Raw genomic sequence first — 201,076 nt, 5'->3', positions numbered from 1 at the left:
TTCTTGCCAATGGTACTGAGGCAGAGACCTACATCGACTATATCGAGCGCAAGGCGTTCGACAACTACGACGAGTACGTGGCGCTCTACGGTACTGAAACGCGAATCGTCGAGATGCCGCACCACCGTATTTCGGCTCGCCGCCTGGTGCCTCTGGCCCTGCGTCAGCGCCTCGGTATCGAGCTGAATGAAGCACCGATGGCCAAGACTGCCTAATAAGTATTTGGCAAGGCCTGAAGGTTCACGAGAGTGATGCCGACAAAGCACCGGCCGGATATGGTTCATGCCCTTCTGGCCGGTGATCTTTGTCAATGTACCTCTGTGTCGAAAGTACAATGACAGGTTGATGCAAGTGCAGCTATGGACGATGTAACGGTAAAAAGCCGCTCAGGGGATGCCGAGCAGAAAAAGCGTGTTTTCCAGCAGGCACAACGCGCCATGACAGTAGGAGACCTGGACCAGGCAGAAATGCTGGTTGTCCAGGCCATGCGTTCGGGTAGCCCTCATCCTGGCGTGCGGCGCCTATGGGTTCGAAGTGCCTTGCGTCAGGGCAAGGTCGCTGCCGCCAGAATGCGAGCGGAAAGAGCTGCCAAGGCACAGCCGAATGATGCCGAGTTTCTTGTGCTTGCTGCCCAGTCCATGGCAGCGGCTGGCCGTCCTCGCCGGGCCTTGAAACGCCTTGATATAGCCATCTCGCGTTGGCCCAACGACTTTCGGCCACGGCTTTTGAAGTTCAATCTCCTGCAGCGGCTTGGACTCACCTTGCCAGCTCTGAAAGTGCTGAAGCGCTTACGCAAGCATTGGGCGGACCAGCCAGATGTGCTGCTGGCTGCTGCTGAGTTCTATCGTAACCATGGGCGTCTCCGTGCTGCGAGAGGGCTGCTTGAACATCTACGAAACCATCATCCGCAACATCGCCAGGCTCGCGTCGTACGGATAGATTTGGCCAATGCAGCGACTGACGGTCAAGAGCCTTCTCCATTACCTGATTTATTGGCGACGGTGCGTGACAGTACAGTGCTTTCATCCGCTGATGCAGCGGAACTACTGCAGGCAGTGAAGTTTGCCAAGGTTTCGGAACTTGCCTCTGTGTGTGAGGAGGCCTTGGAACTCGTGGGCGGTCGAGTCGACCAACTAACGGAACAGGATCAACTGATGCTGTTCCGGCAAGCCGAGCGCCTGGGGCATACAGAAGTCGCGCATCGGGCACTCGCCGGGATCCTGGATAATGGCCCGCGCCGGGGCCCCGTCGCTCTCGCGCTTTTCCGCAAAGCCATGACCTCGCTGGGTAGTCAGCAGGCTGATGTGGTGGCATCGCGTCTACTACGCTATATCCCTAAGGCTCAGCAAGCCTCAGTTGCGGCAGATTTTGCGCTGTTGGTGGATGGTCCGCATATGGCACTCGAGCGCCTGCGCCGTGATAAGCGTCAGCGGCGCTCCCCTCAGGAGGCTCTCCAGCTTGCTCGTTTCCTGCGGCTCGGAAATCCTCAGCTTGGCTTGCGTTACCTTCGCTTCTGCCGCAGGCAGTGGCCTGATGAGGCTAATCTCAGCCTACTGCATGCCAAACTGCTGATGGATGTTGGTCGGCCCAACGCCGCGCGCAGAGTGCTCTCCACACCGATTCCCGCTGCTCGACACAATGAGTTTACGCAGACGCGTGCTCACAGCCTGTTGGAAAGCGGGCACTTGCGTGCGACAAAGTTGGAACTCGACAAGGCCCGCGACTACATCCCTGACAATGGGATCGTCGCTATGCGTCTGCGAACGCTGATCACGCTTGGGCGAGATGATGAAGCACGGCAGCTTATTTCAGAGGCCCAGCGTCGAGGGATGAACAATCGAATTACTTCTGGTCATTTTTCGACTTCCCTGCATGGAAGCCTGATGAGTGATCTGGCATTGTATCGCCACGAACAGGCAGCCTTGCCACCAGGTGAATACGATGACTATCTGGCGGCTCGCTACGTCCATGCCGCTAGCACCGTGATCGAGCGTCACTCCGAACACACCACTTCACCGGCCTATGCCGGGCAGCGCCTGATACCGCGTCGGGTGTTCCAGTACTGGAATGAGAGTACTCCGCCGGAGACCGTGATGGAGATCATGCAATCCTGGTCCAGTCTGCCGAATGTGGAGTATGTTCGCTTCGATAGCCAACAGGCACGTACCTTCCTGAGAGACACTTTCGGGGCTGATTACGAACGTGCCTTCAGGCTGGCGAATAATACTGCGGAAGGGGCTGACCTGTTGCGTCTTTGCTACCTGCGCCACTATGGTGGTGTCTATGCTGATGCAGATGATCGGATGTGTGGCAAATGGAATGCGCTCATTCCAGCAGGAGTTGGCCTGGTCTGCTTCCAGGAACCTTTCAATATTCTGGCCAATAACGTCATTGCGGCTGTTCCTGGGCATCCTGCGATTGTGCGAGCCTCCGAGATGGCAGCTGAAGCACTGCTGTCGCGCGATAATGAGAATACCTGGAGCAAGACGGGGCCGGGGCTGCTGACACGCGCGGTTGCCAGCTATCTGAAGACGTCCAAGCCTTCACGACCGGAAGAGAAGGTGGCCATCCGGCCAAACTACATACTGCGCAGACAGGCTCAGATCCATATCCAGTTACCGCACAAGAAAACTCGTGGCTACTGGAATGCCGCCAACACGACCGGAGTTGACATGACGTCATTCTTCACTGGGGATGAGCGCGGCTAGCATTTTGCAGCTCTCATTGCTGCCATGCGCCGTGTTTTGCGGAAGCTGAAGTCGGGTAGTTCTTTTTCATTAGAATTAGGAATTACCCGGCTAATGCTTAGGTATTCTTAGAATGCCGTACATTTTTGCCGGTTGTTTATCATGCGTGGTGACTGCATTAATTCTTTTGTGCTACTGATTTCCCTTGCCATGTGCAAGAGGAAATGCAGATGTTGTCCCGTTATGGAGTGACGTCGAGGCCGTTATCGCCTAACACGCCCGACCGCGAGTGGTTGATAGTCGATATGCGAAATTCCTGTCATCACGTATATGCCAGGTTCGCTACAGAGCTTGAAGCCCGTGCTACCGCTGCCCGTTTGTGCTTTGAAGTCGAAATGGAGAGGTTGCGTGGTCCCAGTGAGAACCAGGATGAATAATGTATGGGAAAGGGAGTTCGGAGAAGAGAAAACCAGTAGCAGGCTGGCTTCCTGGGGCGCGGTATTTTATACAACGTTTGGAGGAAGGCGGTTGCTTGGAGGGTAGGTGATTGATAAGGCTGGCAATACTTGTCCAATGAGCACCAGGAGCGTTATCCCTTCATGGGGTTTATGGACATGAATACATGCATGGCCCCGCGAATCTAGCGGGGCCAGTAGAGAGGAAAGCTATCTGGAAAGCGGCGAAGCTGTTTTCCGGGTGGCTAGTTTTTCTCCATCGCGGCGAATGCTTGCGCGATGCGTGGCGGTGCAGTGGGACGCGCATACATGTGTTCCAGATAAGCAAGCAGATGAGGGCAATCGGCTAGCAAATCTTGCTCATTGGCCCAGTCCATCAGATAGGCTGTCACGCAGTCTGCAGCCGTGATGCTGTCCCCTGTAATAAAGCGCCGTCCTTCCATGTGCTGGTCCAATATGGCGGCCATGTCGACAAAATCCTGTCTTGCTAGCTCGATGTCAGCAGGTAGTCGCTTGTCTTCCGGGTACAGCATGGTATGCCGTGCCATTCTCCACAATGGTTGCTCGAGCTCTGTCATTGCAAACATGATCCAGCGATAGACTTGCGCTCGTTCCTTAATGTCTGCAGGCAGCAGTCCTTTGTCGGGATACTTTTCCGCTAGATAAAGGACGATGGCCGCGGACTCTGTGAGAATGAGGTCGTCATCTACCAGAACCGGGACCTTTCCTGCCGGGTTGAGGTGGAGGAAGTCAGGATGCAGGTGCTCGCCCTTGACGAGGTTGACCGATATGAACTCGCATTCTATGCCCAGCTCTTCCAACCCCCAAAGAACACGGAGTGATCGCGTTGGACCAAATCCATACAGCTTCATTGTGATGCTCCTGTAACCAGATTCTATTCATGGTGAAAGAAGGATCTGGCCAAGTAGCTGACCGCACGTTTTTCGGCGTCGTAGACCAGACCCCTTGCATGACACATGCCGTGCTTTGGTACATGTCATTCACTGTCAGGGTCGAACGAGCCACCGTGGTATCGACATTATTGCCGGCTACCTATCACGTTCGCGGAGTCATCACGAAGTCGGCAATTCTTCGTCGTCCTTGCGTTCTCGCTGGGTAGCTTGGAACGTAGAAACAATTTCGCGAGCGCTTTGGCTCGAGGCATTGATCCGATTGTCGATATGGTTCAGCAGCACCAGTTGGGCGACCAAGAACGCAAAGCAGATGAGCAGGCTTTTTAACATATGGGCATTCATCGTCTATCAGGGGGGGATTGCTAGCATGCAATGTAACATGATGTTGGCCATATCGCAGCACGCTTGCTTGACAGCTCTATTGTCATCTTTCCTCTTGACAGAGGAATGATGGCGTCGGTGTTCAGATACATCAGGCCATCGCCGTGGAAAGACCTCACGGAGCGTGTTTTTGGTGCACCACACATGGGTAGAGCCCATGAGAGTAGAGGAAAGTGTGTTTATATGGTGCATTGAGTCATATTGTAATTCGTTGTTTCAGACCAGATAAGCACTGTTTCATGATAATACAAACTTTGTTTGACGAAATGGCTCTGCCAAACAATAGTTGACTAGCTGTCACTGCTCTAAAAAACAAGATCAACGCAGGAACGGGAGAAGGTAATGCTTGAGTCTACTATTCGTACTTTGAGTGACGACGAAGTTAGTGTGGTCGCTGGTGGTATCAGCTTTGATCAGGCCTATTCAGACTTCAAGGAAGGCGGGGCCTTGCTAGGTGCAGGTGCAGGTGCATTGATTGCGGGAGCTTATACTGGCATTGCTTTGACGCCAGCATTGATCCTGGGCTCATTGGGCGGCCTTCTGGGGGGTACCTTGGGCTGAGCTTCCGAGCGAGGCATATACATAATCAGCCTGCCCGCCTGCTATGGATGGGTGGAAATAGGCAATGCATCAAGCATTGCCTGTTTTATTTGAAAAATAATAACAACCTGCCTCATGGACTTGAAACAACAACAAGGTCTATTGGATAAGGCAGGAATTCGAAGCGTAGTGAACTCGAAGCGCGGTGTCAGACGATCCTGATTAGGATCATCCGGGATGAAATCGTGCAGTAATTTGAAATAGTTACATGCAATGAATGTCATCCTGAGAGAGGGGGTCTGACACTTAACGATAACCCATGGCAATTCCGGCGATCCGGTAATCCATAGGCCAACCCAGTCGAGGAGACACGACAATGAGTACAAGCATCGAGGATGTCATCAAGGACGTTGTAGGAGATGTCATCGAGAACATCCAGGACGTGATTGAGGAAGAAATCCTGCCTGCCATCGAGGACGCCGTAGGGGACATTGTCGAGGAAGTGCAAGATGCACTCGAAGAAATCGGCATCTGCTTTGCGGCAGGCTCAATGATTGCCACACCCAACGGTGAAGTGGCAGTGGAGACGCTGTCCATCGGTGATCGGGTGATGACTGCAAGTGGAGAGCAGGTTGCAGTGAAGTGGATTGGTCATCAGACCTTCCGTCCTGTGGCCTCGGGCAATGAAAAGCTTCGCCCCGTGCGTATCAGTGCAGGTGCCCTGGAACCTGGCAAGCCGAACCGTGATCTCGTTCTCACTGCCAGCCACGGTGTCATCATTGATGGACTGGTCATCAATGCCGGTGCACTGGTCAACCATGGCTCGATTGACTATGTCTCGTGGAATGAGCTGCCCGATACGGTGACTTATTACCATATCGAGACAGAGAATCATGAAGTTATCCTTGCCAATGGCACTGAAGCGGAGACCTACGTCGATTATATCGAGCGCAAGGCATTCGATAACTACGATGAATATGTAGCGCTCTACGGCAACGAGACGAGAATCGTCGAAATGCCGCGGCACCGCATCTCTGCCCGCCGCCTGTTGCCTCTGGCCCTGCGCCTGCGTCTTGGTATCGACATGGATTCTGTGCCTGAGATCGCCAAGACGGCCTGAGCATCTATTGCATGATCTAAAGCACGGCCAGACATGACAGATTGTCTGTCTGGCTGGTGGAGGGCAGCAGACACGGCATCTACGGACAGAGACTGTCCAATTGTTACTCGTCAGCCAGCGCCAATCGCAGAGCCAGGGCAAGGCCAGAAATGGGTGTGTCGTGGTCAGCGCAAGATGAGTCGCCAAATGATCTGCCAAGGAGTTCTGGTGCCCTTGATCATGCTCTGCTACTGAGAGGACATTCCTTGAGCTGAGTCCGGTGTATGTGGTGAACAACCTGCATGACTCAGGTAGAGGGCGATGGAGCGAGGAGGATTGTTACACCTTCTAACTCCTTGTAAATTATCGCTTATCAACTTCACGATTCAAGATTGACCTGAGCTTGGTGGGGCGAAAATAATCGCGTTGAACCACCAATATTCCTATTCTGGAGAAAGTCATGAGCGAATCAACGATGCGTACTTTAAGTGATAATGAACTCGACGCCGTTGCTGGCGGTTTCAGCTTTGAGCCGTCTGTTTCAATAAATGGTACCGAGTTTTCATTCGATGAGTTGTCGGATTTTGCACAAGGAATGCTGGAAGACACGGTAGAGAGCTTTCTGACCGGTTTCCTGGGCAGTTTCTTCCGCTAAGCCGATCTCGGTGCGTTGGCGTCAATAGAGGCTCCACTGCAGAGTGGGGCTTTTTATTTAGCCACTGTGAATTCAAGCCATGGTTCCACATGGCGGAATGACAAGTCGCGACTGTGTCGCCTGTTGCGGTAGAGGCGGCTGTTTGTGTGTGGACCCAGAGTCTCTGTCATTGGCAGGAGCAACGTGATCGGTTGAGATGATGGATCTTTCAGGTGGTGCTCCTGGTCTGTTTTCGCAGGGAAAACAGACAATCCCAGTCGACATCAATCTCATCTCCAATGAAGCTGACGCGCTGATTGTGTTGGCTGGTGACCCCGATGATTCTGACATGGTAGCGGTTGTCAGAAAGTAGTCCCAGCACTAATAAGGTGAGAAGCTGGCCACTTTCATTTTGCGCGTGGGCCAAGTCCCCCACAGACAGGAACTTGGCATCGTCGCTAGGTTCGTCTACTCGTTTCAGCGCATTGTCGTCCACTTTCTTCACCTCTTGATGACAGCATGAGTCCAGGTTCGTGGCTCCATGTCATTAGAGTAGCACTGATATCATCCGAACTGAGCTAAGCGCTACAGCCAGATCTGTGCGCATTGTGTTGAATCTGCGCATATTTGCCTGGATGCTTTAGCCTCACCCTATCTGTATTCAATGCCGACCATAAGCCCATATGGGCTGGAATGTTACGTTGTGCATGATAATGTTCCTGTATATGAATGATGCTTGTTCATGCTTTTCTTCTGCGAACGGAAGCAGAAGTGAAGGGGTACATGATTTGTCTCGCAGGTTTCATGGAAGAAATGTATGCACCTGGATGGGGCGCAGATGCAGTGAGTAGAAGAATCATGAGGTGTTTCCAAAAGTAAATCTAAAGTTACATAAAGGACAATACCTCTCAAAAACAACACAATATATTTTTGACTCATACAGAATTATCGCCAATATTTTAAAAGCTGTATGTCCTTTCAAAAAAGAAAATCGCAATCTGTAACGCAAATCTAGGGGGAATCATGTCTGAATCTACACTTCGTGTTCTGAATAATAATGAAATTGATGCCGTAGCCGGTGGTATCAGTTTTGACGATGCATATGGTGACTTCATCGAGGGCGGCTCCCTGCTCCTCGGCGGTGCTGCCGCTCTGGTCGCAAGTGCTTATACAGGTATTGCCTTGACACCTGCACTCATTCTGGGTTCCTTGAACAGCCTGTTGGGGAGTCTGGGAGGCCTCACGGGTGGTGTTACAGGTGGACTTCCGCTGCTCTCTTAAGTTAAGTCCTCATTCGGTAGCCGATGAAATATCGATACCTGTAACGATAGCTTCATGATACCGATATCTTAATGATAACGAGAGTTCAATGATGTAGCTTCAGGCAGTGCCATTGGGCACTGCCTGTTTCATTGTATGACGACAATACTGAAAGATAGGGAATCGCTGGGCAGAACTTGAATAGCTGAGTGCATTCACCTTTTCTTCATCTTTTTCTGTTTATCATCCCGTCAAGCTGACACTGTCAGTTCTGTATCTGCTTTGGATATCTCCCCCGATCTTCATTCTTGGACAGCATCGTGCGACAGAGGCAAGAACTGTCGCGGTGGATGAAACAGAGGAAGTGCCCTATGATTTTCACGTTAAGGCTGGCTTCGGGAAGGATTCTGAAATTCATCGGGGCCATATCCAAGACCTTTTCGTATATTTTTCATAGCGTGGTGCCCCATCATCGTTTTCGAATTCCTGCACAATCCAATGCCATATGGTTGCGTGATAATGAAAAAGATCATATTCCTAGAACCTTGTGGCAGACGAATTACACTGAGAAAGTGACCTTTCCAGTATATATAAATTATCTAGTGAATAGGTTGATGGGATTTAGTTTCAATTATCGCTTCATGACTACGGGCGATAGAATGAATTATATTAAAGATAATTTTTCATCAGATATATACGATTGTTATAGGAAGCTTCAGATTGGGGCCGCCCAGGCTGATCTATGGCGACTTCTTGTCATCTACAGGGAAGGTGGTGTGTATATGGATATCGATGCACATGCCGTATGGCCTTTGGAATTTCTTGTGGCACGTCATCATGAGCTGTTTATCGCCACAAAGAAAGGTGAGTTATCCAATTACTTTCTGGCTGCTTGTCCATACGACCCTCATGTTAAAAGGGTCATTGATACGGTCATTAGCAATATTCGTGAGAACAAGATTTATGGTGTCTTTGATATGACAGGGCCCGGAGCAATGAATGTGGCCTTATCGATGGGGGAAGTCAATAGCATCCCTAATCGTTCGGTCTGCATTCAGGGCTCATTCTCAAACGAGTACTTTCAATATATAGATAAGAAAGAGGGGAAGTGGACCAGGCAACAAAAAACAACCAGGGTGGTGGGCTCATAGGGCATGGATGGAAGCCCATGAGAGAGCTTGGAGCGTGTAATATGAACTGAAGATGAATAGGATCTTCATTCTGATGACAGTTCTCTCGGGCATCATTCGGTCATGTGTGAATCGGCGAACAGGCCGACAGGACATTTCAAAGCCGGGAAAGCTCTGAGCGGCCAACCCAAGGAGAAGCAATGTTTAAGTCGACGCGCCATACCTTGACCACGTGCCTTGCTGCAGGTCTGATGAGCACGGGGCTGATCAGCAGTGTGGCGATGGCCAGTGATGGGAAACACAGTACCTATGGCTGGGTAGAGAAGGTGACCATCGACCCATCTTGGGGGCCTGAAGTCAAGGCCAAGCTCGATACCGGTGCATTGACTTCATCAATGCAGGCGGAAAATATCGAGGAATTCGAGCGCGACGGAGAAGACTGGGTGCGTTTCGATGTCGAAGTGGAAGATGAGGCAACTGACGACACGATTTCGAAGACCTTCGAACGTGAGGTCGTTCGCAAACTGGCACTGAGTGGAGCAGGTGGTGAGGATAGTCGTCCAGCAGTATTGATGACTGTCTGCGTTGGAGGAGAATTCTATGAAGAACAGTTCAGTCTCCGGGACCGCGACGGTATGATTTACCCGGTATTGCTGGGGCGGCGTACTATTCAGGATTTGGGAGCAGTAGATGTTACCCAGACATTCATGCATGACGCAGACTGCGATGACGACTCTCCTGTACATGAGTACAAGGACAAGGAATACGATGAAGACATTGGTGCCTGATCCTTTGGTCTCGGGTAACCAGGACACATCAAAGGGCCAGGAGGCGTCAAAGTGACTGCCCCCTGGTCTATAAGATATTGCCCATTCTGTACAGCCCATCACGACGGAGAGCCCATGTGGTGAATATGGATATGAGTGCGGTATGAGGAGCTGCACAGGGATACAGCGTTCTTCAGGCAATAGGCACTCAGTGATGGGCAGTTACTGCTGAGGTAAGCTCTCCAGATTGTTCATTGGCCACCATATGTGAAACATCTCCGAGGCTCAGCATTCCCACCATGCGCTTGTTGAAGTTCATCACTGGCATGCGACGCAGGTGCTGCTCCTCCATTAGCTGTATGGCAGTATTCATGTCGTCGTCTTCAAAGCACCACTCGATACCTGCGGTCATTACGTCGCGAGCGGTCAGTGAGGAAATGTCTCCTCGCGCTACGCCACGGCAGACGATGTCTCGGTCGGTCACCATGCCTATCAGCTTATCGTTTTCGCCAATGGGAACCGCACCAATGTCTTCGTCGCGCAGTATTTTCGCGACTTCTGACAATGACATGTCAGGGTGGCACCAGGTACAGCCCTTGTGCATTGCCTGCTTGACGTGCAGGGGCGACATTGCTTGCTTGACTTTCATGACTGCCTCCGGATGCTACTTACCGAGTGCAGCTTAGGTTGTCTAGATGCATCAGCTTTCGAGCACGCAGGTGCTTAAGTACATTAATTCCTCATATACAGCTGCTCCTTAAGTACTAAAGCACTTCATGTGCAAAAGCTCTTCATGTAAAAAGACCTCCAAGTGCAGCAACTCTTCAAGTGCATTAACCCTCTATAAATTCACTCGACTTTACTGTCTGAATTTAAACCATTCCATGTGCTTCGAAATCTTATCGATTCCTCAGCTGGTCGGAGAACCGGCGGTGTCTGCTCGTCGCACCTCCATCGTGACCAGCTATTGATTGATTTTAGGCCAGCTCATGGATTTCAACAGTGGAAATCAACCATCATGGTGATCAGGCAGGATGAACTGGCGGTGCTCCATTCGTGAAAGAAGTCGGGTTGTCGAAATCGCACTTGCCTGCTCGACTATAGAAGGTGGTTCCCTTGGAATGGAGTCAATCAGAGGAGTAACGCGTCATGCCCAGTACCATCCGTCTTCATCGCGTTCTTCGGGCGTCGCCTGAACGAGTCTATCGAGCTTTCCTTGATCCCGCTGCCTTGGTCAAGTGGCTTCCACCCAACGGCTTTGTCGCCCAAGTGCACCATCTGGACGCTCGTGTCGGTGGTTCCTACAAAATGTCGTTCACCAATTTCACTACAGGTCAGAAGCATTCTTTCGGTGGGGAGTATCTGGAATTAGTGCATGCAGAGCGAATCCGCCATACAGACACCTTTGATGCCCCTGGCTTGCCTGGCGAGATGCAGGTGACCGTTGCGCTAACCCCTGTATCATGCGGGACTGAGCTGAATATCACCCAGGAAGGCATTCCCGATCTCATCCCCGCAGAGGCCTGCCATGTCGGATGGCAGGAGTCACTGTCCTTGTTGGCACAACTGGTCGAGACGGAAATTCCCGATGAGTAGGCGGCGCTGAAAAAGAGGCGGTCGTAGTACCGCCTCCCGCTGCGACTGTTCGGCTCATCTTGCTTCGAGCCATTCGATGACTCTTTCGGCAGGCATAGGCTTGGCTATCGCATTGCCTTGTACCAGAGAGCAACCCAGAGCCAACAGTAGATTACCTTGTGCCTTGGATTCAATACCCTCTGCAATCACTTGGAGCTTGAGTGTTTTTGCCAGTTGGATAATGTTGCTGATAAGCCCGCGGCTATCTTGGTCATCGATGATATCGTGCACAAAGCTGCGATCAATCTTGAGGATGTCTATAGGTAGTTTCTTGAGGTAAGACAAAGAGGAGTAGCCTGTGCCAAAGTCATCCAAGGCGACTTTCACGCCTTGGCTTCGGCAGTGATTAAGAACAGCCTGTGCTGCTTCAACATCATCCAGAGCGATGCTTTCCTGAAACTCCAGAATCAGACACTTGCTGTCAACATCAGGGTGGCGCTTGAGCGCTTGTCCAAGAAAAGCAGAGAACCTTGGACGCATCAGGTGGTTGGCGCTGACATTGAAGCCCAGCATCAGGTGAAGCCCCTGCTGCTGCCAATATTGCAGCTGGTCGAGGGCCTGTTCGATCACCCATTCACCTATCATGTACTCCATCTGTGTGCCCATGATCGCGGAAAGGAATGATTTGGGCTTCAGTATGCCTTTTTGGGGATGGTGCCAGCGTAATAGAGCTTCGAACCCTATGATTTCATCCGTGACGAGATCCATCTTGGGTTGATAGTAAAGACAAAATTCACCATTTTCTATTCCAGAAGCCATGCGCTCCTGCTGCAACTTCTGGGTTAGGTCAAGTTGATCTTCCCCCTGGCTGAAGAGATGGTAATTGTTTTTTCCGTATTTTTTTGCATGATACATTGCATGATCAGCATGTCGAAGCAAAGTATCAGCACTGGCGGTATCTCTGGGGAATAGAGAAACACCAATACTGGCTGATATGTGAATGATGCTATTTTGAATAGTAATCGGCTCAGCAATGATATCCAGGATTCGCTGAACGAAACCGATATACTCAAGTTCGTTGTCCAGCCCTGTCAGCAGAATGGCAAATTCATCGCCTCCCAACCGTGCCAGAGTATCGCAGGAGCGCATGGCTTGACGAAGACGTTTGCTGACCACGATTAACAACTGGTCTCCAGCAGCATGTCCAAGTGTATCATTGACTGGCTTGAAGCCATCAAGGTCAAGATAACAGACAGCTAGTACATCTCTTTTTATCTTGGACTCTTGAATTGCTCTTTCGAGCCTGTCAGAGAACATAAGCCGATTTGGTATATTGGTCAGTGCATCATGACGTGCCAGGTGCTCAAGCTCTGCAGCATGATTCTTTAGATAGGTGATATCGGTGAAAACTGAGACATAGTGGAGAAGAGATTCGTTCTTGTCCTTGACTACTGAAATAGATAACAACTGGGGGTAGATGTCACCATTTTTTCTGCGATTCCAGACTTCTCCTTTCCAGCTGCCTGTTTCTTCAAGACTTTTCCATAGTGCATGAAAAAAAGTGCTATCGTGCCTGCCAGAACTAAGCAAAGAAGGATCGAGACCTATTACTTCATCTTTCTCGTAACCTGTAATGCGAGTAAAAGCCGGATTGACATTGCTGATACGATTATGAGAATTCGAGATCATGATGCCTTCATAACTGGATTCGAAGACACTGGCGGCCAGCCGTGATTGACTTTCTGACTTTCTTTGTTCAGTAATATCATGCCCAATACACAATACACTCCCATCAGGTAAAGTAATATTAGCCCACAAGGTCACGAGCTGGTCTCCCCAGCGTGTTTGAGGCCGCCACTCAAGAAATTCACTGCCATCATTAAATGCAAAGACTCTTTCTATGGCTTCACGTTGCTCCGTATCTGGGTAGAAAAGAGACATGGGGTCGGGGAGTTCTTGAAGCTCTCGATGAGTCCAGCCAAAAACACGCTCACACTCTGTGTTCCACAAGATACAGTGCCTGTGGACGTCGAATGCGTTGATCATGATTGGTGTCCGCTGAAGCAAGGTGCGGATTCGTGATATTAGATGATTTGCCGAGTGATTAGAAATTTTCTGGTTCTTTTCGTATTCATTGTCTTGCAGAAAGCTCTTGAAGTGGTTCGCGATAATCTTCAATCCTTGACGCTGATCAGAGCTCAATAAATCAGACAGACTTCTATGAGAAATAACCAGAAATCCGATCAGTTCACCCTCAGATTTAAGCGGAGTAAAGCTTATTGATGTGTTATTTGTTGAAGTGTTATCTCCCAGAAACGCATTGAGTTCTGGAAAGGCTGTAGCCACGATGGGTCGATAGAAATCTTGATGCTCAATAATGCCTTTTAGAGAGCTGGTGGGCAACGAAAGTTGATGCAGTTTATTTTTTCCTTCATAGGAAAAGAGGGTGACCTGACTGCTATTATCGTTGAGATGAACAAGCAGAAGGTCTGATGCATCATAATGTTTTGAAAGAAGGATGCGAACGCTGACATTGTTTGCCATGTCGTTATTAGCATGCTCAATAAAATTCGCAATATCTTCAAGCAAGTCGGCATTGGTTAGGTATGCCATGTTCCCAATCCCTGTGCAGTTACCGGTTTCCATCACCAGGTCGGTCAGTAGGCTGCCAAATACATGGTGTGCAGCGTAACTCGCTACCTGGTAAAGGATTTCAGTTGTTGTTGATATGAGGAGCTGGCATCGATTGTGATTGTTTGTGAAGCATAGAAGATACCGAATGCCATGTGGGAACGATATCAAGAATAGATACTTTTCCAAAATTCACTGAGTAATGATAATTCAAATATTTATAATAAAGAGATATTGCACACACTTCTTTATGCAAAGAAGAATTCATCTGGCGGGGAGAATAGTGCAATGAACTGCATTGTCGGCATTCATGATCATCGGTATTCCTTACCATACTCCCTTGCCATAAATGTAAAACTGCTCTTCTCATGAGGTGCGCCCATGATGGTCTGGCGTCTGGCGTCTGGCGTCTGGCGAATAGAGGAGAGCCGGCTATGCTTATTGAACCTGCATAAGTGAATCGACATATGGCAGCGGGCGTTCTTTTGCTCTTTGTTGCTTGTGTGGATCCTTTGAGAGGTGTCCCATGATGTTGAAGAGTTCTCTCTGGCCTTTGGCTCGCCTGGCCTGGATGCTATGTGTGGCCACTTTCCTGCTCACCCCATTTGCCGTGGCAGAAGAGCTTCGCCGTGGTTACTACCATTTGCCTGAAAACGGTGACGTGGTTGGCAACGTCCTGGTCGTCAAGGCCAAGGAAGAAGACACCCTTATCTCTATCGGGCATGAATACGGGCTAGGTTATAATGCCATGGTTCGTGCCAACCCAGAGGTAAGCATCTGGTATCCAGGGGAAGGTACCGAGGTCGTCGTTCCGGGCCGCTTCATCTTGCCGGATACCCCACGCAAAGGGATCGTGATCAACGTTGCCGAGATGCGCTTGTACTATTATCCGGCCAACCAGACTGACATCGTTCAGACATATCCTATCGCGGTGGGCCGCATGGACTGGAAGACCCCGTTGGGTACAACGTCCATCACGGACAAGATAAAGAACCCATCCTGGTACCCACCCGCATCCATTCGCCGCGAGCATGCTGAAGCCGGTGACCCGCTTCCTGGCGTGGTCCCGCCAGGCCCGGATAATCCTCTGGGTAGCCGCAAGATGCGCCTGGGCTTTCGGGGGTACTTGATCCATGGCACCAACAAGCCTGAAGGCGTTGGCATGCGTGTCACTCATGGGTGCATACGTTTGTTGCCTGATGATGTCGAGCATCTGTTCGACCAGGTGGCGGTTGGCACTCAGGTACGTATCGTCAATGAGCCGACCAAGTTTGGCTGGTCTGATGGCGTGCTCTACGCTCAGTCTTATCCAGTCCTGGACGAAGAAGAAAGCGAGACGACCGTCCTCAAGCGTGTGGATGAGGCGGCCGATAGGGCTGATGCTCTGGCCGAGGACAGTGGTTTCCAGATCGATCACGGCATTCTGACCCAGGCGATCAAGGACTCCAGCGGTCGGCCTGTTGCTCTGGTTTCACCTCCTGCGGAGCCTCGACCGTTGCCTGGCTCATTGTATGACCATATTGGCTTGGCAGCCGATGGCGGCATCCAGACGGATTTGTCTCTGGCCGACAATCGCCTATGACAGAACCTTGCACTTTCGCTTTGGGCGCTTGAGCCTTCTTGCGCTGTATCTCCAGGTTCACGCCGCCGTTACCGGCGGCGTATTTTTGCAGTGGCTCAAAAAGTCTTTTGCAGACTAACGGGTTTATCAATTCGTCGTGACGCGTCAGACTTGTGGCCAATCGTTGCGCAAGAGCGCATGCATTCTAGTTCTGGAGATTCGATGAATATCTTGCTGATCAATGGCGCCAAGGCGTTTGCCCACTCTGGGGGGCGTTACAACGACACTCTGCATGAGCTGGCCCGTGGTGAACTCGCCGAGATGGGGCATGTCATTCAAGAAACCCGAGTGGATGATGGTTATGACACTGAGGCGGAGGTCGATAAGTTCTTGTGGGCCGATGTTGTCATCTATCAAATGCCTGGCTGGTGGATGGGGGCTCCGTGGACCGTCAAGAAGTACATTGATGAAGTCTTCACAGCAGGCCATGGCAAGTTATACGCCAATGATGGGCGCTCACGTACGGACCCAAACCGCCATTACGGCAGTGGCGGCCTATTGCATGGGCGTCGTTATATGTTGTCGCTGACGTGGAACGCACCGAGGGAAGCCTTCGATGAACCCGGTAACTTTTTTGAAGGTCGTGGCGTCGAAGCCGTCTACTTCCCGTTCCATAAGTCACAGGAATTCGTTGGTATGGAAGGAATGCCAACGTTCCTCGCCAACGATGTGATCAAGGCGCCTGATGTCGAGGGCGACATGACGGCTTACCGAGAGCACTTGCATAGGCACTTTGCCATTGCCTGAGAGTAGCGGCTCCACCTGCTGCTCTCCAATAGGGGGCTTGGTATCTAACTAAGCTCCTGGTATCCAACTAGGTACTCAATATGCCGCCTGGGACATCAGATGCCCCCAGGCGGAAACGCTCGCCATGTCAGGAAATTTTCCAGATCTGCAAGTGTGGCGCTTTCAGACCATTCCAGCGGGCATAGAAGTCAAGCCTGCGCTTGGCATTCTCCATCTCTCCAGGTCCCACTACTTCGTGATAAGTGTGCGCAAGGCAGCCAACCTCGACCTTGTCGTGAAGCTGATGTGATGCTTCGGCCCGTGGACGGCGCCAGAAGGGCAAGGCACGACGTACGATGCGAGCCTTGGGATAGTGGTGTTTCTCAGAAGGCATGTGGGGCAGCAGCAATGTTGTTCTGTTCATTTTGCATCCCTCCAGATTCCTTATGGATCCATGGAACTGACTCTTGGTCACTCATTGCTTGAGGGGGAAAGAATGACACCCATATATCGTCGAGTAGGCATCATCTAATCTTCAGAGTAGTATAAAAACAATGTTCGTAAACACTGTTTTTTAATTTTCATCAAAGTGTCTCACACTGCTCATGTCGCACGACTCGACGGATAGGCGGAGCAATAGAACATGATGGAGAGGGCTATGATGATCCGCTGAAGAAGTTGGCCCGAGGGTATCTCATGAGCCTTGAGCAAGGGACAAGTTGCCACTTCATTCCGAGTGTTGAAACGATAAAACCGGCTTGAATCTTCGTCCTGATTGTTGAAAGAGGGTCAGCGCTTCATGCCAGTTCTCCAACGGAATACTCTCGACTTCAGGGAGGCAGGAACCCCGCAGGAGGGGCCATATTTCCTGAAACCATGCTTGCCAGGTCGGAGGCTGCAGTCCGTCGAATTGATCGCGAATATGAAAGCGTGTCACGGAAGGGCCATGCATGGTCTGGGAAAAAGGCATACCTGATAGCAGTCCATAGGAAATGAGTCGCGCATGCTTGGGCATGGAGCCAAGCAGGGTCGTCGCGAGATTTCCACCTACTGCATCAAAGACCAGGTCAACGTCTCTTGCCCAGCTTGCGACTTCTGGTAGATAGCCTGCGTTGACAGGAATGGTGCCGCGTTTCAACAGATCTGAAGCATGGCGGGGAGAGCGATGAACCCCGACGACACGGGTCGCTCCTAGTGAGAGTGCCCATTGAGCCAAGAGTCTGGCGCACGTTGATCCCGCTGCCGTGACCATCACACTTTGTCCTGCGGGATGCCAGCGTTTGAGCATCAACAGAGCCGCCAGGGGGTTGATGTAGGCTCGCGCGGCAAGATGGTCAGGGATATCGTCAGGTACGCTGATCAGCCAGTCCGGGACGCAATCGACATGATCCTGCCATGTTCCAGGGCCTCGCAATGGGAGCACGCGCTTCCCGACAAGCTGTGTGTGCGTGGGAGGTGCTTCCTTGACGATCCCCAGCCCCTCATACCCTGCTACCAGGGGGGGCACCACGCGGTGCCGATAGGCTCCTGTAACGGGAATCAGGTCTGATGGGTTGATAGGGGACATGCTCATGCCTACGCGTACCAACCCAGGCTGCAGTGGTCCTGTCTTGAAAGTCTCCAGTCTCAGCGTCTTTTCCGGTTCACCGAAGGCTCGATATACAAGTGCCCGGTTTTCTATGCTTGCCAGTTCCTGATCCACCATGGATTCCTTTGTGTCGAGCTCCTTGGCTGAGCGCCAGGTAGATAATGTTCACCCCTCTATGCATGCCAATGACTATCGAGCCATGTTCGTATGGAAACATGTTCATATAGGGACAGAAGGACGCATGGTCATGATAGCGATAGATATCAATATGCAGAAGCTCATGATCAAGGCTGAGGCCGGCGCAGTTGTGAGGCTGGAAAAATATTGAAATCATCGGAACGACGAGATGCATTCTTCAGGAAACGAGATCTTATCAATGTGGACGATTCCAACTTTTTTTGTCGCGGCACTGGCTGAGATTGCAGGGTGCTTTGCTTTCTGGGCCTGGCTGAGGCTAGGAAAATCTGCTGCCTGGCTTATCCCAGGCACCGCTTGTCTCCTGCTGTTTGCCTGGGCGTTGACTCGAGTCGATGTTGATTTTGCAGGTAGGGCCTATGCTGCCTATGGCGGCATTTATATTCTCACGTCGCTGATATGGCTATGGAGCATAGAAGGCCAGCGTCCAGACCGTTGGGACATGACGGGAGCCATGATCTGTGTACTGGGTGCGCTAGTCATTGTGATGGGGCCCAGAACGGGATGAGCGTGTGAGATAACCCGCATGCGCTTGGCCGAAGGAAAGATGGGCATACAAGAAAGCGTTGCAGGAAGCGTGCAAACCGCCCGAGTTCGTCCGTTGAACTCAGACGGGCCAGAGATCGTCCGGTGACCTCATTGGCATCGCAGGGTGGGTGCCACTTGCAAGCAAGGGAAGCACCACGGGAAAGGATGTTAGCAGTGTTGGACTGGGCTGCAACTCGGTAAAGCATGATGATCGGAGAGATCTGAGTGGAGTGATACAAAATATATTGAAAATCAGCTTGTTATATAAAAAATGAGTAAGAGGAAGCTTTCCTTTGCCTAAGAAATCTTGTGTTGAAAAAGTAACAGTTCCCACTGTGCCACAACTTGCCTGAATGAGGTGTCCAGAGGTCACACGGGGCCATAGCGACCCATAGGGCATTAATCGCGCAGTACCTGACAACAACAAAATAAGCCACGCATGTGAAATGCTGTCTACTTCGATATGGTCACTCGTCTGGTTTCGTTGATGAGAATGGTGACGGCTTCCAAGAAAAAACGACTATGCTAGGGTAATAATAGTTTATAGATCGGGAAAAACTCTATTGGAAGGAGGTGGAAAGAGAGTCACTGAGAAACAAGACTAAAGCCTGGTATCTTGTCCAGGGGAGATTGTCATGCCATATAACTATCGTAATGGGTGGGTACTCCGTGAGATTGAATTCAAACTATGTCGAAAACATCCTGTCATTGCCGCAAAAATGACTAATGGGAATGAAACCATCATTCCATCCATTAAACTGCCTGAAAACTATAAGTCGCTCACGCTCTGGGATGTGATTGACCTTCTGTGGCGAGAAGCTCCCCGGGAGTTGCCATGACTTGAAGATAAACGGAGATGCCTCTCAATGTCACTGTGCTGAGATGATGAGTCACCAGAAAGTATAAAAAGAAAATTAACTTTACAAAATCCGTAGGTTGTACGGTGCTTGTGTATGAATATACAGTTGCGGTGTGGCTCATGCAGAGTAAATCATGATGGCTCACTCATCGCGCCTGGAGTTTATTCTCATGTCGCCAGAAGAAAAGCTTATCCATCAAATATCCCTGATGTTTGGTGCCGCATTTAAAGTGCTAAAGGATGTTGAGCCAGATAAAACCCGAGAGATGCTGGATGCTGCCATCTCGGAATGCCAGAAGACCGGATGCGGAGACGACTTTCCGCGCTCTGTAAAGACTGTTCTGTTTGGTGGGAATAACCCAGGCTAATACCATCTGGCATCCGGAAGAGCTGAGGGCTGACAGTTCTACCGGATGTCGGCATCATTATATGTCAACTAAGTCGTCATATGATCGGTACTAACTTCATAAAAGTACAAGCATAGCATTGTTTTCTCAGATTCTGATGATGAAAAAGCATCAAGAACGATCACTTCAAGACGCTTGTCTGAAAACAAGAATAAAATATTCGACCTGAAAGTCACTGCCTTCAACTTTCCCTTCATGGTGGTGTCGACACGATTAAGGCTGAGCTACCCATAGAGGCATGCCCCTGTAGGCGGCTGGGCGGGCTGTGCGATCGCTACACGATGCGCTATGCTCCCAGGCCCATTCCCTGGATACGGATATCGCATGAGAAGTCTGTACAAGTATTTGGCCCCATTGTGCTGTTGTCTTGCATTCGCCAATGGTGCGGTTGCCGATGATTCGGCTTCACCATGCAGCGACAAAGAAGCAGAAGTGCAGCGTCAACTGCAAATCGCCAAGGACCATGGTAACGAGGACCAGGTGCGCGGGCTTGAACGTGCCCTGGTTGGCATCCAGGAAAACTGCTCCCAAGAGAGTCTCATGGCGGACGCCGAGCAAAAGGTTCGCGAAGGCCAGGAGAAAGTGCGTGATCGTCAGGAAGATCTCGACGAAGCACTGGAAGATGGCGACCTTGAGGACATCCAGGAGCAACGGGAAGAGCTGCAAGAGGCAGTAGACGAGCTCAATTCTCGCATCGAGCAGTTGAAAGTACTCCAGTAAGCAGAAGCCCCTCATATTTTCCTGTTCAGCCCCTGGCGAAGGTTTGCCAGGGGCTGTGTCTTGTATGGTTCTGGGGGATATGCGGCAAGACGTTGTTCGTTGGCTATGGCCTGCCTTTCTCCCTCAGCCATAGACCAAACCCTCAGGGCATGAATCACTGGGCGAAGGTGCTGCCCATCATCGGTGAGTCGGTATTCGACCTTACGGGCACTTCGACAACGACGGTTTCCTGAATCAGGCCTGCTTCTTCAAGGGCAAGCAGACCGAGTGTCAGTGTATCTCGCTACGAGAGAGGCAAAAAAGCCGCCCGCAGGCGGCAAGTCGTTGCGACTGGCCTGGTTGGCCATGAGTGGTGAATGCTGCCGGGCGAAAAGGCTGCATTCACCCCGATGGCCAATGGCAGATCTGTCAAAGCCGCGGGGTGGGGGACCTGCCCATCACCTGCCGGCGATGAGCAGGGGCCCATTCTGGACTTCTTCCGAGCAGCGGTCTTATCCAAAAACGTCAGTTAAGACCTTGTTCTGTCCATCCGAGCCCGTAGGCTAAGCATGAGCCCTGCCATATAGCTTTCTGGGACATTCCGATACGCTAGTCGTGGAGCAGAAAAGGATGCTCTAACACATTGATCGGACAGAACTGTTGACGTTTGGAGAAAAGCTGGTAAAGTACACCGCCGTGAGCCGGAGGGATGGCAGAGCGGTTGAATGCACCGGTCTTGAAAACCGGCGTAGGTTAATAGCCTACCCAGGGTTCGAATCCCTGTCCCTCCGCCACTCACTACAGATTTCTTGAAAGGCATCAGCTATTTGGCTGGTGCCTTTTTCTTTTCAGGTGTTCTTCCATCGATTCCACAGCCCTTGCCGGTGATTTAATGTCACAGGAATGTGAGTGGGGCTTTGACACGGCTTTCCGTGTCCGATGGGGAGCGGATGCACATAGCGCTTCGTCACTTCACCCTTGCATGTCTGCTTGATCCCCTTCACGAGTCGCAACGCATCTTCCCAGTGCCGGATCTGGCACCCGGATCTTCCGGCGGGTCAACAGCCGCTTCCTGGAAACTGTCATGACCTGAAGTATCAGGTGCTGCCAGGGGCTCGTCTCATCAGAGGGTAGGGGCGCTTGTTAGGTCAGCCCTTAAGCGCGCACATACCGCAAGTGAGTAGCATCTGGAGTATTGAGCACCTCGTCGATACGAAACTGTGGCATGGACCCGTGAAGATTCTCGAACAAGCGCCTTCCACCACCAAACAATACTGGCGCTAGGGCAATTTCTAGTTCGTCAATGACGCCCAGTTTTAAATACTGTTGGATGACGTTCGCGCCGCCCGAGATACGAATATCGCGATCGCCCGCGGACTCTCTAGCCTGCTCAAGGGCACTTTCCAGGCCATCGGTGACGAAATAGAATGTTGTTCCGCCTGGCCGGGCCCAAGGTTCACGCTTTTGGTGGGTAAGAACGTACACGGAAGTGTGAAACGGAGCCTCCTCGGGCCATGAGGCCTCGCCTTGCTCGAACATTCTCTTGCCCATGATGTTAGCGCCACTACGCTCCATGGTGTGACGAAGCATGTCATTAACCGGGCCAGTCTCGCCACCTGGCCCGAACTTGAGGTTCTCGCGGAAATATTGCTGTTTAAGAATCCAGCCCATCAGCGCACCCCATTTTGCCCCCCATTCCTTGTACTCGGGCTTATCCCAGTTCTCGACTGTCATTCCTTCCGGTGCCATGTAACCGTCTAGACTAAGTCCAATGTTTACAAATATTTTGCTCATTGTATTTTTCCTCAATATTTCATGTTGTAGGTAGCACCTAGTCGAGTCTGGCATTGAATAATCGACAAACTAAACAGAATTTTCCGACTGAATCAGACGTATGGTGGCCGAACAGGCGTCAGGCCGCCTGGGGCAGTGGTTGATCGAAGTACACTCGTCGATCAGCTCCAGGTCATGGACCCGCAGGGCTTTGCGCTACACCGAGGAGCGATTGATACCAGAGTAATCGGCACTGGTATCGGAGGCTGATGTCGGGCACTTTCGGCTCAACCAGTGCCAGGCGCTGGGCTCTCAAGGATCAAGCCTGCGCGATAAAAAATCGCGTTCTATAGCAAGCACGGGACTGTCTTCTATGAGGAGGTGGGAGAGGAGAGGGTGATGCCTCAGACGGTTTGAGTGTGGCCATCCTGCGAGACGGCCTTTTCAGCGAAAAAGTATTGAATAAGTGTTGATTTAGCATATTGGCGATACAGGGGGGCATGTCCAACGCTGTAAGAACCCGTCGTCGAAGAAGGACATCGTAGTGTTCGCTACTTTGCGCATTCTCGTAGCAGTATTGGCTGCCTTCGCCTTTGTGGTCTTCGTATCACGAGCACAATCCTCCATGGCTCAAGATCCTTTGCTGGCGTTTGTTACCCATTACCAAGATGTTCCCAAGGTATTTGGGGCAATCTTTGGAGTAGGTGTTTGGGTCCTGTTAGGTACTGGTAAATGAGAAAGCTGCATTGTCGCGAGTGGGCGACAGATGTGGTGGGGTAGGCAAGACGGCTAGCATAGGAACATGAGACAACGGTAGGAGCCACTCATGCGCATGACTCATCTATTGCTAAGCGCCGTCATCGCTATCACCTTGGCTGGGTGCGCCTATCATCCGGCTCGCATTGAACCGGTACCAGGCATCATCATCGATGATGACGTTTGGTATGGTCATGACCACGATGACTGGGAGCACAGGAAAGAATGGGAGAAGGATCGTAAAGAGTGGGAAAAGGATCGCAGGGAATGGGAGAAAGAGCAGCATAAGGAGTGGCGCGAGCGGCAGAAAGAGCGCCGAAAGTGGGAGAAGGAACGCAGGAAGAAAAACTGAACAAACGATGGTTTCTATATGCCGGGGCTCCTGTTTGGAGCCCCGGCGTTTCATTTTCTGAGAGCAAAAATTCCCAGAAAGAAAAGGGTGCCGAATAGCAGCACCTGGCTGATATTTTTTCTTTGCAGGTGCTCTCCTATCGATTCCTCACCCCTTGCCGGTGATTGGCCTCGCTATGCTCAGTCTCGAGGATGATGGCGCAGATCTGGTCAATCGATGCCAATGGCGTTTCAGCGCCTCATTCATCCTGAGCCCAATATGCAAAGGCCAGATCGATGGAGTCCCTGCTGGCCGTTAGTGCTTCAGAAGATCCTCTCCTTCACCGTCTGTGCTTTCCAGCCTGTCAGCCGCTTCTAGCAGTTTCTTTGCCAGCTCTCGAGCCTGTTCGGATTTTAGCGCGAACATCTGTGTCGCCATTCCCTCTTCAGAGTTTTGAGGCGGGTGGCTCGAGTAATCGAACTTCAAGGCAACGAGGCCGTGAGAATGGCTAGTACCAAGTTGCCATCCTGCAACGGGGTGGAGAGAAATATCTTGCGCCATGTCGGTATTCCTTCTGATTGCGTGAGAGCTCTCAGTGTATCGGTCAACGACATGGTCGCCTATACCGGCAAAGGTTCTGTAGCGCGACAGCCCTGCATGGCTGAGTGCTTTCAGAGGCCGAAGGTGCCGAGTTTGAGAAGGAAGCAGCTTTGAACATAGGAAACGTGATGAGAGGTAGAAGTCAATCGCCTGGAGAGGGGCATCTTTGGTGCTTCTTGTTCAACAAAACCAGATGGCTATCACAAAACCAGGTGACTATCTGATTTAGTTTTTCGTATTGGATGATCCTTCGGCGACGTAGTATCCCTTGTCTCTGATACACGCACGTCACTACCTCAGTTCTCGTTTTCTTTCCTATGCTGAAAAGTCTATATCGCTATGCAGGGAGAGGCATATGGCGAATGACAATAGGGTCGTGTGTAGTCTTTGTGGTAGCTCATCCTTCCTCTACCCCAAGGAAGGTGACGAGGACAAGAATGTGTATTGCGCGGATTGCATGACCTTGATAGGCCGTTACAACCCGGTAGAACCTCAACAGGTATCTTCAATCGTATTCCCTGTTCCCTCCGACAGGGCTCATCCTTAGATCTCTGTCTCTGTACCACCGGGCGCCGGCTTGTTCTGTCGGCACCCGGTGGTCGTGGCAGGTCTGTCGTGTAGCAGCATCTATCAGGCGCAGTCTTGGCTTCGACAGATGCTGAACCGCTCAGGTGCTTACATCACCAGTGATAGCGCAGGGTAGCCTGCAGTGAGCGCCCTTCACCATAGAATGCTGCATTCTGGCTAAAGGTGTTGACGTAGGAGACGTACTCCCGGTCGAAGAGGTTGCTTGCGTTCAGCGAGAGGTCCAGGTTGGGTGTCAGCGCGTAATTCGCCATGACATCGACCAGCGTGTAAGAGCTGACCTTTTCGCTATTGGCATCATCCACGTAGGTCGAGCCAACGAAGCGTGTTCCCGCACCGAAGGTCAGGTCGCCTCGGCTGCCGCGGCCAGGGAAGGTATAGTCTGCCCATACAGAGGCCATGTGTTCGGGTACCAGCAAGGGGCGGTTGCCCTCGTTACCACCGATGCCATCTTCCACGATCTCCGAATCCCAATAGGAGTATGCCGCGGTCATGTTGAACCGGTCGTTGAACGCCATCTTGCTTTCCAGCTCGATGCCTCGCACATTGACTTCGCCCGTCTGGCGGTAGAGGTTGGGCGCCACCTGGCTTGTAACGTTGGTCTGGGTCAGGTCGAAGAGCGAAGCGGTGAAGAGTGCATTGGTATCCCTTGGACGGTATTTCACGCCCACTTCGTACTGTTCGCCTTCCTGTGGTTCGGCATGACCGGATATCAAGGTGCGGCTGCTCGGCGGCTGGAACGACTCGGAGTAGTTGGCGTAAAGGGAAAGGTCGTCCAGCGCCTTGTAGGTCAAGCCAATACGCTTGGTGAAGGCGTAATCGTTGGCATCATCAGTCGCTGTATCCGTACTGACATCGTCATAGCGTCCACCCAGGGTCAGAATCCAGCGGTCATCAAAGGCCAGTTCCTCCTGGAGATAGAACCCTTGTGTGATCTGCGTCTGATCGAAATAGGTCGGGGCGTCCAGCTCGATACAGGCTCTACCGCAGTAACTGGGGTTGTGAATATCAATGCCGCCAGCAGTTCCCAGGCGCTGCGTTTCATTGACATCGTCATGGGTGTAGTCGAACCCGACCAGCGTGCGGCTGCCAACGCTGTTGAACTGCGTGTCATATTGAAGCTGGTTATCGATGGCGTATTGATCCCGCTCACCATCGACGGCAAACGCTGTGCGGCTAAGAGCAGGGTCGATGGCATCGAGGTATACGCTCTTGTAATCGAGATCCAGGTGCGTGTAGCGAGCATTCTGGCGGAATGCCAGGCCATTGCCGAAGTCATGCTCGAACAGGTAGCCAATGTTGCGTTCGGTAGTGTCCATGCCATCGAAATCCGGTTCCCCAAGAAACGCCTCGGGGTCGATGCCAGCACCGAGGGGGATGGATTGGGAAGCATTGCTGTCACGCTTGTTGAAATCTGCCAGCAACGTGAGAGAAGTCGCATCGTTTGGCTTGTAGGTGACGGCTGGGGCGAAGTAGAAACGATCATCCTGTGTATGATCGGCGCTGCGATCTGCATCCTGCCACTTGGTGGTAATGCGGTAGCTCCACTTGCCTGCTTCGTCTACCGGGCCGCCGAAATCTGCACCGACCTCAGCATGATCATCCGTGCCCAACGTGGTATAGACTTCGCCGAATGGATAGTCCAGCGGACGTTTAGTGATGGCATTGACGATACCGCCTGGGGCATTCAAGCCAAACAGTGAAGATGTGGAGCCTTTTAACACGTCGATACGCTGCAGCCCGTAAGGTTCAAGCTTGCTACCGGTGAAATTGACCGTCCTTCGAGTCAAACCGTCACGATACGTGCCCAGCGAGGTGCTGTTGAAACCTCGGATCATGAAGAAGTCATAGCGATTATCCGAGGCGTACTGATCGGCCGAAACACCTGCTGTGTAAGAAAGTGCCTGCTCCAGGCTGTGGACATTGCGCGTACGCATCTCCTCTTCGGTGATGACGGATACGGCACTGGAGAGGTCAAGGATATCGGTGTCGGTCTTGGAACCCGTGGTCGTACTTTTGGCGACGATGCTGGAATCCGGGCCAACGGGGCTATCTTCCATCGCGTCAGCCTTGATGACGATCGTGTCGAGTTCTGTCGTGTCTGGCTCGGACGCGTCGTTGGTGGATTGTGCAGCGGCGGGTACTGTGAACCAGAGTGGGGTCGAGGAAAGCAGAGCCAAGGAAAGTGCTCGCCCGGGGGTGAGGCGAGTGGTAGGCAAGACCTGCCTATGCGTCAGATTCCTCGCATGGCGGACCGGATTTATCATTGGTGGTTGTTCCTTGAAGATCGATCTATGACGCGGCGAAGGTTAGCTAGTACGCTAACTAACGATCAGGAATTGTGTGGAGGTCGTGTATTATTGTCAATAAATATGCAAATTATTATCATTAAGAATAATTTTCCGCATGCTGCCAGAAAGACCCATATAAGAGATCCCACTTGTCTGAGCTGATATGGACCAGATTTCATAAGGAGAAGTGAAGTGGCATCAGATTACCCAACGCCGACTTTTGGTAATGCTGGCGCAGCATCGAAAGATACCCGTGGCTGGTTTTTCGGGCATTTCATGCCCGGAGAAGACAGCCCTTTGCGGACTGAAGATGTGGAGCTGAAATGGTTCACGCATGCAAAAGGGGAAACCCGTTCCGAGTGGGCGCCGGGCAACCCTGTCAGGACGCTTAATATCCTGATTCGCGGACATTTCGTGCTGCTTTTCCCAGACAGGGAAGTCGTGCTTAAAGAGGAGGGGGACTTTGTGCTCTTTGGGCCTGATACGCCGCATTCCTTTCGTTCTGAAGAAGAGTCTCTTGTCTTGACGGTACGCTGGCCCTCCATTCCCCCTCAATGAACCTCGGGCGATCAAGGCTATTCTCGATCGAGCGAACTGGATGTGGTTATCGTTGGACTTATGGCGTGCGATGGGGTCAAAGGGTATTGGAAAGCGTCGAGGGGGCGATCGAGTGAATCAGCTAACGATCCAGCGCCATGGCACCAATACGGAGGGGCGTGACTTCTTTGTCGGCGACATCCATGGTCAATATGGTCTTCTGCTGGAGGCCATGGCGCGAGTCGGATTCAACAAGCAGTGTGACCGTATGTTCTCCGTGGGAGACCTCATCGACCGAGGAAAAGAGAGTTATCAGTGCCTGTCATTGGCCTTCGAACCATGGTTCCACGGTGTGCGAGGCAATCATGAAATGCTCGCCCATGATGCCTTGCTTGCACCTGACGAAGATGGCCGAGCATTCTTGTTCTGGGTGATGAACGGTGGCACCTGGATACATGGCGAGAGCTTGAAAGAAGTGTCATCCGTACTGGCCGATGCGCTTGAGCACCTTCCGTATGCCAGAGAAGTCGCGACTGCTGGCAAGCGGGTGGGCATTGTTCATGCTGAACCGCCCGAAGATTGGACGCAGCTTGAAAGCACGGACCCGCATACGCTTCTCTGGGGGCGTAACCGGATTCACCAGGAAGATACCACCCATGTGGTCAACATCGATGACGTTGTTGTTGGCCATACCATTCTGTATGAGCCTGTTGTCATGGGTAATGTCCACTATATCGATACCGGTGCCTTCTATACCGGTCGGCTCACGCTGGCCCAGGCAGAAGACTTGCTGGGGTGAAATCACCGTCTTTTCAGCCTTGCGCTTCATTTTCTCCTAAATGGTCGATATGTACTGGAGTCGATGCGCCACTGGAATAGTGAATATGCAGATGTAATGCTTAATATGTCTTTGGCCGATGGCCGGATATGATCATTTTCGACATGAAGTCTGCAGAAAGAGGAAAAATTTTTCATTTAAAGGAAACAGTGTTCGATCCTTTATTCATGGGGACTGTCACTAACCTGGCGCGCAATTTGCGTTGAAAGCCTATGCCGCAGCAGCTTGCGTCAGGAACCTGTGATCGGCATTCTGTGTCTCATAGCTATTCCACAACAGGGAGCTTTGTATACATGGCTTACCATGAGTCACAGGTGAATCGTCAGGCCTCCACGCAGGTGACTGCGACAAACAAGGTGCTACGCAACACCTACGGCTTGCTGGCGATGACACTGCTGTTCTCTGCGGTGACCGCAGGCGCTGCTATTGCCCTTGGCGTCGAGCGAATGAACATTCTGGTGTTCTTCATCGGTGCATATGGCCTGATGTTTCTGGTCCACAAGACGGCCAACTCCGCCATGGGGTTGCTGGCGACTTTTGCGTTTACCGGCTTCATGGGCTTTACGCTGGGTCCCATCCTCAATGCCTATCTAACGTTGGCCAATGGCCCTCAACTGATCATGACGGCACTGGCCATGACGGGATTGACCTTCGTCGGCCTGTCTGCCGTGGCCCTGATCACACGCAAGGATTTCAGTTTCCTCGCCAACTTCATGATGGCCGGTGCCATCGTGCTGATTCTGGCCATGGTCGCGGCCTTGATCTTCAACATTTCTTCGCTGTCACTGATGGTGTCCGCAGGCTTCGTGTTGTTCTCTTCTGCTGCCATTCTGTTCCAGACTAGCGAGATTGTGCATCGTTCTGGCGAGACCAACTATATTCTCGCCACCATCACGCTGTACGTATCGATCTACAATCTGTTTGTCAGCCTGCTGTCACTGTTGGGCGTCGTCAGCCAAGACTAACCTTCCATATAGCGTTGACACTGCTGGCCCCGCCGAATGGCGGGGCCAGTGCGTTATGCTGAGGATAAATGAAATGAGAGGAAGCTATGCGTTACGGAATTCTTCTTCTTGGTGCTCCCTATAGTCGCCAGGCATCTCATAGCGCATTGAGATTTGCCCGGGCGCTGGTGGCCAAGGGCCATATCCTGGATAGCGTATTCTTCTATCACGACGGGGTGTACAACGCAGCACGCCTTGCCGCCCCTCCCCAGGATGAACCCCATCTGATGGATGGCTGGAAAGCCCTGCATGACGAGCATGGCGTCAAACTGGATGTGTGTATCGCTGCCGCATTGCGCCGAGGTCTGCTCAATGAAACAGAGGCCAGCCGGCATGGCAAGGAAGGATACAGTATTGAAGCACCCTTTGCTTTGACTGGGCTGGGGCAACTGGTAGACCTTGGATTGCGTTGTGACAGACTGATCACCTTTGCTCCATAAACATTTGCCCCATGAGCAAGAGGGGCTTTGCAAAAGAAGCTGAAGAGGAAGTGCGTGCCATGAATGACACTCAGACTGATCTCCAGGGGGATCTGCTGGTGATTCTGCGTCATGGCCCTCATGGCAGCAGCCTGCTGCGTGAAGGATTGGATATGGCGCTGGTCGCTGCCGCGTTTGGCCGCAGGGTGTCATTGTTGTTCATGGGCACTGGCTGCACGGCACTGGTGTCGGGCCAGGGGCAGGGCCCACTGGGGCAGAAAGGCACCCAGGCGACGCTGAACATGCTGGAGATGTATGATATCGAGACATTGCTGGTCGAGTCCGAAGCCATGCACGCTCTTGGCCTTAAAGCCTGCGATCTCTCTCTACCGGTAATCGAAGTGTCTCCTGCGCAGATTCAGGCTGCCATGACGACACATCGACTGGTGGCGACTTTTTGAGGACGTTGTCATGAACTTGCATACATTGAACCGTTCTCCTGCCGACAGCCGGGTGTATCAGCAGACATTGCAGGCCATGGGGCACGACGATCAATTGCTGCTGATCGAAGATGGTGTACAGGGAGCACTGCCGCAACTGGTACGTTACTTCGAGGACGTTGAAGGGCGTGTCTATGCCCTCAAGGAAGATCTTGAAGCCCGCGGATTGCTGGGTCTTTGTGCAGATAACGTCCATGTCGTTGATGTTGATGGATTCATCGAACTGACCGAACAGGCCGACAAGACCATCACCTGGTATTGAGATAATGCAGCCGGGTCCCTTGAACACTGGGACAATGCGCCAGCAAGGCAATGCATCTCCGAATGTCACAGAAGAGGCAATATGGCGAGTAGTGAAATCGCGCGCTATCTGAGCGTCGCTGGGCAGCGTGTCGCGCTGGATCCTGAAGGCTACCTGGTGGATCTTGATCAATGGTCACCTGAAGTGGCCCAGGCCCTGGCGGATGAGGAGAACCTCCGTCTTGAGCCAGCGCACTGGGAAGTGATCGAGGTGCTGCGGGATTTTTACCAGCGCTTTGAACAGGCTCCCGCCATGCGGCCGTTGGTAAAGGCCGTGGGCATGAGCCTGGGCAAGGACAAGGCCAGCTCGATCTACCTGATGAAGCTTTTCCCTGGCAGCCCTGCCAAGATCGGCGCGCGCCTGGCAGGGCTGCCCAAGCCAGCCAATTGTCTCTGATGCGCTCTCGTTCATGAATTTCCTGGCCCATGCCTGGCTCGCACGTCACGGTAGCGACGCCTTCCTGTACGGTAATCTGGTGGCTGATGGCATCAAGGGGGGCGATCTGACAGGATTGCCCGATGATGCCGCACAAGGTGTGCGGCATCACCGACGAGTCGATGCCTATGTCGATGCCCATCCTGTGGTACTGAACGCACGGCGGCGTTCACCCCATGGGCTCCAGCGTTATTCCGGCATTGCCCTGGACCTGGTCTGGGATCACTTCCTGTGCCGCCATCTTGCCGTTGAAGACAGGGACGAATTGATCGAACGTTGTTACATCATTCTCATGCAGAAACCCGCTCCCGCACGTCTCAAGGAGATGGTGCCAATCCTGGTTCGGGAAGACTGGCTGCGCGCCTATGCCGATTTCGATTTTACCTGCCGGGCCATTCGCGGCATCGGTACGCGCCTGTCCGGTCCCAATCGACTGGCAGAGCTCTTGCCCCATCTGCGTCACGAGTATCCACGCCTGGAAAGGGACTTCCAGGCGCTATGGACGGATACTAGCGAATATCTCACTGCTCGTTCGGGAGCCTGAGCGTATCCGGGTCAGAACAGCTTGAGCCACATGCACTCGATGCGATCCCCTCTGACGATCTGGCTGTGAGGTGGGATGACCGCCAGGGCGTCAGCATTGATACAGGATGACAGCACCCCCGAGTTCTGATCGCTGAAGGCCTCGGCTGTCATGCCATCCGGGGTGAAGTTCAACTGCACTCTCATGTAATGCTGGCGTGGCCCCGTGGAGGTGCTGAAAGCGCTGGTCGCCCACAACCTGGGAAGATCCTTGAGAGACGGGCATCCCAACAGTGCTCCGATAAGCGGACGCAGGAACAGCCAAGCGCCAACAAAACAGGACACGGGATTGCCCGGCAGACCGATAAAGCGAGCCGATCGATTGTCCTCACCGGTTGGCAGACGGCCCAGTGCCAGCGGTTTGCCAGGACGTATGGCCAGACGCCACAGGTCCAGCTCTCCGAGGCTTTCCAATGCTGCCTTGACGTGGTCTTCTTCACCTACGCTGACGCCACCGGTGGAAATCACCACATCTGCAATGCTCGCCGCTTCTGCCAGGCATTCCTGGGTGCTGGCAAGGCTGTCTGGCACGCTGCGTGTCAACACCACTTCGGCACCGAAGTGTGTGAGCAAGTTGACCAGCATCGGACGGTTGGAGTTATAGATCTGGCCCGGCGCCAAGGCCTGCCCCGGATCGACGATTTCGTCACCGGTCGACAGCAGAGCAACGCGTGGGCGGCGGATGACATTGACCTGAGTAATACCCTGGCCAGCCAGATGTCCCAATGCCGCTGCATCCAGGCGAGTGCCGGCAGGCAGTAACACGTGGCCCCGAGTGACATCTCGTCCCTGGCGGCGCACGTTGTCTCCTGCCGGTACATCAGGCGGGATGACCGCGTGGCCGTCATCAAGGACAACCTTCTCCTGCATCACGACACAGTCGGCACCTGCCGGCAGAGCGCCTCCTGTGAAAATACGTGCACAATAGCCCCGCTGTAGCCGGCTGGGCGCATCGCCTGCCGCGATCCGTTCCATGATGGGGAGACGTTGCCCTGCATCGTCATGGTGTAGGGCGTAGCCATCCATGGCGCTGTTGTCGAAGGGAGGAATGTCGAGTGTCGCGATGACATCCTGAGCCAATACCCGGTCTGCTGCATCGATCACATCCACGCTTTCATGACCCAGCAGCATGGCATCGCGCAGCAGAGTCTCCAGGGCCTGTTCGATAGGCTGGAGAGGAGATTCAATAGGTGGAAGAGGGGCTTCAGACGTCATGGGTGCCACGCTCCGGAATGACCAGGTTGGCGAAGTTGCAGGGACGATGACGACTGTCCAGCTGTTCAGCGAGGATGCCATCCCAGGCGGTACGGCAGGCGCCAGTCGATCCTGGCAGGCAGAAGACTACGGTAGCGTTCGCCATCCCGCCCAGGCAACGACTCTGTACCGTAGAGCTACCGATTTCCTGGTACGAAAGCTGACGAAAGAGTTCGCCGAAGCCTTCGATGCGCTTGTCGAGCAGAGCTCCTACGGCTTCTGGAGTGGAGTCCCTGCCGGTGAAGCCCGTACCGCCTGTGGTCAGGATGACCTGAACTTCCGGATCAGCAATCCAGGCGGATACGATAGCCCGGATCTGATAGACATCGTCGGGCACGATACGCTTGTCAGCGAGATGGTGTCCTGCAGAGCTCAGGCGTTCAACCAGCGCCTGACCACTGCGATCAGTGTCTTCGGTTCTTGTATCGGATACCGTCAGTACGGCAACCTTCAACCCGATCATGTCTTCCTGACGCATCATGACTCCCGCTTTGCAGCCTTGGCCTGCTGGTGGGCCTCGAAGGCTGCCATCTGCTCTGGCGTGGCCTTGGCCTGGTACTTGTCCTTCCACTCGCTGTAAGGCATTCCATAGACATACTCGCGAGCCGTTTCGTAGTCCAATGTCTGGCCACGTTCTTCTGCAGCAGTGACCAGCCACTTGGACAGGCAGTTACGGCAGAAGTCGGCCAGGATCATCAGGTCGATGTTCTGTACATCCTTGCGATTATCGAGATGGCTCAGCAAGCGGCGAAAAGCAGCGGCTTCCAGCTCGGTGCGGGTAGCGTCATCAAGGTGCTGCATGGTGATCTCCGGGTGAATAGGGCTAACACCCTTGATAGTAACGCAGCGGCCGCTCAAGCACACCGGTACGAGAGCGTCCTTGTCCAGGGTTTTCGTATTCCTGGCCATTTCATCCCGGTGGACGATCCGCAACGTCCGGCATATACGCCACCGCCCCGGCAACGCCGGGGCGGTGGGGCTAGCAGGGAGGCAAAAAACGCTCGTTCAGGTAGGTCGTGCAGGGTCGGGGCCCGGATTGTCATGCTTGCTGTCTGCATGTCCTTTGCTGGTTTCCAGGCGTTCGCCGTCTACTGCCTGGTCCTTCACTTCTTCATACCACAGGTTGTGATGCTGCTTGGCCCAGCTTTCGTCGACATACCCTGTGGCCATGCCTTCCAGGGCACCCTCAGTGCCCAGTGTGCCGATATATATATGACCAAGGGCAACCGCCGTCAGGCCCAGGGCGCCAATGGCATGAATGATGTTGGCCCATTGCATGGTATCGCGAGTCTGCTGGTAGTTGGGGAAATCCATTACCAGACCGCTGGCGATGACGACGATGCCGGCAGTGGCGAGCAACCAGAACCAGATCTTTTCGCCAGCATTGGCGAAGCCTGCATCGGGATGGCCCTTGCCCACCATGCCGCCGCCCTTGCGCAGCCATTCGAAATCCTCGCGCTTGGGCCAGTTGTGCTTGAGAAAACGCATCAGGATGATCACCAGCAGGATACCGAACAGCGGCCCCAGGTAATTATGCAGAAGCTTGGAGCCACTGATCATGGATGCCCAGAAGGCATCACCGAACAATGGCTTGAACAGGAACTTGCCGTACAGCAGATTCAGCCCGGTCAGTGCCAGCAGGATGAACAGGGTGGCGACAGACCAGTGCAGGGCACGATTGAGCGCTGACCAGCGCAGGATCTTGCGACCGCTACGTGGTTCCTCCAGCTGATTCTTGCCGACGATGAGATAGAACAGGGTGATCATCGCCAGCATGCCGCCGATGGCAATCAGGCCGAAGGGCGAGATCCACTTGTTGCGGATGAGGCGCCAGGTCTGGCCGCTGGGGTTGATCAGGTTATAGGTGGAATCATGACGTGAGTCGATGAAATTCTCGCCACTTTTTACCTGGCGCCAGGTATCGGCATCCATGGCTGGCACGGCACCGTTGATCTCCGCATCAGGATCTGCCGCGGTTGCCACATGGCTCAGCCCCAGCGCAACAAACAGCAGCAGCAAGGGCAGCAGAGACTGCAATATCCTCAGCAACCATGGTTGTTGCCTGGAATGCTGGAGTGGCCATGTCTGATTGATTGAGCGCATGGGTGCCTCCTCACGGTTTGCGAGTGGCATCGGATGCCATGTTGTCGATGGCCGATGGTGCATCTCCGAGCTTCGACCAGGCGCCATCCTTGTGGCCGCGCCTGACGACGCGCTCACGGAAGATATCGGCAATGGTCTGGGCATCACCCGCCAGCAGGGCCTTGGTCGAACACATTTCGGCGCAAAGCGGCAGCTTGCCTTCACGAATACGGTTGGCGCCGTACTTCATGTATTCTTCTTCGGGATTATCGGCAGGGCCTCCTGCGCAGAACGTACACTTGTCCATCTTGCCGCGCTCACCAAAGGCGCCTTGCTGCGGGAATTGCGGCGCGCCGAAGGGGCAGGCATATAGGCAATAACCACAGCCGATACACAGGTCCTTGTCGTGCAGCACGATGCCGTCATCGGTCTTGTAGAAGCAGTCAGTGGGACACACCGCCATGCACGGTGCATCATCGCAATGCATGCAGGCCACTGAGATGGACACTTCTGTCGGCTCACCGTCATTGAGCGTGACAACCCGGCGGCGCTGGATACCCCATTCCGTTTCGTTGGCGTTCTTGCAGGCAGTGACGCAGCCGTTGCATTCAATACAGCGCTCAGCATCACACATGAATTTCATCTGAGCCATGTCGTATCTCCTTGAATCAGGCCGGTTCGATGCGGCACAGGGTGCATTTGGTTTCCTGCATCTGCGTCACCGAGTCATAGCCATAGGTGGTGGCGGTATTGGCCGCTTCACCAATGACATAGGGGCTGGAGCCTTCGGGATAGCGTTGCTCGAGACTTTCGCCCTGGAACATGCCACCGAAGTGGAAAGGCATGAACACCACGCCACGAGCAACTCGTGGGGTCACCATGGCCTTGACCTTGACCCGGCCACCTTCAGCACCCTCCACCCAGACCATGGCGCCGTTCTTCACGCCGATATCATTGGCCAGGGCAGGGTTGATCTCGACAAACATCTCCTGCTGCAGTTCAGCCAGCCAGGACATGGAACGGGTTTCTTCGCCACCGCCTTCGTATTCGACCAGGCGCCCGGAAGTGAGGATGATCGGATAGCGCTCAGTCACATCCTTCTGCTGGATGCTCTTGTACAGTGTCGGAAGACGAAAATGGGAGGCGACGTCGTTCCAGGTCGGATAATCCTCAACCAGATCGCGCCGAGAGGTGTACAGAGGCTCACGATGCTTGGGAATCGGATCGGGGAACGTCCACACGTTGCAGCGAGCCTTGGCGTTGCCGAAGGGAGCGCATTCGTGAGCGATGGCAACTCTCTGGATGCCGCCGGAAAGGTCGGTCTTCCAGTTCTTGCCATCGGCGGCACTCTTTTCTTCCTCTGTCAGCTCATCCCACCAGCCCAGATCCTTGAGCATATCGGCGGTAAACTCGGGATAGCCGTCCTCAAGATCAGAATCCTTGCTGAAGGAGCCATCGGCCAGAAGGGAAACGCCATCGCGTTCGATACCGAAACGGGCGCGGAAGGTCAGGCCACCTTGAGAAACCGGCAGGCTGGTATCGTACAGATTCGTTGTGCCTGGATGAGCAAACTCTGGTGTTCCCCAGCAGGGCCAGGGCAGGCCATAGTAATCACCATCTGCTGGTCCGCCTTCGGCCTTCAGGCTGCGAAAACTGAAGGTATGCCAATTCTGCTGATGGGCCTTGAGGCGTTCCGGACTCTGGCCTGTATAGCCCACTGTCCACATGCCGCGGTTGAACTCCCGGGTAATATCTTCGATCAAGGGTTCGTCGCCGTTTACCTGGATGTTCTTGAATAGCTGTTCGGCGAATCCCAGGCGTTTCGCCATCAGGTACATGATGACGTGGTCCGGCTTGGACTCGTACATCGGCTCGATGACCCTGTCACGCCATTGCAGGGAGCGGTTGGTGGCGGTGACGCTGCCGTAGGTTTCGAACTGAGTGGCAGCAGGGAGCAGATATACCCCATCACTGCGGCCGTGCATGACGGCGGCGACGGTCGGGTAAGGGTCGACGATGACCATCATTTCCAGAGCTTGCATGGCTTTTTGCATCTCGGGGCCGCGAGTCTGGGAGTTGACGGCATGTCCCCAGTAGAACATGGCCTTGAGGTTCGTGCGCTGAGAGATATCGGTGTCATCTTCCAGCACGCCGTCGACCCAGCGTGACACCGTGATACCGTTGGAGTTCATCGGGAAGCCGTCAGCATACTCTGTCTGATCGAATCGCTCCTTGAGCCACTCGTAATCGAGATCCCAGACCTTGGCCCAATGACGCCAGGCGCCTTCTTCAAGGCCGTAGTAGCCCGGCAGGGAATCCGAGGTCAGGCCAAGGTCAGTGGCACCCTGTACGTTGTCATGACCACGAAAAATGTTGGTACCACCGCCAGAAACGCCTAGGTTACCCAGGGCCAGTTCGAGAATGCAGTAGGCCCGGGTGTTGTTGTTGCCGGTGGTGTGCTGCGTGCCCCCCATGCACCAGACCACGCACCCAGGGCGATTCTTGGCCAGGATTTCGGCGGTGGAATACATCACGTCTTCCGGGATGCCGGTGATACGTTCGACTTCGCTGGGAGAGAAGTTGGCCACTTCGGCCCGCACTTCTTCCATGCCATAGACGCGCTGCTGAATGAACTCGGTGTCTTCCCAGTGATTCTCGAAAATGTGCCACAGGAGGCCCCAGATAAAGGCAACATCGGATCCTGGACGGATGCGAACATAGTGATCGGCCTTGGCAGCGGTTCGGGTAAAACGAGGATCGACAACGATGATTTCTGCCTGGCTGCGTTCCTTGGCCAGCAGAATATGCTGCATGGCTACCGGGTGGGCTTCACTGGGGTTAGAGCCGATGAACATGATCGAACGACTGTTCTGCAGGTCGTTGAGCGAGTTGGTCATCGCTCCATAACCCCATGTGTTGGCCACGCCTGCAACCGTGGTGGAGTGACAGATACGAGCCTGGTGGTCAGTATTGTTGGTGCCGGCCAGGGCCGCGAACTTGCGCATCAGATAGGCTTGTTCGTTGCTGAACTTGGCTGACCCCAGCCAATAGATGCTGTCTGGGCCATGCTGCTCGGTCAACTCCAGAACCCTGGAGCCAATCTCGTCAATGGCCTCTTCCCAGGACAGCCGCTGCCATTCGCCATCGACAAGCTTCATCGGATATTTCAGGCGCCGGGTGGAATGGCCATGTTCACGCAGTGAGGCACCTTTGGCGCAATGGGCGCCACGGTTGAAGGGATGGTCGAAAGCCGGCTCCTGCCGGGTCCAGACACCTTCCTGAACTTCGGCATAGACACCGCAGCCTACCGAGCAGTGAGAACAGACCGTGCGCTTGGTCTCGACTTCCGCCTCGCTGTAGGGCGTGCGTTCGGCGGCTTCGGCTCTGCGCATCATGGGCGTACCGAGCAGGCCAAGTCCGGCGAGCCCTCCGCCTGCCATGCTGCCACGTTTGAGGAACTGGCGGCGGGAGATACCGATGCCTGGAGCATGAGGCCGAGCCGAAGGCTGAGGCATCGAAGCGCGTTTCGTCAGTCGCATGAGAGTCTCCTCAATCTCGCAGGGAAGCGTAAAAGTCCCGGATATGCTGGGTTTCACGGTAGCCACCGGCTTGCTGGTCTCGAGATTCTTCGGCCTCGTCTTCCGCCTGGGCGAGGCTCACATGTGTGATGCCTGCTGCGACTCCCGCCGTGACAGACCCCACCCCGAGTACCTTGAGAAAACGACGGCGTTGAGGATCACTGCCTGTCGGCTGTACGGTCTTTTTCATCGCTCTCTCCTCATGTCATTGATAGTCGCAGTGGGCGTGACAATGCGCAGTGGCTGGCCAGCTTCGGCGTAACGGTTGACCAGGTCGTTGTAGCGTTCGTTTTCCAGGGTCATGAAGGCTTGCCCCAGGCTGCCCAGGGCTGAATAGAATGCAGTGTCGACCTGGCTCAGGTCGTGCAGGCAGCGTGACGCCCAAGGGGCAATATGGCGCTGGAAAAAGTCAGCAGCATGATGTTGGACGGCATGACGTGAAATGGCATCGCAGGCACTGGTCTCGCTTGTAGCGGCATGGGTCGAGCTGACGGCAGTCATTGCGACGGCTTCATCCTGCAGCAACATGACCATCACTTCGAAGAGGGCTCCGAGGTGGTCCTCGGGATCATGCTGATCCGTATTACGCTGTATGCCGAGTTGTCTGAGATCCTTGCGCAGATCGACCAGCGCGATATCCATCAGTTGACCGTTGCGGTACCAGGAGGCATAAGGCAATACATCTCCCTGGATGACACCGACAAGGTGACGAAAGTGCGCGCGCTCCAGGTGCTCGGCATCACTTTCGGCAGCGGCAGCGGCAAGGGCCTGCCAGGCGTGGCAAAGCGCTTCTTCAGACGGCGTCGGACTCGGATCGGGTTCCAGTTCCGCCAGCCAGCGCCGCAGCGCTTCCGTTGGAGGCTGGCGCAGTAGCGTGCCGAGCAGGGCGTAGACCTCTGCTCTCAGCTCACTGTCGCTGACTCCATGATCATCGATGTGATGATGCTGCACGTCGTTGTACATGGCTCATAGCCTCACGGGTGAGTCAGGATGATGGGCAAGTTCTTCCCAGATATCCTTGACCCGGCAGTCCTGACACATTTCCAGGCGTTTGGCCTGGGCACCGGAAAAGTAAGGATGTTCGGCAAGCTTTTTCTGTATGGCAGTGATAGTGCCGGTGTTGGCAAAAGGTTTTCCGCAATGGATACAGGCGAAAGGCTGATCTTCATGCAGCAACTGGTACTGAGTGCGCTCGGGGGCGGCGAGAAACCCGGGGACCAGGTGAATGACATGTTCCGGGCAGCTCTGTTCGCATAGGCCACACTGCACACAATCAGCCTCGCGAAAGCTCAGCCGAGGTGCATCCTGATCAGCGTTCAATGCCGGTGTCGGACAACTGGCCACGCAGCTCATGCACAGGGTGCATCCTTCACTATCTACCGTGATGGCGCCGAATGGACTATTGGATGGCAGAGAGTGACGTTCGCCATTCAGGTGGCCGTGTGCGGCGAGATGTTCGAGCACGCAGTTCAAGCGGGCTCGTTTGCTGGGAGCGTCATGTGATGTCCCGGAAGACCCTTGCAGTTCACCCTTGATGAGCCGTGTCGGCAGGGCATTGAAACGTGGCAAGTCTGCCTTCGGGGGAGCGTCGTCAGCGCCTCTCCATACCAGGCGCTCGGGCGAGAGGCCGATGGCCTCTAGAATGCCACGGGCTTGTGCGAGCTGGTCGTGCAGGTGTTGCTGAAGGCGCACAGGCATGTCGGAATAGGCCTGAATATGAACTTCACAGGCACCCGCAGCCAATGCGGTCAGCCATTGGTCACTGCCTGCTGTGCCGAGGTCTTCCAAGGGGACCTCGATGACGTGTCCAGGAAGGTCGGCGGCGGTCGCAGACGGTTCCGCCTGGACGAAGCGCATGATGGCATGGGAGCCACCGGCATCGTGATAGGCCGAAAGCCAGGCGACTAGAGTGTCTTGCTGCAGATGGCTCAGTGGCTGGCGGAACTCGATGGCACCGGTAGGACAGGCGCTGGAGCAGCTGCCGACGCCGTGGCAACGAAACGGATCAATATCGATGCGAGAGTCGATGCGTCCCTTGTGGCTGCTGATGGCATCTGCCGGACACACATCCAGGCACCGGGTACAGCCGGTGAAGCCACGTGTGGAGTGGGCGCATGCGTCGCTCGCAATCTGGAAGTAGCGAGGCTTGTCGAAGTCGCCGACCCAGTCGGGTAACGAAGCGAGAACGTCATTCCGCTCACCATTTGCTTCAGGTAGATGGAAATATCCGGGGGGAAGTAGCTCCAGTTCCAGGCAGGGAGGGGAGGCCAGATCCACCACCAGGTCAAAGGTGTCTCGGGAAACCAAGGCCTTGGCCAGATTGATGGAAGACTCTTTGGTGAGGGATCCTCCTGATAGCCAGGCACGAAAATCCCCAAGATGTCCTTCCAGCTTCAACCTATTGCGCTGCGATGAGAGCAGCGGTTGGATATGGATGGGAAGGGTGGAGCTGGATGTTTCAGCAAGGATCAGCAGGGCATCGTCCGGCATATCCGTGCAGATCAGCGTCAAGCTGGCCAATGACGAGTGGAGAGCCGGGTGGTCGGTGATGGCCGAATAAAGGGCTTCGCTGTCCCCTATCAGCAGTACATGCCCCTGGCTGGAATAGCTGACCTGGGTGTTGGCCAGGTTTATCGGCCAGGATATTTGCTCATAAGCTGCATCACGCGCACACCGGTTAACGCCTGCGTCTACCGGAACGAGGTCGATTCGTTGGTTCATATTGTCTCACGGTCGAGAACGGTGACTCATCGTTTTTATAATAAATTCACGAATGCCTGTGCTGACTCGTATAGGGTGCTGGCTCGTACATTCGTGCTTATTGATACCTCGCTTAAGTGTTGACGCTATTTGCCAATCCCGCCACATCTCTTGGTCTAAGGTCGAGGGTGGGGGCTGGCCATCCAGTGGCCAGAAAAAGACTGAGTGAGCGTTTATGGAGACGTTTCGTATGTTCGATGCTTACCGACAGCATAAGATTGACGTAAACGGTACGGGAATCAACTTCCGCATCGGCGGCAATGGGCCTGGGTTGCTCCTGCTGCATGGGCACCCGCAGACGCATGTCATGTGGCATAAGGTCGCTGACTCGTTGGCACAGCATTTCACGGTCGTTGCAGCCGATCTACGCGGCTATGGCGATAGTGATAAACCTCCGGCCAAGGATGACCACCAGTCCTATTCGAAGCGCAGCATGGCGTCAGACATGGTGACGCTGATGGGTGAGCTGGGGTTCACACGATTCTCCATCCTGGCACATGACCGGGGAGCCAGGGTCGCTCACCGCCTCGGGATGGATCATGCCGCTGTCGTCGAGCGCATGATCCTGCTGGATATTGCTCCCACGCTGGCCATGTATGAGCAGACGGATCAGGCATTTGCCAGGGCCTACTGGCATTGGTTCTTCTTGATACGTCCGTCTCCACTGCCGGAAACGTTGATCGAGCATGATCCTGAACTTTACCTGCGCAGCGTGATGGGCGCGCGCAGTGCCGGCTTGAAGCCTTTTACCGATGCGGCCCTGAGTGAATATGTGCGGTGTCTGCGATTGCCAGGGACGGCCATGGCCATCTGCGAGGACTACCGTGCCTCTGCCAGCCTGGATCTCGAGCATGATCGTGCTGACCTTGAGGCCGGTCGCAAGCTCGAGTGCCCCTTGCTGGTCATGTGGGGAGCCAGTGGCACAGTAGGGCAATGTTTCGATCCTTTGCAGGAATGGAAACATGTAGCTTCGAACGTCGATGGTAAGGCGCTTCCGGCAGGGCACTATATCGCCGAGGAAGTGCCGGACAGGTTATTGCAAGAGGCACTCGCCTTTCTGACATGATGCTCCGGCCAGGAAGGCATGGCGTCATGCCTGGCCGCTGGACTGGAAACCGGTCACAGGCCCGGTCCGGGTGTCGTGATCCTGTTGCGCTGTCTTGTCGGAGCCTTCTGGATTGCCAGGTTCTGCTGTCCCAGATGTAGCGGCATGTTGTGCATCATGGGGGCCGGGGGTGTGCTCATGAGCGAGAGCGGCTGCTTTCTGTGGCGTCTCGCTCTCTGGTTTCGCTTCATCCTGTGGTGTTTGCCAATGGTGCTCGAAGTGCTGACGCAGACGTCCGGCGACATGCTCCGAAAGCGGTTTGAGCTTTTCCCGAAAGTCTTCATCGTAGTCATCGAGGCCATCACGGACATTGTAGCGCTCGGCACTGAACAGGCGGCGCAGGGCTTTTTTCCTGAGGGCCTTGTCAACGCCGGGATCGAGGTAAGCGCGAATGTCACTGCCAGCAGGCAGGCTGTCCGGGTCAGGTAGAGCCGTGCTGTCGGCAACAACATCAACATGTTCCCCGTCACCGTCATTGTCGACCGACTGTGTCGAATGACGGTCGACAGGTTCGAGACATTCACTGTCCTGTTCCTGCCGTTGCACAACTTGTTCTTGCTGGCGTTGGACCGGCTGCCCAGCCTCTGCGGTTTCAAGCAGTCCGGAAACCGGCTTTTCAGCAGCTTCCGTTGGTGATTCCTTGTCGGCGAGCTTGCGCTGAGACCAGCGAGACAGGCGACTCATCGAGATTCCTCCTGTGGCAGGTTGGCAGGCTTGGGCGAGTGGGCTCGTCCGGCGCCCTTGCGCTTCTTCTTGCGTCCTTCGTCCGGTGCTTCGCCATGTTCCAGCAGATAGGCTTCTATCCAGACTTGAATGGCCAAGGGCATGGTCGTTTCCAGAACACGGTGCTCGCCGTCCATCCAGGTGGCAGCCATGGTCTGGCTGGCTGTGATGGCCAGCGCCTGTGGAGGTTCGTCGACGTGTCCGGCGCGTACGAACAGACGGGGTGTACTGGCGTTGAGATTGAAGCGATAGTCCGCGCGTTCGGTCATGGACAGGACCAATGTCAGAACATGGGGTCCCTCCGCGCCAGGCATCAATCGAGAAATGTGCCAACTGCTCTGACGAAACCCTTTGACGACATGCAACGTTTCTTCGAATGTCACGCTTAGCTGACGCCGGTTGGCAATGCTTGTCATCCTGTCCACCTGTTGAACCTTATTGACCTGCTGGCCCCATCCATCTTGAGACAAGTGACGTAGGCCAATGTCTCATCCTTGCTCTATTGTTACTCAAACACAACCAGACGTAGGCCGCACTCAGGAGTTTTATGTCGCATTCCATTCAACGTAGCCATGCCAGGCTGCCTGCCACGCTGGACATTCAAGTGGTCGACGAGTTCGGGCAGTCTCATCGGCAGGCCATTGCCGCGGAGCGGGCGCTGACGGTGTACCTCAACCGCCGCGAGATCGTCACCCTGATGTCGCTGGGGGAGGATCCTGAGGCCTTGGTCGTGGGGTATCTGCGCAATCAAGGGCTGATCGGGGCAAGGGAGGATCTTGAAGCGGTGTTCGTTGATTGGGACGTGGAAGCTGCCGCAGTGGTGACCCGGTACTTGCCCGAGGATCTGGAAACTCGCCTGGGACAGCGTACCGTGACTACGGGGTGTGGCCAGGGGACAGTATTTGGGCGTTTGCTGGATTCTGTGCCCAAGGCAAGGCTGACCCCGACGCCTCTGAAACAGTCTGTCGTATATGCGTTGCTGGAAAATCTCGCTGCCTACAACGAAACCTATCGCAGTGCTGGCGCAGTACACGGTTGCGCATTATGCCGCCAGGAAAAGGTACTGGATTTCGTCGAGGACGTGGGTCGCCATAATGCCGTGGACACCTTGGCCGGGAGAGAGTGGCTCAATGAGGGCACTTCCGATGCCACAGGCACCAAGGCCGATATCTTTTACACCACTGGGCGTCTGACCTCGGAAATGGTCCTCAAGGTTGCCCAGATGGGAATCTCGGTATTGCTGTCTCGCTCGGGGGTTACGCAAAAGGGCGTGGAGTTGGCTGAGCGCTTCGGGGTGTTATTGGTCGCGCGAGCCAAGGGGCGGCATTTTCAGGTGATCGATACGCAACAGCGTTTCATCTTTGATGCGCCACCACCACGACGGCCCGGAGACCGTCGCCAGACTGACTGAGCGCTCTCAGGAACCTTCGCCGCGAGTACAGACCGAGAGAATGACAGCATCTTCTTCGCTGATCGACACCAGGGCGTGCCCCATGTCACTGTCGAAATAGATGCTGTCTCCCTCGACCATGGTGACGGGCTCGTAGAACTCGGAATAGAGCATCACTTCTCCACTCAGTACCATCAGGAATTCCTCGCCATCGTGGCGAACCCATTCGTGGAATTCCTCGAACTTCCGTGCCCGCACGATGGTCTTGAACGGGATCATGCGCTTTTGAGCGAGTTCACAGCTGAGCAGTTCATGTTCATAAGTGGGGGTCGGGTGGCGTTGACCTTCGCCACGGCGTGTCATGTCGCGGCGTCCCATGGTGCGCGTCTGTTTACGTGGTGGGGACAGCAACTGGGGCAAGTCGATGCCAAGACCGTTGATCAGTTTCTGTACAGCAGTAAACGTAGGAGAGATCTGATCATTCTCGATCTTGGACAACGTGGAACGTGCCAGGCCGGTACGCTGGCTGACATCCTCCAGTGTCCATTGGTTGGCCAGGCGTATTTCCTTGAGTCGCTGACCAAGACGCAGTGGCTCGACGAAAGCCTTGCGCCCTGAGGCGATCTTGAGAGCTGCCTGCTGATCGGTGTTTTGTGGCATGCCAAAATTCACAATAGGAAACCAAGTTTCCTCTAGGCTACCACAAGGCCAATGAAAAACGCCCTAATCCACGCAGGAAGGGCGGTCATCGTTAAGCATGAGTCGTTGTCAGGATAACGCTTCCGGCAGGCCGAGCAGGGCGCGTACATGCGCTTCCACCGAACGCCCCAGAGCATTCAGGTGATAGCCACCTTCAAGTACGGACACCAGGCGTCCCTGTGCATATTGCCTGGCAACATCCAGTGCTTTGAGCGTGACCCAGTGATAATCCGCGTCTTCAAGGCAGAGATCACCCATCGGGTCTTCGCGGTGGGCATCGAAACCGGCCGATATCAGTACCAGCTCAGGCTGGAAGGCATCCAGTGCGGGCAGCCAGTGCTTCTCGACGGTTTCGCGGAAAGCCTGGCTGCCGCTGCCTGCGCTCAAGGGGGTGTTGACCACATTGTCATGGCGGCTGTCGAGGTAACGCCAGGGGTAAAAAGGGTGCTGGAAGCTGGTGCAGATCAGTACGCCGGGGTCATCCTTGAAGATATCGATCGTGCCATTGCACTGGTGAACATCGAAATCGAGGATGGCGATGCGCTGTGCACCATGTACTACCCTGGCATGGGCAGCACCCACGGCGATGTTGTTGTAGAGGCAAAAGCCCATGGCTTCACCGGCTTCCGCATGATGACCTGGCGGGCGCACGGCACAGAAGACATTGTCTGCCTGGCCCCGATATACCTGGTCGACTCCCTTGACGACAGCGCCAGCAGCGAAATGTGCGGCCTGCAGGCTATGTGGGTTCATCAGGGTATCGCCATCCACGCGAACGTGGCCCTCATCCGGCACCAGGCTTTCCATCTGGTCGACATGCGACTCACTATGTACGCGCAGAAGCTGCTCGCGGGTGACTTCCTTGGCATCCCCCTGCATGGTCTTTTGCAGGGTACCGGAAAGCATCAGTTGCGCGCGTATGGCATCGAGTCGCAGGGGGCTCTCGGGATGTTCAGGACCCATGTCATGATGATGGCTGGTGGGGTGGGTAAGATACGCAGTGATCATGCTGGGCTCCGAATTTTCATTATTCATAGCCTAAAGTGTGAGGCTGCATGGTCGACACTCGCCAAAGGTCGCAGTATCAATAGAATTCCAGCCAATCAGGAGACACCTCCGTGAGCACCCGCTTTCTGCGTCGCTTCTTCGCTCCTGCTTCCATTGTCGTGATTGGTGCCTCGGAAAAGCCGGCATCCGTGGGTGGGCAGGTGATTCGCAATCTGCTGGATGGAGGCTTTCGCGGCAAGCTCTGGGCAGTCAATCCCAAAGGCTATGATCGGGTATTCGGGGTGCCTTGCCTCACGAATGCCGCCAGGTTGAAGGAAGTGCCGGATCTGGCCGTGATTTGTTCTCCAGTGAAAACGGTACCCAAGCTGCTGAGCAGTCTGGGGGAGCAGGGGATTCGGGCTGCGCTGGTATTGTCTGGCGGCAGTGACCTGGATGTCGAAGGCCGAGGTCAGGCCTCCATTCGTAGCCGCATGCTCAGTGCCGCCCGGGCTTCCGGGATTCGTGTGCTGGGGCCGGAGTGCATGGGCTTGATCGTGCCGGGGCATCGGCTCAATGCCTCTTATTCCAGCCATACCGTCCCTCATGGCAAGGTCGCTTATCTTGGTCAGTCCGGCATGCTGGCCAATGCCATGATCGACTGGGGAGCCGGGCGCGGTATCGGCTTTTCTCACCTGCTGACCGTAGGCGACAGTGTCGATGTGATGCTCCCCGACCTGATTGACTACATCAATCAGAATTCTCCCACCCAGGCGATCATTCTGCACCTGGAAAACATTCCTGACTCCCTGCATTTCATGACTGCGGTGCGTGATGCATCGCGCCACCGCCTGGTCCTGGCCATCAAGAGTGGACGCACGCTGGCCTCGGACATGAGTGGACTGCCACCGACACCGGGTATTCCCAATCGTGATCAGGTTTTCGATGCTGCCTTTGCCCGAGCAGGGGTTGTCAGGGTGAACGACTCCGATGAGCTATACGACGCCCTGGAAACCCTGTCGCGCATGAAGCCGGTAAAGGGAGATCGATTGGCCATCGTAGCCAATGGCCTGGGGCCGGCCATGCTGGCGATCGACAAGCTGCTGAGCGCGGGAGGACAGCTCGCTGAATTCGATGATTCGACGCAACACACGCTGCGTCATGAGCATCTTGACTTGAGCAAGCCCGGGGAAAATCCGGTGGATCTTGGTGGCAATGCCTCTCCGGAGCGCTTCGTCAAAGCCCTGGAAATCGTTGCTGCCGATGCCAATGTGGATGCCGTGCTGGTGGTCCATGCCCCAACGCGCATGGCGCCATCTCTTGATACGGCCGAAGCCATCATCGAACATCGCCGCCGCTTCAAGAGTAATCTGCTGACCAGCTGGATGGGGCTTGAACAGGCCATGCCCGCTCGCCAACTCTGTCATGACGCAGGGATCCCGACTTACCTGTCTCCAGAAAAGGCCGTCAAGGCCTTCATGCATATGGTGGACTACCAGCGGGTTCAATCGCTGTTGCAGCAGACGCCTCCCAGTCTGCCGTTTGCCACCACCCGAGAGAGTCGGGTTGAGTGTCACCGGTTGATAGAGCGCGTGCTGAGCGAAGGGCGCGAGAGTCTCAGTCACTCCGAGGCCGCTATGGTATTGGCCGCCTATGGTTTGCCGGTGGCAGAGAGTCGATATGTTACCAGTCCCGAAGAAGCCCAGGAGGCAGCGGCGACCTTGCAGGGACCTTTCGCTGTCAAGGTGGTGCATGAGGGCAACTGCCGCCCGTTCCGTTATCGTCGCCATCCGCACAAGCTGTCTGCCGGCCTGTTGCAGGATGTTGTCAGCCCAGAAGCTGTGGCTGAAGGTGTCAGGCAATTGCAGGAGCGGGTAAAGGAAAAACTGCCCGGCTTTGCCACGCGCGAGTTTTGCCTGCAGCCGATGAAGCGGGGCAAGCACTCCATGCAGCTATGTGCAGGCATTACTCGAGACCCTGTTTTCGGCCCCTTGGTGGTATTTGGTATCGGTGGGTACAAGGTGAATGTTCTCGCCGATCGTCAGGTGGCCCTTCCGCCTCTCAACATGACGCTGGCAGCGGACATGGTGGATCGTACCCATGCTGCTCGCCTGATTCATGAGCACTCCAGCGATCCCGAGAGGGACCTCAACAGGCTTTGCCAGATGCTCGTCACGTTGTCGCAGATCGCCACGGACCTGCCTCGGCTCAGAGGACTGGAGATCAACCCGTTGGTACTCAACCGCGATGGCATGGAGGCTGTGGACTTTGCCATGGACCTGGGCCAGCCCGCACGCTTTGCCATCATGCCGTATCCCGAAGAGCTGCGTGAGTGGGTGAAGCTGCGCAACGGTTGGGATGTGGAGATACGTCCGATAAGGGCTGAAGATGCCCCTTTGATCACAGACTTTCATCGTCAATTATCGGAGGAGAGCATCCGCTTTCGCTATTTCCATCACAAGATGGACCTCAGTCAGCGTGATCTCTCGACCCTGGCCCAGATCAACTATGACCGGCAGATGGCGTTCATTGCTGAACGCCATGGCTCAGATGATGGACATAAGGAGATGCTGGGGGTGGTACGAGTGTGGAATGATCCAGACAACATCCGTACCGAGTTTTCCATCATTGTACGGGATGACCTCCAGGGTCTGGGTATCGGCCGATTGTTGATGAACAAGATGATCAGTTATTGCCGAGGGGTCGGCACTCTGGAGATGTATGGCAAGATCATGATTGACAATCATCCCATGCGTGCGCTGATGAAACACCTGGGCTTCAGCCAGAAGTTCAACATGGAAGAACAGGTGGTGGATGCGTCATTGCGGCTCAACGAGCCTGACAGCGAGTGGCAGCGCCATCGCCTCGAGCGGCCGGTGGAATGATGCCAGGCAAGGGAAAAGACGGGTAGCGGCCACATTACCGCTACCCGTTGCTACGACTATCTGTTTCTACGGCTAGCCATTTCTACTACCAACCATTTCTACTAGCCGTTTGATTTTCTCGCTCCGGCCCGCTTACGGTGATCCGGTTCACTGTGCAATGTATCAGGGCGCCAGGCGAGATGTCTCCCAGCTCTCGTCGCGCTTCTGATAGCGAATGCGATCATGCAGGCGGCTTGGCTGACCCTGCCAGAACTCGATCATCTCCGGCAATACTCGATAGCCTCCCCAGTGTACTGGGCGTGGAATTTCCTGGCCTTCATATACCTGTTCGAAACGGTGTTTGCGCTCTTCCAGCCAGGCACGATCAGGAATGATGACGCTCTGGTTGGAAATCCAGGCGCCCAGCTGACTACCCCGTGGGCGACTGGCAAAGTAAGCGTCGGACGCTTCCTCTGACACCATCTCCACATCGCCCTCGATGCGTATCTGGCGAGACAGCTTGGGCCACCAGAATACCAGCGCAACATGCGGGACATTGGCCAGCTCGCCACCCTTGCCACTGTGGTAGTTGGTGTAGAACTCAAAGCCTTGTTCGGCGATTCCCTTGAGCAGCACAATGCGCGCATGGGGAAGGCCTTGGCTGTCTACGGTGGACAGTGTCATGGCATTGGCATCATCCGGGTCGGTGTCCACTGCCAGGGAGAACCATTCCTCGAACAGTTCAAAGGGGTTTGCAGGGACCCGGGATTCATCCAGGATGCCGCCTTCGTAATCACGCCGGATATCGGCTATATCGCGAATCATGGTGTTCTCCGGTAAAAATTTGCGTTGAAAATTCGAACTGACTTTCAGTCCAGAACATAATTTCAGTGCTGGGCCTGATCGCGTTTTATCTGGCGAGAGCGGAATCGCGCATATCCCATGCAGCCGATAAACAGCAACATGGCCACCAAAGCTTCAATGACACCTCTCAAGCCTTGTCCTGGAAGGCTTGCCACCATCACTCCCTGGGCAAAGTACAACAGGCTGACGAAGGCCAGCCAGGCATGGCCTCGTGGACGGCGTGTGAGAATGGATGGCAGGAACAGTACCAGCGGCAGCACGAAGGCAATCAATGGACCGAAACGATTGCCATCAGCCTGGATGGCGAACCCTCGGACGACCATCAGCACCAGCAACAGGATGAAAGTGGTAAGCACCAGCTGGCGCGATTGCCGAGTCAGACGATCGAGCCCATGGCGCTGTTCGATGCCTTCGAGCCATGCTCTCATGATTTGGCTCCTCGAGCCTTTTCCAAGGCCAGCGCCAGGCGCGCCAGCCGGGCTCCCTGGGCAAAGGCGAGTTCTCGTTCATGCTCATCAAGAGGGCGATCACTGCGTGTGCCTGCGAGATGGCTGACACCGTAGGGAGTGCCACCGCCCTGGGTATGCATCAGAGCTGTTTCACTATAGGGAACTCCGGCGTAGACCATGCCATGGTGCAGGAGTGGCAGCAGCATGGAGACAAGGGTCGTTTCCTGACCACCATGCAGGCTGGACGTCGAAGTGAAGGCCGTGGCGGGTTTGTCGATCAGCGCACCCGATAGCCACAGTTCGCTGGTGCCGTCGATGAAGTACTTCAGTGGCGCTGCCATGTTACCGAAACGGGTTGGGCTACCAAGGGCCAGGCCACTGGCATGGCGCAGGTCATCCAGGCTGGCATAGACAGCACCTTCAGAAGGAACTTCCGGATCCACGGCCTCACAAGTAGGAGACACTGGCGGCACAGTTCGCAGTCTGGCATCCATGCCGGCAATGGAGGCGACGCCAGCAGATAGACGCTCGGCCAGTGCTCGGGTCGCGCCGAAGCGGGAGTAATACAAGACCAGCACGTAAGGCCGGTCGGAAGGGGATTGAGCAGGCATTGAAACTCCTCGGTCGACGGGTCAAGCCAGCAGTTCGCGGATATTTTCCGGCGGACGTCCGATGATCACTCGTTTACCATCATCGGCAATGGGGCGTTGCAGCACCTTGGGATGGGCGACGATGGCAGCAATGACTTGTTCGATATCGTTGCTGTCGGCCGCGAGTGCTTTCCACTCGCTCTCGTTGGTGCGTACCAGTTCCTTGGTATCTCCCTGCAGGCGTGATACCAGGTCATGCAGTTCTGCAGCGCTGAGAGGCTCGTCCAGATAACGACGTACGCTAACGTCGACTCCGGCTTCCTCAAGCAGGGCAAGGGCTTCACGGGACTTGGAACAACGCGGATTGTGCAGCAGGGTAATGGGCGGCATGAACAAACATCCTCGAGCGCATGAAGTGCTGATTGAAATGCTGGTTGAAGCGATAGTTATTGTAGGGTGCTGCCGACGACGACCACAACTCGGGTTAAGTTCGGGAGTAACCCTTGGTAGGCTAGGAAGTTAGTGCAAGACATGACAGCTAGCATGAGAGGAGGTGCCCGATGGTGGAAGGTTGTCACGATGATGTGGATTTCCGGGCACTGATGGGGGACGTCAGGCCTTTGTCGCATGGACATGATCGTGCTGACATCAGTCGTCAGCGTGGAACGCCCAGCGAGGCTCAACTGGAGCGTCGGCGTGCTGCCCAGCAGGGTGACAAGAACGCCGATGGTCTTTCCGACGATTTTGTTGACCTTGTACCGCCTTTCGATCCTCTGGAGTATCGCCGCGACGGCATTCAACTTGCTGTCGTGGAGCGCTTGAAGCATGGTGGGTATCCCATCCAGGCCAGTCTCCATCTGTTGCGGCGACCATTGCACGAATGTCGCCGCGAATTGCCGATGTTCATCCGCGAGGCCTTTGCAGCAGACCTGCGTTCTGTTCTGATCATCCATGGCCGTAGTCGAGAGATCGACGCTCCTGCCAATGTGTTGCGCTCGTACCTGGCCAAGTGGTTGGTGACCTTCGATGAAGTCCAGGCCTTTGTGTCTGCGCAAGAGCGTGATGGGGGGCTTGGTGCGACCTGGGTGATGCTGCGCAAGAGTGAACGTGCCCGTGCCAACAATCGCGAGCGTCAGCAGAAACGGCGAGGATAAGCAGGCAAAAGTGGCCTGGTGCCGTACTCAGGTTATACTGGCCGCCCTGATTCCGAAGGCCAATGTCGGAAGCCGGTTTTTGATAACGGACTTTGATAACAACGGAGTAGAGCTGGATGCAGCAGATGGTTCGCGTTGCCGCCCTGACCGGGTATGTGGCATTGCTGGCCGAGTACAAGGTCGATGCTCGACAGCTGCTCGCGGACCTGAGCTTGCCTCCGGACTACCTTGACCGTCCGGATCGGCTGATCCCCGTTCTGACCAAGATCGATCTGCTGGAACTGGCAGCTCGTGCTACGGGGTGTCGTCATTTCGGCTTGCTGCTTGGTCGCCATCAGAATATCTCCACCCTGGGCCTCGTGGGACTGCTGATACAGCAGTGCGAGACCATGCGCGAGGCACTGACCACTATCGCAGAACAGATTGGCCGTCATGTTCAGGGGCTGGAGGTACGCCTGACGGAAACCGAAGGACAGGCGTCCTATCACTTCACTTATCAGGTGGCTGGCCAGACGCAGCCCTCACGCCAGCACAACGACCACACGTTGATGGTGGCTTATAACATTATCTCCTTCTTGTATGGTGAGTCGATCAAGCTACGAGCGGTCTATCTGGTCGGTGACGATCCCATCGATGTTGAACCTTATACACGTTTGCTGCAGGCGCCGTTGTGCTTCAACAGCAAAGATAGTGCGCTGGTCTTCGACCGAAGATGCCTGGAGCAGCCCATTGCTGGGGGAAGTCCGATGTTGCGCCGCTTGATCAATTCGTTGATGCGCCATCACCAATGGAATGACATCGAGGACAAGGTGGAGTGGATCATCACCAACCTGCTGCCGCTGGATCAGGTGAAATTGGACGATGTCGCTGGCGCGTTGGCCGTGTCGGCACGAACACTTCAGGTGCGGCTGGCACAGCGTGGCCTGAGCTTCCAGCAGTTGCTCGATAGGGCTCGCATGAAGGCAGCCCAGACCTACCTGCTTGATACTGACTTGCGCTTGAGTGAAATCGCAGAGTTGCTTGGGTATAGCCAATTGAGCGCTTTGACTCGCAGTTTCAAGCGAGTTACGGGGGAAAGTCCTACCCAATGGCGACGAAAGCATAAGGCGGAAATTCAGGGTTTTGCGTGATCTGTCAAATTGGCTGCATAACGGGTCAATGTTTGTCGTTTTGAGTTATCTATTCTGCTTGAAAATCACCAGTAAACGATAACTGACAAATACAGGTGACATGTCATGACTACAGATCAGCCCACAGTTCTTGGAGGGCAGAACTTCAAGTTTCTGCTCTGCATCAGTTACCTGCTCTGTTAGGCATACGGTCCTGCTGACGACAGCGCCTCCCGAAAGGCCTTCTGCCCACTGGATTCATGGCGGAAATGGCTGGGTGGCAAAGGAACGACGACACGCTTGAGGACCAGACCATGCAGTTGCTTCAATCCGCGCATGTACATCATGCGCGCAGGCTTTCTCACGTCCAATTGCAGACATTCGGCAGAGATCGGGTAACAGTTTCGAGAAAAATCATTGACGGCAGCCGCCCTTGGCTACTCCCTTCCTGCCTGTTGTTGGCAGCATTTCCTGCCGATGCCATCGAGCAAAATTTCGGTGAAGTCGAGGCGACGCTGTCGGGCTCGTTGAGTGCCGGGGCAATATGGAGCGCCGAGTCCGCCGACAAGAGTTATGTCTTTCAGGGGAATGCGGACGCAGCCGGCTTGAATGGCAGCGGCTATAACCCCGTCGGAGGGCGCAATAATGATGATGGTCGCGCCAACTACGCGGACCGTGAGCTGACTTCGACGCCAATCATCTTCACGACTCAGCTCGATCTGGAGTATCGCAATGTCGGGGCGCGTATTGCCGGCAAGGCCTGGTACGACCTCTATCAGGAACATCACGAAGTGCCCTTCGGCAGTCTCGCCAATGGTTATGCCAGCAACGAACCTCTGGACGACAGCCACTATGATCGTCTGTCCCGCTTCAAGGGCGCGACCTTCACCGAGGTATACGCCTACGGCAACTTCGATGTGGCCGACCATGACCTGAAGGTGACGCTGGGTGATCAGTACTTGCCTTGGGGAGAAAGCAAGTTCTTCGTCAATGGCATCAATACCATCAACCCCTATCGCCCGGCGGCACTACGCATGCCGGGAGATAACCTGCGTCTGCCGACAACGTTGCTCAGCGCAGAATTCGAGCTGACCAACGAGTGGCAGTTGGGGGGCTTCTATCAGTTGGACTGGGATAGCACGGTGCTCGATGGCTGTGGTACCGCGTTCAGTACCCACGACTATGTGGCTGGCGGCTGTAGCGGGGCTGTCATCGGTAGTGGAGCGATACCCAGCGACCTGAATGATCCCTATGGTTATCACAATGGGTTGATGATCGAGCGAGCGAGCGACAATACGCCGAGTGACACGGGACAGTTCGGGTTGAGTCTTGGTTATCACCCCAGCGAAGATACCGCGATAACCGCCTATGCCATGAATATTCACTCGCGCCGGCCTTATGCCAGCGTCGTCTCGGGGGGGTATACCAGCCCGGACGACAATGGCCTTTCGCCGGGTTGGAGACCCCCGACAGACTCGAGTTACGACCCGGATCTGAACGCCAAGTACTTTGCTGACTATCCCGAGGATATCCAGGTCTTCGGGGCAGCGTTTCACACTAAATTCGGTCAGGCCACACAGGTCTTTGGTGAATACAGCTTCCGCCATGACCAGCCATTGCAATTGGCCACGTCTGACCTGATCGCCGCCTTTGCTCGGGATCCAGATGCGCTTTCTGGCGCCATCGGCGAAGACATCACGCTGGCCGATGGGGCCAGGTCTACAGCGCCGGGGGACACCTTCAACGGCTACGATCGCTATGACGTCTCGCAACTGACCATCGGCGCCATTCAACCGATACCCAACGTACTCGGCTCCAAGGCGCTGGTGCTGGTGGGCGAGGTTGGCATGAAGTACGTCCATGATCTGGCGGATCTTGAAGACCGTCGTTATACCAAGGGCGACCGATTCGGGACCGATCTGGCGCAGGGCAGTGAGATAGGTTGTGCCATCGCCACACCCAACCCGGATTACACCGGCCGAGGGTGTTCCAGTGACGGTTATGCAAGCGACTTCTCCTGGGGCTACCGCCTGCGCGGTCAACTGATCTATCCCGATGTCGTGCCAGGCCTGACGCTGACGCCCTATGTCATGTTCGGTCATGACGTCTCCGGCTGGTCCTATGACGCCAACTTTGTCGAAGACCGCTTGCTCGGCAGTGTAGGGATAAAGGCGGATTATCAGGATCGCTACTTCGCCGAAGTTTTATGGGCGGGTAGCGGCAATACGGATTATGCCGATACCGATTTCGACTTCATCACCGCAGCGGCCGGCTTGAAGTTCTGACAACAACCATAACGACGAGGAAACACCATGACTCGACTTCCCTTTGCTGCGCTTCCTTTTACCGCTTCGGTGCTGGCTGCAGCGATTGCCCTGGGCAGCAGCAGCCTGTGCTGGGCCGAGTACAACGAGGCCATTGCGCCGAAGCCGGCTACCGCCGCTACCCAAGCGGCCAATGCCGAGGTGCTCGAGAAGCTGGACTTTACCGATCGTAGTGACTTCGAGGATGCTCAGCGTGGCCTGATCAAGGCCACACCGGATCTGGTGGTCAAGGATGCCGATGGCAGGGTGGTATGGGACGTGGCGGCCTATCAGGAGTTCCTGCGGGGAGATGCGCCGGATACTGTGAACCCCAGTCTGTGGCGCCTGGCACAGCTCAACAACACCCCTGGCCTGTACGAGGTCACGGATGGCATCTATCAGATCCGCGGCTTTGACCTCGCCACCATGACGGTCGTGCGTGGAGATACGGGTTGGATCGTCATCGATCCCCTGACCACGGCAGAACCTTCGAAGGCCGCCATGGAGCTGATCAATAGTGAACTGGGCGAGCGACCAGTCACTGCTGTCATCTATACGCACTCCCATGCCGACCACTTTGCCGGTGTGAGAGGTGTCGTTTCGCGGGAGCAGGTGGCGGCAGGCGAGGTTCGTGTCATCGGGCCAGAGCATATGACCGATCATGTCGCCAGTGAATCGGTGCTGCTGGGTAATGTAATGAGCCGGCGTTCCCAATACATGTTTGGCTTCGGGTTGCCGCGCAATGCTCAGCAGCAGGTGGATGCGGGGTTGGGCAAGGGCGTTTCCAACGGGACCTTCACCTATATCGAGCCGACTGAAGAGATCACCGAGACCGGCCAGACCTTGACGGTCGATGGGGTCGATATCGAGTTTCTGATGGCGCCTGGCACCGAGGCCGATGCGGAGATGGTGTTCTACTTCCCGGAGCAGCGTGCGTTGCTGGCGGCGGAGATTCTCAATGCTTCGTTGCACAACATTCTCACGCCGCGCGGGGCGAAGGTCCGCGATGCGCTGGTCTGGTCGCGAGCGCTGGATGAGGTCCTGCAGCATTTCGGTGATCGTACCGATGTGGTACTGACCTCCCATTACTGGCCGCGCTGGGGGCAGGAGGAGGTGCGCGACTATATCGAGAAGCAGCGCGATATGCTCAAGTACCTCCACGATCAGACGCTGAGGCTGGCCAATCTGGGCTACAAGCGTGACGAGATCGCCGAAGCCATCGAAATCCCTGACAGCCTCGCCAACGAGTGGTTCAATCGTGGCTATTACGGCACCATCAAGCACAATGTAAAAGGTATCTATCAACGTTATCTGGGCTTCTGGAGTGGCAACCCGGCCACCCTGGATCCGCTGCCTGAACAGAGCGCCGGTGAGCGCTATGTCGACGCCATGGGTGGTGCCGAGGCGGTAATGGAAATGGGCCAGGCAGCCTTCGATGAAGGCGACTACCGCTGGGGCGCCATGCTGATGAACCATCTGGTGATGGCGCAGCCGGACAACCAGCCAGCCCGTGAACTGCAGGCGGATATCTTCGAACAGTTGGGCTATCAGGCAGAGTCTGCCCCGTGGCGCAATATCTATCTGACCGGTGCCCGGGAGCTGAGAAACGGCTTCGATCCGGCCAGCGTGGTGACAACGGCCTCGCCGGATATTCTCGAGGTGCTGCCTATCGAGCAGATCTTCGACCTGCTGGCGGTGCGCCTCAATGGTCCGAAGGCTGATGGACTGGAACTGGACATCGACTGGCACTTCACGGGTGATGAGCCTCAGGAGTTCCGCATGAGCCTGGACAACTCGGTACTACGCTATCGGCATGGCATCGATGAAGACGCCGAGGAGCCCGACCTCAGCCTGACCCTGAGCCGGGACGTACTCAATCGGGTGCTGTTGCAGCAGACTAACCTGGGGGCCGAGATCAAGGCCGGTAATGTGACCACTGAAGGCGATGTTCAGGTACTGGGGCAACTGTTCTCGTTGCTGGACAACTTCACCCCGACGTTCCCCATCGCCACCTCGGCGGTGCCTGTCGAGGAAAACGACGACTGAGGTGACAGCTTCGGTCTGGTCAGAATGCAAGAAGCCTCGTAGAGGGTCTACGAGGCTTCTGTGCTTTCTTCATGGCCAATGCCGCCATGATCTTTACGCCTGAATCGCGTCTGCATGCTCAACGCGAAGCGCCTGACGTCAGGCGAGGGCAACTTCTGCTTTGGCGGCCTCTCTGGCTTCGCGTTGACGACGCAGGAACATCGGCTCTGGATTATCGACAGACACCTGATAATGGCGGCTGAAGATATTCAGTGAGTTCAGGGCATCCTCGACGATCTGGTCTTCCCGCAGAGAGAAAGCGTTGATGCCGCAGCGCGACATCCAGAACAGCTGGTCGATCAGTACATCTCCCACCGCACGAATCTCGCCAGTATAGCCATGACGTTCGCGCAGTACGCGTGCCAGGGAATAACCACGACCATCGGTGAACTTGGGGAAGTCCACGGCGATCAACGGGGCTTCCTTCAAGGCAGCCACGGTGTCGCCGTCCAGCTCGGTGTCGCTGGGCAGCCATGGTGCGATGGATGAGCGGTCCTCGGCACTCAGCCAGACATCCAGACGCACGAGAGCCGGTGTATTGGCTGGCACGGATTCCTCGTCATGGCGAATCCAGTCGTCCTGGGCCAGTTGACGGTCCTTGATCAGCGGGCGTTGTGTCGTCTGCTCAGGCATAGACGTACTCCTTGAACGGTTTGAGACCGATACGGCGATAGGTGTCGATAAAGGTTTCGTCATCCTGGCGGGACTTCACATAGACCTGAAGTACCTTGTCGATGACGCCAGGCACATCCTCGCGGAAGAAAGAGGGGCCAAGGATCTTGCCCAGGGAAGAATCATTGCCCTGACTGCCTCCCAGCGAGATCTGGTAATACTCTTCACCTTTCTTGTCGACGCCAAGAATACCGATATTGCCGACGTGGTGATGGCCGCAGGCATTCATGCAGCCAGAGATGTTCAGATCCAGCGGGCCAAGGTCATAGAGGAAGTCGAGATTGTCGAAACGTTCCTGAATGGCCTGGGCGACAGGAATGGACTTGGCATTGGCCAAGGCACAGTAGTCACCGCCGGGGCAGCAGATCAGATCCGCCAGGGTACCGACAGTGGGGTTGGCCAGGCCGAGTGCCTCAAGGCGCTGCCACAATTCTTCGATGCGATCGACAGAAACGTCGGTCAATACCAGGTTCTGTTCATGGGTCACGCGCAGCTCGCCGAAGCTGTATTCGTCGGCCAGGTCGGCGATGTCATGCATCTGCTGGGAAGTCACGTCACCAGGAGACTGGCCGGCACGCTTGAGCGACAGTGTCACAGCCTTGTAGCCACGTACCTTGTGATCAGTGACGTTGTTGGTCACGAAGCGGGCGAAAGCACGGTTGCTGCCGCGCATTGCCTCATAGGCTTCGATGGCAGTTGCATCGATGTCACGACGGGGTGGCTCCACGAAGTGTGCCGCCATATCATCGATGGCCTGCTGGTTGAGGGTCTGGGGGCCATCCTTGAGGTGTGCCCACTCTTCCTCGACCCGGCGGCGCATTTCATCGATACCCAGCGCCTTGGTCAGGATCTTGATGCGTGCCTTGAACTTGTTGTCCCGACGGCCGAACTGATTGTAGACCCGCAGAATGGCTTCCAGGTAAGTCAGCAGGTGCTTCCAGGGCAGGTCTTCACAGATCACATCACCAATCATTGGCGTACGACCCAGGCCGCCGCCAACCAGTACCTTGACGCGGATGTCGCCATCCTCGTTGCGCCAGAAACGCAAGCCGACATCATGCACCTGGATGGCAGCGCGGTCTTCACTGGCTCCTGTCACGGCAATCTTGAACTTGCGTGGCAGGTAATAGAATTCCGGATGGAAGGTGGACCACTGGCGGATCAGCTCGCACCACGGACGCGGATCGACTTCTTCATCGGCGGCAATGCCGGAGAACTGATCGGTCGTGGTATTGCGGATATCGTTACCGCTGGTCTGGATGGCATGCATCTGCACGCTGGCAAGCTCGGCGAGCATGTCAGGCACGTCTTCGAGTTTCGGCCAGTTCAGCTGCAAGTTGGTACGTGTAGTGAAGTGACCATAGCCGCGGTCGTAGCGAGCGGCGATGTCACCCAGCTTGCGCAGTTGGTAGGACGCCAGCATGCCGTAAGGGATGGCGATGCGCAGCATGGGCGCATAGCGCTGCACGTACAGTCCGTTCTGCACACGCAGCGGAAGGAATTCCTCTTCGCTGATCTTGCCTTCAAGATAGCGGCGCATCTGGTCGCGAAACTGCTCTACGCGTTCGTTCACCAGGGTTTGATCGTGATTGTCGTAACGGTACATTCAGCGCCTTCCTGCAGCAGCATGAAAACATGGGAAGATTGCGGCCTACCTTACATCGCCGCCTTTATTCTATAAAAGAATAAATATTCATAGTCCGTGAGCAAAAAGTAATTAGGCTTTCATATCATCAGTGTTTGCCATCGACGACGTTGCCAGATCAACACGAACATCAGGGAATTCAGAGCGCGATAGCCTAACTGAGTCCACCAGACACCGGCCAGTCCGAATTCAAGATGGACACCAAACCACCAGGCCAGGGGAAGGAATATCAACCATTGGGTGGACAGGGTCAGCAGCATCACGGTTCGATTGGCTCCTGCGCCGAGCAGAGCCTGGGTAAACACCAGTGCGGCGGCATCGAGAACGATCATCACCGCACTCAAGCGCAGTGGCATGACGCCAAGTGCGACAAGCTGGGGATCGTGCAGGAAAAGGCCCAGGACGGCTTCAGGGAAGATCAACATTGGCAGAGCCAGGGCTGCTAGACACATCCAGGCCATGCGTACGACATCCCATCCCCAGCGGTGGGCGGCGTCAGGGGTGTCACGTCCCAGTGCTTCTCCGACCAGGCTCATGGCAGCCATCCCCAGGCCAACGCCGGGGAGGATCAGCAGCAGGGACAGGTTCACCAGGACATGGCCGACGGCCACACTGGCCGTATCCACTTGGCCGAGAATCCAGAACAGCACCGCATAACCGGCAGCGAACCACCATTGCTGAAAAGAATGTGGGATTGCCAGGCGTAGGGTCATGGCCAGGGTAAGTAACTGAGGCCAGTTCATGCCGAAACCTTCGGTATGACGAACGCTGTAGAAGGCCCACATGCAAAGTCCTGCAAACAATGACAGGGTTGTGCCAAGGCCGGCGCCACTGGCCCCCATGGCGGGCAGTCCCCAGAAGCCAAAGATCAGCCCGATGCTTGAGATCAGGTTGATCACGTGCATGGTCAGAATGATGCGCAGATAGATGCCTGTGCGTTGCACGCCATTCCAGTAGCCGCGAAAACAGTGGATCAATGCCACTGGCAACAATGACAGGACGCGCCAGCGGAAATAGTCGACGGCCAGCGTCTCAATGGCGGGATCGTCATTGATCAGCCTGATGATCTCGGGGGCCAGCCACAGACACAGCAGTGTCAATGGCATGGCAACGCCCACGGCAATCATCAATCCGGCGTGCAGGGCCTCACTTGGGCAGCGACTGGCGCCTTCTCCATTGCGGCGGGCGACCTGGGCCTGTACCGCAGAGGACAGGCCGAAGACACAGGCGCAGACCATGAAGATGGCATAACCACCAATGCCGACAGCAGCCAGTTCTGTTTCACCCAGCAGGCCGACCAGCGCCGCATCGACCAGATTCAGCAGACTCTGGGTCAACATGCCAGCCATGATCGGTAGGGCCAGGCGCAGGATCAGACGCTGGCGCTGTGTGTCAGGTAACAGGCTAAGTTCCAGCACGTTATTCGATCATGCCGGATCGTAGGAAAGTACTGGCGACAACCAGCGTTCCATATCTGCCAGCGAGTACCCTTTGCGTTGGGCCAGGACCTCGACTTGATCACGGGTGATCTTGCCGGTGGAAAAGTACTTCGACTGCGGATGCGAGAAGTACCAGCCGGACACTGCCGCCGCCGGCCACATGGCAAAGTGCTCGGTGAGATCGAGCCCTGTATGTCGGGTCGCATCGAGCATGCGGAACAGCGTCGCCTTTTCCGTATGGTCAGGGCAGGCCGGATACCCCGGTGCCGGACGAATGCCCTGGTACTTCTCGGCGATCAGGGCTTCATTGTCCAGTGCTTCATTGGGTACATAGGCCCAGAACTCGCGCCTGATGCGCTCGTGCATGTGCTCGGCAAAGGCTTCGGCCAGACGGTCAGCCAGGGCCTGGACCATGATAGCGCTGTAGTCATCGCCCTTGGCCTTGTATTCGTTGGCAAGCTCTTCGACACCATGTCCTGCCGTCACGGCAAAACCGCCGATCCAGTCAGGCTTGCCGCTGTCCTTGGGCGCAATGAAGTCCGCCAGGCTATAGCAAGCGCCATCACGGTTCTTGGTGGTCTGCTGGCGAATGTGATTCAGGCGTTCGATGACCGTTTCGCGGGATTCATCGGTATAGATCTCGAGGACATCGTTGTCCACGCAGTTGGCCGGCCACAGGCCAACGACACCACGAGCTTGAATGAGTTTCTCGTCAACCAGATGCTTGAGCATTTCCTGGGCATCGGCATAGAGATTGCGTGCTGCCTCGCCGACTACTTCATCATTGAGTATCTTTGGATACTTGCCGGCCAGCTCCCAACTCATGAAGAAGGGCGTCCAGTCGATGCGATCGATCAGTGCATTGAGATCGTAGTCATCGAACACCTTGAGTCCGGTGAAGGTGGGCTTGGGTGGTTCATAGCCCTGCCAGTCGAGCTGCAGCTTGCGCTCGCAGGCACTGGCATAGTCCAGGTCGGCAGCCTTGGGGCGGCGTTTGGCATTGCGCTCACGCACCTTGTCGTACTCTTCCCTGATTTCTGCTACGTAGCTTGGCTTGAGCTCTGGCGACAGGAGTCGACTGGCCACGCCTACGGCACGCGAGGCATCGGTGACATAGATGACCGGTTCCTGATACTGAGGTTCGATCTTTACCGCAGTATGCGCCTTGGAGGTCGTGGCGCCGCCGATCAGCAGCGGCAGGGAAAAGCCTTGGCGCTGCATTTCCTTGGCCACATGAACCATCTCGTCCAGCGAAGGGGTGATCAGGCCGGACAGGCCGATCAGGTCGGCGTTTTCTTCTCGAGCGGTCTGCAGGATCTTCTCTGCCGGGACCATGACGCCCAGATCGATCACTTCATAGTTGTTGCACTGAAGCACCACGCCAACGATGTTCTTGCCGATATCGTGCACATCCCCCTTGACCGTGGCCATGACGATCTTGCCCTTGGCCTGGGTGTCCTCGGTCTTTTCCGCTTCGATGAAGGGAATCAGATAGGCGACCGCCTGTTTCATGACGCGGGCGGATTTCACCACCTGGGGCAGGAACATCTTGCCGGCACCGAACAGGTCTCCGACCACGTTCATGCCATCCATCAGCGGCCCTTCGATCACCTCGATCGGGCGATTGGCCTTGAGGCGTGCCTCTTCCGTATCAGCTTCGATGAAGCTGGTGACACCCTTGACCAGCGCATGCTCGATTCGCTTGTTGACCTCCCAGCTACGCCACTCCAGATCCTCTTTCTTGTCAGCGCTGGTGCCATCACCCTTGTAACGGTCGGCAATCTCGAGCAGGCGTTCGGTGGCCTCGTCATTACGATTGAGCACCACGTCTTCCACTGCCTCGCGCAGCTCACTGGGCAGATCGTCATACACGGCCAATTGACCTGCGTTGACGATGCCCATGGTCAGGCCAGCACGAATGGCGTGGTACAGGAAAACCGAGTGAATGGCCTCGCGCACCGGGTTGTTGCCGCGGAACGAGAAAGACACATTGGACACGCCACCGGATACCATGGCATGAGGCAGGTGGGTAGTGATCCACTGCGTTGCCTCGATGAAGTCCACCGCGTAGTTGTTGTGCTCTTCGATCCCGGTCGCAATGGCAAAGATGTTCGGATCGAAGATGATGTCCTCGGGCGGAAAACCAATGTCATCGACGAGCAGGCGATAGGCGCGTTCGCAGATCTCGGTCTTGCGCTGGAAGGTGTCTGCCTGACCTTCTTCGTCAAAGGCCATCACCACCACGGCGGCACCATGACGACGGCATTCCGTGGCCTGCTGGCGGAAGGATTCTTCGCCTTCCTTGAGCGAGATGGAGTTGACGACGGCCTTGCCCTGAATGCACTTGAGCCCGGCTTCGATGATGTCCCACTTGGAGGAGTCCACCATGATCGGCACTTTGGCGATATCTGGCTCACCGGCGATCAGGTTAAGGAAACGCACCATGGCTTCCTTGGACTCCAGCATGCCCTCATCCATGTTGATGTCGATGATCTGTGCACCGTTCTCGACCTGATCCAGGGCCACTTCCAGGGCGGTGGTGAAATCTTCTTCGACGATCAGGCGTTTGAAGCGCGCAGAACCGGTGACATTGGTACGTTCACCGACATTGACGAACAGGGAATCCTGCTCGATGTTGAATGGCTCGAGGCCAGACAAGCGGCAGGCTTGGGGGCGTTCAGGGATAGCACGTGGCTTCAGGTCCTTGATGGCCTGATGAATGGCGGCAATGTGCTCCGGCGTTGAGCCACAGCAACCTCCAATGATGTTGACCAGGCCGCTGCGTGCAAATTCGGCCACGATGTCTGCCATTTCTTCAGGCGTTTGATCGTATTCGCCAAACTCGTTGGGCAGTCCGGCATTGGGGTGGGCGGATACGAATGTGTCTGCCTTGGTCGACAGTTCCTCGACATAAGGGCGCAGTTCTTCAGCGCCCAGGGCGCAGTTGAGGCCAACGCTCAAGGGCCTGGCATGACGCACTGAATTCCAGAAGGCTTCCGTGGTCTGGCCTGACAGGGTTCGCCCGGATGCGTCAGTGATCGTGCCTGAGATCATGACGGGAAGGCGGACCCCGGTTTCATCGAAGATCTGCTCCAGAGCGTAGATCGCCGCCTTGGCATTGAGCGTGTCAAAGATGGTTTCGATCATGATCAGATCGGCACCACCTTCGATCAGGGCCAGAGCGGCTTCGCGATAGTTGTCGCGTAGCGCGTCAAAGGTGACATTGCGTTTAGCCGGGTCGTTGACGTCCGGAGAGAGTGACGCGGTGCGGGAAGTCGGGCCCAGTACGCCCGCGACATAGCGCGGAATGCCGGTTTCCTGGCCGACGGCATCGCAGACTTCCCGCGCAAGACGCGCTGCCTCACGGTTGAGTTCAGCCACCAGGGCTTCCATTCCATAATCGGACTGGGACAACTGGGTGCTGTTGAAAGTATTGGTTTCGATGATATCCGCACCGGCTTCGAGATATTGCCGATGAATGCGTGACACGACTTCAGGGCAGGTCAGGACCAGCAGGTCGTTGTTGCCCTTGAGGTCGGTGGGCCAATCCTTGAAACGCTGTCCACGGAAGTCTTCTTCACTGAGAGAAGCATTCTGCAGCATGGTGCCCATGCCGCCGTCCAGCATCAGGATGCGTTGCGTGAGGCTTTCGGTCAGGCGGGTAACTTGGGCAGTAGGAACGGCAACCATTGCAGGGGAGTCTCCAGCTAGCACTTGTGGCGGTCAGCGTATGTCAGGCGCGTCTTGCGCTTAGGCATTTATCAGCGCGCATTTTTATGTCAGGAGCGCAATATGCATGAGCAAAATGTGGATCGACATGCGCGTCCCTTTGTTTTAACCATTGTTTTAGCAATCGAGTATTTTGACAATCGATTGTATCGGCGATCGAATGGCCCCATTTAATCGAGCCAGATGCGAAATTGCCTGGGGGCAGTAGCTTACCAAAAAAGCACGCTGTCAAAGTACAAAGTCATTCATGCTGTTCAGTGAAAGCATTCATGATGGCATGGTGGGGATGCTTGATGAGAATAATTCCGACTAAAACACTCGGGATTGTGTCTGATCATGGTGTCGCTTACCATGGCACTATCTGCTCCTGACCTGGCCAGGGAAGTTTGATCGATACCGGTCTGGCCAATGTTGCTTGCCATAGGAGCCGCGCGGTCCCTGCGCGCAGAGAATACTTAGTGAGAGATCCATGAGCGAAAACATCCAGATCACCGACAGTGCACAGGACTACCTCGCAGAACTGCTTGAAAAGCAGAATGTGGAAGGGATTGCCGTGCGTATCTTCATTACCCAGCCAGGTACCCCGTATGCCGAGACCTGTCTGGCCTACTGTCGTCCCGGGGAAGAGGAGCCCAGTGATCAACTCCTGGAGCTTGCCAAGATCAATGTCTACCTCGATGCCAACAGTGTACCGTTCCTTGAGGACGCCGTGGTCGACTTCAATGCCGACCGCATGGGCGGGCAACTGACTATCAAGGCGCCAAACGCCAAGATGCCCAAGGTCAATGCCGATAGCCCGCTGGAGGATCGCATCAACTATGTGCTCTACAGCGAGATCAATCCTGGTCTGGCAGCTCACGGTGGTGAAATCAAGCTGGTTCAGTTGACTGAGGACCAGGTAGCGGTGTTGGCATTTGGTGGTGGTTGCCAGGGTTGTGCTGCCGTCGATCTTACTCTGAAGGAAGGGGTGGAAAAGACGCTGATGGAGCGCATCCCTGAGCTGGCCGGTATTCGTGATGTGACCGACCATACCGACACCACCAATGCCTACTACCGCTAAGGCCTGCAGTTGATCGGTTCCGCGCCGCCCTTATGGGCGGCGTTCTTTTTGCGACTGCAGGATCAGTTGTCTGGCGTTGTGGATGTTGACGCTGCTGTTGTCGACGTTGCCGTGTCGCTTTCATTTTCGTTTCTGGCTGCTTCACGGCGCTGAGCGGCGAGGGACCAGATCTTTTCGTCGAGTTTCGCTTCCAGGGCATGGATACGCTCCGCTTGCGTGCCAAGCTGGCGTTTCTGCTCTTCGAGGCGTTCACTGAGCAACTCATTTTCATGCTGCCTGGCACGTGCATTGTCCTCGGCTCTGGAGCGCGCCAGAAGCGTTTCCTTATGGCGTTTTTCTTCTTCCAGCAGGTCTGCGCGGACACGCTGCAATTGCTGCTGTAGCGTTTCATAGCGCTGTTCAGCCTGTTGAAGCTTCTGGGCATGAGACTTTTCGGCTGCCTGCCGTTCCTGGCGTGCATCATCAAGCATGCCCATCAGGCGGGCTTCGGCTGTCTCGTGACGCTGTTCTTCCTGGCGCAGGCGCTCGGCATGCTCTGTCTGGAGTTCACCAAGGGCAACCTGATGTGCCTGGCCCAGGCGCTCGTTTTCCTGTTGCAGTCGTGCCAGTTGATCCTCCAGCTGTACAGAGCGCTGACGCTCTTTTTCCAGCTGCTGCTCCTGAGCCTGGACAGTGGACTCCATGCGGGCCGAATTGGCGATGCTTTCCTGCAGGCGCTTTTCGGTCGTGACCAGATGGGCCGAGAGGGCTGACTCGCGTTGCTCGGCATCTTCGGCCCGGCGGTCAGCGTCTGCCACCCGCTCCTGTGCCGCCGCTACCTGACGGTCGGACTCTTCCCTGTAATGAGAAAGGTTGTCGGTTGCTGCCGTCTGGGCCTGGTTCCAGAGCTCTTCCGCCAGTGCCTGCAGTTCGGCAGGCATGCCCTGGGGAGGAGGTACATCGGTGCGTTCCTCCCGGCGAGTACGCCATTCCCTCAGGTGTTCGCTGATCGTGGTGAAACTGCCGGTGCCAAGAATGTTGCGCACCTTCTGCACGCTGGGCGCTTCCTGGCGCTGGAGCAGCGTGTCGATGGCACGCTGTACGTCGTCGAAAGTAATCCCTGTTCGAGCCATGAGTCATTACCTTGGGGGTGTAACCTTGGAAGAGTGCTGTTCGTCGAGTATGTGCTATTCGGGCGCGCACTATTCGATCAAGTGCTACAACCAGCCTTTTCGCTTGAAATACCAGAAAGGTGCAATGCCGGATGCGACCATCAGGCCAAGCGCCCATGGGTATCCCAGCATCCACTTCAATTCGGGCATGACCTCGAAGTTCATGCCGTAGATGCTGGCCACCAGAGTGGGTGGCAGGAAGACAACAGCGGCAATGGAGAACATCTTGATGATCTGGTTTTGCTCGATATTGATGAACCCTTGGGTCGAGTCCATCAGGAAGTTGATCTTATCGAAGAGAAACGTGGTGTGTGACATCAGGGTTTCAATGTCGCGCATGATTTCGCGCAGCGTTTCCAGATGTTCCGGCTGAGTGCGCAGGTGGCGCAGCAGGAAGGAGATGTTGCGCTGAGTATCCATCAGACACAGGCGAATCTTCCCGTTGCTGTCTTCCAGGCGCGCCAGTCTGTCAATGGCGTCCTCAAGGCTGGCCTGTTCATCTTCCAGCACTAGATAACTGACTTCTTCAAGCTGCTGGTGCAGGTCTTCCAGCGTGTCAGCGTGATTTTCCACCTTCTGTTCGAACAGGGTGACCAATAGCTCCTCAGGAGACTGGGCCTCGACCTGGCCTCGTCGGGCGCGCATGCGTAGCAGACGAAAGTCCGCCAGCTCGCTTTCGCGAATGGTGATCAGTCGCTTGCTTTGCAGAATGCAGGCCACCGTTTCAGTGTGATGACGATTCTCGGACTGGGTGAGAAACAGCGAGTGGATGTGCACACCAGCCTGATCGACGAAGCAGCGAGCAGAGGCCTCGATCTCTTCAATGTCATCCGACTCGGGAAGGTCGGTATGCAGCAGGCCCTGAAACAGTGAGCGTTCCTCATCATCAGGGTCGCGTGCATCAATCCAGTCCGCCTCTGCTAGAGCGCGCTCCGTTTGATCATCCGGGAGGCGACGTTCCCGAATGGTTCCTTCCTGGATCTTGAATAGTCTCAGCATCGCGGTACCTCGATGTATAGGCGAATCCTGTGTCATCGCCGGGATGGCCTGCATTTGCGCTGCGATTGTAGAACAACGCCGTATTGGCGAATAGGCCACCAGGGCGGGGCTGCCTGTCACCCGTCGCGATAGCGCCATTTCTCAGTATTGTCTGGTGAGAGTTTGTCGTCACGGTTTGTCTTCAGGTGGACCTTCGTTGATCAGTCTAGCGTATTTTTAATGTAATTACATAATGGATAATAACGTAAATTTATTTATCAAATATGACATAAAATCAAGATTACCCGTATTATCTTGATTTTATGTTGCTACACTAAGCAAAATACGTCGCTGTGACGATGCGGCATGGATGAGACATGGATGAGAAAGGTTTGACAGATAAAGAGGGGGGCGGCATGACCCGTATGAACACGGTGTCCGCAGTGGGAGTGGCTGGAGAGAAGCCTGGAGAGGTGGAAGTGTTCAGCGAAGCCACCGGCAGCGTGCTGCCAGCGGCCGCCATTCCTGCGACCAGCGATGCCCAGGCCGTGAGCGCCTGGTTGAGGGAATATCGCGGCAGCCCCCAGACTTTGCGTACGTATCGTCGTGAAGCCGAAAGGCTGCTGTTGTGGTTGGCTGAGCAGGGCATTGACTTGAAATCCCTGCGCCGTCATCACCTCGATGATTTCGAAGCCTTCCTTTGTGATCCTCAGCCACGCGAGCGTTGGGTGGGGCCCGTCAAGTCCCGGCAGTCGCCGGATTGGAAGCCCTTTCGTGGCCCGTTGTCGGCATCCAGTCGACGACAGAGCCTGGTGATCCTGCAGGGCATGATGAGCTGGTTGATGGAAGCGGGGTGGATCGCTCATAACCCCTTTCGCCTGATGCGCGACAAGCGTCGCCGTCTGGACAACCAGACAGGGCGGGTCGAACGCTATCTGGAGCGACCGCTATGGGACTGGCTGTGGGCGTGGCTAAGTCGTCCGTTGCCTGATACGGCCAGCCTGCGTGAGCGCAAGCTGTGGGCTCGCCGACGCCTGGTGTTCGGGTTTGCCTACCTGATGGCGCCGCGCATCTCTGAAATGAGTCAGGCGCGTATGAGCGACCTGTTCGTACGTGAAGGGCGCTGGTGGTGGCGAGTCATCGGAAAGGGTGTCAAGACGGCGGAGATACCGGTGCCGGAAGACATGATGCTGCTGATTCGGCAAATTCGTGTGGGGTATGGATTACCGGAAAATCCGGGGCTGGATGATGGGCCTATTCTGCGCCGCCTGGATGGCAAGAGCCCGCTGGGTGAGAATCAGCTGTATCGCTTGATTCGTACAACCTTTAGCCAGGCTGCCGATGTGCTGGAGCAAGAAGGAGGGGATGCCCTGGCCATCATGCGGCTAAGGCAGGCAACCCCGCACTGGCTGCGACACACGGCCTTGACCCATCAGGCCCAGGCCGGTGTCGAGCTACGCTACCTGGCGGCCACCGCCCGCCATGCCCGGCTCGATACCACCTCTCGTTACCTGCATACCGAAGACGAAGAGTGGCACCGCCAGCAATCCTGGCATCGCTTGCCGGGCAGCAGCAAAAGCGAGGCGGAGTGAGTCCGTCTCACTCTGTTCCAGAATCACCATTGGCGTAGCGTTGCCATTGACCCAGAGTAGCAATGACAGGGTCTCGGACCAGAAAAGCGCTGAATGGTATTAGTGTTTCCCTAGCGGCCCATCCAGCCGCCGTCGACAGTCAGGATGCTGCCATGCATATAGTCGGAGGCCGAAGAGGCCAGGAAGACGGCTGGTCCGGCGAAGTCCTCGGGCTGCCCCCAGCGCCCAGCAGGGATGCGCTCGAGAATAGCGCGAGAACGGGTTTCGTCATGACGCAGCGCCTCGGTATTATCGGTGGCGATATAGCCCGGCGCGATGGCATTGACGTTGACGCCACGGCTGGCCCACTCATTGGCGAAGGCCTTGGTCAACTGGGCGATGCCTCCCTTGCTGGCGGCATAGCCGGGTACCGTGATTCCGCCCTGGAACGACAGCAGCGAAGCGGTGAACACGATCTTGCCATGACCACGCTGGCACATTGCGCCACCGATCGCGCGGGTCAGCACGAACTGGGCTGAAAGGTTGATCTCGATGACCCGATCCCAGAGCTCATCGGAATGCTCGGCAGCCGGGGCACGTTCAATGGTACCGGCATTGTTGAACAGGATATCAATGGGCTGTTGCGCCAGCCGGTCGGCCAGTCCCTGCACGGCATCACGATCTGAGAAGTCACAACGAATCGCGGTGAAGGTGCGTCCTGCTGCGCGTACGGCGGCACCGATATCAGCGCCATCCTCGGGCATGGCAGCGCTGACACCGATCACATCGGCACCGGCTTCGGCCAGCGCCACGGCAATGGCGCCCCCGATACCTCGCCTTGCGCCAGTCACCACGGCTGTACGTCCCGCCAGATTGAAGTTGTCCAGAATCGACATGCTTACTCTCCCTGAGTGATGGTGATCAACGTCTTGAGCGCTTCAGCGTTGCCGGTCAGGCTGGCAAAGGCATCTCCGATGCGCTCCAACGGCTGCTTGTCGGTAATGATGGCGTCGACATCGATGGCGCCGGACCCCAGCAGTTCCAAGGCACGATCGAAATCCTCCGGCTCATAGACCCGTGCACCGATCAGCTCCAGTTCGCGCCAGAAGAAACGGAACATGTCCACCAGAGGGCGGTTGGCATGAATCGCCACCATGACGATGCGTCCGCGTGTGGCCGCCACTTCGGTCATGAGATCGACACCCGGCTGGCTGCCGGATACCTCGAACACCACATCGGCGCCCTTGTTGCCGGTGCGCTCATTGATCAGTGCCACCACGTCGGTTTCCAGCGGGTTGACGGCCTCCAGGCCCATGGCATTGGCCATGCGAATGCGTGTGGAGTTGATCTCGCTGAGGATGACGTCAGCGCCCTCGGCCTTGGCGGTCAAGGCAATCAGGGTGCCGATGGGGCCGCCGCCGATGACCAGAGCACATTCACCGGCTTTCAGGCGTGCGCGGCGGACATCGTGTACGGCCACGGCAGTGGGCTCGACCAGCGCCGCGGCTGCCAGTGACAGATTATCCGGCAGGGCGTGCAGGAGCTTCGCCGGGACCGTCCAGAAGCGCTTGAAGGCGCCATCCGTATCGATGCCCATGAACTTGAGGTGGTGACAGATATGGGCGTGGCCATTGTTGCAGGCGGGACAGTCGCCACAGTTGTCGAGTGGGCGAACCACGACACGATCGCCACAGCGATGGCCATCGACGCCTTCACCGACCTCGACGACGGTACCTGCCATCTCGTGGCCGAGCACGCGCTGGTCGCCGATTCGGGCATCCATATGGCCGAGATAGGCATGCAGGTCGGTGCCACAGATGCCACAGAAAGCAATCTCCAGGCGCACCTCGCCGGGCCCTGGCGCAGCAACGGGTTGGTCAACGATCTCGAAGTGGCCATCGCCACGATAGACAGCAGCAGGGTTATTCATAAGGGTTCCTTGTCCTTGTGTCTCACGGGTGTTGAGGGAGCAGTAGATAGCGATGTCATGCGGCATTTCTATTGCCGGCAATCTGGTGCTGCATGACGCGATGAGGGGTCAGTCGTTCCCAATCGAAGCTCACACCGATGCCAGGCTCTTCGGGAGCAATGGCTCGGGCATCACGGATCACCAGTGGCCGCTGGGTGTAACGGTCGATGGGGAAGGAGTGGATCTCCAGCCATCCAGCATTGGGCTGAGCGGATACCAGGCTGACATGAAGCTCCTGCATGCCATGACTGCAGACGGGAATACCAGCCTGTCGACAGCGCTGTGCCGCTGCAAGCCAGCCGGAGATGCCGCCGCAGTTGGAGGCATCCGGCTGTAGCCAGGAGAGTGAAGCGTCCCGCAGCGCGTGCTCGAACTCCTCGATGATGTGAAGGTTTTCCCCCATGGCCAGGGGCATCCCGGTCTCTCTCGCGATACGCGCATAGCCGAGGTAATCATCGGGAATGATCGGCTCCTCGAACCACAGTAGGTCAAGAGGCATGAAGGCGTGAGCCGCCTCGATGGCCTGGTCGACACTGAGGCCATAATTGGCATCGACCATGAAGGTGATGTCTTTGCCGATCAGGTCACGCACCGCACTGGCCCGTTCGAGGTCCTCGTTCAGGTCCGGCTTGCCGACCTTGATCTTTACCGCTTCGACGCCGCTGGCGAGGTAGCCCTCGACATTGCTCAACAGGCGAGGCAGGGAGAAGTTGAGGTCAACACCGCCACAATAGGCCCGGCAGCGGCTATCGTGACCACCGGCCATCTGCACCAGCGGCTGGCCGAGACGTTTGCCTCGCAGGTCCCACAGTGCAATGTCCAGCGCGGAAATCGCGAAGGAGGCGATGCCGCCGCGGCCGACATAGTGCACATGCCACAGCATCTCGTCATAACGTGCAGCGATGTCCTCGGCATCACGTTCGATGAGCAGTGGCGCCAGATCCTGCTCGAGCAGAGCGAGAATGGCCTTGCCGCCACGTCCGCCGGTATAGGTATAGCCTGTTCCCTCGAGGCCGTCCGAGGTACGGATGGTGGCGGTGATCAACTCGAAATGAGTGTGCAGTCCATGCTTTGCATCACCCAGGGGCTCATCGAGCGGTACCCGGTACAACTGCAGGTCGATGTGTGAAATCCGTGTCATGAGTCTCAGTCTCCGGCAAGGGGGCGGGTGATCTTCACTTGAAGGAGGATCACGATGAACAGGAAGGCACCACGGATCACCATCTGCCAATAGGCGCTCAGGTTGAAGGTGCCGAGGCCGTTTTCGAAGTTGAGCAGGTTGAAGATCAGTCCCAGCATCAATGCACCCGCTACGCTGGCGGGAATCGAGCCGCGCCCACCGGTGAGCAGCGTTCCACCGACGACGACGGAAGCGATGGCTGTCAGTTCCCAGCCGAGACCTTCGAGAGGCTGGCCGGCACCGAATCCGGAAGCGAGAAAGACGCCAGCCAGACCCGCGCAGCCGCCGCAGATCACGTAAGCCCAGGTGCGGGCCCATCCCGAGGAAAGGCCCATCAGGTTGGCGGTATCCTCGTTGTCTCCAGCGGCCAGCATGACGCGCCCCAGTGGCCGGTGTTCCACCAGTAGCCACAGGGCAATGCCGACTACCACCGTCAACAGCATGCTCCAGGGTAGCCACCCCGCCACGTTGTTCATGCCCAATTGGGTGAAATTGCTGGCCCAGTCCACCGGCACGGTCCTGGCGTCGCTGATCACCAGTGCGGTGCCCTTGGCTGCCAGTAGTGTCGCCAGAGTGGCAATGAAGGGGGGAATACGCATGATCACGATCATAAAGGCGTTGAGTGCTCCCGCGGCCAATCCGGTGAGCACACCAACCGGTAGCGCGACCTCCAGGCCATGGGCGCTGAAGCCGGCGGCAGTGACCGAGGACAGTGCCGCCACTGTGCCGACCGAGAGGTCGATGCCCCCGGTCATGATCACCAGACACATGCCCATGGTGATCAGCACGAACATGGCGTTGTAGTTGAGAAAGGAGCTCAGGTTGTAGAGGCTGGCGAAATTGTCATAGCGCAGCGTGCCCAGCAGGATAAGCAGCAGCACGCCGATCATCACGCCGGTGCTCTGTCCATGGTCGGCGATATGTCGGCGAACGAGAGTCGTCATCTCAATGCCCTCCGCGCAGGGATTGAAGGTAGACCGCAGCGACGATGATCGCGGCCTTGACGATCAGGGCGACTTCATCGGGTACGCCATTGGCGAGCAAGGTGTAGCGAACCAGTTGGATGATCGCAGCACCGATGATCACGCCGATGAAGGGGGCTCGTCCGCCCTGCAGCAAAGCGCCACCGACCACTGCCGCCGCAATGGCATCGAGTTCCATCAGTTGGCCGTTGCGCGCGGCATCGGAGGCAGAATTGATGGCCACGCTGATCATGCCGGCCAGCCCGGCGAGCAGGGCGCAAAGGGTATAGGCGATCATGCGCACCCGGGCCACGGGGACCCCGGCCAGTTCCGCGGCGCGTGGGTTACCACCGCTGGCAAGCAGGTAGCGACCGAAACGGGTGCGCGACACCACGAATACCGCAATGGCGGCAATGAGCATCACCAGCCAGCCCTGGATGGGGGCGCCCAGCAGTCGCCCGGCCCCCAGGTACTCGAACATCGGGTTGTCGAAGGTTTGCAGGTTGCCGTTGGTCAGCACCTGAGCGAGACCGCGACCCGAGATGAACAGAATCAGGGTGGCGACAATCGGCTGGACGCCGAAGCGGCTGACCAGCATGCCATTGAACAGCCCGCACAGCGTGGCGACCCCGAGGGCCGCGATGATCGCAATCAGTGTCATTATCAGCGGAAAATCCTGACCCGCGGAGGACAGGAAAATCAGTGGTACGATCGCGCCTGCCAGTGCCATGACTGCGCCCACCGACAGGTCTATGCCGCCAGTGGCGATGACCAGTGTCATGCCCATGGCAACAATGGCGATGGTCGCCACCTGGGTGATGTTCACCGAGAGCGTCTGCATGGACAGGAAGTTGGGGGTGATCAGGGCGTTGAAGCCGATCAGCAGCAGCAGGGCGAGCAGTGGCCCACTGTGCCGCAGCCTCACCCGCAGCCTCGGAGCCGGCGTGGCTGCGGGTGAGGCTGTGGAGGACGTGATCTTCATGCCTGTGTCTCCCTGGAAGTACTGGGCCGGACGGATGCCTTCTGCATTCCGCGGCCATCATCGGATGTCGGGGGCTGGCCACCCGACAGGGCGGCGACAAGGGTCGACTCGGTCAGGCCCGGGTTGTTCAAGGTGTCGATGGAGCGGCCTTCATGCATCACCACCACGCGATGCGCGCCCTCGATGAGCTCGTCGAATTCGGAGCTGATCAACAGCACTGCACCGCCCTGAGCTCGGTAGTCCTGGATGATGCGCTGGATTTCCTGGCGGGCGCCGATGTCCACGCCCCGGGTCGGTTCGTCGAGAATCAACAACTGGGGTTCGGTAGCCAGCCAGCGCGCCAGCAGGACCTTCTGCTGGTTGCCGCCGGACAGCTCGCGAATGGGCTGGTCCATATCCGAGACCTTGATCTGCAGGGCCTCGATGTAGTGCTCGACCAGTTTGCGCTCGGCCTCGTGGTCGATCTGCACACCTTTGCAGAGTGATGGCAGGATGGACAGGGTCAGGTTTTCCCGCACGCTCAGGTCGGCAACGATACCTTCGCGTTTGCGATCTTCGGCCAGCAGGGCGATGCCCTGATGAATGGCTGCGCTGGCATTGACCGGGCGGTAGCTGCCACCTTCGAGGCTCATCTGTCCATCACTCAGGGCGTCCATGCCGAACACGGCCCGAGCTACCTCGGTGCGACCGGAACCGAGCAGTCCGGCCAGGCCAACGATCTCGCCGCGATGCACCTGCAGGCTGGCGCAACGCAGGTGTCGGCGAGTCGCAATATCCCTTGCCTCGAAGAGCAATTCGCCTACTGGTTCGAGTGCTCCCCCGAAGTCGGTAGCACCATGGGTTTCGATGTCGTTGACATCTTTGCCCAGCATGTCGGCGACGAGTACCGCCTTGCGGGTATCACTGATGGCATGGTCCGCCACCCAGGCACCGTTGCGCATGATGGTGACGTGATCGCAGATCTCGAATAGCTCGTCGAGGAAGTGTGAAACATAGAGCACCGCCGTGCCGCGCTGCTGGAGCCGTCGGATGGCCTCGAACAGTTGCAGCACTTCGGACTCATCCAGTGAGCTGGTCGGCTCGTCCATGATCACCAGCATGGCGTCACGCGAGACGGCACGGGCAATGGCGACCAGTTGCTGAATGGCGGTGGAGTATTCCTCCAGCGGACGGCGCACATCGATATCGACGCCAAGTCCGGCCAGAATATCGCTGGCCTGCTGGTGGGCACGTTTCCAGTCGATGAAGCCGCCAAGGCGCCGGGGTTCGCGACCCATGACGATGTTTTCGGTCACGCTGCGCAGGCCGACAAGATTCAGTTCCTGATAGATGGTCGCGATGCCCGCTTCCTGCGCCTGAGCGGGGCGTGAGAACAGGCAGGGCTGATCATTGAAGGTAATGTCACCGCCATCGCGTTGGTGAACGCCGGTCAGCACCTTGATCAACGTCGACTTGCCGGCGCCGTTCTGGCCAATCAGGGCATGTACCTCACCGCGCTGGATGGTCAGTCGTGCATCTTCGAGGGCGAGCGTCTTGCCGAACTGCTTACGCACGCCCTGAATATCGAGCAGTGGTTGCATCTATTGCTCCCTAGTCGCATGGCGCGGTCGTGACACCGCTCCATGCCATCTGGTCTCAGTAGGCTTCTTTCAGTAGGCTTCGTCGATATGATCGGCGGCATTGTCGGCGGTGAAGATACGATCCTCCACACGCACCCAGGGCTCGACGGGCTCTCCGGCGGCATAGCGCTTGAGCACATCGCAGGCGACCGGGCCGAAGAAGGGCGAGGATTCGACGGACACCTCCATCTTGCCGTTGATGATGGCTCTCATGGCATCACGGGTGCCGTCGATGGATACCACCAGTACGTCTTTACCAGGCGTGCGCCCGGAGACTTCCAGCGCCTGGATGGCACCGATGGCCATCTCGTCGTTATGTGCGTACACCACATTGACGTTGGGGTGGGCCTGAAGCAGTGTCTCCATTACCTGGCGCCCGGTATCCCGCGAGAAGTCGCCGGACTGGGAGGCGATGATGGTCATGTTGTCCTGTTCGGCAATGAGGTCATCAAAACCCTTCTTGCGGTCGTTGGCCGGGGAAGATCCGGTGGTGCCCTCCAGTTCGATGATTCTGGCTTCGTCGCCTTCGAAGTTGTCCACCAGCCACTGCGCCGCCGTCTGCCCCTGCTCCACGAAGTCAGAGCCGAGGAAGGCCACATAGTGTTCTCCGGCTCTGGCCACGGCAGGATCGACCTGACGGTCAACGAGAAATACGGGAATGCCAGCGGCTCGTGCCTTCATCACGGCAGGAATCAGAGCGCGTTCTTCCCGAGGGGGCAGGAAGATGGCATCCATGCCTTGGGCGATCATGCTGTCGACATCGGCAACCTGCTTGGCTGCGGACCCCGCGGCGTCGGTCACGGTCAATTTCCAGTTGCACTGCTTGGCGGTATCACGGAAAGACTGAGTTTCAGCAATGCGCCAGGGGTTGTTGCTTTCCATCTGGGCAAAGCCCACACGGTAGCTATCCTTCTGCTCCAATGGCGGCAGTTGCTGGGAAGCCGCCAGACCACTGGTACATATCAGTACGGCGCCCATCATGAGTCTGAAGGTTTTCATATCGATACCTCTTGTCTTGTCGTTCTTGTCTTGTCGCTATCGAGAGTGGCTATTTGCAGGGGGGCCGATGTGGTATCAGTCTCCCCAGTTCAGGTAGCTGGTCTGCTTCTTGAGATAGGCAGAGAAGCCGTGCTTGCCGTCCTCGCCACCAATGCCGGAGTGTCGCCAGCCCGAGTGATAGCCCTGAACCTGCTCGCCATTGCTGCGATTGATATAGAGTTCGGCGAACTTCAGCTCCTGGGGCAGGCGCATCAGACGCTGCATGTCGCGGGTAAAGACGTAGGCCGACAGGCCATAGCTGGAATCATTGGCAAAGGTCAGTGCTTGCTCGAAATCAGTGACCCGCTGGATCACGGCTACCGGGCCGAACACCTCCTGACTGATCAGCGGTGAAGTGTTCTGCCGAGTCTCGATGACGGTGGGGGCGTACCAGTAGCCTCTGACATAGTCGCCCTCGTTGAGCGGGCCTCCCTGGAGCAACACCTGCGCACCAGCCTCGACACTGCCGCCGACCAGTTGATCGATCTTGTCGACCTCGACGCGGCTGACTTTGGGACCGAGATCGGGGTTGGACAAAGGATCGCCGATGGTCAGGCGCTGCGAGGCGGCAACGAACTTCTCGCTGAACTCGTCGGCGATGCTTTCATGCAGGTACATGCGTTCGTTGCAGGTACAGATCTGCCCACAATTGGTGTATCGGGCGGTGACTGCCGCTGCTACCGCCTTGTCGATATCGGCATCTTCCATGACGATGAACGGTGCCTTGCCGCCCAGCTCCAGGCGCAGGATCTTCAGCTCATCGGCGGCGGAGCGGAATATCTCGCGGCCGGCTCGAGTGCTGCCTGTCATGCTGATCAGGTCCGAACGCGGATCCTCGACCAAGGCACGACCAAGCTGTGCGCCGCGCCCGGTGACCACATTGATGACGCCAGGTGGAAACCCGACACGTTCCGCCAGGGCAGCGATGAACAACCCTGAGTAGGGAGTGATTTCATGGGAAAGCAGCACCACGGTATTGCCGGCCACCAGCGCAGGCCCTAGCTTGCGGGCGGCAAGCGCTGCAGGATAATTCCAGGCGGTGAGCGCAACGACGACGCCCACCGGGAGTGAGCGAATCTGGATCTCTTCGTGGGGATTGTCCGAGGCGACGATCTCACCTTCAATGCGCCGCGCCCACTGGGAGGCGTAGTCGAGAAAATTGCGGGTGGCCTCGACTTCTCCTTGTGCCTGGGCCAACGGCTTGCCTTGCTCGAGGCAGATGATGTGGGCGAGCTGCTCACTGTGATCGGCGACTTCGGCGGCAAGGCGTGCCACCAGTCTGCCGCGCTCGATGGCCGGGCGGCGTCCCCAGTCATGCTGGGCCCGGGCGGCAGCGGCCAGTGCAGCGTCGGCCACGGCTTCATCGCCTTCGGCAATAGTGCCGAGCAGAGACTCATTGGCCGGGTTATCGACTTCAATTCGCGGATGAATGCCGGAATGCCAGCGTCCATCGATGAACATGTCGGCATTCAGTGCATTCTTACCGAGCTGCGAGAAATCCATGCGGGGGACCCTATGCGAAGTTTGGTATGACCATAATTGTTAGGAAGAGTGGCAGGGGTCAGTCAACAGTTATTAGAGTGATATGAGCTATTTGGCTAAAAAACCCATAAAAAACAAAATATAACGTGATATATACTTTTGTTTAAGATCGTATTTATTGATATTTTTGTACGACCAAACTAGATTCGACATCATCAAGAAGGGCATCAGGGGTCATGACCGAGGCCGCTGGGGAAGACCCGTCTCTTCCGGGGAGTGAGGGGCATGGATACAAGAACCGCTGAACATATCTGTGACGATATCGAGATTCGCATCGTCAATGGAGATCTGGTCGAAGGTAAACCGCTGCCGGCCGAGCGCAGCCTGATGGAGGCATACGGAGCAAGCCGCACGGTCATTCGTGAGGTGATCACGGCGCTGACCGCAAAGGGCTTTCTGCGTAGCCGCCCCCGTTTCCGTCCGATCGTCTGCCGCCCCGACGCCAGTACCGCCATGCATGCAGCCGGGGGAGTCATCAAACACCTGCTGGCCAGTTCACAGAACGTCCATGACCTCTATCAGGTACGTGTGCTGTGTGAACGCATGCTGGTACGGGATGCCGCAGTGGGCGCCCAACGTGAGGATATCCAGCGTCTGCGTCAGGCTCTGGATGACAATGAACAGGCCATCGACGATTCGGCTCGGTTCTATGCCACCGATGTCGCCTTTCACCGCCAGCTGTACGTGATTTCCGGCAATTCAGCATTCCCGGCGATTCATCAAGCCTTTGTCGAATGGCTGGCGCCTCAATGGTCACAGATGCCACGCAGCCCGGAACGCAACCGCACCAACTTTCTTGCCCACCAGGCGATCTTCGAGGCGATTCTCAGCCGTGACCCGGATCTGGCCGAGAAGGCGCTTATCTCGCACCTGGACAGTTCCTGGCAATTCGTCAGTTCAACGTTCTTTGCCGAGGAAACACCATGAGCCCGAGGAAATCTTCATGAAGGAGTTCGATCACATCGTTGTCGGCGGCGGTGCTGCCGGTTGTGTGGCAGCGGCCCGCCTTGTCTCCGAGCAGGGCGCTCGGGTATTGCTGCTCGAGGCCGGACATTCCCACCGTCATCCGTTGCTGGATATGCCTCCGGGCATCTTCAAGATGATCAACGGCTCGAAGTTCATGCGCTATCACCAGACCCTGCCACAGCCACATCTCGATGGCCGTGTGCAGGATATTCCCCAGGGCAATGTGCTTGGCGGTGGCTCATCGGTCAACGCTCAGGTGTACATGCGCGGCAGGCCAGATGACTATGATGACTGGGAGCGTGAACTGAGCGGCAATGACGATCATGTCGGCTGGGGCTGGGGAGACGTACTACCGCACTTCCGGGGCATGGAAGACAACAACCGATTGTCCAATACATATCATGGGCAGGGCGGGCCGCTGCTGGTATCGGACCCTGGCCACATCGATCCGGTATCGCGTTGGTTCGTGCAAGCTGTGCAGCAGTTGGGTGAGCCCTATAACCACGATTTCAATGGCGATTCCCAGCGCGGTGTCGGATTCTATCAATTCATGAATCGTGCCGGCCGCCGCAGCTCCTCGGCATACGCTTTCATCAGCCCGCTGATGCATGATCCTCGCCTTGAGGTACAACTGCATTGTGAAGTCCAGCGGGTAGTGATCGAAAATGGCTGTGCCGTGGGGGTGATCTACCGCGACAAGGCGGGCAAGGAACAGATGGCTCGAGCGCGAGGAGAGGTCATTCTGGCTGCAGGTGCGCTGGTAACGCCCAAGCTGCTGATGCTGTCGGGTATCGGCCCGGCGGATCATCTGCAGGAACATGGTATCGAGGTGCAGGTGGATTTGCCGGGAGTCGGGCAGAACCTGATCGACCATCCTGAGGTGCCGATTACTGCTTATGCCAAACAGCCCTGTGGCTATTATCGCCAGGGCGATGGCTGGCGCATGCTGCGTAATGGCCTGCAGTTCAAGTTGTTCGGCAGCGGGCCGGTAACCTCAGCAGGGGTAGAAGCGGGAGCTTTCGTCAATCCGCTTGACCCGGAGGCGCCACCCAGCATACAGGCCTTCTGCGTGCCTATTGTATACCTGGATCGCGATGCTCGAGATTCGTTAGCGGATGGCCATGGCATGACGATTACCACGGTGGTGGTCAAGCCTCGCTCACGTGGCTGTGTGCGGTTACGCTCAAGTGATCCAGCCGATATGCCGCTGGTGTCCCCGAACCTGTTGCAGGACCAGGCGGATATGGACGATATGGTCGCCGGACAGCGCTTCTTCCTCGAGGCCTTCCAACAGGGACCATTGAAGGAGCGCATACGAGAAGTGGTTCTGCCCCGATCCGCCATCAACCCAACGGACGAGGAGCTGCGCGCTCATTGCCGACGTCACGTCAAGACCAATTATCATCCTGCTTCCACGGCGCGAATGGGGGCAGATGATGATCCCATGGCCGTGCTCGACAGTCATATGAGAGTGCGCGGCATCAAGGGGCTGAGAGTCTGCGACATGTCCGCAGTACCCAATATCAACGCTGGGAATACCGCTGCACCAGCGATGATGTTAGGTAGTCGGTGCGCCGAGTTGATCAGCCTGCCCAGTAGCGCTGCCAGGCCTGGTGTCGCGGCGGAAGATCGCCAGCAGCCTGTGCCTCAGGAAATGGGATCGCCCTCTGTGTAGGTACCTTATTCCGTGTCGTGGGAGGCTCCAGGCCCGCCAATCAATGGCTCCCATGCCGCCATGGCGCAGTTCGCGACATCCAGCAATTCCTGTCGTGTTGCGCCATCGCGGGCCAGGATCGACATGCCGTGCTGTACGGTGGCGTAGTAATTGGCAACAGCTCGGCAATCAGTGGATGCTGGCAGCTCGCCTTCCTTGATGGCACGCTGCAGGCGCTGCTCGATGGCACAGCGATTATGATTGCGATGTTGCTCCAGCTCCTCTCCGATCTCCGGGGTTCCCCCCTGTGACTGCGGGCTGGCCAGGACAATCAGGCAGCCCCTGGAAGGGGAGTGCTGACTGAAGGTAAGTGCCGTGGCGTGAAGTACGTGGCCGACGGCATCGCGTGCGCAGTCAATGCTGTCCAGTGGTCCCCAGATACCGCCACCTCCTTCGCTCATGTACAGCTGTACCGCTTCGCGAAACAAGGCTTCCTTGCTGCCGAAAGCGGCATAGAGGCTTGGTGAGTTGATGGCCATGGCTCGGGTCAGCTCGCTCATCGAGGCATTGTCGAACCCCCTTTCCCAGAAGACTTCCATCGCCTGTTGCAGGGCCTTTTGTCGATCAAAAGTACGTGGTCGTCCACGTGACGCCATGGCTCACCTCATTTATATACCGATTGATACAAAATTACCTTGACAGTGTAGCCGACGTCCAGTCAGTGTTAATTATGTATTGATCAATACATAAATCATCTGGCGGGATTTACTGGCTGGAACAGGAGCACAATCATGAGCGATCTGAACGGAAAAGTGGCATTGGTGACGGGTGGCAGCCGCGGTATCGGGGCTGAGATTGCCAAACGCCTGGCGGCAGATGGCGCAGCGGTGGCCATCACATATGCCAGTCGAGAGGACGATGCGCTCCGGGTAGTATCGGACATCGAAGCCTCAGGCGGTAATGCCATTGCCATTCAAGCGGACGGCCGTCATCAGCAAGCGATTGAAAGAGCGGTGGAACGCGTTGTCGAGAGCTACTCAGGCCTGGATATTCTGGTCAACAACGCTGGTGTATTTGTCGTCGGGGATCTCATGGAATTCAGTCTCGATGAGCTGGAGGATTCCCTGGCGATCAATTTGCGGGCCCCTTTCATCACCATGCAGGTGGCGGGCAAGCATCTACGCGAAGGCGGACGCATCATCAATATCGGCAGTAATCTGGCGTCGCGCGTACCATGGCCGGGCATCAGCCTGTATGCCATGACCAAATCGGGCCTGGTGGGGTTGACCAAGGGAGCGGCAAGAGACTTCGGATCCAGGGGGATCACCGTCAATGTGGTCCATCCTGGCTCGACCGACACGGACATGAATCCTGCCGGTGGTGAGCATTCCGACATGCAGCGCGGAGCAATGGCCATTCCCCGCTACAACGAGGCAAGTGATGTTGCCGGGCTCGTGCGCTGGCTGGCAGGGCCGGAAGGGCGTTCGGTAACGGGGGCGGAATTGACCATTGATGGTGGATCGAACGCATGATCACGCGAGGTTGATCCAAGCACAAGGCTGAAAGTGGCGAGGGTGCAGCAAGACATGCTGCATCCTTCTTGCCCCATATCCTGTTTTTAGATTCGGTCCAGCAGTTGCGGCGATATTTCGCCACCGAGTGCTCCAATCACGTGGCCACGTTCGTTGGCAATGCGAGTAGTGATGAAGGCATCGGCAACGGCTGAAACACCTGCCTGTATCAGTACTGATGCGGTGAGCAGCAATGCAGTGCGTTCTGCAAACCAGCGGGCCTCGCTTTCCCCGGGTAGCCCCGGCCAGCGCTCGAGGTGGGCGCGCAGTGCTGCATCGTAGCGACGGTCATTACCCTGGGCGGCCAGCAGTTCCTGGCGGAGCACTTCCGCAGCCAGCGGCTCCTTGGCCAGAGTGCGCAGGATGTCCAGGCAGATGACGTTGCCGGAACCCTCCCAGATCCCGTTCAGCGGTGCCTCGCGGTAATAGAGGGGCATGCCGGTCTCCTCGACATAGCCCATGCCTCCGAGCATTTCCAGGGCTTCATAAGTGACAATCGGGCAGCGCTTGTTGCCAAGGAACTTGGCCAGTGCCACACCGATGCGGGTAAAGGCGCGATCCTCGTCGCGAGTGCCGTCGAAGGAGCGTGCCACACGCAGGCCCAGGGCGAGAGCGCCCTCGACATCCAGAGCCAGATCGCCCAGCACAGAGCGCATCAACGGTTGGTCCACCAGGTCACGCTTGAAGGCGCTGCGATGCGAGACCCAGTGATGTGCGGCGCTCAGCGCACCGCGCATCAGGCCGGCAGGGGCAAGTGCGGTATCCAGACGGGTGTGGTGCACCATCTCGATAATGGTTCGTATGCCTGCGCCTTCGTCACCCAGCCGCCAGGCCAGAGCGCCATGATATTCAATCTCCGATGAGGCGTTGGAGCGGTTGCCCAGCTTGTCCTTGAGGCGCTGGATATGGATGGCATTGCGTTCGCCTTCGAGCCAGCGAGGCACCAGAAAGCAGGTCAGCCCACCGGGAGCCTGGGCGAGGGTCAGGAAGCCATCCGACATGGGGGCGGAGCAGAACCACTTATGACCGAACAGGCGATAGGCGTCACCTTCCGCCTCGGCGCGGGTGGTGTTGCTGCGCAGGTCCGAGCCACCCTGTTTTTCGGTCATTGCCATGCCCAGGGTGGCGGAGGTTTTCTGCTCGATAGGACGGAGGGATGGATCGTAATGGTTGGCTGTCAGGCGGGGCCGCCAGATCTCGGACAGAGCGGGATTAGCAGCCAGAGCCGGAACGGCAGCATAGGTCATGGTCAGAGGGCAGCAGTGGCCCGGCTCGGTCTGGCTGGCGAGATAAACCATGGCGGCGTGGGTGACATGGCCTCCGGGATTGCCTTGCCATGCAACGCTGGCGTAGCCGGCGGCCTGAGAGGTTTCCATCATTCGATGCCAGGCTGGGTGATAGTGCACTTCATCCAGGCGTCTCCCACCTTGGTCAAATAGGACCAGCTCTGGTGAATGGCGATTGGCCTCCATCCCCGCTTCGCGCATTTCGCGTCCCCCCATTTGCCGAGCATAGTCGGTGATGGAGGAAGGTTGTCCACCTTCACGTTCCACTGCTTCGCGCAGGGCAATGTCGGTCGACCAGAGGTCAACGTCGCCGCGCACCGGCGGCTGGTTGACTACCTCATGGGTGGTGAGGGTTGAGCGTGGTATTGAGTCCGTCATGGGGCCTCCCCTGTGCTGATGCATTGGTGTCGATATTGTCGTTATTGATGCTTGTGTTCATTGCACTGGTCATGTCTGGAAGCGTTGCACAAATGCCTGTGAATTCCACTTGGACTAAAGTTTGTACATATTTATTGGTCAAGTGTACGAATTTTTTCTAGAGTTCAGTATGGCTCAGACAGACATGCCAGAAAAACAACAAGCACAACCTAGAGGTGATCATGGATTACGACTACATCATCGTCGGTGGAGGCTCCGCCGGCGCTACGCTCGCCAATCGGCTCAGTGCGGACCCGGACAATCGGGTATGCCTGCTTGAAGCGGGAAAGAATGGCTCCAGCCTGCTGGTAAGAGCGCCTGTAGGGGTGGTGGCGATGATGCCGGGCTGGGGCAAGCTCAACAATTGGGCCTTCAAGACGGTGCCGCAGCCAGGCATGAACGGCCGTCGTGGCTACCAGCCACGCGGTCGCTGCCTCGGTGGCTCTTCGGCAATCAACGCGATGCTGTATGTCCGTGGCCACCGTGCTGACTATGACGATTGGGCCGAGCTAGGCAACGAAGGCTGGGATTGGGAGTCGGTGCTGCCATATTTTTGCAAGGCTGAAAACAACATGCGCGGCGCCAGTCATGCCCATGGCGGGGATGGTCCGCTCCAGGTCAGTGATCAAGAACAGCCGCGTCCGATTACCCGGGCTTTCATTGATGCGGCTGCATCATTGCATATCCCCGAGACCCATGACTTCAATGCTGGTGACAATGAGGGGGTCGGATACTTTCAGGTGACCCAGTTCCACCAAGGAAAGCACAAGGGCGAACGTTGCTCGACAGCACATGGTTATCTGCACCCCATCATTGGGAAGCGCCCCAATCTGACGGTGATCACCCAGGCGCATGCCACACGGATACTGTTCGATGGCAAGCGTGCCACTGGCATCTGCTATACAAAGAATGGCACTGAACAGCACGCTAAGGCCCGTCGTGAGGTCATCCTGGCAGGCGGTGCCTTTGGTTCTCCACAACTGTTGCAGTTGTCAGGTGTCGGGCGGCCGGAAGATATCCAGCCGCATGGTATCGAGATGGTCCACGAACTGCCGGGGGTAGGACAGAACCTGCAGGATCATTTCGATTATGTCCAGGCCTACAAGACGAAGAACACCGATCTGTTTGGTATCTGCACAGGAGGAGGCTTGCGCCTGTTGAGCCAGGTACCGCGATGGCGCAAGCATGGTAATGGCATGATTGCCTCGCCCATTGGTGAGGCTGGCGCTTTCCTCAAGACGGATCCGGCTCTCGATCGACCGGATATTCAGCTGCACTTCGTGGCCGCCATTGTCGATGATCATGCACGCAAACTGCACTGGGGCTACGGCTATTCCGTGCATGTCTGCCAACTGCGTCCTTGGTCGCGAGGTTCCGTGTTCCTGACATCCAGCGACCCTCACGCTGCACCGGGCATTGATCCCAATTTTCTCAGTGATCCCCGTGATCTGGAGGTCATGATCAAGGGTGCGAAGCTCACACGCCAGATCATGCATGCTTCGCCGCTGGTCGAGTACAAGCACAAGGAATTGTTCGGTATTCACGACAACATGAGCGATGCCGAGTGGGAGGCCAATATCCGTGCGCGCGGTGACACGATCTATCACCCGATCGGCACCTGTCGCATGGGACACGATGATCTGGCGGTCGTCGATACCGAACTGAGGGTGAAGGGCCTGGAAGGGCTCAGGGTCGTGGATGCCTCTGTCATGCCCAAGCTGGTCAGCGGCAATACCAATGCACCCACCATCATGATCGCTGAAAAGGCGGCAGACATGATTCTCGGCAGGGCATGTGTCGACGGGATCGCGTCTCAGCAGGCAGCAGAGCAGGAGGGCCTGGCATGCGTGGACAAATGATGTATCAAGCGCTGACGACGGGTTCTCTGATTGATCATGCCGCGCGTTATCACGCCGGTACAGAAATCGTTTCTGTTGCCACCAAAGGGGGCGTCGAACGCACCTGCTGGGCAGACGTTTCGGCCAATGCCCGTCGCCTGGCATCTGCGCTTGATCAGCTTGGCGTCTCGGTTGGAGCGCGTTGCGGCACCATTGCCTGGAACAACCGCCGTCACCTCGAAATCTATTTTGGTGTCGGTGCAGGTGGGCGTGTCACCCATACCATCAATCCACGATTGTCGCCTGAACATCTTATCTACATCATCAATGATGCTGCCGATGAAGTGCTGTTCTTCGACCACACCTTTTTGCCGTTTATCCCCCAGCTTCAGCCGCACCTGAAAACAGTGAAACACTTTGTGTTGATGAGCCCCCGCGATGAGGAAGCGCTGAACACTCTGGGTTCTCTGCAGTTCTTCGATGAACTGGTTGCCTGTGGCAATGCGCAATACGCTTGGCCCGAGCTCGATGAAACCACACCAGCGGCACTGTGCTACACCTCAGGTACCACTGGTAAGCCCAAAGGCGTGCTCAATTCTCACCGTTCACTGGTCTTGCATGCTCTGGGAGGCAACCAGCCTGATGGCACCTGTATCTCGGCCCGCGACTCGCTGTTGCCTGTGGTGCCAATGTTTCACGTCAATGCCTGGGGCATTCCCTTCATTGCTGCCATTGCCGGTGCACGCCTGGTGTTACCCGGGCCAAACCTGGACGGCGACAGCCTGCTCAAGCTATTGACAGAAGAAAAGGTCAATGTGGCCTTTGGTGTTCCGACCATCTGGATGGGGCTGTTGGCGGCATTGAAGCGCTCCGACGCCCAACTGCCGAATCTGGAACGGTCCTTTGTCGGTGGCACGGCATTGCCGCCTTCGATGATCAACACCTTCCGGGATGATTATGGGGTCGAGTTGATCCATGCCTGGGGCATGACCGAGACCACTCCCATCGGCACCATCAACATGCCTCTGCACAAGCATGGCGAGCTTCCCCTGGAACAGCAGCGTGAAATACGTCATGCCCAAGGTCGTCCGATCTTCGGCGTCGAACTCAGGGTGGTGGATGCTGAAGGCAACACGCTAGCCAATGATGGCGAGAGTCAGGGCAACCTCCAGGTACGGGGGCACTGGGTCGTTGAACGCTACTACGGCAAGGAGGAGAGCACCCTGACTGAGGATGGCTGGTTCGATACCGGGGACATCGCCACGCTTGATGAGAATGGCTATCTGGTCATTCGTGATCGTGCCAAGGACATCATCAAGTCGGGCGGAGAATGGATCTCCACTGTAGACCTGGAGAATATCGCTATTTCACACCCGGGTGTTGCCAATGCAGCAGCCATCGCTGCCTGGCACCCCAGATGGGATGAGCGGCCGATACTGGTCTGCGTGCGTGCAGAAGGGTCCTGCGTCGAGGAGTCGGAGCTGCTGGCCAATTACGAGGGCAAGGTGGCGAAGTGGCAGGTTCCCGACCGGGCAATCTTCGTCGATGCGCTGCCCATGAGTGCCACCGGCAAGGTGTTGAAGAACCGACTGCGGGATGAATATGGTCAAATATTGGCGGAGGGCAGGGAATGACAACGGCAGAGCAGGATATGGTGACAACGACTTCCCTGTACCCCCAGCATGAGGCAGCATTGGCGTCGTTGTTCAGCGCTAGACATCAATGGGCACGAACGTCGGTGGAGGAGCGGCTGGCTATCCTCCAACAGATCAAGGATGCCTTGTTGGAAGTGGCTGCAGAATGGGCCATGGCGGCGTCGAAGGCCAAAGGCCTGATGCCAGGCGATCCTCTGGCCGGTGAGGAGTGGCTGGCTGGTCCTGGCGCGATGATGGCGGGCTGCAACGGGTTGATAAACACCCTGGAGCTGATGGAAAGAAAGGCCTTTCTTGCACGGATTCCGCGTCGCCGCGCACCAGGCGGCCGTGTGTCACTGCGTGTGACGCCTGCCAATCTCTGGGATCAACTATTGTTATCTGGCGTATCAGCAGATGTGTGGATGCAGCCAGGCATTACCGAGGCCAATCTCGCCGAGCATGCCGCGCTAGCCTATGACGAGCCCGAGGATAAGCGGGAAGGCAAGGTGGCGCTGATTCTCGGTGCCGGTAATGTAGCTTCCATCGCACCGTTGGATGTGTTCTACAAGCTGTTTGTCGAAAACCAGGTCTGCCTGCTCAAACTGAATCCGGTTAACGATTATCTGTTGCCATTCCTTGAAAAGGCGCTAGCAGCGCTGATCGATCGCAATGCATTGCATATCGTCAAGGGCGATGGTGCTGTAGGCGCCTGGCTGACCGATCATCCGTATGTTGAAGAGATGCATATCACTGGCTCTCAGGCGACTCATGATGCCATCGTCTGGGGCACTGGCGAGGAAGCGAGGCGTAACCGCGAGGCTGGCACGCCACGCAATCGCAAGCGATTCACCTCGGAGTTGGGTGCTGTGTGTCCGACCATCGTAGTGCCCGGTCCATGGAGCAAGGCGGATATTGCCTTCCAGGCCGAACAACTGGCGACACAGAAGCTGCAGAACTCGGGGTTCAATTGTGTCGCCTGCCAGGTGCTGATCATGCCGCGTGGCTGGGAGCATGGTGCCAAATTGCTGGAGCAGATGAAGTCGGTCATGGCGAGTTCAACGCGCCCGGCCTATTATCCGGGCGCCGAGGATCGGTTGGCGGCATTTCGCGAAAAGGCCGGTGATCCTGTCGAAGTCAGGCGAGGAGAAACGTTGCCGGTGATCATGGCCAAAACCAACGATGCCGATTATTTTCGGGAAGCTGAGGTATTCGGGCCGGCCATGTCAGTCACAGAGCTTGATGCTTCGGGCGCTGAAAGTTATCTGCGCTCGGCAATCGATTATGCCAACGAGAAATTACACGGCACTCTGGGCGCCAACATCGTCATCCATCCGGACACTCGCCGCGCAATCGGCAAGCGGCGTTTCGAGGCGCTCATCGCTGACCTGCGCTACGGCACTATCGCCATCAATACCTGGTCGGGTATTGGCTTTCTGCTGGCGCCATGTCCCTGGGGTGCCTTCCCGGGTCATACCCTGGAGGATGTGCAGAGTGGTATTGGCACTGTGCATAATTGCCTCATGCTGGAGAAAACGGAACGTACCATCGTCGAGGCGCCGTTTCGGCCATTCCCGCGCACCCTGCTGAGTGGTCGACCAACCTTGCTGCCTCGGCCAGTATGGTTCATCACCAACCGACGTCAGGATCGAGTAGCGCAGCTGTTGGTTGATTTCTACCATTCTCCGAGCTGGTGGAAGCTGCCTCGACTTTTCTTTCACTCGTTGCTGGGCTAGTTCCACAGCCGAGAGTGAGAACAGTAGAGAATAGTGCCCTTGCCGTTCTGGGCCAGCCTCTGCAGTCGGCTTGAACAGAACGGTCAGGGCAGCATTTCAGGGCAAAGCTTGCCTGCCCCACACATGCATTGATCTCCGTCGGGAGATACAGATACCAGAGTAGACGAGCAGATGAATCAACGACTTTCAGATCCGGATCTGCCACATTCAGCAACCAAACTCGAGGAACGTGCGCAGCGCAAGGCGGCCAAGCGAGAGTCGAAGAAGGCCGAGATTGCTGTCAGCACCTTGGATGCTTTGAAACGCCTGGGGTATGCCAATACCACCATGCGTGACATTGCCGAGCACTCCGGTATGTCGCTGGGCAGCCTGACCTATTACTTTACCGACAAGGTGGAGCTGATCACCTATTGCGTACGTCTCTACAAGGCTGAGTTCATCGGTCGTATCGAGAGTGCCGTAAGTGGCTATACCGCGCCCAACAGGATTCTCGATAGCCTGGCTGCGGAGCTGGCGAGGTCGATCACCGATGATCTATCCACCCACCGGCTGTGGTATGACATTCGTAGCCAGGCGATGTTTGATCCAACGTTCCGACCTGTGGTAGCGGAGATCGAGGACAAGCTTAATCGGACGCTCGGTGTGGCCCTGCGCGCTGCTTCTTCCCAAGGGGGACTGGCTCCTTCGCTGGGCTATGCCATGATCGACGGAGTCTTCCGTCAACTGATGCAGAATACGGCGGAGGAGCCGCTCGACCAAGCCGAGCTGACTGCCCGCTTCCGGCAGGCACTTGAACGGCTTGTGTAGAGACTGTCGTGCAAGTCTCGCATAAAAGTCCAGCGAGAGATTGTTGAGCCTGGGACGAGGGTGCCTCTGGGAGGTATAATCGAGGCAACGATTCCGGAGGCACCATGACCAGCATTACCACCGCAGAACAAGCTCAGCAGGAACTGCTCGAAGAGTTCGAACTGTTCGACAACTGGATGGACCGCTATCAGTACATCATTGATATGGGCAAGGCGTTGCCGGCCTTTCCCGACGACTGGAAACTGGATGAATTGAAAATTCAGGGTTGCCAGTCGAATGTCTGGATGCGTCACGAACGTCGTGGTGATGCGTTGCACTTCGATGCCATTTCTGATGCTGCCATCGTATCTGGTCTCATCGCGGTATTGATGCGTATCTACAATGACCGCATGCCGTCAGATATTGTCGGCACCAGCCCCCACTTCCTCAAGGATCTGGGACTGGACAAGCATCTCTCGCCGACACGCAGCAATGGCCTCAACAGCATGCTGGAGCGCATCTATCAGGTCGCCCACCAGGAAGCAGCGGCATAAGATGACCCGGATATAGATAAGACTGAGCATGCGAGGTCAACTCGAGCAGGAGGAATGGACGTGGTAGGTGGTGTTGGCACAGATTCTGGTCATCAGCCTCTTCTGGTGCGTGATGCCAATGACTCTGACATGGCTGCGGTGCAGAGCATTTATGCGCACCATGTCCTGCACGGGCTGGCCACTTTCGAGGAAGTCCCTCCTGCTGTCGATGAGTTGATGGCAAGGCGCCAGGTTATTCTCGATGCAGGGTTGCCATTCCTGGTGGCAGAGCACCGTGGCGACATCGTCGGCTATGCCTATGCGGCAAGCTATCGGCCGCGTGCAGCCTACCGGTTCAGTGTCGAGAATTCTGTGTATGTTGCCGAAGGTTGTGGTGGCAATGGCGTCGGTAGTGCTCTGTTGGAAGCGTTGATCAAACGCTGCGAAAAGGGGCCGTGGCGGCAGATGTTGGCAGTGATCGGCAACAGTGAGAACGCAGCATCCATTGCGTTGCACCAGCGAATGGGGTTCGCGATGGCCGGAACATTCCATGCTGTTGGCTTCAAACATGGCCGATGGGTGGATACCGTCTTGATGCAGCGGGCTCTGGGTGAGGGGGCAGGGACACGTCCCGGTGCTTCTTCTTCCTAGGTTATTTATCCCCGGTTCTGTCGGATTGCTGTTGAGGTTCAGGAGCGACCGAGGGAGCAATGGGACGAAACTGTGCATCGAGCTCCGGGTCTTCCCGACACATGGCTTCGCTCGGTCCGCCAGGGACTGGGTCGATGCCACTGCCTCCGCCGGGGCGGCAGCGCATGATGCGCGTGAAGGTCAGCCAGCCCCCCTTGAGTGGTCCATGAACCTGAATGGCCTCCTTGCCGTAATGGGAACAGCTTGGCCAGTAACGGCAGCGGGGTCCGAGAATGGGGCTGATCAATAGCTGATAGGCTTTGATCAACACCACGGCAGGCAGGGCGAGACAGCGCCACAGCAGGGAGGCCTGAGCGCCGAAAGCGGCATCTGTTCTCTTCTCGCTGCACATGGTGTTTGCCTCGCTAGGCCAGCAAGCCTTGATAGGCTGAGTTGCCAGTCAGCCCTTGGAAGAATAGAGCGTATCAGGATCAATCAGTGGTGAGCTGGTGACTCGAGCCTGATTCCCCTCCAGGCCGACATAGAAGCAGCTCTTGCGTCCAGTGTGGCAAGCCGGGCCTGTTTGATCGACCTGCAGCAACAGTGTATCACCATCACAGTCCAGGGCGGCGCTCTTCAAATGCTGCTGCTGTCCTGAGGATTCCCCTTTTCGCCACAGCTTCTGGCGCGAGCGTGAAAAGTAGCAGACACGGCCAGTATTCAGGGTTTCTTCCAGTGCCTCGCGATTCATCCAGGCCATCATCAGCACTTCTCCGCTGTCATGCTGCTGGGCAATGGCGGGTATCAGGCCATCATCATTGAAGCGGACGGCATCCAGAACTTCATTGATGGGGAGGCGAGTGTCGGGGGCGGCGCGTTCAAGACGCTTGAAGGTGTCACTCATGACTCGGGTCCAGTAAAAGGGGCTTTTATGTCGCTGACGCTGATGGCTCTTTTCTATCGCTGAGGGCTCTGACGACAATCCTGGCACAAACCAAGCAGCTCAATGGTCTGGCGCTGGACCTGGAAGCCTAGCTCATGGGCCCGGGATGCCAGTTGGTCGTTGATCTCGTCGAGGTGCAGTTCTTCGACTCTGCCGCAGTCGCGGCAGATCAGCAGTTGAAAGCGATGTGTATGCTCTGGACAGTGGCAGGCGACATAGGCATTGAGTGACTCGATGCGATGCACGAGTCCCTGATCAATCAGAAACTCCAGGGCGCGGTACACCGTGGGAGGACGAGCTGCGGCATGTTCGGTGGCAAGCCGATCCAGCAGGTCGTAGGCCTTCAGGCCCCCGCTGGTCTCTGCGATCAGTTCGAGCACGCGGCGCCGAATCGGAGTGAAACGGACACCACGGCGTGCACAATGCTGTTCAGCCTGGTGGAGCAATGCAGTATCGGTCATGTTGTCCAGGTATCGATTCTCGGATCATCAGTCTACGCTGCTGCCGCGGTGCGGGCCAGCAGGCTAGACAGCGGCAGGAACTTCCTTTTCTACCTGTAGCTCACCCTGGCGGGCGAAATGCTGCTGGGAGAAGGCCACCCGTTCAGCGACGGGAACACCTTCCGGCTGACGCTCGATCAGGTCCAGCCGGCTGCGCAGCCCTTCACCATTGGCCATCTGGATGGCCAGGCCCGGGCGTGCATTGAGCTCCAGCAGCATGGGGCCGTGATCTCGATCGAGGACCATGTCGGTTCCCAGGTAGCCGAGTCCCGTCATTTCATAGCACCCCGAGGCCAGCTCCAGCAGTTTGGTCCAGCCGTTGATGTGCAAGCTGGAAAGCTCGTGTCCGGTATCCGGGTGATCCGTACGCGAACGATCGAACTGCACTCCACGTACGGCACGTCCGCTGGCGATATCGATGCCAACCCCGACGGCGCCTTGGTGGAGGTTGGCCTTGCCGTCCGAAGCTGCAGTGGACAGGCGCATCATGGCCATTACCGGATAGCCCTTGAAGACGATGACGCGAATGTCCGGCACGCCTTCATAGGTGTATTCGGCGAAACTGGTATCGAAGTTGATCAGCGCTTCGACAAGGGCAACGTCCGGGGAGCCGCCGAGGGAGTACAATCCGGACAGGATGTTGGAGACATGACGTTCCACATCTTCGATATCCAGTTCGGCCCCGCTGGGCTTGAGGAAGTGCTTGCCCACGACCTTCTCGATCACCAGGATGCCCTTGCCGCCGCTGCCCTTGGCGGGCTTGATCACAAAGCCATTGTGGCCGGCAAGCATCTCGGCAATATGCTGGACACCAAACTGAGTGGTGACAGTGCCAATCAGTCCCGGGGTGGTGATGCCGTACTCTTGAGCCAGCAACTTGGTCTTGAGCTTGTCATCGACAAGAGGATACAGCCTGCGGTCGTTGTAGCGACCGATGTAGCGGATGTTCCTCCGGTTCATGCCAATGATGCCCTTGGCCTTCAGCTTGCCTGGGCTGGTCCAGTTACGCATGGCCTGGTCCTCCGTGAGACATGACTTAGTCCTCCGTGACCGGCTTGAAGCGGCGCAGCTCCAGCAGGCGGTAACCGGTGTAGTTGCCAAGCAGCAGGATCATTGCCATCAGGATCAACTGAACCCCGAGGAAATTGAAGGTGATATGGCGGATCCAGGGATTGTTCATCGCCAGGTAGGCCAGAACAGCAGTGATCAGGCTGCCGCCTCCTTGCTTGATGACTTCCTTGGGACCTTCTTCCTCCCACAGGATAGACATCCGCTCGATGGTCCAGGACAGGATGATCATCGGGAAGAAGGTGATGGTCAGGCCGGCGTTGAGGCCCATGCGGTAGGACACTACCGTGAAGATGGAGATGATGGCGATGACGGTTATGATCACCGCCGTGACTCGCGCCACCAGGAGTAGGTTGAGATGAGAAAGGTAACTTCGGATTACCAGGCCGGTAGCGACCACCAGCAGGAAACCGACCAGGCCTGTCAGCAGTGAGGTCTGGATGAAGGCCAGGGCAATCAGTACGGGCATGAAGGTACCCGAGGTCTTGAGACCGACCAGTACGCGCAGAATCACCACCACCAGAGCGCCGATGGGGATCAGCAGAATGGTCTGGAACAATGCCTGTTCTTCCAGCGGCAGGCTATGAATGGAGAAGTTCAGCAGAGTGTCATTGTCTTCGGCCAGCTGGCTGCGTACAGCGGCGGCGGCCGGCTGGTTGCGAGACAGCATAGAGAAGGAAATACGAGAATTGCTGCCGCCTTCGACTTCAAGCACGGCCTGACCGGCATTTTCCCACATCAACAGGTTGTCGGGACGTCCCTGGACGCCAGTGGCCGGGTCGAACAGCATCTGCCGGCCATCATCATAGATCTGCAGCCATGAGGTCAGGCTCTGGCGACGGCGGCCATCTTCCAGCATCAGGCCGCTGACTTCCTGGGCAGGCACGCCAGCCTGGTTGAGCAAACGTACCAGCAAGGGGACACGGTCAAACTGAGTGAGCAACAGGCGAGCATTCTCTCCCTGGCGCTCGTCGGTGAATTCGGAGATCAACTCGCGAGTGAAGGTGGAGGCATCCGAGGAGTGGGACCAGGCTTCGGAGATGACCTGTTCAGCAGCGGTGTCATAGGGGCGTTCCCAAGCCACTTCCTGAAGCTTCGTGACCGCAGGTGCTTCTGACGCCTTGCGCAGGTCGTCAGTGACCAGGACCTGGGCGCTGTAGTACAGACGCTGATCGCCGGTGGCCTCACGCGTAGACCATTCGGCACGACGGGCGCCCGCTTCCTGCAGGAAGGACAGTCCATAACCGGGCGAAGCAGTGTGTTCAGTCAGAACACGAAAACCAGGTTGCGATGAGGGCAATGCCATATCCACCTTGGCAGGACCGCCATTACCATCAAAAATTACCTGGGCCTCGATTTCCCATACCTGGCGCTGTTCACCTGGTGTCCAGGGAACTTCGAATTGCACATGCCGATGAATGCTCATGGCAATGCCCGCCACCATCAACAGGGCGACGATCAGATAAAAGGGGAGTCTGGACATGATTCTTCCTTGCTAGGGACGTAATGCCGGGATGGGAGGCCCGGCATACTGGCATTGGGTCTCAGAGAGATTCCTGATCGTCTTGCTTGGCGTCGGTAGCTTCTTCATCGGCAGAGTCACTGGCAGGCTCGCCGCCAGGGAACTCGGGGCGAGCATGGAGATAGTGCTCCGCTACATCGATGATAGCGATATCCATCAGGAACCGGCGGCCCAACAATACTGGGTAATTGAGCTCGGTACGGTCGGCAAGCGTAAATTCCACCTGTTCCCGAATAGGGCCCAGGGTCATCAAAAGGCTGACAACAGGGCGGCTCTGCGAGCCATTGGCCTGTGTCACCTTGACCTCGCGTTCGATCGGGGCTTCGATCCACTTGTCCCGAACACTATCAATGGCGACATCGTCATCAGTGAGGCCAAGCTTGAAGCGTACCCAGGAATCACCATCGCGCTCAAAGGTGCGGATATCCTGGGCACTCAGAGAAGAGGTGTTGGCTCCGGAATCGATACGGGCCTTGAGGTATGTGCCGATACTGGGCAGGCCGATCCATTCGTTGCGACCGACCAGCTCCTTGTCACTGACTCCGTCGACATTGACATGGCGACACTCACTGGCTGCCGGTGCGGGAGTGGATGCACTAGCGGCATTGGCCAGTTCAGTCCGCAGGCTACGCAGCTGGCCATTGATGGCACGGACGTCGGAGTTGAGCACCTGATCGCGTACAGCACCTTCGCTCAGCATGCTCTGAGTCAGGCTGCACTGGCTGGCCAGCTGGGCCTCTAGCCGGGCGAGGCCCGCATCGAATTGGGCAGGAGTAACAGGAGCTGGAGGAGGCGTGCGATCGACCGGCGTCAGGGCACAGCCGCCTAACAGCAGTGCGCCCACCAGGGGAAAGACAGAAATCGGTCGAAATGGCATGACGCTAGCGTCCTTGTATCGGCAATACATGAAAATGATGGTGAAAAATCGACTCGTCACGCCGCCCATCTTGGGCGGCGTTCAATTCGATAAATGAAGCGATGATAAGGAGCGGTGCCGGTCATGTCCACGGTCTGCCGTCGATAGTCGAGGCATTCTTGTGTGGGAAAACGTCAATGATGCAGTGCTATCTGTCGGTCGCAACTGTGCTGAACCAGCGCTTCGTCGTGGCTCACCAGAAGTAGCGCGCAGTGTCTTTCCCGAGCCAGTTCCACCAGTAAGGCGATGGTTTCCTGCTGGGTAATGGGGTCAAGTCGAGAGGTTGGCTCGTCGGCAAACAGGAAGACGGGATCCAGCAACAAGGCACGCAGGATGGCAAAACGCTGTAGTTCTCCACCAGAAATGGCATCGGGACGGCGTCCCAGCAAGTCCGGGTGTAGTTCCAGGCGTTTGAGCAATGAAGGGATGCGCCTGTGCTCGATACGGTGCAGGCGACACAGGTCTGCCAGCAACGTACCCATTGTCCAATAGGGAGAGAAGGCGGCAGGCGGGTCCTGGTACAGCTTCTGGAAGCGCCTGGGGGAATAGTCATTGCTCCTGCAGACCTTCCCCCGGTCAGGTTTGACCAGGCCCAGCAGCATGTCTCCCAGGGTGCTCTTGCCACAGCCACTGGGACCGGTGATGCCAACGATCTCACCGGGTGACAGGCTCAAGGAAAGATCCTGGAACAGCAGCTTTCCTCCCCGAGTCTTGGTGACGGATTGTGCCTCGATGATGGGTGAAGGGAGGGGGCGCTGGGTATGTTGCACCGCTGGCCAGGACTGCGGGTCTGCTGCCAGCAGGCGTTGGCCGTAGTCGCTGGCTGGATTGTCGAGTATGTCGTGGGCTGGGCCATGCTCCATGCATTTTCCCGATTTGACGATCATGATGTCGCCGCCTAGCTGGCTCAATTGCCGGGCCACCGCAATGTCATGGGTGATGGTGAGCAGGACACCCTGCTCCCGTGCGGCCTGAGCCAGGAGTCGAACGACATCATCACGACGTGCATTATCCAGTCCCTTGGTAGGCTCGTCGGCGATGACGATGGTGGCTGCTCCGGTTCGAGCGGCAGCGAAAGCCGCTCTCTGGGCCATTCCACCTGAAAGCTCGCTGGGCAGGTATCCTTCCACCTGCTTGAGATCCAGTTGTTCCAGATCGACCAAGGCCGTTTCTTCGGCTTGCTGCGCTGATAGCCCCGCGACCAGGCGATAGCCTTCACTGATCTGCTGGTCGATGGCCATTGTCGGATCCAGGGCATGCCAGGGCTCCTGGGGCAGCATGGCCATGCGTCGTCCCCACCAGCGTTGCCGCTGTCGAGGTGGCAGTTGCAGAAGGTCGACGCCATCGACGAAGACTTGGCCAGAAGCCTGCAATTCACGCGGCAGGTTGCCCATGAGGGCCTGGGCCAGAAGGCTTTTGCCTGAGCCTGTTTCCCCCAGCAGAGTCAAAGGCTGACCTGCTTTCAGAGAGAAGGAAATCGGGTGCACCAGAATATCTGGCGTGGGGCTTCGCGTGGTGACGCTCAGTTCACGGACGTCCATGACGATGCTCATTTCGGCTCACTCCCAGCCAGAAGTTGAAAGCTCAAGACCAGTAGAAACAGGACAATAACGGGCTGGGCCAGTGCCCATGGCGCTTCCTGGTAGTAGGGGAACAGCTCCGTCATCATCAAGCCCAGCTCTGCGGTGGGCGGCTTCAGGCCGATGCTGACGAAGCCAAGCGAGGAAACTGCAAGGATGGCAGTCGCTGCCCCGAAGGCGGCCAGGGTCATGACCTGCGGCGCCAGTTCGGGCCACAGGTGGCGACGAATGATGTACCAACGGCCGAAACCGAGGAGGCGTGATGCCTGGACCTGAGGAGATGCGGCCAGGGTCTGGGTGGCGGCACGCACTACACGGAAGTACTCGACCCACAGTACCAGTGCGATACCGACATAGAGTGTCCAGAAATTGCCAGGTGCAATGGCTGCCAGCATGAGCACCAGCAACAGGCCGGGCAAGGCGAGGATACAATCGGCAAGGGTGCTCAACAGGCGATCGCACCAACCGCCTCGCCAGCCCGCCACGATACCGAACAGGATTCCTGGTATCGCTGCACTGGCGACACTCAGCAGGGCAAGACCCATTGACAGGCGCACGGCATCGGCCAGGCGGGCGAGCAGGCTGCGCCCCAGATGGTCGGTGCCCAGCCAATGCTCGCTACCCGGTGGCAGCAAGGTCGCCATCAAGTCCTGACGATAGGGTTCGGCAGTGGACAGATGGGGTGTCAGCCAGGCAAAGGCAGCCAGCAAGAGCAGCATGACGAGCCCGATCAGACGGCCAAAGGGTACTGACAGGCCACGCAGCAGACCCAGGCGTGTCAGTGTGGGCAAGCCGCGGGAGTGGCGTTCAGTAGAGGATGATGATGCCATCATGCCAGGCGTCTCCTTGGGTCGATGATCATGCAGGCAATATCCACCAGGGTATTGAGTGCGACAAACGCGAGGCCCATGACCAGCGCGGTACCTTGGATCATGGGAATGTCACGGGCGACGACGGCATGAACCAAGGCATGTCCAATCCCAGGCCAGGCAAACAATGATTCGATGACCACCACGCCTTCGATCAGATAGATGAGTTGCACGCCGAGGTAGGCCACCACCGGCACGCCAACATTGCGTAGACCGTGACGCTGCAGGGTCTGCCAGCCATTCAGGCCCTTGGTGCGTGAAAATGAGTAGTACGGTGATGCCGCCACGCGAGCCATGGCATGCCGTGTGACGCGTGTCGAAACGGCAGCCAGGCCTAAGGCGAGTGCCATGGCCGGTAGCCAAAGGTGATTTCCACTGCCATGGCCGGCCGCAGGAAACCAGCCAAGGCTGACCGAGAACAGCATGATCAACAGCAGACCGATCACGAAAGGCGGCAGGGAACGCAATGCTACTGCGCCCAGCAGGCTTAGCCGGTCGATGATGCCTCTTGGCTTGAGGCCAGCAATGATGCCAAGCGGGAAGGCGAACAACAGGGCAATCAGCACGGCCATGAGTGCCAGGTCGAGAGAGTGTCCCAATTGGTGGGCCAGTTCATCGGCGACACTTTCACCGCTGACCAGCGAGCGCCCCAGGTTGAAGGACAGCAGTTCGCCCAGCCAGTGCAGATAGGCGCTCCAGGGGGAAGTGTCGAGGGCCATTTCCGCCCGCACTGCGGCAGCGGCTTCCGCGTTGACCTGTTCATAGCCATAACGCCCGGCAGCGATGCGCCAAGCCATGTCGCCGGGAAGAGAGCGGGTCAGCAGAAAGGTGAGGGTGCCGACGATCCAGGCCACCAGGCCTGCCTGGACGAGGCGCTGCGACAGCAGCGATGACAACTGACGTACCATCATTTTCTCCAGCTCAATTCGCTGAGGCGATAACTTTGATCGAACGGGTCGATGACAAAGCCGGAAAGACGCTCGTTGACCGCGGCGGTCTGCACGTACCAGGCCACAGGAATGACCGGCATCTCCTGATGAAGAATCCCGGCTGCCTGTGCGGCCAGTTGTGTGCGTGACGACGTGCCGTCTGTTTGTTGAAGAGAAGCGAGAATGCTGGAGAGTTCATCACTGGACCAATGCATGGCACCCCAGTCGCCACCCTGGGGTCCATAGTCCTGCATGATGGTCGGCAGAGGGTCCGGAACCAGGCCAAAGTTACGTGCCAACAGCCCCATGTCCAGCGAACCGTCGTGATGGCCGGCAGGAATATCGCTGGAATTGCCGACGCTGACATTGACATCAATGCCCAACTGGCGGAACTGGTCCTGAAGCGCAGTGGCGATGACGGGAAGCTCCGGGCGGTCGGCGAAGGTCGTCAGGGTGGCACTGAAGCGCTGGCCATCCTTTACCAGGATGCCATCATCGCCACGTTGCCAGCCCTGCTTGGCCAATATGGCCTCGGCCGCTTCCAGATCCTGTTCAGGCACTGCCAGGTCGTCGAGGTGCCAACCAGGAACTCCTGGCGGTAACAACTGGCTGGCGGCAGCATCTTCGACGCGCATGACACCACGGGCGATACCCTGACGATTGATGACCTGGCTGATGGCATGCCGAGCTTCCGCGTTGTCAAAGCCGGCTTTGCTGGCATTCAGCTTGATTACCACGGTGCGCGGAATCGGTACAGCTTCCAACCTCACACCGGATGTTGCCTTGAGGCGTGCCTGGCTGGCGGCATCCAGGGTAAAGGCGATGTCGGCATCACCACTCTGTGCCATCAGCGCCCGGGTTTCACCTCGGGGGGCTGCAAGATAGCTGGCTTTGGTAATACTGGGCTGAGCCCCCCAGTAATGCGGGAAACTTTCCGTTTCCAGGCGCTGAGGCAGCGCCAGATTGGTAGCACGATAGGGGCCGGTGGCAATCAGTGCTGTCACCTTGCCATGCTCGTCATAAGCGCTGGGCGCCAGGATTTGACTGGAGTAGTGCGTCAGAAGGGCAGGTAGCGAGGCATAAGGTGATTCAAGGGTAAATGTCAGGGTATGGCCTTCACCGCTGATGTCCTTGATCCTTGCGACTGACAAGGCGCCAGGGTTGGCCAGAGTGCGTTCGAGTGATGCAACCACCGCCTCGGTTGTCATGTCACTGTCGTCATGGAAACGCACGCCATCCCGCAGGGTGAAGTGCCAGACCTTGCCGCCGTCCTCACTCTTCCAGTCAGTTGCCAGCCCTGGAACCAGGTTGCCCTCGATATCACTCTTGACCAGGGTCTCGGCAACCTGCATGCGGCCATAGACATATCCCGACTGGACCGGGTCCAGACTGTTGATTTCCCAGGGTGCAACGATATCCAGGCGATCATCCTCAGCGGCTGCCGAGCCTATGCAAAGTGATCCTGCCAGTAACAGGGCCAGGGAGTGGTGCCAGTGCATCTCGAGATGTCCTTGTGCTGTAGGTGAGTCCAAAAGGCATGAAACTTTATAACATAACAAAATCGACGAAAAGGACTTCCTTGACTCCACTACCTGCGACTGTCCGAAAATTTCTCACTACTATCGTCGATGCGACCAATGTCTTAGTGTTTGGGGATACCTCAAACCGTGCGGAATGAGCTACTAATGATAAGCTGATGTAACCGGTTACATCTGCCGGCCATTCAAGACTGCCGCCCTGGAACGGCTGCATGCATGTAGCCTGATACGTAATCAGCTCAAAACAACAAGGAGTCGTTGCGCCATGACTGTCACGTCAAAGAATCTTGTCCATCGCCATTTGCTCAAGGGAGTGCTGCTGTCTGGCATGAGCGTGCTATGTGCCTCGCCTGCAGGGGCTCAGGATAGCGGGCAAGAAGAAGCCGCATTGCCCATTGCCGTGCAGATGTACACATTGCGGCATCTGGGCTCCCTGGATGAGCAGTTTGCCGCCGTTGAGCAAGCCGGTGTCGAAGCCGTAGAGCTGGTGGGTGACCAGGATGTCAGCGCCGAGGAAATGACCACGTTGCTCGACAAGCATGGCCTTGAGGTCATCTCCAGCCATGTGCAGTTGGACAAGCTGCGCAGCGACCTGGATGAGGTGGTCGCTTTCCACAAGGCCATTGGCAACGACACCATCGTCATTCCATATCTAGAAGAAGAGGCTCGGCCCACCGACAAGGCTGGCTGGCAGGCATTGGGCGAAGAAATAGGGGAACTCGCCGATGACCTGGCTCAGCAGGATCTGCATTTGGCCTATCACAATCACGATTTCGAAATGCAGTCCTATGACGGAGAAACTGCGCTGGAAATACTGCTGGATGCAGCAGGCCCTGAAGTGATGGCAGAGGTCGATGTGGCCTGGGTTGCTCGTGCAGGTCTGGATCCAGCAGATTACCTGGCCAATTTCGAGGACCGTCTGTTCGCCATTCACGCCAAGGACAATGCGCCTGAAGGCACGGCTGAGGATGAAAAGGGCTTTGCCGCCCTGGATCAAGGTGTTCTCGATTGGGCAGCGATTCTGCCTGCTGCCGAGGCTGAAGGTAATCCCTGGTACATCATCGAACACGATCAGCCAGCAGACGCACAGGCTGTCATCGAGCAGGGAGCCAGCTTCCTTAAATCCACCCTGGTGGATGTGGTCAAGCGCTAAGGAATGACCGTCTGGATACATGGTCCAGAGACAACAAAAAGACCGGAACAAGCAAGGAGGAGGAAGCATGGCGAACCAGCATTATGATGCCATCGTCGTAGGCTCTGGCATCAGCGGAGGATGGGCGGCCAAGGAGCTGTCAGAAAAAGGCCTCAAGGTATTGATGCTTGAGCGGGGGCGCAATATCGAGCATGTCAAGGATTACCACAACGCTCACAAGGAAGCCTGGGACTATCCTCATCGAGGCGAAGCCACCCAGCAGATGAAGGATGATTACCCGGTTCTCAGCCGTGACTACCCGCTCAATGAGCAGACCCAGGGCATGTGGGCCAACGAGAAGGACTGCCCCTATGTCGAGGAAAAGCGCTTTGACTGGTTTCGAGGCTATCACGTGGGTGGCCGTTCCTTGATGTGGGGGCGCCATAGCTACCGTTGGTCGGACCTGGATTTTGAAGCCAATCAGCGCGATGGCATCGCGATCGACTGGCCGATCCGCTATGCCGATCTGGAACCCTGGTACGACCATGTAGAGCGTTTTGCCGGCATTTCCGGTTCTCGGGAAGGCCTGGACGTGCTGCCGGATGGTCAGTTCCTTCCGCCTATCCCGCTGAATGTAGTGGAAAAGGACATGGCCGAACGGCTGAAGAAGTCATTCGGTGGAACCCGGCATCTGATTCATAGCCGCGTGGCCAATATCACTGAGCCCAAGCCTGAGCAAGGGCGTGCCAACTGTCAGTTCCGTGACAAATGCTGGCTGGGGTGTCCGTACGGTGCGTATTTCAGTACTCAGTCGTCGACTCTGCCCGCGGCCATGGCCACCGGCAACCTGACCCTGCGGCCTTTCTCCATTGTCACCCAGGTGCTGTACGACAAGGACAAGAAGAAGGCGCGTGGTGTCGAGGTCCTGGATGCAGAAACCAACCAGACCTACGAATACACTGCGGATGTCGTGTTCCTCAATGCCTCTGCGTTCAACTCGACCTGGATCCTGATGAACTCGGCCACGGACATCTGGCCGGATGGCCTTGGCAGCAGCAGCGGTGAGCTGGGCCACAATGTCATGGATCACCATTTCCGCCGTGGCGCGGCAGGTACCATCGAAGGCTATGACGACCGTTACTATTACGGGCGCCGTCCAGCGGGCTTCTATATCCCCCGTTTCCGCAATCTCGGTGACGAGCAGCGTGACTATCTACGTGGCTTCGGCTATCAGGGCTCGGCCAGTCGTCAGGGCTGGGAACGCAACATCGCGGAGCTGAGTCCGGGAGCTGCCTTCAAGCAGGCGCTAAGCGAGCCTGGCGGCTGGACAGTCGGCATGACGGGCTTTGGTGAAATGCTGCCATATCATGACAACCGCATTTCCCTGGATCACAACGTGACCGACAAGTGGGGCCTGCCGGTGCTGGCCATGGATGTTGAGCTCAAGGAAAACGAACATGCCATGCGCAAGGACATGACTCAGGATGCCATGGACATCCTTGAAGCCGCCGGCGTGAAGAATGTTAGAGCGGTAGAGAAAGACTATGGTCCTGGCATGGGCATCCATGAGATGGGAAGCGCTCGCATGGGCCGTGATCCAGCCACTTCGGTACTCAATGCCCATAACCAGGTGTGGGATGCCCCCAATGTATTCGTCACGGATGGGGCCTGCATGACTTCAGCCTCCTGTGTCAATCCATCACTGACCTATATGGCGCTGACTGCGCGGGCTGTGGACTTCGCCGTATCCGAACTGAAGAAGGGGAATCTGTGATGCAGCGTCGAGAACTGCTGAAGATGATTGCCGTGGCTACAGGCGCCGCCATGGTGGGTGGCAATGCCATGTTCACCTGGGCTGCGGGCGATGGTGAAAAGGTGCTGTTCAATGCTGAACAGCGTGGAATCCTGGAAGAAGTCTCGGAGACCATCCTGCCCCGTACGCAAACCCCAGGCGCCAAGGACGCCAAGGTGGCCGAGTTCATGGAGGTGTTCGTACGTGACTGTTACACCGAGGAACAGCGTGCCATCTTCTTGCAGGGTGTCAGTGGCATTCAAGCACGTAGTGACGAGAAGTATGGGCGCAGTTTCATGGAGCTGGATGCCAATGAGCGTGAAGAGCTCATCGCTGTCCTCGACAAAGAGGCATTGGCCGAACTCCAGGAAAAGGGGATCGAACCAAGCATCGATGATGAGACCGGCGTGACCAATGGCTTTACCCTGATCAAGCAGCTCACGCTGTTCGGCTTCTTTACCTCGAAGGTCGGTGCCACAGAAGTATTGAACTACGTGGCGGTGCCCGGGCGTTACGATGGCAATCTGACCTACCAGCCGGGAGAGCCAGCCTGGGCGACGTGATCCGTTTGCCTTCAGCACAATCCATAGCCGTATGTGCTATGTCGTATGCGTCGTCATGCATTGTTCAACTTGATTCTCGATATGTCATTCATTGAAAGCGGCCCCGTCGACAGGGGCCGCTGACAGGGAGGTGTTGTCATGCCGCAGAGCTCGTCTCTTCGTGGATTTTCCCGGCTGGGAGCCGCCTGCATGCTGTTGTGCGTATCTGGTGGTACCGTGCTGGCGTCTGATGAACCATCAGCGCAAGAGTTGACACCGGAAGAGCAGCAGGCCGCCAAGACGGAAGTATGGGAGCCTGTACCAGAGAAAGTCTCGGCGGAACCGGGGCAGGTTCCGTCCGATGCCATCGTGCTGTTTGATGGTACCAACCTCGATGCCTGGGAAGGCGAGGAGGGCGGCGCAGCAGCGTGGCAGGTCGAAGATGGGGCTGTCAGCGTTGCCCGGGGACAAGGTGGCATCCGTACCAAGGACGCATTCTGTGACATGCAATTGCATGTCGAATGGCGCGCACCTGCCGACACGCAAGGCTACGATGGCCAGGATCGTGGCAACAGTGGCATCTTCCTGCAGGAGCGTTATGAAGTGCAGGTACTGGATTCCTGGGACAATCCTACCTATGCCAATGGCCAGGCCGCATCGGTCTACAAGCAGCATATCCCGTTGGTGAACGCTTCACGGGCACCGGGGGAGTGGCAGAGCTACGATATCATTTTCACCTCTCCACGCTTCGGTACTGGCGGCGAGCTCGAATCACCAGCCTATGTCAGTGTGCTGCACAACGGCGTGCTGGTGCAGAATCATGTCGAGATCCAAGGCAATACGGAATGGATTGGAGAGCCGCAGTACACCGCACATGACTGTGCTCCGCTGTATCTCCAGGATCATGACGCCGATGTCAGCTATCGCAATATCTGGGTCAGGCCGTTGAGTGGCGAGTCTGATAGCGAGAGCTGATGAGGCGGGAACTGAAAAGCTGACACAATGCACAAGGCCCCGATGACATCCTTGTCATCGGGGCCTTGTGTGTTTTGGCGCAGACTTGTGTTTGGTGTAGAGAGAGCAGTCGGCTAGCGTGCAACGGGTTCTGCTACCTGTCCTCCGCCACCGTTCTCGGTGATGTCGTCTTCCACGGCAATGCGCCGTACTCCGAACCATCTCGTCCACGGACCCGCCACAGCCAGCACTATCGAGAAGACCAGGCCAAGGTAGTTGAACAGTGCCCAGGGAGCATACTCTATGGTCGCTACGCCCAGGGTTGCCGCCATGTACACCGCCGATACTGTCCAGGGGGCTAGGGGCTCCGGAATCATGCCACCGTCCTCGAGGCTGCGTGACAGATTCAGCGGGTGCAGACCGCGCTTGCGATATTGTTCGGCGAACAATTCGCGAGTCAGAAAGAAGGTCACGTAACTGTTGCCCGTGGCGAGGATGATGGCCATTCCCGCCGCCAGCGAGGCAAGAATGGTGCCGGTGGCGGAGCGTACGTAGGCCAGGGTCCTGTTCAGGACGACCTGCAGAACGCCAGAGGCTTCCAATGCCGAGGCAAAGAAGAAGGCGCAGAACACGAAGAGTACTGCACCATGCATGCTGTAGAGCCCACCACGATTGAGCAGGGTCAGCAGCGCTGGCAAGAGGCTGTCTGCATCGATTTCCGGGTGGATCATGCTCAGCAACTCGACATTGAAACCTGACACTGCGGCTGAGGCTACGGCTGATAGCGGTGCCTGTTGCACGGTAAGGGCCAGCACGATGGCACATAACGTAGCAAGGAACAGCACGACCAGAGTGGGCTTCTTGCGAATGGAGCCGGCCAGCACGATGACCACCGGTAGCATCAGCCACAGATTGAGATCGAAGAGAGAGCGAATCTGATCGGCACCTTGCGAAATGGCGGCAGGAGTTGCTGTGCTATCTCCCATATTCAGGCCCAGCAACAGATAGACGGTGGCGGCAAGCACGGCGGCCGGTAACGAAGTGAACATCAGGTGGCGGATATGTCGGTAGAGATCTACGCCGACGACCATGGAGGCCATGATGGTGGTATCGGACAGCGGTGATAGCTTGTCACCGAAATAGGCCCCGGAGAGCACCGCGCCAGCGGTAATGGCGAGATTGACGTCCATGGCCGTGGCGATGCCCATGATCGCCACGCCCAGTGTGCCGGCGGAACCCCAGGACGTGCCGGTAAAGGTCGATACGATTGCTGTTCCGAAGAAGGCCATCACATACAGGTAACGTGGATCCACCAGTTCCAGGCCATGATAGATGAAGTAAGGGATGGTGCCGGAGATCATCCAGGTACCGATGATCATGCCGATACTGTAGAGCACGAGAATGGCGGTCAGGGCTGTCTTGATCTTGTGGCCCATGATGTCCATCACTGATTGCCAGGTGCCGCCATGAAGAATAGTGAAAAGCGTTGCCAACGCACCGCAACTGATCAGCACCAGTTCAGTGGGCAGACCTGAGATGACGATGCCATAGGTGATCGCGACAGCAATGGTGGTTACCAGTAATAGCGATGGTACGAAACCAGGTTGTAATTGTTGCTGAGCTGGCATGTGGAATCCTCCTGAGCGCTCAGTGGTCGAGGGCGTTCAACCCCCTGGCAAGATCGGCAACGATGTCATCGATGTCCTCCAGCCCAATGGCAAGACGAATAAGTGGCTGTCCACTGCCATCGGGGCGCATGGGCGACACCGCGAGACTTTCGTAACCGCCCCAGCTCACCCCGATGCGGAACAGCTGAAGCGCATCGATGAAGCCTGCGATACGGGAATAAGTCGGTTGCTGGATCTGGAAGCTCAATAGTCCCGTGTGGCCACTGAGCTGCTTTTCTGCCCAATTGGCAGCCTGGCCTGATGCGAGACTGGGATGGTGGACTTCCAGCACCTGGGGCTGGGCAGCGAGATACTCGACGACGCACAGTGCGTTGTGCTGATGTTCCTTCATGCGCAATGGCAGGGTGCGCAGACCTCGTAGAACCAGAGCGGCATTATGTGGCGCTAGAGCGGCGCCAAGCAGTTGATGGCCGACGGCGAACAGTCGGTCAATCATCTCTAAGGAGCCGATGACGGCGCCCCCGACGACGTCGCTGTGCCCCCCGATGTACTTGGATAGGGAATGGATGACAAGATCGAAACCGTGTTGCAGTGGCTTCTGGAACAGCGGCGTGGCCCAGGTGTTATCAATGACCGTGATGATGTTCCGGGCTCTGGCCAGACGAGCGATGGCATCCAGGTCTGCCAGCTCCATCAGCATGGATGAAGGGCTTTCCACATAGATGAGACGGGTAGTGGGACGTAGCGCGGCCTCGATATCATCGCTGCCACGAATGCCGTCATGCGTGATGCCATAGACACCAAGCTGGTCGAGCAACTCGACCGTCGGGCCATAAGTCTGGTTGATGCGCAGTACATGGTCACCCTGGCGCAGCAGAGAGAACAGCGTGGCTGCGATAGCTCCCATGCCCGAGGCAAATGCCTTGCAGGCTTCACCGCGTTCAAGAGCTGCAAGCTTGCGCTCCACCAGCTTGATGCCGGGATTGAGTCCACGGCTATAGATGTAGTGTTCGCGTTCTTTCAACTGGGCGCGACTGAAGGTTTCCAGGTCAGGAAAGGTGAAGATGCTGGTCTGGTAGACTGGCGGAGTGACCGCACCATGGTGGCCTGCGTCTTGTTCAAAGGCATGATGGCAGATGTAGCGATCCTGGCTGTCCAATGGGTACCTCGTCATGCGATCTATGTTAGTAGCTGTCAGCCTGTCTGATAGGTCAAGCTAGCATGGCGCGCGACTTGCATCAATTGATCCGGCGAAGGTATACGATTACGTTCGATCAGGTGAGTTGCCAACCAATAACTGGGTGCTTGTTCAAGATAATGAAAAGGCTCTATTTATCCGATACCGTTGCTGGTGAGATCAGCATCTGGATCAACGAAAGACAGCTCAAGGCGGGTGATCAGTTGCCTTCGGCATCTGAATGGATGGTACGCCTGGGGGTCGGGCGCTCAACACTGCGAGAGGGCCTCAAGAAACTCGAGGCTGAAGGCATCATCGAGATCATCAATGGCAAAGGCATATTCGTCAGTGAACAGAAGACCTTTCAGCTGTTGGAAACACTCGGATTGAGTGATGCCAAGGAGCACCTGCTGGAGATGCTGGATGTACGCCAGGCGCTGGAAGAGCGTGCCATTGTACTGGCAACGCAGCGTGGATCGGAGACGGCTTTCGCGGAAATGGCCACGCATCTCAAGGCCTATGAACGGGCGAGAGAAAAAGAAGACTTCCTTGGTATCAGCGAGGCCGATGCGGCGTTCCATCTGGCCATCTACGAAGCCTGCGGCAACAGTGTGCTGGTAGGACTGATCAGGCTGATGCATGACGACCTGTATGTTTCCTGGGACAGCCTGGAAGACCGCCTGCAGGTATTTGATGCCAGCTTCGTTCATCACGTCGAACTGTTGGATGCCATGCGACAGCGTAACGAGTCCGCTGCTGTCAGCGCCTTCGGCGCCTTGATCGAGGCAACCCGACGCACTGTCGAAGAGATGTAGCCGATAGCTTTGCGTAACGATAGCTTTGCGCAGGTCATGCTCGTGCCATGAAAAGCCGTAGTACGTAGTAAAGGCCGTAGTAGCCACGGCTTTTCATGGCCCTAATCCACCAAGACGTTACGCTAAGCGACTGACGATCAGTGCGGCATTGACTCCGCCGAAGCCAAAGCCGTTGCATAGTACATGCTGGGTCACCTGTTCCCGGGCAACGCCTGGGACAAAATCCAGGTCCTGCATGTCAGCGTCGGCGCTCTCCATGTTCAGTGTTGGCGGCAATTGATTGGTCATCGTGGCCATTGCGCTGAACAGGCTTTCCACGCCACCGGCAGCCCCGAGCAGGTGCCCGGTCGCGGACTTGGTGGAAGAAATCGGGATATTGGGCAGGTCATCACCAAAGACGCGCCGGAGCGAAGCAATTTCGGCCCTGTCACCCACCGGAGTGGATGTGGCGTGGGCATTGATATAGCCGATGTCCCTGGGCGCCAGCTCAGCCATGCGCAACGCCGTGTGGATAGCATCGGCGGCACCTGAACCGTCTTCCGGGCCTGCCGTGATATGGTAAGCGTCAGCGCTGGTGCCATAGCCGCTGACAATGGCCAATGGCGTGGCGCCACGCTTCAGGGCGTGCTCGAGGGTTTCGATGACCATCAATCCCGCTCCTTCCCCCATGACGAAACCATTGCGTGCCTGATCGAAAGGGCGAGAAGCGCTGGCTGGCGCCTGCTGCTCGGTCGACAGTGCCTTGAGCGCATGAAATCCCGCCAGGGAAAGCGGGTCGACACAGGCCTCGGCGCCACCGACCAGAGCAACATCAGCTTCTCCGCTGCGTATCATGCGCATGCCATCGCCGATGGCTTGCAGGCCTGCTGCACAAGCCGTGACAGGGCAACCCAAGGGGCCGCGGAAGCCATGACGAATCGACAGCTGGCTGGCTGCCATGTTGGCAAGGAAGGCTGGCACCGTAAAAGGTGACAAGCGTCGATGACCTTGCTGAGTCAGGGTGTTCTGGGCTTGGGTGATGGTCGGAAATCCACCGATTCCCGTTGCGATGATGGTTGCCGTGGCGCGTTGGCCCTGCGCATCTTTCGGAAACCAGTTCGCCTGGGACAAAGCCTGCTCTGCGGCTGCCAGAGCATACAAGGAGAACAGATCCTGCTTGCGGCGTTCCTTGGGGCTGACGACCTGGTCAAGGTCGAGTCCGGCCTCGTCATCGTCAGCAATCTCCGGAACCAGGCCCGCTATCTTGATGGGCAGAGCACTGGTATCGAAGCGTGAAATGAGGCCGATTCCTGAGCGCCCTGACACCAAGCGTTCCCAAACGGCCTTGACGCCGCAACCCAATGGGCTGACCATGCCCATGCCGGTGATGACTATAGGTGATTTCATACGACCTCCTGAAAACTGCTCCTGAAACCAAATGTCATCGTGACGCTATCACTGGGCTTTATATGATCAAGATAATATTCAGATAGCACGATGATATTGTTGGATGATTTCGCGAGTGTTTTCCCAGGTTCCATGATGGCGAGGACGTCATGCCATATTCCGCTACTCACAAGGCAAGTTCCAGAGAACGTATTCTGACTTCAGCCACTGAACTGTTCTGTCGCTACGGTTTCAACAAGGTCTCGATCGGACAGATCATGAAACTGGCGAAGATGACGCATGGTGCCTTCTATGCCCATTTTGAGTCCAAGGAAGCGCTGTACCGTGCTTCCATCAGTGAAACCTTGAAGCACAGTCGTGCTGCGCGTCTCGTCAAGGGACCATTATCGGTCAAGCACTTGACGGCTCTCGTGGCCAACTACTGCAACCTTCGGGAATTGGAGCGCAAGAGCAAGCCTGGCCCTGAAAACGTACTGTTCAACGAGCTAGGCAACGACAATGCTGAAATCAAGGTGCTGTTCGAAGCGTCCTATCTGCGCATGAAAAAAATGCTCGAGACTCGCCTGATTGCCTTGAGCCGGCTGAAAAAGCTTCCATTCGAGCCGAACCGGGAAGCGATCGCGGAGAAGTCACGCGCCATTCTCGCCTCACTGGTTGGCGCGGTCGCCATCGCCAGAAGCCTGCCTGACGAACAGGAACGCATGAGTGTACTGGAGGCCGCTCAAAAGCAGATATTACTGACACTGGGGGTTGATGATCGCGAAGTGAATCAGCTGTTCGAGAGTGCAGTAAGGTGAGAGAGCTGTAAGGTAAGTGTGCAGCAGGGTAAAAAATGCAGTAGGTAATTTGCCCGAGGTGGTGATCCGCAAGATTCGCTATCCGCTACGCTGATAGCCACCATCCTGTTCCAGGAGGCAAGCCATGTTGCTGCAAGGTTCCTGTCACTGCGGTGCGGTGACATTCAGTGTCGAGTCCCCACACCCTTATCCCTATCAACGCTGCTATTGCTCGATCTGCCGCAAGACGGCAGGCGGTGGTGGCTATGCCATCAACCTGAGTGGTCAGGCCGCGACCCTTCAGGTCGAAGGAAGTGAACATAAAGGCATCTACCATGCCGTCATCGATGGCGAGCCCAGCTCGGGGGAGCGTCATTTCTGCCGGCATTGTGCCACAGCATTGTGGGTCTATGATCCACATTGGCCAGAGCTTGTGCATCCCTTTGCCTCGGCCATCGACACCGAATTGCCAGTACCACCGGAAAACGTGCATCTGATGCTGGCAAGCAAGCCTGATTGGGTTCAGGTAGCCCCTCATGAGCACGACAAGTTCTTTGCTGAGTATCCTGAGGAGAGCATTGAAGAGTGGCACCAGCGCCTGGGTTTTGCCTGAAAGTGCCTGTGCTTGTTCGTGCAGCGTAAATAGGGACATGGAAGGGTAACTTGGAAGAACAGTTTCTCATCTGGTTGAAGGCGGACGCCCAGAGGCTCGCAGCTCTTGAGCGGGCAAGTGAGCTCAGGCTCCGGGACTGGTGCCTGGCGGCTGGGTTTGTGCGTAACCTGGTGTGGGACCGGTTGCACGAATATGCGCAGTCGACACCACTCGACGATATCGATTTGGTCTATTTTGATCCCCAGGACTCAAGCCCTGAGCGTGACCGGATGCTGGAAGCCAGGCTGCGAGAAGTCTCTGACTTGCCATGGTCGGTCAAGAACCAGGCCAGAATGCACGTCAGGAATGCTGATGCCCCATACGTATCCACTGCCGATGCCATGAGCTTTTGGGTCGAAGTGGAAACGGCCATTGGGGTACGCCTGGTGGGTAAGCGGCGGGAGCTTGAGTTCGTTGCGCCATTGGGTCTGGAGGCATTGTTTGCTGGTAGCGTGACTCTGAACAGGAAACGACCGAAGCCAGATGCCTTCAAGGCTCGTATTGAAACGAAGGGCTGGCTGAAGAAATGGCCTCGGCTCATCATTGGCTCGGGCCTGGATGGCCCGGTGATGGCAAACCGTGATACCCAACAGAGCCAAGTGATGTAAAGGCCGCTCATGCGGGCCTATCATTTTCTACCTTGATTGATATGCTATTTTGGCGAATCAAGTATTTATCCTGCTTTATAAGGAGTGAGCTGGATGTCAGTCCCCAGTCGCGCGAGGGCGCTATTGGCAATATCTATCCTGGCCTGTCATGCGGGGTTGGCAATCTCTCAGGAAAGCGCACCAGAGCAGCAGGCGGAGGCCTCTGGAGGTCAAAGGAAAGTACTGGCTGTCGGTATGCATAACAGCGGCAAGGCCCTGGCGGAAGTCAGTGCTGCCATCCGCGATGGTACGCAAGTGACGATCAAGGTGCGCTTTCGGCCAGTAGGTAACGGGTTGGATGAACCTATCGAGCTTTACGACAATCTGACAGAGCGTGCGTATCAGACGGATTTCTACCTGCTGGCGGGCAACCGGAAATATCTGTTGTTGAAAGATACCGAAGACCGTCCCCTGGCACCGTCGACGGCGACCATCAATGCCGGTGATGCCATGTATGCTGGTTCCTGGTATGGCGTTTTTCCTGCTCCTCCGGTCGACGAAAACGTCATGCTGTTCCTGCAGGATGTGGAGCCGCTGGGCCCTTTCCTGATTCCTGCACAAGACTGATGATCCATGTTCACTATCTATTCCTTGCCTTCGGCCGACTCCTTGTCTTCGATCCAGTCTTGGCTTGCATCTCGTATGCGCAAGCTTGTCATTCGATCTGCAAGCGCGGTGCTTTTGTCTCTCGGGTTGGCAGGCGCTGGACAGGGGAGTGACAATGACGCTTATATTCGCGAGGTGACACCGGAAGTACGGGAACTGGTTGCGAATGTGGAGGAATATGAGCGCGACCCGGTGGAGTTGTCGCAACTGGTGCAGGACGTCGTGGCCCACAATGAAGGCTTGATGCTGCAAGAACCGGAGACAGATGCAGCCGATGGAGAGCACGAGCGCTTTGTGCTGTCTGCCACCAGCGATACCTTGTTCGGCAGCGATGGAAAGACACTTTCCGAAGGCGGTCAGGCCATACTGGGACATCTCGCCGAATTGCTCAGTGAGCTTCCCGAAGTGCTGGTAGATGTCATGGGGTATACCGACTCCACGGGAACGAAAGAGCAGAATCAGGAAGTGTCCGATGCCAGAGCCGAGGCTGTTACCAGTTACCTCGTGGACAATGGCATCAATGGGGCACGTATCCTATCCAAGGGACTTGGTGAAAGCCAGCCTGTCGCACCAAATGAAATCGACGGAAATGACAACCCTGAAGGGCGTGCCAAGAATCGTCGTGTCGAGATCATTTTATCCTCTCCACGGGAGGAAGAGCCGCAGGAGAGGGTGCAATGACAGGGCTCGCGAGGAAGCGCGTAACGTTTACAGCGGTATGATCGAATCATGAGTGTCTCACACGAATTGCTCGACTTTCTGCTCGATCAACTTGCTCCTCTGGGCAACGTCTCTGCTCGACGTATGTTCGGAAGTATGGGGGTGTTTCTCGACGGGCGCATGTTTGGCATTCTCAGCAGAGAAAATCGCTTTTACATCAAGGCTGATGCTGGCAGCCTCGAGAAATTCGTGGAACAAGGGTGCGAACCTTTCAGTTACTGGGTCTCGCAACCTTCCGGGGAGCGCAAGCAAAAGCGGCTGTCGTATTACGAAGTGCCTGATTCAGCCCTGGAAGATCAGGATGAACTGATGTTCTGGGCAAGACTCGGGATTTCTGCATCAACGCCTTCAGGTTGACTCATGTCTCAGAATATCTACGATGACCCGGCATTCTTCGATGGATATGCTCAGCTTCCGCGTTCGCAGTTCGGGCTGGACGGAGCGCCCGAGTGGGCTTCCATTCACGCCATGTTGCCAGAGCTTCTCGGCAAGAGTGTCATTGATCTCGGTTGTGGTTATGGCTGGTTCTGTCGCTATGCTCGTCAAGCTGGCGCTGCTGACGTGTTCGGCATCGACTTGTCTGAAAAAATGCTCGCGCGGGCGCGTGAACTGACGGACGATCCGGGCATTCGCTACCAGCGGGCAGACCTTGAGCAACTGACACTGCCAGAGCAGACGTTCGACCTGGCCTACAGCTCGTTGGCACTGCATTACCTGCCGGATCTCACCCCTTTCCTGGAGACCATCCATCAGGCCCTGAAACCGGGCGGATGGTTGGTCTTTACTACTGAGCACCCGATCTATACCTGTGCGACGAACCAGGAGTGGGTGATCGATGCTGAAGGCCAGCGCTCATGGCGGGTCAATAACTACCAGAACGAAGGCCCGCGAGTCAGCAATTGGCTGGCAGATGGTGTCATTAAGTACCACCGGACGCTGGGCACCACCCTGAATGCGCTGATGTCTGTGGGCTTTGAGCTGCGCCACGTCGAAGAGTGGGGGCCAAGCGCAGAACAGATCGCAGCAGTTCCTGATTTGGCGGAAGAAGCCGAACGTCCCATGATGGTGTTGATCGCGGCGCAGCGATGAAGGTTTCAGGTGGAGCTAATGTGCTCTTGCCAGACGTACTTGTGACATGTACCTCTGGCAAGGGCAGCATGTGGGATTAATGGGCTTTACCAGCCAACGCCAAAAGGCTATCCGGCTCAAGGATCTGAGGGAGCACCTCAGGCTCGCTTTCTCCTGGTGCATACCACAGGTAGAGCGGCACCCCAGAGCGGCCATGTTCCTGCAGAAAGGCGGTGATAGCAGGGTCACCGTTGGTCCAATCCCCCTTCATGGTGACCACGCCTGCCTGTTCCAAAGCCTGCTGCGTGCTGGAAGTGTTGATTGCCCGCTGTTCGTTTATCTGGCAAGTGATGCACCAGTCTGCGGAAAAGTAGACAAAGACCGTCTTTTTCTGCTGTTGGAGTTCCGCCAGGCGCTTTGTATCGAAGGGGAGCACAGTGGTTTCCGAGGCGTTTGCCACCTCGTTGGCGGCGGTTGCATCATGCCCAGGAAAGGCGTGGGGAACCACAATGCTGCCTGCCAACGTGAGTACGACAGCCAGTCCTGCTGGCAGCCAAGCCAGCCGTTTGCCATTACGTTGGCGCAAGCCGGTAAACCAGAGCCCGACCGCCAGCAACATGATCAGAGAGAAGCTCGCTATCAAGCCGTCGTTGCTGAGCTGTCGGCCCAGTACCCAGGCCAGAGCAAGGGCCGTCAGAAACATGGGGATGGCCATGAGATGGCGGAAGCTTTCCATCCACGGACCGGGACGGGGCAGGCAGCGGCTCAGCGCGGGTACGAAACCCAGCAGCAGAAATGGCAAGGCGATGCCCAGCCCTAGACCGGCAAAGACAGCCAGTGCGGCAAACGGGGGCAATACCAGCGCTGCGCCGAGGGCAGTGGCCATGAACGGGCCAGAGCAGGGCGTCGCCACAAAGGCAGCAAGTACACCGGTCCAGAAAGCACCCGCCATGCCTCCCTGATCCGCCAATCTTGTGCCTGTGCTGATGGAGCCCAGTTCAAACAATCCTGCCAGATTGAAGCCGATGGCAGCGGTCAACAGGGCAAGCACCACGATGACTCGTGGGTCCTGCAGTTGGAACGCCCAACCTATCTGAGTACCGGCGGCACGCAGTGCCAGGATAACCGCGCCCAGCATGAGGCAGACGATCACGACGCCTGTGGTGTAGGCCAGTGCCTCACGCCGAGCCTCGCGTTTACCACCAGACAGGCGCGCCAGGCTAAGCACCTTGAGACTGAGGATCGGGAACACGCAGGGCATGATATTGAGAAGAACGCCGCCCAGCAGGGCGCCGAGCAATGCCGTCAGCAGCAGGGCAGTGGTGTTGGCCTGTTCAGCCGGGATGCCAGCTTGTGACAAATTCTGGGGGCTATCAGATGCCACCGATCCATTCTCATCGTGGCCACGCAATGCCAGGCCTGTGCCGTTGCCCAATGACAGCAGTGCCTCTAACTCAGCAGGCGGGCCAGATGCCTGGCGGGACTTGTCCAGCCGGGTCTCGACGATCAGCGCATTTCCTTCGCGGCTGAAAACCTGTTCTGCTGCGGGGTCGATTATCTTGTCGGTGGCGACAAACAAATGAGGATTGTCCAGCTCGACACTGGCGGGCAGGGGGATGCTCAGGCGCAGTCGAGCATCATCCGTCACCGTGAAGCTGGCCGGTGAGCCCAGCGGTCTCGGAAGCTCTCGCCGCCATTCGTCGAAACGCGCCTTGCGCTCTGGCGGGACCTCGCCATTTCCAGCAACCAGCGTAATAGCCAGCGATGCTTCTTCAGGGACGCAAGCATCCGCTCGGCAGGCCAGATACTTGATATCAGCAGTGATGGGAAGCGAGGTTCCTTGCGCTACCGAGTCGTCTATTTCAAACGGCACCAGTAGCGCATAAGGGTGCTCGTAGACATGATTCATCAGATCGCCAGTCATCAGCGTCTGCGGTACCGGATAGGCTGGTTCGCCAACACTGACGCCTTCCGGCAACTGCCAATCGAACTGCGGTGGCAAGCCAATGTTGCCCGGCTGTTTCCAATATCCGTGCCAGCCTGATTGCGGTTCCATGAACACCGCCAAGGTACTTGATGTACCTGGTGCGGGGCGGTCTGTTTCCGCGATCAGCGAGTTCTTGATCAGCACCTCGTCAGAGGTACCAGGAATCCCCTGGGCGGCGGCTGTCTGCAGGAACAACGCGGAAGACAGGCAGCAGAGAAGCAGGCAGCGGAACAGGAATGTCGTCATTGGCTCCAACCCCCGCGCGGCGGGCTATTTCATCAGAAGTTATGCCGCTCCGTCGCCGGAGCGGAAAAGAGGATAGAAGAGAAGGGGCTGCCTATTGGTTGAGACGCTCCACCGCTTCGGTCAGTTTGGTGTCTTGCGGTCCAAGCTTCTCTGTTATCTGCCCGTCAGCACTGATCAATACGACAGAAGGTATCTGTCGAATATCGAAGGCTCGATGTAGCTCACCTTCGGCATCGAGCACCACCGGGATGTCCGTCTCGGTGCTGGCAAGATAGCTTTCGACATCGGATTCCTTGGTCCAAAGACCAGACATGATACCTACCCACTGTACTTCTTCATCTTCGCTCAGTTGGTTGACGGTTTCACGTACGCGACGGCAGGCAGTGGCGGTTTCCGGTTTGCTCTCCGCAAGATAGGACTCACACCAGGTGGCAAAGAACACCACACCCAATGGCTTGTCGGAATCCGCTCGAGACAGATCAATGCTATTGCCATCCCACGTGGTGACAGCGAGATCCTTGACCGTTTGGCCCACCTTCAGCGTATCGGCGCCCGTGTCTGTGACTTTCGCTTCCTCGGTGGCAGCGGATTGCTGGTCATCTTCCTCGAGTACTGCTTGCAGCGCCTGTTCCAGTTCCTGATCATCTCGATGACCGATATAGGCGATGTGACCACTGCGATCAATCAGCACGTGCTGTGGGGTCACGCGCAGGTTCAGGGCTTCGCCTAGCGTGCCATCATCCACCGTGATAGGCATGGTCAGTCCCATTTCATCGCGATAGGCTCTCGCCGCCTCAGCGGTATCGGCGTACCCCGTGTTCACGGCGATGACTTGAATATCATCGCCGTGCTCCTCCTGAAACTTCTGGAAACCAGGCATCTGCTGACGACAAGGCACACACCAGGTCGCCCAGAATTTTATGTAGACCGGTTTATTGCCATACAGGCTGCCGAGATCAATGGTTTCACCGTCCAGAGTGGTCAGGCTCATCTCCGGACCGGGTTGGCCGATTAGCGATTCGCCTGCCGCCTTGGCACGCTGCTCGCCGTCGGCTTCCATATCATAGGCTTGCTCCTGCTCAGCCTGCTCCTGATCAACGTCGTCCTGATCGGCAGCCTGGATTGGGCCAATGTGGCCGAGCAATAGGGCGGACAGTATGGCAATGGAAAGCCAGGATTTTTTGGTCTGCATCAATCTCATCCTGTTGGACGGTGGAGTGGCAGTACAATGGGCCATATACAAGCCATATAAAACAGGCCAATAAAATAGCCATATAAATAGGGCGCTAGGTAGTCATTCTGAAGCCGATGATGATCCAATAAAAAGTACCAAGATTGATAAGTTTTTATGTACCATGGGCCAATGAGCAAGCTTCGCTTTTCACTTGATCGCCACGGCAAGCGCTCCCTGGCTGAGCAGATACGCGCCAATATCTCTGACGCCATTCGGCAGGGGCATTTGTACGAGGGTGCGCGGTTACCTTCATGGCGTGATCTCGCCGTACAGTTGGGCGTTTCGCGGGGTACCGTGAAAGCGGCTTATGACCGACTGAGCGATGATCAGCTGGTCATCTCGAAAGGGGCCGCCGGTACTTTCGTGGCCTCGGTACTACCAGCATTACCAGAGATGACTGACCGGACCTCGCAGCTACCGTTACCCGACCTCTATCAGGACCTGGACAGCGCCCCTAAACCCTTTCAAGTAGGGGTGCCCGCGCAAGACGGTTTTCCCCACAAGCTCTGGTCCCGCATCATGCTGCGCTGTTCGCGACAGGCAGTGGCGGAAACATTGCGCTATCCCGACCCGCGTGGAGAGCAGGTATTACGCAAGGAAATTGCTGCCTACCTGGCCGTCTCCCGTGGACTGCAATGCTCTCCGGATCAGGTCATCATCACCAATGGCTATGCTGGTGCGCTGGGTTTGGCGCTGCACCTGTTGCGCCTGGATTCGCAACGTGTCTGGGTTGAGGATCCCTGCTATCCACTGGCTCGGCACGCCTTGTCATTGGCAGGATATACCTCTGTGCCAATTCCGGTGGATGAACAGGGGATCTGTGTTGATCAGGGCGTGGCGTTAGCGCCAGACGCTCAGTTGGCGATTGTGACGCCCAGCCAACAAGCGCCATTGGGAATGCAGTTGTCGCTGGCTCGTCGCCAGGCACTGCTGATCTGGGCCCGGGAAAACGCTGGTTGGGTGATCGAAGATGATTACCTGAGCGAGCTGCAACTAAACGGCCGGGCATCGCCGGCGCTGGCGTCGCTGGATCATGATGGCAGGGTGATTCATATCGGTACTTTCAGCAAAACCATCAGCCCAAGGTTGCGGCTCGGTTTCATGGTGGTGCCGCCCATGCTGGCAAGCCGTGCCGGGGATACCGCAGCAGCACTGTCGCCAGCGTCGGCGCTACCCAGCCAATTGGCCGTGGCGGAATTCTTGCGAGACGGCCATTACCTTCGCCACATACGGCGCATGAAGCGACTGTATACCCAACGACGCAATGCATTGCTTGAGCTGATGGAAGAATCGCCTTGCGTGAGAAAAATGGCCGGCTTGTCGTTGCTGGTCAATCTGCCTGACGACATTGACGATGTGCACATCGCGGTTATGGCGCAGGAGGTTGGGTTGGCTCCGGCACCGTTGTCTCCCTGGTTTGTGACGCGAGGCAACGCTCACAAGGGGTTACTTCTGGGCGTGACCAATCTCACGAGTCAAGTCTTGGAAGGCGGGTATCGGCACCTGGCCGAGCAGCTCAGATGGTAAGTAGACCCGACCTGCGCTTGCTGTCAGGCCGAGGAAGGTATCGTGGCTGAGAGGGATTTCTATGAATGATGTTGATCGGTGGACGCGATATCCCATGCGAACCAGGAAGCACACACCATGTTCCGCATTGAAACACCACGCCTGAGAGTACGTTCGTTATCCCGTGATGATTTTGCGTCTTTGTCCAGAATCATTGGCGATCCTGAGGTAATGAAGTATTCGCTGCATGGGATCTACGACGAAAACGCCACACGGCAATTTATAGACTGGTGTCGCAATTGCCAGGCTACGTATGGTTTTAGTCCATGGGCGGTTGAAGACAAAGTGTCAGATGAGCTGATTGGATTCAGTGGTATTTATCCCGAAGTCGTCAATGACTGTGAAGAAGTCGGCCTAGGCTATCGTTTTGCCAGACACCGCTGGAATCGAGGATTCGCGACAGAGGCTAATCTGGCAGTGTTGGAATACGCTTTTACACAACGGCAAGTACCAACAGTCATCGCACTGATTGAACCAGATAATGCTGCTTCAGTGAGAGTGGCAGAGAAAATCGGCTTTCGGGATTTCGTGGAGACCAGGTTCGTGGATCGTAACGTGCGAGCATATCGAGTATCGCGAAATCAATGGCTGGAAACTCGCCAGGAATCAGAGAGGAATCGTTCTGTCTCTTGAGTAGCATCCAATTTCGCATAATGTATATTATGTTAAATGCAATATCGGCGCGGCTGCGTTTGATCTCAGTCTAGCTTGACGATGATCTTGCCACGTGCACGGCCTGAGGCCTGGTGCTCGAACGCCGTGGTGAACTCGGCCAACGGCACCATTCGGTCCACCAGGACCTTCAATCCATCTTGGTCGATAGCCTTCAACACGTGCCCCAGACGCTGGCCGTCTGAGGTGTGGAATACGAAATCTGCCGCTACGTTGTGGGCCTTTGCCAGAGCTTCATCCGGCGGCAAGGTTGTTGCCAGCAAACGACCGCCCGCACGCAGCACTTCGAAAGAGCGTTGCTGGGTTTCGCCACCGATCGTCTCGAGTACGACGTCAATATCAGATACCTTCTGGACGAAATCCTCAGAGCGATAGTCGATGACCTTGTCGGCACCGAGTCGGCGGATGATATCGAGACCGCTGCCCGAAGCTGTCGCGATGACCCTCGCGCCCGCCTTGCGCGCGAGCTGGATCGCGAAACTCCCGACGCCGCCGGCCCCAGCATGGATCAATACTGTCTGACCCTCGGCAAGGTTGGCGGTCTCGAAAAAGGCCTGCCAAGCCGTCCCGGCTGCTGTCGGAATGGCCGCCGCTTCTGCTAACGGTACGTTGATGGGTGCTTTCGCAAGATAATCCACCGGCACGACGGCATAGTCTGCGAATGCGCCCCCTGCGGTCGGATCAGTCCGGGCGACGATTTGGTCACCGACAGCCCAACCTTCGACATCGGTTCCCACTTGCTCAATCTCACCGGCAAGATCGGTACCGAGCGTATAGGGGAAGGTCAGGGGAAAGAATTGATCCATGTAACCACGCTGTAGCTTGAAATCGAGCGGGTTGAGACTGGCGGCCCGGACCCGAACCAGCACCTGTCCGCTTTCCGGTCTCGGTTTGGTGATATGTTCAAGAACCGGCGCGGCCTCGTAGTCGGTGATGCGGATGGCTTTCATCGTTCGATCTCCTGTTCTTCTACGGGCCACGCCCCGACCTGGTTGATCCATCCGAACCAGTCTTCGAGATGCCAGGTATGGGTCAGCCTGCCGTCAGCGATGTGGTGGAATTCGTGGACCGGCATATGGAAGCACTTGCCGGTTGGCGCTATGCCGAACCATTCACCTTTATGTGTGCCGGAGATCACTGCCCGCACGGCTGCGGAGCCAGGCGTGCCAATGATCTCGTGGATCGAGACCTTGGCATCAGGAAACGCAGCCCCAAAACCAGCGATGAGCGGTTTCATTCCGTCCCGTCCCGGCTGCTGGCCGGGCGCGAGCGGAATGTCCTGCCAATTCTCGGTGACTGCGTCATCGAGTAGTTCCGGCCTGCCTTCGAAGGCGCGATAAAATGTCTCAATGGCCTGGCGTTCTTCAGGAGTTAAGCCCACCACCCGAGTATTGGGCTTAGTCTTGGGCTTATTAGTAGTTGAGATACTTGAGATAGCTGAGTCAGTCATGGGAGGTTCTCGTTCAGAGGACTGTCATAGCGTAGGAGCATGAGGAACATGCTTGAAATCGATTTTTGATATCCATTAACATCCATTTCATGAATCTTCATGGCATAGATCTCAATCTACTTGTTGCATTCGATGCACTCATGGTCGAACGAAGCGTCACGCGTGCAGGGATACGGATCGGACGCACACAGCCAGCAATGAGCGCTGCTCTCTCAAGGCTTCGTGTTCTACTACGGGATGAGTTGTTCGTACGCGGGCCAAATGGGCTACAACCGACGCCACGGGCACTCGATTTGGCCGAACCCCTTGGGCATGCATTGGCGGAAATCCAGCGCACTCTGGATTTCACTCAAGAGTTTGATCCCTCTACATCCACCGCCGCTCTCTCTATCGGTTTGTCCGATCACCCAGCGTTTAGTTTTTTGCCGCGGCTTGTTGCGAAGTTGCGCGAGACGGCCCCTGGAATAACCCTGGCTGTCCGAAGCTTTACTGGCCGTGATGATGCCATCTCTATGCTTGATGCTGGGGAAGTGGACATGACCATCGGCGTCCCGCCCTCTTCCACTGGCCGTATTCTTAGCGTTCCCCTATTCAATGAGCGCTTCGTCTGTATCTTTCGGAAAGATCATCCGGCTGCCAGCCTGGACCTGGACCTCGAGACATTCCTGTCTCTGTCGCACCTCCTGGTTTCGCCCGAGAACGAGCGTTTCGGCGTCGTCGACGCAGCCCTGGCAAAGCTGGGACTGAAGCGCCGCCTCGCCCTGACGCTCCCGCACCTCTACGCAGCCCCCTCTCTTGTCGCCTCGTCCGATATGATAGCGACGATTCTGGAGGGGGTGCTCGAAGCCTCTGGGCAGGCTGAATATCTCTGCGTGAGGAAGCCGCCCATCCAACTCGATCCAATCTCTTTCACACTGTCATGGCACCGGCGCAACGATACACACCCTGCACAGCGCTGGTTCCGTGACTGTATCACCGGCATATTCACGCAAGATCCAACACAGAAGAGCGACTAGCGCCCACCTATTTTCCTAGTGGATGCCATCAAGCCCGTCATCGATCGAGCCTTCCCCTTTGAGGCGACGACGAAAGCCCTGACTTACGTTGACGGCGGACACACAAGGCGCAAGGTTGTCGTCAAGATGGCGTCATATACTGGCCACCTTATTCACCGTCGAGCCCTGGTATCTGGTGGATTTCATTCAAGTCAGCCGTTACCCTCATGACATCATGACGTTCAACGGTATTCAGTAATGACACCACCGAAGACATCGCCAGAGCACTGTATCCAGCTCATCCGGGCCAGTGATGCCGATTTGCCCTTCGCTCGTGATCTGACTCGCAATAACATGGCTTCCTATCATCAGGAAGCTGGCCTGAATTGGGATGATGAGCGCTTCGAGCACTATTGGGAACGAACGCTAAATACTCTGGTGGTGATCAAGGATATCGGGCGACGTCATATTGCCGGTCTGGTACGCCTGCACCTGGGAAATAGCAGCGCCGCGCTGTGGGATCTGCAGTTGCTGCCCCATTTTCAAGGCCAAGGCATTGGCTCGCAGTTGATGGAACGCATTCTCGACATCTGTAGAAAGCGAAACGTCGAGAGCATTTCCCTGCAGGTGTACAAGACAAATCCCGCCATGCGCCTCTACCAGCGCTTTGGTTTCAGTGTCGATCAGCAGACTCCGCATATGGTCAAGATGTCTCGTCGCCTGCCTTGAGCCGGGACCCTCGGATCAGTTGTCATCAGCTGCTGCATGCACCGACTGGCTGGGAGCAATGTGAATGCCTCCCACCCAGCGTTCGTTGGCAACATGGTCCAGCCAACACGCGCTGCCTTCCACAACGCTTTGGCCAAGTGCTGTCAGCAAAAGCTGGCGATGCGGCCATTCCTGCTGAATTTCGCTGATTTCCAGAACTGGCTGAGGAGCCGTTATCAGCGGCTGCAGCAACCACCAGAACATCAAGTCGCCAAGGTACGGCAGCGGTTCACGTTCAACCATCAAATAGGCGAATGTCTCGCCAACAGGTAAAGGGCCATGATCGCGCACGATTTCCAGGATCAAGCGTTCGGTCAAACCAAGCCCTGAATCTTTCTCGGGGAGTTCCTGTAGATGACGTGCCAGGGCCTTTGCCATCATTGGCAAGGCTGGCGTACCGCTGTTCACCAATGCCTTCAAGGCTTGAGGATTGTCTGAGGTCAATGCTGCCCAGGCCTGGCTGCCCAATTGCATCAAGGATGCAGTAACCGGGCGTCGCTGTCGCCACAGCCAGGCCAGTACATCGGGTGCGAGTTGGCCAATACCGATGAAACGTTTGACCCCCGGAATCGCCTCCACGGCGATCAGTTCAATAGTGGCTGGGACTGGTCGCAAGTACAGGCGATGCAGCAGGTATGCCAACAGCAATTGGTCGTAGCTATCATGCTCGAACCACAGTACGACACGCTCGTAGTTGTCCAGTGTCTCCAGGCCGGCATAGCTTTGGCGCAAACGCTCCTCGATATCTGGCACTTCCATGCCCGCTTTTTCGGATATGGCCAACAGATAGCCGGTTCGTAGCTGCATCAGCTCATCAGGCGCCACATCCTGCAATGGCCCCATGCAGAAAGGGTCGGAGAATTCGAGGAAATCCCCCTGAAAGCCAGCGATCTCGAGACTGTGCTTGATGTCCGAACCACAACGAATATGTAGCGTAGAGCAGTCCCGGTCGCCCTGTTCTGCCACCCGTTTTTGTGCCATGTCCAAGGCTTCAGCATGAGCCTTTAGCCTGGCCCAGTCAGGGAAACCTGATTCCCGGGCGATAACCCATTTAGCCTCAGCAAGTGTCAGTGGTGTTTGACGTTCAGGAATATATGCCAAGACGCGAGCCAGGGCTTCTGGCTCATCAGCCTGCCACGCTTCCAGCAGTGCCTTGGCATGCGCATGTTGCTGAGTAAGGGTGAAACGACCGTGATGCGTGGGATCGTATCGGGAACAAGTCGTCATGCGATTCCTTCCATGCGCAGGGCTGGTCATCAGATAGAGAATTATATGTAATGGGGCGTTTTCATTGCCATAAAGCCAGGATCTCGATGGCCTTTGGCCCTGGTCAGGGAAGCCCAGAAAGATGACGACACTGCAATGTGAACTGGATAGTGTTCAACAAAGGCGTGAGCGTGCGACGCGCATCACCTTCCTGATTGCCGGGATCGCGATAGCGGCCTGGGCGCCTTTGGTGCCTTATCTTAAGAACGGCCTGGCAATAGATGACGGCGGCCTGGGCTTGTTGCTGCTGTGCCTGGGGCTGGGGTCGCTGGTGGCGATGCCGGTGACCAGTGCTCTGGTCGTGCATATGGGGGCTCGTCGGGTCATCGTGATGAGTGCTCTGGTGTGCCTGAGCTGTTTGCCATTGCTGGCGGGGCTGAGCAGTTTTCTTGCGGCCTTCATCACCCTGCTGGTGTTCGGGGCCAGCATCGGCATGCTCGATGTGGCCATGAACCTGCAGGCGGTGGCCGTGGAACGCACCAGTGGGCGCAGCTTGATGTCCGGCTTTCACGGCCTGTTCAGTCTTGGCTCTATTGTCGGCGTCAGTGCCATGATGGGGCTTCTTGCCCTTGGCCTGTCTCCAACATGGGCGGCAAGCATTGTCGTGATGGCTGCGCTGCTGGGTCTGGTCATGGCCTGGAGCGGCCTGTTGAATGAAGTTTCTGCGGATCGTAGCGCGCCAACATTCGCCCTGCCCCGAGGCATCGTTCTGTTACTCGGAGCCATCTGTGCCATCAGTTTTCTGGTCGAGGGTGCCATGCTCGATTGGATTGGGGTGCTGTTGCATGAATATCGAGATGTCAGTACCGCATGGGCGGGGCTCGGCTACGCGTTGTTCTCTGTGAGCATGACCATTGGGCGCTTGAGTGGCGATAGATTGATTGGGCGTTTTGGTCATGTACCACTGGTCACGCTGGGCACGGCGCTGGCGGCTTTCGGAATGCTATTGATCAGCCTGGTACCGCACTGGCTGGTGGCCGGGCTGGGTGCCATGTTGGTGGGACTTGGATGCTCCAATCTCGTACCGATCATGTTCTCGCTGGCGGGCCGCCAGACATTGATGCCCGAACGCGTCGCCCTGCCGGCCGTCGTGACCCTGGGCTACGCCGGCCTGCTCGCTGGCCCTGCTGCCATTGGCCACGTGGCGAATGTGACCAGCCTGGTGATGGCATTGGTGATGCTGGCCCTGCTGCTGGCAGCGGCAACCGTGATGGGAGCACGGTTGCCACGCTCCCGCTATCTCAAGCTCCGTTGAGTCGAGAACATGGCGCGAAAAATATCAGCCTCTATTTACGCCTTTATTGATAGCCTTTCACTGGAGATACCGGCGGGGATATTTTTGCGTTAGCAAGTTTTATGCACCCATCTTATAGAGCACACGCAAGGCCGGTCATTCTGGATCAGCTTGCGTGCCTCTAACTATGGGAGAGTTTCAGAAATCAGCTTTTCTCGCGGAATTGCTGATAGGTTTCCTGTGCACGGGTCAAGTGGCAGCGCATGGCTTCATGGGCGGCTTCCGGGTCACGTGCGAAGATGGCATCGACGATGGCCTGGTGCTCAGCTTCGACCCGCTGAAGGTAGACATCGGCTGAAGCAGTATTGACTTCGCTGCTGACGAGTTTCGAACGAGGAATGGCACTCAGGTTGAGCTGTTCAAAGAACAGCGCAAAGAAAGGATTGTGAGTGGCCTTGGCGATGGCGTGGTGGAACTCGAAATCCTCATTGCGTGCCAGTGTCTGCTCGCGGCGGGCAGCAATGAAAGCCACATGCTTGGCCTCGATGAGCGCCCGGTCCTCCGCATTATGGCGTTCGGCGGCCAGTGCGGCGGCGGCAGGCTCCATGTTCAGCCGTAATTCCAGCACATGAAGAATGTCCTGCACGGTGGTCGGGCGGATGCGCTTGGCGGGCATAGCCTCTGCCGGCATGGCACGAATCACGGTGGTGCCAATGCCGCGCCGTGCCTCCACCAGGCCCAGGGATTTCAAATGCGCGACGGCTTCGCGAATCACCGTTCGACTGACGCCAAATGACTCGCACAGCCCGCTCTCTGTCGGCAGTTTGTCACCGACGGCAATGCTGCCATTGGTGATCAAGCCTTCCAATTGATCGGCCACGTGCATCGACAGATTGCCCTCGCGGGTCAGCTTCTGCACATTGAGTGGGGCCGCTTCAGTGCGCGGCTGGGGCTTGGCTACCATGGGCAAGCTTCCTCTTCACTACATCGTTCCCTGGGCGCAGAGGCCAACTCAAGGCCTCTGCGTTCCGCCAGTCTATCAGGACGGGTGTTATAGATCCCTACTGTCATTCACTTATGCCATTTACCTTCAGTCATGCACTCATGTGTCATCCGGGTGCCCTTGAGTGACAAATTTTCCACCTTGATGCACCACGGCTGGATCCAACGGGTCCAGTTGTCCGTCCCTCGTTTCGGTTTCTTCACGCCAAGGCTCAGAGCTGTCCTTGGGTATCCAGCCAAGGAAACTTGCTTCTCGATTATCCCACCATTGCTCACTGTTATTGGAAGCACCATAGACGACAGTATTTCCAAGTTTTGGGGTGACAAAGGCACGTTCCAGCAAGGCCATGAAGTCGGCGACACTCAGCCAAGTGGCCATCATGCGCGTATCTGCCGGTTTCTCGAAACAGGAGCCAATCCTCACGCTGAGCGTTTCCAGACCAAATTTGTCGTGATAGAGACTGGCCAAGTCCTCACCAAAGCATTTGGACAGGCCATATAATGAGTCGGGGCGGCGCGGAACCTTGTTGTCCAGGCGCTGGTTGCGTGGATAGAAACCAATGGTGTGATTGGAACTGGCGAAGACGATACGTGGCTTGCCAAAGCGGCGAGCGGCCTCGTACACATGATAGGTGCCGGCAATATTGGCTGGCAGGATCTGGTGCCAGGAGCGTTCGACCGATACACCGCCCAGGTGAATGATGCCATCGCAACCCTGGACCAGCTGATTCACGGCCTCGGTATCGGCCAGGTCACAGGTGATGATCTCTGCCCCATCGCTGCCCTGTTCTACTTCCACGATATCCGACAGGCGAATTTCCCTGGCCAGGCGTGACAAATAAGGACGAATGGCCTTTCCTACTCCCCCTGCCGCACCAGTGACCAATAGTCGATTCAACATATTGCATTTCTCCTTTCTGATATCGGTTAAATCAGATATCGGTTCATTCAGATATCGTTTCAGCGCATCAATTCAGGCAGTGTCATGGACAAGGCGGGGACATAAGTGACCAGCATCAATGCCGCGAACAGGGCAAGATAGAACGGCCATATGGTGCGCACTGCCTGTTCGATCTTGATCTTGCCGATGACACTACCGACAAACAGGCAAGCGCCCACCGGCGGGGTGCACAACCCGAGCCCCAGGTTGATCATCATGATGATGCCGAACTGGATCGGGTCCATGCCAAATTGTGTGGCGACAGGCAGGAAGATGGGGGTACAGATCAGGATCAGAGCTGCCATGTCCATGATCATGCCGAGAGCCAGCAGGATCAGATTGAGCAACAACAGGATGACGTAAGGGTTGTCGGTAATCCCGAGCAATGCCGACGAAAGCAATTCCGGCACATTGTATAGCGCCAGAAGATAGGAAAAGGCTGATGCGCAGGCGACCAGGATCATGACCAGTGCGGTAGTGCGCACAGCTTGGTAGACCGCCTGCTTGAAAGCATTCCAGCTCAGCTCACGATAGACCAGCCCGGTGATGAGGATGGCGTAGATGGCGCCGAAGGCACCAGATTCGGTGACGGTAAGAATGCCTGATAGCACGCCGCCGACAATGATCACGGCAGTCAGCAAACCAGGAGTGGCGACGACGAAGCTGATGGCCAGGGCCCGCCAGCCGGGAAAGGTTTCACCGCGATAACCTCGCTTGACGGCCACGACATAGGCGGCGATGGCCAGCAGCCCACACATCAGTACGCCGGGAACGATGCCTGCCACGAACAATTGCGTGATGGAAATACCCCCACCTGCGGCCACGGCATACAGAATCATGTTGTGGCTTGGCGGAATGACGACCCCCGCAATCGATGACGTGACCGTGACATTCACCGAGTAATCGGCGTCGTAGCCCTTCTCCTTCATTACCGGGATCAGGATGGAACCCAGCGCGGACGTATCTGCCACAGCGGACCCCGAGATCCCGCCGAACAGCATCGAGGAACTGACATTGACCATGCCAAGCCCTCCGCGTACCCGCCCCACCGCTGCCGAAGCCAGGCGCACCAGACGCTGGGAGATGCCCCCGTGCAGCATCAGTTCGCCTGCGAAGATAAAGAACGGGATAGCCAGCAATGAGAACACCGATATGCCGGACAGAATACGCTGAAAGGCGACAAACAGTGGCAACCCTTCATACATGAAGGTGACAACGGCAGCCAGACCGACAGCAAAGGCGACCGGAGCGCCGACGACCAGTCCAAGAAAGAAGACACCGAACAATATGGTGAGTCCCATGATCAATCCTCCATCCCGGTTGAGTGCCCTGTCTGGGTGCTGGAACCCGTCAGGCGGCGCAGAATATTGTTGATGGTAAATATCACCATCAGTACGCCGCAGATGACCAGCGGCAAAGCTCTCCAGCTTTCGGAGATACCGAGGATCGGAATCGGACGATCGAGGTTGTCGAGTACTAACATGTAGCCCTGCCAGGCCATGAAGGCACCGAAGACCGCAGTGAACAGGTCTGCCATTTGACACATGACACTGCGTAGCCGAGTTGGCATGGCTTCCTGGATCATGTCGATCTTCAGGTGCATGTCATGCCTGACACCAGCGGCAGCGCCGAGGCAGGTGATGTAGACAACGCACAGCAGCGCCGACTGTTCGACCCAGGTTGGCGTATCGTTGAGTACATAACGGCCGAATACCAGCCAGCCGAAGGAAATGATCAGGAACACCAGCAATATGCCGGCAGAGACAAGACATAGATGCGCAATACTATCGAGCGCCCTGTCTATCGTGTCTGGTTTCGTCATGCCGGTTTCTTTCCATTCCAAGCTCGTCACATCAGAGCCATCAGCGATATCTACTGAGCCTTCAGCGGTATCAGCCGACGAGGAAGAAGCGTCGATGGGTAGCGTCACAGGGAAACAGCCTCTCGCTCAGCCCGGGAAGAAGACGCTTCCCAGGCCTGTATCAGGTGCGAATCAGTCTTTCTGGGCGGTACGAATATCCTCGACCAATGACGCAAGATCGGGGTGCTCGGAATTGAAGGATTCGTAGAGCGGCTGCATGGCTTCCTGGAACGCTGCCTTGTCCGCCACATCATTGATCTGATCGCCGGCCTCGATGACCTTCTCACGACTGGCTGCAGCACCCTCAGCCCATAGCTTGCGCTGTTCGGTTGCAGCGTTGACGGCGGCCTGGCGCACAATCTCCTGATCCTCTGCACTCATATCATCCCAGGTGCTCTTGGAGACACACAGGCATTCCGGCAGGATCAGGTGGTCAGTATTGGAGTAATACTTGGCGACTTCGTAATGACCGCTGGATTCATAGGAGGGGTAGTTGTTCTCTGCCCCGTCGATGACCCCAGTCTTGAGCGATTGATAGACTTCGCTATAGGCCATCGGCGTCGCATTGCCGCCCAGGGCATTGATCATGTCCACATAGAGGTCATTGTTCATCACCCGCAGTTTGAGACCCTTGACATCATCCGGGGTCTCGATGGGATGCTGGGTGTTGTAGATGCTGCGGGCACCGGATCCGAACCAGGAAAGTGCCACCAGCCCCTTCTCTTCCAGGGCGTCGGCGAAACGCTGGCCGATGTCACCGTCCATCAGGCGATACATGTCCTCTTCACTGTTGAACAGGAACGGTAGCGACAGCACATTGGTGGCGGGCACGATCGGCCCCATCGGTCCCATGTTGAAGTTGGCAAAGTCGAGAGCACCATTGCGAGTCTGTTCAATGGCATCGGGCTGATCGCCCAGCACTCCACTGTGGTAGACCTTGGGCTCGATACGCCCCTCTGTCTTTTCTGCGACTTCTGCCGCGAAGCTGTCCAGGGCGACACTGTTCGGATATTCCGGTGGATGGACGTTCCACCCCCGCCATTGTTCCGCCTGTACCTGCGTTGCGCCTAGTAGCGCAATGGTAATAGCGCTTGCCAAGGCAGTGGAGCGTAGAACTGGGCGCAGAACGGGAGAGCTGTCGTTAGGCATTTCAGGGACCTCATATTGGAGTTATTGGCTGAGTTTCTGATCCCTCATCCCTACTGCGAAGAGGGATTGCTAATAGGACATAATATGTATGACAAAATAGGGGGGCGAGATCATGTGCTGCAAGTCTGAAAGCCAGGATTTCGACTAATTGCCTATCAAATAGCGTTCACTACGCCTGATGTCGACCCGCCATATGCGATGGCTCGGTATCGAATGATCGATACCGAGCCATCGTGGCCATATCGGCAGCACGACGTGTGCTAACGACACGGTGTGTCATGCCTCTGACATGACGTGCAGCTACAGAGTGTGCAACCGCTTATCTTTCTCCGCTATTTTTTCCGTTTCGGCTTCTTACGCTTCCACTGGCGCGTAGGAGCCATCCTCGCGATGCACTTCCTTGCCCGTCAGGCCAGGTGTGAACACACAGGCCAGATGCATGGTCTTGTGCGCACGCAGCAGGTGATCATCGTGCTGGTCGAGGATATAGATATCGCCTGGTTTGATCGGCCAGACCTTGCCGTCAGCCAAGGTCTCGACCTCACCCTCACCTTCGATGCAGTACACCGCTTCAAAGTGATGCTTATAGTGAATATGCGTCTCGGTGCCTTCGAAAATGCGGGTGATATGGAAGGAACACGCTCCCCCATCATCGACCAGGCACAGGCGTGTGCTATCCCAGTTACCGTTCTCGGCGGTCACCAGGCGGTCTGTCTTGCGTGCTTCTTCCAGGTTACGAACGATCATGATGGCTCCTTGATCTGTCAATAATGGTGACGACTGGCTCAGGCCAGCACTTCATGAATACTACGTTCAAGAATGTCGAGACCTTCAAGCAGGTCCTCATCGGGGATCGTCAGCGGGCACAGGCACTTGACCACTTCCCCATCCTGGCCGCTGGTCTCGATGACTAGGCCATTCTCGAAGGCCTTGCCGGTAATCTTGTCGGCCAATTCGCCGCTGCCGACATCAATCCCACGCATCAGACCACGGCCACGCTCACTGGCAGGATATCCCTTGTCGCTGATCCAGCCGGCCAGTTGCGTGAAGCGCTCCTCGACAATGTGCGCCTTGCGCTGTACATCGCGCTCGAAGGTGTCGTCGCTCCAATACTTGCGCATGGCGGCGGCGGCTGTCACGAATGCCAGATTGAAACCGCGGAACGTGCCGTTGTATTGACCGGGTTTCCATTTATCCAGCTCTGGACGCATCAGCACGTGGGCGAACGGCAACCCTAGGCCAGACAGAGACTTGGAATTGGTCACGATGTCCGGCGTGATGCCAGCATGCTCGAAGCTGAAGAACTTGCCGGTACGGCCACAACCTGCCTGGATGTCATCAATGATCAGCAGAATGTCGTTGGCACGGCAGATACCTTCCAGGCGCTGGAGCCACTGGGTGCTGGCGACATTGATACCGCCCTCCCCCTGGACGGTCTCCACGATCACGGCGGCAGGCACATCGAGGCCACCGGACTTGTCGCCCAGCAGCTTTTCAAAGTAATCGAGAGTATCTGTACCGTCGCCCAGGTAGCCATCGAAAGGCACGAAGGAAGCACCTACCGTCGGCACACCCCCGGTGGCTTCACGGAACTTGCGGTTGCCTGTGGTGGCCAGCGCGCCCATGGTCACGCCATGAAAGCCGTTGGTGAAGGACACGATGTTGTGCCGGCCCTTGGCCACCCGGGCCAGGCGAATGGCGGCTTCTACAGCGTTCGTCCCAGTTGGACCAGGCAAATGGATCTTGTAGTCCAGTCCTCGCGGTTTGAGGATCACCTCTTCCAGCGTTTCCAGATAGTCGCGCTTGGCAGCGGTCCAGAAATCAAGGCCGTGGATAATGCCATCGCTGGAGAGGTATTCGACCAGCGCCTGCTTCAGCTCCGGATTGTTGTGCCCATAGTTGAGCGTACCGGCACCAGCCAGAAAATCGATGTACTCACGCCCATCTTCGTCTGTCAGGCGCGCATTCACTGCTTTGGTGAAGACCACCGGAAACGAGCGAGAGTAGGTACGGACGTCAGATTCCATACGTTCGAGTGTCTGGGTCTGCATGTGCGACCTCCAGTAAGTCATTGAAAAAAGTGTCTTGGAATACAGAAGAAGGATGTGCATGGCCAGCGCCCAGGGCAGTGCCATGGCCCTTGGGACATGGCAGCTGTTTTCGGCTGACGCTGAACATGGGAGATAGTCAGATACGCGACGTTTCGAAGGGACCGATGCGTACCAGATTTTCTGGATCGTGCTGACCGCCAAGCTGATCCGTGGAGAAGTATTCGCGGGAGTTGAGTAGTGCCTGCCAGCGATCCGCCAGGCGCCGGAACAGGCCCCATGATGCCTGGTTGTCCGGCGTGATGGTGGTTTCCAGATGATGCACGGAATCCAGTTCCGGGCGAGTCAGTACGGCCTCGACCATGCGGCGAGCCAGGCCAGTACCACGCGCCTTTTCATTGACCGCGACTTGCCACAGGAAATACGTATCAGGCGAGTTGCTTTTCACATAGCCGGAGACGAAGCCACATATCTCGCCGTCCGCATCGGTGGCAACCGCGCAGCTGTCGCGGAACTGAGTGGCGAGCAGCAGATAAGCATACGCAGAGTTGACATCCAGCGGTGGGCAGGACTTGACCAGCTCGTAGATGCCCCAGCCGTCATCGGGGTTGGGCTTGCGAATGAAAAGAGGGGAAGTTTCATGGCCCACCACCGCATCTGCCACACTCGGCTTGGCAAGGTCGACGGAAGCAGTGAAAGGCTCGGTAATGGCACTGGGTGCAATCATAAAATGATGTTTCGCTGTTGCGATTGTGCCGAAAAGGATAACAGCCCCTCATGACTTTTTAAAGTCGGCGTTATGACGATAGCGTTTTTCCATAACGCAGAATTATGGAAGAATGGTCATGCCCGCTGCTGAGCGGGCATGCAGCATGGCGGGGCCAAGGAATTGTCCTTGCTCGATCAGTGCCCACCAATGTTTCGGACAATCCTTGGGGATCATCAGTTCACGCTGTCGATGTCGTCGGCGATAGTCTGGAGATGCGCATAAAACTGTGCCACAGCCATTTCGACGACGGGTTTGTAGGCTTCGGTGAAATGCTGAGAAAGCTCCTGCATCGCTTGCCGGGTCGCTGCCACATCCTTCTGGCCTGCGGGTGACTGATAGAATGCCAGTATTTGTGCCAACTCCTCGTCGGAGATGTTCTTCCCGTAGTAGTCGCCCCAGGCGCTTGCCACCTCCTGTGTCGTCCATTGGGGAGCCAGCTTGGACACAGCATCTTGATAGGCGGCCTCGAATTTTTCCATGTAATCCGGGGTGGGATTGATCTGGGTTTCTATCTGATCAACCGTACCGCGCATGGTTTCTTGTGTGGTTTTCTGCTGAATTTCGATCTTTTGAAGCAAAATATCCGTCAACCTAGTCGCTTCAACGAGCTGTTGCAGCATTTCGTCACGGCTCTGGGCAGATGCGCCACAAGATACCAAGAAAAATACAATGGCAATGATTCCTTTCATTCTGCCTTCCTTATGTAAGGGAAAGTTCGGTAAATGATGGTGCTGCTCTCTTTTATGGAGCTACTCGCGTTCGTCTTGTGTGTTAAATTTTATTCAGAACAACGATAGTTCATTGAATTAACGAGAAATTGTGTATCAGTGAAAGGCAATTCTTCCGTAGTCTATATGGTGGATATAGAGTGAAAAATAGCGATATTCCAGATGCTTACATGTTGTCCATTTATGCTGAATAAAATTATCTGTTCAATAGGAATGAAGTGTTGGAAACTGAATTGGCATAATCAATTTTCCTGACCAAATAATTAGTACCAATGAGGCAAGTGAACGATCAATCCTTGCTAACGCTCCCGCATTGCCTGGGAAGTCACCGCGACAACGGGTGAGAAGAGATATTCCAGAATACGTCGCTTGTTGGTCTTGATTTCCACACTGACCTGCATGCCCGCCGACAGCGGCACCGTTCGGCCGTCAATGTTCAGGGATCAAGCATAAGGTTCGAAAAAGGGAATGGGCTGAACTCCCATTCCCTTTCATTGCTTGCCGCCAGTGTTTACAGCAAGGATGGCAACTGCTCATTGATCAAGGAGGCGACATCCGTGACATGGTTGCCCAGAGACGCTATGTGTCCGCCAGATAGCGGTGGCGCCGAGTCTTGAGTCGCGGGCAGCAAGTCATCGAGGTTAATGCCTTCCGAGATGCTGTTCTGCATGGCAACGGCCTTGGGGACAAGCAATGAAGCAAGCGGCTCCATTTTCTGAGCACTGCTGTCCACCGTCACCACCTGGGTCTGCATGGATTCGATCTCAAAGGTGCCGTTGGCCTCCATATCGATCACTCGCACCATGTAGGTGTGCTTTCCGTCTGCCAGCACACGCTCATCCACATAGTTCCAATCGACGTTGTTGACGACCAGGTCGGTCCAGGTCACACCGCCATCAATACTGATCTGGGCCTTTTCGTCTGGATCAAGCGGTTCGCTGAGCGTCCCCTGAAGTGTCAGTGTGTTGTCACTGGTGATGAAGTCCCCTGGCGTACCGGTATCCTCGGAAATGGCATTGATACCTGGCTGCACCGGTCCATCCGTAAAGGTGAACTCAATCTCCCCCACTTCCGTTGTACGGCTGCCAACGGCCTGCACCACTTCATAGTCTTGCTGACCAAGCGCCTGGTGCGGCAAGGTCACCGACCAGGTACCATCCGACTGCACTTGAGTGTCGGCGATGAGCTGATGAGTCTCGTCATTGAGAATCCTGATCGTCGCCCCGGGTTCACCTGTTCCCTTGAAGGTCGGGGTGCGGTCATTCGTCAGCGCGTTGTCTGCCAGCGGCTTGCCATCATCATCCACGACCTGGAAAGTGACACGAGTCACCTTTCCGCCAGAACTTCCATTGGTATCGTTGTTTCCGCCACCGCCACCGCCACCGCCACCGCCACTGGCCGCTGCGGCTATCGCACCGGCAGCAAGTAAGCCTCCTCCGACCCAAGCCCAGGTACCCCATTCAGAGTTCGTATCGGATGACGCCTGGGCCTCTTGGCCAGCGGATAGTAACTGTGCATCCTGACTACTCAGGGGTTGGCTCGCATGGGTTAGCGATACAGGCTCTCCTGATGACTCAGAACTGGCCGATTCAGAAAGATGCAGCTCGACAAGCTTTTCATCCTCGTCCATTACCAATGAGGTGCCACTCTGGGTAAAGTAACCGTTGATACGTACCACCTGCCCATCGGTCATACGCAAGAGCAGGTCTTCGCCCGCCCGCTCCATGGCCTGAACCTGCGACACTTGAGCCTGGACATGCACCAGGCTGGGGGCATTCACCGCTACCGTACTTTGCTGCAGCACGTCTCGCATCAGGGTGGAACGAGAAACGATTTCGACAGTAATCCCCATATGCAGCAATCTCCATACCCATTAAAAGACGCCAATCTTTACGGGGCATTGAGCAAATGGAAATAAGAGCTGGCTGAAAAAAGCCAGGAAATTTCTCTAATTACGAGAGTTTCCTCATCAGTTGAGTGGCTGCCAGTCCGCATCAGGGCGACCAAGAACATCTATGCAGCGTTTCCCAAAAACAAGGCCGCTTATTGCAAGCGGCCTTGTGGGTCTATCCATGATGTTCAGCCACGGCTGTTCATGCGGTGGCTGTGTTATCCGTCAGTGACTTTCAAGCATCATTCTGCGGCCAGCGGCGTGACTCGCTGCGCATGGTGACGAATTCCTCTGCGCCGGTGGGGTGAATGCCGACGGTAGCGTCGAAGTCGGCCTTGGTCAGGCCTGCGCGTACGGCGATGGCGATGCCCTGGATGATCTCTCCGGCTTCTTCGCCCACCATATGGGCCCCTACCACGACATCGGTGGCGTCGTCGACGATCAGTTTCATCAGGCAGCGTTCTTCACTGCCGGACAGGGTGTGTTTCATGGGGCGGAAATCGGTGCGATAGACGCGAATGGCGGCAAAACGCTCACGCGCGGCTTCTTCGGACAGGCCGACGGTGCCGATATTGGGATGACAGAACACTGCCGTGGCGATGTTGTCGTAATTCATCGGCCCCTTGGGCGGCTGGCCATAGTGGTGAGCGACCATGTGCATGGCCTCTGCCAGGGCGACCGGAGTCAGTTCCGGGCCACCGGTAACATCGCCCAGGGCCAGGATCGAGGGTTCGGAGGTCTCGAAACGGTCGTTGACCTTGATATAACCCCCATCGTCGAGCTCGATGCCAAGGCTGTCCAGGCCGAGACCTTGAAGGTGGGGCTTGCGTCCGGTGGCAGAAAGCACCGCATCCACCTCCAGCACTTCTCCGCTGGTCAGGGTTACCTTGAGACCAGTGTCGACTTTCTCGATGGACTCGATATTGGCGCCAAAGTGCAGGTTGACGCCTTTCTTGGCCATTTCATCACGGGTGAACTCACGTACTTCCTGATCAAATCCGCGCAGGAACAGGTCACCGCGATAGACCAGGTGAGCATCGGCACCGAGACCATTGAAGATGCTGGCAAACTCGACTGCGATATAGCCACCGCCCAGAACAAGGAAACGCTCGGGGAAGCGCTCCAGATCAAAGACCTGATTGGAATTCAGCGCATACTCGTTGCCGGGGAAATCGGGTACCCAGGGCCAGCCTCCTACGGCGACGAGTATCTTCTCGGCACTGATGCGCTCGCCATCAACTTCCACGCTATGGGCATCAAGCACCTTGGCGCGTGCATTGATCAGGCGAACGCCGGCATTTTCCAGCAGCTTGCCGTAAATACCGTTGAGACGCTTGATCTCGCCGATCTTGTTGTCGCGCAGCGTGGCCCAGTCGAACTCGGGAGCTTGTGGCAGCGTCCAACCAAAACCATGGGCATCTTCAAAGGCATCGTGGAAATGCGCGGCATAGGAATAGAGTTTTTTCGGTACGCAGCCGACATTGACGCAGGTTCCGCCCAGGTAACGGTCTTCGGCGATGGCAACGCGTGCGCCGGTCGCAGCAGCAGTACGCGCTGCACGCACGCCGCCGGATCCTGCTCCGATGACGAACAGGTCATAGTCGAATTGTGACACTAGCTTCTCCCTATATGGACGTGATGACCACAAATGGTCTCAGGGTTTGGTTTTAGTCGCATGATACCAGTGTCACCTTACTGTCGGGAGGGTGCTTGGTTGTCGGGAGAGTGCTTGACCCATCGGGAAACGGCCGGTAAAAGAATGCCCGCACCTGCTTCTTTCATGTATTTTACATACGATGTTTTACATGCCATCCGGGGGATACGATGAACGATATTGAAAAGCTGCTCAGCAACAACCGCGAGTGGGCAGATCGCATGTGCGAGAGCGACCCGGAGTTCTTCAAGCGACTGGCCCAGCAGCAGACACCGGAATATCTATGGATCGGGTGTTCCGACAGCCGCGTTCCGGCCAACCAGATCATTGACCTGCCTCCCGGTGAAGTCTTCGTTCACCGTAATGTGGCCAACCTGATCTATCACAACGACATGAACGCCCTGTCAGTGGTCCAGTTTGCGGTCGACGTGCTCAAGGTGCGTCATATCATGATCGTCGGCCACTATGGTTGCGGTGGTGTGCGCGCTGCGGTGACCGGGGCCCAATGCGGGATGGTGGATTACTGGCTGCACAAGGTCCGCGAACTCTACAGCTTCCACAGCCACGAGATTGAGCACTTGAGCGTCGACGAGCAGGTCGATCGCATGTGCGAGATCAATGTGCGCTCCCAGGTCAACAACCTGTGCCGCACCAAGGTCATCCAGCGCGCCTGGCAACGCGGTCAGGAACTTTCGGTGCACGGCTGGGTGTATGGTCTCAGCGATGGCCGTGTCACCGATATGGAATGCAGCGTGCATGGCCTGGACCAGGTCAAGCAGTTGTATCGGATTGATCGGGTGAGCTCGAACGAAGACTGATAACGGGGCTGCTGACTTGTCAGGTCATCGCTCGCGACCTTTGTCAGCAGCCTCATCACGTCTCTTATCTCTTCTCTTTCCCTGCTTTTCTCTCACTTTTCGGGCCTTATTCGCCCAATGTATGGCGCCTGTCACAATTTCGATTGTGCTACAGGCGCCATGCTCTCTATCTTGATAGCGCAATCGCTCATCGATTTCTGAACTACCGATATAACAACCCTAAAAGCAGGTAACCTATTCCATGTTCAAGAAAACTCTACTGGCCAGTGCCTTTGGTGCTGCCATGCTGACGGCTGCCCTGCCCCAGGCCGCTCTGGCCGACAACACTCTGCGCATGGCCTACGATGCCGACCCTGTGTCGCTGGATATCCACGAGCAACTGTCCGGCGGCATTCTGCAGCTATCGCATATGGTGTTCGACCCTTTGGTGCGCTGGACCAAGGATTACCAGTTCGAACCGCGACTGGCGACCGAGTGGGAACAGGTTGATGACACTACTCTGCGCATCAAACTGCGCGAGGGTGTGAAGTTTCATTCCGGCAATGATTTCACCGCCAAGGATGTGGCCTGGACCATCGAGCGTCTCCAGCGCAGTGGGGACTTCAAGGCCATCTTCGAGACAATCGACAGCGTCAATGTCGTCGACGACCACACCGTCGAGATCGTCACCAAGCAACCGGATCCGCTGTTGCTCAACATCGCTACTTACATCTTCCCGATGGACAGCGAGTTCTACAGCGGAGAAACCGACAGTGGCAAGGCCAAGGACGAAATCGTCAAGAACGGCAATTCCTATGCATCTACGCATGTCTCCGGTACCGGCCCATTCAAGGTGACTGGCCGCCAGCAAGGGGTAAAAGTCGAATTTGAGCGCTTCGCCGATTACTGGGATACCGAATCTCCTGGTAACGTCGATCACATCGTGCTGACGCCCATCAATGAGAATGCCACCCGCGTTTCCGCTCTGCTCTCTGGCGATGTGGACTTCATTGCTCCTGTTCCGCCCAACGATCTGGAACGTGTCGAGGCCGATCCGGACGCCAAGCTGGTGACCATGTCCGGCACACGCATCATCCTGCTGCACATGAATCAGGAGCGCGTTGAAGCCTTCAAGGATGCACGTGTGCGCCAGGCCTTCACCTATGCCATCAACCAGGAAGGCATTGCTTCGCGGTTGATGAAAGGCTTCGCCACCCCCGCCGCGCAACTGTCGCCGGAAGGCTATGCCGGCCATAATCCCGATCTGACGCCTCGCTACGATCTGGAAAAAGCCAAGGAACTGATGGCTGAAGCGGGTTATGAAGATGGCTTCTCCATCACCATGATGGCGCCCAACAACCGTTACGTGAACGATGCCAAGATTGCTCAGGCAGTGGCGGCCATGCTGGCCAAGATCAACGTTCGCGTGGACCTGAAGACCCTGCCCAAGGCGCAGTACTGGGGGGAATACGACAATCGTGCGGCGGATATGATGCTGATCGGCTGGCATGCCGATACCGAAGACTCTGCCAACTTCTTCCAGTACCTCACCGAGTGCCCCAATGCCGAGACGGGGGCAGGCCAGTACAACGCTGGCAATTACTGCAACCCGGAACTCGACAAGCTGCTTGAACAGGCCAACCTGGAGCTCGACAAGGACAAGCGTGCCGACATGCTCCAGCAGATCGAGCAAGGTCTGTACGACGATGCGGCCTTCGTGCCATTGCATTGGCAGGACCTGGCTTGGGCATCGGCTAACAATGCCGATATCGAACCGATTCTCAACGTGATGAACTTCCCCTATCTCGGGGACCTGGTCATCGAAGAATAACGGTCCAGGGCCATCGTAGAGGCTGCTGACGGCAGCCTCGTATTTTCTGGCACAGAGCGGCGTCTCGGCAGGGACGACGCTTCCCCCTTATCAGGTATTTCCTCAATGATCGCATTTCTGATCAAGCGCCTGTTCCATGCGCTGCTGGTGATGTTCGTCATCAGCCTGATCGCTTTCGCCATCCAGGATAATCTCGGTGACCCCGTTCAGCAGATGGTTGGCCAGTCTGTTCCGGAAAGCGAGCGTGCTGCACTGCGCGAAGAGCTTGGCCTGAATGACCCCTTCCTGGTCCAGTATCTGCGCTTTGCGGTCAATGCGACGCAGTTCGATTTTGGCTATTCCTACGTCTTTCACGAACCGACTACCCAGGTCATTCTGCGTCACTTGCCGGCCACCCTGGAGCTGGTATTTGCCTCTACTTTGCTGATCATTCTGCTGTCGGTGCCCATCGGCGTGTATAGCGCGATCAAGCCTCGAGCCTGGCTATCGCGATTCTTCATGGGGGTGTCCATCGTCGGTATCTCCATTCCGGTGTTCCTGACGGCTATCGTGCTGATTCAGCTGTTTGCCATCGGCATCAGTTGGTCGCCCTTCCCCGCGGATACTTCCTGGGGGGGCTGGCTCAATGGACTGATTTCCACTGAAGGCGGCCTGCCAGCCTACGGGCGTGGCAATCCCGAACATGTTTTCGGCACCTGGTACACCAATTTCACTTCGCTCAAGGGGCTGACTTACCTGATATTGCCCGCGATCTCCCTGGCGTCGATCATGCTGCCGCTGTTCATTCGCCTGATCCGCGCCGAGATGCTCGAGGTGCTGCAGTCCGAGTACGTCAAGTTCGCTCGGGCCAAGGGCATCTCCATGCGTCGCATCTACTTCGTGCATGCCTTGAAGAACACCATGCTGCCGGTGATCACTGTCGGTGGTGTGCAGATCGGTACCCTGGTGGCCTATACCATCCTTACCGAGACCGTATTCCAGTGGCCGGGCATGGGACTGATGTTCCTCGACGCCATCAACCGCTCGGACATTCCCTTGATCGTGACCTACCTGATGATCGTTGGTGTGATCTTTGTGGTTACCAACACCGTTGTTGACCTGATCTATGGCTTGGTCAACCCCACCGTCAAGCTCACAGGCAAGCCCGCATGACGACTTCCACCACACCTTCATCCACTACACCATCACCCAGTACGCCCAGCCGCTGGGAGCGTTTCCGCGACTCCTTCCTGCTGTATAGCTTCAAGCGTGACCTGGTCGCGCAACTGAGCCTGATCATCTTTATCCTCATGGTTGGCGCGGCGGTGCTGGCACCGTGGCTTGCCCCGACCAATCCTTATGATCTCGCCAGTATCGACCTGCTGGCCTCGGAACTGCCGCCGTTCTGGATCGAGGGAGCGGATCCGCTGTATGTCATGGGCACCGATGCCCAGGGGCGCGACCTGCTGTCGACCATTCTCTATGGCATGCGGGTCTCTCTGGTCATCGGCTTCGGTGCCGTGTTGCTGCAAGCGACCATTGGTGTGTGCTTTGGCCTGTTGGCCGGTTATCTCGGTGGTCGTATTGATGCCTTCCTGATGCGCCTGGCCGATATCCAGCTGTCCTTTTCCACCTTGATGGTGGCCATCGTGGTCGGCGCCCTGTTCAAGTCGATCTTTGGCGGTGCGACCTACAGCGACTATGCCATGTGGCTGCTGGTGCTGATCATCGGCCTGGCTGAATGGCCACAGTATGCGCGTACCGTGCGTGCATCGGTGCTGGCCGAGAGAGCCAAGGAATATGTTGATGCTGCTCGTGTCATGGGCCTGCGCCGGCGCCGCATCATGTTTCGCCATATCCTGCCCAACACGCTGTCGCCGATTTTCGTCATCTCCACGGTACAGGTGGCCAATGCCATCATTTCTGAAGCGGCACTGTCTTTCCTTGGCCTTGGCATGCCCGAAACCCAGCCTTCCCTGGGCTCATTGATCAAGTCCGGTTTCGATTACCTGCAGTCCGGTTCATGGTGGATCACCTTGATTCCCGGCCTGGTGCTGGTGGTGCTGGTGCTGGTGATCAATCTGCTTGGCGACTGGCTGCGTGATGTGCTCAATCCACGGTTGTACAAGGGCTGAAGCGAGGAGAAACCAGATATGGCACTGCTAGAAGTCAACCACCTCGATGTGCGCTTTGCCCTGCGCCAGGGCGATATCAAGGCCCTGCGCGATGTGTGCTTCAGCCTCGACCGTGGCGAACGCCTGGGCATTGTAGGAGAGTCCGGTGCAGGCAAATCGGTTGCCGCCTTCAGCCTGCTCAACCTGATTGCCAAGCCTGGCTATATCGCGGGTGGCAGCATCAATTTCGATGGTCAGGAACTGACCTCCATGAGCGACCGGCAACTGCGCAGGGTGCGTGGCCACCGAATCTCGATGATCTTCCAGGATCCGATGATGACGCTCAATCCCGTGTTGTCCATCGGCGAACAGATGATCGAATGCCTCAAGGCCCATCGCCGCATCTCGACCAGGGAAGCCCGAAGCATCTCTCTGCGCAAGCTGGAGCAGGTGCAGATTCCCTCGCCGGAAAAGCGTTTGAGCCAGTATCCGCATGAACTGTCCGGGGGCATGCGTCAGCGCATCATCATTGCCATCGCCTTGCTGCTGGATCCGGATATCATCATTGCCGACGAACCGACCACCGCGCTGGATGTGACCATTCAAGCCGAGATCATGGCGCTGTTGCTGGAGTTATGCGAGAAGCACAATGTCGCGTTGATCCTCATTACCCATGACCTGGGTGTAGTCAGCCAGGTCACCCAGCGCATGCTGGTGATGTATGCCGGCCGTGTCATCGAACAAGGCCCGACCCGGGAAATCATCAATGATCCCCAGCACCCCTATACTCAGGGATTGATGAATGCCCTGCCGCAGATGGCGACTCCTGGGCAGCGGCTCAATCAGATCCGCGGCAGCATGCCGTCGTTGAACAATCTACCGAGTGGCTGCACCTTTCATCCCCGGTGCGATTTCACTACCCGTCCCGATGGCAGCGAACGGACTTCCTGCCATGAAGAAGTGCCTGGCTTCGTGCGTTCGGGCAATTGTCAGGTGGCCTGTCATATGGTCGCTGAAATGCAGGATGCCAATCGCATTCCGGTCGAGGAGGTAACCCCATGACAGCCCGCGCCGCCCATGTGGCTCTTGCATCGCATGAACATGAATCTGAACACCAGGATCAAGCGACACGTACTCTGCTTGAGATTCGAGGCCTGGAGAAGCGCTTCGACCTGTCCGGTGACTTCCTCGAACAACTGAAATTCCGCCGTGGTCGGCTGGTGCGTGAACAATCCCATGTTCACGCGATCAATGGCGTCGATCTGGACATTCACCGCGGTGAGGCATTGTGTGTCGTGGGTGAGTCCGGCTGTGGCAAGTCCACCGTCGCTCGTACCGTCATGGGATTGCTGCGCCCTTCTGCCGGTGAGATTCATTACGATGGCGAACGCATCGATCATCTGGAAAGCAAGGCGCTGCTGCCCTTCCGCAAACGCATGCAGATGATTTTCCAGAACCCCTACGCGTCGCTCAATCCACGCATGACGATCCAGCAGACGCTGGAAGAACCGATTCGCTTGCATCAGCCAGGCTGGAGCCGTGAACAGGTTCGCGAAAAGGTTGCCGAAGTGATGACGTCGGTGGGCATCGCCCCGGACTGGGGCGTGCGCTATGGCCATGAATTCTCCGGTGGCCAACGCCAGCGTATTGCCATTGCCAGGGCCCTGGCGGTGGATCCGGAATTCATCGTTGCCGATGAGCCGATATCTGCCCTGGACGTATCCATCCAGGCCCAGGTATTGAACCTGCTGATGGAAGCGCAACGCGAACGTCACCTGACTTATCTGTTCATCACCCACGACTTGGCCGTGGTCGAGCACTTCGGGACCCGAGTCGCGGTAATGTACCTGGGGCGGGTATGCGAGGTCGCTCCGACCAGGACGCTGTTCGCTCAACCCCGCCACCCCTATACCCAGGCATTGATGTCAGCCATACCCAAGCTGGAAGACGACCGTCCGCAGCATATTCGCCTGCAAGGCGAAGTGCCGACACCGGTCAATCTGCCTTCCGGGTGTGTCTTCCATGCTCGTTGCCCGCATGTCAGCGAACGCTGTCGCCGGGAAATCCCCAGGTTGATTGCGACCAGAGATGGTGGCCAGGTGGCCTGCCATGCCGTCGAAGAAGGCCGTATCAGTTGACGGATGTCACATTCATGGAGTTGAGAGGGCATATCAGGAAAGTCGATCTGCCCTCCTTCTGGCAGAATGCACCACCGCAGGGACTATGCTGTGACACGCAGCTAATGAAAAGTACCAAAAAAACACGAGATTCCCATGGAAATCCGCTGGCTGGAAGACTTTCTGGCCTTGGCCCGTACGCGACATTTCTCGCGTGCTGCCGAGGAGCAGAATGTCACTCAACCGACCTTCTCGCGCCGTATCAAGCTGCTTGAAGAGGAAATGGGGACGACGCTGATCAACCGTCAGACGCTGCCCCTGTCATTGACGCCTGCTGGCGAGACCTTTCTGGTCATGTGTCAGGATGTGACCTGGCGTGTGGGAGCCACGCGTCAGCGCCTGGCACAGATGGCTGAAGAACAGGCAGGCCAGTTGCACCTTGGGGCATCGCAAAGCCTGTTGAGCCACTTTTTCCCGGAATGGCTGGAAAGCCTGGATTCGCCACCGCCCCTGGTTCCCCAACTACGTGCAACATCATGGCTGCTTGCCGATTATTTTCAGGGCTTGGCATCCGGCGAGATCGATCTGGCGTTGTGCTATTGGCCCGTGAATGGCAATCCCCTCGACGTGGCCGATGAAGAGACGGAGCATTGCGTGATTGGCCGGGAACGTTATTTCCCGGTATGCCTGCCGGATGAACAGGGAATGCCCAGCTTTGCTTTGGATGGCGACCGTGGCCGCTCCCTGCCTCTGATCGCTTATCATCCTCGCGGTATCATCGGTGCCTCTATCAGTGCACACCTGGATAGCCAGCCGGGCTGCCCGACGCTCACTGTGCTCAACGAGAGCATCCAGAGCAGCAATATCCGGGAACTGGTCAGTCTGGGCTATGGCCTAGGCTGGCTGCCCGAGCGGGTTGCCAGCTCTGCCCTGGAAAAGGGCGAGCTGGTCCATGCAGGTGAATCACGCTGGACGGTGGAGTTCGAGATTCGACTCTATCGACATCGCAGTGCGGGCCGTGCGGCGCTGGAGCTGGTGTGGCCCATGCTGATGGGGATGAGTTCTCCTGCCAAGCAAGTTTCCTCATGAGCGTTTCCCTCATGACCTTTCCTCCATGACTTTCCATCCTGGCAGGCTTCCACATATCACTGCCCACCGTTATGGTATCTCGCTATCTTCAGATTTGTCGGCCCCTTGCTTGAGCGTCCGTATGACCGAGTCTTCCTGTTCTGATACCGAGCATATCGGCTTTCTGTTATTGCCCGGATTCTCGATGATGGCGTTCTTTTCTGCCGTAGAGCCATTGCGCATTGCCAACCGCATTGCCGGCAGAAAACTCTATGACTGGACCCTGATCGGCCTTAGTGGAGAACCTGTGACGGCCAGTAACGGCATGACCCTGCTGGTCGATCATCCCATGCAGGAAGTTCGTCATCTTCCGGCACTGGCGGTATGCAGTGGTTTTGATCCCGAAATGTGGATTGGCCATGGCCTGAGAGGATGGCTCAATCGTCTCGATCAGGGAGGCTGCCGTATTGGCGCCCTGGATACAGGTGCTGTGGTGCTGGCTGAAGCGGGGTTGCTGGCAGGTGAAACAGTGACGCTGCATTGGGAGTCGCTGCCAGCCTTCAATGAACGTTATCCGCAGATAACCACCTGTGATGAGCTGTTTCTATTGGGCAAGCGGCGCTTTTTCTGTGCTGGAGGTGCGGCAGCCATGGATATGGCGCTGGAGATGATGGCACGTCGGCATGGCACAACACTGGCTATCGACGTGTCGGAACAGCTTATCCATGACCGTATGCGTTCACGAGGCGACCACCAGCGGATGACGCTGGCCCGGCGTCTGGGCAGTCATCATCCGCGTCTGGTGGAAGCAGTGGCGTTGATGGAACGCCACCTGGAGTCACCTCTGCCATTGCATGAGATAGCACAACGCAGTGGCATTTCGGCACGCCAGCTGCAACGCCTGTTTCAGGAGACCCTGGGTACAACCCCAGCCACCTACTATCTAGGCTTGCGCTTGAAGCGTGCCGAATATCTGTTGCGCGAGACAGACCTTAGCGTATTGGCCATCGGACTGGCCTGTGGTTTCGGGTCTGCCTCGACATTTTCCCGGGCTTTTCAGCGTCATCTTGGCTTCCCGCCCGGAACGATGCGCAAGCGAAACCGCTCCTCCTGACAGGCTCTTTCTAACGCTCTTCGCTGACTCTAGCGCTCTTTGCTAACGGGTTTCGGTGGAACGCCCTGCCTTCACGCTTCGTTCCTTGAACAAGGACACCAATACCCCTGCTGTCATCATCAGTATCACCACACTGAGTGGCAATGCTGTGGCAATCAAGGCGGTCTGCAGTGCCGTGAGGCCGCCTGCAACCAGTAGCACGGCCGCGACCATACCGATCACCAGCCCCCAGAAAATACGGAAATGCTGGGGAGGCTCCGGGTTGCCTAGTGACAGAATGGTGGTCAGAACCAGAGTGCTGGAATCGGCGCTGGTGACGAACCAGCTCATCAGCAAGAAGACCATCATCGCCGAGAGTACCCAGGCCAGAGTGCCATGACCGGCAACGCCATCCGCTGTGGCAAAAAGCGCTGCGGGCAGGTTCCAGTCATTGACCAGGTCTATGATACCGGCACTGCCCACCCCGCCGGCGGCAGACAGTTCCTGATGTAGCGCAGTGCCACCGAAGATGCCCAACCATACAAAGATGATGAAGGTCGGTACCAGCAGTACGCCGAGCACGAACTCTCGCAGGGTGCGGCCACGCGAAATGCGCGCGATGAACAGGCCGATGAACGGTGCCCAGGCCAGCCACCAGCCCCAGTAGAAGATGGTCCATGCCTGCAGCCACTCGGCTTCAGATGGTTCATCGGGATACCACAGTCCCATGGGAATGAAGTGCGTGATGTAATCCGCCATGGTTTCACCAAAGGATGTCAGCAACCACAGCGTCGGACCACCGATGACGAAGGCGCCGATGACCAGTATCGATACCCAGATATTGAGCTCGGAAATGAGCTTGATGCCGCGCTTGACCCCGGACATTGCCGACAAAATGGAAATCACGGTGATGACGGCGATCAGCAACAGCTGGGTATCGAGACCGGCGCTAATGCCAACCAGGCGATTCAGGCCAACCGCCATCTGGCTGACGCCCAGTCCCAGAGACGTGGCAACACCGAAGACACAACCAAGCACCCCAAGAATATCGACGGTGTGGCCTATTGGACCGTAGATGCGGTTCCCGATGAAGGGGTACAAGGCTGAACGCAGTGCCAGAGGCAGTCCTTTGCGGTAAGCAAAATAGGCAAGCGCCATGCCGACAATGACATAGACCGCCCAGCCGTGCAGGCCCCAATGGAAGAAAGTGACGCGCAGTGCATCGATGGCACGTTGATGGTTCAGCTGCGTATCTCCCGCCATGTCGGCATGGGGATTATTGGGGTAACCAAAGCCCCCGCTGTTGTCGAAGTAGAAAATTGGCTCAGCGACACCAAAGAACAGGATGCCAATGCCGATGCCTGCAGAAAACAACATGGAAAACCAGGCAAAGCGGCTGAATTCTGGCTTTTCTCCGTCACGCCCCAGACGCAGGCTGCCAAATGGCGACAGTGCAATGAAGAAGCACACAGCGATCAGTACTACGATGGTGACCAGGTAATAACCGGCGAAAGTGGTCTCGATCCAGTCTCGGGCTGCGCCGAACAGTGCACCGGACAGTTCGGGGTTGGCACCGGTGGCGACGACAAAGGCCAGCACCAGAAGTGCCGCAGACAGTGTCATGCCTCGATGCATGTGTCGGAACAGGCCGCGTTGGGCGAGTATCGATTCAGGATAGCCATTGGGTTGCGGATATCCCTCGGGGTGCCGAGAACCTTTTTGCTGCGGCTCTCTTTCAGGGGAAGATGGGTGATGTGGTGATTGGATAACGACTCTCCTCTCACGGCCGGACAACGGGCCGGCGTTCCCGTGGCAGCACTCTGTCGCTGCCGTCAACGGGAGACTTCTGATTCGGAAGTCTCCATCAGAAAGTTTCCCGTATCGGTCAGGTGTTGCTCATTCGGCCAGTCAGCTGTCTGGACGATCGCTTGCCATACTGCGCTGTGTGCTGGCAGGGCTTGATGAAGTACGCTTCAGGCGCAGGACAAAAGCCACCACCAGAGCAAAGATACCGAAGGCTACTGGAATCGCTGCGACCGAAATCAGAGTCAGGATGACCTTGAAGATATCGCCGTCGAGCCAGTTGATGACGATCGCCAGGGCCGCCATGGCGATGATCCAGAAGGCTCGTGAGCGTTGCACGGTCAGCATCTCGCAGACAAGACCGGCAGAATCGGCGCTGGTCACGAAGAACAGCAAGATATTGAGTGCCAGGATCGCAGACAGGATACCGTGACTGTCGAGGCTATCCATCAGAGCGAAGACATCAGCAGATTCTGTGCTCAACCCCCCGAGCCCGAAGACGGTGAACCAGAGACACGAAAACAGGCTGGGTACCAGCATGACACCGAGAACCAGCTGACGCAGTGTCCGTCCGCGGGAAATGCGGGCGATGAAAACCCCAGTGAAGATAAACCAGCCATACCAGGCAGCCTCGAAGGCATATAGCCAGTCTGCCAGCCAGGCCTTGTGCTCGGGGTCGGCATAGCCGATATCCGTTGCCATGGCCGGGTATTTTACCAGGTACTCCGGCACTAACCTGGCAAAGGTGGAAAGGATGTCTTGCGGTAACGTCAGTACGAACACACTGAGCATCAAGATGATGGCAAACAGGGTGTTGTAGTTGCTCAGCCATTTGATGCCCCGATTGAGTCCGGAAGTGCTGGAAGCCATCGCAAACAGCGACAGTACGGCGATAATCACGCTTGGCCCAACCTGAATACCGAAGAACTGCTGCAGGCTTTTCTGCAGTGGTTCCGCGGCATAGGTGAATGTCAGTGACAAGCCAATGACGGTCGATACCACCAGGCTGACAAGGTTGAGCTTGCTCAACCAGCCACCACCCAACAGGGCTTCGGCAGGTTTATCGATCTTCATGTTGTACATGCAATGGGCAAAGATCACGCCGATGGCCAGATAGCCAGCCCAGGCCAGCAACCCCCAGTGGTTGAAGGCATACAGCAGCGCCTGGTCCGTACTGTGACCTGCCTCGACATGGTAGCGAGGCTCCAGTACTCCCCAGGTCACCAGGCCAATGCCCATTCCCGTGGCGAACAGCATGCCAAGCCAGGTGAGCGTGGAAAACTCGGGGGCTCCCTGACCGAAGCGCAGACGCCCCAACGGGGTAAACATCAGCACAATGAAAACGATGGATGCTGCAAAGGCGGGATAGGTGAAGATAAAGCCGAAGTTGCCGATGATGTGAGTCTTGATGACATCGAGCAGAGATTGGAAAGGTCCCGGTGCAATCGCTGCAAAGGCAATCAGGGCAATGACGGTGGCGATGGTAGCAACGGAGGTGGAAATATGGGTTTTCATGTGCGTCTCGTTATCGTTGTCGTGGACGTACTTTCCTGCACTTGAATACGCTTTCGTCTGAATATTCCTTCGTTTCAATATCCTTCCGGTTGAACGCAAGCCTCCTCTTGTCTGTTGCTTCTCAGGTCAGGACGGGACGGTTTTTCAAGACCAGCGTCGAGACGGGGTGTCAAGAAAGAGCGTCAAGACCGGGTTGCACAAGCTATCTGAGCAAGGCGGTCATTCAGAGCAACGCAGAATTGCTGCCAGGCCATCTTCATCTCGGGTAGCTGTTCACGCGCATGCAAAGCGCCATGCAGCATGTTGGCAGCACAGCGATAGCCGATATCAGCTCCGCTCTCTCGCCACCCCTGGACCTCCCGCTCAAGGGGTCTAGTCAGTGGATCGTGTTCGACAGCCAGCACCTCCATTCGAGATGCAGGAACCTGGTGGGTGTTATCGGTAGGAGCATGAGCACGAATCAGAGACCAGGCCTGCATGACATCGGCACGGCTGAGCAAGGGTGCATCGTCACCCAGGCTATCGGGATGAGGCGTTCCCACCAGGGGATAGATCAGACCGATGACTGGCGTGACCTCCAGCTGGGGCAACGACAGGCAGGACAACGCATCGATGATCAGCCGGGCACCGGCGCTGTCCCCTACCACGGCGACAGGTTTCAGGCTGTCGATCACGTTACGGCAATCGGCAATGGCCTGGTCATATCGGGCTTCTGGCATCTTGCGGTAGCCAATACTGACGACTTCACGCTGCAGTTCGCAGGCCAGCCCTGCCGCAATGCCCTGGTGGCTGTTCACAGAGCCGAGGCAGAAGCCTCCACCATGAACGTAGACTACCCTGCCCCTGTCGCTATCTTTGCCGCCACCTGCCGGGCGCAGGTGACGTACAGGGCAGCCACTGATGCTGTCGTCATGCAACTGAATGACGGCCGGCAGTGCCGGAGCAAAGCTGGCGCATAGGGTGTCGTAGTAGTTTCTGGCGGCACTGAGTGGCAATGTGGAGATGACATCGAGTCCTGACTGGAAACGCCTGGCGAAGGTCTCAATATCCCAAGCCTCGATGTCCGAGCGATCAATGTCCATTGGCCTGATGTCCTTGGCCACCTCTCTGGGTGGCTCTTGATATTGTGTCAAGGAATTCCCCTGCACAGCGGTACTGCGCAGGGCATGATCAACGATGCGGGATACCGATACAGCGCCCCACTGGGGTTGATTCAGGATCCGTCAGTTCAGCCACTTGGTTCAGGGCTTGCGCCACGGAGTCGGGAAACGCTGCCGGTCGACCACTGGCTACATCGATTCCCATCAGCATCTGCTCGCTGGTGGCAAGGACGTTGCCCTCCTCGTCGCGCATGTCGAACAACACATGCAGGCGCTTGGCGTCACGGTCCACCATCTGCACATCGACCATCAGCGTCTGCCCCTGATGAGCCTCCCGGCGGTAGCACAAATGGGTTTCGAGGGTATACAGGGTATAGCCATGCTGGTGACGCCCTTCAGCATCGAGGCCGATGCGATCCATCAGGGCCTCTACACCAAGCGAAAACACCCGGGCATACTCGGCATCGTTCATATGGCCGTTGTAGTCGACCCACTGGGGAGCGACCTGGGTTGTCATCAAGCCCATCAGATACGCCCCTCGAGACCTTCGGCCTCTGGCCAGTAGCTCTCGACCAGGGCCAGAAGCTCAACGAGAAAGTCGTCACGGCGACGATCCAGCGCGGCGACGGAGCGCCCTGCCGCCTGGAACTCACAGCCCTCGACGACACGATCGATCAGCTCATCCGTCAATTCCGGGGCTTCGAGCTTGGTCCAGGGCAGCTTCAGTGCCGGGCCAAACTGCTCCAGCATATGGCGCATGCCCTGCTCGCCTCCAGCCAAGTGGAAGGTCAGGAAAGTGCCCATCAAGGACCAGCGCAGGCCACAGCCATAGACCACTGCAGCATCCACCTCTTCGGTCGTGGCCACTCCGTCGTTGACCAGGTGCAATGCCTCTCGCCACAGGGCTTCCATGAGGCGGTCGGCAATGTGACCTTCGATTTCGCGACGCACCACCAATGGGCGCATGCCAAGCGCCTTGTAGTCGTTCTGTGCCGTAGCAAGATGCTCGGGAGTGGTTGCCTTGCCACCAACCAGCTCGACCAGTGGCAGCAGATACACAGGGTTGAAGGGGTGAGCGACAATCACTCTCCCCGGTGCCTGGGTACATTTGAGCTGCAGGTCGGTGGGCTTGAAGCCAGATGTCGACGAACCAATCAGGACATTGTCAGGCGCTGCCGCATCGAGCTGTGCCAGAATTTCCTGTTTGAGCTCGAGGCGTTCCGGGACGTTTTCCTGGATCAGGTCGGCACCGACAACGGCTTCATTGATATCGCTGACAAAGCGCAGGCGCTCTGGGCTGGCCCCTTCGGCCAGTCCAAGGCGGGTCAGGGATGGCCAGGCATTGTCGACGAAAGCACGGGTACGCGCCTGCGCTTGCGGAGCGGGGTCGAAGGCCACCACATCCCAGCCTGCCGCTAGGGCACGGGCGATCCAGCCATTGCCAATGACACCGGTGCCGATGACGCTCAACTGGCTCATGCGTCACCTCCCATGATCTGACCGGTTGCCGGATGGCGTAGCTTGAGATGAGTGCGTGTTTCAGCAGGTGTCATGACACGCCCACCCAGGTGGTTGATGATGCTGGCCGCCTTTTCAACCAACTGACCGTTATTGGCCAGAACGCCTTTGTCCAGATAGAGGTTGTCTTCCAGACCGACGCGGGCATGCCCTCCGAGCAACATGGCCTGCGCTACCATCGGCATCTGGTGACGGCCAATACCAAATGCCGCCCAGTTGGCATTGGCTGGCAGCTTGTTGCGCATGGCTGTCATGGTTTCGGTGTCGGCCTCAGCGCCCCACGGAATTCCCAGGCACAGCTGATACAGAGGATCACCGTCGATCAGCCCTTCTTCCTGCAACTGACGAGCAAACCATACATGGCCAAGATCGAAACACTCGAGCTCGGGCTTGACGCCGGCTGCCTGGACCAGACGTGCATGCTCGCGCAGCCAGTCAGCTGGGTTGATATAGACCATGTCGCCAAAATTGAGGCTGCCGCAATCCAGGGTGCATAGTTCAGGCAGCAGTTCAGCCACCGGAGCATGGCGCTCGGCGGGTGTCTGAATGTCGCTGCCAGGGCCGCCACGGGTCGGATCATTGACATCTGGAATCCAGTCACCGCCGCCACCGGCTGTAATGTTCATGACGATGTCAGTGTCGGCCTCACGAACGCGCTCCATGACCTCACGAAAATGCGCCAGGTCGTGGCTGATGCCACCAGTCTCCGGGTCTCGCACGTGAATATGCGCGACGCTGGCGCCTGCCTTGGCCGCCTCGATGCAGGCCTCGGCAATCTGCTTGGGAGTCACGGGTACGCCAGGATGCTTGGCGGTTGTATCTCCAGCGCCGGTGACAGCGCAGGTCAGGATGACATTGCGATTCATGTGGACCTCCAGGTGATCGATACAAGGAGTGTCCTCAAGTTGGTGGTATATCAGTTGACGCAATACGACATATCTTTGATCTATTGCGACGTAAATATGATGACATGCAACATTTGGACATTGTGAAATCCACTGGCTTGTCTAGGCTTCCTTCATGGCGTGGAAGCTGCAATAACAGGCAGGGACATGACCGAGCTACCTCATACCTTTCCCAGTGGGGAAGTCTTCACCCATGTCCGTATCATCATCGGCATGGTGATGGGACTTAGCGTCAGCCGATTGATCACCGGGCTAACGCGGTTTGTTCAGCACCCCGGTCGTGAGCAACTGTATCTGCCGCATATTGGCTGGGTGCTGTTCCTGCTGCTGTTCATCATCCACTTCTGGTGGTTTGAATTCGCCCTTACGCGTCGCACGAACTGGTATTTCGCCATTTATTTCTTTCTGCTCTTCTATGCCGGGATGTTCGTGGCGCTTTCCGCCGTGCTTTTCCCTGATCGCATGGACGAGTATCAGGGCTTTAGAGACTATTTTCGCAAGCGGCGCAACGCTTTCTATGTGCTGCTGCTCATCCTGCTGGTGGTCGATGTCATTGATACCGTGCTCAAAGGCAAGGCCTATTACGTGACCTATTACTATGACAGCTGGTTTTATCCTGCCCGGCAGGGGTTACTGATCGTGGGAGCCTTGCTGGGCTTGATGTGGCAGTCGGAGCGCTACCAGGTCGCATTTGCCGTCTTTGCCCTGACCTTTCAGGTTCTCTGGATCGCAAGTCTGTTCGAGGTGCTTCGCTGACAAGAGCCCATGAGCCCGTACTAGAGCCTAACGGTATCCTTGGCTTGACTCGCCCGCAGGCCGCTGGGGGCTTCCTGAGGATCTTGCCGGAGCATTAGTATTCCTGGCTTCCCGGGCTTCGGACTATGTGCATGGGCACACTCTGGCTGTCGATGGAGGGTGGCTGGCCCGGTGACAGCCCTGCATCTTGAGTTCTGCACCGTGCATGCCGCTCTGCACCGCGAATCTCAGCAACGTGCAAGTTCTCAGAAAAACAAAGTGCGGCCTCTGAGCCGCACTTTGCATGATGAACTTGATCAACTGCACTTCTTGCGCCGCTCAAGCTCGGCTTCGCTTGGTTGTTCCAGGGCAAAGGAACCCGTCTGGATCTCGCCTGCGCGCTTGTAGGTAGCAATCAGCACTCCGTTTGGCGATGTCGTCGATTTCATCAGTTTGAAGGCCGCAGGCATGGTGCCGGAGTCGAACAGGCGCTTGCCTTTGCCGAGCACCAATGGATAGAACAGGAGCTGAAACTCATCGATGAGGTCGGCTTCTAGCAGCGGCTGGATCAGGCGGCTGGAGCCCCAGATCCACAAGTCGGGGCCTTCCTCTTTCTTCAAGCCACGCAACGTGGCAACGACATCCTCACCAAGCCACTGACTGTTTTGCCAGGACAGCGTATCCGGCGAATGCGTGGCGACATATTTTGTCACGCGGTTGAAGAGCTCGGCGATGGGGGCATCTTGCTCGCTGAAGTCCTCGGCCGAAGGGTCGGTTTCAACATAGGGCCAGTGGGCAGCAAAGATGTCGTAGGTGGTGCGCCCGAGCAGCAGATCGAAAGGCTTTGCGAAGCTTTCATCTATGGCGGCACCGATCACTTCATCAGCATAACAGGTGGTCCAGCCCCCATGATCGAAATTACCACTCGGATCTTCGTGCGGGCCACCCGGTGCCTGTACGACGCCATCGAGACTGATAAATGCACTGACAGTGATATTTCGCATTTCATTTCTCTCCTTCGTTTCACACTTGAACTGTCATCTCATGCAACAAGGACGAACGAGGAAGATGAAAATCGACATGTCAGTGGATATTCATTCAGACCTCAGCCAGAAAGCGTAGGCTCCGCCACCGTGGTGACCGAGGCCCTTGGAAATGTCTCCTCCTGCTGCGCGCAGTATCTGTACGCTTGCGTTATCTGGATGCATCTTACTCGGAAATGGCGAAAAGCGCGCTCAAGGCGGTGATTGAATGCATCAACCCAGATGGTGAGTTGGAAAAGGTCTCTTTTGGTACGGCCATGGGCCATGGGCAGATTGCCGCAATATTCCTCTGACTTCGATGCCATATGGCCAGGCGATGTCGATATCACACCTTTCCAGGAAGCCGTTGCTCCGATATACGAGCGACTCCAGGAGTCCCCAGGAACATTCGCGCTCTACAAGAAGATTGAAGCCCGGCAAGAAGGTTGAGCCGTCAGTACACTCTCATGGGAAAACGGCATGGAAGCCCGTGCCGTTTTTTTCATGATACAGAACCAGAACCAGAACCAGAACCAGAAACGGTGACGTGAGGACGGCTCTGCCGCTGTGCTATGGGCAGCCTTGCTGTCTCAAGCGAAAAGGGACATCAGAAAAAACTGTCAATTTCCCAGAAAAATCTCCCTATCTTTTAAGCATGGTTTTCAGGCTCTATGTCTAGAATCCTGTCAAAAGAAGTAGCATCCTATTATTGAACTCACGTCACCTTTTTCTTGGAATTGTAGGCGGTCAATGAAAAGAAATATCATTCAGAAGATATTCCTTTGCCTTAGGTTTCATAATAACAACATCAATTCTCGAGAAAGTCTTTCGTGATATTCATTAATACATAAGTTTCCAGATTTTATTAAATAGGATGGCAAAATGGAAGAACAGAAATTTAATAAAGCCGAGCTATTAAAGAAAGCACAAACCAATCACTGGAAATGGAAAAGCCCCTATTCCGTAAAGGTCACGGTCGACAGGCTGTTGGCTGTGGTCGGTCGATATCCGGAGGTGTTGAAATATGATCGTATCGACCAACAAGCTGTTGCCAAAGTCTCAGGGCATGATATTCGTCCGGCCGAAACCGTTTTCTTCCAGAACTCCAAACTGGTGGGAAAATTGTTAGGCACTAACATCATGGTGATGGAGCAGTTGCCTATTAAAACCATAGTTTGGGAAGATGAATCAGGGCAGGTCTGGTTACAGACTCCCGACATTGATCACATGGATGAACACTATAATCTCAATGGCGGGGATGGTGCTATTCAGGCCATCTATGATCTTCTCCCTGGCTGGGTTGAAGAAGCTATCCAAGAATAAATATATTGATTTCTGGATAGTGTTTTCTACATTCACGATCAGTGATTGCCCAAGGGGGTATCCATTATGGATACCCCCTTGGTTTGGTACCTAAATCAGATGAGAGGCTGGTGCTCTTGGTGACTTGAAGCCAGCGTTCCATTGCACATGAGTTTTACGTGCAGGAAGCATCAATCTCTCGCGCTAGGGCCAGAAAGCGGCCCCCAGCAGCGCGATGGCCAGGATCATCATCGATACAAGAGCTTCACCCAGCGTGTAGGTCTTGAAGCCCCCGCGCACAGTGAAACCTGCCAGCTGCGATGTGATCCAGAATCCACTGTCGTTGACGTGGCCAATGCTGATGCCTCCGGAAAGCGCGGCAAGCGCGATCCATAACGGGTCGACGACACCCATGTTTGCCGCGCCGGCCATGATGGTCATGGCAGTGATGCCTGCGACCGTTCCTGACCCTTGGGCGATGCGGAAAACGGCTGCCAGCCCGTAGGCCAGCAGGACCATGCCAATGGCAGACTGGCTCTCATGAAACAGGCTTTCGACCAGATGGGTACCAATCTCGGTATCCTGGATCACTTTGCCCAACGAACCACCAGCACCGGTGACCAGCAGGACCAGCCCCGCCGTCTGCAGGCCCCGAGTGGCACTCTCGTCACGTTGGGTTCGGTCCATTTCACGCGCTGCAACGGCATATGCTGCAAGAGCTCCAGCCATCAATGCGACAATGCGGTCACTGAAGAAAGCGATGGGAGTCGGCAATTCATCACCGGCAAATACGCCGAGTTGCTGGCAGTAGTCGTAGAGCGTTCCCGATAGAATCAGCAGGATGGGAAGCAGCACCGGCAACAGAGCCAACCACAGCGGTATACGCTGCGAAGGAGCTTCCGCAGAGGCATCATCTGCAACAGAAACACTGGCAATCTGATCCTTTTCCGGCTGCCACAGCCCCATATCCAGAATGGTGAAATAGATTTTCATGACCACCACGGCGGTGATCAGACCGACCGCCAGGCCGGCAAAGGTCATCACCCCAATATCGAATCCCAGAATGGATGCCGCGGCCAATGGATTGGGTGTGGGAGGCACAATGGTATGGGAGGTGGCGGCCCCGATGACGAGAGCTCCAACAGCATAAGGCAGTGGTTTACCCAATGTCCGTGCCAGGGCGACGCCCAATGGGATCAGGATCACGAAGGTGACGTCGAAAAACACAGGGATCGACAGCAGGAATCCGGTCAATCCCAATACATAAAGCCCACTTCCCCTGGGAGCCAAGGCGACCAGGCTATGAGCAATTCGGTGGGCCGCTCTGGAGTCGCTCATCAGTTGGCCAATGATGACGCCGAACCCGATTGGCAAGCCGATGGCTGCCATGATATTGCCAAAGCCGCTGCCAATGGCTGACACCGTTTCGGATAGTCCGAGATGCATTGCCAGCCCCAGATACAGGCTGCCCATGACCAAGCTGATGGCCGGATTGAGCTTGAAATAGAGAATCAGGCCGAGAATCAGCCCAATCGCGATGACAAGATGCATGATTTCCATGGAAAGCTCCCCGGACTTGTCCATTCAAGAACATGTCCATGCAGGAAAATAGGGACAATAGTTCTCCCGGGCACAGCCTTGGGCTGCACCTCTCTTGCCTGCCACTTCACTTGTGTGTCAGGAGGATATCGGGACGGAAGAACTGCTGACTGGTGGAGGTCGTCTGAATTGAACTCAGGCTTCCAGATACACGACCTGAGTGTGGGTATATTCGTACAGGCCGTGCTTGCCATCGGCACCGCCGATGCCGGACTTCCGCACTCCTGCATGGAAGCCTTGCATGGCCTCGAAATTTTCGCGATTGATGTAGGTTTCGCCGTAATCGATTTCCCGGCAGGCGCGCATGGTACTGGCCAGGCTACGGGTATAGATCGATGATGTCAGGCCATATTCCGAGTCGTTGGCCAGTGCAATGGCTTCGTCAAGGTCATCGATCACTTGAATCGGTAGTACCGGTCCAAAGATTTCCCTGCGCATGATGTCCATGTCAGCACGGCAGCCGGACAGGACGGTGGGCTGGTAGTGAAAGCCCTTGCCCAGTTCAGCCACCCCTCCTCCGGTGATTAGCTCTGCCCCCTCTCCCACTGCGGTTTTTACCATCTGTTCCACCTTGTCGAGTCCTGCCTGGTTGATCAATGGGCCCATCTCGACATCAGGCTCCGCCAGAGGATCACCAAACGTCGTGGCGGCCATGGCGCGGGCTATGCGGTCGATAAAGTCTCCTGCGATGGAACGCTGCACGTACACTCTTTCCGCGCAGTTGCACACCTGCCCGGTGTTGATGACTCGGGAGGCACGTATGGCGTTGACGGCCAGATCAAGGTCCGCATCATCAAGCACAATGGCGGGCGCCTTGCCCCCAAGCTCCAGGTTCAGTTTGGTCAGGTTGGGAGCCGCCTGGGCCATGATGCGCGACCCTGTCGCTACGCTACCGGTGAAGCTGATCATGTCGACACGAGAACTGCCTGTCAGTGCTTCTCCAGCGCCCCGGCCTGCCCCACTGACCACATTGAAGACGCCTCTCGGCAAGCCGACTTCATGCACGATGCGGGCAAAGGCAAAACAGTTGTTGGGAGTCTCTTCACTGGGCTTGATGACAATGGTATTGCCAGTGACCAGGGCAGGAGCCATCTTTCGGGCAATGAGGAAGAACGGAAAATTCCATGGCAGGATGCCCGCAATAACCCCCAATGGCTTGCGCAGCATCATGATGGTTTCATTGGGGCGATCGCTTTCTATCACCTCACCTTCGATGCGGCGCGCCCACTCCGCCATGTAGTCCAGATAGTCCGCGGTGAAGTTGACCTCGACTTCCGCAAGCCCCATCACCTTGCCTTGCTCAGCACTGATCATCCTGGCCAGCCCAGACACATCCTGGCGAATACGGGCCGCAATCTTGCGTAAATAGCCGGCACGCTCGATGGCCGGCAGTGCTGCCCAGGCTTTCTTCGCGTCATGTGCAGCATCAATGGCGGCTTCAACGTCACTGGCACGGGATTCAGGCACCAGGGACAGCAGGTCGCCATTGGCAGGGTTACGGACTTCGAGATGTTCGTCAGTGTCGACGAAGGCTGCGTTGATGTAGTTCTGGTACCTGGTCGGAGAACTCATGGCGTGACTCCTTTCATTGTCATTGTGTGTTGGATGGCGTGGGGCCTGTCGGCTCGATTCAATACAGTGCCGAGGGAGTTTCGGGGGGTAATGCGCCATTCGAGAAACGTGCCAGGGCCTCTCGGGCGGCCTGGCGCAACAGGCTGATGTCGATGGCAACGGCGACGAAGGTGCAGCCAAGGTCGATGTAGCGGTGCGCGTCATCTTCCTGAGGCGCCAGGATACCCACCTGCTTGCCCGCAGCCTTGACGCTGGCAATGGTCCCAGCGATGGCTTGCTGAACATCCGGATGTCCGGGATTGCCGGGATGACCCAGCGCCGATGACAGGTCGGCAGGGCCGATAAAGACCGCATCGACTCCTTCTACCGCAGCAATGGCGGCGGCATTCTCGACACCCGCTGCCGATTCCACTTGAACGATCAAACAGAGCTCTTGATGAGCCATGGCAAGGTAGTCGTTGATGTCATCCCAGCGTGTTGCCCGAACCAGCCCGCCGCCAACACCACGTCGGCCGTGAGGCGGATAGCGCATGGCCGACACCAGAGCTTCTGCCTGTTCAGCAGTTTCGACCATGGGCACCATCAGAGTCTGGGCGCCAATATCCAGCAATTGCTTGATCAGCGCAGGATCATGATTGACACAGCGCACCACGGGAGCGCTGGGGTAAGGAGCCAGGGCCTGCAACTGGGCCAGAATGGTGGCGACGTTGTTAGGCGCATGCTCGCCATCGATCAGCAACCAGTCATAACCCAGGCCGGCTTCGATTTCTGCGGCATAGCCACTGGCGAAGCCGACCCACATGCCATATTGCATTCGCTGCTCGACAAGTCCGGCGCGAAAGGTGTTGATGGGAAGTTTCATGACGCATGAATCCTCTATTTTGCCTTGCAGAAGGTCCTGGAAAGGCAACCCGATGAATGAAAGCACGAGTTACTGAAGGTTGACGTACATGCCACCGTCGACAAGCAGCGAAGCTCCCGTGACATAACGGGCCATGTCAGACGCGAGGAATACGATGGGCCCCGCGAGATCCTCGGGGTTTCCCAGACGCCCCAGCGGAGTGCGCTGTTCCATGTAGCGACGCTTTTCGCTGTCGCTGAGATCATCCTTGTTGATGTCGGTTTCGATGGTTCCCGGCAGTACGGCATTGCAGCGGATTCCGTAAGGCCCCAGTGCAACGGCGCATGATTGCATGAGCGAGAGCAATCCGGCCTTGGTTGGCGTGTAATGGGTCTGCATGCCGCCACCAACCAAGGCACTGATGGAGCTCACCGCAATGATGGCGCCGCCTCTTCCCTGCCGCTGCATCTGCCGAGCGGCTGCCTGAACGGCAAAGTAGGCACCATTCAAGTTGGTATCCACGGTCTTCAGGTAGGTTTCACGGGGCATATCGAGAAAACTATGGAAAGGACAGATGCCCGCGTTGTTGACGAAGACGTCCACGCCTCCGAAGTGCTCCACTGCTGCTGCCACCAGCTTGTCCCCGGTTTCTGCATCTTCTGCAGGTGCACCAACGGCCACGGCTGAGCGCCCTAGCTGTTCGATGTCCCGGATCAATTCGTCCACCTGAGATTTACTTGACGCACTGCCGCTGTATCCAATGACGACATTGGCTCCCTGACGTGCACATTCCAGGGCTGCAGCACGGCCGATGCCGCGCGAAGCTCCCGTGATCACGACACTCTTGTCATCCAGCAACATGTCATTTCTCCTGTATTCCGTGGAATCTGATGTGATGTCTACAAGCGATAAAGGCTGCGGGCGTTATCGCGGAAAAGCCGAGCGAATTCATGCTCCGAGACACCCGAGACAATGTCTGCATATGCCTGCCAAAGCTGGGTATAGCTGGCGTAAAGTCCATCCACCGGAAAGTTGGATGCGAACAAGGCCCGTTCCACCCCAAAGACATCGATCGCTTCCCAGATCAGGGGGCGTATCGACCCCGGGGTCCAATGATGATCCAGCATGCCAAAACCGCTGAGCTTGATGCTGACATTGGGACAATGTCCCAGCAGGTGGAGGCCATCACGCCATTCCTGCCAACCGGCCAATGTCATGCGATCCACGTACATGCCTGCGTGATTCAGCACGAATTGGGTGTCTGCATGCTGACGAGCCAGTGTCGCGGCTTCTGCCATCTGGCTGGGGTAAATCTGCAGGTCAAAGGACAGGTTCCTGTCAGCCAGCAGTGCGAAATGGCCTTTCCAAAGCCTCTCGCGCATGTAATGCCGTCCGACATAGTCAAACAACGGATTTGCGTGCACATTGAGGATCTGGCGTACGCCTCGCACGTGGGTGCTTAATGACATGTGCTCGTCAAGTACGGCTTCGGCATCATCCTGGGAAAGGTCGACGCCCACGACCAAAGCACTGGGAGCCAGTCTTTCCTCTTTCTCCATCAGGTCGCTCAGCCAGCGTGTTTCGGCGATGGGGTCAGTGGCGTCAGCCTCAACATGAACGGTGGCAAGAACTTCGATTCCGTCACTTGCCTGTTCCAGATTCTCAGGCAGGTGGTCATGCGCCATGGGGGAATAGTCACCCAGCAGGTTGGGCTGGGGATCAGCCAACCAGGGCTGGTTGTTCTCCTTCAACGACCAGTAATGCACGTGGGGGTCGATGACTTGAAAGGGGCTGCTCATGACGACTCCACAGGCATGAAGGTGAACACTTCCTCGAGAGGCACGGTGATCGGCGAATGATCGTCATGGGTGGCCATGATATCCGCCATGTAATCCCACCAACGCTGCATCACTTCCCGTTCGGCTAACCTGTCAACCTGATGATCATCACGTAGTTGCATGACGGCAAACAAAGCGTGACTTTTCCGATCGAGAAAGATTCGGTAGTCGAGAATGCCCGCGTCTCTCAATGCCCCACTGAGCTCAGGCCATATCTGGTCATGTCGACGCTGGTACTCCGCTTCTTGCCCTGGCTGCAGGGCCATGCGAAAAGCACGAATCAGCATGGTGTAGTCCTTTCCCTGATGACAAATCCACTATCCACCCATCCACTATCCAACCAGGCCTGCTTCTACCCGCAGGAGAATCAATGAATATATGGGCGATGTAGAGCGCATTCGGGGTTGAGGCGAACACCGAAGCCGGGCCTGTCGAGTGCAGAAACCTTCATGCGCCCCTGCTCCGGTACGGGTTCGTCCAGCAGCAAAGGATGGAACATGGGAACCACTTCATCGGCCTTGGGGGCCATCATCAGGAATTCGGCAAATGGGCTGTTGTGCCGGGTGACGACAAAGTGATAGCTGTACACCGATGAGCCGTGTGGAACGACGAGCTTGTTATGGGCATCGGCGAGCGCCGAGATCTTGATCAGCTCGGTGACACCGCCGCACCAACCCACATCGGGCTGGATAACATCGCAGCAATCCATTTCCATCAGCAGTCGGAAGCCCCAACGTGTCGCTTCGTGCTCCCCGGTATTGACCAGCATGCCCTTGGGTACATTGCGCTTGAGCTCGGCATATCCCCAATAGTCATCCGGTGGCAGCGCTTCTTCGATCCACTTGAGGCCAAATTCCTGAGCGCCCTGGGCAAGCCGGGTCGCATAATTGATATCCAGGCTCATCCAGCAGTCATACATCAGCCAGAAGTCGTTCCCAACCTTTGTACGCATATCTGCCAACTGCGCGAGATTGCGAGCAAGCCCCTCGTCTCCTTCTGCCGGGCCGTGCACCAGCGGCATCTTGCCGCCAATGAAGCCCATGTCCTTGGCCAGGTCCGGCCTTGCTCCGGTGGCGTAGAACTGCAGTTCATCGCGCACGGCTCCTCCCAGCAGCTCGTGCACGGGCTCTCCCCGAACCTTGCCGAGCAAGTCCCATAGCGCCAGGTCGACACCCGATATGGTATTGATCACCACTCCCTTGCGCCCATAGAACAGAGTGGCATTGAACATCTGGTCCCAGATCTTTTCGATCTCGGTGACCTTACGTCCTTCAATGAAGCGGGCCAGGTGCTTCTCGACGATGAAGGCGCCAATTTCACCCGCCGTTGTCACCGCAAAACCCACATTGCCGTCGTTGGCTTCCACTTCCACCACCAACGTACCGAGTACATTGAGACCAAAACTGCTCCGGTTCATACGATACTCGGGATACTTGCTCATGGGTGTCGAGATCTGGCCATCGATCCAGTGCCCTTCTCCTTGATCGTGATAATCAGCACCACCACCGCGTACGGTATAGGCACGGACTTCCTTGATGCGAACCTCGCTCATGGCGTTCTCCCGCTTGTACTTAATGACCGTTGAAATCGTGAAAAGGCTGTAGAGGTTGTAGCCGACATGGCGCCTGGAGAACCAATGATAATGCCGGCATCCTTGATACCTTTTTGTTATCGCTTGGATGAAAGGCGCGTATCTCCCTAACATGCGTGATAGAAGACTATTTCCCTGAGTGGCAGGCGTTATACCAATGTCTAGGAAAGGAGCCTGAGCACGCTGCCATAAAATTTAGTTATCAATAGACGGACAAGAGTGCATGGAGACCTATCACAACCTGTTGCGGCGCCTGCGCTACAAACATTTGTTGATGCTGTCGACTCTCGGGCGGCACCGAAACCTGCACCAGACCGCCATCGGTCTGCATATGTCTCAACCTGCAGCAACACGCATGCTCGGAGAAATTGAGCGGGCCTTCGATTGCCAGTTATTTGAACGCACTTCCCGGGGCATGATCCCGACCACATTGGGAGAGATGGTCGTCGACTTTGCCGACAACGCCTTGGCTCGCCTTGATCGTTTCTCGGAAGAAGTTCATCGCCATCGTCTTGGCGGTCGCGGACAGCTCACTGTAGGCACCATCATGGGGGCCGCTCCCGATCTGGTCGCTGATGCGGTGATCCGTCTCAAACGAGACCGCCCTTTGCTGCAGATCCGCGTGATGGGTGAAACCAGCGATCAACTGGCCGAACAGCTCGAGCAGAGCAAGATCGACTTGGCTATTGCACGCTATGCCAGTGCGTTGCAGCACAATCAGTTTGACTTTGAGCCACTGGGTAACGAGACACTGTTGACCGTGGTGCGCAAGGACCACCCTCTATTGGAGGCCGACGACCTTCCTGCACTGGCTGACTTGCTCGACAACTGGCCCTGGCTGTTGCAGCCGGTAAGCACACCTGCACGCCAGGCACTGGAGAAGGAGCTGGAAGACTCCGGGCTAGTGTCTCCTCGGGATGTGATCGAGTGTGGTTCGATCTTCGCCGCCTTGCAGCTGGTGCAGAAGAGCGATTGCTTGATGGTGATGTCACGCAGTGTATTGCGAGAACATCTCTCCATCGGCGGTATTGTTTCCCTTCCCCTGAAACTTGGCCGTGCCCTGGCGCCATTTGGCCTTCTGACACGCAAGGACTCTCAGCTCAGTGAGCCTGCACGAGCATTTTGCCAACTGCTCAGGCAGCAGCAATCCAGCCAACGACAGATCACCTGATGGCTGTGTTCAGCATGGGGCTTTCAAGCACTGTCAGATAAACAGCACTGCAGATAAACAGCACTGCAGATAAAAAAAGCCCGGCCAGGAAGCCTGGCCGGGCCTGTCAGTGAGTCAATGACTCACTCCAGCTTGGGGGGATGCCCCGGTATGCTGAAGGTGTAGATCAGGTCTACTGCCTGTGCTGCGCCGGAGATAGCTCGCAGATACAGGTTGCGCCACAGTTGGTAGGTCAGTGTCAGCTCGGCAATCGGCGAGAACACGCCTACGCCATAACCGACCTCCAGACGGTCGGTCACCTTGCCACTGACCACCACCTGGCTGTCTTCCCCACTGCCGGCAGTATCAAGACTGAGATCCTCTATGCCGAAGGTCTCACCCACAGCGCCTACCGCCCCTCCTGTCTTGCCTAGTGTCATGCCGATCAACGCAGTAGTCAGGGCTCCACCTGCACCGCCATCTTCGGGGGCGCGGCCTCGAAGCACATAGGACAGCGCGCGGGACTCTTCCATGGAAGGTTCGGAGAAGATTTCCAGTTTCGGGGTTGAGGCCAGGCCCGTCACCCTTAAACCCGCAATCACGCCATCTTCCGTATTGGCTGGGTTGCGGATTGCCTCGAAGTCAAGCAGCGGTTGGCTTGGAGGGCCACTGAAGATGATCTTGCCTTCACGAATCTGCAGGTCCTGACCGTAGGCCTTGAATTGACCGTCAACCAAGTTGACGTCACCAAACAGCTGCAGCGGTCCATTGACCTGGCGCACATCAAGTTTGCCTTGCAACTCCGTTTCCAGCCCATAGGCTTCGAGGAGCATGTCAGGTCCAAGCAACAGGCTGATACGAATATCAATCGCCATACCTGCCTTGGCCATGGATTGCGCGGTAGGCTCGCCGGATGCTCTTGCTCGCCGGGCCTCTTCCTCTGCTGCCTTGGCGGCCTCATCCATCTCCTTGGTGATGATGATTTCATCACTGCTGGGCGTCACCGCTGAAGGCGGTACCTTGCCGACTTCCAGGCGCGCCCAGGGTACGCGGACATCGCCACGCACCTGCAGACGCTCCGGATTGGCACGAATGGTCAGGTTGGGGGCAACCTTCAAGCGGCCATAGGCTGGCATGGACAGCAGAAGAGGGTCCTGCTCGGCATTCAATGCCACCTGCGCCTCCCAGCTACCTCCAGGCCAGGAAGCGGTGCCATCAATATTCAGGCGTCCTTCCTCAGCATCTACATAACCCGAAATTCTGGCATTGTCATTATTGAGCGCGATGGAGACATCCCCATCAGTGACCACCAGCGGGATATCTGCACCGTGGACACGTAGACCGGAGAGATTGAGGTTACCGTTGAGTTCGGGGTTGGCACGATTGCCGGAGATGGAAATCTGCCCGTCAAGGCTGCCTTCCAACTCATCAATCCCTGTCGCCAACGGTCGATAAGGCGCCAGGCGCACTTCGTTGATGGCCAGACGTCCATCCAGGGCACCTGTCCCCATGGGATCCTGGATGGCAAGATCCAGTTTGAGAGAGCCGCTATCCGCCAGGCCAAGCTCGAGAGCGCTGGTGATACGCGACTGACTGGCATCCAGATCAAGCGTCAGAGTGGTCGCAGGTACGCTCCATTCCTGACCGTAGGCATCGCGACCAGCAATCTCGACCTGGCTGTCGAGATCCGCCTGAGCCTGCCAGCGGCTACCGCCCGCCGACCAGCTCGCAACCACCTTGGCCTCGGTTTTACCATCGATGCGCCAACCTTCCGGCAAGGCACCATTGATCAGGTCCATAGGTGTCTCGTCGACCTCGACAACCACTCGACCACTATCCGGCGAGGCTTCCACACCTTCGTTTAAGCACACGGCACCACCCTGCTGTCGGCGCAGACAAAAGGGTTCCGTACGCACGGAGGATTGTGTCAGGTTGGCATCAAAGGACAGTGCATCGTCCAGGGCAATATTGCCTTGGGGAAGATCCACTTCCAATGGAGACAAGGTACCACGATAGCGATCTCGAGCCTTGTTCATGGCGCCATCGAGAACCAGGGCAAGTCGGTTCAATGGTCCATCTTCATTGCCATCGACGTTGAGCTCAAGGCGATGTTGGGATAACAGTCCCTTCAAGCTCAGATCAATATCGGCAAAACTCTGGCCTCCTGCCTCGACATCCTGCGCATTGAGCACGATATCCAGCCGGGGATCATCAATACCGGCCACCTGCCCGTCCAGAGACAGCCTGGCGATACGGTTGTCCTGGAAGGCCACGCCGTCACCGGCCAAGGTCACATCCAGCTCTGGAGCCTTGAGGCTACCATTGGCCGTAATGTCGCCCTGCAGACGGCCAGCGAGTCCCGGGTAGAGACTGGCCATGTCTGGCAAGTCCAGCTTGGCAGCAATATCTATGGCTGACTGGCTGACCAGACCCTGAGCAGTGATGCGATTATTGCCCTGACGGAAATCCAGGGATTCGATGTTCCAGCGCATGTTGCTGTTACCGGACACCTTGGCATTGAGTGTCAGCGGGCGTTCATCCAACTCGCCCTTGATGTTCAGCCCTGGGACAGTGACCCGCCAGCCTTCATCCGTCTGGTTGAAGGTGAGCTGTGCCTGGCCATCGAGATCACCCTTGAGCCCTTCGACAAAGGGTTCAGGATTGATGCCGTTGAAGTCCAGGCTGGCCTCCACCTCCAGGCCTTCAGCCCAGTTGACGCCGCCTTCTGTTTTCAGGTGGCCCGCGTCCATGGTCACTTCCAGCGGTTTCCAGCGATAATGCTTGAGGTCACCCTGGCCATTCAGGTTGAGATGCGTTGTCGGCAGGCTCGGGCCTTCAGCATCCAGTTCCAGTTGTGTCTGGTAATCCAGCAACGAGCCTTTGGCAGACAGGGTAATATCCGTGGCTACCCAAGGCTTGAGCTCTTCAGCTGTCTTTTCCTGCCCTTCCTCTGGCTGTTGCCCTTCACCACCGACACCCTGCTGTTCTTCGCTGTCGGCGTCTTGTTGTTTTCCGTTGTCGGCACCTTGCTCGTCAAGCTCCATGCCTGGCAGTGGCCACTGCAATTTCGGGCTCTTGAAGGTCGATTCAAATGGTAATGTGGGATCCAGGGCATCCAATTGTGCATCGAGTTGGGCTTCGACCGGTCCGGTCAGGTCCAGGTCTACCTTGAGCTCTGCCAGGCTGCCATCCAAGGCCAACTTTACCCTTTCGCCATCCAGCGCAGGGAAACGCTCGGGCAGGTACAAGTCTGCATCCAACCGCGCCATCAGTGGATAATTGTCACTCAAGGTTACTTCGGCCTGCAGGTTGGCATCTGCGTCCACCGTGTTCACCGAGAGTGGCTCAATGGTAACGGTCTGGCCACTGGCGTGGAGATTCAGGTCCAAGCGCTTCACGCCATAGTCCATCGCACCATCGATGGCGACGTCCTCGACCAGTAGCTCAGGAACTTCCACGGCCACCGGCAGAGTAATCTCCGGCAGTTCGATGCGTGGTCGCTTGTCGAGGGGAAGCGTAGCGACACCCTGAGCCTGGGCAGCCACCTGGCTGGGCAGTGGCGAGCGCACTGCAATGGCCGCATCGATAGCCTCGGCCGTCAGGATGTCATCCTCCTGCTCTGCAGCGCTGAGGGCCAGCATGGCACCCGGTGTCAACGGCAGCGTCAGGCGCAGCCCTGCCAGGCGGGTAGGCTGCACATTCACGGTACTGCCTTCTGCCTCTACGCCAGTAGTGAAACTCTTCCAGGCCAGCCGCGTGCCATCAGCCAGGTGCACAGCAACATCGTTCACCTTGATATCACGCAGTTCGACAGGGAATGGTAGTTGTACCTGGGGCATGTCCCCCGCAGGCTGCTCAGGAGCTGGCTCGGTTTCCTCATCAGCCTGGCCTTTGCCGATACGCACTTGCGCCCCATCGACATACAACTGATCAAGACACAGGCGCCCTTTCAGCAGGCAATCTTCTGCCCAGGACAAGTGGAGGTCGTCAACTGCTACTCTCAAGCTGCCCTGTTTCAGGCGAAAGCCCTTCAAGTCGAAAGTATCCAGAGGAGCGCCTTCAACGCTTTCGTATGACAGCAAATCCATTCGGGCCGCTTGTTCCAGGGCCAGCTTGGTGCCCCAGGGACTGAGCACAAGGCCCACCAGCAGCAGTACCAGCCCGGCCAGCGTCAAAGGCAAGAAAATTGCCAACCGGGTCAGGGCCCAAAGTAGTCGTCCTGTTCTCATTTGGGGCTCTCGTCAGGCAAAAAAGGAAAGTCTTGTGAGCATTCCGTCAGCATCAGAATTCCGGTCCGATGGCGAAGTGAATGCGGAAGCTGTCGTCAGGATCATCAAAGGGATGTGCGACGTCCAGGCGGATCGGCCCCACAGGAGAAATCCAACGTACCCCCAGGCCGGCTGCCTTCTTGAGCTCATCTGGCCACCAGTCATTGAAGGCATCGCCGGCATCATAGAAGGCGGCTCCCCACCACTTCCCCGTGATACGGCGCTGGGCTTCGATGCTGGCAGTGAACAATTGCTGGCCACCTGTGAGCTTGCCGTCGGAATCCTCGGGGGACAGCGACTCATAGCTATAGCCGCGCACCGTGGTATCACCACCAGTGAAGAAACGCAGTGACGGTGGAATCTGGGCGAAATCATCGGTCTCGATGGTGCCGGCGCCAAGCCGTCCAATGAAACGGTAGTCGTCACCCAGTGAACGGATCCAGGCGGTATCCCCTGTCGCGCGGAAGAACTCCGCATCAGAGCCCCAGGATTCACTCGAATATTGCAGCGTCAGATTCTGGCTGTCACCCCAGGAAGGGAACTGAGGGTTGCGCGTGCGCGTCCGAGTCCAGTTCACGCCAGGATAGAGCAACAGCACTTCGTTGGATTCATTACCTTGGGTAAAGTCTTCATAGGTGGCGCGCAGGTATACGGTCTGCTCCCAACCGTTGTCGAATACCCAGCGACGGCCAAAATCCACGGTACTTTCGAAACTCTGGGTGTCCTCGATGTCTTGATTACGCAGACCGTATTGCAGGCGATAGCTGTCCCGCAGCGGATCATCCAGGGGAATGTTGTAGTTGCCACTGAACTGCTGGTCGGGACCGGATAGATACAGCTTGTTGTCCCAGCTATGACCGTAACGGTTGACCCATGGTTGATCCCAGGAGAACTGCAGACGCGGCCCTACATCGGTGGCGTATCCGATACCGGTCTCGAACTGGTGGCGGTCGGCCGGCGTCAGCGAGACATCAATGGGCATGCTGGGGTTTTTCGGCGGATACAGTGCCGCTGCCGATATCAAGGCATCAGTTGAAATCCGAGGCCCTCGCACAGGGGTTGGTATGTCCGCATCGTCGACGGCGTAATACCAGCCTTTCTGTTCAGGCAGAGCCAGGACACCTTTCTGGATATCCAGGCGTGGGCGTACGCTGATCGAGCCGAACCACTCGGTCTGGCCCAACTCATTGGTGAACTCAGCCACTTGACTGGAGAGATAAGGGTCGCCTGTTTCGAACGGAATCAGATTGCGCAGGCGTTCCTCGACAATGTGGTTGCCGGAGATGGACACATCGCCAAAGCGGTAACGGGGACCACTGTCGACGCCTAGATACAGCCTGGCACTGTGTGCCCAAGGCCGGACTTCCATGCGCTGATCGGTAAAGCGCCAGTCGAAATAACCACGTTCGATGGTCAAGCCCTGCAGTTTGCCTTTGAGGCTGTCATAGGGTTGATGGAGAAGGACATCGCCCTTTTTCTGAGGATAATCGGCAATGGCCTGCTTGAATGGCTTATCTTCAGCAGCATCCCCCTGCAGGGTGAAGTCAATCACTTCGAGCTTGACCGGTTCGCCCTTGTCGATGGTCAGGAAAACCTCTTCCGGTTTCTCTTCATCATCGAAGCGAATGTCGAGCTGTGGTTCGTAGTAGCCGTATACCCGTATTGCTTTCTGAGTCAGGCGAGCGACTTCAGCACGCAAGCGATTGATGTTGTACTGACTGCCATCGAGACTATCGAGATAGATCTTGACGTTTTCCGCCATCTCATCGTTGACACCTTTGATGGTGGCGTCAAGAGCCCACACTGGAGCTGGAAGCACGAGTATCGCCAAGGCAGAGCCCCAGGAAAGCGCGACTGATCGAAAGGGACTGTGATTTTCCATGTCCTGATAATTTCCCCGGAACTGATGATTTCCCAGAGCGGCTTGTTTTCCGGAGCTGACAATTTTCCGGAACAACGTGATGTCCGCTTTAGCGCAGGGCTTCGAGCTGCGCTGAGAGCGACAATTGCGTCTGACGCAGTTCTGTCATGTCCAATTCAAGTTCAGCAAGGCGCGCTGAAAGGCTCTCTTGCGTTGAGCGGTCATCTTCTCCTGATTGGCTTACCGCTTCAATGTCTGCGACAAGCTCCTGCTGCTGCCGCTCGATATTGTCCAGTCGAGTGCTCAATGAGTCCAAGGCTTCATTGAGCTTCTGTTCGAGGCCGCTCATGCCACTATCCACACGCTCGCTCAAGGTCGCGACGCGTTTGTCCTGGTTTTCCCAGCTGTCATCGAGGCGTGCCAAGCGTGCCTCAAGGGCCCCTCGTCCCTCGTCACCGGCACGTTCTACTGCGCTCAAGGAACGTCCTGTGGCTTCCAGTGTCTGTTCCTGAGTCTCGAGGCGCCGGGCCAGAGACTCGAAACGCTTGGCATGGCTCCCGCTGTTGCCCTCGAACTGATTCAGTCGTTCTTCCAGGGCACGAGACTTTTCAGCGATGTCGTCTTGCCATTGGCCGGAAAGACGGTCCAGGGAGGACTGCAATGCCTTTTCCTGAATCGCCAGCTCGTCCAACTGCTGCTGGAATAACTCAAGAATATCGCCTTGATCACGTTCCGAATCGAAACGTGCATGCATATTGGACAAGTCCTTGGTCAGTCGGGTGATTTCCTGCGACATTTTCTGCTGTGTCTGCCAGGTATACCAACCTCCAGTGCCGGCCGCCAGGATCAATAGCAACACGACGCTCCACAAGGGCCATAGCTTCGGCCTGGGTGAGCGTCGATAGCGCACGGTTGAATGACTTTCCCCTGGGTCCGGCACAATGGGGTGCTGCGCCATGTTGATCTCCTTGCTGTTTGATAATGCATCGCTTAGTGATGCATCGGCCATGCCATCAGTTGCCTGATAGTGTATGTTTTTTTGACATGAAATCGCACGGCCGTTGGCGTATTGACGATGAGGACAAGACCATGACTTTCGAGCTTCCTGCTCTCCCCTATGACATGCATGCGCTGGAGCCGTATATATCCGCAGAGACGCTGGAGTATCATTATGGAAAGCACCACAAGGCGTACATCGATAAACTCAATGAGTTGATTGCTGGCACCGAATACGCCGATCGCTCGCTGGAAGATATCATTTGTTCTTCCTCTGGCCCGCTATTCAACCAGGCAGCGCAGGTCTGGAATCATACCTTCTACTGGCACTGTCTCTCCCCACAGGGAGGTGGTGAACCTCAGGGTGAGCTTCGCCAGGCCATCGATGAGCAGTTCGGCTCGTTCAGTGCATTTCGAGAAGCTTTCAACAGCAAGGCCCTGGCTAATTTCGGCGCTGGCTGGACCTGGTTGATCAAGACGCCGGATGGGGAACTGTCGATTCTCAATACCGGCAATGCTGAAACTCCTGTTGCCGAAGGCTTCACGCCACTGATGACGGTCGATGTGTGGGAACATGCCTATTACATCGACTATCGCAATGCCCGAGCCAAGTATCTGGAAAACATCTGGAACATTCTGAACTGGGACTTTGTGGCTCAGAACTTCTCCTGACAGGCACGATTTCTCGCAGAAACCATTCCTTGTAGAAACTGTTTGTGACAGAAACGTTGTCTGACGGAAGTCACTCGACCTGACGCAAGAAAAGGCACGCCTCTCATGGAGTCGTGCCTTTTCTCGTACCCGATCGCTTATTGTGGCTCGGCGCGTCGACCAATGCCGCGATAAACGAACCCTTGGGAGGCGACATAATCAGGATCATAGATATTACGACCATCCAGGATCAGCCGTCCGCTGACTCCGGACTTCAAGGCTTCCCAATCCGGGTTCCAATACGCTTTCCATTCGGTCACCAGCATCAGGGCGTCGACCTGCTGACAGGCATCGATCGGCTCACCATGACAGAGTGTCAGTAGCGGATGATCACCCACCACCTCGCGGACGGCTGGCAGAGCAACGGGGTCATGCAGGTATACATGCACTCCCTGAGCCCATAGTGCACGCAGCAAAGGCAGAACCGGTGCCTGATCGATCCGAGCGGTGCCAGGTTTGAAGGCCGCGCCCCAGATAGCCACCTTCAATCCTTCAAGGCGCCCATGATGATAGGCCCAGAGCTTGCGGAACAAGGTCTCTTTCTTGCGTTCGTTGATTTCCAGCACCTGATCCAGCAGCTCGGAATGGCGGCCACTGGCAGATTGCACATCGGCAAGCCCGACCAGGTCGCGGCTGAAGTTGGGGCCACCAAAACCGCAACCGGGATACAGATACTCATATCCGATGCGGGGGTCCGCTCCCATGCCCTGGCGTACATATTCCACATCGACCCCAAGGGTATCAGCCAGTCCCGCCATCTCGTTCATGTAACTGATTCGCGTCGCCAGCATGCCATTGATGGCCAGCTTGGTCAGTTCGGCAGCACGCTTTGGCATCCGCTGAAAGACTTCATGGCGACGATTGAAGGCCCGCATCAGTTCGCGAACCTGATGTTCAGCACGCTGATCATCACAGCCGAGCAGCCAGCGGCGTGCCCGAGTGAAGGTTTCCCAGGCACGTCCTTCTTCGAGAATATCGGGCAAGGCCACAGCCGCTACACCGCGGTCGGCCAACAGTGCTTCCAGACGCTCGGTATCGCCGACAGGGAAGGTGGCATTGTTGATCAGGATGGCACCCTCGGACAGGCATTCAGCCTCCGACTCCACCAGCGACGGTGCTTCGTCGCGCTGACGGGGGGACAACGCCAACCACAGGACATCCACGGATGCTTTGGGCAAGGGACCATTTTCATCAATCTTCAGATGACCACTGGCTAGCGCCTCATCGAGACGCTGGCCAACCATGGGCTCACCTTGAAGCCAGCCACTATGTCGCAACTCCTGCCAACGACTGCCGAGCGGCCGCCAGATGACGTGGTGGCCGACCCAGGCCAAGGCTGCCGCGGCGGTCGCGGCAGACAGCTCACTTCCATGTATCACCACGCGCATGGCATCAGTCCTCTACGGCATAGCGTTGGAGCAGCTCACTGAAATCCTTGCCATATTTTGCATGACGGCGGCCATAAGCGAGGATTGCCTCGAGATAGCCGAGTTGGTGACCACAGTCGAAAGTCTTGCCTTGCATGCGGTAGGCATCGACGCCCTGTTCATCGCGAAGCTGGGCAATGGCGTCCGTCAATTGAATCTCATTGCCTGCGCCCGGCTTTGTCTGTGCCAGCAGCGGGAAGATGCGGCCAGGCAGCAGATAGCGACCGATGACAGACAGGTTGGAGGGGGCGTCCTCGACGTTCGGTTTCTCGACCAGACCGCTAAGCTCACAGGATTCACCAGGTGCAGGGGCATCGCCTTTGGGCGCGACGATGCCGTACTTGTAGACCAGCTCGCGCGGAACTTCCTCGACCATCAATTGAGCACGACCGGTGTTGTCGAATGCTTCGATCATGCCGGCCAGGTCATTGCGTGCTAGGCCTTCATCATCGACCAATACATCGGGGAGTAGTACAGCAAAGGCTTCGTTATCTCCTACCACCGGGCGGGCACACAAGACTGCGTGGCCGAGACCCAGGGGCTCAGGTTGGCGCACACTGATGATATTCACGTCCTCAGGGACGATAGCACGGAGTTCCTCGAGCAGTTCTGTCTTGCCCTTGGCCTCGAGGCCGGCTTCAAGTTCGAAGTGCTTGTCGAAATGGTTCTCGATGGCGCTCTTGGTTCCATGCGTGACCAGAACGATGTCGCGAATCCCTGCTGCGACGGCTTCTTGCACCACGTACTGAATCACGGGCCGATCAACAATCGTGATCATTTCCTTGGGAATCGCCTTGGAGGCTGGCAGGCAGCGGGTACCAAATCCGGCGACGGGGAGAACGGCCTTGCGAATCATAGTCACTTCCTTAAGTTGCTTGTTCTGGCGGTCGCATATCCATCCATGTGCATTTGATCATGGGAATCCACCCAGAGGAATGCGTAAAATACCTCATGATACCGAACTCGAGCCGACCTGACAGTTGGTTCGGAACGCCTTGGAGACACAGATGACCGTATCGAACACGCCTACCGGCAACGTTGACCACAACGAGATCAGTAAGTTCTCGGCCATTGCCGACCGCTGGTGGGATACCCAAGGCGAATTTAAGCCATTGCACGACATCAATCCTCTTCGCCTGGACTTCATCGACAACCGTGCTGGTCTTGCAGGGCACCAGGTGCTGGATGTGGGTTGCGGTGGCGGCATCCTTTCCGAATCCATGGCCCGTCGTGGCGCCTTGGTGACCGGCATTGACCTGTCCGAAGCCGCTCTGGAGGCGGGGCGGCGTCATGCGGACGAGCAAGGTGTCGAGCTCGATTACCGCTTGATCAGCGTTGAACAACTGGCCGAGGAAGCACCGGAAAGCTTCGACCTGGTCACTTGTCTGGAAATGCTCGAGCATGTGCCCGATCCCGAATCGGTGATACGGGCCTGCGCTCGCTTGGTAAAACCCGGTGGGCATGTGGTGCTGTCCACCATCAATCGTAACCCTAAAGCCTACGCTCTGATGATCCTTGCGGCGGAATATGCCTTGCGCATGGTTCCCAAGGGTACCCATGACTATGCTCGTTTCATTCGCCCGTCTGAGCTGGCCCGCTGGTGCCGGGAAGCAGGCCTCAAGGTCAATGAACAGAGCGGCCTGGTCTATCATCCCCTGACGCGACGTTTCAAGCTGTCGCCCACGGATGTTTCCGTCAACTATCTGATGCATTGCCGCAAGGAGGTGCAATGAGTCACGGAAATCCGATGAATGGAACAGGTCCCCAGGCGCTGCTGTTCGATCTGGATGGTACTCTGGTGGATACAGCGCCCGATCTGGCCAGGGCGACCAATGCACTGCGTCATCATCATGGCCTGGCCGATCTGCCCTATCCGCTGATTCGGTCACAGGTGTCCAACGGAGGCAGTGCTCTGGTCAAGCTAGCACTGGGTCTGGATCTGCAGCATCCTGATCATGGTCAGGCCCGGCAGTTTCTGCTCGATCGTTATGGCGAAGGACTGGCCGTGCACAGCAGGGTCTTTCCTCCTCTGGATGAGCTGCTGGAGCGCTGGGAGACGGCCAGACGTCCCTGGGGAATTGTCACCAACAAGCCACGGGCCTATGCCGCCCCCTTGATTGAAAGCCTGGGGCTTCGCCCCGGCGCCTTGCTCTGCGCAGACGACCTGCCAGTGCGCAAGCCTCATCCGGAGCCTTTGCTGGAAGCTGCCCGCCGATTGGGTGTAGAGGCTTATGAATGCTGGTACATAGGTGACCACTTGCGTGACATGGAAGCTGCTCGGGCTGCTGGCATGAAGGCCATCGCCGTAGGGTATGGCTATATCGCCGATGATGATGACTATCGGCAATGGCCCGCCGACGACTGGTTCGATACTGCAGAGTCTCTGGCTCAAGCACTGTAATCCAAGATCGCAGCCCAGCAACACAGAAGCCACCCGAGATCCTCAGGTGGCTTCTTTTACTCTGTGACTTGCCAGGTTAGCGACTCGCCAGACCAACAATCCACAAGGTGGTCATTCACAAAGGCTGTCTTCACAAAGGCAACCCTGCTGAAGCGCCGTCACGTTCAAGAATGCTCAAGCTGCCAAGACCGGGTCGGACAGCATTTGCACGGCTCATGTCCGAGGAGGCTGGGCATCGAACTTCTTGCCGTTATGTCCTTTGCTGTCAGGCCCCATCAGCCACAGGTAGGTCGGCATGATGTCTTCCGGAGTACGCAAGGTCATGGGATCTTCTGCCGGATAGGCGGATGCGCGCATGCCGGTGCGTGTTGCTCCAGGGTTGAGCGTGTTGACCCGAATACTGCCCAGGTGCTCCACCTCTTCAGCAAGCACTTCCATGAAGCCTTCTGTAGCGAACTTCGATACGGAATAGGCCCCCCAGTAAGCCCTACCCTTTCGGCCTACGCTGGAGGACGTGAAGATCAATGAAGCATCTTCGGAACGCGCGAGCAAAGGTAACAGGGCCTGGGTCATCCATACCGGGCCATTGATATTGACCTGCATGACCTGATCCCAGAGCTCCGGAGCATATTGCTCGAAAGGTGTAATCGTTCCCAGCAGGCTGGCGTTATGCAGAATCCCGTCGAGGTGGCCGAACTCTTTGTTCAAGGCTTCGGCCATGTCGTGATAGTCCTTCAGCGTGGCCCCTTCGAAATTCAATGGAAATATCGCAGGCTGGGGTCCCCCGGCAGCTTCTATCTCGTCATAGACCTTTTCCAGCTTGGAAATGGTGCGGCCGAGCAGAATCACCGTCGCCCCATGTCGAGCATAGTGAATGGCAGCCGTTCGCCCGATGCCATCTCCTGCGCCGGTCACCAGGATGACGCGCCCCTTCAGTAAATCATCCGGAGCCTGATAGTCGATCATGCATTGACTCATGGGTGATCTCCTTGTGCTGAAAGCCTCGGGCTTTTTCAGGGAAGCGCTGAAGTACTCAGTGCTTCTTCAGTATGCTGCAAAAATGGCAGGTCACCACACCTTGTCCGATGAATCAGCCGGACTGGCGCAGGTAATCACTGGCCAGGGATGCAGCATTGCTGTCGGGATAATCCTTGCTCACGGCCTGGAGCAAGGCCTTGCCGCCATCTGCATCTCCCTGCCGTGTCTTCAGCAGACCAAGTTTGTACATGGCATCAGGCACCTTGCTGCTGTCCGGAAACTGCTCCAGCACAGTGGAAAATGCCTTCTCCGAGTCGCCAAAGGAGGACTTGGCAGAATACAGCTCACCCAGCCAGTACCAGGCATTGGCGGTCAATGAGGTATCAGGGTATTTCTTGACGAAGTCATTGAACTCCGTGATGGCCTGGTCGAAGTTGCGCGACTGGACCTTGGCAAAGGCGGACTGATAGGCATTCTTCGCATCACCACTGGCAGACGATGTGTTACTGCTGCCTTGGTTGCTGCTGCCGGATTTCTCTCCGTTGCCACTGGTGGCGCTGCTGGCCTCACCCTGCTGCTCACCGCTACTCAGACGGCTGTCGAGATCCATGTATTGCGCACGGGTCTGCTTCTGGAGCTGCTCAAGCTGGTAGCGCAACTCGTCAATCTGTCCACGCAGCTCGCGAATTTCCTGCTTTTGCTGCTCGACATCATTGAACAATTGAAGGCTGCCGCCGGCCTGAGACTGGGTGGTTGTCTGTCCATAGAAGCCACTGGACTGCTGGGCCAGGGCCGGAGAAAGTACCGCAGGGACCATGACAGACAACGGGAGCACCAGGGCTCCCGCGCCGCACAGTCCTTTCAGGCTGTGTTTCATAGATGACTCCAATCGGAATCGCAGGAAACGCCGGCATGATTCTGGCCAGCGCTTCCTTCGTTTCAGCTATCGTTCGATAGCGTTATCAATAGGCGAAGACCACGCGGCGATTCTGAGCAAAGGAATCCTCATTGCTGCCACGTACCGCAGGACGCTCTTCACCGTAGCTGACCACTTCCACCTGGGAAGGTGATACGCCACGCAGGCTCAGGTAACGTTGAACCGCTCCGGCACGACGCTCACCCAGGGCCAGGTTGTACTCACGGGTACCGCGCTCGTCGGTATGACCTTGGAGTATCACTCGGGCGTTGGGGTTCCCGGCCAGGTAGGACGCGTGGGCATTGACCACGGATTCGAACTCGGAACGAATCGTGTCGCTGTCGTAGTCGAAGTAGATGGTACGGACGTCAGGAATGCCAGTAGACGCCATCTGACCCGCGCCATTGCCTCCCATGCCAGTACCACTCACCTGCCCGCTGCCAGCGGTACCTGTGCCCACGCCACCAGCAGCGCCGGTGCCATCCATGCTGCCATCCTGAGTGCCGCCGGTGCTGGAACAACCCGCAAGCACGGCGAGAGAAGCAGCAACTGCCAGCGAACGCATATAGGGCTTGAAAAACATCATAAGACTCCTTGCATGATCCATCTAAGGTGATAAATCGAATCAATTCAGAAACGGTGACCACGCGGGTTCACGTACATCACCTTGGGCCGAGGGGAGACGGAATTGTGCCCGTCCGTCCGCGGTGACAGCTCCCAGCACCCCAGTACCGCCTTGCTGGGTGGCGAAGATTACCATGGTGCCATTGGGTGCGACACTAGGTGATTCCGCCTGCTGTGCATTGCTGATTTCCACCAGGCGACCACTTTGCAGGTCCTGCTTGGCAACCTGGAAGCCGTTATTGCCACGGTGGATCAGGAATAGCGATTTGCCGTCCGGTGACAGACGGCCACGCGCGTTGTAGTTACCCGTGCGAGTCAAGCGTTCGGCTGAGCCACCCGATACGCTTTGACGGTAGATCTGCGGGCCACCGGAGCGGTCGGAAGTGAAGATCAGGCTCTGTCCATCCGGTGACCAGTCCGGTTCTGTCTCGATGCTGCTGCTGTTGGTCACGCGCTGAAGACCACGAGAAGCGATGTCCATCACGTAGATCTCGGGATTGCCGTCACGCGATAGCGCCATGGCCAGGCGACGGCCATCCGGCGACCACACTGGTGCGCTGTTGAGGCCTTCGAAGTCTGTCAGCTTGGCCCTTTGTCCAGAAGCCAGGTTCTGCACGTAGATGGCCGGACGCTTGCTTTCGAAGGATACATAGGCCAGCTTGCCGGCATCGGGGGACCAGGCCGGAGACATGATCGGCTCGTCGGAGGTCAGCACCTGCTGACTGTTGTGGCCATCGGAATCCGCCACATACAGGGAATATTGCGTGTTGTCGCCTACCCCCTGGGAAGTGACATAGGCCAGACGCGTAGAGAAAGCACCACGGATACCGGTGATTTCCTCGAAGATCTGGTCGGCAATGTAGTGGCCAGCACGACGCAGATCATTGGTGCTGGAAGTCACGGTCTCCCCAAGCAGGCGAGACTCGCCATTGACATCCATCAGCTCGTAGCGGATGGATACCTGCCCACCCTGCTGTGTCGCGCTGCCGACCACCAGGTAGCGGGTATCCAGCGAACGCCATTCACCAAACTTCACTTCTTCGGACGACGTCGGCTTGGCAAACATGGAGGAACGTGGCAAGGGGTCGAAATAACCACTGCGACCGAGATCGTCGGACACCACCTGGGCAACATCTGTCGGTAGTCCTTCGCCGGCAAAGGGAACCACGGCAATCGGCGTGGCACGTTCGTTGCCACGTGTAATATCGATGGTCAGCTCCGCCTGTGCCATGGGCATCACCAGCAGCGCCACCAGGCCAAGACAGGTCGCCATGAACCTTGCGGCTGGCATCCTTGTCCGCCCTTTATTGGTCCAAATGTTTATCAAGGTTCTCATCAGTGCACACCTCCTGGGTCGAAGCGCAGATTGAATTGACGGTAGTCGTTCCGAACATTTCCAGGTAACTCAAGCAGTTCAGAGAACGGCGCTGCAGCCTGAACCGCCTGAATGGCCGTATTATCAAAGCCCGCATTGCCACTGGATTCTGCCACGCTCGGAGGTACGAGCAGCTCTCCAGAGGGGCCTAGGCGAACACTGATTCTTGCAGACAAGCCTTCACTGTTCGGCGGAATATTCCAGTTTTGCTGAACGGCATTGCGCACTATCTGAATAAAACCGTTGGCCGCTTCTTCGCCCTGTTCGGCATTGGATACGGCATCCGTATCACCCTGGATCAGCCGTTGCAGTGCGGCTTCCGCCTCCTCTCGCGAGCGTCTATCTGCTTCCTCTTTAGCTTTACGCTCAGCCTCTTCCTGAGCCTTGCGCTCGGCTTCTTCGCGGGCCTTCTGTTCAGCTTCCTCTTTGGCCTTACGCTCAGCCTCTTCCTGGGCCTGGCGTTCAGCTTCTTCACGGGCCTTCTGTTCAGCTTCTTCTTTGGCCTTGCGCTCGGCTTCTTTACGGGCCTTCTGTTCAGCTTCCTCTTTGGCCTTGCGCTCAGCCTCTTCCTGAGCTTGGCGTTCGGCTTCTTCTTTGGCCTTACGCTCAGCCTCTTCCTGGGCCTGGCGTTCAGCTTCGGCTTGAGCCTCCTGACGGCGTGCTTCTTCCGCTGCGCGTTGCTTGGCCGCAGCTTCTGCCTCGGCAGCACGACGCTCCGCTTCGGCCTGGGCTTGTTCAGCCGCCTGTTGACGCTCTGCCTCGGCTTGCTGCTGGGCCTGCTGCTCAGCTTCTTCGCGAGCCTGCTGTTCCGCTGCCTGTTCTTGAGCCAGACGCTCTGCTTCGGCCTGGGCCGCTTCTTGCTGTGCCTGCTGTTCGGCCTGCGCCTCTTGTTCCTGAGCGGCGGCCTCCTCAGCTGTCGATTCTTCCTCGGCAGCTCGCTGGGCAGCACGTGTACGCGCTTCAGCAGCCTGCTGGGCCTGATCCGTCGTCGTGGCAGTACTGATCAGGGTAGCCTGCACAATGGCATTATTTGGCGCTTCCGGTTCGGAAAACGGCCACTTGACGACACTGAGAATCAGAATTCCCAGGTGCAGCCCTACCGCCAGCATCGTTGGCAGGCCATATCCCACACGCCCCTCTCGCAGGCGGCGTCGTGGCTTTGGCATTTGCTTCGCCATGGACACTCCTAGCCGTCAGAGGGAGGCGGTTCTGAAATCAGACCGACGTTGGCAACACCTGCCAGCTGCAGGGTGCTCATCAGGGTGACGATCTGCCCGTAAGGCACGTTGCGGTCGCCGCGCACCATCACCGGTGTACCCGGCTTGCGCTCCAGCAGGATGATCACCCGGTCACTGATTTCATCAAGGTCAACCTGGCTCTCGTCACCGCCAAGATTGATGTAATACTGACCATCACGATCGACCGACACGATGATCGGCTCATTCTGCTCGTCGACGTCGATGGGCTCGGATGAGACCTGGGGCAAGTCAACATCGACCCCTTGTGTGAGCATCGGTGCAGTGATCATGAAGATCACCAGCAGCACCAGCATCACATCGATGAAGGGGACAACGTTGATCTCTCCCATGGGCTTGCTGCGCCCACGACGATGAAAGGGTCCAAGCATGGCATCTTCTCCCTTCAGGCAGCGCTGGAGTCGGATCTGCCCTGCAGGTTGCGGTGCAGGATGGAATGGAACTCCTCGGCGAAGTCTTCATACTTGCCGAGCAAGCGGGAAGACTCGGCAGACAGCCGGTTGTAGAAGATGACCGCCGGGATAGCAGCAAACAGCCCCATGGCTGTTGCAATCAATGCCTCGGCAATCCAGGGTGCAACCGTGGCCAGGGTGGCCTGCTGCGCCATGGACAGCGACTGGAAAGACCCCATGATGCCCCACACGGTGCCGAACAGACCGATGTAGGGACTGGCAGATGCCACAGTGGCAAGGAAAACCAGGTGCAGGTTGAGGCGCTCTTCTTCGCGTGACCAGGCCACACGCATGCTGCGCTGGACACCATCAAGAATGGCCTGGGCGCTGCGGGTCTTGGGCATCAGACGATTGAACTCACGAAAGCCGGAACGGAAGATGTGTTCAGCCCCTTCGCTTTCCTGTTCGGAGGGAATTTCCCGATACAGTTCATTGAGGTCGACCCCGGACCAGAATCGGTCTTCGAAGGCACGATAGGCACGCTTGGCTTTGCGCATGACGAAAGTACGCTGAAACACCACCACCCAGGACAGGATGGAGCCGGTCAGCAACAGCAGCATGACCAGCTGGACGACACCGCTGGCGTTGATGATCAAATGTGGGATGGACATGGAGTCGTTCACGGCAAACCTCGTGTCTCGGGTCAGTCAGAGTCAGTATCGATCGCCCGTTCATCGGGGGCGATTCCAAAATGGTGCCAGGCCTGGCGTGTGACCACCCGGCCACGGGCAGTACGCATCATCAGGCCCTGTTGAATCAGGTAAGGTTCAATGACATCCTCGATGGTGTCACGCTCTTCCCCTATGGCAGCGGAAAGCGAGTCGACCCCCACGGGGCCGCCATCAAATTTCTCGATCATGGCCAGCAGCAGGCGACGGTCCATATGGTCGAGGCCATGATGATCCACGTGCAGCATGTTCAAGGCCTGATCGGCAACTTCAGCAGTGATCTGCCCCCCTGCACGCACTTCTGCGAAGTCCCTCACCCGGCGCAGCAGGCGATTGGCGATACGCGGAGTCCCTCGCGAACGGCGCGCCACTTCCTGGGCACCTTCTCGATCCGTCTCTACCCCCAGCAATCTCGCCGAACGACTGACGATTTCCGTCAATTCATCGATGGCATAGAACTCCAGGCGCTGAACGATGCCGAAGCGATCACGCAGAGGAGACGTCAAACGTCCTGCCCGGGTAGTGGCGCCCACCAGAGTGAAAGGTGGTAGATCAAGCTTGATGGAGCGCGCCGCCGGCCCTTCGCCGATGACGATGTCCAACTGAAAATCTTCCATGGCGGGATAGAGAATCTCTTCCACCACCGGCGATAGGCGATGAATCTCATCGATGAACAGCACATCGCCCGCCTTGAGATTGGTGAGCATGGCGGCGAGGTCGCCAGCACGCTCCAGTACCGGCCCGGAAGTCGATGTCAGATTGACCCCCATCTCCGCGGCGATGATGTTGGCCAGCGTCGTCTTGCCCAGCCCCGGAGGACCAAATACCAAGGTATGGTCAAGACTTTCGTCCCGTGCCCGAGCCGCATGGATAAAGATTTCCAGTTGCTCACGAACCCGTGGCTGGCCGATGTAGTCAACCAGACGTTTCGGGCGGATGGCATGATCCACCCGAATATCGCTCTCTTGCGCATTGGCGGCGATCAGACGATCGTTCTCTATCATGGCATCATCCTGCCATGCGGCGAGCCAAGGCCGCCTTGATCATGGCTTCCGTACTTCCCTCACCTTCCAGGCCGGAAAGCATGCGACTGGCTTCAGTCGGCTTGTATCCCAGGCTGACCAATGCGGCTTCGGCGTCAGCAAGAGGATCCTGGGCCGGACGCGAGGCATTGGACAAGCTGCCACCATCGAGCGGTAGGCTGTCGGGATGCTGCCAATGCGGAAAACGGTCACGCATCTCGATGATCAGGCGTTCAGCCGTCTTTTTGCCAACCCCTGGAAGGCGCGTCAGCGATTTGACGTCATCCTCCATCACACAGCGTACAAAGGCGTTTTCGTCCATACCGGACAGAATCGCCAGGGCCAGCTTGGGACCAATGCCATTGACCTTGATCAGGGCACGAAACAACGCCCTTTCCTGCTCCCTGGCAAAGCCGAACAGCAGGTGCGCATCATCGCGAATGGTCAGATGAGTGTAGAGAGACACTTTTTTCCCTACACCAGGCAATGCCACCAGAGTCGTCATGGAGGCTTCCAGCTCGTAGCCGACCCCCCCCACATCGACGACCAGCCCCGGGGGTTGAGTTTCTAGCAATGTGCCCGTGATGCGTCCGATCATGGCGCGATGGTTTCCTTGATCCTGCGTGTTTTAAGAATGCACTGAACATGCAGCACTTCTCGATATTCTAATCTGCGTACTTCAGATGTATGAGATGTTCATACCCTCTTTGGCTCCCCACTATACTGATGGGTTAGAGTGTATGCCAGATGAATCAAACACCGTTCGACAACTCTTCATGTTGGGTTTAGGCGACACTCATTGCCTCGCAGAGATCCGCGTCATGCCGCTTTGCACTCAAGGCCGAAAATGGCGCCAGGACGTCGCTCGGGAGCGTTTCTGTCTTCCACCATAACTGCCTTCCTTGACAAGTCCGCGAGAAGCATAGATGTGGGTCAGGGCAATGGCCAGCGCATCGGCGGCATCTGCCTGCGGAGTCCCGGAAAGGCCTAGTACCGCAGTGACCATGTGCTGCACCTGAGGTTTTTCTGCGGCTCCGCTGCCTGTGACAGCTTGCTTGATCTGACGTGCGGCATACTCGCTGACAGATAGACCATGGTTGGCTGCACAGACAATGGCCACGCCGCGTGCCTGGCCAAGCTTCAATGCCGAATCTGCATTCTTCGACATGAACACCTTCTCGATGGCCAGCGCATCCGGACGATGTACGGCAATCAACTCGCTGATACCGGCATAGATCTGAGCCAGGCGCTGTTCCAGGTCATCATCCTTGAGTCGGATGCAACCACTCGCCACGTAGCGTGGAGTATGCTCAGCAGCATCCACAACGCCATAACCGGTAATACGCGAACCAGGATCGATTCCTAGAATCAGCACTGATTGCCCCTGTTGTCGTATGTCCTGCAAGTCCCTGTCGTCATGGCAGGCTTCCTCTCTATATAAGCCAGACCACTCTATCGCGTTGGAGAAAAAACGTCTTGTACATCATTGAGATCCTGGCGCCAATCAGAGGAGCGATAAATCCCCGGCATTTCCCTGATCTTCCAAGTTGCTGCCATGCATGTCGCTCGATACAGACAGGGAAAACAAAATCCGCAAGACAAAGCTCGATGAGAAGCGGGGGCTGTGTCGGATATTGATCAAGACCAGGGCATGGATCAAGCCAGTTGTTATGTGATGCAGATAACATGCTCCTCATGTATTAGCATCTGCTATCAACGTGCAATATACCCTTAACCATCCATGACAGACATGGCCCGCAGGAGGATAGAACGTGAGGGATGTAGCCATCATCGGCGCTGGCCCGGTCGGGCTCTGCCTGGCCAGCACACTTGCTGCTTCGGGAATGAAGGTTTCCTTGATCGAGCGACAGCCACGCTCGGAACTGGCCCATCCTGCTCCTGACGGTCGTGAGATCGCCTTGACCCACGCTTCGCGCCGTCTGCTCAGTGACTTGAACATTTGGCAGCATCTGAGCAGCAGCGATATCTCTCCACTTCGCCAGGCCCGCGTATTCAATGGCCAATCGACTTGGTTCATGGGCTTCGGCAATCCGTCTTCAGACGAGCAACCTCTGGGATTCATGGTGCCCAATCATGCCATTCGCCATGCCGCCCATGAAGCGGCATCGGCATGGGACAATATCGAATGGCATCATGCGGGTCTTGCCTCGATAGCCAGCAGTGCTCACTGCGCCACTCTGGATCTCGATAATGGGGAGCGCTTGCACGCGCGTCTGGCAGTGGCCGCAGATAGCCGCTTCTCGATGTCACGTCGGCAAATGGGGATCGCCGCTGAAATGCGCGATAATGGCCGTTCGATGATGGTCTGTCGAGTCAGACATGAACATGCCCATGATCAATCCGCCTGGGAGTGGTTCGACTACGGCCAGACATTGGCTCTGCTGCCTATCTCCACCCACCTTTCATCTGCCGTCGTGACCTTGCCGCATCAGCAGATGGAAGCATTGATGGCACTGGATAGCGAGGCCTTCAGCGCCCAGTTGACCCAACGCTATGGCGGGCGTCTTGGCCGCATGAGCTTGATCGATCAAGCTTATGCATACCCTCTGGTCAGTACTTATGCCGAGCGCTTTCATGCCCAGCGGTTTGCCCTGGTCGGTGATGCCGCGGTGGGCATGCACCCCGTGACGGCCCATGGCTTCAACTTTGGCGTGCACAGCCAGCATCGCCTCGCTCGTCGTGTGGTCGAGGCGTTCCAGCGTGGCCTGGACATCGCCGCACCACGCCTGTTGTCTGCCTACGAGCGCGAGCATCGCCTGGCAACGCGTCCGTTGTATCTTGCTACCCAGGCGATTGTCAGTCTCTACACCGACGAACGCCGACCTGCCCGCTTGCTACGTCATCTTGGGCTACAGCTCGGCGAGCGAATGACGCCTGCTCGTGCTCTCATCAGCAGACATCTTCAGGGAGAAGCACTGCTGCCCGGCCTGCCACCACTTCCTGCTTTACCCCGCCTCCCCTTCATGAACCAGACATCATGACGCGACAATAAAAAAGCAGCCTCGCTCTGGGCGAGGCTGCTCGTTATGGGCCACTCGTCAGGAGCGGGAAATACACCGCTCCTTCTGAAGGGCCTTATTTATTCGCTGTCTTCGGCCTTGGCCTTCTGACGCAGGCGGATATTGAGCTCCTTGAGCTGCTCGGGACTCACTTCGCCAGGTGCTTCGGTCATCAGACAGGCAGCACTTTGTGTCTTCGGGAAGGCAATCACTTCACGGATGGTCTTGGCCCCAGTCATCAGCATGACCAGGCGATCGAGCCCGAAGGCCAGGCCACCATGGGGAGGCGCTCCGTACTGCAGAGCATCCAGCAGGAAGCCGAACTTCTCGTTGGCCTCTTCATCGCCAATGCCGAGAATCTCGAATACGACCTTCTGCATGGCCTGATCATGAATACGGATGGAACCGCCACCCAGCTCGGTACCATTGAGCACCATGTCGTAGGCACGAGACAGCGCTTCGGCCGGGTTGGCCTTGAGCTCTTCCGGACTGCAGGCAGGAGAAGTGAACGGGTGATGCAATGGGCTCAAACGACCATTGTCATCCGCCTCGAACATCGGGAAATCCACGACCCAGAGAGGCGCCCACTCGCAGGTGTAGAGGCTCAGGTCTTCACCCAGCTTGACGCGTAGCGCGCCCAGCGCCTCATTGACGATGCGAGCCTTGTCAGCACCGAAGAAGACGATGTCTCCATCCTGTGCTCCAACACGGTCCAGCAGCGTTTCGATGACGTCTTCCATGAACTTGACGATGGGCGATTGCAGCCCTTCGATGCCCTTGGCACGTTCGTTGACCTTGATCCAGGCCAGACCACGGGCGCCATAGATTCCGACGAACTTGGTGTATTCATCGATTTCCTTGCGCGAGAGCTTGGCGCCTCCGCTGACCTTGAGCGCGGCCACGCGTCCGTCTGCTGCGTTGGCCGGACCGGAGAACACCTTGAAATCGACATCCTTCATCAGGTCGTCGACATCGACCAGTTCCAATGGAATACGCAGATCCGGCTTGTCCGAGCCGAAGCGTTGCATCGCCTCGTGCCAGGTCATGCGCGGAAACTCTCCCAGATCCACATTCAGCACATCGTTGAACAGGCTGCGGGTCATGGCTTCAGTGATCGCCATGATATCGGCTTCCTCTACGAAGGAAGCCTCAAGGTCGATCTGAGTGAACTCAGGCTGACGGTCGGCACGTAAGTCTTCATCGCGGAAGCACTTGGCAATCTGATAGTAGCGATCGAAACCTGCCACCATCAGCAATTGCTTGAACAGCTGCGGGGATTGAGGCAGAGCGAAGAAGCTGCCCGCGTGAGTACGGCTTGGCACCAGATAATCGCGAGCACCTTCCGGGGTCGCCCGGGTCAGCACTGGCGTCTCGATGTCCAGGAAGCCTTCGCCTTCAAGGAAAGCACGCACACTGTGAGAGATGCGTGAACGCAGGCGCAGCTTCTCGATCATCTCGGGGCGACGCAGATCGATATAACGATGCTTGAGGCGAGTCTCCTCCCCCACCTTGCCGTGCTCGTCGAGCTGGAACGGGGGAGTCGCCGCGGTGTTGAGCACCACGACTTCCTTGGCCAGTACTTCAATCAGGCCAGTCGGCATGTTCGGGTTCTGGGTGCCCTCGGGACGCAGGCGAACGCGGCCCTGGATGCGCAGCACGTACTCGCTGCGGGCGCGGTCGGCATTAGCGAAAGCCTCGGCGGTATCAGGGTCAACCACAACCTGAGCGACACCATCACGATCGCGAAGGTCGAGGAAGATCACCCCACCGTGGTCACGGCGGCGATGAACCCAGCCGCACAGGGTGACCGTCTGGTCCACCAGAGTTTCGTTGAGCTGGCCGCAATAATGGCTGCGCATGTTGGATCCTGTCTTGTTACGTGAAGAAAAAGGCGGTAATACGGATCAGGCTGCGGCATCGCCGCCTGAAGAAGAACTATTGGGTGAGCTGTTGGAAGAACTACTGTCACCAGCGAGGTTCTTCTTGCTACCACCTGTCTTGAAGTCGGTTTCGTACCAGCCGCCACCTGCCAGACGAAAGCCTGCTGCAGAGACCAGGCGGTTAAGCTCCGGCGCTTCGCAGGATGGGCAATCAGTCAGTGGATCGGCACTGATTTTCTGCAGTTTTTCCAGACGATGGCCACAAGCCTTGCACTGATATTCGTAGATGGGCATGGTAATCAATTCTCCAATTGCATCGAAGCCGGTTGCAGCGATGCCATCACACCGGGTTTTCCTAGGGCAAGACAATCCAGACTTGAGCCCGCTGACCTTATCCAGGTCATGTCTACCAAGGCCCTGTTTAGCAAGGATTGTACCTGCCGAGGTGCGATATATGGCCAGGCCCCAAGGATTGCAAGAGCGCTGCGCTTCCAAGGTTGAATGCCAGGCCACGAATGAAAAGGCCATAGTATAGCCTCTGGAGCACGGCAAGTCCCAGCCCTGCAGCATGATTCCATTACGCTGTATCGAATGATTATTGTGCAGCACCAATTGAACCCGACGATCACGACAGAATAACCAGGAGTTACGATGAAAGCCGTCCTGCTCGATGCCGACAGCCTCGGCCCGAATATTGACCTGTCTCCCATTCGCGAGCGAGTCGATACATTGGAGGTCTATCCCACCAGCACCACCCAGCAGGCCAGGGAGCGCCTGGCAGGGGCAGATATCGTGTTGGTCAATAAGGTCGTTCTGGACGCTGAAACACTGACATCACTGCCTTCGTTGCGGCATATCTGCGTACTTGCGACCGGCACCAACAATATCGACATGACATGTGCCGACAAATTGGGAATTCGCGTCGACAACGTCAATGCCTATGGCACGGCAAGCGTTGCACAGCATACGCTGATGCTCATGCTGGCCCTGGCTAATCGCCTGCCACTTTATCAGCGTGATGTAAGCGAAGGATTATGGGGTAAAAGCCCCTTCTTCTGCCTGATGGATCACTCCACCCTTCAACTGGAGGGCAAGCATCTGGTAGTGGTGGGTCAGGGAACTCTGGGAGCCAAGGTGGCCCAACTGGCCGAAGCCTTCGGCATGCAGGTGACTTTCGCTGCGCGCCCAGGCAACGAGAGCAATGACTCGCGCCCAGCCCTGTACGAGGTATTACCCACCGCCGATGTGGTCAGTCTGCACTGCCCTCTGACTGAACAGACACACCATCTCATCAACGCCGATATTCTCGAGCGCTTCAAGGATGGCGCATTGTTGATCAACTGCGCTCGCGGCAGTGTGATTGATGAACAGGCAGCCCTGGAAGCCCTGCGTCAGGGAAAACTAGGAGGATTGGCGGTGGATGTACTGCCGCAGGAGCCTCCTCGCGAAGGCCACGCACTGATCAGGGCTCTTTCCGAGTCTCCCGCTCTCAACCTGCTGGTGACGCCGCATAATGCCTGGATCACTCCGGAGGCGCGCCAGAATATTGTGCATCTGACGGCTCGAAACCTGGATAAGGCCAAGGAAAAGACACCATGAGGGTGCTCGTTTGAGCATCTGCGTCGATTTATCCAGCGTGTCTCTTGACGGATATATGATACTGAATGAGGGATGAAGATCGTTATTTGCGGCTTCATTCTTCATCAGTCGGTGATGACAATGTATTCAGGCAATATTGGGGAAAATTTAAGTAGCAAGGAAGATAACGGTATAAATCTATTTAAGCCATTGAATCGAGATCGGTGCCTTGCACCTGATGCAGACACCTCCGATACTTTCCCGCTGGAACGATGTATAGAGGAAGCACTGAATCCATCAGTGAGCTTCCCTGAGGCCCTGCCTGGGTAACGGATTGGAATATCTATGTTGTACAACTACGGATCGATCAATATCGATCATGTCTATCGCGTCCCTCACCTGGTACGCCCTGGGGAAACCCTGGCCAGTTACGCACACAGCGTCGGGCTTGGCGGCAAAGGTGCCAATCAGTCCTTGGCTCTTGCCCGTGCTGGCGGACAAGTCACACATTGGGGAAACCTCAATGCCCGAGATCAGTGGGCTCGCAATTTGCTTGCCGATGCTGGCGTCAAGGTTGACCATGTCAATGACATTGATGGCCCCTCGGGGCATGCCATCATCCAGGTGGATGACCAGGCCGAGAACAGCATCCTCTTGTTCCCTGGCGCCAATCACATCTACGACAGAAATGATCTGAAAGCGTTGATCGCCGGTACATCGCCAGGCAGTTGGCTCCTGCTGCAGAACGAATGCAGTGCCCTGGCAGATGCTATTGAATTAGCTCATGAAGCTGGTCTCAAGGTTGCATTCAACCCTGCTCCCATGAGCGATGCTGTCCGCGAACTGCCACTTCAATATTGCGACCTGCTGTTCGTCAACAAGGGCGAAGCTGCCTGGTTGGCCAATGTCGCTGAGGACGTCTCTCCGCAGCAATTACTTGACGCCCTGGATGCCCAGTTACCCGGTTGTCAGTTGGTATTGACCTTAGGAGGAGAAGGCGCTTGGTATCAGTATGATGGAATGCGTCACTTCCAGCCCGCCCTCCCCGTCAAGGCCGTTGATACAACGGCTGCTGGCGACACCTTCATTGGCTATTACCTTGCGGCCATGCAGGAAGAAGCCGATATCCCCGCATGCCTGGCATTGGCTGCCACAGCGGCCGCTCTCGGCGTGCAACGTTCCGGCGCTGCCGACAGTATTCCCTTTCGCGCTGAAGTCGACGATGCATTCAATGCAGGCCGATTCGATGCTTGCGACGCTTGAATCTTGAGACCTCTGAAGGAGTTTCCGTGACCTATCCGATTATCTTCGACACAGATCCAGGTGTGGATGATGCCCAGGCGATTGCCATCGCCTTGCGTCATCCGGAGATAGAACTACTCGGCATGACCACCACCTTTGGCAACGTGGACGTGGAAACCGCCACTCACAATGCCCTGTTGCTGGGCGAACTGGCCGGCAAGCCGGTACCTGTCGCCCAGGGCGCTGCCACTCCGATGGTCAAGCCTCGTCATCCGGCACCAAAGCATATTCATGGTGATAATGGACTGGGCAATATCGATTTGCCTCCCGTTGCGGGACAAGCAGATCCACGTAACGCGGCTCAGTTCATCGTTGATACCGTCAACCAGCGACCGGGAGAGGTCAGCCTGGTGGCGGTAGGGCCCTTGGGCAACCTGGCTGCCGCCTTGCAGATCGATCCCGCCATCGTCACCAAGGTCAAGCAAGTCGTGATCATGGGCGGATCCATTCGCGAAGGCGGCAATGTCACCCCGGTAGCAGAAGCCAATATCTTCAACGATGCCCATGCTGCACAAAAAGTGCTGACGGCAGAATGGCCCCTGACGCTGGTCGGCCTGGATGTGACCCATCGCTGCGTACTGACTCCGCAGCATATGGAGCGCATCGAGACGGCCCAGGGTGAACTCGGTAAAGTACTGGCCGGCAGCTATGCGTTCTATCGGAATTTCTATCGTCAGGCACTGGGTATCGATGGCTGCTGCCCACACGATAGTGTTGCCCTGGCATGGCTGGTGCGTCCAGACCTGTTCGAGACGCAACGCGGTCATCTCAATGTGGTGACAGAAGGTAGTGCGGAAGGCCAGACCCTATTTGCACCCAAGGGTCGCGCCTTTATCCAAGATCGCTGGTCACAGACACCGGAGGTAGATGTGTGCCTTGGGGTCGACGGACAGGCTGTCAGCAACTGGATTGCTGATACGTTGTCGTGATGTAAGGTCCGAAAAGCACAGCTTAAAAAGGATCATAGCCAAAGCAGGGAATACATGGCGTCATGTATTCCCTGCTTTGTGTTTTCTAGGCGCTACCAAACAAGGTTAATCTGTATGAGAAAGTTAACCTGTATGGAAATGACTGGGCAGAGGCGTCGGCTGCACCACTTCCGTTTCGACATGCATCACCTGAGCCCCTTGCGGTCCCTTCCATAACCAGCGCAGAACAGTATCAACCGCCTCGCTCTCGCCACAGAGCAGGACCTCGACACGCCCATCGACGAGATTGACTGCGTGGCCGGTAAGCCCGACAGCCAATGCCTGACGCTGGGTAGATGCTCGATAGTAAACACCCTGCACCCTACCGGCGACCAGAGCTCTTACGCAATACGTCGCACTCATTCCCGCCCTTCCTCTACCGCAACATCGTGCTCTCTTTCTTGCTTTTCCTCGTCGTAGCGCTGCCGCTCTTCTTCAGAAAGCTGCGCCCTGACACTCTCCTGATCGATCAATTCCTGCTTGATCAGGACCGCACTGTTGCGGGGAATCAGCGGTTTGTGTCGGGCAACCAAGTGGCACTTGGTAAAGGCGGCGCCAAACAGGAGTATCAGTGATGAATAGTAGACCCACAGTAGAACCATCACCACCGAGCCTGCGGCGCCGTATGTGGATGCTGTCGCGGTATAGGCGAGATACATGGCGATGACAGAACGCCCCAGAGAAAACAGCAAGGCTGTCACCACAGCACCAACGATGACATCTCTCCAGGACAGCACGACATCAGGTAGCACCCTGAATATCGTGGCGAACAAGGCCACCACTACCGCCAGAGAGACAAGGAACTCGGCCCCCTGGGTCAGCAGTCCGACAAAGGGCAGCATGTCATGAGCCGCCTTCAAGGCTGCGCGAACGAAAATCCCCAACCCCAGCGATACCAGTAGGATGAACCCTATGGCCAGAACGACCGTCAGCGACATCAGACGGCTCTTGATCAAGCGCAGGATGCTGTTGCTCGTCGGGCGCGGTCGAACGCCCCAAATGGTATTCAAAGAGAACTGCATCTGTCCGAATACCGTTGTTGCTCCCAGCGCCAGAGCAGCAAAGCCCATCAGGGTAGGCATCAGCCCCGACTCCTGAATTCGGGACTGATTGACCGCTTCTTGTATTGCAGAGGCGGCAGCATCTCCCATGGCCCCCTGCAGTTGGGCAAAGATCTGCCCCTGCGCCGCCTCTTCACCGAGCACAAATCCTATTACTGTTACGGCAATAATTACCGTAGGTGCTAACGAAAATAACGTGTAAAAGGCCAGAGAGCCGGCGTAACTGAATGCATTACGCTCTAGCCATAGTTGGACGGAATCACGTAACACGCTCCACCAGAACACAACGAAATCCTTTATCATGATGCTCCCCTGTACCTAGATAGTCACAGCATACCCAATTACGAGCCGCCGCGCCGGCAACTTGTTGTCATATCAGCGCATTGCACCAGAGCATTCCCCTCATCATAATGACTCCCACTCATTAGTCTGGAGCGTGCATGACCTCATCCTCCGAGTCATCCCAAGCGAACAGCGACTTCGACTGTCTAGTCTTCATCGGACGCTTTCAGCCGCCTCATCTCGGTCACTTGGCAGTCATTCGGGCGGCACTGAAGCGCGCCCGTCAGGTGATCGTTCTGGTCGGTTCAGCATGGCAGGCACGCTCTCTACGCAATCCTTGGCGATTTGACGAACGCCGCAGCATGTTGCGCAGTGCTTTCGATGATGATGAAAATGCTCGGCTCGAGATCGTACCGTTGCTGGATGCGCTGTATAACAATGATGTATGGGTGCATGACGTTCAGCGCAAAGTCCGAGATCTGGCTCAACCATCACATGCACGCTTGCCCCGCATCGGACTGATCGGCGCCAGTCGAGGCCAGTCCAGCTATTACCTGTCTCTCTTTCCCCAGTGGGAATCGGTCAGCGTGCCCTTGGTCGAGGCAATTTCCGCCAGTGAAATCCGACAGCGCCTGTTCCGTTCCAAAGGCTCAGCGGTAGAATATCTGAGCACCAATGCGACCCATGACCTCCCCCCGGGAGTCGTCAAGGACATCCGCTCGTTCATGCTTGATCAGCCCTATCAACAGCTGATCGAAGAGCAGCAACTGCTGGACCAGTATCGCTCGGCCTGGGCCCAGGCCCCCTATCCCCCCATCTTCGTCACTGTGTGCGCGGTGGTGGTGCAATCGGGGCATGTACTGCTGGTCAGGCGTACCTCGGCCCCCGGCAAGGGGCTCTATGCCCTGCCAGGTGGATTCATCAACTCCCAGGAACGCTTGATGGATGCCTGTTTGCGCGAGCTGCGTGAGCGGATTCGTCTGAAGGTGCCCGAACCGGTATTGAAGGGATCGCTACGTGGGCAACGCCTGTTCGATGAGCCCCATCGCAGCTGGCGAGGCCGCACGCTGGCAGAGGCCTTTTATTTCGCTCTGCGCCCAGACCAGCAGTTGCCCAAGTTGAAACCGGTGAAAGGAGGTGATCATGCCCGTTGGGTTCCCTTGGCCGAACTGGAACCGGACAATCTGTTCGAAGACCACTTCTTCATTATCCAGAACTTCTTGGGACTTCCTGCCGATCATGGTACCTGGTCCGGAAGATAACCCTTCAGACAGGCCATCTCTTCAACAGACAATCGCTTAACAGATAACTTCAGGCTTCGAGAAAGTCCCTGGGCAACTTCATCATCTGCCGCCAGAGTTTCTCTACGCCTGGCTTGTGTACCAGAGAACAGCGATAAAGGCGGATTTCCAGCGGCACATCCCAGGCTTCATCTCCTGCACGCACCACTCGCCCTTCATTGAGTTCCTGACGCATGCAGAAATCCGGAATCCAAGCCATCCCGACGCCCTGCAATACCATGGCCTTGAGCCCCTCAGCCATGGCAGTTTCATAGACAGTGCGCAAGCGCATGCGTAGCGGATCGTTTTTCAGCAGCATCCGCACACTGCGCCCAAGGAAAGCTCCCTGAGTGTAGGCCAGATAGGGAATGGAATTACTGTCATTGAGCGCGAAGCGTGGCTCGCCATTGTCATCCGGCACGCTCACCGGAATCATTTTTACCCGCCCAATGGAAAACGAAGGAAATGCTTCTGCATCCAGCTGCATGCTGGCATAGGGGTCATAGTAGGCCAGCATCAGGTCGCAATTACCTTCGCGCAGCACATGAATGGCCTCCCCTACGTTCATGGCAATCAGACGAGTCGGCAACTCCCCCAGACCTTTTTGCAGACGCGAAATCCACGGCGGAAAGAAGCTTAATGCCAGTGAATGAGCCGCCACGATATCCAGGGCTTCATTGGCCATGGACAGGCCTCTCAAATGGCCCAAGGACTCATTGAGTTGTTCCACGATATTACGCGCCGTGACCAGGAACAATTGGCCTTGCGGCGTCAGGTCGATGGGCGTGGTTGAACGATCGACCAGGGTTACCCCGACAGCCTGTTCCAGTGATCGAATGCGGCGACTGAAAGCCGGCTGGGTCACGTGTCGCTGCCGTGCCGAAGCGGAAAAACTACGCGTATTGGACAGCGCAACGAAATCTTCCAGCCATTTTGTCTCGAGATTCACCACCGCTCCTGTTTACCAACGCCTTTTCTTTGGGCGACCTCAATTTACCGCAAAGCGGCAGTAGTCCCAAACAACAATGAGTATCAGAATTTACAGCAAGGCGACCTGGGCCCCTTCATGCGTTATTGAATGGGAGATAGAAGATAGGCACCTCGGGACAGTAACTTGCGCCATAACGACCGCGAGCGTAGTTCTGCGAGACTGACTTCGCGACAGTTGGCGAAGTCAGCCTCCAGCATCGTCTGCACATCCTTGGCAAAATCACGATCCACCACCAATGCGGTGATCTCGAAGTTCAAGCGGAAGGATCGGTTATCCAGATTGACGGTACCGACACTGGCAGCCTCATCATCAATCAGCGTGACCTTCTGGTGCAGGAACCCAGGCTGATAGCGATAGATACGCACACCGGACCTGACCATATCCGGCAGGAACGCGAAGGCCGACAGAAAAACCAGCAAGTGATCTGGCCGTTCCGGCATCATGATGCGCACGTCTACTCCGCGCATGGCAGCAAGCTTCAAGGCACTCTGCACGCCTTCATCCGGTACGAAGTACGGACTGGTCACCCAGAAACGCTTCCGCGCACTATGAATGAGATGCTGGATCAGCAGGCTGGCTGTCTCTCGCCCATCCGCCGGGCCCGAGGGGATGATCACAACGCGACGATTGGCCTCCGGCCAGACCTGAGGCGACCAGCATAGATTGAGCATGCAGCCTGTGGCCCAGTGCCAATCTTCCCAAAAAGCTTCCTGCAACCCCAGCACGCTTGGTCCTGCAAGCTTCATGTGGGTGTCACGCCAAGGCCCATGGCGTGGATTGAGACCAAGATACTCGATGCCTACATTCAAGCCGCCAAGCCAACCCAGTCGGCCATCCACGACCAGGATCTTGCGATGATTGCGGAAGTTGAGCTGAAAGCGTCGTTTCACGCCCTTGGATGAATGAAAGGCACTCACCTCGACACCAGCTGCTCGCAGGTCCTTGAGAAAGCCCTCACGTAACTGATGACTACCAATCTCATCGTACAGGAAATAGACACGCACCTGGCGCTGTGCGGCGGCAATCAACTGATGCTTGAGTCGGCGCCCAAGCGAATCGTCCCTTACGATGAAGAACTGGATCAAGATATAGGAGCGGGCTTCCTTGATGCCGGCGAAAAGGCTGTCGAACGTGGCCTCACCATCGACCAGAAGCTCGCTGTGATTGGCACTGGTCAATGGCATCATGGCCAACTGCTCCACAGCCCTTACATCGACATCATCAGTCTGAATCTTATAGGCATCGAAACGGTCGCGATAACGCTCCAGCACCTGGCGCAAAACCGTATCACGCTGGCCTCTGGCACTGACATAGCCATAGAAGCGGGGACGGCCAAATACCCAATACGCAGGCAGGGCCAGATAAGGGAACGTCACCAGCGAAATAATCCAGGCAATAGCCCCCTGAGATGTCCGGCTGGACATCAACGCCAATACCGCCGAGAAAGCCCCTGCGGTATGAATGAGAAAGACGGCCAATCCCAATATCCAGGTCGTCATGTTCAGCCTCCATCCTTGTCGCTTCAGAGCATACCCTTAGAAACGACAACCCCGCCAGCCGGCGGGGTCTCGTATTGCGCCAATGGCAAATATGCCGTCAAGCCGTCTGGGCGATGATTTCCTTCCACTTGGCAGGGCCAGTCTGATGCACGGAAGTGCCCTGTGTATCCACGGCCACCGTTACCGGCATATCTTCCACTTCAAACTCGTAAATGGCTTCCATGCCCAGATCTTCAAAGCCAACCACACGGGATGCCTTGATTGCCTGAGACACCAGGTAGGCTGAGCCACCCACTGCCATCAAGTATACCGCTTCATTGTCGCGGATCGCCTCGATCGCTGCCGGTCCACGCTCGGCCTTGCCGACCATGCCCAGCAGGCCGGTCTGTTCCAGCATAGTGCGGGTAAACTTGTCCATGCGCGTTGCCGTCGTCGGACCAGCAGGACCTACGATTTCATCACCAACAGGATCCACCGGGCCAACGTAATAGATGAACCGTCCTTTCAGGTCCACCGGCAATGCTTCGCCTTTGGCCAGCATGTCGACCATGCGCTTATGTGCCGCATCACGACCGGTCAACAGCTTGCCATTGAGAAGCAGCGTATCACCCGGCGCCCAGGTCTTGACCTCTTCAGGGGTGATCTCATCAAGATTGACGCGCTTGACATTAGCGCCAGCCTCACGCGTGATTTCCGGCCAGTCCTCCAAACGCGGCGGCTTGAGCGCAGCAGGCCCGGAACCATCCAGAGTGAAGTGGGCATGACGCGTCGCTGCGCAGTTGGGGATGATCGCCACCGGCTTGTTGGCCGCATGAGTGGGATAATCCTTGACCTTGATGTCAAGCACGGTCGTCAAGCCACCCAGGCCCTGGGCGCCAATACCGCTCTTGTTGACCTTGTCGAACAGTTCCAGGCGCAGTTCCTCGGAACGGTTGGCGGCGCCACGCGCTTGCAGGTCCTGGATATCGATCGGGTCAAGCAAAGCTTCCTTGGCAAGTTCCATGGCCTTCTCGGCAGTACCGCCAATGCCGATACCCAGCATGCCGGGCGGACACCAGCCTGCGCCCATCTTCGGCAACTGTTCCATGACCCAGTCAACTACAGAGTCGGAAGGATTGAGCATGGCAAACTTGGATTTGGCTTCGCTGCCACCACCCTTGGCCGCGACATGCACTTCAACAGTATCGCCCGGCACCAGCTTGTGGTGGATCACCGCAGGTGTATTGTCCTTGGTGTTCTGGCGCTTGCCATCCGGATCCGCCAGTACGGAAGCCCGCAGGACGTTGTCCGGGAAGTTGTAGGCACGCCGTACGCCTTCGTTGAT

Annotated in this window: 185 protein-coding genes, 1 tRNA gene and 4 pseudogenes (1 of these 190 running past the window's edge); 81 read left to right on the top strand and 109 right to left on the bottom strand. The window is 56.6% G+C overall.

Annotated features, from left to right (window positions below):
• Positions 1 to 215: pseudogene (locus tag Q1K07_RS07795) on the top strand (hypothetical protein); the annotation flags it as partial.
• 144 nt (positions 216 to 359) lie between these two features.
• Positions 360 to 2,708 carry a glycosyltransferase gene (locus Q1K07_RS07790; RefSeq protein WP_300309532.1) on the top strand — a complete coding sequence of 783 codons (2,349 nt, stop codon included), beginning with the start codon at positions 360 to 362 and terminating at the stop codon, positions 2,706 to 2,708.
• Positions 2,709 to 3,387: 679 nt separating this feature from the next.
• Here Q1K07_RS07790 and Q1K07_RS07785 read toward each other — a convergent pair.
• Positions 3,388 to 4,014: a glutathione S-transferase family protein gene (locus Q1K07_RS07785; RefSeq protein WP_300309531.1), complete on the bottom strand. Its 627-nt coding sequence runs from the start codon at positions 4,012 to 4,014 to the stop codon at positions 3,388 to 3,390.
• A 201-nt stretch (positions 4,015 to 4,215) separates the two neighbouring features.
• Positions 4,216 to 4,386 carry a hypothetical protein gene (locus Q1K07_RS07780; RefSeq protein WP_300309530.1) on the bottom strand — a complete coding sequence of 57 codons (171 nt, stop codon included), beginning with the start codon at positions 4,384 to 4,386 and terminating at the stop codon, positions 4,216 to 4,218.
• A 393-nt stretch (positions 4,387 to 4,779) separates the two neighbouring features.
• Between Q1K07_RS07780 and Q1K07_RS07775 the strand changes: the two genes are divergently transcribed.
• The 3 genes from Q1K07_RS07775 (at position 4,780) to Q1K07_RS07765 (ending at position 6,731) form a co-directional block, all read left to right on the top strand.
• Positions 4,780 to 4,998, top strand: a complete 219-nt coding sequence (locus Q1K07_RS07775; RefSeq protein WP_300309529.1) for a hypothetical protein — start codon at positions 4,780 to 4,782, stop codon at positions 4,996 to 4,998.
• 355 nt (positions 4,999 to 5,353) lie between these two features.
• Positions 5,354 to 6,097: a Hint domain-containing protein gene (locus tag Q1K07_RS07770; RefSeq protein ID WP_300309528.1), complete on the top strand. Its 744-nt coding sequence runs from the start codon at positions 5,354 to 5,356 to the stop codon at positions 6,095 to 6,097.
• A gap of 439 nt (positions 6,098 to 6,536) precedes the next feature.
• Positions 6,537 to 6,731, top strand: coding sequence for a hypothetical protein (locus Q1K07_RS07765; protein WP_300309527.1), 195 nt, complete (start codon positions 6,537 to 6,539; stop codon positions 6,729 to 6,731).
• A 208-nt stretch (positions 6,732 to 6,939) separates the two neighbouring features.
• Here the strand turns inward: Q1K07_RS07765 and Q1K07_RS07760 are convergent, their stop codons facing one another.
• Positions 6,940 to 7,206: a hypothetical protein gene (locus Q1K07_RS07760; RefSeq protein WP_300309526.1), complete on the bottom strand. Its 267-nt coding sequence runs from the start codon at positions 7,204 to 7,206 to the stop codon at positions 6,940 to 6,942.
• Positions 7,207 to 7,733: 527 nt separating this feature from the next.
• Between Q1K07_RS07760 and Q1K07_RS07755 the strand changes: the two genes are divergently transcribed.
• The 3 genes from Q1K07_RS07755 to Q1K07_RS07745 all read left to right on the top strand — a co-directional run bounded on the left by Q1K07_RS07755 (position 7,734) and on the right by Q1K07_RS07745 (position 9,888).
• Positions 7,734 to 7,991 (top strand): hypothetical protein, encoded by a 258-nt coding sequence (locus Q1K07_RS07755; protein WP_300309525.1) that lies wholly within the window; start codon positions 7,734 to 7,736, stop codon positions 7,989 to 7,991.
• Between the two features lie 350 nt (positions 7,992 to 8,341).
• On the top strand, positions 8,342 to 9,121 hold the full coding sequence (locus tag Q1K07_RS07750; protein WP_300309524.1) for a glycosyltransferase: 780 nt from the start codon (positions 8,342 to 8,344) through the stop codon (positions 9,119 to 9,121).
• Positions 9,122 to 9,300: 179 nt separating this feature from the next.
• A complete protein-coding gene (locus tag Q1K07_RS07745; protein WP_300309523.1) occupies positions 9,301 to 9,888 on the top strand; it encodes an ATP-dependent zinc protease in 588 nt (195 codons plus the stop codon).
• Positions 9,889 to 10,075: 187 nt separating this feature from the next.
• On the opposite strand, the gene Q1K07_RS07740 is transcribed toward Q1K07_RS07745, so the two are convergent.
• A complete protein-coding gene (locus tag Q1K07_RS07740; RefSeq protein ID WP_300309522.1) occupies positions 10,076 to 10,516 on the bottom strand; it encodes a CBS domain-containing protein in 441 nt (146 codons plus the stop codon).
• 500 nt (positions 10,517 to 11,016) lie between these two features.
• Here Q1K07_RS07740 and Q1K07_RS07735 point away from each other — a divergent pair, with 500 nt between their 5' ends.
• Positions 11,017 to 11,463 carry an SRPBCC family protein gene (locus Q1K07_RS07735; RefSeq protein WP_300309521.1) on the top strand — a complete coding sequence of 149 codons (447 nt, stop codon included), beginning with the start codon at positions 11,017 to 11,019 and terminating at the stop codon, positions 11,461 to 11,463.
• Positions 11,464 to 11,517: 54 nt separating this feature from the next.
• Here the strand turns inward: Q1K07_RS07735 and Q1K07_RS07730 are convergent, their stop codons facing one another.
• The gene (locus Q1K07_RS07730; protein WP_300309520.1) at positions 11,518 to 14,055 is read right to left on the bottom strand and encodes a bifunctional diguanylate cyclase/phosphodiesterase; all 2,538 of its coding nucleotides are present in this window, start codon (positions 14,053 to 14,055) and stop codon (positions 11,518 to 11,520) included.
• Positions 14,056 to 14,599: 544 nt separating this feature from the next.
• Between Q1K07_RS07730 and Q1K07_RS07725 the strand changes: the two genes are divergently transcribed.
• Both Q1K07_RS07725 and Q1K07_RS07720 read left to right on the top strand, forming a co-directional pair.
• Positions 14,600 to 15,655: a L,D-transpeptidase family protein gene (locus Q1K07_RS07725; RefSeq protein ID WP_300309519.1), complete on the top strand. Its 1,056-nt coding sequence runs from the start codon at positions 14,600 to 14,602 to the stop codon at positions 15,653 to 15,655.
• Between the two features lie 201 nt (positions 15,656 to 15,856).
• Positions 15,857 to 16,441 carry an NAD(P)H-dependent oxidoreductase gene (locus Q1K07_RS07720; protein ID WP_300309518.1) on the top strand — a complete coding sequence of 195 codons (585 nt, stop codon included), beginning with the start codon at positions 15,857 to 15,859 and terminating at the stop codon, positions 16,439 to 16,441.
• A gap of 127 nt (positions 16,442 to 16,568) precedes the next feature.
• On the opposite strand, the gene Q1K07_RS07715 is transcribed toward Q1K07_RS07720, so the two are convergent.
• Positions 16,569 to 16,844, bottom strand: a complete 276-nt coding sequence (locus Q1K07_RS07715; RefSeq protein ID WP_300309517.1) for a hypothetical protein — start codon at positions 16,842 to 16,844, stop codon at positions 16,569 to 16,571.
• Positions 16,845 to 17,147: 303 nt separating this feature from the next.
• Positions 17,148 to 18,125, bottom strand: coding sequence for a zinc-dependent alcohol dehydrogenase family protein (locus Q1K07_RS07710; RefSeq protein WP_300309516.1), 978 nt, complete (start codon positions 18,123 to 18,125; stop codon positions 17,148 to 17,150).
• 259 nt (positions 18,126 to 18,384) lie between these two features.
• On the opposite strand from Q1K07_RS07710, the gene Q1K07_RS07705 reads away from it, so the two are divergent.
• The 4 genes from Q1K07_RS07705 to Q1K07_RS07690 all read left to right on the top strand — a co-directional run bounded on the left by Q1K07_RS07705 (position 18,385) and on the right by Q1K07_RS07690 (position 20,717).
• Positions 18,385 to 18,711 carry a YnfA family protein gene (locus Q1K07_RS07705; RefSeq protein WP_300309515.1) on the top strand — a complete coding sequence of 109 codons (327 nt, stop codon included), beginning with the start codon at positions 18,385 to 18,387 and terminating at the stop codon, positions 18,709 to 18,711.
• Between the two features lie 655 nt (positions 18,712 to 19,366).
• Positions 19,367 to 19,570, top strand: coding sequence for a hypothetical protein (locus tag Q1K07_RS07700; protein ID WP_300309514.1), 204 nt, complete (start codon positions 19,367 to 19,369; stop codon positions 19,568 to 19,570).
• Positions 19,571 to 19,760: 190 nt separating this feature from the next.
• Positions 19,761 to 19,958, top strand: coding sequence for a hypothetical protein (locus tag Q1K07_RS07695; RefSeq protein ID WP_149284715.1), 198 nt, complete (start codon positions 19,761 to 19,763; stop codon positions 19,956 to 19,958).
• Between the two features lie 327 nt (positions 19,959 to 20,285).
• Positions 20,286 to 20,717 carry a DUF1090 domain-containing protein gene (locus Q1K07_RS07690; RefSeq protein ID WP_366945042.1) on the top strand — a complete coding sequence of 144 codons (432 nt, stop codon included), beginning with the start codon at positions 20,286 to 20,288 and terminating at the stop codon, positions 20,715 to 20,717.
• A gap of 11 nt (positions 20,718 to 20,728) precedes the next feature.
• Here Q1K07_RS07690 and Q1K07_RS21260 read toward each other — a convergent pair.
• Positions 20,729 to 20,914, bottom strand: a pseudogene (locus tag Q1K07_RS21260) (hypothetical protein); the annotation flags it as partial.
• Between the two features lie 485 nt (positions 20,915 to 21,399).
• Here Q1K07_RS21260 and Q1K07_RS07685 point away from each other — a divergent pair.
• Positions 21,400 to 21,490: transfer RNA gene (locus Q1K07_RS07685), tRNA-Ser, on the top strand.
• Between the two features lie 361 nt (positions 21,491 to 21,851).
• Here the strand turns inward: Q1K07_RS07685 and Q1K07_RS07680 are convergent.
• Positions 21,852 to 22,490, bottom strand: coding sequence for a dihydrofolate reductase family protein (locus tag Q1K07_RS07680; RefSeq protein WP_149284733.1), 639 nt, complete (start codon positions 22,488 to 22,490; stop codon positions 21,852 to 21,854).
• Between the two features lie 805 nt (positions 22,491 to 23,295).
• On the opposite strand from Q1K07_RS07680, the gene Q1K07_RS07675 reads away from it, so the two are divergent.
• Positions 23,296 to 23,577: a hypothetical protein gene (locus Q1K07_RS07675; protein WP_300309512.1), complete on the top strand. Its 282-nt coding sequence runs from the start codon at positions 23,296 to 23,298 to the stop codon at positions 23,575 to 23,577.
• A 294-nt stretch (positions 23,578 to 23,871) separates the two neighbouring features.
• On the opposite strand, the gene Q1K07_RS07670 is transcribed toward Q1K07_RS07675, so the two are convergent.
• Both Q1K07_RS07670 and Q1K07_RS07665 read right to left on the bottom strand, forming a co-directional pair.
• Positions 23,872 to 24,117 carry a hypothetical protein gene (locus tag Q1K07_RS07670; protein ID WP_149284735.1) on the bottom strand — a complete coding sequence of 82 codons (246 nt, stop codon included), beginning with the start codon at positions 24,115 to 24,117 and terminating at the stop codon, positions 23,872 to 23,874.
• A 719-nt stretch (positions 24,118 to 24,836) separates the two neighbouring features.
• Positions 24,837 to 27,008, bottom strand: a complete 2,172-nt coding sequence (locus Q1K07_RS07665) for a TonB-dependent siderophore receptor (RefSeq protein WP_300309511.1) — start codon at positions 27,006 to 27,008, stop codon at positions 24,837 to 24,839.
• Between the two features lie 216 nt (positions 27,009 to 27,224).
• Between Q1K07_RS07665 and Q1K07_RS07660 the strand changes: the two genes are divergently transcribed.
• From Q1K07_RS07660 to Q1K07_RS07625, 8 genes are all read left to right on the top strand, one after another.
• Complete coding sequence (locus tag Q1K07_RS07660; RefSeq protein WP_205423482.1) at positions 27,225 to 27,590, top strand: hypothetical protein; 366 nt, start codon at positions 27,225 to 27,227, stop codon at positions 27,588 to 27,590.
• A gap of 112 nt (positions 27,591 to 27,702) precedes the next feature.
• A complete protein-coding gene (locus tag Q1K07_RS07655) occupies positions 27,703 to 28,368 on the top strand; it encodes a metallophosphoesterase (protein ID WP_300309510.1) in 666 nt (221 codons plus the stop codon).
• Positions 28,369 to 28,700: 332 nt separating this feature from the next.
• Positions 28,701 to 29,372 (top strand): Bax inhibitor-1/YccA family protein, encoded by a 672-nt coding sequence (locus Q1K07_RS07650; protein ID WP_300309509.1) that lies wholly within the window; start codon positions 28,701 to 28,703, stop codon positions 29,370 to 29,372.
• An 86-nt stretch (positions 29,373 to 29,458) separates the two neighbouring features.
• Entirely contained in the window at positions 29,459 to 29,851 is a 393-nt protein-coding gene (tusD, locus tag Q1K07_RS07645) for a sulfurtransferase complex subunit TusD (RefSeq protein WP_300309508.1), read from the top strand.
• A 59-nt stretch (positions 29,852 to 29,910) separates the two neighbouring features.
• Positions 29,911 to 30,291: a DsrE family protein gene (locus tag Q1K07_RS07640; protein WP_300309507.1), complete on the top strand. Its 381-nt coding sequence runs from the start codon at positions 29,911 to 29,913 to the stop codon at positions 30,289 to 30,291.
• A gap of 10 nt (positions 30,292 to 30,301) precedes the next feature.
• A complete protein-coding gene (gene tusB / locus Q1K07_RS07635) occupies positions 30,302 to 30,592 on the top strand; it encodes a sulfurtransferase complex subunit TusB (protein ID WP_300309506.1) in 291 nt (96 codons plus the stop codon).
• A gap of 81 nt (positions 30,593 to 30,673) precedes the next feature.
• Positions 30,674 to 31,027, top strand: coding sequence for a TusE/DsrC/DsvC family sulfur relay protein (locus tag Q1K07_RS07630; protein WP_300309505.1), 354 nt, complete (start codon positions 30,674 to 30,676; stop codon positions 31,025 to 31,027).
• Between the two features lie 13 nt (positions 31,028 to 31,040).
• Positions 31,041 to 31,610 (top strand): ACP phosphodiesterase, encoded by a 570-nt coding sequence (locus Q1K07_RS07625; protein ID WP_300309504.1) that lies wholly within the window; start codon positions 31,041 to 31,043, stop codon positions 31,608 to 31,610.
• Positions 31,611 to 31,621: 11 nt separating this feature from the next.
• On the opposite strand, the gene glp is transcribed toward Q1K07_RS07625, so the two are convergent.
• The 9 genes from glp to Q1K07_RS07580 form a co-directional block, all read right to left on the bottom strand.
• Positions 31,622 to 32,863 carry a gephyrin-like molybdotransferase Glp gene (gene glp / locus Q1K07_RS07620; RefSeq protein ID WP_149284744.1) on the bottom strand — a complete coding sequence of 414 codons (1,242 nt, stop codon included), beginning with the start codon at positions 32,861 to 32,863 and terminating at the stop codon, positions 31,622 to 31,624.
• On the bottom strand, positions 32,853 to 33,383 hold the full coding sequence (gene moaB, locus Q1K07_RS07615) for a molybdenum cofactor biosynthesis protein B (protein WP_300309503.1): 531 nt from the start codon (positions 33,381 to 33,383) through the stop codon (positions 32,853 to 32,855). Before moaB ends, glp begins: the two co-directional genes overlap by 11 nt.
• Positions 33,380 to 33,703: a DUF1244 domain-containing protein gene (locus Q1K07_RS07610; protein WP_149284746.1), complete on the bottom strand. Its 324-nt coding sequence runs from the start codon at positions 33,701 to 33,703 to the stop codon at positions 33,380 to 33,382. The genes moaB and Q1K07_RS07610 overlap by 4 nt, the downstream gene beginning before the upstream one ends.
• A gap of 204 nt (positions 33,704 to 33,907) precedes the next feature.
• Positions 33,908 to 35,005: a formate dehydrogenase subunit gamma gene (locus tag Q1K07_RS07605; protein WP_300309502.1), complete on the bottom strand. Its 1,098-nt coding sequence runs from the start codon at positions 35,003 to 35,005 to the stop codon at positions 33,908 to 33,910.
• Positions 35,006 to 35,015: 10 nt separating this feature from the next.
• Positions 35,016 to 35,636, bottom strand: coding sequence for a formate dehydrogenase FDH3 subunit beta (fdh3B, locus tag Q1K07_RS07600; protein WP_300309501.1), 621 nt, complete (start codon positions 35,634 to 35,636; stop codon positions 35,016 to 35,018).
• A 16-nt stretch (positions 35,637 to 35,652) separates the two neighbouring features.
• On the bottom strand, positions 35,653 to 38,523 hold the full coding sequence (locus Q1K07_RS07595) for a formate dehydrogenase subunit alpha (protein WP_300309500.1): 2,871 nt from the start codon (positions 38,521 to 38,523) through the stop codon (positions 35,653 to 35,655).
• Between the two features lie 10 nt (positions 38,524 to 38,533).
• On the bottom strand, positions 38,534 to 38,752 hold the full coding sequence (locus tag Q1K07_RS07590; RefSeq protein ID WP_149284750.1) for a twin-arginine translocation signal domain-containing protein: 219 nt from the start codon (positions 38,750 to 38,752) through the stop codon (positions 38,534 to 38,536).
• Entirely contained in the window at positions 38,749 to 39,525 is a 777-nt protein-coding gene (locus Q1K07_RS07585) for a molecular chaperone TorD family protein (RefSeq protein WP_149284751.1), read from the bottom strand. The genes Q1K07_RS07590 and Q1K07_RS07585 overlap by 4 nt, the downstream gene beginning before the upstream one ends.
• A 3-nt stretch (positions 39,526 to 39,528) precedes the next feature.
• Positions 39,529 to 41,283 carry a 4Fe-4S binding protein gene (locus Q1K07_RS07580; RefSeq protein WP_300309499.1) on the bottom strand — a complete coding sequence of 585 codons (1,755 nt, stop codon included), beginning with the start codon at positions 41,281 to 41,283 and terminating at the stop codon, positions 39,529 to 39,531.
• Positions 41,284 to 41,512: 229 nt separating this feature from the next.
• On the opposite strand from Q1K07_RS07580, the gene Q1K07_RS07575 reads away from it, so the two are divergent.
• Positions 41,513 to 42,388 carry an alpha/beta hydrolase gene (locus Q1K07_RS07575; protein WP_300309498.1) on the top strand — a complete coding sequence of 292 codons (876 nt, stop codon included), beginning with the start codon at positions 41,513 to 41,515 and terminating at the stop codon, positions 42,386 to 42,388.
• Positions 42,389 to 42,412: 24 nt separating this feature from the next.
• Here Q1K07_RS07575 and Q1K07_RS07570 read toward each other — a convergent pair whose 3' ends face one another.
• Both Q1K07_RS07570 and Q1K07_RS07565 read right to left on the bottom strand, forming a co-directional pair.
• On the bottom strand, positions 42,413 to 43,111 hold the full coding sequence (locus Q1K07_RS07570) for a DUF3306 domain-containing protein (RefSeq protein ID WP_300309497.1): 699 nt from the start codon (positions 43,109 to 43,111) through the stop codon (positions 42,413 to 42,415).
• Entirely contained in the window at positions 43,108 to 43,566 is a 459-nt protein-coding gene (locus Q1K07_RS07565) for a DUF3305 domain-containing protein (RefSeq protein WP_300309496.1), read from the bottom strand. Before Q1K07_RS07565 ends, Q1K07_RS07570 begins: the two co-directional genes overlap by 4 nt.
• A gap of 131 nt (positions 43,567 to 43,697) precedes the next feature.
• Between Q1K07_RS07565 and Q1K07_RS07560 the strand changes: the two genes are divergently transcribed.
• A complete protein-coding gene (locus tag Q1K07_RS07560) occupies positions 43,698 to 44,561 on the top strand; it encodes a formate dehydrogenase accessory sulfurtransferase FdhD (protein ID WP_300309495.1) in 864 nt (287 codons plus the stop codon).
• A 6-nt stretch (positions 44,562 to 44,567) separates the two neighbouring features.
• Here the strand turns inward: Q1K07_RS07560 and Q1K07_RS07555 are convergent, their stop codons facing one another.
• Both Q1K07_RS07555 and Q1K07_RS07550 read right to left on the bottom strand, forming a co-directional pair.
• The gene (locus Q1K07_RS07555; protein WP_300309494.1) at positions 44,568 to 45,200 is read right to left on the bottom strand and encodes an XRE family transcriptional regulator; all 633 of its coding nucleotides are present in this window, start codon (positions 45,198 to 45,200) and stop codon (positions 44,568 to 44,570) included.
• Between the two features lie 108 nt (positions 45,201 to 45,308).
• Positions 45,309 to 46,247 carry a histone deacetylase family protein gene (locus Q1K07_RS07550; RefSeq protein WP_300309493.1) on the bottom strand — a complete coding sequence of 313 codons (939 nt, stop codon included), beginning with the start codon at positions 46,245 to 46,247 and terminating at the stop codon, positions 45,309 to 45,311.
• Positions 46,248 to 46,357: 110 nt separating this feature from the next.
• Between Q1K07_RS07550 and Q1K07_RS07545 the strand changes: the two genes are divergently transcribed.
• Positions 46,358 to 49,108 (top strand): bifunctional acetate--CoA ligase family protein/GNAT family N-acetyltransferase, encoded by a 2,751-nt coding sequence (locus tag Q1K07_RS07545; RefSeq protein WP_300309492.1) that lies wholly within the window; start codon positions 46,358 to 46,360, stop codon positions 49,106 to 49,108.
• A 162-nt stretch (positions 49,109 to 49,270) separates the two neighbouring features.
• Here the strand turns inward: Q1K07_RS07545 and pdxH are convergent, their stop codons facing one another.
• The 4 genes from pdxH to arsC form a co-directional block, all read right to left on the bottom strand.
• Positions 49,271 to 49,912: a pyridoxamine 5'-phosphate oxidase gene (gene pdxH, locus Q1K07_RS07540; protein WP_300309491.1), complete on the bottom strand. Its 642-nt coding sequence runs from the start codon at positions 49,910 to 49,912 to the stop codon at positions 49,271 to 49,273.
• A 62-nt stretch (positions 49,913 to 49,974) separates the two neighbouring features.
• On the bottom strand, positions 49,975 to 50,379 hold the full coding sequence (locus tag Q1K07_RS07535; RefSeq protein ID WP_300309490.1) for a DUF2069 domain-containing protein: 405 nt from the start codon (positions 50,377 to 50,379) through the stop codon (positions 49,975 to 49,977).
• Positions 50,376 to 51,011: an NAD(P)H:quinone oxidoreductase gene (gene wrbA, locus Q1K07_RS07530; protein ID WP_300309489.1), complete on the bottom strand. Its 636-nt coding sequence runs from the start codon at positions 51,009 to 51,011 to the stop codon at positions 50,376 to 50,378. Before wrbA ends, Q1K07_RS07535 begins: the two co-directional genes overlap by 4 nt.
• A 21-nt stretch (positions 51,012 to 51,032) precedes the next feature.
• On the bottom strand, positions 51,033 to 51,380 hold the full coding sequence (gene arsC, locus Q1K07_RS07525; protein WP_300309488.1) for an arsenate reductase (glutaredoxin): 348 nt from the start codon (positions 51,378 to 51,380) through the stop codon (positions 51,033 to 51,035).
• A 170-nt stretch (positions 51,381 to 51,550) separates the two neighbouring features.
• Between arsC and smrA the strand changes: the two genes are divergently transcribed.
• The 4 genes from smrA (at position 51,551) to Q1K07_RS07505 (ending at position 57,602) form a co-directional block, all read left to right on the top strand.
• Entirely contained in the window at positions 51,551 to 52,144 is a 594-nt protein-coding gene (gene smrA / locus Q1K07_RS07520) for a DNA endonuclease SmrA (protein WP_300309487.1), read from the top strand.
• Between the two features lie 116 nt (positions 52,145 to 52,260).
• Positions 52,261 to 53,274: an AraC family transcriptional regulator gene (locus Q1K07_RS07515; RefSeq protein WP_300309486.1), complete on the top strand. Its 1,014-nt coding sequence runs from the start codon at positions 52,261 to 52,263 to the stop codon at positions 53,272 to 53,274.
• A gap of 293 nt (positions 53,275 to 53,567) precedes the next feature.
• Positions 53,568 to 55,538, top strand: coding sequence for a DUF1302 domain-containing protein (locus Q1K07_RS07510; RefSeq protein WP_300309485.1), 1,971 nt, complete (start codon positions 53,568 to 53,570; stop codon positions 55,536 to 55,538).
• 27 nt (positions 55,539 to 55,565) lie between these two features.
• Positions 55,566 to 57,602, top strand: a complete 2,037-nt coding sequence (locus Q1K07_RS07505) for an alkyl sulfatase dimerization domain-containing protein (RefSeq protein ID WP_300309484.1) — start codon at positions 55,566 to 55,568, stop codon at positions 57,600 to 57,602.
• A 138-nt stretch (positions 57,603 to 57,740) separates the two neighbouring features.
• Here the strand turns inward: Q1K07_RS07505 and Q1K07_RS07500 are convergent, their stop codons facing one another.
• The 4 genes from Q1K07_RS07500 to metH form a co-directional block, all read right to left on the bottom strand.
• Positions 57,741 to 58,274: a DUF934 domain-containing protein gene (locus tag Q1K07_RS07500; RefSeq protein ID WP_300309483.1), complete on the bottom strand. Its 534-nt coding sequence runs from the start codon at positions 58,272 to 58,274 to the stop codon at positions 57,741 to 57,743.
• On the bottom strand, positions 58,267 to 59,919 hold the full coding sequence (locus Q1K07_RS07495; protein ID WP_300309482.1) for a nitrite/sulfite reductase: 1,653 nt from the start codon (positions 59,917 to 59,919) through the stop codon (positions 58,267 to 58,269). The genes Q1K07_RS07500 and Q1K07_RS07495 overlap by 8 nt, the downstream gene beginning before the upstream one ends.
• Before the next feature lie 119 nt (positions 59,920 to 60,038).
• Complete coding sequence (locus tag Q1K07_RS07490; protein ID WP_300309540.1) at positions 60,039 to 61,361, bottom strand: MATE family efflux transporter; 1,323 nt, start codon at positions 61,359 to 61,361, stop codon at positions 60,039 to 60,041.
• Positions 61,362 to 61,385: 24 nt separating this feature from the next.
• Positions 61,386 to 65,087, bottom strand: coding sequence for a methionine synthase (gene metH, locus Q1K07_RS07485; RefSeq protein ID WP_300309481.1), 3,702 nt, complete (start codon positions 65,085 to 65,087; stop codon positions 61,386 to 61,388).
• A 508-nt stretch (positions 65,088 to 65,595) separates the two neighbouring features.
• Between metH and nfuA the strand changes: the two genes are divergently transcribed.
• Positions 65,596 to 66,186 (top strand): Fe-S biogenesis protein NfuA, encoded by a 591-nt coding sequence (nfuA, locus tag Q1K07_RS07480; RefSeq protein WP_149284773.1) that lies wholly within the window; start codon positions 65,596 to 65,598, stop codon positions 66,184 to 66,186.
• 62 nt (positions 66,187 to 66,248) lie between these two features.
• Here the strand turns inward: nfuA and Q1K07_RS07475 are convergent, their stop codons facing one another.
• Both Q1K07_RS07475 and corA read right to left on the bottom strand, forming a co-directional pair.
• Positions 66,249 to 67,298, bottom strand: a complete 1,050-nt coding sequence (locus tag Q1K07_RS07475; RefSeq protein WP_300309480.1) for a DNA-binding protein — start codon at positions 67,296 to 67,298, stop codon at positions 66,249 to 66,251.
• Positions 67,299 to 67,382: 84 nt separating this feature from the next.
• On the bottom strand, positions 67,383 to 68,336 hold the full coding sequence (gene corA / locus Q1K07_RS07470) for a magnesium/cobalt transporter CorA (RefSeq protein ID WP_300309479.1): 954 nt from the start codon (positions 68,334 to 68,336) through the stop codon (positions 67,383 to 67,385).
• Between the two features lie 395 nt (positions 68,337 to 68,731).
• Here corA and Q1K07_RS07465 point away from each other — a divergent pair, with 395 nt between their 5' ends.
• The gene (locus Q1K07_RS07465; protein ID WP_300309478.1) at positions 68,732 to 69,907 is read left to right on the top strand and encodes a tyrosine-type recombinase/integrase; all 1,176 of its coding nucleotides are present in this window, start codon (positions 68,732 to 68,734) and stop codon (positions 69,905 to 69,907) included.
• 110 nt (positions 69,908 to 70,017) lie between these two features.
• On the opposite strand, the gene Q1K07_RS07460 is transcribed toward Q1K07_RS07465, so the two are convergent.
• The 8 genes from Q1K07_RS07460 to Q1K07_RS07425 form a co-directional block, all read right to left on the bottom strand.
• The gene (locus Q1K07_RS07460) at positions 70,018 to 70,782 is read right to left on the bottom strand and encodes an SDR family oxidoreductase (RefSeq protein WP_275898222.1); all 765 of its coding nucleotides are present in this window, start codon (positions 70,780 to 70,782) and stop codon (positions 70,018 to 70,020) included.
• A gap of 2 nt (positions 70,783 to 70,784) precedes the next feature.
• Positions 70,785 to 71,816 carry an alcohol dehydrogenase catalytic domain-containing protein gene (locus tag Q1K07_RS07455; protein ID WP_300309477.1) on the bottom strand — a complete coding sequence of 344 codons (1,032 nt, stop codon included), beginning with the start codon at positions 71,814 to 71,816 and terminating at the stop codon, positions 70,785 to 70,787.
• Between the two features lie 55 nt (positions 71,817 to 71,871).
• A complete protein-coding gene (locus Q1K07_RS07450) occupies positions 71,872 to 72,996 on the bottom strand; it encodes a mandelate racemase/muconate lactonizing enzyme family protein (RefSeq protein ID WP_300309476.1) in 1,125 nt (374 codons plus the stop codon).
• Between the two features lie 5 nt (positions 72,997 to 73,001).
• On the bottom strand, positions 73,002 to 73,979 hold the full coding sequence (locus tag Q1K07_RS07445) for an ABC transporter permease (RefSeq protein ID WP_300309475.1): 978 nt from the start codon (positions 73,977 to 73,979) through the stop codon (positions 73,002 to 73,004).
• A gap of 1 nt (position 73,980) precedes the next feature.
• Positions 73,981 to 74,979, bottom strand: coding sequence for an ABC transporter permease (locus Q1K07_RS07440; protein ID WP_300309474.1), 999 nt, complete (start codon positions 74,977 to 74,979; stop codon positions 73,981 to 73,983).
• Positions 74,976 to 76,559: a sugar ABC transporter ATP-binding protein gene (locus Q1K07_RS07435; protein ID WP_300309473.1), complete on the bottom strand. Its 1,584-nt coding sequence runs from the start codon at positions 76,557 to 76,559 to the stop codon at positions 74,976 to 74,978. The genes Q1K07_RS07440 and Q1K07_RS07435 overlap by 4 nt, the downstream gene beginning before the upstream one ends.
• 69 nt (positions 76,560 to 76,628) lie before the next feature.
• On the bottom strand, positions 76,629 to 77,597 hold the full coding sequence (locus Q1K07_RS07430; RefSeq protein ID WP_300309472.1) for an ABC transporter substrate-binding protein: 969 nt from the start codon (positions 77,595 to 77,597) through the stop codon (positions 76,629 to 76,631).
• A gap of 75 nt (positions 77,598 to 77,672) precedes the next feature.
• The gene (locus Q1K07_RS07425; protein WP_300309471.1) at positions 77,673 to 79,139 is read right to left on the bottom strand and encodes an aldehyde dehydrogenase family protein; all 1,467 of its coding nucleotides are present in this window, start codon (positions 79,137 to 79,139) and stop codon (positions 77,673 to 77,675) included.
• A gap of 264 nt (positions 79,140 to 79,403) precedes the next feature.
• Between Q1K07_RS07425 and Q1K07_RS07420 the strand changes: the two genes are divergently transcribed.
• Both Q1K07_RS07420 and Q1K07_RS07415 read left to right on the top strand, forming a co-directional pair.
• Positions 79,404 to 80,105: an FCD domain-containing protein gene (locus Q1K07_RS07420; protein WP_300309470.1), complete on the top strand. Its 702-nt coding sequence runs from the start codon at positions 79,404 to 79,406 to the stop codon at positions 80,103 to 80,105.
• Between the two features lie 16 nt (positions 80,106 to 80,121).
• Positions 80,122 to 81,819, top strand: a complete 1,698-nt coding sequence (locus tag Q1K07_RS07415) for a GMC family oxidoreductase N-terminal domain-containing protein (protein ID WP_300309469.1) — start codon at positions 80,122 to 80,124, stop codon at positions 81,817 to 81,819.
• Between the two features lie 5 nt (positions 81,820 to 81,824).
• Here Q1K07_RS07415 and Q1K07_RS07410 read toward each other — a convergent pair whose 3' ends face one another.
• Positions 81,825 to 82,454: a TetR/AcrR family transcriptional regulator gene (locus Q1K07_RS07410; RefSeq protein ID WP_300309468.1), complete on the bottom strand. Its 630-nt coding sequence runs from the start codon at positions 82,452 to 82,454 to the stop codon at positions 81,825 to 81,827.
• Positions 82,455 to 82,589: 135 nt separating this feature from the next.
• On the opposite strand from Q1K07_RS07410, the gene Q1K07_RS07405 reads away from it, so the two are divergent.
• Positions 82,590 to 83,330 (top strand): SDR family oxidoreductase, encoded by a 741-nt coding sequence (locus tag Q1K07_RS07405; RefSeq protein ID WP_300309467.1) that lies wholly within the window; start codon positions 82,590 to 82,592, stop codon positions 83,328 to 83,330.
• An 86-nt stretch (positions 83,331 to 83,416) separates the two neighbouring features.
• Here Q1K07_RS07405 and Q1K07_RS07400 read toward each other — a convergent pair whose 3' ends face one another.
• Positions 83,417 to 85,033, bottom strand: coding sequence for an acyl-CoA dehydrogenase family protein (locus tag Q1K07_RS07400; protein ID WP_300309466.1), 1,617 nt, complete (start codon positions 85,031 to 85,033; stop codon positions 83,417 to 83,419).
• Positions 85,034 to 85,254: 221 nt separating this feature from the next.
• Between Q1K07_RS07400 and Q1K07_RS07395 the strand changes: the two genes are divergently transcribed.
• The 6 genes from Q1K07_RS07395 to Q1K07_RS07370 all read left to right on the top strand — a co-directional run bounded on the left by Q1K07_RS07395 (position 85,255) and on the right by Q1K07_RS07370 (position 92,247).
• Positions 85,255 to 86,931 carry a GMC family oxidoreductase N-terminal domain-containing protein gene (locus Q1K07_RS07395; RefSeq protein WP_300309465.1) on the top strand — a complete coding sequence of 559 codons (1,677 nt, stop codon included), beginning with the start codon at positions 85,255 to 85,257 and terminating at the stop codon, positions 86,929 to 86,931.
• Positions 86,916 to 88,544, top strand: a complete 1,629-nt coding sequence (locus Q1K07_RS07390; RefSeq protein WP_300309464.1) for a long-chain fatty acid--CoA ligase — start codon at positions 86,916 to 86,918, stop codon at positions 88,542 to 88,544. Before Q1K07_RS07395 ends, Q1K07_RS07390 begins: the two co-directional genes overlap by 16 nt.
• Positions 88,541 to 90,277, top strand: a complete 1,737-nt coding sequence (locus tag Q1K07_RS07385) for an aldehyde dehydrogenase family protein (RefSeq protein ID WP_300309463.1) — start codon at positions 88,541 to 88,543, stop codon at positions 90,275 to 90,277. Before Q1K07_RS07390 ends, Q1K07_RS07385 begins: the two co-directional genes overlap by 4 nt.
• A 171-nt stretch (positions 90,278 to 90,448) precedes the next feature.
• Positions 90,449 to 91,084, top strand: a complete 636-nt coding sequence (locus Q1K07_RS07380) for a TetR/AcrR family transcriptional regulator (RefSeq protein WP_300309462.1) — start codon at positions 90,449 to 90,451, stop codon at positions 91,082 to 91,084.
• Between the two features lie 104 nt (positions 91,085 to 91,188).
• On the top strand, positions 91,189 to 91,617 hold the full coding sequence (locus tag Q1K07_RS07375; protein ID WP_300309461.1) for a SufE family protein: 429 nt from the start codon (positions 91,189 to 91,191) through the stop codon (positions 91,615 to 91,617).
• Positions 91,618 to 91,677: 60 nt separating this feature from the next.
• On the top strand, positions 91,678 to 92,247 hold the full coding sequence (locus tag Q1K07_RS07370; protein ID WP_300309460.1) for a GNAT family N-acetyltransferase: 570 nt from the start codon (positions 91,678 to 91,680) through the stop codon (positions 92,245 to 92,247).
• A gap of 1 nt (position 92,248) precedes the next feature.
• Here the strand turns inward: Q1K07_RS07370 and yidD are convergent, their stop codons facing one another.
• From yidD to Q1K07_RS07320, 10 genes are all read right to left on the bottom strand, one after another.
• Entirely contained in the window at positions 92,249 to 92,638 is a 390-nt protein-coding gene (gene yidD, locus Q1K07_RS07365) for a membrane protein insertion efficiency factor YidD (RefSeq protein ID WP_300309459.1), read from the bottom strand.
• Between the two features lie 48 nt (positions 92,639 to 92,686).
• On the bottom strand, positions 92,687 to 93,130 hold the full coding sequence (gene hisI, locus Q1K07_RS07360; RefSeq protein ID WP_300309458.1) for a phosphoribosyl-AMP cyclohydrolase: 444 nt from the start codon (positions 93,128 to 93,130) through the stop codon (positions 92,687 to 92,689).
• Between the two features lie 53 nt (positions 93,131 to 93,183).
• Complete coding sequence (locus Q1K07_RS07355) at positions 93,184 to 93,630, bottom strand: transcriptional repressor (protein WP_300309457.1); 447 nt, start codon at positions 93,628 to 93,630, stop codon at positions 93,184 to 93,186.
• A 63-nt stretch (positions 93,631 to 93,693) separates the two neighbouring features.
• Positions 93,694 to 94,680 (bottom strand): alpha-L-glutamate ligase-like protein, encoded by a 987-nt coding sequence (locus Q1K07_RS07350; protein WP_300309456.1) that lies wholly within the window; start codon positions 94,678 to 94,680, stop codon positions 93,694 to 93,696.
• Positions 94,681 to 94,705: 25 nt separating this feature from the next.
• Positions 94,706 to 96,220, bottom strand: a complete 1,515-nt coding sequence (locus Q1K07_RS07345; RefSeq protein WP_300309455.1) for an inactive transglutaminase family protein — start codon at positions 96,218 to 96,220, stop codon at positions 94,706 to 94,708.
• Between the two features lie 61 nt (positions 96,221 to 96,281).
• Complete coding sequence (locus Q1K07_RS07340) at positions 96,282 to 97,136, bottom strand: ATP-dependent zinc protease (protein ID WP_300309454.1); 855 nt, start codon at positions 97,134 to 97,136, stop codon at positions 96,282 to 96,284.
• Positions 97,137 to 97,309: 173 nt separating this feature from the next.
• Complete coding sequence (locus tag Q1K07_RS07335) at positions 97,310 to 98,728, bottom strand: ATP-binding cassette domain-containing protein (RefSeq protein WP_300309453.1); 1,419 nt, start codon at positions 98,726 to 98,728, stop codon at positions 97,310 to 97,312.
• Positions 98,725 to 99,588, bottom strand: a complete 864-nt coding sequence (locus Q1K07_RS07330) for an ABC transporter permease (RefSeq protein ID WP_300309452.1) — start codon at positions 99,586 to 99,588, stop codon at positions 98,725 to 98,727. Before Q1K07_RS07330 ends, Q1K07_RS07335 begins: the two co-directional genes overlap by 4 nt.
• On the bottom strand, positions 99,585 to 100,535 hold the full coding sequence (locus Q1K07_RS07325; protein WP_300309451.1) for an ABC transporter permease: 951 nt from the start codon (positions 100,533 to 100,535) through the stop codon (positions 99,585 to 99,587). Before Q1K07_RS07325 ends, Q1K07_RS07330 begins: the two co-directional genes overlap by 4 nt.
• Positions 100,532 to 102,052 (bottom strand): ABC transporter substrate-binding protein, encoded by a 1,521-nt coding sequence (locus tag Q1K07_RS07320; protein WP_300309450.1) that lies wholly within the window; start codon positions 102,050 to 102,052, stop codon positions 100,532 to 100,534. The genes Q1K07_RS07325 and Q1K07_RS07320 overlap by 4 nt, the downstream gene beginning before the upstream one ends.
• Before the next feature lie 304 nt (positions 102,053 to 102,356).
• Here Q1K07_RS07320 and Q1K07_RS07315 point away from each other — a divergent pair, with 304 nt between their 5' ends.
• The 4 genes from Q1K07_RS07315 to Q1K07_RS07300 all read left to right on the top strand — a co-directional run bounded on the left by Q1K07_RS07315 (position 102,357) and on the right by Q1K07_RS07300 (position 106,532).
• Positions 102,357 to 103,244, top strand: a complete 888-nt coding sequence (locus Q1K07_RS07315) for a sugar phosphate isomerase/epimerase (RefSeq protein ID WP_300309449.1) — start codon at positions 102,357 to 102,359, stop codon at positions 103,242 to 103,244.
• Between the two features lie 67 nt (positions 103,245 to 103,311).
• Positions 103,312 to 104,997, top strand: a complete 1,686-nt coding sequence (locus Q1K07_RS07310) for a GMC family oxidoreductase (protein ID WP_300309448.1) — start codon at positions 103,312 to 103,314, stop codon at positions 104,995 to 104,997.
• Complete coding sequence (locus Q1K07_RS07305; protein ID WP_300309447.1) at positions 104,997 to 105,578, top strand: gluconate 2-dehydrogenase subunit 3 family protein; 582 nt, start codon at positions 104,997 to 104,999, stop codon at positions 105,576 to 105,578. The genes Q1K07_RS07310 and Q1K07_RS07305 overlap by 1 nt, the downstream gene beginning before the upstream one ends.
• Before the next feature lie 138 nt (positions 105,579 to 105,716).
• Positions 105,717 to 106,532 (top strand): DUF1080 domain-containing protein, encoded by an 816-nt coding sequence (locus tag Q1K07_RS07300; RefSeq protein ID WP_300309446.1) that lies wholly within the window; start codon positions 105,717 to 105,719, stop codon positions 106,530 to 106,532.
• 113 nt (positions 106,533 to 106,645) lie between these two features.
• Here Q1K07_RS07300 and nhaC read toward each other — a convergent pair whose 3' ends face one another.
• Positions 106,646 to 108,139, bottom strand: a complete 1,494-nt coding sequence (nhaC, locus tag Q1K07_RS07295; protein ID WP_300309445.1) for a Na+/H+ antiporter NhaC — start codon at positions 108,137 to 108,139, stop codon at positions 106,646 to 106,648.
• Positions 108,140 to 108,158: 19 nt separating this feature from the next.
• A complete protein-coding gene (locus Q1K07_RS07290) occupies positions 108,159 to 109,298 on the bottom strand; it encodes an aminotransferase class I/II-fold pyridoxal phosphate-dependent enzyme (protein ID WP_300309444.1) in 1,140 nt (379 codons plus the stop codon).
• 158 nt (positions 109,299 to 109,456) lie between these two features.
• Here Q1K07_RS07290 and Q1K07_RS07285 point away from each other — a divergent pair, with 158 nt between their 5' ends.
• A complete protein-coding gene (locus Q1K07_RS07285; RefSeq protein WP_300309443.1) occupies positions 109,457 to 110,131 on the top strand; it encodes an FCD domain-containing protein in 675 nt (224 codons plus the stop codon).
• Between the two features lie 117 nt (positions 110,132 to 110,248).
• Here Q1K07_RS07285 and fabF read toward each other — a convergent pair whose 3' ends face one another.
• Positions 110,249 to 111,517: a beta-ketoacyl-ACP synthase II gene (fabF, locus tag Q1K07_RS07280; protein ID WP_300309442.1), complete on the bottom strand. Its 1,269-nt coding sequence runs from the start codon at positions 111,515 to 111,517 to the stop codon at positions 110,249 to 110,251.
• 149 nt (positions 111,518 to 111,666) lie between these two features.
• Here fabF and Q1K07_RS07275 point away from each other — a divergent pair, with 149 nt between their 5' ends.
• From Q1K07_RS07275 to Q1K07_RS07245, 7 genes are all read left to right on the top strand, one after another.
• Positions 111,667 to 112,314: a TetR/AcrR family transcriptional regulator gene (locus tag Q1K07_RS07275; RefSeq protein WP_149284808.1), complete on the top strand. Its 648-nt coding sequence runs from the start codon at positions 111,667 to 111,669 to the stop codon at positions 112,312 to 112,314.
• Between the two features lie 124 nt (positions 112,315 to 112,438).
• Positions 112,439 to 112,906, top strand: a complete 468-nt coding sequence (locus Q1K07_RS07270) for a GFA family protein (protein WP_300309441.1) — start codon at positions 112,439 to 112,441, stop codon at positions 112,904 to 112,906.
• 50 nt (positions 112,907 to 112,956) lie between these two features.
• Positions 112,957 to 113,553 carry a nucleotidyltransferase family protein gene (locus tag Q1K07_RS07265; protein WP_300309440.1) on the top strand — a complete coding sequence of 199 codons (597 nt, stop codon included), beginning with the start codon at positions 112,957 to 112,959 and terminating at the stop codon, positions 113,551 to 113,553.
• A 93-nt stretch (positions 113,554 to 113,646) separates the two neighbouring features.
• The gene (locus tag Q1K07_RS07260) at positions 113,647 to 114,159 is read left to right on the top strand and encodes a hypothetical protein (protein ID WP_300309439.1); all 513 of its coding nucleotides are present in this window, start codon (positions 113,647 to 113,649) and stop codon (positions 114,157 to 114,159) included.
• A 108-nt stretch (positions 114,160 to 114,267) separates the two neighbouring features.
• Positions 114,268 to 114,879 carry an OmpA family protein gene (locus Q1K07_RS07255; protein WP_300309438.1) on the top strand — a complete coding sequence of 204 codons (612 nt, stop codon included), beginning with the start codon at positions 114,268 to 114,270 and terminating at the stop codon, positions 114,877 to 114,879.
• A gap of 48 nt (positions 114,880 to 114,927) precedes the next feature.
• Positions 114,928 to 115,275 carry a TfoX/Sxy family protein gene (locus Q1K07_RS07250; RefSeq protein ID WP_300309437.1) on the top strand — a complete coding sequence of 116 codons (348 nt, stop codon included), beginning with the start codon at positions 114,928 to 114,930 and terminating at the stop codon, positions 115,273 to 115,275.
• Between the two features lie 3 nt (positions 115,276 to 115,278).
• Positions 115,279 to 116,007 carry a bifunctional 2-polyprenyl-6-hydroxyphenol methylase/3-demethylubiquinol 3-O-methyltransferase UbiG gene (locus Q1K07_RS07245; protein ID WP_300309436.1) on the top strand — a complete coding sequence of 243 codons (729 nt, stop codon included), beginning with the start codon at positions 115,279 to 115,281 and terminating at the stop codon, positions 116,005 to 116,007.
• 76 nt (positions 116,008 to 116,083) lie between these two features.
• Here Q1K07_RS07245 and Q1K07_RS07240 read toward each other — a convergent pair whose 3' ends face one another.
• Positions 116,084 to 118,219: a thioredoxin family protein gene (locus Q1K07_RS07240; protein WP_300309435.1), complete on the bottom strand. Its 2,136-nt coding sequence runs from the start codon at positions 118,217 to 118,219 to the stop codon at positions 116,084 to 116,086.
• A 91-nt stretch (positions 118,220 to 118,310) separates the two neighbouring features.
• Positions 118,311 to 119,411 (bottom strand): redoxin family protein, encoded by a 1,101-nt coding sequence (locus tag Q1K07_RS07235; protein ID WP_300309434.1) that lies wholly within the window; start codon positions 119,409 to 119,411, stop codon positions 118,311 to 118,313.
• Between the two features lie 171 nt (positions 119,412 to 119,582).
• Here Q1K07_RS07235 and Q1K07_RS07230 point away from each other — a divergent pair, with 171 nt between their 5' ends.
• Complete coding sequence (locus tag Q1K07_RS07230) at positions 119,583 to 120,980, top strand: PLP-dependent aminotransferase family protein (protein ID WP_300309433.1); 1,398 nt, start codon at positions 119,583 to 119,585, stop codon at positions 120,978 to 120,980.
• A gap of 117 nt (positions 120,981 to 121,097) precedes the next feature.
• Complete coding sequence (locus Q1K07_RS07225; RefSeq protein WP_300309432.1) at positions 121,098 to 121,652, top strand: GNAT family N-acetyltransferase; 555 nt, start codon at positions 121,098 to 121,100, stop codon at positions 121,650 to 121,652.
• 65 nt (positions 121,653 to 121,717) lie between these two features.
• Here Q1K07_RS07225 and Q1K07_RS07220 read toward each other — a convergent pair whose 3' ends face one another.
• The gene (locus tag Q1K07_RS07220; protein WP_300309431.1) at positions 121,718 to 122,641 is read right to left on the bottom strand and encodes an NADP-dependent oxidoreductase; all 924 of its coding nucleotides are present in this window, start codon (positions 122,639 to 122,641) and stop codon (positions 121,718 to 121,720) included.
• On the bottom strand, positions 122,638 to 123,141 hold the full coding sequence (locus Q1K07_RS07215) for an ester cyclase (RefSeq protein ID WP_300309430.1): 504 nt from the start codon (positions 123,139 to 123,141) through the stop codon (positions 122,638 to 122,640). The genes Q1K07_RS07220 and Q1K07_RS07215 overlap by 4 nt, the downstream gene beginning before the upstream one ends.
• A gap of 89 nt (positions 123,142 to 123,230) precedes the next feature.
• Here Q1K07_RS07215 and Q1K07_RS21255 point away from each other — a divergent pair.
• The 3 genes and pseudogenes from Q1K07_RS21255 to Q1K07_RS07205 all read left to right on the top strand — a co-directional run.
• A pseudogene (locus Q1K07_RS21255) lies at positions 123,231 to 123,416 on the top strand (LysR family transcriptional regulator); the annotation flags it as partial.
• Positions 123,417 to 123,434: 18 nt separating this feature from the next.
• A complete protein-coding gene (locus Q1K07_RS07210; protein ID WP_300309429.1) occupies positions 123,435 to 124,157 on the top strand; it encodes a LysR substrate-binding domain-containing protein in 723 nt (240 codons plus the stop codon).
• Between the two features lie 237 nt (positions 124,158 to 124,394).
• Positions 124,395 to 124,865, top strand: coding sequence for an N-acetyltransferase (locus Q1K07_RS07205; protein WP_300309428.1), 471 nt, complete (start codon positions 124,395 to 124,397; stop codon positions 124,863 to 124,865).
• Between the two features lie 15 nt (positions 124,866 to 124,880).
• Here Q1K07_RS07205 and Q1K07_RS07200 read toward each other — a convergent pair whose 3' ends face one another.
• On the bottom strand, positions 124,881 to 126,131 hold the full coding sequence (locus Q1K07_RS07200) for a DUF1835 domain-containing protein (RefSeq protein ID WP_300309427.1): 1,251 nt from the start codon (positions 126,129 to 126,131) through the stop codon (positions 124,881 to 124,883).
• Between the two features lie 121 nt (positions 126,132 to 126,252).
• Here Q1K07_RS07200 and Q1K07_RS07195 point away from each other — a divergent pair, with 121 nt between their 5' ends.
• Complete coding sequence (locus tag Q1K07_RS07195) at positions 126,253 to 127,425, top strand: MFS transporter (protein WP_300309426.1); 1,173 nt, start codon at positions 126,253 to 126,255, stop codon at positions 127,423 to 127,425.
• 184 nt (positions 127,426 to 127,609) lie between these two features.
• Here Q1K07_RS07195 and Q1K07_RS07190 read toward each other — a convergent pair whose 3' ends face one another.
• The 11 genes from Q1K07_RS07190 to gorA form a co-directional block, all read right to left on the bottom strand.
• On the bottom strand, positions 127,610 to 128,368 hold the full coding sequence (locus tag Q1K07_RS07190) for a FadR/GntR family transcriptional regulator (RefSeq protein ID WP_300309425.1): 759 nt from the start codon (positions 128,366 to 128,368) through the stop codon (positions 127,610 to 127,612).
• A gap of 138 nt (positions 128,369 to 128,506) precedes the next feature.
• Entirely contained in the window at positions 128,507 to 129,307 is an 801-nt protein-coding gene (locus tag Q1K07_RS07185; RefSeq protein ID WP_300309424.1) for an NAD(P)-dependent oxidoreductase, read from the bottom strand.
• A gap of 59 nt (positions 129,308 to 129,366) precedes the next feature.
• Entirely contained in the window at positions 129,367 to 130,647 is a 1,281-nt protein-coding gene (locus Q1K07_RS07180) for a TRAP transporter large permease (RefSeq protein ID WP_300309423.1), read from the bottom strand.
• Positions 130,648 to 130,649: 2 nt separating this feature from the next.
• A complete protein-coding gene (locus Q1K07_RS07175) occupies positions 130,650 to 131,168 on the bottom strand; it encodes a TRAP transporter small permease (RefSeq protein ID WP_300309422.1) in 519 nt (172 codons plus the stop codon).
• A 171-nt stretch (positions 131,169 to 131,339) separates the two neighbouring features.
• A complete protein-coding gene (locus Q1K07_RS07170; RefSeq protein WP_300309421.1) occupies positions 131,340 to 132,356 on the bottom strand; it encodes a TRAP transporter substrate-binding protein in 1,017 nt (338 codons plus the stop codon).
• A 354-nt stretch (positions 132,357 to 132,710) separates the two neighbouring features.
• Entirely contained in the window at positions 132,711 to 133,103 is a 393-nt protein-coding gene (locus tag Q1K07_RS07165; RefSeq protein ID WP_300309420.1) for an ectoine synthase, read from the bottom strand.
• Between the two features lie 38 nt (positions 133,104 to 133,141).
• A complete protein-coding gene (gene ectB / locus Q1K07_RS07160) occupies positions 133,142 to 134,407 on the bottom strand; it encodes a diaminobutyrate--2-oxoglutarate transaminase (protein ID WP_300309419.1) in 1,266 nt (421 codons plus the stop codon).
• Positions 134,408 to 134,543: 136 nt separating this feature from the next.
• Complete coding sequence (gene ectA, locus Q1K07_RS07155) at positions 134,544 to 135,131, bottom strand: diaminobutyrate acetyltransferase (RefSeq protein WP_300309418.1); 588 nt, start codon at positions 135,129 to 135,131, stop codon at positions 134,544 to 134,546.
• Positions 135,132 to 135,346: 215 nt separating this feature from the next.
• On the bottom strand, positions 135,347 to 135,862 hold the full coding sequence (locus Q1K07_RS07150; RefSeq protein WP_300309417.1) for a DUF2059 domain-containing protein: 516 nt from the start codon (positions 135,860 to 135,862) through the stop codon (positions 135,347 to 135,349).
• Between the two features lie 550 nt (positions 135,863 to 136,412).
• Positions 136,413 to 137,753 carry an Ig-like domain-containing protein gene (locus Q1K07_RS07145; RefSeq protein WP_300309416.1) on the bottom strand — a complete coding sequence of 447 codons (1,341 nt, stop codon included), beginning with the start codon at positions 137,751 to 137,753 and terminating at the stop codon, positions 136,413 to 136,415.
• Positions 137,754 to 138,027: 274 nt separating this feature from the next.
• Positions 138,028 to 139,407, bottom strand: coding sequence for a glutathione-disulfide reductase (gorA, locus tag Q1K07_RS07140; RefSeq protein WP_300309415.1), 1,380 nt, complete (start codon positions 139,405 to 139,407; stop codon positions 138,028 to 138,030).
• A gap of 209 nt (positions 139,408 to 139,616) precedes the next feature.
• Between gorA and can the strand changes: the two genes are divergently transcribed.
• From can to Q1K07_RS07100, 8 genes are all read left to right on the top strand, one after another.
• The gene (can, locus tag Q1K07_RS07135; protein ID WP_149284835.1) at positions 139,617 to 140,264 is read left to right on the top strand and encodes a carbonate dehydratase; all 648 of its coding nucleotides are present in this window, start codon (positions 139,617 to 139,619) and stop codon (positions 140,262 to 140,264) included.
• A gap of 241 nt (positions 140,265 to 140,505) precedes the next feature.
• A complete protein-coding gene (locus Q1K07_RS07130) occupies positions 140,506 to 142,074 on the top strand; it encodes an ABC transporter substrate-binding protein (protein WP_300309414.1) in 1,569 nt (522 codons plus the stop codon).
• 105 nt (positions 142,075 to 142,179) lie between these two features.
• Entirely contained in the window at positions 142,180 to 143,226 is a 1,047-nt protein-coding gene (locus tag Q1K07_RS07125) for an ABC transporter permease (protein WP_300309413.1), read from the top strand.
• Positions 143,223 to 144,188: an ABC transporter permease gene (locus Q1K07_RS07120; RefSeq protein ID WP_300309412.1), complete on the top strand. Its 966-nt coding sequence runs from the start codon at positions 143,223 to 143,225 to the stop codon at positions 144,186 to 144,188. Before Q1K07_RS07125 ends, Q1K07_RS07120 begins: the two co-directional genes overlap by 4 nt.
• 18 nt (positions 144,189 to 144,206) lie before the next feature.
• Positions 144,207 to 145,229: an ABC transporter ATP-binding protein gene (locus Q1K07_RS07115; RefSeq protein ID WP_300309411.1), complete on the top strand. Its 1,023-nt coding sequence runs from the start codon at positions 144,207 to 144,209 to the stop codon at positions 145,227 to 145,229.
• Positions 145,226 to 146,305: an oligopeptide/dipeptide ABC transporter ATP-binding protein gene (locus tag Q1K07_RS07110; protein ID WP_300309410.1), complete on the top strand. Its 1,080-nt coding sequence runs from the start codon at positions 145,226 to 145,228 to the stop codon at positions 146,303 to 146,305. The genes Q1K07_RS07115 and Q1K07_RS07110 overlap by 4 nt, the downstream gene beginning before the upstream one ends.
• A gap of 135 nt (positions 146,306 to 146,440) precedes the next feature.
• Entirely contained in the window at positions 146,441 to 147,373 is a 933-nt protein-coding gene (locus Q1K07_RS07105) for a LysR family transcriptional regulator (RefSeq protein ID WP_300309409.1), read from the top strand.
• Between the two features lie 121 nt (positions 147,374 to 147,494).
• Positions 147,495 to 148,466 carry a GlxA family transcriptional regulator gene (locus Q1K07_RS07100; RefSeq protein ID WP_300309408.1) on the top strand — a complete coding sequence of 324 codons (972 nt, stop codon included), beginning with the start codon at positions 147,495 to 147,497 and terminating at the stop codon, positions 148,464 to 148,466.
• A gap of 42 nt (positions 148,467 to 148,508) precedes the next feature.
• On the opposite strand, the gene Q1K07_RS07095 is transcribed toward Q1K07_RS07100, so the two are convergent.
• The 6 genes from Q1K07_RS07095 to Q1K07_RS07070 all read right to left on the bottom strand — a co-directional run bounded on the left by Q1K07_RS07095 (position 148,509) and on the right by Q1K07_RS07070 (position 155,247).
• Positions 148,509 to 150,068, bottom strand: coding sequence for a BCCT family transporter (locus Q1K07_RS07095; RefSeq protein ID WP_300309407.1), 1,560 nt, complete (start codon positions 150,066 to 150,068; stop codon positions 148,509 to 148,511).
• Between the two features lie 285 nt (positions 150,069 to 150,353).
• Complete coding sequence (locus tag Q1K07_RS07090; RefSeq protein WP_300309406.1) at positions 150,354 to 151,763, bottom strand: BCCT family transporter; 1,410 nt, start codon at positions 151,761 to 151,763, stop codon at positions 150,354 to 150,356.
• A 182-nt stretch (positions 151,764 to 151,945) separates the two neighbouring features.
• Positions 151,946 to 152,896, bottom strand: a complete 951-nt coding sequence (locus tag Q1K07_RS07085) for an alpha/beta hydrolase fold domain-containing protein (RefSeq protein WP_300309405.1) — start codon at positions 152,894 to 152,896, stop codon at positions 151,946 to 151,948.
• 37 nt (positions 152,897 to 152,933) lie between these two features.
• Positions 152,934 to 153,389, bottom strand: a complete 456-nt coding sequence (locus Q1K07_RS07080) for a thioesterase family protein (RefSeq protein WP_300309404.1) — start codon at positions 153,387 to 153,389, stop codon at positions 152,934 to 152,936.
• Entirely contained in the window at positions 153,389 to 154,342 is a 954-nt protein-coding gene (locus Q1K07_RS07075; protein ID WP_300309403.1) for an L-carnitine dehydrogenase, read from the bottom strand. Before Q1K07_RS07075 ends, Q1K07_RS07080 begins: the two co-directional genes overlap by 1 nt.
• The gene (locus Q1K07_RS07070; protein WP_300309402.1) at positions 154,339 to 155,247 is read right to left on the bottom strand and encodes a 3-keto-5-aminohexanoate cleavage protein; all 909 of its coding nucleotides are present in this window, start codon (positions 155,245 to 155,247) and stop codon (positions 154,339 to 154,341) included. Before Q1K07_RS07070 ends, Q1K07_RS07075 begins: the two co-directional genes overlap by 4 nt.
• 186 nt (positions 155,248 to 155,433) lie before the next feature.
• On the opposite strand from Q1K07_RS07070, the gene Q1K07_RS07065 reads away from it, so the two are divergent.
• Both Q1K07_RS07065 and Q1K07_RS07060 read left to right on the top strand, forming a co-directional pair.
• Positions 155,434 to 156,042, top strand: coding sequence for a hypothetical protein (locus Q1K07_RS07065; RefSeq protein WP_300309401.1), 609 nt, complete (start codon positions 155,434 to 155,436; stop codon positions 156,040 to 156,042).
• A 52-nt stretch (positions 156,043 to 156,094) separates the two neighbouring features.
• Positions 156,095 to 156,217, top strand: a pseudogene (locus tag Q1K07_RS07060) (SDR family oxidoreductase); the annotation flags it as partial.
• Positions 156,218 to 156,338: 121 nt separating this feature from the next.
• On the opposite strand, the gene Q1K07_RS07055 reads toward Q1K07_RS07060, so the two are convergent.
• Positions 156,339 to 157,025 (bottom strand): dihydrofolate reductase family protein, encoded by a 687-nt coding sequence (locus tag Q1K07_RS07055; protein WP_300309400.1) that lies wholly within the window; start codon positions 157,023 to 157,025, stop codon positions 156,339 to 156,341.
• Between the two features lie 900 nt (positions 157,026 to 157,925).
• On the opposite strand from Q1K07_RS07055, the gene Q1K07_RS07050 reads away from it, so the two are divergent.
• The gene (locus Q1K07_RS07050) at positions 157,926 to 158,366 is read left to right on the top strand and encodes a DUF302 domain-containing protein (RefSeq protein WP_300309399.1); all 441 of its coding nucleotides are present in this window, start codon (positions 157,926 to 157,928) and stop codon (positions 158,364 to 158,366) included.
• Positions 158,367 to 158,549: 183 nt separating this feature from the next.
• Here Q1K07_RS07050 and Q1K07_RS07045 read toward each other — a convergent pair whose 3' ends face one another.
• The 7 genes from Q1K07_RS07045 to rhmD all read right to left on the bottom strand — a co-directional run bounded on the left by Q1K07_RS07045 (position 158,550) and on the right by rhmD (position 165,747).
• Positions 158,550 to 159,905 carry a GntP family permease gene (locus tag Q1K07_RS07045; protein ID WP_300309398.1) on the bottom strand — a complete coding sequence of 452 codons (1,356 nt, stop codon included), beginning with the start codon at positions 159,903 to 159,905 and terminating at the stop codon, positions 158,550 to 158,552.
• Between the two features lie 174 nt (positions 159,906 to 160,079).
• A complete protein-coding gene (gene aldA / locus Q1K07_RS07040; protein ID WP_300309397.1) occupies positions 160,080 to 161,516 on the bottom strand; it encodes an aldehyde dehydrogenase in 1,437 nt (478 codons plus the stop codon).
• 58 nt (positions 161,517 to 161,574) lie between these two features.
• The gene (locus Q1K07_RS07035) at positions 161,575 to 162,378 is read right to left on the bottom strand and encodes an HpcH/HpaI aldolase/citrate lyase family protein (protein WP_300309396.1); all 804 of its coding nucleotides are present in this window, start codon (positions 162,376 to 162,378) and stop codon (positions 161,575 to 161,577) included.
• A gap of 69 nt (positions 162,379 to 162,447) precedes the next feature.
• Positions 162,448 to 163,218, bottom strand: coding sequence for a glucose 1-dehydrogenase (locus tag Q1K07_RS07030; protein WP_300309395.1), 771 nt, complete (start codon positions 163,216 to 163,218; stop codon positions 162,448 to 162,450).
• A gap of 38 nt (positions 163,219 to 163,256) precedes the next feature.
• Positions 163,257 to 164,156: an amidohydrolase family protein gene (locus Q1K07_RS07025; protein WP_300309394.1), complete on the bottom strand. Its 900-nt coding sequence runs from the start codon at positions 164,154 to 164,156 to the stop codon at positions 163,257 to 163,259.
• On the bottom strand, positions 164,153 to 164,482 hold the full coding sequence (gene rhaM, locus Q1K07_RS07020; RefSeq protein ID WP_300309393.1) for an L-rhamnose mutarotase: 330 nt from the start codon (positions 164,480 to 164,482) through the stop codon (positions 164,153 to 164,155). The genes Q1K07_RS07025 and rhaM overlap by 4 nt, the downstream gene beginning before the upstream one ends.
• 80 nt (positions 164,483 to 164,562) lie before the next feature.
• Positions 164,563 to 165,747, bottom strand: a complete 1,185-nt coding sequence (gene rhmD / locus Q1K07_RS07015; RefSeq protein WP_300309392.1) for an L-rhamnonate dehydratase — start codon at positions 165,745 to 165,747, stop codon at positions 164,563 to 164,565.
• Between the two features lie 262 nt (positions 165,748 to 166,009).
• Between rhmD and Q1K07_RS07010 the strand changes: the two genes are divergently transcribed.
• Positions 166,010 to 166,957 (top strand): LysR family transcriptional regulator, encoded by a 948-nt coding sequence (locus Q1K07_RS07010; protein ID WP_300309391.1) that lies wholly within the window; start codon positions 166,010 to 166,012, stop codon positions 166,955 to 166,957.
• 122 nt (positions 166,958 to 167,079) lie between these two features.
• Here Q1K07_RS07010 and Q1K07_RS07005 read toward each other — a convergent pair whose 3' ends face one another.
• The 3 genes from Q1K07_RS07005 to Q1K07_RS06995 form a co-directional block, all read right to left on the bottom strand.
• On the bottom strand, positions 167,080 to 171,165 hold the full coding sequence (locus Q1K07_RS07005; protein WP_300309390.1) for a translocation/assembly module TamB domain-containing protein: 4,086 nt from the start codon (positions 171,163 to 171,165) through the stop codon (positions 167,080 to 167,082).
• Positions 171,166 to 171,217: 52 nt separating this feature from the next.
• Positions 171,218 to 173,023 (bottom strand): autotransporter assembly complex family protein, encoded by a 1,806-nt coding sequence (locus Q1K07_RS07000; RefSeq protein WP_300309389.1) that lies wholly within the window; start codon positions 173,021 to 173,023, stop codon positions 171,218 to 171,220.
• Between the two features lie 151 nt (positions 173,024 to 173,174).
• Positions 173,175 to 174,023 carry a hypothetical protein gene (locus Q1K07_RS06995; protein WP_300309388.1) on the bottom strand — a complete coding sequence of 283 codons (849 nt, stop codon included), beginning with the start codon at positions 174,021 to 174,023 and terminating at the stop codon, positions 173,175 to 173,177.
• A gap of 131 nt (positions 174,024 to 174,154) precedes the next feature.
• Here Q1K07_RS06995 and Q1K07_RS06990 point away from each other — a divergent pair, with 131 nt between their 5' ends.
• Positions 174,155 to 174,733: a Fe-Mn family superoxide dismutase gene (locus tag Q1K07_RS06990; protein WP_300309387.1), complete on the top strand. Its 579-nt coding sequence runs from the start codon at positions 174,155 to 174,157 to the stop codon at positions 174,731 to 174,733.
• 137 nt (positions 174,734 to 174,870) lie between these two features.
• On the opposite strand, the gene Q1K07_RS06985 is transcribed toward Q1K07_RS06990, so the two are convergent.
• On the bottom strand, positions 174,871 to 176,160 hold the full coding sequence (locus tag Q1K07_RS06985) for a nucleotide sugar dehydrogenase (RefSeq protein ID WP_300309386.1): 1,290 nt from the start codon (positions 176,158 to 176,160) through the stop codon (positions 174,871 to 174,873).
• A 4-nt stretch (positions 176,161 to 176,164) separates the two neighbouring features.
• On the bottom strand, positions 176,165 to 177,055 hold the full coding sequence (gene galU, locus Q1K07_RS06980) for a UTP--glucose-1-phosphate uridylyltransferase GalU (protein WP_300309385.1): 891 nt from the start codon (positions 177,053 to 177,055) through the stop codon (positions 176,165 to 176,167).
• Positions 177,056 to 177,206: 151 nt separating this feature from the next.
• Between galU and ubiG the strand changes: the two genes are divergently transcribed.
• Together ubiG and Q1K07_RS06970 are read left to right on the top strand one after the other, a co-directional pair.
• Positions 177,207 to 177,932 (top strand): bifunctional 2-polyprenyl-6-hydroxyphenol methylase/3-demethylubiquinol 3-O-methyltransferase UbiG, encoded by a 726-nt coding sequence (gene ubiG, locus Q1K07_RS06975; protein ID WP_300309384.1) that lies wholly within the window; start codon positions 177,207 to 177,209, stop codon positions 177,930 to 177,932.
• 14 nt (positions 177,933 to 177,946) lie between these two features.
• Positions 177,947 to 178,600 (top strand): HAD-IA family hydrolase, encoded by a 654-nt coding sequence (locus tag Q1K07_RS06970; protein WP_300309539.1) that lies wholly within the window; start codon positions 177,947 to 177,949, stop codon positions 178,598 to 178,600.
• Between the two features lie 213 nt (positions 178,601 to 178,813).
• Here the strand turns inward: Q1K07_RS06970 and Q1K07_RS06965 are convergent, their stop codons facing one another.
• The 10 genes from Q1K07_RS06965 to ruvC all read right to left on the bottom strand — a co-directional run bounded on the left by Q1K07_RS06965 (position 178,814) and on the right by ruvC (position 187,266).
• A complete protein-coding gene (locus tag Q1K07_RS06965) occupies positions 178,814 to 179,578 on the bottom strand; it encodes a YciK family oxidoreductase (RefSeq protein ID WP_300309383.1) in 765 nt (254 codons plus the stop codon).
• A gap of 112 nt (positions 179,579 to 179,690) precedes the next feature.
• Positions 179,691 to 180,455 (bottom strand): tol-pal system protein YbgF, encoded by a 765-nt coding sequence (ybgF, locus tag Q1K07_RS06960; RefSeq protein ID WP_300309382.1) that lies wholly within the window; start codon positions 180,453 to 180,455, stop codon positions 179,691 to 179,693.
• Positions 180,456 to 180,540: 85 nt separating this feature from the next.
• Positions 180,541 to 181,077, bottom strand: coding sequence for a peptidoglycan-associated lipoprotein Pal (pal, locus tag Q1K07_RS06955; RefSeq protein ID WP_300309538.1), 537 nt, complete (start codon positions 181,075 to 181,077; stop codon positions 180,541 to 180,543).
• 42 nt (positions 181,078 to 181,119) lie between these two features.
• Positions 181,120 to 182,409 carry a Tol-Pal system beta propeller repeat protein TolB gene (gene tolB, locus Q1K07_RS06950; RefSeq protein WP_300309381.1) on the bottom strand — a complete coding sequence of 430 codons (1,290 nt, stop codon included), beginning with the start codon at positions 182,407 to 182,409 and terminating at the stop codon, positions 181,120 to 181,122.
• Positions 182,410 to 182,453: 44 nt separating this feature from the next.
• Positions 182,454 to 183,671 carry a cell envelope integrity protein TolA gene (tolA, locus tag Q1K07_RS06945; RefSeq protein WP_300309380.1) on the bottom strand — a complete coding sequence of 406 codons (1,218 nt, stop codon included), beginning with the start codon at positions 183,669 to 183,671 and terminating at the stop codon, positions 182,454 to 182,456.
• A gap of 8 nt (positions 183,672 to 183,679) precedes the next feature.
• On the bottom strand, positions 183,680 to 184,120 hold the full coding sequence (gene tolR, locus Q1K07_RS06940; protein WP_300309379.1) for a protein TolR: 441 nt from the start codon (positions 184,118 to 184,120) through the stop codon (positions 183,680 to 183,682).
• A gap of 14 nt (positions 184,121 to 184,134) precedes the next feature.
• The gene (gene tolQ, locus Q1K07_RS06935) at positions 184,135 to 184,824 is read right to left on the bottom strand and encodes a protein TolQ (protein WP_300309378.1); all 690 of its coding nucleotides are present in this window, start codon (positions 184,822 to 184,824) and stop codon (positions 184,135 to 184,137) included.
• A gap of 20 nt (positions 184,825 to 184,844) precedes the next feature.
• Positions 184,845 to 185,873, bottom strand: a complete 1,029-nt coding sequence (gene ruvB, locus Q1K07_RS06930) for a Holliday junction branch migration DNA helicase RuvB (RefSeq protein ID WP_300309377.1) — start codon at positions 185,871 to 185,873, stop codon at positions 184,845 to 184,847.
• Between the two features lie 4 nt (positions 185,874 to 185,877).
• On the bottom strand, positions 185,878 to 186,489 hold the full coding sequence (gene ruvA, locus Q1K07_RS06925; protein WP_300309376.1) for a Holliday junction branch migration protein RuvA: 612 nt from the start codon (positions 186,487 to 186,489) through the stop codon (positions 185,878 to 185,880).
• 237 nt (positions 186,490 to 186,726) lie between these two features.
• Positions 186,727 to 187,266 (bottom strand): crossover junction endodeoxyribonuclease RuvC, encoded by a 540-nt coding sequence (ruvC, locus tag Q1K07_RS06920; protein WP_300309375.1) that lies wholly within the window; start codon positions 187,264 to 187,266, stop codon positions 186,727 to 186,729.
• Between the two features lie 397 nt (positions 187,267 to 187,663).
• On the opposite strand from ruvC, the gene ubiM reads away from it, so the two are divergent.
• Positions 187,664 to 188,893, top strand: a complete 1,230-nt coding sequence (gene ubiM, locus Q1K07_RS06915) for a 5-demethoxyubiquinol-8 5-hydroxylase UbiM (RefSeq protein WP_300309374.1) — start codon at positions 187,664 to 187,666, stop codon at positions 188,891 to 188,893.
• Positions 188,894 to 188,991: 98 nt separating this feature from the next.
• Here ubiM and aspS read toward each other — a convergent pair whose 3' ends face one another.
• Both aspS and Q1K07_RS06905 read right to left on the bottom strand, forming a co-directional pair.
• Positions 188,992 to 190,770 (bottom strand): aspartate--tRNA ligase, encoded by a 1,779-nt coding sequence (aspS, locus tag Q1K07_RS06910; RefSeq protein WP_300309373.1) that lies wholly within the window; start codon positions 190,768 to 190,770, stop codon positions 188,992 to 188,994.
• Between the two features lie 45 nt (positions 190,771 to 190,815).
• The gene (locus tag Q1K07_RS06905) at positions 190,816 to 191,085 is read right to left on the bottom strand and encodes a zinc ribbon domain-containing protein (RefSeq protein WP_300309372.1); all 270 of its coding nucleotides are present in this window, start codon (positions 191,083 to 191,085) and stop codon (positions 190,816 to 190,818) included.
• A 357-nt stretch (positions 191,086 to 191,442) separates the two neighbouring features.
• Here Q1K07_RS06905 and Q1K07_RS06900 point away from each other — a divergent pair, with 357 nt between their 5' ends.
• The 3 genes from Q1K07_RS06900 (at position 191,443) to Q1K07_RS06890 (ending at position 194,600) form a co-directional block, all read left to right on the top strand.
• Positions 191,443 to 192,390 (top strand): D-2-hydroxyacid dehydrogenase, encoded by a 948-nt coding sequence (locus Q1K07_RS06900; protein WP_300309371.1) that lies wholly within the window; start codon positions 191,443 to 191,445, stop codon positions 192,388 to 192,390.
• Between the two features lie 324 nt (positions 192,391 to 192,714).
• On the top strand, positions 192,715 to 193,632 hold the full coding sequence (locus tag Q1K07_RS06895; protein WP_300309370.1) for a ribokinase: 918 nt from the start codon (positions 192,715 to 192,717) through the stop codon (positions 193,630 to 193,632).
• A 26-nt stretch (positions 193,633 to 193,658) separates the two neighbouring features.
• The gene (locus Q1K07_RS06890; RefSeq protein ID WP_300309369.1) at positions 193,659 to 194,600 is read left to right on the top strand and encodes a nucleoside hydrolase; all 942 of its coding nucleotides are present in this window, start codon (positions 193,659 to 193,661) and stop codon (positions 194,598 to 194,600) included.
• A 123-nt stretch (positions 194,601 to 194,723) separates the two neighbouring features.
• On the opposite strand, the gene Q1K07_RS06885 is transcribed toward Q1K07_RS06890, so the two are convergent.
• A complete protein-coding gene (locus tag Q1K07_RS06885; RefSeq protein ID WP_300309368.1) occupies positions 194,724 to 195,002 on the bottom strand; it encodes an acylphosphatase in 279 nt (92 codons plus the stop codon).
• Positions 194,999 to 196,003, bottom strand: a complete 1,005-nt coding sequence (locus Q1K07_RS06880) for a YihY/virulence factor BrkB family protein (protein WP_300309367.1) — start codon at positions 196,001 to 196,003, stop codon at positions 194,999 to 195,001. Before Q1K07_RS06880 ends, Q1K07_RS06885 begins: the two co-directional genes overlap by 4 nt.
• A gap of 137 nt (positions 196,004 to 196,140) precedes the next feature.
• Between Q1K07_RS06880 and Q1K07_RS06875 the strand changes: the two genes are divergently transcribed.
• Complete coding sequence (locus Q1K07_RS06875; RefSeq protein WP_300309366.1) at positions 196,141 to 197,244, top strand: bifunctional nicotinamide-nucleotide adenylyltransferase/Nudix hydroxylase; 1,104 nt, start codon at positions 196,141 to 196,143, stop codon at positions 197,242 to 197,244.
• Between the two features lie 49 nt (positions 197,245 to 197,293).
• Here Q1K07_RS06875 and Q1K07_RS06870 read toward each other — a convergent pair whose 3' ends face one another.
• The 3 genes from Q1K07_RS06870 to Q1K07_RS06860 all read right to left on the bottom strand — a co-directional run.
• Positions 197,294 to 198,211 (bottom strand): LysR substrate-binding domain-containing protein, encoded by a 918-nt coding sequence (locus Q1K07_RS06870; RefSeq protein ID WP_300309365.1) that lies wholly within the window; start codon positions 198,209 to 198,211, stop codon positions 197,294 to 197,296.
• Positions 198,212 to 198,333: 122 nt separating this feature from the next.
• A complete protein-coding gene (cls, locus tag Q1K07_RS06865) occupies positions 198,334 to 199,752 on the bottom strand; it encodes a cardiolipin synthase (protein ID WP_300309364.1) in 1,419 nt (472 codons plus the stop codon).
• 97 nt (positions 199,753 to 199,849) lie between these two features.
• On the bottom strand, positions 199,850 to 201,076 hold the 3' portion of the coding sequence (locus Q1K07_RS06860) for a fumarate hydratase (protein WP_300309363.1). Its footprint extends 279 nt past the window's final position; only the last 1,227 of its 1,506 coding nucleotides appear in the window; its start codon lies beyond the right edge, outside the window; it ends in the stop codon at positions 199,850 to 199,852.

The organism is Halomonas sp. (assembly GCF_029263665.1).
Taxonomy (GTDB): Bacteria; Pseudomonadota; Gammaproteobacteria; order Pseudomonadales; family Halomonadaceae; genus Halomonas.
The sequence above is the reverse complement of the archived record's forward strand: the minus strand, read 5'-3'. Positions and strand labels throughout refer to the sequence as shown.

Coding starts and splice junctions, on each gene's coding strand:
- Q1K07_RS07790 (WP_300309532.1), top strand. CDS start 360: ATGGACGATGTAACGGTAAAAAGCCGCTCAGGGGATGCCGAGCAGAAA.
- Q1K07_RS07785 (WP_300309531.1), bottom strand. CDS start 4,014: ATGAAGCTGTATGGATTTGGTCCAACGCGATCACTCCGTGTTCTTTGG.
- Q1K07_RS07780 (WP_300309530.1), bottom strand. CDS start 4,386: ATGTTAAAAAGCCTGCTCATCTGCTTTGCGTTCTTGGTCGCCCAACTG.
- Q1K07_RS07775 (WP_300309529.1), top strand. CDS start 4,780: ATGCTTGAGTCTACTATTCGTACTTTGAGTGACGACGAAGTTAGTGTG.
- Q1K07_RS07770 (WP_300309528.1), top strand. CDS start 5,354: ATGAGTACAAGCATCGAGGATGTCATCAAGGACGTTGTAGGAGATGTC.
- Q1K07_RS07765 (WP_300309527.1), top strand. CDS start 6,537: ATGAGCGAATCAACGATGCGTACTTTAAGTGATAATGAACTCGACGCC.
- Q1K07_RS07755 (WP_300309525.1), top strand. CDS start 7,734: ATGTCTGAATCTACACTTCGTGTTCTGAATAATAATGAAATTGATGCC.
- Q1K07_RS07750 (WP_300309524.1), top strand. CDS start 8,342: ATGATTTTCACGTTAAGGCTGGCTTCGGGAAGGATTCTGAAATTCATC.
- Q1K07_RS07745 (WP_300309523.1), top strand. CDS start 9,301: ATGTTTAAGTCGACGCGCCATACCTTGACCACGTGCCTTGCTGCAGGT.
- Q1K07_RS07740 (WP_300309522.1), bottom strand. CDS start 10,516: ATGAAAGTCAAGCAAGCAATGTCGCCCCTGCACGTCAAGCAGGCAATG.
- Q1K07_RS07735 (WP_300309521.1), top strand. CDS start 11,017: ATGCCCAGTACCATCCGTCTTCATCGCGTTCTTCGGGCGTCGCCTGAA.
- Q1K07_RS07730 (WP_300309520.1), bottom strand. CDS start 14,055: ATGGCATACCTAACCAATGCCGACTTGCTTGAAGATATTGCGAATTTT.
- Q1K07_RS07725 (WP_300309519.1), top strand. CDS start 14,600: ATGATGTTGAAGAGTTCTCTCTGGCCTTTGGCTCGCCTGGCCTGGATG.
- Q1K07_RS07720 (WP_300309518.1), top strand. CDS start 15,857: ATGAATATCTTGCTGATCAATGGCGCCAAGGCGTTTGCCCACTCTGGG.
- Q1K07_RS07715 (WP_300309517.1), bottom strand. CDS start 16,844: ATGAACAGAACAACATTGCTGCTGCCCCACATGCCTTCTGAGAAACAC.
- Q1K07_RS07710 (WP_300309516.1), bottom strand. CDS start 18,125: ATGGTGGATCAGGAACTGGCAAGCATAGAAAACCGGGCACTTGTATAT.
- Q1K07_RS07705 (WP_300309515.1), top strand. CDS start 18,385: ATGTGGACGATTCCAACTTTTTTTGTCGCGGCACTGGCTGAGATTGCA.
- Q1K07_RS07700 (WP_300309514.1), top strand. CDS start 19,367: ATGCCATATAACTATCGTAATGGGTGGGTACTCCGTGAGATTGAATTC.
- Q1K07_RS07695 (WP_149284715.1), top strand. CDS start 19,761: ATGTCGCCAGAAGAAAAGCTTATCCATCAAATATCCCTGATGTTTGGT.
- Q1K07_RS07690 (WP_366945042.1), top strand. CDS start 20,286: ATGCTCCCAGGCCCATTCCCTGGATACGGATATCGCATGAGAAGTCTG.
- Q1K07_RS07680 (WP_149284733.1), bottom strand. CDS start 22,490: ATGAGCAAAATATTTGTAAACATTGGACTTAGTCTAGACGGTTACATG.
- Q1K07_RS07675 (WP_300309512.1), top strand. CDS start 23,296: ATGCGCATGACTCATCTATTGCTAAGCGCCGTCATCGCTATCACCTTG.
- Q1K07_RS07670 (WP_149284735.1), bottom strand. CDS start 24,117: ATGGCGCAAGATATTTCTCTCCACCCCGTTGCAGGATGGCAACTTGGT.
- Q1K07_RS07665 (WP_300309511.1), bottom strand. CDS start 27,008: ATGATAAATCCGGTCCGCCATGCGAGGAATCTGACGCATAGGCAGGTC.
- Q1K07_RS07650 (WP_300309509.1), top strand. CDS start 28,701: ATGGCTTACCATGAGTCACAGGTGAATCGTCAGGCCTCCACGCAGGTG.
- tusD (WP_300309508.1), top strand. CDS start 29,459: ATGCGTTACGGAATTCTTCTTCTTGGTGCTCCCTATAGTCGCCAGGCA.
- Q1K07_RS07640 (WP_300309507.1), top strand. CDS start 29,911: ATGAATGACACTCAGACTGATCTCCAGGGGGATCTGCTGGTGATTCTG.
- tusB (WP_300309506.1), top strand. CDS start 30,302: ATGAACTTGCATACATTGAACCGTTCTCCTGCCGACAGCCGGGTGTAT.
- Q1K07_RS07630 (WP_300309505.1), top strand. CDS start 30,674: ATGGCGAGTAGTGAAATCGCGCGCTATCTGAGCGTCGCTGGGCAGCGT.
- Q1K07_RS07625 (WP_300309504.1), top strand. CDS start 31,041: ATGAATTTCCTGGCCCATGCCTGGCTCGCACGTCACGGTAGCGACGCC.
- glp (WP_149284744.1), bottom strand. CDS start 32,863: ATGACGTCTGAAGCCCCTCTTCCACCTATTGAATCTCCTCTCCAGCCT.
- moaB (WP_300309503.1), bottom strand. CDS start 33,383: ATGATGCGTCAGGAAGACATGATCGGGTTGAAGGTTGCCGTACTGACG.
- Q1K07_RS07610 (WP_149284746.1), bottom strand. CDS start 33,703: ATGCAGCACCTTGATGACGCTACCCGCACCGAGCTGGAAGCCGCTGCT.
- Q1K07_RS07605 (WP_300309502.1), bottom strand. CDS start 35,005: ATGCGCTCAATCAATCAGACATGGCCACTCCAGCATTCCAGGCAACAA.
- fdh3B (WP_300309501.1), bottom strand. CDS start 35,636: ATGGCTCAGATGAAATTCATGTGTGATGCTGAGCGCTGTATTGAATGC.
- Q1K07_RS07595 (WP_300309500.1), bottom strand. CDS start 38,523: ATGCGACTGACGAAACGCGCTTCGATGCCTCAGCCTTCGGCTCGGCCT.
- Q1K07_RS07590 (WP_149284750.1), bottom strand. CDS start 38,752: ATGAAAAAGACCGTACAGCCGACAGGCAGTGATCCTCAACGCCGTCGT.
- Q1K07_RS07585 (WP_149284751.1), bottom strand. CDS start 39,525: ATGTACAACGACGTGCAGCATCATCACATCGATGATCATGGAGTCAGC.
- Q1K07_RS07580 (WP_300309499.1), bottom strand. CDS start 41,283: ATGAACCAACGAATCGACCTCGTTCCGGTAGACGCAGGCGTTAACCGG.
- Q1K07_RS07575 (WP_300309498.1), top strand. CDS start 41,513: ATGTTCGATGCTTACCGACAGCATAAGATTGACGTAAACGGTACGGGA.
- Q1K07_RS07570 (WP_300309497.1), bottom strand. CDS start 43,111: ATGAGTCGCCTGTCTCGCTGGTCTCAGCGCAAGCTCGCCGACAAGGAA.
- Q1K07_RS07565 (WP_300309496.1), bottom strand. CDS start 43,566: ATGACAAGCATTGCCAACCGGCGTCAGCTAAGCGTGACATTCGAAGAA.
- Q1K07_RS07560 (WP_300309495.1), top strand. CDS start 43,698: ATGTCGCATTCCATTCAACGTAGCCATGCCAGGCTGCCTGCCACGCTG.
- Q1K07_RS07555 (WP_300309494.1), bottom strand. CDS start 45,200: ATGCCACAAAACACCGATCAGCAGGCAGCTCTCAAGATCGCCTCAGGG.
- Q1K07_RS07550 (WP_300309493.1), bottom strand. CDS start 46,247: ATGATCACTGCGTATCTTACCCACCCCACCAGCCATCATCATGACATG.
- pdxH (WP_300309491.1), bottom strand. CDS start 49,912: ATGATTCGCGATATAGCCGATATCCGGCGTGATTACGAAGGCGGCATC.
- Q1K07_RS07535 (WP_300309490.1), bottom strand. CDS start 50,379: ATGAGAGCATGGCTCGAAGGCATCGAACAGCGCCATGGGCTCGATCGT.
- wrbA (WP_300309489.1), bottom strand. CDS start 51,011: ATGCCTGCTCAATCCCCTTCCGACCGGCCTTACGTGCTGGTCTTGTAT.
- arsC (WP_300309488.1), bottom strand. CDS start 51,380: ATGCCGCCCATTACCCTGCTGCACAATCCGCGTTGTTCCAAGTCCCGT.
- smrA (WP_300309487.1), top strand. CDS start 51,551: ATGGTGGAAGGTTGTCACGATGATGTGGATTTCCGGGCACTGATGGGG.
- Q1K07_RS07515 (WP_300309486.1), top strand. CDS start 52,261: ATGCAGCAGATGGTTCGCGTTGCCGCCCTGACCGGGTATGTGGCATTG.
- Q1K07_RS07510 (WP_300309485.1), top strand. CDS start 53,568: ATGCAGTTGCTTCAATCCGCGCATGTACATCATGCGCGCAGGCTTTCT.
- Q1K07_RS07505 (WP_300309484.1), top strand. CDS start 55,566: ATGACTCGACTTCCCTTTGCTGCGCTTCCTTTTACCGCTTCGGTGCTG.
- Q1K07_RS07500 (WP_300309483.1), bottom strand. CDS start 58,274: ATGCCTGAGCAGACGACACAACGCCCGCTGATCAAGGACCGTCAACTG.
- Q1K07_RS07495 (WP_300309482.1), bottom strand. CDS start 59,919: ATGTACCGTTACGACAATCACGATCAAACCCTGGTGAACGAACGCGTA.
- metH (WP_300309481.1), bottom strand. CDS start 65,087: ATGGTTGCCGTTCCTACTGCCCAAGTTACCCGCCTGACCGAAAGCCTC.
- nfuA (WP_149284773.1), top strand. CDS start 65,596: ATGAGCGAAAACATCCAGATCACCGACAGTGCACAGGACTACCTCGCA.
- Q1K07_RS07475 (WP_300309480.1), bottom strand. CDS start 67,298: ATGGCTCGAACAGGGATTACTTTCGACGACGTACAGCGTGCCATCGAC.
- corA (WP_300309479.1), bottom strand. CDS start 68,336: ATGCTGAGACTATTCAAGATCCAGGAAGGAACCATTCGGGAACGTCGC.
- Q1K07_RS07465 (WP_300309478.1), top strand. CDS start 68,732: ATGACCCGTATGAACACGGTGTCCGCAGTGGGAGTGGCTGGAGAGAAG.
- Q1K07_RS07460 (WP_275898222.1), bottom strand. CDS start 70,782: ATGTCGATTCTGGACAACTTCAATCTGGCGGGACGTACAGCCGTGGTG.
- Q1K07_RS07455 (WP_300309477.1), bottom strand. CDS start 71,816: ATGAATAACCCTGCTGCTGTCTATCGTGGCGATGGCCACTTCGAGATC.
- Q1K07_RS07450 (WP_300309476.1), bottom strand. CDS start 72,996: ATGACACGGATTTCACACATCGACCTGCAGTTGTACCGGGTACCGCTC.
- Q1K07_RS07445 (WP_300309475.1), bottom strand. CDS start 73,979: ATGACGACTCTCGTTCGCCGACATATCGCCGACCATGGACAGAGCACC.
- Q1K07_RS07440 (WP_300309474.1), bottom strand. CDS start 74,979: ATGAAGATCACGTCCTCCACAGCCTCACCCGCAGCCACGCCGGCTCCG.
- Q1K07_RS07435 (WP_300309473.1), bottom strand. CDS start 76,559: ATGCAACCACTGCTCGATATTCAGGGCGTGCGTAAGCAGTTCGGCAAG.
- Q1K07_RS07430 (WP_300309472.1), bottom strand. CDS start 77,597: ATGAAAACCTTCAGACTCATGATGGGCGCCGTACTGATATGTACCAGT.
- Q1K07_RS07425 (WP_300309471.1), bottom strand. CDS start 79,139: ATGGATTTCTCGCAGCTCGGTAAGAATGCACTGAATGCCGACATGTTC.
- Q1K07_RS07420 (WP_300309470.1), top strand. CDS start 79,404: ATGGATACAAGAACCGCTGAACATATCTGTGACGATATCGAGATTCGC.
- Q1K07_RS07415 (WP_300309469.1), top strand. CDS start 80,122: ATGAAGGAGTTCGATCACATCGTTGTCGGCGGCGGTGCTGCCGGTTGT.
- Q1K07_RS07410 (WP_300309468.1), bottom strand. CDS start 82,454: ATGGCGTCACGTGGACGACCACGTACTTTTGATCGACAAAAGGCCCTG.
- Q1K07_RS07405 (WP_300309467.1), top strand. CDS start 82,590: ATGAGCGATCTGAACGGAAAAGTGGCATTGGTGACGGGTGGCAGCCGC.
- Q1K07_RS07400 (WP_300309466.1), bottom strand. CDS start 85,033: ATGACGGACTCAATACCACGCTCAACCCTCACCACCCATGAGGTAGTC.
- Q1K07_RS07395 (WP_300309465.1), top strand. CDS start 85,255: ATGGATTACGACTACATCATCGTCGGTGGAGGCTCCGCCGGCGCTACG.
- Q1K07_RS07390 (WP_300309464.1), top strand. CDS start 86,916: ATGCGTGGACAAATGATGTATCAAGCGCTGACGACGGGTTCTCTGATT.
- Q1K07_RS07385 (WP_300309463.1), top strand. CDS start 88,541: ATGACAACGGCAGAGCAGGATATGGTGACAACGACTTCCCTGTACCCC.
- Q1K07_RS07380 (WP_300309462.1), top strand. CDS start 90,449: ATGAATCAACGACTTTCAGATCCGGATCTGCCACATTCAGCAACCAAA.
- Q1K07_RS07375 (WP_300309461.1), top strand. CDS start 91,189: ATGACCAGCATTACCACCGCAGAACAAGCTCAGCAGGAACTGCTCGAA.
- yidD (WP_300309459.1), bottom strand. CDS start 92,638: ATGTGCAGCGAGAAGAGAACAGATGCCGCTTTCGGCGCTCAGGCCTCC.
- hisI (WP_300309458.1), bottom strand. CDS start 93,130: ATGAGTGACACCTTCAAGCGTCTTGAACGCGCCGCCCCCGACACTCGC.
- Q1K07_RS07355 (WP_300309457.1), bottom strand. CDS start 93,630: ATGACCGATACTGCATTGCTCCACCAGGCTGAACAGCATTGTGCACGC.
- Q1K07_RS07350 (WP_300309456.1), bottom strand. CDS start 94,680: ATGCGTAACTGGACCAGCCCAGGCAAGCTGAAGGCCAAGGGCATCATT.
- Q1K07_RS07345 (WP_300309455.1), bottom strand. CDS start 96,220: ATGTCCAGACTCCCCTTTTATCTGATCGTCGCCCTGTTGATGGTGGCG.
- Q1K07_RS07340 (WP_300309454.1), bottom strand. CDS start 97,136: ATGCCATTTCGACCGATTTCTGTCTTTCCCCTGGTGGGCGCACTGCTG.
- Q1K07_RS07335 (WP_300309453.1), bottom strand. CDS start 98,728: ATGAGCATCGTCATGGACGTCCGTGAACTGAGCGTCACCACGCGAAGC.
- Q1K07_RS07330 (WP_300309452.1), bottom strand. CDS start 99,588: ATGATGGCATCATCATCCTCTACTGAACGCCACTCCCGCGGCTTGCCC.
- Q1K07_RS07325 (WP_300309451.1), bottom strand. CDS start 100,535: ATGATGGTACGTCAGTTGTCATCGCTGCTGTCGCAGCGCCTCGTCCAG.
- Q1K07_RS07320 (WP_300309450.1), bottom strand. CDS start 102,052: ATGCACTGGCACCACTCCCTGGCCCTGTTACTGGCAGGATCACTTTGC.
- Q1K07_RS07315 (WP_300309449.1), top strand. CDS start 102,357: ATGACTGTCACGTCAAAGAATCTTGTCCATCGCCATTTGCTCAAGGGA.
- Q1K07_RS07310 (WP_300309448.1), top strand. CDS start 103,312: ATGGCGAACCAGCATTATGATGCCATCGTCGTAGGCTCTGGCATCAGC.
- Q1K07_RS07305 (WP_300309447.1), top strand. CDS start 104,997: ATGCAGCGTCGAGAACTGCTGAAGATGATTGCCGTGGCTACAGGCGCC.
- Q1K07_RS07300 (WP_300309446.1), top strand. CDS start 105,717: ATGCCGCAGAGCTCGTCTCTTCGTGGATTTTCCCGGCTGGGAGCCGCC.
- nhaC (WP_300309445.1), bottom strand. CDS start 108,139: ATGCCAGCTCAGCAACAATTACAACCTGGTTTCGTACCATCGCTATTA.
- Q1K07_RS07285 (WP_300309443.1), top strand. CDS start 109,457: ATGAAAAGGCTCTATTTATCCGATACCGTTGCTGGTGAGATCAGCATC.
- fabF (WP_300309442.1), bottom strand. CDS start 111,517: ATGAAATCACCTATAGTCATCACCGGCATGGGCATGGTCAGCCCATTG.
- Q1K07_RS07275 (WP_149284808.1), top strand. CDS start 111,667: ATGCCATATTCCGCTACTCACAAGGCAAGTTCCAGAGAACGTATTCTG.
- Q1K07_RS07270 (WP_300309441.1), top strand. CDS start 112,439: ATGTTGCTGCAAGGTTCCTGTCACTGCGGTGCGGTGACATTCAGTGTC.
- Q1K07_RS07260 (WP_300309439.1), top strand. CDS start 113,647: ATGTCAGTCCCCAGTCGCGCGAGGGCGCTATTGGCAATATCTATCCTG.
- Q1K07_RS07250 (WP_300309437.1), top strand. CDS start 114,928: ATGAGTGTCTCACACGAATTGCTCGACTTTCTGCTCGATCAACTTGCT.
- Q1K07_RS07245 (WP_300309436.1), top strand. CDS start 115,279: ATGTCTCAGAATATCTACGATGACCCGGCATTCTTCGATGGATATGCT.
- Q1K07_RS07240 (WP_300309435.1), bottom strand. CDS start 118,219: ATGACGACATTCCTGTTCCGCTGCCTGCTTCTCTGCTGCCTGTCTTCC.
- Q1K07_RS07235 (WP_300309434.1), bottom strand. CDS start 119,411: ATGCAGACCAAAAAATCCTGGCTTTCCATTGCCATACTGTCCGCCCTA.
- Q1K07_RS07230 (WP_300309433.1), top strand. CDS start 119,583: ATGAGCAAGCTTCGCTTTTCACTTGATCGCCACGGCAAGCGCTCCCTG.
- Q1K07_RS07225 (WP_300309432.1), top strand. CDS start 121,098: ATGTTCCGCATTGAAACACCACGCCTGAGAGTACGTTCGTTATCCCGT.
- Q1K07_RS07220 (WP_300309431.1), bottom strand. CDS start 122,641: ATGAAAGCCATCCGCATCACCGACTACGAGGCCGCGCCGGTTCTTGAA.
- Q1K07_RS07215 (WP_300309430.1), bottom strand. CDS start 123,141: ATGACTGACTCAGCTATCTCAAGTATCTCAACTACTAATAAGCCCAAG.
- Q1K07_RS07205 (WP_300309428.1), top strand. CDS start 124,395: ATGACACCACCGAAGACATCGCCAGAGCACTGTATCCAGCTCATCCGG.
- Q1K07_RS07200 (WP_300309427.1), bottom strand. CDS start 126,131: ATGACGACTTGTTCCCGATACGATCCCACGCATCACGGTCGTTTCACC.
- Q1K07_RS07195 (WP_300309426.1), top strand. CDS start 126,253: ATGACGACACTGCAATGTGAACTGGATAGTGTTCAACAAAGGCGTGAG.
- Q1K07_RS07190 (WP_300309425.1), bottom strand. CDS start 128,368: ATGGTAGCCAAGCCCCAGCCGCGCACTGAAGCGGCCCCACTCAATGTG.
- Q1K07_RS07185 (WP_300309424.1), bottom strand. CDS start 129,307: ATGTTGAATCGACTATTGGTCACTGGTGCGGCAGGGGGAGTAGGAAAG.
- Q1K07_RS07180 (WP_300309423.1), bottom strand. CDS start 130,647: ATGGGACTCACCATATTGTTCGGTGTCTTCTTTCTTGGACTGGTCGTC.
- Q1K07_RS07175 (WP_300309422.1), bottom strand. CDS start 131,168: ATGACGAAACCAGACACGATAGACAGGGCGCTCGATAGTATTGCGCAT.
- Q1K07_RS07170 (WP_300309421.1), bottom strand. CDS start 132,356: ATGCCTAACGACAGCTCTCCCGTTCTGCGCCCAGTTCTACGCTCCACT.
- Q1K07_RS07165 (WP_300309420.1), bottom strand. CDS start 133,103: ATGATCGTTCGTAACCTGGAAGAAGCACGCAAGACAGACCGCCTGGTG.
- ectB (WP_300309419.1), bottom strand. CDS start 134,407: ATGCAGACCCAGACACTCGAACGTATGGAATCTGACGTCCGTACCTAC.
- ectA (WP_300309418.1), bottom strand. CDS start 135,131: ATGATTGCACCCAGTGCCATTACCGAGCCTTTCACTGCTTCCGTCGAC.
- Q1K07_RS07150 (WP_300309417.1), bottom strand. CDS start 135,862: ATGAAAGGAATCATTGCCATTGTATTTTTCTTGGTATCTTGTGGCGCA.
- Q1K07_RS07145 (WP_300309416.1), bottom strand. CDS start 137,753: ATGGGGATTACTGTCGAAATCGTTTCTCGTTCCACCCTGATGCGAGAC.
- can (WP_149284835.1), top strand. CDS start 139,617: ATGAACGATATTGAAAAGCTGCTCAGCAACAACCGCGAGTGGGCAGAT.
- Q1K07_RS07130 (WP_300309414.1), top strand. CDS start 140,506: ATGTTCAAGAAAACTCTACTGGCCAGTGCCTTTGGTGCTGCCATGCTG.
- Q1K07_RS07125 (WP_300309413.1), top strand. CDS start 142,180: ATGATCGCATTTCTGATCAAGCGCCTGTTCCATGCGCTGCTGGTGATG.
- Q1K07_RS07120 (WP_300309412.1), top strand. CDS start 143,223: ATGACGACTTCCACCACACCTTCATCCACTACACCATCACCCAGTACG.
- Q1K07_RS07115 (WP_300309411.1), top strand. CDS start 144,207: ATGGCACTGCTAGAAGTCAACCACCTCGATGTGCGCTTTGCCCTGCGC.
- Q1K07_RS07110 (WP_300309410.1), top strand. CDS start 145,226: ATGACAGCCCGCGCCGCCCATGTGGCTCTTGCATCGCATGAACATGAA.
- Q1K07_RS07105 (WP_300309409.1), top strand. CDS start 146,441: ATGGAAATCCGCTGGCTGGAAGACTTTCTGGCCTTGGCCCGTACGCGA.
- Q1K07_RS07100 (WP_300309408.1), top strand. CDS start 147,495: ATGACCGAGTCTTCCTGTTCTGATACCGAGCATATCGGCTTTCTGTTA.
- Q1K07_RS07095 (WP_300309407.1), bottom strand. CDS start 150,068: ATGACACTGTCTGCGGCACTTCTGGTGCTGGCCTTTGTCGTCGCCACC.
- Q1K07_RS07090 (WP_300309406.1), bottom strand. CDS start 151,763: ATGAAAACCCATATTTCCACCTCCGTTGCTACCATCGCCACCGTCATT.
- Q1K07_RS07080 (WP_300309404.1), bottom strand. CDS start 153,389: ATGGGCTTGATGACAACCCAGGTCGCTCCCCAGTGGGTCGACTACAAC.
- Q1K07_RS07075 (WP_300309403.1), bottom strand. CDS start 154,342: ATGAGCCAGTTGAGCGTCATCGGCACCGGTGTCATTGGCAATGGCTGG.
- Q1K07_RS07070 (WP_300309402.1), bottom strand. CDS start 155,247: ATGAATCGCAATGTCATCCTGACCTGCGCTGTCACCGGCGCTGGAGAT.
- Q1K07_RS07065 (WP_300309401.1), top strand. CDS start 155,434: ATGACCGAGCTACCTCATACCTTTCCCAGTGGGGAAGTCTTCACCCAT.
- Q1K07_RS07055 (WP_300309400.1), bottom strand. CDS start 157,025: ATGCGAAATATCACTGTCAGTGCATTTATCAGTCTCGATGGCGTCGTA.
- Q1K07_RS07050 (WP_300309399.1), top strand. CDS start 157,926: ATGGAAGAACAGAAATTTAATAAAGCCGAGCTATTAAAGAAAGCACAA.
- Q1K07_RS07045 (WP_300309398.1), bottom strand. CDS start 159,905: ATGGAAATCATGCATCTTGTCATCGCGATTGGGCTGATTCTCGGCCTG.
- aldA (WP_300309397.1), bottom strand. CDS start 161,516: ATGAGTTCTCCGACCAGGTACCAGAACTACATCAACGCAGCCTTCGTC.
- Q1K07_RS07035 (WP_300309396.1), bottom strand. CDS start 162,378: ATGAAACTTCCCATCAACACCTTTCGCGCCGGACTTGTCGAGCAGCGA.
- Q1K07_RS07030 (WP_300309395.1), bottom strand. CDS start 163,218: ATGTTGCTGGATGACAAGAGTGTCGTGATCACGGGAGCTTCGCGCGGC.
- Q1K07_RS07025 (WP_300309394.1), bottom strand. CDS start 164,156: ATGAGCAGCCCCTTTCAAGTCATCGACCCCCACGTGCATTACTGGTCG.
- rhaM (WP_300309393.1), bottom strand. CDS start 164,482: ATGCTGATTCGTGCTTTTCGCATGGCCCTGCAGCCAGGGCAAGAAGCG.
- rhmD (WP_300309392.1), bottom strand. CDS start 165,747: ATGAGCGAGGTTCGCATCAAGGAAGTCCGTGCCTATACCGTACGCGGT.
- Q1K07_RS07010 (WP_300309391.1), top strand. CDS start 166,010: ATGGAGACCTATCACAACCTGTTGCGGCGCCTGCGCTACAAACATTTG.
- Q1K07_RS07005 (WP_300309390.1), bottom strand. CDS start 171,165: ATGAGAACAGGACGACTACTTTGGGCCCTGACCCGGTTGGCAATTTTC.
- Q1K07_RS06995 (WP_300309388.1), bottom strand. CDS start 174,023: ATGGCGCAGCACCCCATTGTGCCGGACCCAGGGGAAAGTCATTCAACC.
- Q1K07_RS06990 (WP_300309387.1), top strand. CDS start 174,155: ATGACTTTCGAGCTTCCTGCTCTCCCCTATGACATGCATGCGCTGGAG.
- Q1K07_RS06985 (WP_300309386.1), bottom strand. CDS start 176,160: ATGCGCGTGGTGATACATGGAAGTGAGCTGTCTGCCGCGACCGCCGCG.
- galU (WP_300309385.1), bottom strand. CDS start 177,055: ATGATTCGCAAGGCCGTTCTCCCCGTCGCCGGATTTGGTACCCGCTGC.
- ubiG (WP_300309384.1), top strand. CDS start 177,207: ATGACCGTATCGAACACGCCTACCGGCAACGTTGACCACAACGAGATC.
- Q1K07_RS06970 (WP_300309539.1), top strand. CDS start 177,947: ATGAATGGAACAGGTCCCCAGGCGCTGCTGTTCGATCTGGATGGTACT.
- Q1K07_RS06965 (WP_300309383.1), bottom strand. CDS start 179,578: ATGAGTCAATGCATGATCGACTATCAGGCTCCGGATGATTTACTGAAG.
- ybgF (WP_300309382.1), bottom strand. CDS start 180,455: ATGAAACACAGCCTGAAAGGACTGTGCGGCGCGGGAGCCCTGGTGCTC.
- pal (WP_300309538.1), bottom strand. CDS start 181,077: ATGTTTTTCAAGCCCTATATGCGTTCGCTGGCAGTTGCTGCTTCTCTC.
- tolB (WP_300309381.1), bottom strand. CDS start 182,409: ATGCCAGCCGCAAGGTTCATGGCGACCTGTCTTGGCCTGGTGGCGCTG.
- tolA (WP_300309380.1), bottom strand. CDS start 183,671: ATGGCGAAGCAAATGCCAAAGCCACGACGCCGCCTGCGAGAGGGGCGT.
- tolR (WP_300309379.1), bottom strand. CDS start 184,120: ATGCTTGGACCCTTTCATCGTCGTGGGCGCAGCAAGCCCATGGGAGAG.
- ruvB (WP_300309377.1), bottom strand. CDS start 185,873: ATGATAGAGAACGATCGTCTGATCGCCGCCAATGCGCAAGAGAGCGAT.
- ruvA (WP_300309376.1), bottom strand. CDS start 186,489: ATGATCGGACGCATCACGGGCACATTGCTAGAAACTCAACCCCCGGGG.
- aspS (WP_300309373.1), bottom strand. CDS start 190,770: ATGCGCAGCCATTATTGCGGCCAGCTCAACGAAACTCTGGTGGACCAG.
- Q1K07_RS06905 (WP_300309372.1), bottom strand. CDS start 191,085: ATGCCCATCTACGAATATCAGTGCAAGGCTTGTGGCCATCGTCTGGAA.
- Q1K07_RS06900 (WP_300309371.1), top strand. CDS start 191,443: ATGAAAGCCGTCCTGCTCGATGCCGACAGCCTCGGCCCGAATATTGAC.
- Q1K07_RS06895 (WP_300309370.1), top strand. CDS start 192,715: ATGTTGTACAACTACGGATCGATCAATATCGATCATGTCTATCGCGTC.
- Q1K07_RS06885 (WP_300309368.1), bottom strand. CDS start 195,002: ATGAGTGCGACGTATTGCGTAAGAGCTCTGGTCGCCGGTAGGGTGCAG.
- Q1K07_RS06880 (WP_300309367.1), bottom strand. CDS start 196,003: ATGATAAAGGATTTCGTTGTGTTCTGGTGGAGCGTGTTACGTGATTCC.
- Q1K07_RS06875 (WP_300309366.1), top strand. CDS start 196,141: ATGACCTCATCCTCCGAGTCATCCCAAGCGAACAGCGACTTCGACTGT.
- cls (WP_300309364.1), bottom strand. CDS start 199,752: ATGACGACCTGGATATTGGGATTGGCCGTCTTTCTCATTCATACCGCA.